General features: G+C 56.3%; 165 protein-coding genes, 1 tRNA gene and 1 riboswitch (1 of these 167 only partly in view). Of the genes, 75 read left to right on the forward strand and 91 right to left on the reverse strand.

The genetic code is table 11. The features are described from left to right. A protein-coding gene (locus DS906_RS15780) for a DegT/DnrJ/EryC1/StrS aminotransferase family protein (protein WP_113791064.1) crosses the window boundary here: on the forward strand, positions 1–502 show its 3' end. 593 nt of this gene lie to the left of the window's left edge; 502 of the gene's 1,095 nt are visible here — the last part of the coding sequence; its start codon lies beyond the left edge, outside the window; the stop codon is at positions 500–502. After that, complete coding sequence (locus tag DS906_RS15785) at positions 486–1,895, forward strand: hypothetical protein (protein ID WP_113791065.1); 1,410 nt, start codon at positions 486–488, stop codon at positions 1,893–1,895. Before DS906_RS15780 ends, DS906_RS15785 begins: the two co-directional genes overlap by 17 nt. A 188-nt stretch (positions 1,896–2,083) precedes the next feature. Here the strand turns inward: DS906_RS15785 and DS906_RS22230 are convergent, their stop codons facing one another. Beyond that, a complete protein-coding gene (locus DS906_RS22230; RefSeq protein WP_199528587.1) occupies positions 2,084–2,365 on the reverse strand; it encodes a hypothetical protein in 282 nt (93 codons plus the stop codon). On the opposite strand from DS906_RS22230, the gene rfbB reads away from it, so the two are divergent. Together rfbB and rfbA are read left to right on the forward strand one after the other, a co-directional pair. Then, positions 2,291–3,331 carry a dTDP-glucose 4,6-dehydratase gene (gene rfbB / locus DS906_RS15795; protein WP_113791067.1) on the forward strand — a complete coding sequence of 347 codons (1,041 nt, stop codon included), beginning with the start codon at positions 2,291–2,293 and terminating at the stop codon, positions 3,329–3,331. The two genes, DS906_RS22230 and rfbB, sit on opposite strands and share 75 nt — an antisense overlap. Positions 3,332–3,405: 74 nt before the next feature. Next, on the forward strand, positions 3,406–4,299 hold the full coding sequence (rfbA, locus tag DS906_RS15800; protein WP_113791068.1) for a glucose-1-phosphate thymidylyltransferase RfbA: 894 nt from the start codon (positions 3,406–3,408) through the stop codon (positions 4,297–4,299). Between the two features lie 74 nt (positions 4,300–4,373). Here the strand turns inward: rfbA and DS906_RS15805 are convergent, their stop codons facing one another. The 3 genes from DS906_RS15805 to DS906_RS22535 all read right to left on the reverse strand — a co-directional run bounded on the left by DS906_RS15805 (position 4,374) and on the right by DS906_RS22535 (position 6,961). Continuing rightward, positions 4,374–5,360, reverse strand: a complete 987-nt coding sequence (locus DS906_RS15805) for a glycosyltransferase family 8 protein (protein ID WP_113791069.1) — start codon at positions 5,358–5,360, stop codon at positions 4,374–4,376. Between the two features lie 294 nt (positions 5,361–5,654). Then, positions 5,655–6,578, reverse strand: a complete 924-nt coding sequence (locus tag DS906_RS15810; RefSeq protein WP_233494814.1) for a tyrosine-type recombinase/integrase — start codon at positions 6,576–6,578, stop codon at positions 5,655–5,657. Between the two features lie 35 nt (positions 6,579–6,613). Continuing rightward, the gene (locus DS906_RS22535; protein WP_233494815.1) at positions 6,614–6,961 is read right to left on the reverse strand and encodes a hypothetical protein; all 348 of its coding nucleotides are present in this window, start codon (positions 6,959–6,961) and stop codon (positions 6,614–6,616) included. A 155-nt stretch (positions 6,962–7,116) separates the two neighbouring features. On the opposite strand from DS906_RS22535, the gene DS906_RS15815 reads away from it, so the two are divergent. The 4 genes from DS906_RS15815 to DS906_RS15830 all read left to right on the forward strand — a co-directional run bounded on the left by DS906_RS15815 (position 7,117) and on the right by DS906_RS15830 (position 10,598). Continuing rightward, positions 7,117–7,539 carry a helix-turn-helix domain-containing protein gene (locus DS906_RS15815; RefSeq protein ID WP_073253564.1) on the forward strand — a complete coding sequence of 141 codons (423 nt, stop codon included), beginning with the start codon at positions 7,117–7,119 and terminating at the stop codon, positions 7,537–7,539. 4 nt (positions 7,540–7,543) lie between these two features. After that, the gene (locus DS906_RS15820; RefSeq protein WP_113791070.1) at positions 7,544–7,840 is read left to right on the forward strand and encodes a hypothetical protein; all 297 of its coding nucleotides are present in this window, start codon (positions 7,544–7,546) and stop codon (positions 7,838–7,840) included. A gap of 4 nt (positions 7,841–7,844) precedes the next feature. After that, complete coding sequence (locus tag DS906_RS15825) at positions 7,845–8,744, forward strand: HNH endonuclease (protein ID WP_113791071.1); 900 nt, start codon at positions 7,845–7,847, stop codon at positions 8,742–8,744. Positions 8,745–9,041: 297 nt separating this feature from the next. Then, a complete protein-coding gene (locus DS906_RS15830; protein WP_113791072.1) occupies positions 9,042–10,598 on the forward strand; it encodes an alkaline phosphatase in 1,557 nt (518 codons plus the stop codon). Positions 10,599–10,947: 349 nt separating this feature from the next. Here the strand turns inward: DS906_RS15830 and DS906_RS15840 are convergent, their stop codons facing one another. After that, positions 10,948–11,982, reverse strand: a complete 1,035-nt coding sequence (locus DS906_RS15840) for a GlxA family transcriptional regulator (RefSeq protein ID WP_113791074.1) — start codon at positions 11,980–11,982, stop codon at positions 10,948–10,950. 168 nt (positions 11,983–12,150) lie between these two features. On the opposite strand from DS906_RS15840, the gene DS906_RS15845 reads away from it, so the two are divergent. The 5 genes from DS906_RS15845 to DS906_RS15865 all read left to right on the forward strand — a co-directional run bounded on the left by DS906_RS15845 (position 12,151) and on the right by DS906_RS15865 (position 16,981). Next, complete coding sequence (locus tag DS906_RS15845; RefSeq protein WP_113791233.1) at positions 12,151–13,083, forward strand: homocysteine S-methyltransferase family protein; 933 nt, start codon at positions 12,151–12,153, stop codon at positions 13,081–13,083. Between the two features lie 52 nt (positions 13,084–13,135). Then, positions 13,136–14,356: an NAD(P)/FAD-dependent oxidoreductase gene (locus tag DS906_RS15850; protein WP_113791075.1), complete on the forward strand. Its 1,221-nt coding sequence runs from the start codon at positions 13,136–13,138 to the stop codon at positions 14,354–14,356. Further along, on the forward strand, positions 14,353–14,565 hold the full coding sequence (locus tag DS906_RS15855) for a DUF1127 domain-containing protein (protein ID WP_113791076.1): 213 nt from the start codon (positions 14,353–14,355) through the stop codon (positions 14,563–14,565). The genes DS906_RS15850 and DS906_RS15855 overlap by 4 nt, the downstream gene beginning before the upstream one ends. 42 nt (positions 14,566–14,607) lie before the next feature. Next, complete coding sequence (locus DS906_RS15860) at positions 14,608–16,152, forward strand: cytochrome-c peroxidase (protein ID WP_233494816.1); 1,545 nt, start codon at positions 14,608–14,610, stop codon at positions 16,150–16,152. 106 nt (positions 16,153–16,258) lie between these two features. Then, positions 16,259–16,981, forward strand: coding sequence for a hypothetical protein (locus tag DS906_RS15865; RefSeq protein ID WP_147235281.1), 723 nt, complete (start codon positions 16,259–16,261; stop codon positions 16,979–16,981). A gap of 80 nt (positions 16,982–17,061) precedes the next feature. Here DS906_RS15865 and DS906_RS15870 read toward each other — a convergent pair. Then, positions 17,062–18,188 (reverse strand): IS3 family transposase gene (locus DS906_RS15870; protein ID WP_113791078.1). Its coding sequence is split into 2 segments (ribosomal slippage): positions 17,062–17,924 and positions 17,924–18,188, totalling 1,128 coding nucleotides; the frame shifts between segments, so codons are not numbered across the junction. A 326-nt stretch (positions 18,189–18,514) separates the two neighbouring features. Here DS906_RS15870 and DS906_RS15875 point away from each other — a divergent pair. Together DS906_RS15875 and DS906_RS15880 are read left to right on the forward strand one after the other, a co-directional pair. After that, complete coding sequence (locus tag DS906_RS15875; protein ID WP_147235284.1) at positions 18,515–18,994, forward strand: hypothetical protein; 480 nt, start codon at positions 18,515–18,517, stop codon at positions 18,992–18,994. Between the two features lie 148 nt (positions 18,995–19,142). Continuing rightward, positions 19,143–19,682: an autotransporter outer membrane beta-barrel domain-containing protein gene (locus DS906_RS15880; RefSeq protein ID WP_113791080.1), complete on the forward strand. Its 540-nt coding sequence runs from the start codon at positions 19,143–19,145 to the stop codon at positions 19,680–19,682. Positions 19,683–20,202: 520 nt separating this feature from the next. Here the strand turns inward: DS906_RS15880 and DS906_RS15890 are convergent. Further along, positions 20,203–21,375, reverse strand: a complete 1,173-nt coding sequence (locus DS906_RS15890) for a helix-turn-helix domain-containing protein (protein ID WP_113791082.1) — start codon at positions 21,373–21,375, stop codon at positions 20,203–20,205. Positions 21,376–21,389: 14 nt separating this feature from the next. On the opposite strand from DS906_RS15890, the gene DS906_RS15895 reads away from it, so the two are divergent. From DS906_RS15895 to DS906_RS15915, 5 genes are all read left to right on the forward strand, one after another. After that, complete coding sequence (locus tag DS906_RS15895; protein WP_113791083.1) at positions 21,390–21,743, forward strand: AraC family transcriptional regulator; 354 nt, start codon at positions 21,390–21,392, stop codon at positions 21,741–21,743. 238 nt (positions 21,744–21,981) lie between these two features. Then, the gene (locus DS906_RS15900) at positions 21,982–23,601 is read left to right on the forward strand and encodes a DUF1254 domain-containing protein (protein WP_113791084.1); all 1,620 of its coding nucleotides are present in this window, start codon (positions 21,982–21,984) and stop codon (positions 23,599–23,601) included. A gap of 82 nt (positions 23,602–23,683) precedes the next feature. Continuing rightward, complete coding sequence (locus DS906_RS22540; RefSeq protein WP_233494817.1) at positions 23,684–24,580, forward strand: transporter; 897 nt, start codon at positions 23,684–23,686, stop codon at positions 24,578–24,580. A 156-nt stretch (positions 24,581–24,736) separates the two neighbouring features. Next, entirely contained in the window at positions 24,737–25,699 is a 963-nt protein-coding gene (locus DS906_RS15910) for a mechanosensitive ion channel family protein (protein WP_113791086.1), read from the forward strand. Positions 25,700–25,874: 175 nt separating this feature from the next. Further along, positions 25,875–26,633 (forward strand): hypothetical protein, encoded by a 759-nt coding sequence (locus tag DS906_RS15915; RefSeq protein ID WP_113791087.1) that lies wholly within the window; start codon positions 25,875–25,877, stop codon positions 26,631–26,633. 341 nt (positions 26,634–26,974) lie between these two features. Here the strand turns inward: DS906_RS15915 and DS906_RS15920 are convergent, their stop codons facing one another. Beyond that, positions 26,975–27,364, reverse strand: a complete 390-nt coding sequence (locus tag DS906_RS15920) for a hypothetical protein (protein WP_113791088.1) — start codon at positions 27,362–27,364, stop codon at positions 26,975–26,977. A 607-nt stretch (positions 27,365–27,971) separates the two neighbouring features. Between DS906_RS15920 and trpS the strand changes: the two genes are divergently transcribed. Continuing rightward, on the forward strand, positions 27,972–28,973 hold the full coding sequence (gene trpS / locus DS906_RS15925; RefSeq protein ID WP_113791235.1) for a tryptophan--tRNA ligase: 1,002 nt from the start codon (positions 27,972–27,974) through the stop codon (positions 28,971–28,973). Positions 28,974–29,186: 213 nt separating this feature from the next. Here the strand turns inward: trpS and DS906_RS15930 are convergent, their stop codons facing one another. From DS906_RS15930 to DS906_RS15950, 5 genes are all read right to left on the reverse strand, one after another. After that, a complete protein-coding gene (locus DS906_RS15930; protein WP_113791089.1) occupies positions 29,187–30,743 on the reverse strand; it encodes a relaxase/mobilization nuclease domain-containing protein in 1,557 nt (518 codons plus the stop codon). Next, a complete protein-coding gene (locus DS906_RS22545; RefSeq protein WP_233494818.1) occupies positions 30,740–31,210 on the reverse strand; it encodes a MobC family plasmid mobilization relaxosome protein in 471 nt (156 codons plus the stop codon). Before DS906_RS22545 ends, DS906_RS15930 begins: the two co-directional genes overlap by 4 nt. Beyond that, positions 31,207–32,064: a hypothetical protein gene (locus tag DS906_RS15940; protein WP_113791090.1), complete on the reverse strand. Its 858-nt coding sequence runs from the start codon at positions 32,062–32,064 to the stop codon at positions 31,207–31,209. Before DS906_RS15940 ends, DS906_RS22545 begins: the two co-directional genes overlap by 4 nt. A 155-nt stretch (positions 32,065–32,219) precedes the next feature. Beyond that, positions 32,220–32,296, reverse strand: a tRNA-Arg gene (locus DS906_RS15945). A 313-nt stretch (positions 32,297–32,609) separates the two neighbouring features. Next, a complete protein-coding gene (locus DS906_RS15950) occupies positions 32,610–35,849 on the reverse strand; it encodes a M10 family metallopeptidase C-terminal domain-containing protein (RefSeq protein ID WP_113791091.1) in 3,240 nt (1,079 codons plus the stop codon). Between the two features lie 542 nt (positions 35,850–36,391). Between DS906_RS15950 and DS906_RS15955 the strand changes: the two genes are divergently transcribed. Beyond that, on the forward strand, positions 36,392–37,417 hold the full coding sequence (locus DS906_RS15955; RefSeq protein ID WP_113791092.1) for a LacI family DNA-binding transcriptional regulator: 1,026 nt from the start codon (positions 36,392–36,394) through the stop codon (positions 37,415–37,417). Between the two features lie 4 nt (positions 37,418–37,421). Then, positions 37,422–38,636: a winged helix-turn-helix domain-containing protein gene (locus tag DS906_RS15960; RefSeq protein WP_113791093.1), complete on the forward strand. Its 1,215-nt coding sequence runs from the start codon at positions 37,422–37,424 to the stop codon at positions 38,634–38,636. Positions 38,637–38,645: 9 nt separating this feature from the next. On the opposite strand, the gene DS906_RS15965 is transcribed toward DS906_RS15960, so the two are convergent. Together DS906_RS15965 and hpaR are read right to left on the reverse strand one after the other, a co-directional pair. Next, positions 38,646–39,335, reverse strand: coding sequence for a fumarylacetoacetate hydrolase family protein (locus DS906_RS15965; RefSeq protein ID WP_113791094.1), 690 nt, complete (start codon positions 39,333–39,335; stop codon positions 38,646–38,648). 488 nt (positions 39,336–39,823) lie between these two features. After that, complete coding sequence (gene hpaR, locus DS906_RS15975; protein WP_113791096.1) at positions 39,824–40,258, reverse strand: homoprotocatechuate degradation operon regulator HpaR; 435 nt, start codon at positions 40,256–40,258, stop codon at positions 39,824–39,826. A 240-nt stretch (positions 40,259–40,498) separates the two neighbouring features. On the opposite strand from hpaR, the gene DS906_RS15980 reads away from it, so the two are divergent. After that, a complete protein-coding gene (locus DS906_RS15980) occupies positions 40,499–41,911 on the forward strand; it encodes a pyridoxal-dependent decarboxylase (RefSeq protein ID WP_113791097.1) in 1,413 nt (470 codons plus the stop codon). A gap of 15 nt (positions 41,912–41,926) precedes the next feature. Further along, positions 41,927–42,697 carry an HpcH/HpaI aldolase/citrate lyase family protein gene (locus DS906_RS15985; RefSeq protein ID WP_113791098.1) on the forward strand — a complete coding sequence of 257 codons (771 nt, stop codon included), beginning with the start codon at positions 41,927–41,929 and terminating at the stop codon, positions 42,695–42,697. A 4-nt stretch (positions 42,698–42,701) separates the two neighbouring features. On the opposite strand, the gene DS906_RS15990 is transcribed toward DS906_RS15985, so the two are convergent. Continuing rightward, positions 42,702–43,844: a DUF3095 domain-containing protein gene (locus DS906_RS15990; RefSeq protein ID WP_113791099.1), complete on the reverse strand. Its 1,143-nt coding sequence runs from the start codon at positions 43,842–43,844 to the stop codon at positions 42,702–42,704. Positions 43,845–43,983: 139 nt separating this feature from the next. On the opposite strand from DS906_RS15990, the gene DS906_RS15995 reads away from it, so the two are divergent. The 4 genes from DS906_RS15995 (at position 43,984) to DS906_RS16010 (ending at position 48,398) form a co-directional block, all read left to right on the forward strand. Beyond that, the gene (locus DS906_RS15995; RefSeq protein WP_113791100.1) at positions 43,984–45,156 is read left to right on the forward strand and encodes an MFS transporter; all 1,173 of its coding nucleotides are present in this window, start codon (positions 43,984–43,986) and stop codon (positions 45,154–45,156) included. 25 nt (positions 45,157–45,181) lie between these two features. Next, on the forward strand, positions 45,182–46,216 hold the full coding sequence (locus DS906_RS16000) for a glycosyltransferase family 4 protein (RefSeq protein WP_113791101.1): 1,035 nt from the start codon (positions 45,182–45,184) through the stop codon (positions 46,214–46,216). Positions 46,217–46,327: 111 nt separating this feature from the next. Beyond that, the gene (locus DS906_RS16005) at positions 46,328–47,350 is read left to right on the forward strand and encodes an aspartate-semialdehyde dehydrogenase (protein WP_113791102.1); all 1,023 of its coding nucleotides are present in this window, start codon (positions 46,328–46,330) and stop codon (positions 47,348–47,350) included. A 229-nt stretch (positions 47,351–47,579) separates the two neighbouring features. Further along, entirely contained in the window at positions 47,580–48,398 is an 819-nt protein-coding gene (locus tag DS906_RS16010) for a DUF2189 domain-containing protein (protein ID WP_113791103.1), read from the forward strand. 48 nt (positions 48,399–48,446) lie between these two features. Here the strand turns inward: DS906_RS16010 and DS906_RS16015 are convergent, their stop codons facing one another. Both DS906_RS16015 and DS906_RS16020 read right to left on the reverse strand, forming a co-directional pair. Further along, positions 48,447–48,983, reverse strand: coding sequence for an SRPBCC family protein (locus tag DS906_RS16015; protein ID WP_113791104.1), 537 nt, complete (start codon positions 48,981–48,983; stop codon positions 48,447–48,449). A gap of 104 nt (positions 48,984–49,087) precedes the next feature. After that, a complete protein-coding gene (locus DS906_RS16020; RefSeq protein WP_113791237.1) occupies positions 49,088–49,738 on the reverse strand; it encodes a carbonic anhydrase in 651 nt (216 codons plus the stop codon). A gap of 108 nt (positions 49,739–49,846) precedes the next feature. On the opposite strand from DS906_RS16020, the gene DS906_RS16025 reads away from it, so the two are divergent. The 3 genes from DS906_RS16025 (at position 49,847) to DS906_RS16035 (ending at position 52,452) form a co-directional block, all read left to right on the forward strand. Then, on the forward strand, positions 49,847–50,272 hold the full coding sequence (locus DS906_RS16025) for a hypothetical protein (RefSeq protein WP_113791105.1): 426 nt from the start codon (positions 49,847–49,849) through the stop codon (positions 50,270–50,272). Between the two features lie 63 nt (positions 50,273–50,335). Further along, a complete protein-coding gene (locus DS906_RS16030; RefSeq protein ID WP_113791238.1) occupies positions 50,336–51,718 on the forward strand; it encodes a M17 family metallopeptidase in 1,383 nt (460 codons plus the stop codon). Then, the gene (locus DS906_RS16035; protein ID WP_113791106.1) at positions 51,715–52,452 is read left to right on the forward strand and encodes a C40 family peptidase; all 738 of its coding nucleotides are present in this window, start codon (positions 51,715–51,717) and stop codon (positions 52,450–52,452) included. Before DS906_RS16030 ends, DS906_RS16035 begins: the two co-directional genes overlap by 4 nt. Here the strand turns inward: DS906_RS16035 and DS906_RS16040 are convergent. Both DS906_RS16040 and DS906_RS16045 read right to left on the reverse strand, forming a co-directional pair. Further along, positions 52,449–52,799, reverse strand: a complete 351-nt coding sequence (locus DS906_RS16040; RefSeq protein WP_058275250.1) for a DUF2794 domain-containing protein — start codon at positions 52,797–52,799, stop codon at positions 52,449–52,451. The genes DS906_RS16035 and DS906_RS16040 overlap by 4 nt on opposite strands. 76 nt (positions 52,800–52,875) lie before the next feature. Next, positions 52,876–54,540, reverse strand: coding sequence for an iron ABC transporter permease (locus DS906_RS16045; RefSeq protein WP_113791107.1), 1,665 nt, complete (start codon positions 54,538–54,540; stop codon positions 52,876–52,878). 197 nt (positions 54,541–54,737) lie between these two features. Here DS906_RS16045 and DS906_RS16050 point away from each other — a divergent pair, with 197 nt between their 5' ends. After that, positions 54,738–55,193, forward strand: a complete 456-nt coding sequence (locus tag DS906_RS16050) for a hypothetical protein (RefSeq protein WP_147235286.1) — start codon at positions 54,738–54,740, stop codon at positions 55,191–55,193. Between the two features lie 48 nt (positions 55,194–55,241). Here the strand turns inward: DS906_RS16050 and DS906_RS16055 are convergent, their stop codons facing one another. The 11 genes from DS906_RS16055 to DS906_RS16105 all read right to left on the reverse strand — a co-directional run bounded on the left by DS906_RS16055 (position 55,242) and on the right by DS906_RS16105 (position 67,043). Further along, complete coding sequence (locus DS906_RS16055; protein WP_113791239.1) at positions 55,242–56,459, reverse strand: phenylacetate--CoA ligase family protein; 1,218 nt, start codon at positions 56,457–56,459, stop codon at positions 55,242–55,244. A 19-nt stretch (positions 56,460–56,478) separates the two neighbouring features. Further along, on the reverse strand, positions 56,479–57,312 hold the full coding sequence (locus DS906_RS16060; protein WP_113791109.1) for an ABC transporter ATP-binding protein: 834 nt from the start codon (positions 57,310–57,312) through the stop codon (positions 56,479–56,481). A gap of 75 nt (positions 57,313–57,387) precedes the next feature. Next, complete coding sequence (locus DS906_RS16065; RefSeq protein WP_113791110.1) at positions 57,388–58,668, reverse strand: ABC transporter substrate-binding protein; 1,281 nt, start codon at positions 58,666–58,668, stop codon at positions 57,388–57,390. A 75-nt stretch (positions 58,669–58,743) separates the two neighbouring features. Then, complete coding sequence (locus DS906_RS16070) at positions 58,744–59,820, reverse strand: branched-chain amino acid ABC transporter permease (protein ID WP_113791111.1); 1,077 nt, start codon at positions 59,818–59,820, stop codon at positions 58,744–58,746. Positions 59,821–59,823: 3 nt separating this feature from the next. Further along, entirely contained in the window at positions 59,824–60,081 is a 258-nt protein-coding gene (locus DS906_RS16075; RefSeq protein ID WP_113791112.1) for a hypothetical protein, read from the reverse strand. A gap of 4 nt (positions 60,082–60,085) precedes the next feature. After that, positions 60,086–61,072 carry a branched-chain amino acid ABC transporter permease gene (locus DS906_RS16080; RefSeq protein ID WP_113791113.1) on the reverse strand — a complete coding sequence of 329 codons (987 nt, stop codon included), beginning with the start codon at positions 61,070–61,072 and terminating at the stop codon, positions 60,086–60,088. Between the two features lie 29 nt (positions 61,073–61,101). Next, the gene (locus DS906_RS16085) at positions 61,102–61,920 is read right to left on the reverse strand and encodes an ABC transporter ATP-binding protein (RefSeq protein ID WP_113791114.1); all 819 of its coding nucleotides are present in this window, start codon (positions 61,918–61,920) and stop codon (positions 61,102–61,104) included. A gap of 78 nt (positions 61,921–61,998) precedes the next feature. Then, positions 61,999–63,942, reverse strand: coding sequence for an AMP-binding protein (locus tag DS906_RS16090; RefSeq protein WP_199528585.1), 1,944 nt, complete (start codon positions 63,940–63,942; stop codon positions 61,999–62,001). A 625-nt stretch (positions 63,943–64,567) separates the two neighbouring features. Next, a complete protein-coding gene (gene mutT / locus DS906_RS16095) occupies positions 64,568–64,966 on the reverse strand; it encodes an 8-oxo-dGTP diphosphatase MutT (RefSeq protein WP_113791116.1) in 399 nt (132 codons plus the stop codon). After that, on the reverse strand, positions 64,963–66,189 hold the full coding sequence (gene argJ / locus DS906_RS16100) for a bifunctional glutamate N-acetyltransferase/amino-acid acetyltransferase ArgJ (RefSeq protein WP_113791117.1): 1,227 nt from the start codon (positions 66,187–66,189) through the stop codon (positions 64,963–64,965). Before argJ ends, mutT begins: the two co-directional genes overlap by 4 nt. A gap of 5 nt (positions 66,190–66,194) precedes the next feature. Further along, positions 66,195–67,043, reverse strand: coding sequence for a peptidylprolyl isomerase (locus DS906_RS16105; protein WP_113791118.1), 849 nt, complete (start codon positions 67,041–67,043; stop codon positions 66,195–66,197). A gap of 176 nt (positions 67,044–67,219) precedes the next feature. Between DS906_RS16105 and secA the strand changes: the two genes are divergently transcribed. From secA to DS906_RS16120, 3 genes are all read left to right on the forward strand, one after another. Beyond that, the gene (gene secA / locus DS906_RS16110) at positions 67,220–69,937 is read left to right on the forward strand and encodes a preprotein translocase subunit SecA (RefSeq protein WP_113791240.1); all 2,718 of its coding nucleotides are present in this window, start codon (positions 67,220–67,222) and stop codon (positions 69,935–69,937) included. 100 nt (positions 69,938–70,037) lie between these two features. Then, complete coding sequence (locus DS906_RS16115; protein WP_113791119.1) at positions 70,038–70,964, forward strand: hypothetical protein; 927 nt, start codon at positions 70,038–70,040, stop codon at positions 70,962–70,964. A gap of 24 nt (positions 70,965–70,988) precedes the next feature. After that, on the forward strand, positions 70,989–72,545 hold the full coding sequence (locus DS906_RS16120; protein ID WP_113791120.1) for a phosphate ABC transporter substrate-binding/OmpA family protein: 1,557 nt from the start codon (positions 70,989–70,991) through the stop codon (positions 72,543–72,545). Positions 72,546–72,548: 3 nt separating this feature from the next. Here DS906_RS16120 and radC read toward each other — a convergent pair whose 3' ends face one another. From radC to dnaK, 13 genes are all read right to left on the reverse strand, one after another. Then, on the reverse strand, positions 72,549–73,304 hold the full coding sequence (gene radC, locus DS906_RS16125; RefSeq protein ID WP_113791121.1) for a DNA repair protein RadC: 756 nt from the start codon (positions 73,302–73,304) through the stop codon (positions 72,549–72,551). Positions 73,305–73,339: 35 nt separating this feature from the next. Next, positions 73,340–74,074 carry an ABC transporter permease gene (locus DS906_RS16130; protein ID WP_113791122.1) on the reverse strand — a complete coding sequence of 245 codons (735 nt, stop codon included), beginning with the start codon at positions 74,072–74,074 and terminating at the stop codon, positions 73,340–73,342. After that, positions 74,071–74,799 (reverse strand): ABC transporter ATP-binding protein, encoded by a 729-nt coding sequence (locus tag DS906_RS16135; RefSeq protein ID WP_113791123.1) that lies wholly within the window; start codon positions 74,797–74,799, stop codon positions 74,071–74,073. Before DS906_RS16135 ends, DS906_RS16130 begins: the two co-directional genes overlap by 4 nt. Continuing rightward, entirely contained in the window at positions 74,796–75,470 is a 675-nt protein-coding gene (tenA, locus tag DS906_RS16140) for a thiaminase II (RefSeq protein ID WP_113791124.1), read from the reverse strand. The genes DS906_RS16135 and tenA overlap by 4 nt, the downstream gene beginning before the upstream one ends. Further along, positions 75,467–76,402: an ABC transporter substrate-binding protein gene (locus DS906_RS16145; RefSeq protein WP_113791241.1), complete on the reverse strand. Its 936-nt coding sequence runs from the start codon at positions 76,400–76,402 to the stop codon at positions 75,467–75,469. Before DS906_RS16145 ends, tenA begins: the two co-directional genes overlap by 4 nt. A gap of 20 nt (positions 76,403–76,422) precedes the next feature. Beyond that, positions 76,423–77,385 (reverse strand): HesA/MoeB/ThiF family protein, encoded by a 963-nt coding sequence (locus DS906_RS16150; RefSeq protein ID WP_113791125.1) that lies wholly within the window; start codon positions 77,383–77,385, stop codon positions 76,423–76,425. Further along, positions 77,382–77,978, reverse strand: coding sequence for a thiamine phosphate synthase (locus DS906_RS16155; protein ID WP_113791126.1), 597 nt, complete (start codon positions 77,976–77,978; stop codon positions 77,382–77,384). The genes DS906_RS16150 and DS906_RS16155 overlap by 4 nt, the downstream gene beginning before the upstream one ends. Further along, on the reverse strand, positions 77,975–78,739 hold the full coding sequence (locus DS906_RS16160; protein ID WP_113791127.1) for a thiazole synthase: 765 nt from the start codon (positions 78,737–78,739) through the stop codon (positions 77,975–77,977). Before DS906_RS16160 ends, DS906_RS16155 begins: the two co-directional genes overlap by 4 nt. Before the next feature lie 3 nt (positions 78,740–78,742). Beyond that, a complete protein-coding gene (thiS, locus tag DS906_RS16165; protein ID WP_113791128.1) occupies positions 78,743–78,937 on the reverse strand; it encodes a sulfur carrier protein ThiS in 195 nt (64 codons plus the stop codon). Then, positions 78,921–79,898 carry an FAD-dependent oxidoreductase gene (locus tag DS906_RS16170; RefSeq protein WP_113791242.1) on the reverse strand — a complete coding sequence of 326 codons (978 nt, stop codon included), beginning with the start codon at positions 79,896–79,898 and terminating at the stop codon, positions 78,921–78,923. The genes thiS and DS906_RS16170 overlap by 17 nt, the downstream gene beginning before the upstream one ends. Beyond that, positions 79,895–80,698: a bifunctional hydroxymethylpyrimidine kinase/phosphomethylpyrimidine kinase gene (thiD, locus tag DS906_RS16175; protein ID WP_113791129.1), complete on the reverse strand. Its 804-nt coding sequence runs from the start codon at positions 80,696–80,698 to the stop codon at positions 79,895–79,897. Before thiD ends, DS906_RS16170 begins: the two co-directional genes overlap by 4 nt. Before the next feature lie 45 nt (positions 80,699–80,743). Next, positions 80,744–80,849, reverse strand: a riboswitch (TPP riboswitch). Between the two features lie 129 nt (positions 80,850–80,978). Beyond that, positions 80,979–82,133, reverse strand: coding sequence for a molecular chaperone DnaJ (gene dnaJ, locus DS906_RS16180; protein WP_113791130.1), 1,155 nt, complete (start codon positions 82,131–82,133; stop codon positions 80,979–80,981). Positions 82,134–82,207: 74 nt separating this feature from the next. Beyond that, positions 82,208–84,118 carry a molecular chaperone DnaK gene (gene dnaK, locus DS906_RS16185; RefSeq protein WP_058275103.1) on the reverse strand — a complete coding sequence of 637 codons (1,911 nt, stop codon included), beginning with the start codon at positions 84,116–84,118 and terminating at the stop codon, positions 82,208–82,210. Positions 84,119–84,331: 213 nt separating this feature from the next. On the opposite strand from dnaK, the gene DS906_RS16190 reads away from it, so the two are divergent. Beyond that, entirely contained in the window at positions 84,332–84,934 is a 603-nt protein-coding gene (locus DS906_RS16190) for an alpha-ketoglutarate-dependent dioxygenase AlkB (RefSeq protein WP_113791131.1), read from the forward strand. Here DS906_RS16190 and DS906_RS16195 read toward each other — a convergent pair. After that, on the reverse strand, positions 84,931–85,752 hold the full coding sequence (locus tag DS906_RS16195) for an ABC transporter permease (protein WP_113791132.1): 822 nt from the start codon (positions 85,750–85,752) through the stop codon (positions 84,931–84,933). The genes DS906_RS16190 and DS906_RS16195 overlap by 4 nt on opposite strands. A 123-nt stretch (positions 85,753–85,875) precedes the next feature. On the opposite strand from DS906_RS16195, the gene cysQ reads away from it, so the two are divergent. From cysQ to DS906_RS16230, 7 genes are all read left to right on the forward strand, one after another. After that, the gene (gene cysQ, locus DS906_RS16200) at positions 85,876–86,673 is read left to right on the forward strand and encodes a 3'(2'),5'-bisphosphate nucleotidase CysQ (protein WP_113791133.1); all 798 of its coding nucleotides are present in this window, start codon (positions 85,876–85,878) and stop codon (positions 86,671–86,673) included. After that, positions 86,673–87,473, forward strand: a complete 801-nt coding sequence (locus tag DS906_RS16205; RefSeq protein ID WP_113791134.1) for a 3-deoxy-manno-octulosonate cytidylyltransferase — start codon at positions 86,673–86,675, stop codon at positions 87,471–87,473. The genes cysQ and DS906_RS16205 overlap by 1 nt, the downstream gene beginning before the upstream one ends. Before the next feature lie 68 nt (positions 87,474–87,541). After that, positions 87,542–88,525, forward strand: a complete 984-nt coding sequence (galE, locus tag DS906_RS16210; protein WP_113791135.1) for a UDP-glucose 4-epimerase GalE — start codon at positions 87,542–87,544, stop codon at positions 88,523–88,525. 7 nt (positions 88,526–88,532) lie between these two features. Then, complete coding sequence (locus DS906_RS16215; RefSeq protein WP_369935089.1) at positions 88,533–89,591, forward strand: glycosyltransferase family 2 protein; 1,059 nt, start codon at positions 88,533–88,535, stop codon at positions 89,589–89,591. Between the two features lie 147 nt (positions 89,592–89,738). After that, positions 89,739–90,725 (forward strand): glycosyltransferase family 2 protein, encoded by a 987-nt coding sequence (locus tag DS906_RS16220; RefSeq protein WP_113791137.1) that lies wholly within the window; start codon positions 89,739–89,741, stop codon positions 90,723–90,725. Then, entirely contained in the window at positions 90,722–92,422 is a 1,701-nt protein-coding gene (locus tag DS906_RS16225) for a beta-1,6-N-acetylglucosaminyltransferase (protein WP_113791138.1), read from the forward strand. Before DS906_RS16220 ends, DS906_RS16225 begins: the two co-directional genes overlap by 4 nt. A gap of 6 nt (positions 92,423–92,428) precedes the next feature. Then, positions 92,429–93,874, forward strand: coding sequence for a nodulation protein NodH (locus DS906_RS16230; protein ID WP_113791139.1), 1,446 nt, complete (start codon positions 92,429–92,431; stop codon positions 93,872–93,874). Here the strand turns inward: DS906_RS16230 and DS906_RS16235 are convergent. The 8 genes from DS906_RS16235 to DS906_RS16270 form a co-directional block, all read right to left on the reverse strand. Beyond that, positions 93,858–94,376, reverse strand: a complete 519-nt coding sequence (locus DS906_RS16235; protein WP_113791140.1) for a murein L,D-transpeptidase family protein — start codon at positions 94,374–94,376, stop codon at positions 93,858–93,860. The genes DS906_RS16230 and DS906_RS16235 overlap by 17 nt on opposite strands. 57 nt (positions 94,377–94,433) lie before the next feature. Continuing rightward, a complete protein-coding gene (locus DS906_RS16240; protein WP_113791141.1) occupies positions 94,434–95,219 on the reverse strand; it encodes an ion transporter in 786 nt (261 codons plus the stop codon). Positions 95,220–95,240: 21 nt separating this feature from the next. Further along, positions 95,241–96,464 carry a class I SAM-dependent RNA methyltransferase gene (locus tag DS906_RS16245; protein WP_113791142.1) on the reverse strand — a complete coding sequence of 408 codons (1,224 nt, stop codon included), beginning with the start codon at positions 96,462–96,464 and terminating at the stop codon, positions 95,241–95,243. 39 nt (positions 96,465–96,503) lie between these two features. Continuing rightward, the gene (locus DS906_RS16250; protein ID WP_113791143.1) at positions 96,504–98,336 is read right to left on the reverse strand and encodes an ABC transporter ATP-binding protein; all 1,833 of its coding nucleotides are present in this window, start codon (positions 98,334–98,336) and stop codon (positions 96,504–96,506) included. Continuing rightward, positions 98,333–100,171, reverse strand: coding sequence for an ABC transporter ATP-binding protein (locus DS906_RS16255; protein ID WP_113791144.1), 1,839 nt, complete (start codon positions 100,169–100,171; stop codon positions 98,333–98,335). Before DS906_RS16255 ends, DS906_RS16250 begins: the two co-directional genes overlap by 4 nt. A 190-nt stretch (positions 100,172–100,361) precedes the next feature. Further along, complete coding sequence (locus tag DS906_RS16260; RefSeq protein ID WP_113791145.1) at positions 100,362–101,516, reverse strand: CCA tRNA nucleotidyltransferase; 1,155 nt, start codon at positions 101,514–101,516, stop codon at positions 100,362–100,364. Continuing rightward, positions 101,513–102,118 (reverse strand): CoA pyrophosphatase, encoded by a 606-nt coding sequence (locus tag DS906_RS16265; RefSeq protein WP_113791146.1) that lies wholly within the window; start codon positions 102,116–102,118, stop codon positions 101,513–101,515. The genes DS906_RS16260 and DS906_RS16265 overlap by 4 nt, the downstream gene beginning before the upstream one ends. Continuing rightward, the gene (locus tag DS906_RS16270; RefSeq protein ID WP_113791147.1) at positions 102,102–103,079 is read right to left on the reverse strand and encodes an Hsp33 family molecular chaperone HslO; all 978 of its coding nucleotides are present in this window, start codon (positions 103,077–103,079) and stop codon (positions 102,102–102,104) included. Before DS906_RS16270 ends, DS906_RS16265 begins: the two co-directional genes overlap by 17 nt. A 76-nt stretch (positions 103,080–103,155) precedes the next feature. Between DS906_RS16270 and DS906_RS16275 the strand changes: the two genes are divergently transcribed. Then, positions 103,156–103,599, forward strand: a complete 444-nt coding sequence (locus DS906_RS16275) for an NUDIX hydrolase (protein ID WP_113791243.1) — start codon at positions 103,156–103,158, stop codon at positions 103,597–103,599. Here the strand turns inward: DS906_RS16275 and DS906_RS16280 are convergent. Then, positions 103,596–104,867, reverse strand: coding sequence for a PP2C family protein-serine/threonine phosphatase (locus DS906_RS16280; RefSeq protein WP_113791148.1), 1,272 nt, complete (start codon positions 104,865–104,867; stop codon positions 103,596–103,598). The two genes, DS906_RS16275 and DS906_RS16280, sit on opposite strands and share 4 nt — an antisense overlap. A 152-nt stretch (positions 104,868–105,019) precedes the next feature. Between DS906_RS16280 and DS906_RS16285 the strand changes: the two genes are divergently transcribed. After that, positions 105,020–105,343 carry an Hpt domain-containing protein gene (locus tag DS906_RS16285; protein ID WP_113791149.1) on the forward strand — a complete coding sequence of 108 codons (324 nt, stop codon included), beginning with the start codon at positions 105,020–105,022 and terminating at the stop codon, positions 105,341–105,343. Positions 105,344–105,374: 31 nt separating this feature from the next. On the opposite strand, the gene DS906_RS16290 is transcribed toward DS906_RS16285, so the two are convergent. From DS906_RS16290 to DS906_RS16300, 3 genes are all read right to left on the reverse strand, one after another. After that, positions 105,375–106,256 (reverse strand): hypothetical protein, encoded by an 882-nt coding sequence (locus tag DS906_RS16290; protein ID WP_147235288.1) that lies wholly within the window; start codon positions 106,254–106,256, stop codon positions 105,375–105,377. 115 nt (positions 106,257–106,371) lie between these two features. Continuing rightward, positions 106,372–107,598, reverse strand: coding sequence for a threonine ammonia-lyase IlvA (gene ilvA, locus DS906_RS16295; protein ID WP_113791151.1), 1,227 nt, complete (start codon positions 107,596–107,598; stop codon positions 106,372–106,374). A gap of 58 nt (positions 107,599–107,656) precedes the next feature. Further along, positions 107,657–108,361, reverse strand: coding sequence for a hypothetical protein (locus DS906_RS16300; RefSeq protein ID WP_113791152.1), 705 nt, complete (start codon positions 108,359–108,361; stop codon positions 107,657–107,659). A 177-nt stretch (positions 108,362–108,538) separates the two neighbouring features. Between DS906_RS16300 and DS906_RS16305 the strand changes: the two genes are divergently transcribed. The 3 genes from DS906_RS16305 (at position 108,539) to msrA (ending at position 110,966) form a co-directional block, all read left to right on the forward strand. Further along, positions 108,539–109,765 (forward strand): argininosuccinate synthase, encoded by a 1,227-nt coding sequence (locus tag DS906_RS16305; RefSeq protein ID WP_113791153.1) that lies wholly within the window; start codon positions 108,539–108,541, stop codon positions 109,763–109,765. 149 nt (positions 109,766–109,914) lie between these two features. Further along, positions 109,915–110,196, forward strand: a complete 282-nt coding sequence (locus tag DS906_RS16310) for an SCP2 sterol-binding domain-containing protein (protein WP_113791154.1) — start codon at positions 109,915–109,917, stop codon at positions 110,194–110,196. A gap of 98 nt (positions 110,197–110,294) precedes the next feature. Further along, a complete protein-coding gene (gene msrA, locus DS906_RS16315) occupies positions 110,295–110,966 on the forward strand; it encodes a peptide-methionine (S)-S-oxide reductase MsrA (protein WP_113791155.1) in 672 nt (223 codons plus the stop codon). On the opposite strand, the gene DS906_RS16320 is transcribed toward msrA, so the two are convergent. Next, a complete protein-coding gene (locus DS906_RS16320) occupies positions 110,963–111,835 on the reverse strand; it encodes a ribokinase (protein WP_113791156.1) in 873 nt (290 codons plus the stop codon). The two genes, msrA and DS906_RS16320, sit on opposite strands and share 4 nt — an antisense overlap. 3 nt (positions 111,836–111,838) lie before the next feature. Continuing rightward, a complete protein-coding gene (locus DS906_RS16325; protein WP_113791157.1) occupies positions 111,839–114,094 on the reverse strand; it encodes an NADP-dependent malic enzyme in 2,256 nt (751 codons plus the stop codon). Positions 114,095–114,255: 161 nt separating this feature from the next. Between DS906_RS16325 and mutS the strand changes: the two genes are divergently transcribed. Beyond that, a complete protein-coding gene (gene mutS, locus DS906_RS16330) occupies positions 114,256–116,871 on the forward strand; it encodes a DNA mismatch repair protein MutS (RefSeq protein ID WP_113791158.1) in 2,616 nt (871 codons plus the stop codon). Positions 116,872–116,929: 58 nt separating this feature from the next. Here mutS and DS906_RS16335 read toward each other — a convergent pair whose 3' ends face one another. After that, positions 116,930–117,493 (reverse strand): nucleotide exchange factor GrpE, encoded by a 564-nt coding sequence (locus DS906_RS16335; protein WP_113791159.1) that lies wholly within the window; start codon positions 117,491–117,493, stop codon positions 116,930–116,932. 10 nt (positions 117,494–117,503) lie between these two features. Then, complete coding sequence (hrcA, locus tag DS906_RS16340) at positions 117,504–118,568, reverse strand: heat-inducible transcriptional repressor HrcA (protein WP_113791160.1); 1,065 nt, start codon at positions 118,566–118,568, stop codon at positions 117,504–117,506. Between the two features lie 112 nt (positions 118,569–118,680). On the opposite strand from hrcA, the gene rph reads away from it, so the two are divergent. Genes rph through DS906_RS16360 form a run of 4 tightly spaced genes read left to right on the forward strand, consistent with a single transcriptional unit; the run spans position 118,681 to position 121,506 of the window. Continuing rightward, a complete protein-coding gene (gene rph / locus DS906_RS16345) occupies positions 118,681–119,394 on the forward strand; it encodes a ribonuclease PH (protein WP_058279370.1) in 714 nt (237 codons plus the stop codon). Further along, positions 119,391–120,005 carry an RdgB/HAM1 family non-canonical purine NTP pyrophosphatase gene (rdgB, locus tag DS906_RS16350; RefSeq protein WP_113791161.1) on the forward strand — a complete coding sequence of 205 codons (615 nt, stop codon included), beginning with the start codon at positions 119,391–119,393 and terminating at the stop codon, positions 120,003–120,005. Before rph ends, rdgB begins: the two co-directional genes overlap by 4 nt. Further along, positions 119,998–121,149, forward strand: coding sequence for a radical SAM family heme chaperone HemW (gene hemW / locus DS906_RS16355; protein WP_113791162.1), 1,152 nt, complete (start codon positions 119,998–120,000; stop codon positions 121,147–121,149). The genes rdgB and hemW overlap by 8 nt, the downstream gene beginning before the upstream one ends. Positions 121,150–121,152: 3 nt before the next feature. Beyond that, positions 121,153–121,506 (forward strand): YbaN family protein, encoded by a 354-nt coding sequence (locus DS906_RS16360; protein ID WP_113791163.1) that lies wholly within the window; start codon positions 121,153–121,155, stop codon positions 121,504–121,506. Here DS906_RS16360 and DS906_RS16365 read toward each other — a convergent pair. The 7 genes from DS906_RS16365 to DS906_RS16395 form a co-directional block, all read right to left on the reverse strand. Then, positions 121,496–122,392: a ParB/RepB/Spo0J family partition protein gene (locus DS906_RS16365; protein ID WP_113791164.1), complete on the reverse strand. Its 897-nt coding sequence runs from the start codon at positions 122,390–122,392 to the stop codon at positions 121,496–121,498. The two genes, DS906_RS16360 and DS906_RS16365, sit on opposite strands and share 11 nt — an antisense overlap. Positions 122,393–122,412: 20 nt before the next feature. Next, on the reverse strand, positions 122,413–123,216 hold the full coding sequence (locus DS906_RS16370) for a ParA family protein (RefSeq protein WP_113791165.1): 804 nt from the start codon (positions 123,214–123,216) through the stop codon (positions 122,413–122,415). Then, positions 123,209–123,823: a 16S rRNA (guanine(527)-N(7))-methyltransferase RsmG gene (gene rsmG, locus DS906_RS16375; protein WP_113791166.1), complete on the reverse strand. Its 615-nt coding sequence runs from the start codon at positions 123,821–123,823 to the stop codon at positions 123,209–123,211. Before rsmG ends, DS906_RS16370 begins: the two co-directional genes overlap by 8 nt. Further along, on the reverse strand, positions 123,820–125,688 hold the full coding sequence (gene mnmG, locus DS906_RS16380; RefSeq protein WP_113791244.1) for a tRNA uridine-5-carboxymethylaminomethyl(34) synthesis enzyme MnmG: 1,869 nt from the start codon (positions 125,686–125,688) through the stop codon (positions 123,820–123,822). The genes rsmG and mnmG overlap by 4 nt, the downstream gene beginning before the upstream one ends. A gap of 12 nt (positions 125,689–125,700) precedes the next feature. Then, complete coding sequence (mnmE, locus tag DS906_RS16385) at positions 125,701–126,987, reverse strand: tRNA uridine-5-carboxymethylaminomethyl(34) synthesis GTPase MnmE (RefSeq protein ID WP_113791167.1); 1,287 nt, start codon at positions 126,985–126,987, stop codon at positions 125,701–125,703. Positions 126,988–127,017: 30 nt separating this feature from the next. Continuing rightward, positions 127,018–128,289 (reverse strand): transcription termination factor Rho, encoded by a 1,272-nt coding sequence (rho, locus tag DS906_RS16390; RefSeq protein ID WP_113791245.1) that lies wholly within the window; start codon positions 128,287–128,289, stop codon positions 127,018–127,020. Between the two features lie 122 nt (positions 128,290–128,411). Further along, positions 128,412–128,861 (reverse strand): CopD family protein, encoded by a 450-nt coding sequence (locus DS906_RS16395; protein ID WP_113791168.1) that lies wholly within the window; start codon positions 128,859–128,861, stop codon positions 128,412–128,414. 403 nt (positions 128,862–129,264) lie between these two features. Between DS906_RS16395 and DS906_RS16400 the strand changes: the two genes are divergently transcribed. Genes DS906_RS16400 through dnaQ form a run of 4 tightly spaced genes read left to right on the forward strand, consistent with a single transcriptional unit; the run spans position 129,265 to position 131,999 of the window. Continuing rightward, positions 129,265–129,864 carry a nucleoside triphosphate pyrophosphatase gene (locus DS906_RS16400; protein ID WP_113791169.1) on the forward strand — a complete coding sequence of 200 codons (600 nt, stop codon included), beginning with the start codon at positions 129,265–129,267 and terminating at the stop codon, positions 129,862–129,864. Further along, positions 129,861–130,694 carry a shikimate dehydrogenase gene (locus tag DS906_RS16405; RefSeq protein ID WP_113791170.1) on the forward strand — a complete coding sequence of 278 codons (834 nt, stop codon included), beginning with the start codon at positions 129,861–129,863 and terminating at the stop codon, positions 130,692–130,694. Before DS906_RS16400 ends, DS906_RS16405 begins: the two co-directional genes overlap by 4 nt. After that, entirely contained in the window at positions 130,691–131,284 is a 594-nt protein-coding gene (gene coaE, locus DS906_RS16410; RefSeq protein WP_113791171.1) for a dephospho-CoA kinase, read from the forward strand. Before DS906_RS16405 ends, coaE begins: the two co-directional genes overlap by 4 nt. Beyond that, on the forward strand, positions 131,277–131,999 hold the full coding sequence (gene dnaQ / locus DS906_RS16415; RefSeq protein ID WP_113791172.1) for a DNA polymerase III subunit epsilon: 723 nt from the start codon (positions 131,277–131,279) through the stop codon (positions 131,997–131,999). The genes coaE and dnaQ overlap by 8 nt, the downstream gene beginning before the upstream one ends. Positions 132,000–132,026: 27 nt before the next feature. On the opposite strand, the gene secB is transcribed toward dnaQ, so the two are convergent. Both secB and DS906_RS16425 read right to left on the reverse strand, forming a co-directional pair. Continuing rightward, positions 132,027–132,524, reverse strand: coding sequence for a protein-export chaperone SecB (gene secB / locus DS906_RS16420; protein WP_058275145.1), 498 nt, complete (start codon positions 132,522–132,524; stop codon positions 132,027–132,029). Positions 132,525–132,578: 54 nt separating this feature from the next. Continuing rightward, positions 132,579–133,079 (reverse strand): FxsA family protein, encoded by a 501-nt coding sequence (locus DS906_RS16425; protein WP_113791173.1) that lies wholly within the window; start codon positions 133,077–133,079, stop codon positions 132,579–132,581. Positions 133,080–133,186: 107 nt separating this feature from the next. On the opposite strand from DS906_RS16425, the gene DS906_RS16430 reads away from it, so the two are divergent. Genes DS906_RS16430 through DS906_RS16440 form a run of 3 tightly spaced genes read left to right on the forward strand, consistent with a single transcriptional unit; the run spans position 133,187 to position 135,464 of the window. Beyond that, positions 133,187–133,846, forward strand: coding sequence for a Tim44/TimA family putative adaptor protein (locus DS906_RS16430; protein WP_113791174.1), 660 nt, complete (start codon positions 133,187–133,189; stop codon positions 133,844–133,846). Then, entirely contained in the window at positions 133,843–134,877 is a 1,035-nt protein-coding gene (locus tag DS906_RS16435) for a murein transglycosylase A (RefSeq protein ID WP_113791175.1), read from the forward strand. The genes DS906_RS16430 and DS906_RS16435 overlap by 4 nt, the downstream gene beginning before the upstream one ends. Further along, positions 134,877–135,464 carry a Smr/MutS family protein gene (locus DS906_RS16440; RefSeq protein ID WP_113791176.1) on the forward strand — a complete coding sequence of 196 codons (588 nt, stop codon included), beginning with the start codon at positions 134,877–134,879 and terminating at the stop codon, positions 135,462–135,464. The genes DS906_RS16435 and DS906_RS16440 overlap by 1 nt, the downstream gene beginning before the upstream one ends. On the opposite strand, the gene DS906_RS16445 is transcribed toward DS906_RS16440, so the two are convergent. From DS906_RS16445 to hslU, 3 genes are all read right to left on the reverse strand, one after another. Beyond that, positions 135,461–136,681, reverse strand: coding sequence for an MFS transporter (locus tag DS906_RS16445; protein ID WP_113791177.1), 1,221 nt, complete (start codon positions 136,679–136,681; stop codon positions 135,461–135,463). The genes DS906_RS16440 and DS906_RS16445 overlap by 4 nt on opposite strands. Continuing rightward, entirely contained in the window at positions 136,678–137,778 is a 1,101-nt protein-coding gene (locus tag DS906_RS16450; RefSeq protein ID WP_113791178.1) for an alpha/beta hydrolase, read from the reverse strand. Before DS906_RS16450 ends, DS906_RS16445 begins: the two co-directional genes overlap by 4 nt. 99 nt (positions 137,779–137,877) lie before the next feature. Then, positions 137,878–139,185, reverse strand: coding sequence for an ATP-dependent protease ATPase subunit HslU (hslU, locus tag DS906_RS16455; RefSeq protein ID WP_113791179.1), 1,308 nt, complete (start codon positions 139,183–139,185; stop codon positions 137,878–137,880). A gap of 197 nt (positions 139,186–139,382) precedes the next feature. Between hslU and DS906_RS16460 the strand changes: the two genes are divergently transcribed. Both DS906_RS16460 and DS906_RS16465 read left to right on the forward strand, forming a co-directional pair. Beyond that, positions 139,383–139,784 carry a DM13 domain-containing protein gene (locus tag DS906_RS16460; RefSeq protein ID WP_113791246.1) on the forward strand — a complete coding sequence of 134 codons (402 nt, stop codon included), beginning with the start codon at positions 139,383–139,385 and terminating at the stop codon, positions 139,782–139,784. A 115-nt stretch (positions 139,785–139,899) separates the two neighbouring features. Then, entirely contained in the window at positions 139,900–141,141 is a 1,242-nt protein-coding gene (locus DS906_RS16465) for an MFS transporter (protein WP_113791180.1), read from the forward strand. On the opposite strand, the gene hslV is transcribed toward DS906_RS16465, so the two are convergent. Next, positions 141,138–141,689 (reverse strand): ATP-dependent protease subunit HslV, encoded by a 552-nt coding sequence (hslV, locus tag DS906_RS16470; protein WP_113791181.1) that lies wholly within the window; start codon positions 141,687–141,689, stop codon positions 141,138–141,140. The two genes, DS906_RS16465 and hslV, sit on opposite strands and share 4 nt — an antisense overlap. Positions 141,690–141,886: 197 nt before the next feature. Here hslV and DS906_RS16475 point away from each other — a divergent pair, with 197 nt between their 5' ends. Beyond that, positions 141,887–142,081, forward strand: a complete 195-nt coding sequence (locus DS906_RS16475; RefSeq protein WP_109313874.1) for a DUF1127 domain-containing protein — start codon at positions 141,887–141,889, stop codon at positions 142,079–142,081. 61 nt (positions 142,082–142,142) lie between these two features. Here the strand turns inward: DS906_RS16475 and DS906_RS16480 are convergent, their stop codons facing one another. The 10 genes from DS906_RS16480 to regB all read right to left on the reverse strand — a co-directional run bounded on the left by DS906_RS16480 (position 142,143) and on the right by regB (position 154,780). Continuing rightward, the gene (locus DS906_RS16480) at positions 142,143–142,493 is read right to left on the reverse strand and encodes a Lin0512 family protein (protein WP_113791182.1); all 351 of its coding nucleotides are present in this window, start codon (positions 142,491–142,493) and stop codon (positions 142,143–142,145) included. Next, positions 142,490–142,840, reverse strand: coding sequence for a Lin0512 family protein (locus DS906_RS16485; RefSeq protein ID WP_113791247.1), 351 nt, complete (start codon positions 142,838–142,840; stop codon positions 142,490–142,492). The genes DS906_RS16480 and DS906_RS16485 overlap by 4 nt, the downstream gene beginning before the upstream one ends. Before the next feature lie 93 nt (positions 142,841–142,933). Continuing rightward, positions 142,934–143,254, reverse strand: a complete 321-nt coding sequence (trxA, locus tag DS906_RS16490) for a thioredoxin (RefSeq protein ID WP_058275159.1) — start codon at positions 143,252–143,254, stop codon at positions 142,934–142,936. Positions 143,255–143,313: 59 nt separating this feature from the next. After that, a complete protein-coding gene (addA, locus tag DS906_RS16495) occupies positions 143,314–146,673 on the reverse strand; it encodes a double-strand break repair helicase AddA (protein WP_113791183.1) in 3,360 nt (1,119 codons plus the stop codon). Beyond that, on the reverse strand, positions 146,670–149,597 hold the full coding sequence (gene addB / locus DS906_RS16500; protein ID WP_113791184.1) for a double-strand break repair protein AddB: 2,928 nt from the start codon (positions 149,595–149,597) through the stop codon (positions 146,670–146,672). The genes addA and addB overlap by 4 nt, the downstream gene beginning before the upstream one ends. Then, complete coding sequence (locus DS906_RS16505; protein WP_113791185.1) at positions 149,590–150,276, reverse strand: nucleotidyltransferase family protein; 687 nt, start codon at positions 150,274–150,276, stop codon at positions 149,590–149,592. The genes addB and DS906_RS16505 overlap by 8 nt, the downstream gene beginning before the upstream one ends. Further along, positions 150,273–151,277, reverse strand: coding sequence for an aminoglycoside phosphotransferase family protein (locus DS906_RS16510; protein WP_113791186.1), 1,005 nt, complete (start codon positions 151,275–151,277; stop codon positions 150,273–150,275). The genes DS906_RS16505 and DS906_RS16510 overlap by 4 nt, the downstream gene beginning before the upstream one ends. Further along, the gene (tsaE, locus tag DS906_RS16515) at positions 151,274–151,747 is read right to left on the reverse strand and encodes a tRNA (adenosine(37)-N6)-threonylcarbamoyltransferase complex ATPase subunit type 1 TsaE (RefSeq protein ID WP_113791187.1); all 474 of its coding nucleotides are present in this window, start codon (positions 151,745–151,747) and stop codon (positions 151,274–151,276) included. The genes DS906_RS16510 and tsaE overlap by 4 nt, the downstream gene beginning before the upstream one ends. Positions 151,748–151,788: 41 nt before the next feature. Then, positions 151,789–153,297 (reverse strand): PAS-domain containing protein, encoded by a 1,509-nt coding sequence (locus tag DS906_RS16520; RefSeq protein WP_113791188.1) that lies wholly within the window; start codon positions 153,295–153,297, stop codon positions 151,789–151,791. An 85-nt stretch (positions 153,298–153,382) separates the two neighbouring features. After that, the gene (gene regB / locus DS906_RS16525; protein WP_113791189.1) at positions 153,383–154,780 is read right to left on the reverse strand and encodes a sensor histidine kinase RegB; all 1,398 of its coding nucleotides are present in this window, start codon (positions 154,778–154,780) and stop codon (positions 153,383–153,385) included. Positions 154,781–154,872: 92 nt separating this feature from the next. Here regB and DS906_RS16530 point away from each other — a divergent pair, with 92 nt between their 5' ends. The 6 genes from DS906_RS16530 to DS906_RS16550 all read left to right on the forward strand — a co-directional run bounded on the left by DS906_RS16530 (position 154,873) and on the right by DS906_RS16550 (position 157,903). Beyond that, positions 154,873–155,493 (forward strand): SCO family protein, encoded by a 621-nt coding sequence (locus tag DS906_RS16530; protein WP_113791190.1) that lies wholly within the window; start codon positions 154,873–154,875, stop codon positions 155,491–155,493. Between the two features lie 86 nt (positions 155,494–155,579). Then, the gene (locus DS906_RS16535; RefSeq protein WP_058275167.1) at positions 155,580–156,134 is read left to right on the forward strand and encodes an ActR/PrrA/RegA family redox response regulator transcription factor; all 555 of its coding nucleotides are present in this window, start codon (positions 155,580–155,582) and stop codon (positions 156,132–156,134) included. 139 nt (positions 156,135–156,273) lie between these two features. Continuing rightward, positions 156,274–156,768, forward strand: coding sequence for a lactoylglutathione lyase family protein (locus tag DS906_RS16540; RefSeq protein ID WP_058279291.1), 495 nt, complete (start codon positions 156,274–156,276; stop codon positions 156,766–156,768). A 92-nt stretch (positions 156,769–156,860) separates the two neighbouring features. Then, positions 156,861–157,256, forward strand: a complete 396-nt coding sequence (locus DS906_RS16545; RefSeq protein WP_113791191.1) for a DUF805 domain-containing protein — start codon at positions 156,861–156,863, stop codon at positions 157,254–157,256. Between the two features lie 8 nt (positions 157,257–157,264). Then, on the forward strand, positions 157,265–157,450 hold the full coding sequence (locus DS906_RS22070) for a hypothetical protein (protein WP_147235290.1): 186 nt from the start codon (positions 157,265–157,267) through the stop codon (positions 157,448–157,450). Between the two features lie 81 nt (positions 157,451–157,531). Beyond that, a complete protein-coding gene (locus tag DS906_RS16550) occupies positions 157,532–157,903 on the forward strand; it encodes a VOC family protein (protein ID WP_113791192.1) in 372 nt (123 codons plus the stop codon). Positions 157,904–158,207: 304 nt separating this feature from the next. Here DS906_RS16550 and DS906_RS16555 read toward each other — a convergent pair whose 3' ends face one another. Continuing rightward, complete coding sequence (locus DS906_RS16555) at positions 158,208–158,921, reverse strand: hypothetical protein (protein WP_113791193.1); 714 nt, start codon at positions 158,919–158,921, stop codon at positions 158,208–158,210. Positions 158,922–158,932: 11 nt separating this feature from the next. Beyond that, positions 158,933–159,526: an HD domain-containing protein gene (locus DS906_RS16560; RefSeq protein ID WP_113791194.1), complete on the reverse strand. Its 594-nt coding sequence runs from the start codon at positions 159,524–159,526 to the stop codon at positions 158,933–158,935. Between the two features lie 204 nt (positions 159,527–159,730). Between DS906_RS16560 and DS906_RS16565 the strand changes: the two genes are divergently transcribed. From DS906_RS16565 to DS906_RS16575, 3 genes are all read left to right on the forward strand, one after another. Then, a complete protein-coding gene (locus DS906_RS16565; protein WP_113791195.1) occupies positions 159,731–160,045 on the forward strand; it encodes a hypothetical protein in 315 nt (104 codons plus the stop codon). A gap of 103 nt (positions 160,046–160,148) precedes the next feature. Further along, the gene (gene ahcY / locus DS906_RS16570) at positions 160,149–161,537 is read left to right on the forward strand and encodes an adenosylhomocysteinase (protein ID WP_113791196.1); all 1,389 of its coding nucleotides are present in this window, start codon (positions 160,149–160,151) and stop codon (positions 161,535–161,537) included. A gap of 14 nt (positions 161,538–161,551) precedes the next feature. Continuing rightward, the gene (locus DS906_RS16575) at positions 161,552–162,301 is read left to right on the forward strand and encodes an extensin family protein (RefSeq protein WP_113791197.1); all 750 of its coding nucleotides are present in this window, start codon (positions 161,552–161,554) and stop codon (positions 162,299–162,301) included. Between the two features lie 17 nt (positions 162,302–162,318). Here DS906_RS16575 and DS906_RS16580 read toward each other — a convergent pair whose 3' ends face one another. After that, positions 162,319–162,966, reverse strand: coding sequence for a DUF899 family protein (locus DS906_RS16580; RefSeq protein WP_113791198.1), 648 nt, complete (start codon positions 162,964–162,966; stop codon positions 162,319–162,321). A 198-nt stretch (positions 162,967–163,164) separates the two neighbouring features. On the opposite strand from DS906_RS16580, the gene DS906_RS16585 reads away from it, so the two are divergent. Next, positions 163,165–163,506, forward strand: coding sequence for a DUF2853 family protein (locus DS906_RS16585; RefSeq protein ID WP_113791248.1), 342 nt, complete (start codon positions 163,165–163,167; stop codon positions 163,504–163,506). 213 nt (positions 163,507–163,719) lie between these two features. On the opposite strand, the gene DS906_RS16590 is transcribed toward DS906_RS16585, so the two are convergent. Genes DS906_RS16590 through tsaD form a run of 4 tightly spaced genes read right to left on the reverse strand, consistent with a single transcriptional unit; the run spans position 163,720 to position 166,469 of the window. Next, on the reverse strand, positions 163,720–164,142 hold the full coding sequence (locus tag DS906_RS16590) for an EVE domain-containing protein (protein WP_113791199.1): 423 nt from the start codon (positions 164,140–164,142) through the stop codon (positions 163,720–163,722). Continuing rightward, positions 164,142–164,411 carry a YciI family protein gene (locus DS906_RS16595; protein ID WP_113791200.1) on the reverse strand — a complete coding sequence of 90 codons (270 nt, stop codon included), beginning with the start codon at positions 164,409–164,411 and terminating at the stop codon, positions 164,142–164,144. Before DS906_RS16595 ends, DS906_RS16590 begins: the two co-directional genes overlap by 1 nt. Before the next feature lies 1 nt (position 164,412). Next, on the reverse strand, positions 164,413–165,375 hold the full coding sequence (locus tag DS906_RS16600) for an NAD(P)H-dependent glycerol-3-phosphate dehydrogenase (protein WP_113791201.1): 963 nt from the start codon (positions 165,373–165,375) through the stop codon (positions 164,413–164,415). After that, positions 165,372–166,469 (reverse strand): tRNA (adenosine(37)-N6)-threonylcarbamoyltransferase complex transferase subunit TsaD, encoded by a 1,098-nt coding sequence (tsaD, locus tag DS906_RS16605; RefSeq protein ID WP_113791202.1) that lies wholly within the window; start codon positions 166,467–166,469, stop codon positions 165,372–165,374. The genes DS906_RS16600 and tsaD overlap by 4 nt, the downstream gene beginning before the upstream one ends. A 96-nt stretch (positions 166,470–166,565) precedes the next feature. On the opposite strand from tsaD, the gene DS906_RS16610 reads away from it, so the two are divergent. Beyond that, positions 166,566–167,279 carry a uroporphyrinogen-III synthase gene (locus DS906_RS16610; protein WP_113791203.1) on the forward strand — a complete coding sequence of 238 codons (714 nt, stop codon included), beginning with the start codon at positions 166,566–166,568 and terminating at the stop codon, positions 167,277–167,279. Positions 167,280–167,479: the final 200 nt, after the last annotated feature.

Here is a 167,479-nt window from a genome sequence, read left to right on the forward strand (position 1 = left end):
AAATGACGATGCCCTGGCGGCCAAGGTGGACATGTTGTCGAACTATGGGTCACAGAAAAAATATGTCAACGAAGCCAAAGGCCGAAATTCCAGATTGGATGAGCTTCAGGCCGCCATTCTACGGGTCAAGCTGAGATATCTTGATGATGAAAACTCGCGACGCCGCGAAATAGCGCGCGCTTATTGTGATGGCATCAAAAGCAATCACGTAACGTTGCCGGAATTCCCAAGCGACGCGCTGACCAGCGTCTGGCATTTGTTTGTCATTCGCACGAAACATCGCGCCCTGCTTGAGAAACACCTGAAAGAACGGGGTGTCCAAACCCTGGTTCACTACCCCATACCGCCCCATCAGCAGGCTGCGTATGCCGAACTGGCCGATCTTTCCTTTCCCCTAACGGAAGCCATTCATGAAGAAGTGCTTTCGTTGCCAATTGATCCGACAATGTCGAATGACGACGTGCGTGATGTTTGCGAGGCGTTGAATGCATTCACGGCGTGAATTGCTATCTAGGACGATTGCGAACGCCCAAAGGTTTGAACGTATTTGTTTTGAACTTGCCGCCATCAAAGCGCCTTCTAAGAAAATGAAGGCCATAGAGGTGGCGGCACATTTTGCGAATGGCACCGGTGCCGGTGTCTATCGGTCACGCGAACTGGAGGCCGCCCTCTCCGAACTGGCCAAGATGATAGCGTCGCCCATCGATCCGGGGAAAACCGACCGTTCTGGTGTTTTGCACGTTATGAGCACAGCCTTTCCATGGGGAGGGCACACACGCGTCGTCGAACGCTGGATAGACCTAGATGGTGAAAAGCGTTCGCAATCTGTGGTTCTGACGGAACAGGGTACCCAGCCGGTTCCAAAACTATTGAACGACGTCGTGACCAATGCAGGCGGAGCAATCCACAGGTTACGCGACAAGAAATCGATTGAAACACGCGCCGAGGAGCTCAAGTCGATTGCTCTTGGGTACGCCTTTATTGTCCTGCACATTCATATGCACGATATTGTGCCGTCCCTCGCATTCGGGCTGCCCTCTTTTCCTGTGCCCGTGATTTTCTACAATCATGCCGACCACCGTTTCTCGGTTGGAATGGAGGTGGCGCATGCGGTTGCGGAAACCCGTAGCTGGGGAAGAGCGTTGACAGGGGCAAGACGCGGAATTCCAAACAGCAAGCGACTGGGGATCCCTCTGTCCATCAAAGAAACAGGCTCCAGCACTGATCAAGGTTTCAGCCGCGACCAACTTTCGATTCCAAAAGAAGCCAAAATCGCGATTGCTTCAGCATCGCAATACAAATTCCAGCCGTTTCTGGATCTGAACTTCTTCGAAACGGTCAAGAAATTACTTCGGCGAAACAACCGGATTTGGGTACTTCTTGTTGGCGTGTCAGAAACCTTCTGTCGACAACAATTAATCGCCGCCGGATGCGACGCTTACGACCTCCAGCGGGTGATACCAATTCGTGCTTGCGACGAAGCCCAGTTCAAGAGCTATCTTAAAGCAGCTGATGTTGCGCTGGACACCCTGCCCGAAAACGGCTGCACCGCTGCTATGGACTATATCAGCAATGGTCTTCCGGTAGTTTCCAGAAAGACATTTATCGGGCAAATGGACTATCTGATCGATCAACCCGAATATGTCCGGACCGACGACGAATTCATTGACCAGGTTTTGGGATTGATGGACGCAAATAATGACCACAAAATCACCGCAGCACGGCAATTTGAAAACCTGAATAATGACTGCCGTAGCGAAGTCTTTTTAGGCAGGCTGGATGACCTGTACACGTCGGCAACCGTTAAAAACCCTGTTGGCTTGGCTGATGGAAATCTCTTCCACGGTTTTTCGGATTTGGATTTGTTTCACACTCATAGAACGACTTTAATTTAAATTATCGGCGGTAATCCGCACCAGCAAAAAATGCCGCATATTGTCCACATCCGATTGCGATCCGCCCTCAAATCGTCAGGTTTTTCTGTTCAAGTAATTGACGCTTTTATGTAATAGGCACCATGTTAAATTACAGCGGTTCGCTGTTTCGAAGCCGTCGCCTCAGGACGTATTCCCAATCGCCATTGTCAACCTTGTTGAAGGAACGTAGAGATCAGAAAGCTATTTGAAACAGTAGCAGTTGACAGCGTTTTGTGAGAAAACTCACATGAATAGTCCGGCAGGGGAACGATTGCGGCATCCAGATTTCCTGCCAGATTCAGCAATGTATCAAATTTCTTTTGCTCGGAAGCAATCGTGCCATCATACAGCCCACACATGAACGAGGTAGAGACGTGAAAATACTGGTAACAGGCGGAATGGGGTTTATCGGTTCGGCAGTGGTGCGCCTGGCAATCCGTAGCGGTCATTCTGTGGTCAACGTTGATTCACTCACGTATGCGGCATGCATCGAAAATGTGGCCAGCGTCGCCGAAAGCCCAAACCACATTTTTGAAAAAGCCGACATTTGCGACGGTGTTCAAATGCTGGAACTACTTAAACAGCATAAACCTGACGCGATCATGCATCTTGCCGCTGAAAGCCACGTTGACCGATCAATTGACGGTCCGGGCGCATTTGTCGAAACCAATATTGTCGGAACATATCGCCTGCTTGAAGCAGCCCGCCACTGGTGGGTATCGCAGGGCCGGCCAGAAGGATTTCGTTTTCATCATATCTCAACCGACGAGGTATTTGGTTCACTTGGGACAACCGGGTTCTTTGTCGAAGACAGTCCCTACCAGCCGAACTCTCCATATTCGGCTTCCAAAGCCGGGTCAGACCACCTGGTACGTGCATGGCACGAGACCTACGGGCTGCCGATTGTGATGACCAACTGTTCTAACAATTACGGGCCATTTCAGTTTCCCGAAAAACTGATCCCGGTGGTGATCCTCAAGGCTTTGGCCGGCGAGGCCATTCCGATCTATGGAAAAGGCGATAATATTCGGGACTGGCTACATGTCGAAGACCATGCCGAAGCCCTTCTTTTGGTCTTGGAAAAAGGCGAACTTGGCCGCAGCTACAATATCGGCGGCGAAAACGAGATGACCAATCTGGAGCTGGTTGAAAAGCTATGTGGGGTCCTGGATCGCTTGAGACCTGCAGCTGCTCCCTATTCCGAACTTATCACGTTTGTGAAAGATCGCCCAGGCCACGACAAGCGCTATGCAATTGATGCGACACGCATTAGTGAAGAGTTGAGCTGGCGCCCATCTCACACGCCAGAGACAGGATTGGAACAGACTGTTCAATGGTACCTTGAAAATGCGGACTGGTTGGAAAGCCTCAAATCCCGTACGGGGGTGGGTCAGCGTTTGGGTTCTTCCGGCTAACATCATTTTTGCAGAATATGTGAAATTCGCCAAATTTCCGGCGGATCGATCACAGCAATTACAAAGGAAAGAAAATGAAACGTAAGGGCATTATTCTGGCTGGCGGCTCGGGTACGCGCTTGTACCCAATCACAATGGCTGTTTCGAAACAGCTATTGCCGATCTACGATAAACCGATGATCTATTACCCCCTTAGCGTTCTTATGCTGGCGGGTATTCGGGAAATCGCGATTATCACTACGCCGCAAGACCAAGCCCAGTTTCAAAGACTTTTGGGAGATGGAAGTCAATACGGGCTAGACTTGACCTGGATCGTTCAGGACTCGCCGGACGGGCTTGCCCAAGCTTATCTGCTTGCCGAAGATTTTCTGGACGGTGCGCCATCTGCAATGATCCTGGGCGACAACATTTTCTTTGGTCACGCATTGCCCGAGCTCTTGGACGCCGCGAACAGTCATACAGAAGGTGGAACTGTGTTCGCCTATCGGGTTGCTGACCCCGAACGTTATGGCGTCGTGGATTTTGATGGCGACAAAGTACGTCACATAGTTGAGAAACCCAAAAACCCTCCATCAAGATACGCCGTAACAGGTCTGTATTTCCTGGATGGAGACGCTCCCAAACGGGCCCGTGGTATCCAGCCGTCTGAGCGCGGGGAACTGGAAATTACTACGCTTCTGGAAACATACTTGGCGGACGACTTATTGAATGTTCAATCACTGGGGCGTGGTTTTGCTTGGTTTGACACCGGAACGCACGCATCCCTTCTGGATGCTGGAAATTTTGTGCGTACACTCACCGAACGGCAAGGGATGCAGGCCGGAAGCCCCGACGAAATAGCTTGGGTGCAAGGTTGGATCGATAGTTCTGTTCTGGCTGAAAGAGCCGAAATCTTCAAGAAAACGCAGTACGCCGACTATCTGAGACTGCTGTTGGAGGACAAAATGATGCAGTCAAAAGGCGACTGAATCAGAGCGAGTTCCCAAAAACGCAGCGTGGTTGACAACCACGCTGGCGGTTGCCGTTTCTATATCAGGCTCCACTAGTTGTCTGCGCTGACCATCTTGCGTGACTTACTGAATCGGCTACGAGCGAATTCTATTATTTTTCGGCGCTGTCGCTCGCTGAATGTTTCCCGCCATGGCGTCTGGTTGCGAAGATCCCAATAGAGCTCTCGCAAGGGATGGTTGCAGTTTGAATTCCACGGTTTTCTGTTGTCGGTAAAGTGCAGGATGCCGGGCGAAATTCTGGCAATTTCTGCTTCTTCCGGCGTATAGGCAGGCTCTAATTTGTTGAGGGTGTACAAGCGCGTATTCGCATTCCACCGCAGATCCAGTTTTGCCGCTTGTCCCTCGAACATCAGGTTCAGAATGTCCTGGTCCTGAAGTTCGATCACGACATCCGTACGCGAGACCGTCTCTGCAACCTTTGCGGCGAATTTCTTGGGATCGATCGCATTCAGATCGAAAATCAGAACCCCTGCGTTGAAATAGAAAGCCGTTTTGGAGAATTTAAGGCGCTCGGCTTGTGTTACGCCGCCCTCATCCGGGGCTGCAGCAATCGGCGAAGTGCCAATATCGGTAGCCCATAATATACTCAATCGATCGGTTAAAATCGTATCACAATCCAGGTAGATTACCCGGTCGGCAACCTTGTGCAGGACTTCCGGGATGAACAAGCGAATGTAGGTTGCCCTTGATATATGCTCACGGTTGTCAGGAAGGCTGTCAATCCGATTACCGTCAACCCGGTGCCACAGGATGTTGGCGCGCTGCGACAACCCTTCGAGCGAACTCCGGGATCGATCATCTATATCATCGACGTGAAGAATATGCACATTCAGTTTGCACTCGTTCCCAACTGAACGGATAGCCGACAACAAAGTGACGGCAGCATGGGGAACGAATTTCCGGTCGAAGGTTAGACAGATATCAATTTCGGCTACTTCTTCGTTGTTTTCTATATTGGAAAGCTGCTGATTAATGTTCTCGATGATCGGGCTTTTTTTGTTTGATGATTGCTCAGTCATGCTCGCTTCTTCACTAATCTGGCTGTACCGACGTCTAATACACCGTTGATACGAAATTTCACCTAGTTTTAGTTACTGCACCCGTAAGCTTTCGAAGCCATGCGCCTAAGTTGGCTTAAAATCCAGCCACAGCATCACGCGAACGTCCAATAAAGCTGAGACAGGCACACAGTTAGATCGTACAGCCACGCGCGAATTCCCGGTATGACGTTGCAGTTTAACGAAGAATCAAATGGCGACCCCGGCAGGATTCGAACCTGCAACCTGCCCCTTAGGAGGGAACCGTTCATAGCGTTATTCCTTCTTTGATTTCTTGCTCTTGGGTGTTTGTACAGGGTCTTCCTGTACATGGTTTGTACGAAAACGGGCCCTGATGTCGGCCTCATCGGTCTCTGCATGGGCATAGATCCGCATGGGCAGATTCGGGTCTGACCAGCGGCCAGCCTTGGCTGCGGTGACCGGGTCTACACCTTGGCGCACGACTAGCTCAGTGAAGAACCCATGCCGACCGGCGGGATGCGCTGACAGGTACGGAATGCCCGCGCGCTTGCAGATTGTCTTCCAGCGCGTGTTGTAGCCTGTCGAGCTGCCATAGCCGAAAACACGCGCCTTCATCAGTTTGCCAGTCTTGCGGTTCTTTGGGCGTTTTGGCGGCAACGCGAGCAGCTCGTCCATCATCTGAGGGGATACAGTGATCCAGCTTTCCGGATGCCCCTTCTGCGCTTTCACTCGGACTTTGTTTTCATGCGGTCGTAGGTCATCAGGCTCCAGTGATACCGCCTGATCAATCCGTGCCGCCGTTTCAAACATGAAACGGACCAGCGCGGCATTGTATGGATCAGCCGCACGGCAAAACGCCTCGATCCATTCCTTATCGGCAGGCGTGCGCTCTACACGACTAAGCTTCCCGCGCCGCTTGTCCTGAGCGATGCGCTCAAACTTGTCGTAGGGCTTCACACGAATTAGAGGCGTGCCCTCGAGCTCATGCGCGTTGTTGATCACTGCAGTCGCGGGCGTCACGATTTCACGCCACCAGGTATCGGTCGACGCTTTGGGTTTCAGCTTCGGCCCAAGGCTCTTCAATAGCGCAGCAGAAATCGTGCCTAGTGACAAGTCGCCGATTGCTTCGACGATCGGGATCAGCTGCTTCGCTGCTTTTGGGGACGCGTTGTAGAGCATAATTGCATCAGAGAACGTTTTGCTCGGTTCGTCGCCCACGACATAGCGACGGATCTGACGTTCAGTCTCATAATTTATCCAGTCCCGTGCGCCCTCTTCTGAAGATGCCTTAGTGCTTCTCCGGTATGGGCCGGCGATTGGCCTGCCGTTGTATTCGATCCACCCCTTGGCCCAGTAAACGTGGCCCCTCTTGTAAATTTGGAGCGGCATGACTGGCCTCCTTCAAAAATCGTGTCGATCTGCGCGGGCGTGATCAGCATGGTTCGCCCAAGGCGATAAAATGCGCCCGTCTCATTGGCGCGTTCACGCAAAGTGCGTTCTGAAATATCGATCCCCATCCCGGCCATAACTTCGACCCATTGCGCGGGCGTTTTCCCAAGCCCCAGGATCTGAGAGCTGTCTGAATAGTTGGTCTCTGACATTTCAGTCGTCCTTGTCCGCTTAAGTTGAATCGGCGACACGCATGGAATCGCTTGTTCTGCACCTTCTGACGTGTTCAGATGAGTGAAGCCGTAAATATGCGTCATTTTGTGCTATATTTATACAAAATTGCGCACTCGTCAATTGGGAAACTTGCATGGTGCGAGATGATGCTGAATTGTTTGCAGAGATTGGCGCTCGCCTCGCGATCTGTCGCAATGAGATAGGCGTCTCGCAGGCTGCTATGGCTGAAGCCATTGGCGTGTCGCATCGTGCCTATCACAGCTATGAAAAGGGCAAACGCGGCGTCCCGGTCGAGGCCCTCGTGAAGATGCAAAGCCGCTATGCTATTGACGTCGCCTGGCTACTACTAGGCACCAAATCCATTCGGGCGGGGCATGATTTCGAAGCGCTCAAACACATCGAAAGCTCGATGGACAAGCACCTCACCGAAGCGGGCATAAAAATCAAAAGCGAAAAGCGCGGTGCCATCGTCGCCCGTTGGTATCAATCGCATGTCGAAGGCCGTGAAGTGACGGATGACGACGTGCACACATGGATCGAGTTGGTAAGGGAGTAATCTGGTGAACAAGGCAAGCAAACGCTGGAACATGTTGCGACATTCAGTCTTGGAGCGCACCCGTCGTGAGGTGATTGAACCCTTTGGGCCGCTTTACCTGGTCTTCCTGGGAACCAGCGTGTTCTACTTGATTGGCTTGGGTCGACTATCATTGGCACAACAGTCTGCCGAATACTCGGTTTTGGCCGCCATCTTGATTCTTGCCATCGCCGCAGCTGGCTTGGCACTTCCATTTTTGACAGGTGCGGTGCTGACACTTCGCGCGGCCGATCGAAAACTGGAACGCCTGCAACGCGGGTGATCCGATGGCCTTCGGTATTTTCATCCATCGCAGCGACTCGATCTACGACGATATTCCCTCTGAGCGGTATCAGTTTCCCAAACAATACCTCTCGCGTGCCCAACAGTGCGAAGGGGATTGGATCGTCTACCTCGAGCCAAGCAAGGTCAAAGAGACCAAAGGCTATTTTGCTGTCGCTAAGGTCCAGGAGATCATTCCGGATCCTAGGAAACCGGAAATGTTCTTGGCGGTGATTGAGCCGGGGACCTATCTTGATTTCGGCGACCCTGTTTCATTCCGAGACGAGAATTCAGTCATCGAAAGCGGATTGCTGAACGATCAAGGCAAGATATCTGGACGCGCGCAAGCTGCGGTAAGAACCCTTTCAGCTGAAGACTTTGCCCGAATTGTCGAACGTGGTCTTGGACGGGACGAGGACATCCTGCCTCGCGTTGGTGACTCGATGCAGCTGCCAGGTTTTCAAGACGCGCAAACACCTTTCCGACACATGCCCACACGGGAACGCGTCAACCAACTGACCAACCGGGCGGTTCGCGATCGTAATTTCAGAAAGAACGTCCTGCGCGCCTACGGCGAGCGCTGCGCCATCACTGGTTTACGTCTGATAAATGGCGGTGGCCGAGCTGAAGTGGAAGCCGCTCATATCAGACCTGTAGAGCATGACGGACCCGACATCGTCAGCAACGGGCTCGCCCTGTCCGGAACTGCACATTGGATGTTTGATCGCGGTCTCGTTGGTTTAGCTGACGACCTGACTATTCTGGTTTCCCGTCAGAGCAACGACATCGAAGCCGTGACATCGATGATCAACGCGTCCGGCAAGATCTTGGTGCCGAACCGCCTCGCCAACCGGCCAAGGACCGAGTTTGTAACCTGGCACAGAGAGAACTGTTTCAAGCATTAACGATACTCAGTGCGGACCTTGGTGCAAAACGCAGCTAACGGCCGGAAAGAGAGCCCAAGCTGACGGATGCTGCACATGTCGCGGATGTCTGGTATGGTGAGACAAGCGTCGAAAATCCTGGACGAATAATGTTCGGACGAAGTGGATGAACTTTCCAAGATGGACGCAGTGATCATTGCAGGTCGGTGCGAACTTTCGTGTAACAAAACTGTCGCTAATCGTTTACAGAAGCATTTCTCTGTCGTTACGGAATCACTCTTTCATCTGGTCAGCCAATTGCCACATGGGAGACTTGTCATGCCTTCATTCAGACCATCGCGCCGGACCGTGCTAGCCTCGGGTGCCGCGTATCTTGCGATGCCCGCCATAAGCCGCGCCGCACGCAGACCGGTATTCAGTCACGGCGTTCAATCGGGGGACGTGGACACGACATCTGGTATTATCTGGTCGCGTGTGGATCGCCCATCCCTTATCGAAATGGAAGTGGCAACCACTGAGAGTTTTGCGAATGTGCGCAAACTGTCGGCTATGGACGCAATCCCGACATCCGACATGGTAATCAAACGTCTTGTTGATGGTCTGCCGTCGGATCAGGATATTTTCTATCGCTTCGTCGCTACTGACCTAAGCGATGCGAACGCCACTTCCGAACCCATCACAGGCCGCTTCAAAACAGCACCGATGTCCCGCCGGTCTGTTCGGTTTGCTTGGTCGGGCGACACGGCTGGTCAGGGATGGGGCATTGATGACGAAGGTATGCTGACCTATGCGACCATGGCGGGTCACCAGCCGGATTTCTTCATCCACTCAGGTGATACTGTTTATGCCGATGGCCCTATGCAGGACGAGGTAGAAAAGGACGGCCAGATCATTTGGCGCAACACGACCCTGATCGACAGCAAACGCAAAGTTGCCGAGACGCTCCAGGAATTCCGTGACCAATGGAAGTACAATATGATGGACCGACACGTCCAAACCATGAATGCGGTTGCGCCAACCTTCATGCAGTGGGACGACCACGAGGTCGTGAACAATTGGTCCGATAGCAAGGACTTGCTGAACGACGACAGGTACAGCGAAAAATCAGTTAAGCTTTTAACGGCACGTGCGACACGCGCGTTTCACGAAATGGCACCTTTGCGCATTCATCCGACCGAACCGTCTCGCGTCTATCGTAAGATCAGCTATGGCCCGATGTTGGATGTGTTCTTTCTGGACCTTCGCAGCTATCGCGGACCGAATACAGCTGCCGCAACCGAAACGCTTACAGACGATCAGCGCGTCTTGGGTGCGGACCAGATGGCTTGGCTCAAGCGCGAATTGGCGAACAGCCAGGCCACATGGAAAGTCATTGCATCTGATCAACCTTTGGGACTTATTGTTTGGGACAACTTCCGCGAACAATCAGGATCAGAAGGCGTTGCAGATGGTACCAACGGTCCTGCAAAGGGGCGCGAGGTTGAAATTTCCGAACTTCTGCGTTTCATCAAAACCGGCGGGATCAAGAACACGGTTTGGTTCACAGCTGACGTTCACTACACGGCCGCACATTACTACGATCCCAACCAGGCGCAGTTCAGTGACTTTAGCCCGTTTTGGGAATTTGTTTCGGGGCCGCTTCATGCGGGAACTTTTGGCCCGAACGCGCTGGACAACACCTTTGGCCCAGAGGTCAAATACTTCAAAGCGCCCGCTGAAGGGCAGGGAATAAACCTGCCGCCGTCAGAGGGTTTGCAGTTCTTTGGTCTGGTCGACATTGATGGTGCCACTCAGCAAATGACCGTGCGCTTAATGGATCGTGCGGACACCGAGCTTTACAAGGTTACATTGGATCCGGAAGACGTCGCGATCTAACCTCGTATTTCGGTCCGGAATTTTTGTGAATATGGAAGCGTTGCAACATCTTGCGGCGTTTCTTTTTTCGACCTTTTTCAAACATTCGGAAAGCTGCCATTGGCGCAACTGCAGTGAACAGCAGCAATATCCGCAGAGTGTGAGTTCTTCGTCTACGTGATCATGCTGCCGCAGCGAATGGCGGCAATCCAAGTTCATGACGGAAACATCAGGTTCGCGGGCAACACGTTCATAGACCGAGAGACGATCAATTTTGACTGTGCCAATCCAATGCCTTCACAAATCGCTCTGCGGTTCTCTTGGAAAGCAATGAAAGGCCTATATAGCCAATTGATGGGTGTGGGTTAAGCTAATGCTCTTCGGAGCCGACTGGCATGAGCAACAAACGTTTCTTGCGGTAAGTCGATGCAGGCATCCCAACATATCGCCTGAAGGCATTTCGGAAACTCGACGGTTCTGTGTATCCAACCTCCTCGGCAATGTCGTCGATCGGGAGATCGGTTGTTTCGAGCATTTGCTTGGCTTCCTCGATTCTAAGCGTCTGGATGTAGTCGACCGGCGTTTGCCCCGTGGCCTTTCGGAAGCGACGCAAAAGGCTGCGTTCGGTCAAGCCACTTCGCGCCGCCATCGCGGCAACTGGTGTCGGAAGTGCGTAGTTATCTGCGGCCCAAACCTGAGCATCAGCAACCAATGCATCTTCGGTTTGAGCACCTGCGGTGAGAGAAGCGTAGTGCAGCTGCCCCTCACTATGCGGCTGCAGCAAGTAAATCTTGGCAATGCGGCGCGCCTCATCCGGGCCTGCAATCCGTCCAATTAGATAAAGCACCAGATCGCCCCAGGCCGACGCGCCACCGGCAGTCACAATCCGATGTCCTTCGCCCGCGGGGATAAGGATACGTTCGCGCCGCATTTTGATTTCGGGGTATTGCCGAGCGAGTATGTCGCAAAAGCTCCAATGGCTGGTGGCATCGAGCCCATTCAGCATTCCGGCCTCGGCAAGCAAGTAGGCTCCGGAACAAACCGACGTGATCAACGCGCCATCGTCCTTTGCCTTCCTGAGCCACGGGATGAACTGCGCAAACTCTTCCGGTGTTCCCGTACCTGGCGCAAAATGAAAATCCGGAATGATGACAAGATCGGGTGTGCCAAAGCTTTCCAACGATCCATCCGGTGTGATGCGCCGTCCGTTGATGTCGTCGTAAGGCGCACCGTCAACTGACAGTAGGGCGCCTTCAAAAACAGGTGGTCTGGGTGCATTACCATGTAGCATTTCCCAATCCCGACCCACGGACGCCAAAGCATCAAGAATACAATAGGCAGTCGATGTTCCGATACAGGGCATGGTCAGAACCGCTGTGCGGCAGGTGGTTTTCTTATCAAGCATGGGTGTGTCCGATATTCACCGAATTGGTCACATATCGGCATATCATGACACGATCTCGTCAGGCAATACCGTTGCATTGAATGTGACAGTTCGAGCAAGTGGAGCGCCGTCCAGCGTCTTCTCAGATCTGTCCCTTATTGAAACTGAACGACCTGAATGGAGCGTAATATGACGTCGACAATCCTGCCGCATCAATCTGATCAGCTATTTCTGACAGAAGCCGGACTTGAAACCTGGCTTGTATTTGAGAAGGGTTTCGACATGCCCTGCTTTGCGGCCTACCCACTGGCACAGCTGGAAGAAGGTCGCGCCGCATTCAAGGAGTACTTTGCCCCGATCTTTGAACTGGCCCGCCAAAATGGAACAGGGTTCTTACTGGACACATATACGTGGCGCGCCAACCCTGATTGGGGTCAGGAACTCGGCCACGATTTGGACCATCTGCGGCATGTGAATTGCCAAGCTGTTCAGGATGCCAAGGAACTGCGTAGCACGTTGGGCCACGGGCTGAAGGTCCTTGTAAATGGCATCGTTGGCCCACGTGGCGATGGTTATGATCCAAAATCCATCATGACCATTAAGGAAGCGCAGGCTTACCATGGTTATCAAGTTGGGGTCCTTGCTCACGCAGGCGTCGACATGATCAGCGCGCTGACACTCACTAACGTGCCAGAGGCAGTTGGTGTCGCCAATGCCGTCGCAGAGTTGGGTGTGCCTTGCGTTATCAGCTTTACGGTTGAAACCGATGGACGGCTTCCCACAGGCGAAGTGCTGCAAGACGCCATCACACAGGTTGATACTGCGGCCACAACAAAGCCCGCCTATTACATGGTCAACTGCGCCCACCCCGATCACTTTCGCACCATGATCCCTGAGGGATCCGATTGGGCGCAGCGTATTGGAGGCGTGCGTGCGAATGCTTCGCGCATGTCACATGCAGAACTTGATTGCTGTGAAACGCTCGATGAAGGCGACCCGGTCGAATTGGGCGCGCAGTACGCGCAGCTGAGGCAGCTGCTTCCAGGCATGCGTGTTGTCGGCGGATGCTGTGGGACGGATCACAGGCATCTGGCCCAGATCTGCGCCGCATTGACCCGCTAACCGCCTACTTCCTTGCGCGCCATTAGACGCGTCCCTTTTTCGGAGATTTAGGATGACACATTCTCATTCAACAACCGCCCTCATCATCGGCGCCGGCTTGTCCGGATTGGCAGCGGCGAACGAATTGCGCGACCGCAAAATACCCGTCACGATTCTGGAGGCTTCAGACCGGGTCGCCGACCCGTGGCGTGCGCGCCATCCGAAGTTGCGGCTGAACATTCACCGTCATTTTGCCCGGCTCCCAGGTCATCAGGAACCGCGCCATCCCGACATCTATTTGCCCCGGGATGCTGTTGTTGATTATCTCAGTGAATACGCAGCCGGATTGGCGTCCAATATCCAATTTGAAACCCGCGTCCGGTCGGTTCACCGTCTTGAAGGTGGTTGGCAGGTTGAGACAAACAAGGGCACCTATTCCTGCACTCATCTGATTGTTGCAACCGGGCGCGAAAAAGAGCCCGACATGCCCATCTGGCCCGGCCTCGAAGAGTTTGGCGGTAAGGTTATTCACTCCGCTGATTTCGCAGAACCTTCCAGTTATGACGGCAAAAAGGTGCTTGTCGTGGGGGCCGGAAACTCCGGCTCGGATGTGTTGAACCACTTGTCGCGGGCCAATCCTGCACAGGTTTGGATCTCTGTCCGAAATGGACCTTCGATCCTGCCAACGCGGATACTTGGATATCCGATGCACAGAATGGCCAGGTTGTTTTCCCGCACCCCCAAATGGGCTCTCGATCCGCTGATGGCAGGGATGCAATGGATGAATTTTGGCAACCTGCGCCGCCATGGATTGCCCCGACATCGCAAAGGTGGCGGATCACGCCTGATCAAGGATGGGGTGACGCCCGCACTGGATGACGGGTTTGTCAAAGCGTTGAAAATGGGCCGCTTCCAGGTCGTGGGTCAGACTGTCGGTTTCTCTCCCTACTCTGTTGAACTGGCTGACGGCCGCAAAGTCGATCCTGACGTGGTGATCTGTGCAACGGGCTACAAGACGGGTCTAGAGGATCTGTTTGGCCATCTTGGCGCGTTGGATCAGCGTGGGTACCCGCTGTGCCCGGCGGGTCAACAGGACAAGCGAAATCCCGGCCTTTGGTTCACCGGGTTCGGTGTGTCATTCGAAGGCTTCTTTTATGCCGCCGGAGTCAGTGCAACGCGCCTTGCGACCAGCATTTCTGCGCAAACCTCGAAGCAATCGGGTGAGAGAGGGACACCTCGTGCAGCTCAAATTGATCCCCCTCAATCGCTTACTCTGAAAGGAACTCTACCATGACCATGATGGATCAAACCAAGGGGCTGAGTGGCAAACGTCGCGCAAGAATAAACGTCTCCAAATTTTTTGCCTGGTGGCGAGAACGTCAAAGGAACAAGCGTGACCGGCAAAAACTGGCGCAATTGCCCACTGATCTCTTGCGGGACGTCGGCCTAGAACATCTGCGTGACCTGAAGTCGGACACAGCAGACCATTTCCGCCTGTTTTAGTGACGCGTGACACTCGAAATCTATTGACCAAAGGAATTTGAAATGTCCGCATTCAAGACAGAAAAACTAACCATGGTGGCAGAAGGGACGGGTTCACGGGCTCCCTTGCCCGCGCTGGTTTTGCCTGCTGCAATCGGAACAGCGCTATTGATCGGTGGCGTCCTGACCCCAGTGCATGCCCAACCGGAAAGCGCACTGTCGTCCCTTTTGCCTTCAGCCTTAGAGGACAGTGACTTTCTGTATGACGGCAAGCCGAAAGCAGAGCTTTTCGAGTTGGGTCGGAATCTGTTTTTCGATCCGATCCTGTCAGGCAATCGCAATATTTCTTGCGGTACCTGTCATGACCCGGCACGCGGCACAAGCGATGGTGTGGCCCTGTCGATTGGCGAAGGCGGAACAGGTTTCGGTCCAAACCGCCAGACTGCAGACGGGATCACCGAACGCATTCCACGCAACGCACAGGCGCTGTGGAATATTGGCGCAAAGGAATATCATTCGATGTTCCATGATGGGCGGGTGGAAGCAGATCCACTGGCAACATTTGATAGTGGGTTCTGGAGCCCAGCCCGCGAACATCTGCCCGCTGGTCTGAATAATTTACTGGCAGCGCAAGCGATGTTTCCGGTGCTCTCCGCCTCTGAAATGGCCGGGCAAAAGGGTGAGAACCCAATCGCCACCGCCGTTGCAGAAGATCGGGTAACAGACGCCTGGAATTTGCTAGCCGAGCGGTTGGCCGACCAGCCGCAATATCGCACCCTGTTTCGTGCCGCTTTCCCGGACGATACCGAAGTCACGATGGTGCAGGCCGCAAACGCGCTGGCTGCGTTTCAATCGGTGGCGTTTCGCTCCGACCAAAGCGCGTTTGATCATTTCATCGCAGGTGATCACACAGCCCTTTCTCACGAAGCACGCAACGGTGTGGATTTGTTCTATGGCGAAGCTGGCTGTGCAAACTGCCATTCAGGTGCGTTGCTGACGGATCACGATTTCCATGCCATTGCGGTTCCTCAAATTGGCCCGGGTAAAGGGCATGGCGGGGATACGAGTTATTGGCGCGCATCGGGTTTTGGTTTGCACACAGAGGACGAGGGGCGCTATCGCGTCACCTTTGAAATGGACGATCTGTTTGCATTCCGCACGCCCAGTCTGCGCAATGTCTCGCTGACAGGACCTTGGGGACATGACGGTGTGTTTGATGATCTGGAGGCGATGGTGCGCCACCATTTGGACAGTGTCGCTTCTCTTGAAGTTTTTGATGCTGACACCGTGTCGTTGCCACAGCTTGACCAGATCATTGAGCAAACCGGTGATGGATCAGAACTGATCTTTCGCCCATTGAACCCCGAACGCCGCGCGGCATTTGATTTGCGCGACCACTGGGTGCATTGCGCAGCTGAGTTGCGAGACCGGATTGCAAAGGCAAACATGCTGGCGCCCGTGCAGCTTGAAGATCACGAGATTGCCGAGCTTATGGCCTTCCTGGATGCCTTGACGGATCCGGCCGCCAAGGATCTCTCGGTGCTCATTCCGCAAACTGTTCCGTCTGGTCTGACACCACAGCCGACGCCGCTGAAGCCGGACGGCTAACGCGGCAGAACCCGCGCAGTCACAAACCAATCAACAGAATTCCGGCTCTGTATAAGAACCGGTTCCCCGGGCACCTATGCCTAAATCCAACCAAAGGACCAATGATATGAGACCCTTTCTATTGACCAGTGCTGCCGTACTGGCCCTGTCCATCGCGACGCAATCGACCGCCCAGGAGGGCACCAATGTTAGCTATGACGCCCCGGAAAGCATGTCGCTGACTTTCATCTTCCACATTGACGACGGCATGGCCGAGCAGGATGTGTTCTATGAAAAAGTCCCAGGCTCGGGTGAGGTGCACCGCCCAACCGCAGCGACCCGCGACATGGATGCACCGCTCTACGCGCCGGGTATTGAGGTGAAGCACAACTTTCTGGACACAACTGATACCGGCCCCTATCCCAAGGGCCGCCCGCTTGGACTGACACTGGGTGAATGGTTTGCAGCCAAAGGCAGTGGCACCTACATCTGCGAAAATGGTGTTGGAACCGTTGATCTGGCCTTTGAAAACCTCGTGCCCGACGGTGTCTACACAATCTGGCATGATTTTATGGTCTGGCCACCGACCGACCCGTTCATCGGCACATATGATCTGCCCTTTGGCGCGCGTGACGGGTCAGAGAATACCTTTGTCGCGAATGATGACGGGTCAGCTGATTTTGAGCGCACGATCTCACCCTGCCTGCAACTGAGCGGAGAGCATCTTGCTGCTGATCTGGGGTTGGCATGGCATTCTGATGGTCAGACCTATGGCCCACTTCCCGGAGAGTTTTCGACCGTCACACATGTTCAGATGTATGTGGCATTGCCTGAGCGTGCTGGTCTCTGAGGTCAGGGATCAGGGCAGATTTCGCACTTGCCCTGATTCAACCAAGTGAGCAGCCTCATCTAACTGGTCCAACCTGATTGTTAGTGCATCATCGGCCTTTGATCCATCGGGATGAAGGTTTCGGGCGCTGGCGCGCGATAGCCCAGAGCACTGTGGGGGCGTTTTGTGTTGTAGTGTTTCCTCCATTGCTCGATCAGAATTTGAGCTTCGTGCAGGTTGTAGAAGATTTCACCGTTGAGCAGCTCATCCCTGAACCGGCCATTAAAGCTTTCACAGTATCCGTTCTCCCAAGGGCTTCCTGGTTCGATGTAGGCTGTCTTGGCCCCGACAGCGGCAATCCAATCCCTGACGGCCTGGGCAACAAATTCCGGCCCATTGTCTGAACGTATGAAACGGGGTGCTCCTCGAAGTATGAACAGATCCGTCAAGATATCGATCACGTCGACCGAGTTCAGCTTGCGCTTCACTCTAATCGCCAGGCACTCCCGGCTATGCTCATCAAGGATGTTCAGCGTCCGGAAGGTTTTGCCATCATCGGTGCGACAATGAACGAAGTCATAGCTCCATACATGATTGCGATACTCCGGCCTCAGCCGAAGACACGAGCCATCGTTCAGCCAGAGCCGTCCTTTCTTCGGTTGTTTCATCGGCACTTTCAGCCCCTCTCGTCGCCAAAGCCGTTCAATTCGCCCATCGCTGACAGACCATCCAGCCTCTCTCAGCAGTGCAGCGATCCTGCGATAACCATAACGGCCGTATTGACGGGTCAGCTCGATCATGTCGGCTACCAGACGGTCTTCGTCTGCGCGACCTTGTGGGACGCGCCGTTGCGTGGACCGGTGTTGTCCAAGCACGCGGCAGGCGCGTCGCTCAGATACTTTGAGCTGGCTGCGGACATGATCGATGCAGGCACGACGACGAGCGGGGCTCAGTAGTTTCCCTTTGCGGCTTCCGTCAGGATCAGCTTGTCCAGAGTCAGATCAGACACCGCGCGTCTCAACCGCTCGTTCTCTTTCTGAAGCCGTTTCAGTTCCTTCAATTGATCAACACCCATTCCACCGTACTTCTTTCTCCAGCGGTAATAGGTTTGTTCAACAACGCCGATCTGTCTGATCGCATCAAGACGGGACATGCCTTGCCCCATCAGAACTTCAACCTGCCGTAACTTCGAGACAATCTCTTCGGGCTTCGGTCTCTTGTTTGCCATTCGTGGTACTCCGTTTCCTAAACATAACGGTGGACCAGTTCAGTTGGGTAGGCTCACACTCGCTCTGATCCATGAAAAATTTGCGGCAGAGCCTTTGTCTTCTGATCAAAGTAAAGGTAACCAGTGCAGGCTAGTGTCGTCCAGTCGCAGGCCAAAGAAGGTTTGCAAAGATGCTAGTGAGTTTCAGGGGTAATAACCAAACAAGCATACATTTTCCCTGGAGATCTGAGTACGCCGTTGATTGAGTGGGTCGATGTACAGGTCTAGCCCTGATTAGAAGTGGATCCCCATGTTTCCGCGGGCAATGTTTTAGGAGAGCGATTAGCATGAATTTAGTTAAGAGACTTACACTATGCATTGTTTTTGGAAGTTTGTTTGTTGCGTCGGCAGCTTGTGCCCACGAACAGCGTCGAACTGCTGTCTTGTATGTCGCGACTGCCGAAACCATGGTTTCTGACGGTACAACAATCAGCCTTTCAGGATTTGACGCGGATATCGGTTGGTTCACAGATCGCCCAGAACGAAAAACAGGTTCGATATCATTGGAGCTGTTCTTAGAAAGTTGGGTGTCAGGAAATGATAATTTTGCTAACGACCCTCCCAATGCCGTGCTGACCATTGAAGGTGAGATTAGGCATCCAATCGTTGCAGAACTCAGTAAGCCTCGACGGGAAGGCGCCACTGTGACTTTCAAAATCATGGTGCTGAGCGGCACATTGCCCACTCAAGGGGGAAACTTATCGATAGTCTTCGATGGTCGTTACGATTGCAAGACGGATGAAGTTGAGGAATGCGAAGATTTTTGAAGATCCAAGCACAACTGTCACTGTGCCGTTAATTATTGGACGCTGACTTTAGAAAGTTGAGCAAAATCAGTGCTTGATTCTGCCTTTAATTTCTGGACTGTATCATTAATTGCCAGACTGTGCCCTTAATTCCCGGACGGAGTGTCCTGTGGATAAGTTGCGTGGGGGAGGATCAGGCGGGGTTGAGACAATCTCGGCAGATTTCGACGGCTGGTTCGTAAATCCTGCAGTTACCATCACCAAGCCAACGCAGATCGCAGGTCACGCGATCGAAGGAAGCTTTGGCGTGCAATATGCAGGACTGTTTCTGGACAGCTATACCGAGACCGGAACAGCCTCACCGCAAACCATTGACAGCCGTACGGTTCACATGGGCATTGCCCGGCTCAAGCTTGCAGCCCCGAAACAGAAAATCACCGGCGATGGATCGATCCTGACCTATCGTCTGCAAGCCGGTCTTGACGCGCGGACAAACTTTGGCGGCGACAGTATTGATGGCGTTTTGCTCGGCCAGAATATCAGCTTCAACACCGGCGGCGACAACAACACCCTGGGTGGGTTCCTGAACGTATCCGGTGAATACCAGACTCAAAACGGGCTAACCATCAGTGCCGGAACCGAAGCGATTTTCGAAACTTCAGGTTCCTATCAACTGTCCGGTCGCGTGGGTGTGGAGTTCAGGTTCTGATTGCGCGAACAAAGGGTCGTTGAGCGCAAAGCAGACCTTGAGGTGTTCAGCAGCGAATTGCAGCATTGTCCGCGTTGCAGACCTTGATGTGGCGTGCGGCGAAGGTCCGCTGAGCGGACATAGGGTGAATTCGCTGCAAGTGCACCAATGGCGGTTATCCGCGTATCGCGCCAACTACTGTGTAAATTGGACTCCATTTCAACCAAACACTTTGAACTGACCAAGGAGGCTTAAAGATCGTCTTCAGTACGAGCGCATGTCTGAGACAGAAATCATCATTGACGGTGGTCGCCGCCAGCGCTGGCCTGTTGCTGGGAACCTGCGGATTATGGAGCAGCCTCCGTATGGCGGCCAGAGCATTTTCGCCATTGCCCTTCGCAATGGCATGGCTCTCAATCTGCTGTTCTATCGGTGCAATCGATGTTCGAAGGGAGCAGTGCCTTTGCCTCCAAAGCCGTAAAATTTCCGTGGCTTAGCTGTCGGGAATTTTTGGCAGCGTTGGCTGGGTGTCAAACTTTCCTCACGTACTGGAGCTCTCCGTCGAGGACCTTCGGCGATATTGGCTTGGTGTAAGACCTGTATACTTCCGGAATGCACGCGTGAAGTGTTGTGGGTGCTCGTAGCCCGCAGTGAATGCGACATCGATAATTCTAATACCAAGGTCATCCAGCAGCGCGCACGCATTTTCAAAACGAGCTTCCTGAACAATAGCGGTGTAGGTTTTGCCGTGCCGTGCCAATGCTCGTTGAAGAGTTCTGCGCGACAAACCTGTGATTTCGGCCATAAGATTCAGGGACGGATATGCATCCTGAAGATAGGGGGCGACAACGCGCCTGAGGCTTCCGACGAAGTCGATCCGGCCTGGAGAAACTGTCACTTCGGAAGAACCATTCTCGGCTGGTGAAACACAGGGTACGGCCAAGCTGGTCACTGGAACCGTGACAGAAGTGTGCAGTTGACCAAACTTTATTCTGGTGTTGGGGTACGCTTCCTCTGTTGAGATATGGTCAGCGGAGTGTGACATGATTGTAATCTCACCAGGGCACCAATCAGCACCGCAGACGCTGCGCAGGATTTCAATAGATGAGTGAACAGCGACCCATTCCGGCCCGGCCAAAGCGTGGTGGCTTCGAAAATCGATCAGATCAAAGTAGATTCTATAAACAGACCCCTCTTGCTGAACGCCTACTGAAATGGCTGTGTTTTCAATTGGAGCGACTGCTGCAAACGCCTGAATGAGAGCCAGACCAGTAGGCGCGTTCAGCAAGGCTGACTGCATATTTTGTGACAGTCCGGAAATACTTGCGGACAGCGCTGCGTGGTGTCCGAATTCGACAATATTCAGATCACGGCTGCACTGATCGACAAATTCCAACACCTGCGGCATGCTGAGATAGGCATCCGGACAGTCTTCGATCATTGTCGGGAGTTTCGCGCGCACCAGCTCTCGATCAACCGGAGCACCGATTTCACGAAGCGAAGACGTATACGTAAGCAGGTGCGCGGCGCGGACCAACGGTATTGTTTTCATCCAGAAATTCCTCCCTGGCTGGCACTCGACAATTGCCTGTTCTACGCCCTTGAAGAATATGCACAAAATATGCCAACCCGCAATCTCTGTAAGCGACGGCGCGTAATGGTCAGACGCCGAGCAACAAAGCCCCATACAATCAGTGCAGAAAATACGTTTCATGAGGGAAATCGTATATGCCGGGTCAAAATGCGGAAAGGCGAGTCGACATTGTAGCTCTTACAGATGTGGTGGATGCATTGGTTCGCGACGGCAGGGCCACAATCCAGAGCGTAGCAAAAGAAATGGGCATGAGCAGCCGATCATTACAGAGATATCTGGCCGTTTCGGGATTCACCTTTTCAGATATTCGCAACCAAGCTGTGAACCATGCGGCTATGACGATGCTTACCCATTCCGAGTTATCCATCGCGGCGGTTTCCAAACGGTTGGGTTACAATAACCCCAGCAGTTTCACGCGCGCCTTCGTGCGATGGAATGGCGCGACCCCAGGTATCTATCGACGCCAAATGCTAAAAAAGAAATCTTAGCCGGATTGTGGCGCAAGATGGTCAGAAATCCGGATCTGATTGAGGATACTATCAGTTAACGTCGACTGGCTTGCGAACGAGAAACTATCAACTACTCAAAACTCATGTAGCAATATGAGACTAAATCAACATCCGTCGCTACGTCGCCAGCCGCACAAAATTTGCGTGACATTGTTGTGTCAGTGTCATCAACTTCAGAAATAGTGTTTTAATTTAATGCATTAACCCGGAGGAAATCATGAATCACCTTTTTAAAACTTTTACTTCAGCGGTCGCGCTTTCTATCGCGGTTGGACCGTCTTTGGCGGACGTCTCGAAGGAGACTATCGACTCCCTTGCCGCTCCCAACAGCATCGACACCCGCATTGGTACACTCGAATTCACCAAGGGCGTGCCCAGCGAGAAAACCGCCCAGAATGTCTTCGATACGGTGGACTTCACTCGGGCGCTGAATGCCTACAATAACAGCTTTCGAGGCGCCTCAGCTTTGGCATTGAAGAAAGGCTTCCAAAGCGTTGGCGCGGAAAGTGGTGACATTGTCATTTTCTCGGAGCTGATGGATTCGAACTCATTGTTCCTGACGGCCAACGCCGACACGATCTATTACTTGGGGTGGATCGATCTGTCGAAAGGTCCGGTTGTGATTGATCAACCGTCGGGTGGACTCGGCGCGCTCAACGACATGTGGTTTCAGTGGATCATCGACATGGGCAAACCAGGCCCGGACCGGGGCTTAGGTGGCAAGTACCTTGTAGTTGGGCCGGATTACGATGGGCAGGTGCCCGAGGACGGATATTTTGTCGCCCACGCCAAGACCAACAATATCCTCTATGCGTTGCGTGCCTTCATTGAAGCTGGCAAAGATCCCAAGCCGGCAGCAGAAAATATTAAGAACAACCTGAAGATCTATCCCTATCAGCCAGGAAGCTATGGCACGGCTATCGCAGAGGCGCTTGAGGGCAAGGTCAGGCTGGCCGGAGAGCCCAAGATCCCCGAAATGAAGTTCGTCGAGGCGTCTGGCTTGTCGTTCAACACCATCCCGCCCAGCGATTATGGGTTTTTTGAGATGGTCAATGAAAATGTCCAGAATGAGCCGGCGACAAGCAATGATGTCGAGCTTGCCGGGCAGTTGGCTGCAATCGGCATCCGCCATGGCAAGGAGTTCAAGCCCGACGACCGGATGAAGAAGATCCTCACAGATGCTGCCGCCGCAGGGCAGGCTTTTGGTCGGGCATTGCAATGGCAGGCGCTCGATGTGCACCCCGACTGGGCATATTATGAAAATTCCTATTGGACGAGCATGCTTTGGGAGGGCGGCGCGCTATTCGAAACCCCGCCCCCGGCTTACGAAGACGGCATGTTCAAACCCTATCCCCCTACAGGCGCGCGCACGCTCGACAGTCGCACGGCCTTCTACTACGCCTACACACTCGACAGCCCTGGTATGATCATGCGTATTCCTGAAGTCGGCTCTCAGTATCTGATCGGGTTTCTTGATTCAAAAGGCGAGCCCTTTGACGGCGCAAAGACCTACAAGGTGACCTTGCCCAAGGACATCCCGGCCAAAGCATTCTGGTCCTTCACGCTGTATGACAACCAGACGCGTTCGATGTTGCAAACGCCGCAGAAATGGCCGCGCGCCGGCAGTCAGAGCTATCCAACAGCTGCGGCGGTTTCCGGCGAAGACGGTTCAACCGTGGTTTATTTCGCACCCGAAAAGCCTGACGGTGCGGCCGACGGGAACTGGATTCAAACTGATCCGGAAAAGGGTTGGTTTAACGTCCTCAGGCTCTATAGCCCCATGCCATCCTTCTTTGACAAGTCGTGGCGCCCTAGCGAAGTCGAAGTCGTCGAGTGAACCAAACCGGGCCGGGTATTCCCGGCCCGGTTTCCTAACGCTTGCGTCAGTAACCCCACTTCGTAGGTGACCGAGATGTATAATGATCAGGCCAAGCGGCGTTGATGGAAGGGGCTTTGTGAGAACGGATAATCCACGTGATCGGCTCAACCAAAAGGATTACCAGATGCTACGTAATGCACTGTTATTGACTTTCGCTCTCGCGCTTCCGGCGGTTACAACTGCGCAAACGGCGAAAAGTTCATCCGGTGGAGGAAGCGCAGATCTTGCCAAGAAGTTGTCCAACCCAATTGCAGATCTCATCAGCGTTCCATTTCAGTTCAACTACGACGACGGGTACGGAGACGGCTCTGGTAACAAGGGTTTCGTCAATATCCAGCCTGTGATTCCGATCTCGATCAGCCCGGATTGGAACGTCATATCTCGCACGATCATTCCGCTGGTTGATCAGGATGACATAAGGCCGGGATCGGGCTCGCAAAGTGGTGTCGGCAACATAATTCAGAGCTTCTTCTTTTCACCAAAGAAACCAACCGCAAACGGCATCGTCTGGGGGGTCGGCCCGGTGTTCCAGCTGCCGACCGCTTCTGATGACATCTCGCCTGACCAATGGGGGATTGGTCCGACTGGCGTTGTCTTGAAACAAAAAGGACCCTGGACAGTTGGAGGTCTTGCCAACCATATCTGGTCCGTGAGCGGCAATTCCGAGAACGGCAAAGTGTCTGCAACGTTCTTGCAACCGTTCCTGGCCTACACGACACCTAAAGCTACGACATTCACGCTCGACACTGAAAGCACTTATGATTGGGAAGCTGAAGAATGGTCTGTTCCGATCAACTTTGTTGTCTCCCAGGTTGTAAAACTGGGTAAACAACCCGTCCAACTGGGGCTTGGTGCGCGCTATTGGGCTGATGCGCCGGACGGTGGTCCCGACGGATGGGGTGCTCGGTTCCAAGTCACATTCTTATTTCCGAAGTGAAGGCAGCGAGCCAGAGCCAGCTAATTGAGGCCAGCTAATTGAAGCCAGCATATTTACGTCGGACGACTGCGATCTGAACAGAAATCCCAATGGGTCTGAAGCCCGGTGGATAACAAGGAGTCATCTTGCACACAAAGTCAAGAAAAGGGGGCACAGGTGAAAAGCGACAGAAAACACTGGGCTATCGTTGGCGCAATTGCGATTGTGTTTGTAGGGGTTGAGATCGTCTTCGACGACATATTGATCGACAGCACAACGAAGGAAATTACTTCGACCGCCAAAGTGCTGATTGTGCTTGTCTTAGGCAGTATTTCGGCTTTGGTGTTGACCGGCGTGCTGCGCCGATATCTTGTTTCACAGATCCCTGAACCACATGGAGAGGACGAAACGCTTCACTCCTCTTCTCGGGCGCTGAGTGTCTTGCCGTTGATCCGCGCTTTGCTGATCACTTTCATTTTTGTCATCTCGGTATTGGTAGTGATGTCGGAGCTTGGCATTAACGTCGGACCAATGCTGGCAGGAGCAGGTGTCCTCGGACTGGTGCTGGGCATGGGAGCACAAAGCTTGTTGAAGGACATTCTGGCCGGAATATTCTATATCGCAGACGATGCCTTCCGTATTGGCGAGTACCTTGAATTTGGTGAAATGCGGGGCACGGTGGAACGTATTTCACTGCGCTCATTGCAGATACGGCATCACAGAGGCGCGTTGCAAACGGTGCCCTACGGAACCATCGACTCCGTTTCGAACCTGAGCCGGGACTGGGTGATCACCAAGATGGCCTTCCAGTTGCCCCACGATACCGACATCATGAAGGTCAAACGGATCGTTAAACAGATTTCCGCGGAATTCATGCAGGACCCGGATATCGGCCCCACCATGATAACGCCACTGAAGTTTCAGGGTATCTACGATATCGATCTCTATGGCCTGACCGTGCGGCTCAAGTTCACCTCAGTCCCCGGCGAACAATTTTATGCCCGCCGCGAGATCTACAGGCGTCTGAAAGCCGAACTTGAAGCCAATGGCATCGAGTTTGCAAGGCGGTCCGTCAAGGTTGAGAGTTCTGCGGATCAATTTGCTGCGGCGGATGATGAGGATGACTTGCAAAGAGCTTAGATTTCAGAAGATTCGATCCCGCTAGTCTTTTTGCACAATCGGCTGAATACAATCCGTTGGCGCTGTATGATAAATGGGAATGATCAGGCTGTATTTTCAACGCTCCGCGTATCAACGAAGGTAAGAAGATGTGTTTGGTCATCAACAGGTGGTCCCACAGAATGAGTGTTTGCTAATGAATGAGACGCTTTTAACCGCAATTGTCATCATCGCCGGCACTGTCATTGCGATCTTGCTCGTTTACCATGTTTCTCACTGGTTGGTTGGACCCGAACCAGATGCAGTAACGAAAGAGCTTTCGGGTTCAATTCTCGGCCGGGTGTCGGCGATACACGCATTGATCCTTGGTCTGGTCTTTGCTCAACTCGCTCTGGATTACCGGATTTTGCAGAGTGATCTGGGGTCTGAAGCGGACACGGTATTGCAGATTGTAACTGACGCAAAACTGCATGCCGGGAAAGGGAGCGAGGACATCATCGACGGTGCAAAAGACTACATTGATGTGGTGGTGACCCAGGAATGGCCAGAACTTGCTGCGGCAGATGGTAGTATCGGTGCTGGGCGCGATGCCTGGATGAAGGTGTATCAGGGTTCTCTCAATCTGGTGTCAGACAGTCCAGTTCAGCAGCGTCTGCATGATAGCCTGGTGGTAAACGCACGCAAGTTGGATCAACTTCGCAGTAAGAGGTCAAACATTGCCAATCGTTCGAACCAGGCACCGTTCTGGTTCGCTGCAATTGCCGGTCTTGTCATTATTTCCATCAGCTTTTTTGCGTTTGCGCCATCGGGTTTAAACATCGTATTTGTGGCTTTGTTCGGCGTTTACAATGGGATTACCTTATTCCTGATTTACTCTTTCGCAAATCCCTATGCGCCTCCGGGCGCGCTTGAACCGGTTGCGCTGTCGCGCGTGGGAGTGCTTATTGGGCAATAGTTTGTTGCCTCATGTCAGATTTAACTAATGGTGCAATAAACTGATGGCGTTAGTTTGTATGGCAAACGGATCGCAATTACAGGGCGGAGTTCTGATGCAAAGATTTTTTCAAGCAGAATACTGTTCTGATTTTCATCCAATGAGTAGGTGAAAACAGGGTCAGCTCAAGCATTTTTGAGCTCCAACCACCTGGTTTTGGCTATCAATTTGGCTTCAGGTTGAAGACCAACAGGACGATTTCTAAGTTTTTGACGGCTCCCAGAGAGCCGGCGGCACAATCAATTTTCCAGGCAATCGACGGAATACTTGCGCTCCTAAAAATGACGAACAAAACTTCGTTTTTACTGTTCGCAATGGCTACGAGCCACGTCCACCGGCAAATGCTCCCCTACAGATAACTCATTCAAGTCAGCGGACCCTTCAGATGGTGTAATACCTGCCGTTTTGGGGTCCAGGGTGAATTGGACCGCTGACCGACGGTCTGTTGTTTCGCTGGGACCAAATCCCCGCACGACATAAACTTTGGCATTTGGAGATGCTTTTAAGTCAATCTGAGCGAAGGAGCCCGCGACACACCAAAATGCCTCCCCACTGAACTTTTCTTCAGCGACGGCTTCATACACAGCACCGTTCACTTTATTCACACTATACCCGTCGCGATCAAATGTGCCAGACGACGACACCGTTGGTGTTAGCGAGGTAGTGGCTAGTAATGCAAAGAAGATCTTCATTGTAATTGCCCTTCTTTTGTAAATATTTATCAAATAATAGTGATAGTCACGATTCAAGTCCAAGAGAGAACGCTTGTGAATGCCAGGAGGCAAAACCGCAAACTCTCATCATGAATGAGAGAGCGACGAGGCAAGTCAGACTGAACCCACCCGTTACACTTGTGACAGCAAGAGTATCGGTTTGCGTTTAGTGTTCTTCCGCAAACACACTGGCTCTAACTACACATACCTAAATTGTGCTGAACGGCGGCAATCCACCACTTCTCTGCCGTTTATGCTCTGCGCAGCATTTAGTAATAAGGGCTCGCACAAGACCTTAGCTGCGAGTTGCTTGGATGGCGGCAGGGCGGGACGAAGGGGGCTTTCGCTGCGGCTGCGCGAGTGTCCGCTTCAGACGCTCAATCCCTTTACAGGCGATGCCGTATTGACCGACCTTGGTAAGAGCATTACATGCGGCTCTATGGAAAGCACAAAAATCATCTCGAACTTTTGGTGGCTGGTCTCCTCATAAGGCGACTGGACAGTATTCTATTCCGAGGTCGCCGTTTGGGCGGCCTTTTTTATTTCCATGCGTCCTGCGGCACCTCTTCTCAACGAGGACATGCTCATGACCAAACCAATCATTCTTACCGGAGACCGCACGACGGGGCCTCTTCATATCGGCCACTACGCAGGTTCGCTTGCAAACCGTTTGGCGTACCAAGACAGTCATGAGCAATTTTTGCTTCTGGCGGACACTCAAGCGCTAACTGATAACGCTCACGATCCTGAAAAGGTACGACGCTGCGTGATGGAAGTTGCTCTTGATTACCTTGCTGTCGGCATCGATCCAACACGCACGACAATCTGCCTGCAATCGCATCTACCAGCGCTTGCGGAACTGTCGATGCTGTACCTCAACTTCGTCACTGTATCCCGCTTAGAACGCAATCCAACGATCAAAGATGAAATCCGGGCGCGTGGATACGGCCGTGATATACCTGCGGGCTTCCTATGCTACCCGGCGGCACAAGCCGCTGATATCACTGCATTCAAAGCAACCGTCGTCCCGGTGGGCGACGACCAAGCGCCACTCATAGAACAGACCAATGAGATAGTGCGTCGGATCAATTCCACCGCTAACCGAAAGGTACTTCCCGAGGCTGTCGCTGTTATCCCAAAGGCCGGACGGCTTCCCGGCATTGACGGCAAAGCGAAGATGTCTAAATCAGGTGGCAACGCTATTCCACTTTCGGCATCGACAGATGAAATCAGCGCCGCCGTCAAAGCGATGTTTACCGATCCGAACCATTTGCGTGTCGAAGACCCCGGACAGGTAGAAGGCAATGTTGTCTTCGCGTATCTGGACGCGTTTGATGAAGACAAGATCGCTGTTAAAAAGCTGAAGGCAATGTACCAGCGAGGCGGTCTTGGCGACGGAGTGGTCAAAAAACGACTGGACGGCATACTGCAAGAGCTGCTTGCTCCTATTCGGACGCGAAGAGCGCAACTGTCGAAAGACCCCGCCTATGTCTTAGACGTAATTAGAAAAGGTACGGAGATTGCACGAGACCGAACAAATGCCACCAAACGCGAAATTGTCGAACACCTTGGGTTGTTCAGGCTTTGATTTGTAAGTTTTGGCGTTGGAGTTGCCGTTCGTACATCGCGCAGCATCAGTCACATTGGGCTCTTTCGAGCTCTTCGCTGCATTCTACATGAAGTTCCGGTTTATCCGCATACGCACCCAGCAAAGAAATCGCAGACGTGTGGTGAATTGCTGCAGAACGAATCTAAGATTCCCACTGCAGACCCTCGAACCACGCCAATATTTGCAGTTAGATCAAAGCGAATGTCCGGCGCTGCGGTGGCTATCTCTCGCGTCTAACTCTCTTTCAGTCGCTTCTCGGCGTCTTTCGCTAGTTTCCAGCTGGTCTCTAACCCCGCCTGCAGCGTCGCGCAATTCTGCTCCTCGCGCAGCAAGTCGGCCAATGTGGTGACGGACGTGAGATGTGATTTCATCAATAGCGCCACGCAATGCGCCAAGCCATTCACCTTGCTTTCGATCTTGCTGGTCGAGCGCTTCTCCAAGGCGTGCAATTCCTTGGCTGAACTCTCGCAGGCCGTCACCAACCGCTCGACGGATGCGAGCAATTCGCGTTCCAATGCTGTCAGGGTCTGTGTCATCTAGGGTTCCTTGAACTCGATACAGATGACCGGCGTCCCGGCCATGGTGCAGGTCTTCAATTCGGTCCGGTCGGGGTCCAGCGTCACCCATGTCTGCCCAGCCTGTTCGATCCGTGTCAGGCCAAGCCTCGTCATCTCCGAGCGCGTGATCAAGCCCGTCCAAAACCAACTCGCGATCAGCACTGTCGCGATCCAGGATGAGACCATCACCACGATCACCCAGGGTGAGATCGTCAACCAGCGCCTGATCGTCTCGCTCCGCCTCTCCAACTCGCTCCTGCTGTCGCTCAGAAAGAACCTGATATCGGTCTCGATTGTATGCAGCGCGCTGGTCGCAATGCTGCTGAAATCGCTCCTGAAGCTCTCCAGTTGAGATGCCATCAAGGCGGCGTGGTCGCTCCGGATCGTTTCCAGGTCCGCGTTCAATTTCTCGGCGAGGCGGTTCGGCTTGCCAGTCGTCATGGAAAATCTCTCCTTTCAAACGCCAGCGCTCGCCGGTGTCGGGGTCTTTGGCGGTGATGCAATTCTTGCTCGCACGGGGGATCTCGAAACCCGCCTCTGATAGCGCGTCGATCATGCTAGCGCGGCCGGTGATGCTGCCGACGCTGATCTGATCGAGGATCCATTCGTGCAGCGCCTCGCGCCCTTGCGCGCGTGTCGGCGCTTCAATCGTCGCCCTCACTTCGCGCGCGCGATCTGGCTCCAAAGGGTCTGCCCAACCGTGGGTCTTGTTCATCAGATCACGCAGGCTGGAAAAAGCGTTCTCATGTCCTGGCGGCGCGATGTTCAGCGCCTTGCCCGTGCTTAGCTCAAGGCGTGGCGCGCAGAAGTGCAGCTCGACATTGCCTTCATGCGAGTGGCGCACCCAGAGGCAATCGTATTGATCCCTGTCCAGCCCAGCAAAGGCCAGAGCCTCAAATAGCTCAATGGCCTCTTGCTGGGCGTCGGGACTGGGATCATCGTAATCGGCAAAGCTGATCACGCCTGCCGTGTAGCTCCACTTGTTGGGGCTCGCGTCGATCAGGTCACGGGTTTGGTCTGGATTGCCGTGCAGCACCTCTGGCAGCGGGTCTCGAATCTTTGTTTGCGGCTGACCGGTGTCGTCGCGGATCAGGTTGCGGTTCTCGTCATAGGCCAGAACTTCGCGTGCAGTCAGGTAATCCACGGGGGCCGCACCGCCACCAGTGCCGGTGGAGAAGAACGAGATGATCATTCGCCGCCGCCTGTGTGCGCCGCCACAATCTGCGCCATCTGCCGTTCGATGACCACCAGCCGAGCAGCGACCTTGAGCGCATCGATCTGGCTCGCGCGGCCGGACTTGACCGCGCCGTTGATCCAGCGGGAGAGCTGATTGAGGTTGCCGCCGACGCGGACAATCGCAAAGGTCAGTTTCGGGTCAACTCGGGGGACGGGCTTGCGCCGACGTGCCTCGGTCAGCCCCAAGGCCTCGCGCATCAGCGTGGCATTGGGCAGGCCAGCGGCGCGCGCCTTGGCCACAAGTGCTGCCTTTTCCGACGGGGTGCATCGAAAGATCACGCTCTCGGAATGGCCCTCTTTGACGCCGCTTGCGCGCGTCTGGTTGGGGTTTGAAGGGGAGGCTTGCCGCCCCTCACAAGTCCCGCCGATGTAATCGGTGGGTACCCTTGCTCTCTGCTCTTTGTGGGGATCAGTTGCGTTCATGCTCGAAGCCCCGCCGCCTCGATTTCAGCAGGGCTGACCAGGTTTGCGGCCAGCAAAGCGGTTACTTGGCCGGGCGTGATATGGCGGCACAGCGGATGGCGGTCCGTGACCCAGTTGGCCAAACCTTTTAGCAATTCCACCTCTTTGGCCTTGCCAACTTCTCGAGCCTCCCCGACTTCGTGAAGATATTTCAACCAACGGCCAGACGTGAACCAATTGTCGGAGAAGCACACCTTCGAGCGGGTGAAACCTTCGCTGTCGGTCGCATAGGCCCGCACGGCGTCCTCGAGGTCTTTGGCATCCACTCCGTCGGCCAGCGCTTGGCGGATTTGCGAGAGACAAACCGCTTTCCCGCGAACGCGATCCTCGGGATAGGCGGACAAAATCTTTTCAGAAACTTCATCCTGCACCGCCGCCTTCGCGTGCGAAGGATTTGGTTTTTGATATGGTTTATATCTGTTCTTATAGGATTTGCCCTCTGGGGCAGATGGCTTGCCCTCAGGGGCAAATGCATCATTTTCCCTTTCGGTCGGATCGATTTGCCCATTTGGGCAAATGGAGTTGCCCAAGGCGTACCAGCAGGTCCGATCATAACGATCGTCGCTGAAATTGCCCTTGATGATCAGCTCCGCGCTGACCAGCTTTTCGAGCGCCGTTCGGATCTGCTTTTCGCTCAGATAGGGGAACAACTCACTAAAGGCCGAGATCGAATTGTAGGTCCAATACCGCCCGTCTCTAAGGTTACGGCGATTGGCTTGGTTCTTCTCGATCCAGAAGGCGATGTTCTGGAAAATCACCGCTGCATTGAGGCCGACACGTCCGGCGATTTCGGGATCAAAGCTATGGCGGCTCATGATTGACCCCCGAAAAACGCACAAACGTGCGAATTTTGTACAGGTTTTGTACGAAAAATCGGCCATTTCAGCAGATTTCGGCCTGAAAGCTGGCGGGACTTTTTGCACGCTTCTGCACAAAGGCCTGTAAATAAGCCATATTTTTCAGGTTTTTTTGGCGACCCCGGCAGGATTCGAACCTGCAACCTGCCCCTTAGGAGGGGGCTGCTCTATCCAGTTGAGCCACGGGGCCTTCCTTTGAGAACAACAGGTACGACTTTCCTGCAGCCTACGATTAGAGAAAGCAAAATAAACGGTTCACAGAGCCTTGCTTATTCGATCAGTGACGGCATTCCAAGGGGCCTGAGCCCTCGCTTTTTGAAAGACAGGGCGTGCAGTTGATCTAAGCGTTGCCTACATCGACGGTTTAAAGCAGGATACCCTACGCAGCTTCAGAACGTCAGCTATCCCAAACAGATACAACATATTTACTTTTCGCCGTTCCGGCCCTGCGCCAAGCAGCCCCGCCAAAACCTACGGGACTGACGTTGGCTTCTTTATTGCTTTTAAAGAAGAAAGGCGTCGTCTTCTAACAAGGTTGAAATCACCAGATCATCGTCTTCGATGCCTTCGAATTCCTTCAAAAGAGACCCAGCTTGCCCCTCAGAACCTTCGTTACCCGACCGTTCAGACCGGCCTGAGAACAACAAAGAAAAGTCATCTTCAATTTCGTCCGCCGGCAAGAGATCAGAAGCGAATTTGAGAAGATCAGCAGGTTCCTCCAAAATCGCGTTGTCCGAAACTTTCTTGGCGCTTACCGCAAGCCCTGCCGTTGGCAAGAACGGGCTCAGCCTTGGCTCGTCATACCCATTATTGCCATCGCCGTTGAGATCGTACTGATAGAAGCTTTCAACGTCGATCACGTCCTCAACGGCTACGCTGCTAACAAATTCTCCGATACCGTTGACCGTCCATTCGCTAAACGCGCCATCCTCATTCTTCCACAGCACTTTAAAGCCATCCTCGAATGCTTCGGCATGAATCGCCTGCCAACCGGGAAAGCTGTTGGGGCCGGTTTTGGCTCCTTTCAGCGTCAGTTCGATTGAGTCATCGATCAGATAAACACCGCGTGTTGATGAGGCGAGCGTGGTCGATCCGTTAGTTTCAATAGTGGTATTGAAGTGTCCCGTTCGGCCGTCGTCATTCAGATCGACATTATAGAACTCTTCGACGTCGATGACATCTCCGACCCCATTGCTACCTTTAAACTTGCCGTCGGCGCCAACGGTCCATTCGCTGTACGCACCGTCCGCGTTCTTCCACAGCACCTTGAAATCACCATCACTGGCTTCTTCGGCGTGAATCGCCTCCCATCCGGCTAGGGTACCTGGGCCGACCAGCCCATCGTTTAGGGTCAGACCAATATTGTCGTTTAGAAGGTAAACGCCATGAGTTGACGAGTAGAAAGACGTGTCCCCGTCATTTTCGATAAGGGTTGAGAAGTGTCCAATCCGGCCGTCGTTATTCAGATCGACATTGTAGAACTCTTCGACGTCGATGACATCTCCGACCCCATTGCTACCTATAAACTTGCCATCGGCGCCAACAGTCCATTCGCTGTACGCACCGTCCGCGTTCTTCCACAGCACCTTGAAACCATCCACAATGGCTTCGGCCTGAATCGCATCCCATCCGGCCAAAGTGCCGGGGCCGACCAGCACCCGCCCATCTTCCAGGGTCAGACCAAAATTGTCGTTCAGAAGATAAACGCCATGAGTTGACGAGTAGAAAGACGTGTCCCCGTCATTTTCGATAAGGGTTGAGAAGTGTCCAGTCCGGCCGTCGTTATTCAGATCGACATTGTAGAACTCCTCGACGTCGATGACATTTCCGACCCCGTTGCTGCTTTGAAACTGGCCTGCGCTGTTGACGGTCCATTCGCTGTACGCACCGTCCCCATTCTTCCACAGCACCTTGAAACCACCTTCAATGGCTTCGGCCTGAATCGCTTGCCAACCGGCAATGCTGTCGGCACCGATAAGGCCGCCATTCAGGGTCAAGCCAATATTGTCGTTCAGAAGATAAACTTCATGAGTGGACGAAAAGAGCGAAGTGCCCGCGGTGTTTTCAATAAGGGTCGAGAAGTGACCGGTCCGGCCGTCGTTATTCAGATCGACATTGTAGTATGTTTCGAAGTCGACAATGTTTTGGATACCAGCGCTGGCGACAAACTGGCCCGCGCTGTTGATATACCACTCGCTGAATGCTCCGCTTGCGTGCTTCCAAAGCAGTTTATAACCACTTAAATACACTTCGGTCTGAACCGCTTGCCAGCCTGCAATCGAGTTTTGCCCAACGGCCTGTCCATTCAAAGTCACACCGACGTTCGAGTTGCCCGCATCCACTACGTAGACACCCTGATTTGCGTGCTTCAGTGTCAATCCCGTAGCGTCTATATCCGAAAGCTGTGTCCCGTTTATGATGCTTGACCGGTCATACTGAATCAAACCGTTCTGAAATTGGATAAGCTCCACGTCACTTGAAATCGAAAACGTGATACGCGTGACGACATTCAAAAACTGGTACGTCGCACCATTAGTAATGAACAGATAACCGCTCAGCGCACTGACAAACCTGGCGATATCTGTGCCGGTCCCGCCGGAAAAAGATCCAGCATTGCTTGAGATAACGGCAACATCATTGCCTTGTTCGCCAAATACCTGATCGGCACCGGTGCTGACCGCGACGTAAATCAAGTCGTTACCGTACCCGCCGAAGATAGAGTTATTGCTTCCATCCGAAAGTGACTGGAACGTGTCGTGGCCGCTGTTGCCGCGCAAAATGTTCTGAGCATTGTTACCAAAAATCAGATCATTACCTGCACCGCCATAGGCGTTTTCGATCACAACGCCTTGCGCGATGGTAAATCCGCCTTTTACTCCTTCGGCAAACGAAATTACACCGCCACCGGTGTCCGTGTAATCCAGTGTCGCCGGACGCAAGTCGATTCTTGCGTTCGCACTACCCTGATACCAGATCGAGTCATTACCGCCGGTGTCCCAGATAGCCTGATATCCGACACCTGCGACGTTCGCGGACGGGATGACATATGTGTTATTCCCCGAATTGGTCGAAGTGTTCGCACCGTACATGGCCTGAAGCGCCGCAATGTCCAGGGCACCCAAACCGGTCGACCCGCCATAAGTCGCATTTGCCGAGAGAGTTCCATTCTTAGAGGTCCAGCCGTCATTGTATGACATGACTGTGTAGACACCCTGATTAAGGCCGCCGACACCAAACGAGTTGAAAGGCGCAGTGACACCGGCCATGACCGTCGTGCCCAGACCATCATCCTGAGGGTGACCTAACCCAAGCGCGTGGCCCAACTCGTGCAGCAATGTCGTAAAGAAGAATCCACCCGGGTCGCCATTGCTGTTAAAACCGGCCTTCCAGAAATCTGTATTGAAGGCGCCAATAGAAGCCCCAGTCGACGGAGTAGAATGAAACCCAAGTGCATTCGGTGAATCAAAAAACGAACTCGGTGCGATAGCTTCCACCAGATCAGCCGACCCAAAGTACTGAGTTTCGACAAATCTGACGTTTGCCACAGCTTCTATCGCAGAGAGAGCGGCACGAAACTCGGCCTTGTACTCCGAAGTCCAAGCCTGCGTGTCGGAAAAGTCTCCGAGATAGTAAGTAAGGGTAGTTACAGTCGCGGGGTTGCCATCGCCATATGCGCGCGTACCTTGAATTGCACTTAGGGGGGAGGATGCAGGCGGTCTTGCGACAAATGTAGTAGCAGTCATTATGGATTCTCAACTTAAACGATATTGATTGCTCGGGTTTTCTCTAAAAATGATGACCCAATTAAGGCGACCAAACCTCACTTTCGTGAAACTCAAAGAAAAAGACAACAGACTTAGCTGTTTACGTGAGGTTAAATGCATCTACCCTATTAATACCGTTTATCAATCCCTCTTTTTGAAGATGTTCGGTTAAAAAACCCACACTAAATCCTCAATATGCAGGATGCTAAAGTAGAAATGGAAATTGGTTGTGCAATCGAATTTCCATTACGTTTTTGTGCTGTGTTGTCGATGTCTGGCGAAGTGTGATCACGCGTCGCCTGACCTATCCGGCCAGTTCGTCGCTCTTTGGCATGACTGCCTATCATTCAGACAGGTTTCGTGAGCACTTAAGAGGGGGCTGCTCTATCCAGTTGAGCCACGGGGCCATGCGACGCTCTCTTTAGCCCGGTTTTTCAACCTTGTCATGGCCTTTGCGCGACGGTTGTAAAACTTGCGCTGTTCACGCTACCATCAGGCAAAACAACATCGCAGGTGCCTCAGTGACAACAGAAACCAAACGCCCGCTTACCCTTCGTGATGTTTCGGAAGCGTCCGGGGTGTCGGAAATGACGGTCAGTCGGGTTCTACGGAACAGGGGCGATGTTTCGGACGCCACGCGCACCCGCGTATTGGCCGCCGCGAAAGAGCTGGGGTATGTGCCCAACAAAATCGCGGGGGCATTGGCCTCAAGCCGGGTGAATTTGGTGGCGGTGATCATCCCCTCGCTATCGAACATGGTCTTCCCCGAGGTTCTGACGGGCATCAATCAGGTTCTGGAAGACACTGAGTTGCAACCGGTTGTGGGCGTCACCGACTATATGCCGGAAAAAGAAGAGAAAGTGCTGTACGAGATGCTCTCGTGGCGGCCATCCGGGGTCATCATTGCCGGTTTGGAACATACGGAAGCCGCGCGGGCGATGCTGGATTCAGCCGGTATTCCGGTGGTCGAAATCATGGACACAGACGGCAAGCCGGTGGACGCGATGGTTGGGATCTCTCATCGTCGTGCCGGGCGCGAAATGGCGCAGGCGATCCTGAAGGCTGGCTATGAGCATATCGGGTTCATGGGCACCAAAATGCCGCTGGATCACAGGGCCCGCAAGCGGTTCGAAGGCTTCACCGAAGTTCTGGGAAAACACGGCGTCGAGATTGAGGATCGCGAATTCTACTCTGGTGGATCAGCTCTGGCCAAAGGGCGTGAGATGACACAGACGATGCTGGAGCGGTCCCCCGATCTGGATTTCCTCTACTACTCCAACGACATGATCGGTGCAGGTGGGCTATTGTATCTGCTAGATCAGGGTATTGATGTGCCGGGACAGATCGGCCTGGCCGGGTTCAACAATGTCGAGCTTCTGCAGGGCCTGCCGCGCAAGTTGGCCACAATGGACGCCTGCAGGTTGGAAATCGGGCGCACAGCCGCAAAAATCATCGCGGCGCAATTGGCCGATCCCAACGCCGAGATCGACACGCGTGTGACCCTGACCCCCAAGATCAGCTTTGGCGACACCCTAAAGCGGCGCTGAACAAGTGGCGCTGCAACGGCTGGACAACCGAACAGCTCGCGCGCTGTTCATGGATCGTCATGCATTGGCCGAGCCGCCATCGGGCGGCGCAAAAGGCTCGGAATTGCTGGACCTTATCCATCGGCTTGGCTTTGTGCAATTGGACAGCATCAACACGGTTGCACGCGCGCATGACATGATCCTGTTTTCGCGACGTCCATCCTATCGGGCCAACAACCTTAAGCGCCTATACGAACGTGACAAGGCGCTGTTTGAACACTGGACCCATGACGCCGCTGTCATTCCGATGGCGTTTTATCCGCACTGGCATTTGCGGTTTCAGCGCGATGCGGATCTGCTGAAGTCCCGATGGAAGAATTGGCGCCGCGACGGGTTCGAGCAGCGATTTGCAACCGTTCTGCAACATATTCGGGATCACGGGCCGGTCTCTTCGTCCGATGTTGGCAAGGACGAGAAAAAGGGATCCGGCGGCTGGTGGGACTGGCATCCGTCAAAAACGGCGTTGGAGTTTCTTTGGCGCTCGGGCGCACTGACGGTTATAGGGCGGCAAGGATTTCAAAAGCGCTATGATCTGACAGAACGGGTGATCGAAACGCATCTTTGCCCGGGCAATATGTCCTGTGATGCCGAGGAGACGGTGGATTGGCTGTGCAACGCGGCGCTTGACCGGCTGGGGTTCGCGACGTCTGGCGAACTGGCCGCATTTTGGGACACTGTAACAACAAGCGAGGCAAAATCCTGGTATGAACAGGGTCTAATTCAGGGAAAATTGGAAGAGATCGAGGTGACATGCGCGGACGGCAAGCTGCGCAAAGTGATCGCCCGACCAACCGTTTCCGAGGATGCAGAGGCTGCACCCCGTCCCTCGGGCCGCATTCGGGTCCTTAGCCCATTTGATCCCATGCTGCGCGACCGCAACCGGGCCGAACGGTTGTTCGGCTTTCACTATCGCATCGAGGTTTTTGTACCCGCCGTAAAACGTTCTTACGGTTACTATGTGTTCCCGCTGCTTGAGGGCGGCGGATTGATCGGGCGGATTGACATGAAAGCCAACCGGGATCGCGGCGTGTTACAAATCAGCGCCTTATGGCCGGAACGATCCGTGCGCTGGTCCGATGCCAGAACCAAAAGGTTGCAATCAGAGCTCGAACGGGTCCGACGATTTACCGGGCTGGACAACGTAGAATTTGCCTGCGATTGGTTGAAAGACCCTAAATAGGGTCTTTTGTCAGATCAGACTCAGGCTGATAGGCTGTAACCCGTCAATCCCGCCTTCCAGGACATCGCCCGCCAAAACCGGGCCAACGCCGGCCGGTGTGCCAGTCAGGATCAGATCACCGGGTCGCAGGTGATAGTATCCAGACAAATGGGAGATGACCTCATCTATCTTCCAGATCAGCTCTTCCAGCGTCGCGTCCTGCCGCGTTTCCCCGTTCACGCTAAGATAAATGCGTTTATTGTCGTCCGGGGACCAATCTGCCGCGCGGGTCAACGGGGCTAGCACGGTGCCGTTTTCCAGATCCTTGCCCAGATCCCATGGACGCTGTTTATTCCGTTCGCGGATTTGCAGGTCACGACGCGTCATGTCCAACGCACAACCGTAGCTATAGACTGCGTCCAGCGCCTCGGCCCGCGTCGCACGAAAAACGGGTCTGCCGATCGCGACCGCCAGCTCCATCTCGTGGTGAAAATTCGCAGTTCCCGGCGGATAAGGCACCGTTGCACCCGACAGAACCGCGTTTGGGGCAGATTTTGTAAAGTAGAACGGCGCCTCACGATCGACCTCATTTCCCATTTCGGCCGCATGGGCCGCATAATTGCGGCCAACACAGAAAATGCGTCCCACGGGATATGTCGACAATTCACCCTCAACCGGGATCGAAATCGGGTCGGGTAAGGAAAACAGATTGTCCGGCATTAAAGCCCCCTAACTGCAACTTGCAGCTTGTTTCTAAGTTGGCAGGACCAGTTGAACAAGTCTTGCTGGATCGCGCCGGGCATCACCATCATGCGAACTAGCCCCATGGCTGGCCGTTCACAATTCAAAGTTTCGCCTTGGAAAGCCTTGGGTACGCGCTACCTTTGGTTGTATCATGGATCACGCCACCATCGTTTTGACACTCATTCCCTGGCGATATCCGAAATCCACCCGTCGCTGATCAGGTGATTTGCCTGTAGGCGGGTGCAACTGAATCAGAGAGCGACGGCCATAGACCTGTACCCCCACACGGTCTTTGCGTCCGGATGTCCGCTTATTTTCAGGTGGCTGTTTCTCTGAGGTGTGAGCCGGATAAATCCATCCGGCCACGGGCCAGACACGCAGTCCAGTCAAAGTCTGGCCACCCCGCCGGAGGATACCCATACTTCTCTGGCGGGGGCAAAAGCCTTCGCATGCGCGACGTGCGATCAGGTCTTCAAATCATGCAGATCGTTCAGCAGGTCCAGCAGCGCTTCGTGCCGATCCGAGCCTAGCTGGGTCTTGATCTCCTCAGCCAGACGTAGTGTCACCTGCATGTTGTCTTGGATGATCTTTTCGCCCTTGACCGTGATATCGATGATCTGACGTCGCTTATCCTCGGGATGGACCCGGCGCCGGATCAAATCCTTGGCTTCCAGTTTTTGCAAAATGCGCGTCAGACTGGGCAGCAAAAGGCACGATCGATCCGCGATATGCGTTGGCTCTTGAGGGCCTTCTTCTTTCAGAACACGCAAAACGCGCCATTGCTGTTCCGTAACACCCGCATCAGCCAGCATGTTCCGAATGGGCCCCATGACCCTTTCGCGCGCCCGCAACAGTGCAATCGGCAATGAGCGGGACGTATTAGGCAAGTCGCTGGTCATAGTGGAATTTTTGCCCAAATTGGATCAAACTGCAACTGGTCAAGCGTTTTACCCATGATATCAGAAGCTTGACCGTGTAATATACAACCCTTTTAGGCACAGTGCTGCATCGCGACGCATTTCAAAATTAGTAAACAAAGCAATTAATATTGACGTTTTCTTCATAATGACGATCACTGGACGTACAAAGAAACTAAGTCCCGGTCCGATCCCGGGGTTGGCAGAAATCTGAGGGTTAAGATGAAGTGGGATGAGTTTTCGGATTGGGGCAAACGAATTGCCGAGTGGACGCAGGATTACCACCTGACTGTAGGTGACAAACCCGTCCGCGCCCGGACTGAGCCAGGGGATATCCTCAATGCCCTGCCCGCGCTGCCACCCGAACACGCACAGCCACTGGAGGACGTGTTTCAGGATTTCGAACAGATCGTGATGCCGGGGATCACCCATTGGCAGCATCCAAGATTCTTTGCCTATTTCAACTCGAACGCCTCAGCCCCATCGGTCCTGGCTGAATTTCTGGCCAGCGCCATCGCACCGCAATGTATGTTGTGGCAAACGTCACCAGCTGCGACCGAGATGGAAACGCGGATGATGGACTGGTTGCGCCACGCGCTGGATCTGCCCAAGGGTTTCGCTGGCGTTATTCAGGACTCCGCCTCGTCAGCGACATTGGCTGCCGTGCTAACGATGCGGGAGAAGGCATTGCAATGGCAGGGCAATCAGCAAGGTCTGTTCGGGCAAAAGCCCCTGCGCGTCTATTGCTCGGCCGAAGTTCACACCTCGGTCGATCGCGCAATTTGGGTTGCAGGAATCGGGCAGGGCAATTTGATGCGTATCCCAATCAAGGGCGATTGGCGCGGGATGGATCCCGCAGCTCTGGAGGCCGCCATTCAGACTGATTTAGACTCTGGTTTGCATCCGGCAGGCGTCATCCTTTGCGTTGGTGGCACGGGAACGGGGGCCACCGATCCTGTGGATGAATGCCTTAAAATCGCACAGAAATATGGGCTTTATTCCCATGTGGATGCTGCATGGGCCGGATCGGCAATGATCTGCCCTGAATACCGACACTACTGGCCCGGCGTGGATCAGGCCGACAGCATCGTGTTCAACCCGCATAAATGGCTGGGTGTGCAGTTCGATTGCTGCGCGCATTTCCTGAAAGACCCCGATGATCTGGTGCAGACGCTGGCGATCAGCCCGGAATACCTCAAAACTCACGGCAAGGATGGGATCATCAACTACTCGGAATGGTCGGTGCCTCTGGGTCGCCGGTTCCGGGCGCTCAAGCTGTGGTTTGTAATACGGGCCTATGGTCTGGAAGGGCTGCGCGCGCGGCTGCGCAATCACGTGAACTGGTCCGTAGCGCTGCATGATCGGCTCGCGAGCGAGTCGGATTTTCAGATCGTCACCCAGCCCATGTGGTCTTTGTGGACGTTTCGCTATGCACCGACGGGCCAAACATATCTGGACGATTTGAACCTGCGCCTGGTGAACGCCATCAATGACGACGGCCGCATCTATTTGACGCAAACCCGCGTGGACGGCGACCTGGTGATCCGCTTTCAGGCTGGTCAGTTCGAAACCACCGAAGACGATGTACGAATGGCCTATGACGTCATAACCGAAATCGCCCGCTCACTGACATAAACAGGAGGTCCGGCCATGCCAGTCCAGAATAACAGCTTCAAACATGCTCTAATACAGGGTGAACTGCAGATCGGCTGCTGGATGAGTTTTGCGGAATCCATCACTGCCGAAATTATGGGCACCGCCGGATTCGACTGGCTGGTCATTGATGGTGAACACGCGCCGAACGATATCCGATCAATCCGTGATCAGCTTATGGCGTTGGCTGCCAGCTCCTCGCATCCGGTGGTGCGGGTTCCGGTTGGCGAAACCGCTTTGATCAAGATGGTGCTGGATGCCGGCGCGCAAACCGTTCTGGTACCGATGGTCGAAACCGCCGATCAGGCGCGACAGTTGGTTCGGGACTGCCGCTATCCCCCGACCGGCGTGCGTGGCGTTGGGGCCGGTGCGGCCCGGGCGACAATGTACGGCTCGATCCCCGAGTACATTCAATCTGCAGACGATCAAATTTGCCTTTTGGTTCAGGTGGAAAACCGCGCCGGGATGGCCGCGCTGGATGATATCCTGAAGGTCGAAGGCGTCGACGGAGTGTTCATTGGCCCTGCGGACCTGTCCACCGATATGGGATATCAGGGAAACAGCGCAGCACCCGAAGTGCGCGCTGTCATTGCGGATGCCATCACAAGGATCAAGGCCGCCGGCAAAGCGCCCGGCATTTTGGGCACCAACGACGAGGCCAGCCAAGCCTACTATGAAATGGGCGCACAGTTTCTTGCGGTCGGCATTGATGTGATGTTGCTGGCGCAGGCATCCCGGACGTTGGCGGCAAAATGGAAAGCTAAATAGCGCGTCAGGCGTACATGGTGGCGGCGGCCTGCGCGTAACCACCCGAAGCACCATCCACAAAGTGAACATGATCGTCGCGCGTCGCCGAGGGGACGATACAGGTCATCATCGCCTCGTCTTGCGCATGCAGCCCATAGCGGATCTTGCCCTGTCCGCGCGCCTGTTCAAGCATCATCCGGATTTGCGTCAACGTGGCAGCGTCACAATCCAGCGTCATTTTTAGCCCATCATCGAATTTACGGTAGTCGGCGTTGCGGCTGACCATGCGCTTGTAATGGCCGGGTTCGAAATTGCCCAACCGTTTGCCCGATGTGAACAACAGGGCGATCAAAAAGTTCTGGCCCAGCAATTTGATCCGCTGCAGCAACAAGTTGTTCCCGGCTCGTGATACGCGGGCATCCAGGCCAACATCCGGCGGCGGCCAGCTAATCGGCGGGCCATCTTCTGGTACTGGATGACCCGAACGCTCCAACTCCTCCGAAGCTGACAGAACCGAGCGGGCCAAATCCGCAAAGTCACTCTCGGTCGCATTTGCTGTGGGCTGAACCACGACCGAAACGATCTGACCATTGCGTGCCTTGCTGTTGGACCAACGGCAGGACAAACCAGTTAGGTCAGGCTGTGCACCAGGTTTGGCAGGCGGCACCGTAAAAGTACCAGCCTTCATTTGCGCCTCGGCCCAGGCCAACCCGCCACCTGAGAACATGGCATAATCTACCCCATCAGACGGCGCATAGCGCGCGACTCGCAGGTCTTTTCCTGCCTTACGAATTTCGGCAACCGGAACCAACGCCGCGCGCAGCGAGATCGAGAATTCTTCTTCCGCCCAGCGCCTGAGGTCCGCCAAAACCGCTTTGGCGGTGTCGATCTCACTTGCGGGCACGGCGAATCCGGCACCGTCGCCCCCAAAAACATAAGGGAACTCCTTGCCGTGGAGCGCGTTGATCATGGCCGAGATCACCGCCGCGCCGACCATATTTACCGTCTTGTATCGCCCTTTTGCGATCTCACCGGTGGAGTCGACGATATCAGCCACACCCAATGCCCAATCACCCGGAACAGCAGAGAAACGCGCCGGATCCACCAAACGGGTAAAGTCCCGCAACAGGGGAAGACTGTCATAGAACGCGGCCTGGGCGTCTTTCATTGGCACCTCGGATATTCGGTAAGGACAAGGATAGCCCGAATGTGATCACTGTCCGGCAAAATCAGTATAGCACACGCGCTTGTGTGTGGCACCGTGACGTGCCAAGCATTTCTTCGCCGGTTTGGGGGAGAGGGTTTTCATGAAGGCAGGTCTGGTGGTGTTGTGCCTGGGCTATGTGCTCAGCCAGTTCTTTCGCGCCTTTCTCGCGGTTCTCAGCGTTGATCTGGGGCGCGATATCGGGGCCACGCCCGAGGATCTAGCCTTTGCGTCCGGTCTTTGGTTTCTGATCTTTGCCGCCATGCAGCTGCCCGTAGGCTGGGCATTGGACCGAGTTGGACCGCGCCTGACGGCGGCGGTCTTGCTGCTGGTCGGTGGTGCCGGCGGAGCGGCAATGTTTGCCCTATCCAGCACTCCCTTTCACATCGCCATCGCCATGGGGCTGATTGGGGTCGGCTGCTCACCGGTTTTGATGGCGTCTTACTATATCTTCGCCCGTGAATTCCCACCTGCCCGCTTCGCCACTTTGGCGGCTGTCATGCTGGGCGTTGGATCCGTCGGTAATCTTGTCGCATCGTACCCTACTGCGTTGGCGGTCGAGCTGATGGGATGGCGCGCCACGATGGGGACGCTGGCCGTTTTTTCCGCCGCCATCGCGTTGGGTATCTGGTTCAGCGTGCATGATCCCAAACGTGTCGAGACCGAACACAGGGGGTCGGTGCTGGACCTGCTGAAAGAACCCGCCCTGTGGGCGATCTTGCCCCTGATGCTGGTGGCCTATGCCCCGTCGGCGGCAACGCGCGGCCTTTGGGCCGGGCCATACCTCAGCGATATCTTCGGCCTTAGCACCACCCAGATCGGGACAGCGACCCTGATCATGGGGGCGGCGATGATTGCAGGTACCTTTGCATATGGGCCGCTCGATCGAATACTGGGCACGCGAAAATGGGTGATCTTTGGCGGCAACGCGCTGGGCACAGTGGGGCTGGTTCTGATGTGCCTTTGGGTCGACAGCGCGGTTTGGCTTTCGGTTGTTCTGATGGCAGCGATCGGGTTTCTGGGGGCCAGCTTTCCGGTCATCATGGCTCATGGCCGGGCCTTTGTGCCACCGCATCTGGTTGGGCGCGGCATGACCCTACTGAATCTCTTTGGCATTGGCGGTGTAGGATTGGCGCAATTCGTCACTGGCCGCATCCATGCCGCCACGGTGGACATCAGCCCAACCGCGCCCTACACAGCGATATTCGGCTTTTTTGCGGTCACGCAGGCCATCGGCTGCGTGATTTATCTGTTCAGCCGCGACAGTGTCGACTGACGCTGGAGCTGCCAGGAGTACCCCAGTGTCAGACCCGCGCGTCATTGCCCCCAACCTCAAACGCAGACTTTCGGGCGTGACCGCAACGATTGCCCGGTTGGTGCCGTTGCAAGTGCAATGGATCGACATCGCCGCCACCGGGCCGGGCTTGCCGGATGACGTCCCGCACATACCGCTGGGCCGCCTGCCCTTTCTGTCGCGCAAAACACTGCGCGTCTGGCACGCGCGCCGCAATACCGAGATGCTGCTGGGTCTGATCCTGCGCAACGTCCTGCGGCTGCGGTTGAAGCTGCTGTTCACCAGCGCCTCGCAACGCGCGCATAGCGGCTACACCAAATGGTTGATCGACAAAATGGACGCAGTCGTCGCAACTTCTCGCAAAACCGCCGGGTATCTGGAGAGAGATGCACAAGTCATCATGCATGGCATCAACTTGCAGGATTTTACACCGCCCGAAGACAAAGCCGCAGTTCGGGCGCGGCTGGGTTTGCCAGATGGTCTATTGCTGGGCTGCTATGGCCGCATTCGTCACCAGAAGGGTACCGACGCCTTTGTCGACGCAATGATCGACCTGTGCGACCGCTTCGACAACGTCCATGGCATCGTCATGGGCCGCGCCACGGAAAAGCACACCAGCTTTCTAACCGAACTGAAGGACAAGGTCGCCAAGGCGGGCCTGTCCGACCGCATTCTGTTCATGCCCGAGGTGACCGTCGATCAGATCGCCGAATGGTATCAGGTGCTGGACCTGTTCATTGCCCCGCAACGGTGGGAAGGGTTCGGCCTGACGCCGCTGGAAGCAATGGCCTGCGGCGTGCCGGTTGTTGCCACGGATGTGGGCGCGTTCTCCGAGATCGTCACCGACCCGTCGCTGGGCCGCGTGGTCGAGCCCGGCGATATCCCCGCGCTGGCCAACGCCGCCGCCGAGATGCTGTCTGACCATGATTCCCTTGCGCGTTCTGGTGCTGTCGCCCGCGTCCATGTCGAGCAGAAATTCGACATCAATGGCGAAGCGAAGACGCTTGTGGCGCTATATGAACGTCTTTTGACCGACACCTGAGGCGATGCGCCACGTCAAATCGGTGTCATTGCGCGAAATAAACCCCGAAAACTCTTTTTTATTTGCTGCAACGCGGCTATGAACGCGCGTCCTTAACATTGGAGACATGAAATGGGCTATCGCGTCGTAGTCGTCGGCGCCACGGGTAACGTGGGCCGCGAAATGCTGAACATTCTGGCTGAACGCCAGTTCCCCGTCGATGAACTTGCTGTTCTGGCAAGCCGTCGATCGCTGGGCACCGAAGTAAGCTTTGGCGACACGACACTCACTACCAAGGATCTGGACACATTCGATTTCACCGGCTGGGACATGGCGCTGTTTGCCGTAGGTTCCGAGGCGACCAAGGTTTACGCCCCCAAAGCGGCCAAAGCCGGCTGCGTGGTGATCGATAACTCGTCGCTATACCGCTATGACCCGGACATTCCGCTGATCGTGCCGGAATGTAACCCGCAGGCAATCCACGACTACAAAAACAAGAACATCATCGCCAACCCCAACTGCTCGACCGCGCAGATGGTTGTCGCGCTGAAGCCGCTGCACGACCGCGCGCGCATCAAGCGGGTTGTCGTGTCAACCTATCAGTCGGTGTCTGGTGCCGGGAAAGAAGGCATGGACGAGCTGTGGGATCAGACCAAGGCGATCTACAACCCCACTACGGACGTGCCGCCAAACAAGTTCCAGAAGCAGATCGCCTTCAACGTCATTCCCCAGATCGACGTCTTCATGGAAGACGGCTCGACCAAGGAAGAGTGGAAGATGGTTGTTGAGACCAAAAAGATCGTCGATCCGTCGATCAAGGTTACAGCCACCTGCGTCCGCGTTCCGGTTTTCGTCGGCCACTCTGAGGCCGTGAACATCGAGTTCGAGGAATTCCTGGACGAAGACGAAGCCCGCGACATCCTGCGCGAGGCTCCGGGCATCATGGTGATCGACAAGCGCGAAGACGGCGGCTACGTCTCGCCGATCGAATGCGCGGGTGATTTTGCCACGTTCATCAGCCGTATCCGCCAAGACTCGACCGTTGAAAATGGTATCAACCTGTGGTGCGTTTCGGACAACCTGCGCAAAGGTGCAGCGCTGAATGCAGTGCAGATTGCGGAACTTCTGGGCCGTGAGGTTCTGAAGAAGGGCTAAGCCCCGACCAGAAACTGCGGATTGTATGAACCCTGCTGCGCTGTCAGTGGGGTTTATTTTTGGCGCGCAGCGGAATCTTCGCGGCCTCGAAGGGCGTCCAGAATCGCCCGGGAACCTTGCTCTTGTCCTTTAACTGATACACACTTCGATGGGCAGCAGGGGCTACTTTCGCCGCGAAGCCTGTTGTCGACCCGACAAGTACGATTCCGCCCTTTTGGAGGAGTGTGTCATGACATCCAAAACCAATGGGTCCTCGCCGCCGGACAACCTGACGCCGCAGCAGCAAGCCATGCCCGAGGTGAACACATTGACGGCGGCAGATATCAGCGCATCGCTAAAAGCCGGATTAGCCGATTTTCTGGCACGCCCAGTCATGAGCGGCTTTTTTGGCCTGTTCTATGCAATTTTTGGGATTCTGTTTGTCTGGTGCCTGGTCTGGCTTGGCAAAATCTGGATGATCATTCCCGCGGCTGTTGGCTTTCCGTTGGTTGCGCCTTTTGCTGCCGCCGGGCTTTATGAGATGTCTCGGCGGATGCAAAACAACGAGGATTTCGGATGGTCTGATATCCTCACCGTCATGGCCAACCAGCGAAAGCGTGAAATGGGCTGGATGGCCTTTGTAACCCTGTTCATTTTCTGGGTATGGACCTATCAAATACGGCTTTGGCTGGCGATCACGCTGCAAAATGCATCGTTTTCTGATTTTGACCGTTTTCTGAACATCGTCTTCTTTACGCCGCAGGGCTGGACGTTCCTTGCCATTGGTACCTGTGTGGGCGCATTTTTGTCGGCAGTCCTGTTCTCGGTAACGGTCGTCGCCATGCCAATGCTGCTGGACCGAGAGACGAACTTCATTTCTGCGATGATCACATCCATCCGGGTTGTCACCGGAAACCCAGTGGTCATGCTCAGCTGGGCAGCGTTTATCTCGGTCACGATGTTGCTGTCGATGTTACCTGCATTTCTAGGCCTGATCTTCACCCTTCCGATTCTGGGCCACACCACGTGGCATCTTTACCAAAGGGCTGTTTCCCCAGCCGAGGGGTGATCAGACCGATCAAACCCAGCCGTCGCGAAATGCATCGAAGCGCCTGATTTACCCCTGCTGCTCAACCAATGCCTTGAGGTTTGTCAGACCGCGCTCGTAATCTCCGCCGACCCACTTATCCATCATCAGGCCCATCCAGCGCGACATCGGGTTCATGCCGAGATCGGATTCGAATCCCCAGGTCACCTGAGTCTGATCACCCTCGGGCGTCAGATCGAAGGAGGCCGATGCGGACCCCATCGGGCCGAAATCAAGCGCCGTTTTGACGGTTTGATCCGGAACGCTTTCGACGATTTCCTGTGATCCCGTGCCCACCTGTGGGTGTTCAGATGTCCAGTTCAGGGTGTTGCCAACGCCCGCCTCAGGTCCGCTGTAGGACAGTTGCGTTTCAGGATCACGCGAGAGCCAGGGCGACCAATGTTCAGTTTCCTGCATCGAATTCACGTAAGGAAAGATCGCGCTGGCGGGTGCGTTGATCGTGATGCTGCGGGACAGTTCGGCCTTGCCCGGCAAAAGGTAAGACACACCAACCAGAACCAGAATAAGAACAAGCAGAGTGATGAAAATACGTTTTATGAATCGCATGACGCGCTCCTGATCGAAAGAGTGTGGTTTCGATCATAGCAAAAAATGGCGCGAAATCAGAGGCCTGATCCGCGCCATTCGAAAACTCTCAGATGTCAGCCCGTTTAGACAACCACGAATTTCTTCTCGGCCGGGTCATAACATTGCAGGCCACCTTCACCGATATCGGTCCACAGCCCATGCAAGCTCAGCGAGCCGTCATCTACCGCAGAAGAAACGAAGGGAAATGTCATCAGGTTCTCCAGCGACGCGACGACTGCCTGCCGTTCAAACTGACGCGCTTGATCGACGCTGTCTTCAACATCTGCAACCAGTTCATATTTCGGTTTCAGGATATCCATCCAGCGACCAACGAAGCTTTCTTTTGCTTCCAGCTGAGGGGCGTTACCCTTGCACATGTCGATGCAGCCTTGAACGCCACCACATTGCGAATGGCCCAGCACAATCAGATGCGCAACCTTCAGCGCCGTAACCGCGTATTCGATGGCCGCACTGGTGCCGTGGTGATCGCCATCGGGAGCATAAGGTGGCACAAGGTTGGCGATGTTGCGGTGAATAAAGAACTCGCCTTGATCGGCACCGAAGATCGATGTCACGTGGACCCGGCTGTCACAGCACGAAATCACCATCGCACGCGGGCGCTGCCCTTCGGTGGCCAGGCGGCGATACCAAACCTGGTTTTCCGAATAAGTGGTGGCTTTCCATCCGTGGTACCGCTTGACCAGATAGGTCGGCAGAGGTTTGGCTAAGTCCATTCTCATGTCCCCGTTCTTTTGTCTGTCGGCTGCTGTAACCTGAATTCGCCGAAAATTCGACCCATTTTCCAGCATCGACGCAAGGTTTTGCAAAGGATTCTACCGCCAATGTCCACCTATGCCGTGGGGGCGTTGAGAATTGGGGTAGATGTGGTGGATAAAATAGTCACGCTTGAACAAAAGGAAACCGTTCGGCTGGATACGGACCGCTTGAACGGGCTGTATCGCCAATTGGGCGACAAGAACGCATTAGATGTATTGTGCCGTACGGTCGAGGAATTGGCCGTGCGCCTGTCAAACTGCGAGCGGTTTTGGCGTCAACGCGACTGGGCCGGGCTGCGCAAATGCGCCCGGTCACTGGTGGCCATTGCCGAACAGATCGGCATGACCGCGCTGGCCCGTGTCGCCGGTGATGTGGCGCAATCTGTGGATGCCGGGGATGCGGTCGCGACGGGGGCCACCCTGTCGCGCCTGATCCGTGTAGGTGAGAAATCGCTGACCGTAATCTGGGATCAGCAGGATCTTTCCCTCTGACGGGGCTTGCGGACGGATCGTGGGCGGCTAGGCTGGGCACAAATCGAACCAGCCGAGATGTCCATGACCCTGTCCTTTGCTTCGCCGTCCGAACCCTCTGTTCCGCTGCATGTCATTTCGCAACCCAATCTTGACGATTGGTTGAAAGACCAGCCAAGCCACATTGCATCGTGGGTCGAGGCCAACGGATTCACCGGGGCCATGGGACAGGCTCTGCTGATCCCTCAATCGGATGGTGCGCCCCAAATGGCCTTGGCGGGTTACGGAAAAAGCAGCAAGCGCGCGCGCAAACGGTTCCCGCTGGCAGCGGCGGTCGAAGCCTTGCGGAAGGGAACCTATCACATAGCGTCCGGTGTGCCCGCAGATGCGCTAAGCAACGAGTGCCTGGGTTGGCTGCTCACAGGATATGCCTTTGACCGTTACGCCAATCAATCACCTGCCAAGGCGCGACTCGTTGCACCCGAAGGTGTTGATGCCGCGCGGATTGAGGCGCTGGCCAGTGCCGAGGCGCTGACCCGCGATTTGGTCAACACACCGGCCTCAGACATGGGACCGGATCAGCTGCAGGCCGCAGCCGAGGATTTGGCGCAGGAATTTGGCGCGACATGCACTACGGTTCAAGGCGACGCCCTGCTGGACCAAAATTTCCCGCTGATTCACACGGTCGGACGCGCCGCCGTGCATGCGCCGCGCCTGATCGAGATGATATGGGGCAACACCGGGCCCAAACTGACCCTTGTCGGCAAGGGTGTATGCTTTGACACTGGCGGGCTGAATCTGAAACCAGGGAATTCGATGTCTCTGATGAAAAAGGACATGGGCGGCGCGGCCAATGTGCTGGGTTTGGCGCGGATGATCATGGCACTAAAGCTGCCTGTGCAACTGCGCGTGCTGATCCCGGCGGTCGAGAACTCGGTCGCGGGGAATGCTTTCCGTCCGGGGGATATCCTGACCTCGCGCAAAGGTCTGACGGTTGAGATCAACAACACCGACGCCGAAGGGCGGCTGGTTCTGGCCGACGCATTGGCGCTGGCGGATGAGGGTGAACCTGACCTGATTATCTCGATGGCGACGCTGACCGGTGCCGCGCGAGTGGCGGTTGGCCCCGATCTGGCGCCCTTTTACACCGATGACGATGGCGCGGCAGACGCGCTGGCCAACGCTGGCGGGCAATCGGCCGACCCGGTCTGGCGGATGCCTTTCCATGAACCCTATGAGGCGATGATCGAACCCGGAATCGCCGATCTGGACAACGCGCCTTCCGGCGGATTTGCTGGCTCGATAACCGCAGCCCTGTTCCTGCGCCGCTTTGTGGGTGACAGCCGCTATATGCATTTCGACATCTATTCCTGGCAGCCCAGCAAGGCCCCCGGACGCAGCAGAGGGGGGCTGGGCCAAGGGCCGCGTGCCTTGCTGACCGCCCTGCCCGAGATTCTGAACCTATGACGGGCAAGCGCATCATAAACCCGGTTGCCGATCTGTTGCGCAGCCCGAGTGGCCCCAGGGACCGGCAGCTATTGTATGGCGACCCGGTAGATGTTGTTGACGAAACCGAAGGGTGGAGCCAAATCACCTCGGACAAGGACGGCTATCCCGGTTGGGTCAGGTCCGATCAACTGGGGCCTGAGGCGCAACAGACCCACTGGGTCACCGCACCTGCGACACATGCCTATCAACAGCCCGACATGAAAAGCCGGGACCGCGTATCGCTGAGTTTCGGCAGCAAATTATGCGTGCTGTCTGAACAGAATAGGTTTCTGGAAACAGAACTAGGGTTCATTCCAGCGATTCACGCCAAACTCAGCGCAACGCACCTGACCGATCCCGTTGCGGTGGCCGAGCTGTTTCTGGGCACACCCTATCTTTGGGGGGGAAACAGTCGCTTCGGTATTGATTGTTCCGGGTTGGTCCAGGCCGGTTTGCTGGCCTGCGGCATACCTTCCCCCGGTGATAGCGGCGTTCAGGAACGCGAACTGGGTACGGCGCTGCCCGCCGGAACGCCGGCCAAGCGCGGGGATCTGTTATTCTGGAAAGGCCACGTGGCATGGGTCTATGGCGAGAACATGCTGCTTCATGCAAACGCCTACCACATGGACGTGACGTTCGAGCCAATGGATCAGGCGATCACAAGGATTCTGGAGCAGGGCGACGGGCCCGTAACAACCCACAAAAGGCTCTAATCAAGGTCGACAGACCGGATCAGCTTGCGTTCCAACACACGCAGCACGGTGCGCAGGTCATGGCCTCGCTTCAGGATGCGCCCGTCCATGCCGATCACTGAATACATCCCCTGTTTAGACCGCAGACGAGGGTGTTTTTCGACCCGGTAGATCGGATGCTCTGCCGTGCGTCTGAAAATGGAAAAAACCGCCATATCGCGCAGGTTGGAAATGCCATAGTCACGCCATTCTCCGGCGGCGACCATCTTGCCATAGACAGACAGTATATGTGACATCTCGCGCCGGTCGAACGCGACGGGCATCTGGGCCGAGTTTGCAGAAAACCGGCTGGGAGGCTGCATGTTCATACCCTCAGCCTTGCCGGAAAACGCATTTGAATCAAGTCCGGTGCCAACAGGTGTGGTAATTTTGAATCGTTTCGTCCTACCGCCGCCCAACTTGCCGACAGATCAGAATCACCGGCAAAAGCCCAACCGCTAGGATCACAAGCGAGGGAACCGCTGCCCCCTCCAACCGTTCGTCCGAGGCGAGACGATAGGCCTGGACCGCAAGCGTATCAAAGTTGAATGGGCGCATGATCAAGGTCGCGGGCAGCTCTTTCATCACGTCCACAAATACGATCAGCAAGGCCGTCAGCAGCGAGGGTGTCAGTATTGGTAGATGCACACGTCGCAAGGTGCCCAGCGGCGATTGGCCCAAAGACCGGGACGCAGCATCCATATTGGCGTGCACTGTGCTCTGCCCACCTTCGTAAGCGCTGAGCGCTGCCGCCAGAAAGCGCACCATGTAAGCCGCCACCAGCAACCAGATCGAACCCGTCACCAGCAGACCAGTCGAGACGTCGAACGTCTGGCGCATCCACGAATCCAGCGCGTTGTCGAATCTGGCGAAGGGTACCATCAGGCCAACGGCGATCACGCCGCCGGGCACCGCATAGCCCAACCGCGCCAGATAGCCTGTGGTCGATGATCCACGACCCGGGCGAAGGCGCTGAAAGAACCCAACGCAGATCGCGGCGCATACCGTAACCACGGCGGCCACTCCTGCAAGTGTCAGCGAGTTTTGAATGAACCCGAGATATCGCCGCGACAGTAGGTTTTGTTCCGAGGTCAGGCCCATCTGGATCAGGATAAACACCGGCAGCAAGAACCCCAGCACCACTGGAATAGCGCACAAGGTTATGGCTGCTGCGGATTGCCAGCCCTTAAGCTGCGCCGAAGGCAGGGACGCATGGCTTTTGCCCGCTTGATAGTACTTTGCCTTGCCGCGCTGCGTCCGTTCGGCCACGGCCATGACCAGCGCAAAACCCAGCAGGCACAAAGCCAACTGCGCCGCACCCGCCCGGTCGCCGATCGAGAACCAGCTTGTGTAGATACCGGTGGCAAATGTCTGAACGCCGAAATAGGCGACCGTGCCAAAATCGGCGATGGTTTCCATGATCGCCAGCAGGACACCACCGGCAATGGCCGGGCGGGCCATCGGCAAAGACACGTGCCAGAACGCCAACCACGGGCTTTTGCCCAGCGCACGGGCGGCCAGAAAAGCGGTGGCGCTCTGCTGCAGAAACGCGGCCCGCGCCAGCAGGTAGACATAAGGGTAGAGCACTAGGATCAGCATCACTGCCGCGCCCTCAGTCGATCTGATTTCCGGGAACCAATAATCGCGCGGCCCCCAACCCGTCACGTCGCGCAGCGTGGTCTGCACAATACCGGGGTGATCCAGAATGAACGTATAGGCATAAGCCAGAACATAGGCCGGGAAAGCCAGCGGCAGGACCAGCGCAATTTCCAGAAAGCGCACCCCGGGAAATCGCGTCATCGTCACCAGCCACGCCGCGCCAACCCCGATAGAGAACGTGCCGATAGCCACCAGAACGACAAGGATCACGGTTGTAAGTGCATACCCGGGTAAAACCGTCTCGAACAGATGCGAGACCGTTTCCGTACCCCCCGTCACCGCTGCCAGAACAACCGCAACCATCGGCAAAAGACAAGCCGCTGCCACCATATAGGCCACAGTGGCCACCAACCGGGTGCCCAGCGCGCCGCGATTGCGTTTTCCGTGTTCTGAATAGTCGATTTCGGCCATACGGTATCTTCACTTGGTGATAAGTTGCCTTTTCGACTAAATTTGTCGGAATTGCCAGCGCCAATAGGTCAGGCATAATCTTCAGGTCCGTCAATCAGCAGCTCGTGCTGGCGCAGGAATTCCACACTTGCGATGCTTCGGATGCTCAGGTCCAGTATAGCTCAGAGCTTAGAACTGGCAGTTTGATGATATTTAGAATGCTTCTCTTTGTGTCGCTTTTTGCCTGCCAAGGTATATCCGCTGGTGCGGACACAGGCGATGACTCCGAATTTGCAACAAAATGCCTGATGCCGGGCACAACAGACTTGGAGAGTTCGACCCTGAACTGGCAAAATATCCGCTTTCTGGAAGACTTGGATTTCTGTCTGCTTTCCGTCGCCGAGAAACTGTCGGATGCCGACAAATTGATAGGTTGGATGGCAGCGAGTGGCTTCCGTATGTCGAGGCCGATTACATACTCAAGGCAAACGATGATGGCGTCCTACGGTTATGAGGGGGAGGGGGATTTAATTGGCGGCTCAATTCCGAAGGATGAATTCAAATGGGGTATCCATCCATGGAGAACCTTCCCCGCGTACAGCATGTCAGTTGGTTTAATGCTGCGCGACGGAGGTAGCCCCTTGAGTGTGAACAGCGTCCTGAATACCAAATGAACTTAAAGAATATGAGGCGCAGGACACTCCGCCTCACAAAATTTGATCTCATTCGTAAACGCGCTGATCTTCGATCACCAAACCGTCCTTCGGCAGTGATCCGGGGGTTACAACCTCGATTGCGCCTTTCAGTTTCAGCACCTCGACTACGGATTTGGCATATGCCATGTCGTCGCCTCCCGCGCTTTCGATCTGGACGGTCATCGTGTCCATCTCTCCCTGACGGGCGGCGATGACGCGGGCTTTGACGATTTCCTCGTGCTTATCGACCAGAGCGGCCACCTGTTCGGGGCGCACAAACATGCCCTTAATCTTGGTGGTCTGGTCCGCACGACCCATCCATCCCTTGATCCGCAGATTGGTCCGCCCACAGGGCGAGACACCCGGCATGATCGCAGACAGATCACCCGTGGCAAAGCGGATCAGCGGGTAATCAGGGTTCAGAGAGGTCACGACAACCTCACCCACCTCACCCGGCTCTACCGGTGTTCCGGTGCCAGGGGTGACGACCTCGATAATGACATGTTCGTCGATGATCATCCCTTCCATCGCGGCGCTCTCATAGGCGATATTGCCCAGATCGGCCGTGGCATAGCATTGCAAGCAGGAAATCCCCCGATCAACATAGTCCTGACGCAAAGATGGGAACAGCGCGCCGCCGCCCACAACAGCCTTTGAGAAGTTCAGGGTCACGCCCATCTCATCCGCCTTGTCCAGAATGACCTTCAGGTAGTCCGGCGTGCCCGCATAGGACGTGCAGCCTACATCACGCGCCGCGGTCACCTGCAATTCAGTCTGGCCGGTACCCGCTGGCAGCACAGCGGCCCCTACCGCGCGCGCGCCACTCTCAAAAATCATACCAGCTGGCGTGAGGTGATAGCCGAAACAGTTCTGCACGATATCTCCGGGTCCGACGCCGGCGGCATGCAGAAACCGCCCCATGCGCCACCAATCATGATCCGTACTGCCCGGCTCATAGATCGGGCCGGGGGACTGGAACACGTGATGGAAATGTCGGGCCGGTTTGACGGTGAACCCGCCGAACGGCGGGCGCGACGCTTGCGCCGCTGCCAAGTCCGACTTCCGAAGCACCGGCAATTTGACCAGATCGTCGGCTGAAATCACCGCGCTGGTATCCGCATCGGCTAGATGCGCAGCAAAGCCCGGAGCGGACAGGGCGCGGTCAATCTGAGTACGCAGCGCCTGCGCCTGATCGGCGGAGCGTTCGTCGGCTGATCGGGTTTCGAGAGCGTCGTAATAGGTCATCGCCAGATCCTCCATTCGCTTACAACCACCTCTTGCGGCGGCGGTAAGACCGCACGTCACGGAAGCTTTTGCGGCCTTCGTCAGACATGCCCAGATAGAACTCTTTCACATCCTGATTTTCGCGCAAATCTGCCGCCGGACCGTCCATCACGACGCGCCCCGATTCCAGAATATAGCCGTAATGCGCAAACCTTAGAGCCACATTGGTGTTCTGTTCGGCCAACAGGAAAGAAACACCTTCTTTCTCGTTCAGGTCCTTCACGATACCGAAAATCTCTTCGACCAGCTGCGGCGCAAGTCCCATCGAGGGTTCGTCCAGCAGGATCGTTTCGGGTCGGGACATCAAAGCTCGGCCCATTGCAACCATCTGTTGCTCACCACCCGAAGTGTAACCTGCCTGCGACCGGCGGCGCTCCTTCAGGCGGGGAAAATATGTGTAGACCAGTTCAAGGTCCTGCTGGATGGCGGCCTTGCCATCCTTGCGGGTATAAGCGCCCGTCAGCAGGTTTTCTTCAACCGTCAGGTGTTCAAAACAATGGCGGCCTTCCATCACCTGGATGACGCCCTTTTCCACCAGATCGGCAGGATCGCTTTCATGCACGCTGGTGCCGCGGTATTCGATCGTACCCTTGGTGACCTCACCGCGCTCGGAATGCAGCAGGTTCGACACCGCCTTGAGCGTCGTTGTCTTGCCCGCGCCATTGCCGCCCAGCAGGGCCGTGATACCGCCCTTGGGCACAGTCAGGCTGACGCCTTTCAGGACGAGGATCACGTGATTGTAGATCACCTCGATATTGTTGACCTCAAGCAGGGTTTCCGACTTGGTGTCAGTGGTTTGTGCCGCATCCAGCATCTGCGCGTGTCCTTAAGCGAGTGTGGGGTTCGGGACGGCGGTCTACCGCCGCCCCGGTTTGTTCAAAGCGCTGTATCAGCAACGCCCTTCAATGTTGTTTTCTGCTGCATAGGCCGCAGAATCTTCATCGATCAGCGCGCCGATCACTTCACCATCGGTCTGCTTGAAGTCCGAGATCAGCGTCCAGGTCTTGTTCGCTGCATCCCACTGCGTCACACCAACCAAGGCGTCACCACCGTGGTTTTCGCAGGACACCGAGAAGGTCGGACCAAAGTTCGGCAAGCCCAGTTCAGCCATCTTCGCCTCGGTCATCTCCAGTGCTTCCATGCCAGTGCGCATCTCGGCCGGAGTGATTTCCGCATTGCCCGAGATTTCCTGCGCTTTCTTGATGGCTTCAGCAGCAAGGACGGCTGCGTATAGACCACGGTTATACAGAACCGTGCCAACCTGATCGCCTGCACCGGCGGCCTTGCCTGCATCGACCACGTGCGTCTGCAGATCGTCAAAGACCGGGAAATCCGTGCCCACATTGTGGAAGGTCAGCGCCTTGTAGCCGTTGGCGGCTTCGCCCGCAGGCAGCACATCGTTTTCAGAACCGGACCACCAGATGCCGATGAAGTTTTCCATCGGGAAGCGGATGTTTGCAGCCTCTTGCACCGCAACCTGGTTCATCACGCCCCAGCCCCACATCAGGACATAGTCAGGACGATCACGACGGATTTGCAGCCACTGAGACTTCTGCTCCTGACCCGGGTGATCCACCGGCAGGGCGACCAGTTCAAAGCCGTGCTTCTTGGACAGCTCTTCCAGGGTGCGGATCGGTTCCTTGCCATAGGCCGAGTTGTGATAGACCAGCGCGATTTTCTTGCCGCTTAGATCGCCACCGTTTTCCTCAAGCAGATAATTGACCGCGCCTGAGGCCCCGTCCCAATAGTTGGCCGGATAGTTGAAGGTATGGCTGAACACGTCGCCGTTCTTGGCCGACGTCCGGCCATATCCCATCGTGTGCAGCGGAATGTCGTCTGCGGTGACTTTTGGGATCAGCTGATAAGTAATGCCTGTGGATAGCGGCTGATACACCAAAGCGCCTTCGCCCTTGGTGGATTCATAGCATTCCACACCTTTTTCGGTGTTGTAGCCGGTTTCGCATTCGACCATCCGGATCGGAACACCACCGATGCCACCATCGCGCTCATTCAGCAGGGTAAAATAGTCGTTATAGCCATCCGAGAACGGAATGCCGCCAGCGGCGTAAGGCCCGGTACGATAGCTCAGATCGGGGATCACAAGATCCGCCAGAGCGGGTCCTGCAGCCATCAGGGCGCTTAGCGCCGCGGTTGCCAATTTCAATTTCATCGGGTGTCTCCTCCCTTGGTTAGTCCGATGTTGCATTCAGGCTTGTTCCGCCCGTTTTTTCATTGGGCCGATCCCTTAGTGTGGGAACGGCCATAGTCTGAGTTTCTCTTTCGCCACACGCCAAAGCTGCGCCAGCCCATGCGGTTCCAGGATCAGGAACATGATGATCAGCGCGCCGACGATCACCAGCTGCAGATGCGCCACGATATCCGTCGGCCAGCCCAGAACGTCGACGCCCACCACTTTCAGGACCACCGGCAGCAGAACAAGGAATGCTGCACCGGCGAAAGATCCAAAAATAGACCCTAACCCGCCAATAATAATCATGAACAGCACCAGAAACGATTTCTGGATACCAAAGACTTCGCCAACCTCGACCGCGCCGAGATAGACCGCGAAGAACAGCGCGCCCGCGATACCGATGAAGAACGAGCTGACGGCAAATGCGCTCATCTTGGCCTTCAATGGGTTTACGCCGATGATCTCGGCCGCGATATCCATATCGCGGATCGCCATCCATGTCCGGCCCGTGGTACCGCGCGTCAGGTTGCGTGCGATCAGGGCGCTGAAGGCCAGAAAGATCAGGCAGAACATATATGTGGCCCAAGCAGGGGCATTCGGACCAGTGATGATGATGCCGAACACATCCCGTTCCGGCGCGTTGATCTGACCCGAGGCCGAATAGTTGTAGAACCACGGCACCCGGTTAAACAGCCACACAAGGAAGAACTGCGCCGCCAGCGTGGCCACCGCCAGATAAAACCCCTTGATCCGAAGACTTGGCAGGCCGAACAGCACACCGACAATGGCCGTTATGCCGCCAGCCAAAATGACATGGATGAACATGCTGACATCAGGGAATGAGGTCATCAGCTTGTAGCAGGCATAGGCGCCCACAGCCATGAAACCACCAGTACCCAAGGATACCTGCCCGCAATAGCCCACAAGGATGTTCAACCCGATTGCCGCAATGGCATAAATCAGAAAGGGCAACAGCAGCGCATTGGCCCAGTAGTCGTTGATGATGAACGGGATGATCCCAAACGCCACCGCCAGCACGACATAATACCGATACCGGTCGAACTTGATCGGAAAGGTCTGGCTGTCATCTGTGTAGGAGGTTTTGAAATCCCCGGCCTCACGATAAAACATGTCTTACTTTCCCCATTCTTCCTGCGCCCGGTTGCGGGCCTCGGCGTCCAGCTGCTTGGAGCCTTTTGCATATCCGCTCGCCTCTGAGGCGCGCGCAAGTTTCATGTAGGCCAGGATGCCCATGGCGAGCCCGGCAAAAGCCAGAATTGCTGCAATTACCAACTGGCCTTCGGTCAAATCGTCCGAGGTGAGCGCGATGTAGCCAAAAGCCCAGAACCCGGCCCATGCGATCACGTTGATGATGGCGATCAGCTTGGTCATGTCGCTAGACCCTCTCGATGATCTTCTCACCGAACAGACCTTGCGGCCGGAACACGAGGAAGATCAGCGCCAGTACGTACGCAAACCAGTTTTCAGTCGCTCCGCCAACCAACGGGCCAATGGCGAACTCGAACAGTTTCTCACCGACACCGATGATCAAACCACCCACGATGGCACCGGGGATCGAGGTGAACCCGCCCAACATCAGCACCGGCAGCGCCTTGAGCGCGATCAGCGACAGTGAGAACTGCACGCCCGATTTGGTACCCCACATGATGCCTGCAACCAGTGCGACAAAACCCGCAACCGACCACACCATAATCCAGATGAAGTTCAGCGAGATGCCGACCGACAAAGCCGCCTGGTGGTCATCCGCCACCGCGCGCATCGCCCGGCCCTGCTTGGTATATTGGCTGAATGCAACCAGTGCGGTCACCAGAAGCGCGGCAATCACCGTCGCCACAAGGTCCAGATTGTCGATAAAGAAGCCGTAACCGAAGATGTTGAACGTGGTCTCGTCGATCCAAAGGTTGATACCCTGCGGCAGACCGACATCCAGTTTCTTGATTTCGGATCCCCACATCAGGTCCGCCACGCCCTCAAGGAAATAGGCCAGACCGATGGTCGCCATAAACAGGATGATCGGCTCTTGCCCGACCAGATGCCGCATTACAAACCGCTGCACCGCCCAGGCCAGCAGAACCATCACTGCCATGGTCATCAGGATTGCGAGAAACGCAGGTATATTCCAGCCAAATTTGTGGGCATGCGTCCCGAAGGTCGCGTTGATCAGGTGGGCAAACGGGACCTGCCCGTTCATGATCCCCACCAGCGTCATGGCGGCAAACAGGGCCATAACCCCTTGAGCATAATTGAAAATTCCGGACGCCTTGTAGATCAGAACAAAGCCCAGCGCGACCAGAGCGTACAGCACGCCGGCCATAAGACCGTTGAGGAAAACCTCCATCGCGAAAATCAGCTGATCAGGCATGTGCGCCTCCCCTCATGTCTGTCAGTTGCTCAGTCATGGCTCACCCCCAGATAGGCGTCGATGACATCCTGATTGCTGCGCACCTCATCCGGGGTGCCGTCGCCGATTTTTTTGCCATAATCCATCACAACCACCCGGTCGCTCAGGTCCATCACAACGCCCATGTCGTGTTCGATCAGCGCGATGGTGGTGCCGAACTCATCATTCACGTCGAGGATAAAGCGGCTCATGTCCTCTTTCTCTTCAACGTTCATGCCCGCCATCGGTTCATCCAGCAGCAACAACTTGGGCTCTGCGGCCAGCGCGCGGGCCAGCTCGACCCGCTTTTTCAACCCGTAAGGCAGGCGGGAAACCGGCGTCTTGCGGATGTGCTGAATCTCAAGAAAATCAATGATTTTCTCGACCGCCTCGCGGTTTTCAACCTCTTCCGCCTCAGCCTTGCCCTTCCACATGGCCTGCTGAAAGAGGTTGGTTTTCATATAGTTCAGCCGCCCGGTCATGACGTTGTCTAGAACGCTCATGCCTTCGAAAAGAGCAATGTTCTGGAACGTCCGGGCAATACCTTGCCGCGCAACTTCATAAGGGCGCATCTGCGGACGCTTTGCCCCATGGAACCAGACCTCGCCCTCCTGCGGGATATAGAACCCGGATATCACGTTCAGCATCGAGGATTTACCGGCCCCGTTCGGACCGATGATCGCGCGGATCTCGCCTTCACGAATGTCGAATGAGATATCCTTGATCGCCACCACACCGCCAAAACGCAGGGTGATGTTCTTCATTTCCATCACCACGCCGCCGATCTTGCGGCCATCTTCGGTGACATATCCTTCGGAGCTATCCAGCATCAGTCACTCCCTGACTTGCGGTAAAACGGGACGGCGGGCGGGGCGATGACCGCAGGTCGAGCGGCGCATGACCGGCCCTCATTCCGCCGCCACCTTGTGCTGAGCAACCGGCACGACCGGTGCATCGATAATCTCAAGCGTTGCGCTGATCGAACCCTTTCGCCCGTCCTCATAAGTCACTTCGGTCGTAGTCGAGACCTGCTTGGAACCGTCATAAAGCGCGTCGATGATGTCACTGAACTTGTCCTCGACAAATCCGCGACGCACCTTCCGCGTGCGGGTCATCTCACCGTCATCCGCATCCAGTTCCTTGTGCAGAACCACAAAGCGATGCACCTGACAGCCCGACAACATCTCATCAGCGGCAACAGACTTGTTCACCTCTTCGACATGGCTACAAATCGTCTCTAACACACGAGAATTCGCTGTCAGTTCCTGATAGGACGCATAGGCCACGTTGTTGCGTTCGGCCCAGTTCCCAACGGCCGTCAGGTCGATATTGATAAACGCGACGCAGCGGTCCTTGCCGTTTCCGAACAGAACGACCTCAAGAATGTCGGGATAGAACTTCAGCTTGTTCTCGACATATTTCGGAGCAAACATCGACCCGTCGGCCATTTTGCCCACGTCCTTGGCGCGGTCGATAATCCGCAGATGGCCCGAGCTTTCCTCGATGAACCCGGCATCCCCGGTTGCAACCCAACCCTCGGCATCTTTGGTCGAGGCCGTTGAATCCGGGTTATTGTAATACTCGACGAACACACCGGGTGAGCGGTAGTGGATTTCGCCCTTGTCGTCGATCTTCAGTTCGACATCCGGGGCAGGCACACCAACGGTGTCGGCGCGCACCTCTCCATCGGGTTGAACCGTAATAAATACGGTCGCTTCGGTCTGACCATAAAGCTGTTTCAGGTTGATGCCCAAAGAGCGGTAGAAATCAAAAATCTCCGGCCCGATAGCCTCACCCGCCGTATAGCCAACGCGAAAGCGGCCATAACCCAGCGTATCTTTGAGCGGCCCATAGACCAACATATTGCCCAGCGCGTATTTCACGCGGTCGCCAAAGCCCACAGGTTTACCGTCCAGCAACAGGCCACCCACTTTCTTGGCGTGTGCCATGAAGTAGTGGAACATCCGTTGCTTCAGTTTGCCAGCGTCCTCCATCCGGATCATCACATTGGTCAGCTGAGTCTCAAAAACCCGCGGCGGAGCGAAGAAATAAGTCGGCCCGATTTCGCGCAGGTCCGTCATCATCGTGTCGGCGCTTTCGGGGCAGTTCACGCAGAAGCCGCACCAATAGGCCTGACCGATGGAAAAGATAAAATCGCCAACCCAGGCCATCGGCAGGTAAGACAGGATGTCTTCGTTCCGGTTCAAATGATCGAACTCGGCGGAGTTCTTGGCGCTTTCGATCACGTTGCGGTTCGACAGCACTACGCCCTTGGGTTTGCCCGTGGTGCCCGACGTATACAGCATGACGCAGGTCCCGTCGTATTCGATATCGGCAATCCGACGGTCCAGTTCGGCATCAAAGCGCGCGTGCCCGGCGCTGCCTTCGGCCATCAGATCGTCCAGCGCGTTCATCTGGGAGTGATCGTATTTCCGCATCCCCCGTTTGTCGGTGTAGAGGATGTGTTTGACCTGTTGCAGGTTCTCCTGAATCTCGATGACCTTGTCGACCTGTTCCTGATCACCACAGACGACGTATTTCGCACCGCAATGATCCAGAACATAGGCCATCTCTTCGGCGACTGCGTCCTGATACAGCGGAACCGGCACGGCACCCACCATCTGAGCCGCAACCATCGACCAGTAATGCGCCGGACGATTGCGCCCGATCACTGCGATGTGGTCGCCTTTTGCGACGCCAAGTTCCAGAAAGCCCAGGGCAATCGAGCGGATTTCCCTGGCCGTTTCGGCCCAGGTCCAGCATTGCCAGATTCCGAATTCCTTTTCCCGGTAGGCCGGGGCGTCCCCGAACCGGGTCGCATTGCGGTGTAGCAGCGCCGGAAGAGAGTGCATCCCTTCAGCGCCCGACTGCGTCTGAGCCAATCTCTTTCTCCTCCCCATCCGACCCCTCCTCCGGGCCGGAAACGGCTGACCCGAGGACAACCCCGGACGCCAATGCCCCGATAAGGGACGCAGGAAAGATCAGCGTCAACTTTTTCCTGATGTTTTCTCAATTCTTACGAATTGTAACAGGCGTGGAGGGGGTGTTGCGGCTGTGCGAGATGCAAAAAGAAATGCATCTCACAGCTTTTGACGCTCGGACATAAAAAGCGTGACTTCCTTCTTCTTGACTGGCGCAGAGGTACAGCTAAACGTTGAGTATGAAATGGCTTTCTCTAATACTCGGAGTATCATTCGTTTTTGCTGGTTGGGTTGTACTCCAAATCGCAAAGGGAGTGACGTTCACCTATGGTAGTTTTGAGCAATGGGACGAAACTTTCCTGCAACACTATCGAACTTGCTGTATGATGACCGATCTGCGCACAGCGGGACCAATCGTGGCACTGGGCGTTAGTTTAGTGCTCTTTTCGGCCTGGAAATTCATAAGACGTTAACCAAATTAACTGCGAGATATCGTGCCCACGGTGAACCTGTGTTTGTGGTGTAAATTGGATATCCCGACCACCAAATCTAAAGACTACAACCAATCTCGCAAAATCGGGATCAACGGCACGTCAGCCGCCGGCATTGGATAATTGCGCAGGTCATTCGCCCGCACCCATTTCAACGCCTGCCCTTCCTTAGACTGCGGGATACCCGCCCACTTGCGGCAGGCAAACAGCGGCATCAGCAGATGGAAGTCATCATAGTTGTGGCTGGCAAAGGTCAGCGGGGCGAGGCATGAGGCCCAGGTGTCGATGCCCAGTTCTTCGTGCAATTCGCGGATCAGGGCGGCCTCGGGGGTTTCGCCGGGTTCGATCTTGCCGCCAGGGAATTCCCACAGACCCGCCATGGATTTACCCTCTGGGCGCTGCGCCAGCAGCACCCGGCCCTCGATATCGATCAGGGCGACAGCAGACACCAGTAAGGTCTTCACGAGCGATAATCCGCGTTGATCTCGATATAGCCGTGGGTCAGGTCGCAGGTCCAAACGGTGGACTTTCCCTCACCCAGCCCAAGATCGACCGCAATCACCAGATCCTGACCTTTCATATAGGCTGCGGCGTCATCCTCACGGTAATTCGGGCTGACCCAGCCCTTTTCGGCAACCAGAATATCACCGAAGGAAATGCTCAGCAGGTCGCGGTCAGCGGCGGCACCGGATTTACCGATAGCCATGACGATCCGGCCCCAGTTCGGGTCTTCACCAGCAATGGCCGTTTTCACCAGCGGTGAGTTGGCAATCGCCAGCCCATGCACCTTGGCGTCCGCGTCCGAGGCGGCACCGGTCACACGAATTTCCACAAATTTCGTAGCACCTTCGCCGTCACGCACAACCTGTTGCGCCAAGTCAAGCATCAAGCCCTCCAACGCCTCGGCAAACGCCGCGTTGCCGGTTGCGTCCACGCCTGAGGCCCCGGTTGCGCAGAGCAACAAGCTGTCCGAGGTAGATGTGTCGCTGTCGACGGTGATGCAGTTAAACGTCCTGTCGGTCTGCGCGCCCAGCATCGCCTGCAGCGCGGACTGTTCGACCTGTGCATCGGTAAAGATGTAGACCAGCATCGTCGCCATATCCGGCGCGATCATGCCTGACCCCTTGGCAATCCCAGCAATAGAGACTGTTTTTCCGTCAATCTCGACCTGCACACTGGACCCTTTTGGAAAGGTATCCGTGGTCAAGATCGCCCGCGCCGCATCCTCGATCGCGTGTCGGCTGAGGCCCATCTTCAACGCCTCAAGCTGTGCCATGATGCGGTCATGGGGCAGCGGCTCACCAATCACGCCAGTGGATGAGGTGAAGACGCGTTCGACAGGAACGCCGGTCGCTGTGGACACAGCCTGTGTGACCTCGGCCACCGAGGTCTGGCCATAGTGACCGGTAAAGGCATTGGCATTGCCCGAGTTCACCAAAATCGCCGCAGGCCCATCGCTGGACCCGCCGATCTTGTCCTGACAGTCCAGCACGGGGGCTGCGCGTGTGGCCGATCGGGTGAACACCCCAGCCACAGATGTGCCCGGATCCAGAACCGCCAACATCACGTCGGTACGGCCCTGATAACGCACGCCAGCCTCGACGGTGGCAAAACGCACACCGTCAATCGCAGGCAATTCGGGAAAACCCGCTGGCGCGAGCGGCGAAACCTTGGTGATCGTGGCCACAGGGGTTACTCCTGAATCAGGTCGATCTGACGGATGACTTCCGGGCCAACACCGTCCAAAGCAGGGCGTTCGATCTGCGAACGCTGCGTCAACTCGTCGATCTTGGCTTGAATCGCGTCCTGCTGAAGGGTCTGGGTCAGCTGTTCACGTACGGCATCAAGCCCCGGCGCTTCGGATTTTCGCATGTCGTTGAGAATGATAAGGTGCCAGCCGAACTGTGTTTGCACCGGATCCGAGATCTGGCCCTTTTCCAACGCAACAACGGCGTTTTCGAATTCCGGCACCATCTGGCCCTTGCCAAACCATCCCAATGACCCGCCATTCGGACCCGAAGGGCCGGTCGACTTTTCCTTGGCCATCTCGGCAAAATCGCCGCCGTCATCCAGCAGAGTTTTGATTTCCTTGGCTTCTTCTTCGGTTGCTACAAGAATATGACTGGCGTCGAACTCATCTTCGCCTTCGAAGTTGCCGAATTCCGCATCATAGGCCGCCTGAATTGACTCTTCGCTCACGACGTCGCCCAGCAACGCATTTACTGTCTGCACCGCCCGCATGGACCGGCCTTCGTTTTCCAGCCCCAACTGGTTCAGCCGGTTCAGATCGTCCTGCTGCTGCGCCAACAATTGCTGCTGGATCAATTGCTCAATGACGAATTCGTACAGAACGTCATCTTCAATCTCGGCGTAATTCGGCGGCAGGGCTGCAACGGATGCGATAACGTGACCCAATGTGATTTCATCCCCGTTCACATTGGCGACAACCGTATCAGCGTCCGGCTTGGTTTCCGCGGCAAGAGGCATCGCCATCACGGCAGCCAGAGCCAGCGATGGCAAAAAAGTGAGGCCTTTGGGCATGGAATCATCCTATTTCTTTGCCGCGACGGGGCGTGGCGTTGACACTCTGGGACCTGCCGCTTACATCGCTTTGAAGCCTTGGACAGGGCCGCCTTTCATCCCCCGTATCTATGGGTTGCAAGCAAGGTGGGCAAGCCTGTCGCAACCAAGACAAGAACAGATCCGCTGGAGTGAACATGCTGGGACTCGGAACGCTCGCCAAAAAGGTGTTCGGAACACCGAACGACCGCAAGATCAAGGCGACCCGCCCGCTGGTCGAAAAGATCAATGCGCTGGAACCTGAGTTCGAAAAGCTGTCCGATGAGGGCCTGATCGAAAAGACCGCCGAACTGCGCAAACGCGCGCTGGAAGGTGAGGCGCTGGACGACTTGCTGCCAGAAGCTTTTGCCAACGTTCGCGAAGCTGCCAGACGCGCGCTGGGTCTGCGCGCCTTTGACGTGCAGCTGATGGGCGGCGCGTTCCTGCATCAAGGCAACATCTCGGAAATGAAAACGGGTGAGGGCAAGACGCTGGTTGCCACTTTCCCCGCCTACCTGAACGCGCTGACCGGCAAGGGCGTGCACGTGGTAACGGTAAACGAATACCTGGCCAAGCGTGACGCCGAATGGATGGGCAAGGTATTTGGTGCCCTTGGCATGACCACCGGCGTGATCTGGTCGGGTCAGCCGGACGCCGAGAAAAAAGCCGCCTACGCCTGTGACGTCACCTATGCCACCAACAACGAGCTGGGCTTTGACTATCTGCGCGACAACATGAAGGCGGAGCTGGATCAGATTTACCAAAAGTACCACAATTTCGCGATTGTGGACGAGGTCGACTCGATCCTGATTGACGAGGCGCGGACGCCATTGATCATCTCGGGCCCGTCCGAGGACCGCTCGGATCTGTACACCGCCATCGACGCCCTGATCCCGTCGTTGAGCGATGATCACTTTACGCTGGACGAAAAGTCCCGGAGCGTGACCTTCACCGATGAGGGCAACGAGTTCCTGGAACAACAGCTGAACGCCAACGGTCTGATCCCGGAAGGCCATTCGCTGTATGACCCGGAAAGCACCACAGTTGTGCACCACGTCAACCAGGGTCTGCGCGCGCACAAGCTGTTTACGCGTGACAAGGACTACATCGTCCGTGACGGCAACGTCATTCTGATCGACGAATTCACTGGCCGGATGATGCCCGGGCGTCGCCTGTCCGAAGGCCTGCATCAGGCCATCGAAGCCAAGGAAGGCGTCCAGATTCAGCCTGAAAACGTGACGCTGGCCAGTGTGACTTTCCAGAACTACTTCCGCCTGTATGACAAGCTGGGCGGCATGACCGGCACCGCTCTGACCGAGGCCGAAGAATTCGCCGAAATCTACGGTCTGGGCGTGGTCGAGGTTCCGACCAACAGGCCGATTGCCCGTCTTGACGAAGACGATCAGGTTTATCGCACTGCCGGTGAGAAATACGGCGCGATGATCAACGAGACCAAAGAAGCGCAGGAAAAGGGTCAGCCAGTTCTTTTGGGCACCACCTCGATCGAGAAATCCGAACTGCTAAGCCAGCTGCTGCAAAAGGAAGGCATCGAACATAACGTTCTGAACGCCCGCCAGCACGAGCAAGAGGCACAGATCGTGGCCGATGCTGGCCGGTATGGCGCGGTGACCATTGCCACCAACATGGCTGGCCGCGGCACCGACATTCAGCTGGGCGGCAATGTCGAGATGAAGGTGCTGCAGGCCCTGGCCGAAAACCCCGAGGCCGATCCTGCCGAGCTGCGCGCTGCGGAAGAAGCGCGCCATACCGAGGAAAAGGAAAAGGTGCTGGCGGCCGGTGGCCTTTACGTCATGGCATCCGAACGTCACGAAAGCCGTCGGATCGACAACCAGCTGCGCGGTCGTTCAGGCCGTCAGGGTGACCCTGGCCGTACCGTGTTCTACCTGAGCCTCGAAGACGACCTGATGCGCATCTTTGGCTCGGAACGGCTCGACAAGGTTCTGACTACGCTGGGCATGAAAGAAGGTGAGGCAATTGTTCATCCTTGGGTGAACAAGTCGCTGGAGCGTGCGCAGTCCAAGGTCGAAGGTCGCAACTTTGACATGCGTAAGAACGTTCTGAAATTTGACGACGTGATGAATGACCAGCGTAAAGTGGTGTTCAGCCAAAGGCGCGAGATCATGTCGACCGATGACCTGTCCGAGATCGTCTCGGACATGCGCGAACAGGTGATTGACGATCTGATCGACGAATACATGCCGCCAAAAACCTATGCCGATCAGTGGGACACGGACGGTCTGCATGACGCGATCAAGGAAAAGCTGACCATTGACGCGCCCGTACAAGACTGGGCCGCCGAGGAAGGCGTCGATGACGAACAGGTGCGTGAACGTCTGGTCAATGCCGCAGACGAGATGATGGCGCAGAAAGCCGCAGCCTTTGGTCCCGAGAATATGCGCAACATCGAAAAGCAGGTTCTGCTGCAGACCATCGACGGCAAATGGCGCGAGCATCTGCTTACGCTGGAACATCTGCGCTCGGTCGTTGGATTCCGCGGCTACGCCCAGCGCGACCCGCTGAATGAATACAAGAACGAGAGCTTCCAACTGTTTGAATCCATGCTCGACAGTCTGCGCGAAACCGTGACTCAGCAATTGTCGCGCGTCCGTCCGCTGACCGAAGAGGAACAGCGCGAAATGCTGGCCCAGATGCAGGCACAGCAAGCACAGGCACAACAGGCGGTGGATCAAGCCACCGACAAGGCCGAAGCACTGGCCGAAGCCCAGGCATCGGGCGATTCACGCCCCGGCTTTGTCGAAGACGATCCTTCAACTTGGGGGAACCCGTCGCGCAACGATCTCTGCCCGTGTGGATCGGGCAAGAAATTCAAACATTGCCACGGCCGGCTGACCTGACGTCACCTTGATCAGAACACATTGAGTCCGTTTCACGGCCACATATTGGCCGTGATTCAACTTCAGGATGCGACTCGCTCCTTCAACTGGGGAGGGTGTTTTGTTTGTAATAAAGAATTACGTGACCACTGGCGGCACCGTCGCTTGTGCCTTGGCCATTGGTTACCTGATGCAAAATGGATCGCCAGCGCAATCGGATGGCGCGCAGGCTCCTGTAACTGTGGCTGCCGCCAATCAGTCCTCGGTGATTGCCGGGCTGGAAGGAATTGTTCTGACCTCCTCGCTTCCGGCCACTGATGCAACCACCGACATCAAGACATCGCGGCGCGCCCTGCAACCCACCAGATCGACCCCCTCTGATCGGAAAAGCTGCACTCTCAGTGCCCGCGCCAAAGCCGTTCCCGGCGCTGCGGCGCGCCTGACCGTCAAAGCCCCCTGCCACGGCAATGAACGGATCGAAATCCATCACAGCGGACTAACAGTTACGCAACGAACGGACAAAAACGGCGCTTTGGATCTGACGATCCCGGCCCTGTCAGAATATGCGATCTTTCTGATCTCGGTAGATGATCAGACCGGGACCGTAGCCACCACTCACATCCCCGACCTGGCCAACTACAACCGCATCGCCCTGCAATGGCAGGGCGAGACAGACCTGCAGATCCATGCACTGGAATTTGGGGCCAGCTATGGAACCGCGGGACATGTATCGTCGGACCCTGACGCGAAAGGTGCGGGCAAAGTCGTGCATTTAGGCCAACAGGCATTCGGCGACGCGCAGAATATCGAAATCTATTCTTTCCCTGCAGGCGAAGCCAGTCAGACCGGTTCGATCGAATTGACGGTCGAAGCTGAAGTGACCGAAGCAAATTGCGGCCGGGATTTGGCCGTTCAATCGCTCGAGCTGCGTGGCGATCGCCGCCTGCGGTCGCGCGATTTGACGCTGCCCATGCCGGATTGCGCACAAGCCGGTGATTTTCTGGTGTTGAATAATCTGCTCCAAGACCTGACAATCGCGGCAAATTAAACCGCAGGCAGGCTCGACTTTCTTATGACATTTTTTCGTGTGGCAGTGGCTACACTGATTTCTGTGACTCTGGCGTCCTATGTGCAAGCACAGGATATCACGCTGACCTCGCAAGACGGCAAGGTCGAGGTCACCGGCAACCTGCTGAGCTTTGATGGCGAGTTCTATCGCGTAGATACTCAGTTTGGGGAGCTGACCGTGGATGGGTCCGGTGTCACCTGCGAAGGACCCGCCTGCCCCAGCCTTACGGATTTCGTGGCCGAGGTTCGGTTCTCTGGCTCGGCCGTCATGGCGGAAAAGGTGCTGCCGGCTCTGATCGTTAGTTTCGCCCAGCAAGAGGGGATGTCGGCGACGCCGCAGCGTTTGGATTCGGGCGCATTCACCTATGAACTTCACCAGACCGGGCGCGATGCGCCATTGGGGCGGTTCTATTTCGCCCCCAGCAACACAGGCGGCGGCTTTGCGGATCTGATCGCCGATGAGACCGATATCGTCATGGCGCTGCGTGAAATTCGCCCGTCGGAACAAGAGGCAGTGCAGGCCGCCGGTCTCGGTGATCTGGCAGATGCAAGGCGGTCTCGGGTCATCGCGCTGGACGCGCTGGTCCCAATCGTGGCCCGGGAAAACCCGGTGCGGCAAATTTCGCCCGCAGAACTGGTGCGCATGTTTTCCGGAGAGATCGAGAATTGGTCTGAACTAGGAGGCCCAGATGCGCCCGTTTCCCTGCACTTACCAGACACCGGTTCAGGTTTGGCACAAGGGATTGAGGATCGGCTGCTGGCCCCCGCTCAATCCACGCTGGCCGAGGGAGTTATCCGTCACACCCGTAGCAGCGATCTGGTGCGCGCTGTCGCTGATGACCCCTTTGCCATCGGTATCGCCAGTCTTGCCGAAGTCGGGGCTGCCCGAGGCCTGCCTCTGACCGGCGGTTGTGGTCACGCGTTGACCGCCACGCGGCAATCCATAAAGACCGAGGACTATCCGCTGACATCGCCGATGTTCCTGTATCTGCCGGAAATCCGCCTGCCCCGCATAGCGCGGCAATTCCTGGCCTATTCGCAAAGCACCGAGGCACAGATGGCGATCCGCGATGCCGGATTTGTGGATCAAGAACCCGAAACCATGCGGATCGGGCTGCAAGGTGATCGTCTGGCCAATGCAGTGGTTTCAGGTGGTGCCGAGGTTGGGCTGGAAGAATTGCAGCGCATGATCGACAAGCTTCGCCCGCAATCGCGCCTGTCGCTGTCGTTCCGGTTCGAGGCCGGTTCATCAAGACCCGATGCGCAGTCACGTTCCAACATCCGGCAACTGGCCCATGCTCTGGAAACCGGGGCTATCGACGCCCGTAAACTGACTTTTGTGGGCTTTAGCGACGGCGAAGGCGCTGCTTCAGCCAATGCAAGGATCGCATTGCTGCGGGCAAAGACCGTGCGCAACGCGGTGCTGTCGGCGGTAGAAACAGCCATTCCCGATAATGTCGAAATCGCCGTGGACGCATTTGGCGAGGCAATGCCCATGGCCTGTGATGACACGGACTGGGGCCGCAAAGTCAATCGTAGGGTCGAGGTCTGGGTTCAGTAACCCTTACAGATAGCCCTCGGACCGAAAGCTCAGCTCATTCGATTTGCCAATAATCAGATGGTCATGCAGCGTCAGGCCCAGCGCAACGCAGGCATCCTGAATTCGGTTGGTCATATCGATATCCGATTGCGACGGTGTCGGATCTCCTGAAGGGTGATTGTGTACCAAGATCAGCGCCGAGGCATTCAGCTCCAGCGCGCGTTTGGCGACCTCTCGCGGATAAACGGGAACGTGGTCCACGGTGCCTTTGGCCTGTTCTTCATCCGCGATAAGGACGTTCTTTCGGTCCAGGTAGAACACGCGGAACTGCTCGGTCTCACGATGGGCCATCGTCGTTTGGCAATAATCCAGCAATGCGTCCCAGCCTGATACGACGTGCCGTTGCATTACCCGCGCACGCGCCATCCGATGCGCACAAGCCTCAAGGATTTTCAGGTCGGTGATCACAGTATCCCCCACGCCTTTGATTTGCCGCAGCCGCTCCTCCGGCGCAGTCAGAACGCGATTAAAATCGCCGAACGTGTCCATGAGCGCCCGCGCCAGTGGCTTTACGTCCTGCCGGGGGATCGAGCGGAAAAGGACAAGTTCCAGCAATTCGTAATCCGGCATTGCCGCCGACCCACCAGACATGAACCGCTCGCGCAGGCGTTTGCGGTGATCTTTGATGTACGACGGCAAGCGACCCGCCGGCAGCGGCTGCACCGGGGCTTCGTCCGTTTCAAACAACATCGGGGCTTCGGCAAAGGCGTCCTGAGTCATGGGACCACCGTGCGTCAGAATCGGTTTCTGAATGGTTAACGCGTCTCACCCGCGATGCGTGCGGTTGCCCGTCGAACGGTTAGATGCAACAGGATCGAGAACACTCCCAGCGTCAGCATCGCAGCAAACATCAGGTCGGTTTTTGCCCGTCCATTGGCCAGCAGCATCAAGTACCCCAGCCCCTGCGACGACCCGACCCACTCGCCGATCACCGCTCCGATCGGAGCATAGACGGCCGCCAGCCGCATTCCGGACGCCAGTGAGGGCAAGGCTGCGGGAATACGAATGTGCCACAACACGGCGCGCGGGCCGGCCTGCATGGTTCGCGCCAGATCAAGATATCCGGGCGGCGTTCGCATCAACCCGTCGAAAAAGGACGAAGTGATCGGGAAATAGATGATCAGCACCGCCATTGCGACCTTGGACCACAGGCCATAGCCCAGCCAAAGGGTCAGCAAAGGCGCCAGCGCGAAAACCGGCAACGCCTGTGTAAACACCAACATCGGCTGCACCAGCACCCGCGCAACACGGGAATTGGCCAGTTGCAGCGCTGTAAGGACCCCCAAAACCGTACCGCAGGCCAGGCCGATGACAACCTCGACCGCGGTGACCCATGTGTTTTCCGCGATAATCCAGCGATTCTGCCACCAGGTCTCGGCCACCAAAACCGGGCCGGGAAGAATGAACTTCGGTAGGTCTGTCAGAGAGACGATCCCTTGCCAGACCGCCAATGCAAATACTGTCGCGGCAAGTGCTGACAACAGTTTCATGCCGCATCCTCACGCAACAGGCGCAGTAACGCGCCCTGCGCCTCAAGCGTTTCCGGATCGTCGACGCTGCGGGGGGCCGGTGCATGCGGGGGGTGGCAAGGCGTTATGCCGTTCTGCGTCATGACCAAGATGGATTGACCCAACCGCGCAGCCTCGCCCGGATCGTGAGTGACCAGCAGAACAGTTCGGCCCTGTAACGCTTCGGCCGCAAGGTCCTGCATATCCGCGCGGGTGCGGGCGTCCAGCGCCGAGAACGGCTCATCCAACAAAACGATGGGCCGATCTTCCATCAACGTGCGGGCCAGGGCCACCCGTTGACGTTGCCCACCAGAGAGTTCGCCAGGCTTCTTGCCCATATGGTCCTGCAGGCGCATCCGTTCGATCAGCTGATCACGGCGGTTCAGGTCTGGCTTTTCTCTGCGCAACCGCGCACCCAGCAGGACGTTCTGCGCCACAGTCGCCCAGGGCAACAACAGATCGTCCTGCGCCATATATGCAACCTGCTCCGGTACAGGTTGCCTGTCACTGGCGGTGATCTGGCCTGTGAAATCTGCGCCCGTGTCCAAGCCAGCAATCAGGCGCAGAATGGTGGTTTTGCCGACCCCCGATCCACCCAGCAGACACGTCCACCGCCCTGCCGCTAGCGTCAGGGTCAACGGCGCGAACAATAACGCGTCGCCAATCGCGGCCGAACCACGGATGGTCAGATCGGGGGCTGGAGTCATGGGGTCAAGCCCATTTGCCAGAAATTGACCTCCAACTCGGTCGCGGTACGGAAGGTGTGGCACAACCGGTTCCAACGCGGGGATGCTTCGAAATTTTCGCTAACACGCGCTGTTAGAGCCGAATCTAGCAACTCCCCAACCGCCACGCAGGCACCTTGATAATCATCACTGGCATAGGTGGTGATCCAATCGCGATAGGTGTCAGACGTAGCGTCGGCCGCCAGTCTTGTGCCAATCTCAGCGTACCCCATCACACAAGGTGCAAGCGCCGCAAGAAGGTCGAGCAGGTCGCCGCTGTAGCCGGCCTCAAGTACGAACCGCGTATAGGCGAGGTTCTCAGCGCGTTCCCGGGTGGCAAACAGCTGGTATTGCGGGATGCCTTCGGCCTCGCAGATTCCGATATGCAGCTTCATCTCTTCGCTGATCAGCCCGTTCACGGTACGCGAAGCGGCCAACATTTCCGCGTGCGTTTCCGATTTCACCACCGCCAGCGCCCAGGCGCGCGAGAAATGAATCAGGAACACATAGTCCTGCCGCAGATAGTGCAGAAACGCCGCCCGCGGCAGAGAACCATCCTTCATGCCTTCGACAAAGGCGTGGCGGGTGTAATCCTGCCACGGCCCCTGCGCGGCATCGCGCATCAGCGCGAATGCTTTGCCATAGTCGCTCATTGAACGGTCACATCTACTGAGATGTCGCTGACCGGGTTGATGCTGTCGATCATGCCGCTGTCTTTGAGGAAAGCCTCGAAACGGGCATAGCGACCTGCATCAAAGCCCGCCGGGCGCAGCGCGAAACGGGGCAGTGTATCCACCCATGCGCGCGCGTTCAGTTCGTCCTGCAATTCGGGTGAGGTGGCCGCAAAGATTTTCCAGCTTTTTTCGGGGTTGTTGACGATGAACTGGGTCGCCTTTTCGGTCGCCGCAAGGAAACGGGCGACCTTGTCGGCATCCATCGTGTCGGGGTTGGCGACATAGATCAGCTCGTCATAGGACGGTACGCCTTCCTCCTCGATGTAGAAACAGCGACCCGCAACGCCTTCGATATCCATCTGGTTCAACTCAAAGTTCCGGAAGGCCCCGATCACCGCATCCACCTGTCCCGTCATCAGCGAGGGCGACAGCGAGAAGTTGACGTTGACCATCTCAATATCGTCCAGCGCGACATCATGGGTGTTCAGCATGGCGCCCAGCACGGCCTCTTCCACTCCCGCGACCGAGAAGCCGATTTTTTTGCCCTTGAGGTCGGCGAGCGTTTTGATCGGACCGTCCTGAAGCACCAGCAGGCAATTCAACGGCGTCGCGACCAAGGTACCGACGCGCTTCAGCGGCAGGCCCTCATGGATTTGCAGGTGAAGTTGCGGCTGGTAGGACACCGCCAGATCAGCTTGCCCGGCGGCAACCAGACGCGGAGGGGCCGATGGATCCGCGGGTGGCACAATCTCAATCTCCAGCCCCTCATCAGCAAAGTATCCGTTCTCTTGCGCCACGATGATGGGCCCGTGGTCGGGGTTAACGAACCAGTCCAGCAGAACGGTCATCTTGTCTTCGGCCCAGGCCGGCGCGGCGGCCAGCAGGGCAATTGCTGTCATCAGCTTTTTCATATCTCGCGTATCCTTTTCGTTCACGAGGTTGAGGCCGCGACGAGAACGATCTCGCCCGGCCAATCCGGTTGCAATTTTTCGGCAGCACGCCACGCACGCAGGCCGGTGGAACAGCAAAATGCCAGCCTTTTACTTTTGTTAGGCTCAATTTCTATCAATTCAGAAGACCCGCGGAGCGCTTTGGGATGAATGGGTTCAGGGGCCTCATCCGGGCTGCGCAACTCGATGATCAGATCATCTGCGGTCAGTTGGCAGGTCGACACAAATGGGAAGTGATGGCTGGGTTCAGGCGCATCGTTAAAGCGGAACGTTGTGCTTCGCATCGTGCGGGCATCGAACTGAACCATCTGCCCCAAAGGCGAAGGGTCCAGCCCGAGAATAACGCTCAGCGCCATTTGTGCCTGCATCGCGCCAATCATTCCGACGACCGGAGCCAACACACCAGCGGTGGCACAACTTGCACCACTGCCCGGCGCGTCCGGAAAAACCGCCCGCAAAGATGGGGCACCGCCGCAGAAACCGCCGACGTAACCCGACAACCCCAGGACCGAAGCGCTTATCAACGGTTTGCCAAGCGCGCGACACGTATCCGACAGCGTATAGCTTGCGGCATAACTGTCTGCGCAATCGAGAATGACGTCGGCTTGTGAGACAAAACGTTGCGAATTTAAATTAGTTAGAGCCTTATTTTTCGCGGAGATCGTAATTTCAGAGTTTAAGGCCTGACACCGTTCAGCCGCGACTTCGGCTTTAGGGCGGTCGCAGTCCCGCTCGGCAAACAAGGTCTGGCGATGGAGGTTCGACAGGGCGACTTCATCGGGGTCTACGATGGTCAAATATCCCACCCCAGCACCAGCCAGCAAAGGCAAAACCGGCGCTGCCAGCCCCCCGGCCCCCACCACAAGAACCCGAGCGTCGGACAGGCGAGCCTGACCACGCGCGCCGACCTCAGGCAGGATCATCTGACGGGCGTAGCGGCTCATCTGGTGACCTCGATCCACGCACGTACGCGGGCCTCGGGGTCTGCATTCAAGGTGATGTCTGTCACGACTGAGACAATGTCCGCCCCAGCCTGCAACACGCCCGGCGCGCGCGCGACGCTCATCCCGCCAATACCGACCAAAGGGATATCCCCTACCCGCGCTTTCCATTCGGTGACCCGAGGAAGGCCCTGCTGTTCCCATTTCATCTTTTTCAGGATCGTTGGGTAGACCGGCCCCAGCGCGACATATTCAGGGTTCATGGCCAGAACACGCTCAAGCTCGTCATCGTCATGGGTCGAGACACCCAGTTTCAGCCCTGCGTGTCGGATCGCCTTCAGATCCGCATCATCCAGATCCTCTTGTCCCAGATGAATCCAGTCACAGCCCGCCTCAATGGCAACCTGCCAATGGTCATTCACCACCAGAACAGCCCCATGCACGCGGCACAGATCCCGCGAAACCGCGATCTGTTCGTGTACGACCTTTTCCGGCTGGTCCTTGATCCGGAGCTGAACCAGCTTCACGCCCAAGGGAAGCATCCGGCGCAGCCAGTCGGAATGGTCGAAGATTGGATAAAACCGGTCGAGGTTCATGACAAAAACGCCTTTCCGATAACGGGGGTCGAGGGTTCGGCCATATCGCGCGCTTCGATCGGGTCGGCCTGATAGGCCAATCGCCCGGCTTCGATGGCCAGCTTCATCGCCTTGGCCATTGCGGCCGGATCTCCGGACCGCGCTACGGCGGTATTCAGCAGAACGGCATCATACCCAAGCTCCATCGCATGTGCGGCGTGGCTGGGCAGGCCGATACCAGCGTCAATCACCAGGGGTATTTCGGGAAACTCAGCGCGCATTGCGCGCAGGGCGTATTCGTTGTTCAAACCACGGCCCGAGCCTATCGGAGCTCCCCAAGGCATCAAAACCTCACACCCTGCCGCCAGCAGGCGTTCGCCCACTACCAGGTCGTCCGTGGTGTACGGAAAAACCTCGAACCCGTCTTCGCTCAGGATGCGCGCGGCCTCGACCAGTTGGAACACGTCGGGCTGCAGGCTGTCGGTATGTCCGATCAGCTCGAGCTTGATCCATTTGGTGTCAAACACCTCACGCGCCATATGGGCGGTGGTCACAGCCTCTTTCACCGTATGGCAACCTGCTGTGTTGGGCAGGATATGAACGCTCAGGTCGCGGACCATCTGCCAAAAGGTTTGCCCTGCGCCAGCTTCGCGTCGCAAGGACACAGTGGCCACACCGGCCCCGCTGTTCCGAAATGCCTGGTCTAAGATTGCAGGGCTTGGATATTGCGCGGTGCCCAGCATCAACGGGTTCGACAGAGGTGTGCCATAGAACGTCTTCATCACTCAGCCCCCCTGCATCGGGGCGACGACTTCGATCCGATCGCCATCCCTGATTTTGCGGGCTTTGCGCAGGCTCGAGGGCACAAAACCCTCGTTCACAGCCGTCGCCACCCGTCCTGAAAACCCGCATTCCTGCAAAAGGTCGGCAAGAGTTCCGGCCTGCACCTCGCGCATCTCGCCGTTAAGTACGATCTTCATCAACCATCTCCGAATGTTTGTTGTCCAACGCCAGGTCGGCCACGCCCATTGCCAGTGCAGGGGCCAGAAGGTAGCCGTGGCGATAAAGGCCATTTGCGTAAATTGTCCGTCCCAGCCGCCGAATACGCGGCAGGTTGTCGGGGAAAGCGGGGCGCAGATCGACGCCGATTTCCAACACTTCAGCCTCACCAAAGGCGGGGTTCAGGGCGTAGGCTGCGCTCAACAACTCAAGCATCGAGCGTGCGGTAATTCGGCTGCTGTCCTCGGATTCGATCATTGTTGCGCCCAGCATGTAGACGCCGTCGCCGCGTGGAACGATATACAGCGGCATCCGGGGATGAAGCAGGCGAATAGGCCGGGTCAGTGTCACGTCTGGGCACCGGATCACCAGCATCTCTCCCTTCACGCCGCGCAAGTCCTGCAGGTTTTCGCGCGCGCGCAGACCCCGGCAATCAATGGCGTTGTCCAGCCCTGTCGGCGCACGCACATGGTGGAATTCAACGCCGAGATTCTGAAGCTGGCGTGACAGATCCAGCAAGGCCTGTCGCGGGTTCAAATGGGCCTCGGCATCAAAGTAGAGACCCTTTCCGAAACCGTGAAGATCAGGCTCTAATTCAACAATTTCGTCGGCGCCAACTTTGAAAAACCTCTCAGTTCTGCGGGCGAAACGGCGCAGATCCGGCAGGTCCCGTGGGTTAGCAACAACCAGTGTGCCACGTCTGTGGACCTGAGTGCGCTTAGCCCACCAGTCAACTGCCAATTGCCCCAGACGCAGGACAGGTTCCTCGGCGTTTTCATACTCACACCAAGGTGCCAACATTCCGCCCGCCCACCAAGAGCAGCCATGCGGCCCCGGCGCACCGCCAGAATCAAACACCTGAACCTTGGCCCCGCGCGCGACAAGCTCGGACGCGACGGCCAACCCGGCCACGCCTGCCCCGATGACTGACCAGACGGTCACGCGGGCCAAACCTGATGGAAGTGGTGCACCGGCCCGTGGCCTTGCCCGATTTTCAAGGCATCGGCCTGTGCGATGGCGCCCTGCAGATAATAATGTGCTTGGGCTACGGCCTGTGTCAGCGAAAGGTCCTTGGCCAACCCGGCCGCTATGGATGAGGACAGGGTGCAGCCGGTTCCGTGGGTGTTGCGGGTCCGTCGGCGCGGCGCTTGAAACTGAGCAATCACGCCCGAATGTGAGATCAATATGTCGTGGCAGATGTTGCCCTTGCCGTGACCGCCCTTCATCAGAACCGCGCCAGCGCCAAGTGCACACAGATCTTGCCCTTGTGCGATCATCTGTTCGAAGCCGTCCGCGGACTCAGAGCCCAACAGACAGGCTGCTTCGGGCAGGTTTGGTGTCAACACGGTCGCGCGTGGCAACAATACGTCGCGCAGGGTTTGGATCGCCTCTTCTGCCAGCAAGGCATCGCCGGATTTCGCAATCATGACCGGATCTAAAACCACCGGCCCGTCAAAATCTGCGATACTGTCTGCGACACATTGGATGATCTGAGGGGTAGCCAGCATTCCAATCTTGATCGCGCCAACATCCAGGTCGGTCAGAACAGCCTCGATCTGGGCTGCAATGACGTCCAGAGGGATGCCATGCACCGCCGTAACCGCGCGAGTATTCTGCGCCGTCACGGCGGTAATCACGCTGGCCCCGTAAACGCCGAGCGCCGACATTGCCTTGAGGTCTGCCTGAATTCCAGCCCCTCCGCCGCTGTCAGATCCTGCGATTGTTAAGGCAATGGGTGCCATGTCGTTGCTCCGGTTCAAAATGGGCAACGGGCATGGAAAACGTCTAAGCACTATAAGACCGTTCCCTACGCCGGTATTGCCCGGATCAGGTTCGATGGGTTAGCGCGTTCACGCCTCTCAGCCCCCAAACAGGGCACCCCAACGGTTGGGGCGACACTCTCAGGGGATGGCGGGGGAATCAAGGGCCAATTTTGGTGCAGATCGCGGTTAAACTGGACTTATAAAATGCAAAAGCCGGCCTCAACGGGCCGGCTTTTGTTTGATGTTCAGATGTGCAGGTTCAGCCCTTCATACCGTCCCAAAATGTCTTGACGGAAGAGAAAAAGCTTTTTGATTCCGGGTGGTTATCTTCGCCCAAATCGTCGAACTCACGCAGAAGCTCTTTCTGACGGCTGGTCAGATTGACTGGGGTTTCAACGGCCAGTTCGATGAACATGTCGCCAACGCCACCGCCGCGAAGGGCGGGCATGCCTTTGCTGCGCAAGCGCATCTGACGTCCTGACTGGCTGCCAGCCGGAATTTGCACGCGACCGCGGCCACCGTCGATGGTGGGCACTTCGATCGAGCCGCCCAGCGCTGCCTTGGCCATGCTGACCGGAACGCGGCAATACAGGTTCACACTGTCGCGTTCGAACAGCCTGTGGTCTGACACCTCGACAAATATGTAGAGATCACCAGGTGGGCCACCGCGCATCCCGGCCTCACCTTCGCCCGCAAGACGGATGCGTGTGCCGGTTTCCACACCGGCGGGAATGTTGACCGACAGCGCGCGATCTTTTTCGACGCGTCCGGCACCGCCGCAAGACTTACAGGGGTTCTTGATGATCTGACCCAGACCCGAACAGGTCGGGCACGACCGTTCAACTGTGAAAAAGCCCTGTTGCGCCCGCACTTTCCCCATGCCCGAACAGGTCGGGCAGGTTGTTGGCTCAACCCCGCCTTCCGCACCCGAGCCGTCACAGGCCGAGCAGGCCACGGCAGCAGGCACGTTAATCGTCTTTTGCAGGCCCGAGAACGCTTCTTCCAAACTTACGCGCAGGTTGTAACGCAGGTCTGACCCGCGCGCGGCCCGTCGACCACCCCCGGTAGCACCGCGCTGACCACCCATGAAATCGCCGAACAGGTCGTCGAACACGTCCGAGAAGGCGCTGGAGAAATCGCCCTGCCCGCCAAATCCGCCGCCGGGACGGCCACCGCCGCCCATACCGTTTTCAAACGCGGCATGACCAAAACGGTCATACGCGGCCTTTTTTTCGGCATCGCGCAAGACATCGTAAGCTTCGTTCGCTTCCTTGAACTGAGCCTCGGAATCCGGGTTGTCCTTGTTGCGATCGGGATGCAATTCCTTGGCTTTCGTTCGAAAGCCCTTCTTGATCTCGTCCGCTGATGCGCCCTTGGACACGCCGAGCACATCATAGTAGTCGCGTTTTGACATCAGTATTTCCTTCTGCCGCAACGTAATCGGGCCGGCCCGGTGACCGGACCGGCCCAAATTGGCCCGGTTTCCCGTTACTTACGCTTTTCGTCGTCAAGATCTTCGAATTCGGCATCGACGATATCGTCTTCACCAGCCGGAGCAGCATCCGCCGCCGCAGGCTCATCCTCGGTCTCTTCAGACTGCGCTTTGTAGATGGCTTCGCCCAGCTTCATGGCGGCTTCGGTCACGTTCTGAATGCCTGACTTGATCTTGTCGGCATTCTCGGTTTCCAGCTCGTCCTTCAGCGCGACAATCGCCAGCTCGATGGCTTCGATGGTGGTCGGGTCGACCTTGTCGGCATGCTCTTCCATCGACTTCTCGGTCGAGTGGATGAGGCTTTCCGCCTGGTTCTTCGCCTCGATCAGCTCGCGGCGCTCCTTGTCCGCCTCGGCGTTCTCTTCGGCGTCCTTGACCATCTTGTCGATATCTTCATCCGACAGACCACCCGATGCCTGGATGGTGATCTTCTGCTCTTTGCCGGTGCCTTTGTCCTTGGCCGAAACCGAGACAATGCCGTTGGCGTCGATGTCAAAAGTCACCTCGATCTGAGGCATGCCGCGCGGTGCCGGCGGGATATCTTCAAGGTTGAACTGACCCAGGATCTTGTTGTCCGCAGCCATTTCGCGCTCACCCTGAAAACAGCGGATGGTCACAGCATTCTGGTTGTCCTCGGCGGTCGAGAAGACCTGAGACTTTTTCGTCGGGATCGTGGTGTTGCGGTCGATCAGGCGGGTGAACACGCCACCCAGCGTCTCGATACCCAGCGAAAGCGGGGTTACATCCAGCAGAACCACGTCTTTGACGTCACCCTGCAGAACACCGGCCTGAATGGCCGCGCCCATGGCAACGACTTCGTCCGGGTTCACACCCTTGTGCGGCTCTTTGCCAAAGAACTTGGTGACCTCTTCGATCACCTTCGGCATGCGGGTCATACCACCGACCAGAACAACCTCATCAATGTCGCCCGCCGACAGACCGGCATCTTTCAATGCGGCCTGACAGGGTTTCATCGACTTCTTGATCAGATCGCCGACCAGAGATTCCAGCTTGGCACGGGTCAGCTTCATGACCATGTGCAGCGGCTGACCGTTGGCGCCCATCGAGATGAACGGCTGGTTGATCTCGGTCTGCGAGGTCGAGGACAGTTCGATCTTGGCTTTTTCAGCGGCTTCTTTCAGGCGCTGCAGGGCCATCTTGTCGCTGGACAGATCGACACCGTGTTCCTTTTTGAACTCATCCGCCAGGTAGTTGACGATGCGCATGTCAAAGTCTTCACCACCCAGGAAGGTGTCGCCATTGGTCGATTTGACCTCGAACAACCCGTCGTCGATTTCCAGAATGGTCACGTCGAACGTACCACCGCCAAGGTCATAGACCGCGATGGTTTGGGTTTCTTCTTTGTCCAGACCATAGGCCAGCGCAGCCGCTGTCGGTTCGTTGATGATCCGCAGCACTTCCAGACCGGCGATTTTACCTGCGTCTTTGGTGGCCTGACGCTGAGCGTCATTAAAATACGCGGGAACGGTGATGACCGCCTGTGTGACTTCTTCACCCAGATAGCTCTCGGCGGTTTCCTTCATCTTGCCCAGAGTAAAGGCCGAAATCTGGCTTGGGGAGTATTTTTCACCGCGGGCTTCCACCCACGCGTCACCGTTGCCGCCATCCACGATGGCGTACGGCACCATTTTCTTGTCCTTCTGGACTTCTGCATCATCCACACGACGACCGATCAGACGCTTGACGCCAAAGATCGTGTTGTCGGGGTTGGTGACCGCCTGACGTTTTGCAGGCTGACCAACCAGACGCTCATCTTCGGTGAAGGCGACGATCGAAGGCGTGGTCCGCGCCCCTTCTGCGTTTTCGATGACCTTTGGCTGAGAGCCGTCCATGATGGCCACACACGAGTTGGTGGTGCCGAGGTCAATACCGATTACTTTTCCCATATGTTCAATCCCTTTCTCTTCAAGGCGATGTCTCGAGGTCCGGACCCGTTATGGCATCCGGTCCCGATCTGGTTTGCGCAACAGCACTACACCATCGCGCGTCCCGGCGTATATAAGGGCGAGATCAGAGGCCTGCAAGCGGTGTAAAAGGCAGGTTTTCGGGAATCTGCGGCCTTTTTTGGCAAGGTTTTGGCAAGGATTGGGGAATCTTCAATGGCGCGGCTGCATTTGCGCGGATTTGACATCAGAAAAGCCTATCTGGACGTTGCGGCACAAACGCAACTGATTGAGGCGTTGCGCCCGATTCTGAAATCTGCGCCGCTGTTCCGGCCTGTCACGCCTTCTGGCAAGGAAATGTCGGTGCGCATGACCTCGGCCGGGGCGCTTGGCTGGGTCACTGACAAAGGGGGCTACCGATATCAGGCGCAGCACCCTAAAGGAACGGTGTGGCCCGACATTCCTGAAACGATACTGGGCATCTGGCGCAAGCTTGCCAGCAACCAACGCGATCCAGATTGCTGTCTGATCAACTATTACGGCGAAGGTGCGCGCATGGGGTTGCATCAGGACAAGGACGAGGCAGATTTTTCTTGGCCCGTCTTGTCGATATCCCTAGGCGACGACGCCCTTTTCCGCATCGGAAACGAAAGCCGGGGCGGCAAGACCGAGTCGATCTGGCTGAACTCCGGCGACGTTGTTGTCATGGGCGGCCCCGCCCGCCTGACCTATCACGGGGTAGACCGCATCCGTTTCGGTTCGTCCAAGCTGTTGCCCAAGGGCGGGCGGATCAACCTGACTTTACGGGTCGCGAATTAGCGGCGTGCGCCCCAACTGGCCGAGACATGCTGACGGGTGTAAAAAATCCCCAGCAATCCAATCATCAACAAGGCCAGCCCAACCCAGACCGCATATTCCCAACTGGAATTGCGCGGGAAGTAGTTACGAAAGACAAAGCCGCGGCATTGGTCGATTATGTGAAACAACGGGTTCCAGGCAAAGAAACTCAGCATGAAGCCCCCCAGCGCATTTCCTACAACCATTTTGCCTGAAAAAATCATGTTCATGCGCCGATACACGTTTTTCAGAATTTCAGAAGTCCCTGGGAACCACGGCTTGATCGCCATGAAAACAACGCCCACCGCACATCCTGTAAACCAGGCCAGAATCAGCATATAGAACGCGCCGCCCGGCTCTTGGATCTCTAGCGGCTCAATAATAACGCTGTAGGCGAAGAGGATCACAAGGATCGAGACCAATTGCGTATAAAGCGATCCGAAGGCAGTCGCCAACAATGCGACCATCATATTCATCGGAGAGTGCAGCATCATCGGGTTGTTTCCTGTAGCCACGCCAGCGACCGCCGAGACGGCCTTAATGTGGGTCAGAAACAGAAAGACACCTGATAACAGAAACAGGATAAAGTTGCCCCTGATCTTGGCCACACGTGTGCCCAGCATCGTCATGATCAGGTAAAACACAGTCACAAGTGCGAGAATTTGTACGATATTCACAATGATTGCGATCACGGCATTCGCATGATTGGAACGTATCCCACGCACCACCGCGTGATAGATAAGCTCAGCAGTCGTGAAAGCGCTGCCCAGAAGCGTCTGTTTTCGCTTAAAATAAAACACTCAGTGCACTCTTTCCCGCTGAACTGCCTGCAAACTGCCACGAAATTCTTGCCGTTCCGTAACCGGCACAGCATAAGGCTCACAAGGATTTCGATCAACAAACTACAGCAACGGAGCATTTTTGTGACCTATGACGCCCTTATTCCCGTAATCAGACGTCTGGCGCTGGAAGCCGGGGACACGATCATGCAGATCTACGAGGCAGATGATTTCGACGTCAAAGTCAAATCCGACGCCAGCCCCGTGACCGAAGCGGACGAGGCCGCCGATGACCTGATTTCGGCAGGCTTGCGCGCGGTGTTCCCGGATATTCTGCTGGTGACCGAAGAACAGGCCGCATCACATTCCGAAAAAGGCGACACATTTTTGATCGTCGATCCGCTGGACGGAACCAAGGAGTTCATCAACCGGCGCGGTGATTTTACCGTGAACATCGCACTGGTCGAAAACGGAGTGCCAACCCGCGGCGTTGTGTATGCACCGGCCAAGGGGCGCATATTCTACACGCAAGCAGACGGTCAATCGGTTGAGGAAACCGGCGCGCTGGATAAGGCCCAGGCCGGGGATGTCATCCCGATTTCGGTGTCTGAGCCGGACAATTCGGCACTTTTGATCGTCGCCTCAAAATCGCACCGCGATCAGGCGACCGAGGATTACATCAACAAATATCAGGTCAAGGACAGCAAAAGCGCAGGCTCGTCCCTGAAGTTCTGTCTGGTCGCGACTGGAGAAGCGGATTTGTATCCCCGCGTTGGCCGCACAATGGAATGGGACACCGCCGCAGGTCATGCCGTGCTGGCTGGCGCGGGCGGTAAGGTGGTTCGTTTCGATGATCACTCGTCATTGAACTATGGCAAGGACGGCTATGCAAACCCGTTCTTTATCGCCTACGCTCCGGGCGTTGACCTGAAGGAGGCCTGATGTCCGTATTGATTGCCATCCCTGCCCGCTATGCCTCGACCCGCTACCCCGGTAAGCCGCTGGTTCCGCTGACCGGGGTAAGCGGCAATGCGATGACCCTGATTGAACGATCCTGGCGCGCCGCCTGTTCCGTATCAGGCGTGGACAAAGTGGTTGTCGCTACCGATGACGACCGCATCCGCGACGTGGCCGAAGGTTTCGGGGCCGAGGTGGTGATGACATCCGAGACTTGCGGCAATGGCACCGAGCGCTGCGCCGAGGCCCATACTGCTCTGGGCGCGGGCTATGAGGTCGTGGTGAACCTGCAAGGGGATGCGCCATTGACACCACATTGGTTTGTCGAAGACCTGATCGCCGGTCTGCGCGCCGCACCCGAGGCAGGTGTCGCCACGCCGGTTCTGCGGTGTGACGGAGATGCTTTGAACAGCTTGCTGAACGATCGCAAAAACGGCCGGGTCGGCGGCACAACAGCCGTATTTGCGACCGATCACAGCGCAATGTATTTCTCGAAAGAAGTCGTGCCTTTTACTGCCGAAACTTTTGCTGGCACCGAACCGACACCGGTGTTTCACCATGTCGGCGTCTACGCCTATCGTCCTGATGCGCTGTCAGCCTATCCAACCTGGCCAGTAGGACCTTTGGAGCAATTGGAAGGGCTGGAACAGCTGCGCTTCATGGAAAATGGTCGCAAGGTTCTGTGCGTTGAGGTTGAGGCAAAGGGCCGTCAATTCTGGGAATTGAACAACCCACAAGATGTGCCGAAGCTCGAAGAGATGATGGCCGCGATGGGGTTGGATTGAACCAATTTCACCTGAACTCCGTTAATAACAACGCCTAACCGGGCGTGGCACCGCAATTTGGAACGATTATGAAAAACATTCTTGTCACCGGCGGTGCCGGGTACATCGGATCTCATGCCTGTAAGGCGCTTTCTCAGGCTGGTTATACGCCTGTAACCTTCGACAATTTGATTACCGGCTGGCAGGACGCGGTGAAATTTGGTCCGTTCGAACAGGGCGATCTGATGGATCGTGCCCGGCTGGATGAGGTATTCGCCAAATACGAACCCTTGGCCGTGATGCATTTTGCCGCCCTCAGCCAAGTGGGTGAGGCCATGTCCGAGCCTGGCAAATACTGGTCCAACAACGTGACCGGATCGCTAAATTTGATCGAAGCGGCGGTGGCCGCCGGGTGTTTGAACTTTGTGTTCTCGTCCACCTGCGCCACCTATGGCGAGCATGACAATGTGGTGCTGGACGAAGACACGCCGCAACTGCCGCTGAACGCGTATGGCGCCTCAAAACGTGCCATCGAAGATATCTTGCGCGATTTCGAGGCCGCGCACGGGCTGAACCACGTGATCTTTCGGTATTTCAACGTGGCCGGTGCCGACCCTGATGGCGAAGTGGGTGAGTTCCACCGCCCGGAAACCCACCTTGTGCCGCTGATGCTGGACGCCATCGACGGCAAGCGCGACGGATTGACCGTATTCGGGACCGACTACGACACACCAGACGGCACCTGCATCCGCGACTATGTACATGTTTGCGATCTGGTCGATGCACACGTATTGGGATTGAACTGGTTGGAACAAGGCAAAGACAGCCGCGTCTTCAACCTGGGCACCGGATCGGGGTTTTCGGTGATGGAGGTGATCAGCCACTCCAACGCCGTCACCAACCGCGACGTGCCCTATTCGATTGGACCGCGCCGGGCTGGGGATTGCACAAAGTTGGTCTCTGGTTCTGTGCGCGCTGGTGAAGAACTTGGCTGGTCCCCCAAAAGGTCCACGTTAGAGACAATGATTGCCGATGCGTGGCGCTGGCATCAGAACGGCCATTACGAAAAATGAGCTTATTGTGACTGGTACAGGGGAAGATACGCTTCCGCCCATCTCATGGGTGCAAATGTACAAGTTGCGGCTAAAACGACAGCGGTTGTTGTGGCGGTCCTTTCGCAGCCGCCATCAATTGTCTTGCCTGAACGACCGCACGGCGAACATCAAATCCGGCGACATTCTGGCCTTCACCACGCTGCGCAATGAAATCACCCGCCTGCCCTGGTTCCTGCGCCATTATCGTGCATTGGGGGTTGATCACTTTCTGATCGTCGACAACGACAGCGATGATGGCTCAGCGCCCTTTCTCAGGGAACAACCGGACGTGTCAATGTGGCAGACCCGGGACAGCTACCGCGCGTCGCGCTATGGGCTGGATTGGCTGACCTGGCTGCAAATACGCTATGGGCACAACCACTGGACCCTGATGGTCGATGCGGATGAGTTGCTGATCTACCCCGATCATGACACCCGGCCTCTGCGCGATCTGACTGACTGGCTGGATGATGAGGGACGGGTGGCGTTCGGCGCGCTGATGCTGGATCTTTATCCCAAAGGCCCGCTGGGAGAGCAACGCTACGACCCCAAGACCAACCCGACCGAGGTGGTGAGTTGGTTTGATGCCGCCCCCTACCGGTCACAACGGCAAAGCCCGCTGGGCAACCTTTGGGTGCAGGGCGGCGCGCGCGAGCGCATGTTTTTTGCCGACACCCCGCGTCGGTCTCCGACACTGAACAAAATCCCGTTGGTCCGGTGGTCGCGGCGCTACGCCTATGTGAATTCGTGCCATTCCGCATTGCCACGCCATCTGAACGCCAGTTACGGAGGGCCCGGCGACACAGCGCCTTCCGGTGTATTGTTGCACACCAAATTCCTGCCCGAAGTTGTGGAAAAATCAAAGATCGAGAAAGAGCGCCGGCAACACTTTCACGATACCGAACAGTTTGCAGATTACTATGACGGCGTAGTGGATCGTCCGGTCATGTGGACGCCAGAGTCCAAGCCATACGACGGTTGGGAATCTTTGCAGCAACTGGGTCTGATGGGAACAATCGACTGGGAAAGCCACAACTCAAACTAACGGTTTTTAAAGTCGTTGCTTCGAAAGATGGAAAAATGGCATAAAACGGCAATTGTCCGGCACCACTCTGGCTTGTACAGCCTCCGGGCACGCTCGCGTAAATAACAAAGGTTGGGCAGTCGCGTGGGCCTATTGGATTCATACCGAATGAGATTGCGGCGCAAGCGCCGTATATTGCGTTGCCTTCGAAAGCGGCGCGACCTTGTTCCCGTTTCCATAAATACAAATTTGATAACACGGAAAGACGTCCTGCTGGTCAGCGTCATACGGAATGAGAAAATTCGCCTGCCGTATTTTCTGGCCTACTACCGGCAGCTGGGCATCAACCATTTTCTGTTCGTAGACAACGCCAGCAATGACGGGTCACTTGAATATCTGGCGGGTCAACCCGACGTCTCGGTCTGGCGCGCCGATGCAAGCTATAAGCGTGCGTCGTTTGGAGTGGACTGGACAAACTATCTGTTGCGCAAATATGCACATGGCCACTGGGTTCTGACCGTCGATCCGGACGAATTCTTTATCTACCCGTTCTGCGATACACGGCCGATCCGCGCCCTGACCGACTGGCTGGACGGCTGCGCCGTGCGCAGCTTCAGTGCAATGCTGATCGACATGTATCCCGAAGGGCCGGTCGAAGACGCCATATATTCCGAGGGGCAAAACCCGTTCGAAATCGCCAAATGGTTTGATGCGGGCAATTATTCGATCACAAAAAACCCGACCTACGGAAATCTCTGGATTCAAGGCGGACCCCGCGCGCGGGTATTCTTTAAGGACACGCCGAAAAAAGCGCCTGCGCTAAACAAGATTCCTTTGGTGAAATGGGACAAGCGCTATGTCTATGTCAGCTCGACCCATGCGTTGTTGCCACGCGGATTGAATCAGGTGTTTGATGAATGGGGTGGTGAAAAAACAAGCGGTGCGTTGTTGCACGCCAAACTCATCAGCACATTGGGCGAGAAGGCCCAGGAAGAGATGGAGCGCGGCCAGCATTACCGCAGCTCTGACGAATATCGCGCCTATGCCGAACATCTGGCGGACATGCCCGAGTTCTGGTGCGACAAATCCGAAGCCTACATCAACTGGCGACAGCTTGAGATTCTGGGCCTCATGTCGAAAGGAAACTGGGCATGAGCAACCTGGGCATTGTCATGCTGGTTCACACTGCCCTAAACCGGGCCGGGCAAGTGGCTCGACACTGGACCTCTTCGGGGTGCCCGGTGGTGATCCATGTGGATCGCAAGGTGCCAAACAAGATCTATGCGGAATTCGTTGCCGCCTGCGCGAATGACCCGCTGATCCGGTTTTCTGACCGTCATGTCTGCAACTGGGGTGGGTGGGGAATCGTTGCCGCCTCGCAATCTGCCGCCGCACTGATGCTTGAGACGTTTCCCGATGTCCGCCATGTTTTCCTTACTTCGGGGTCCTGTCTTCCGTTGCGGCCAGTGGATGAACTGGTCAATTACCTCTCTGACCGGCCGCGCGTGGATTTCATCGAAAGCGCCACAACCTCTGATGTGAGCTGGACTATGGGGGGCTTGGATCAAGAACGCTTTACCCTGAGATTTCCGTTCTCGTGGCGCAAGAACCGCAAACTGTTTGACGCCTATGTGAAACTGCAACGCGCATTGCGCATTCGGCGCTACATACCCGAAGGGCTGGTGCCACATATGGGAAGCCAGTGGTGGTGCCTGACCCGCCAAACCCTGTCGGCCATATTGCAGGATCCAAAGCGCGAGACCTATGACCGGTATTTCCGGCGCGTCTGGATCCCCGACGAAAGCTATTTCCAGACGCTGGCGCGCCTGTATTCCACCCATATCGAAAGCCGGTCTCTGACCCTGTCCAAGTTCGACTATCAGGGTCGTCCGCATATTTTCTATGACGATCACCTGCAACTACTGCGCAGATCCGACTGTTTTGTTGCCCGCAAAGCCTGGCCCAACGCGGATCGACTGTATCAGGCCTTTCTGACCGATCAGGCCGGCGCCATGAAACCCACTGAGCCCAACCCAAGCAAAATTGACCGGGTGTTTTCCAAGGCGGTCGAACGGCGCACACGCGGGCGTGACGGGTTGTACATGCAAAGCCGGTTTCCACGGCACGGCAACGAAAACGGGCTGACGGCCTCTCCGTATTCGGTTTTTCAGGGTTTTGCCGAGGTGTTCGAAGATTTTGAGCCTTGGTTGACCAACATCACCGGCGCGCGTGTCCACGGGCATCTTTTTGACCCGAAGCGCGCTGAATTCGCCGGCGGAGAAACCATCGTCAACGGCGGCCTCAGCGATTGCGCAAAGCTGCGGGACTACAATCCAACAGCTTTCCTTTCGAACCTGATCTGGAACACGCGCGGCGAAAAACAGTGTTTTCAGTTCGGCCCCGCTGACACGCAAGAAATCAACTGGCTTTTGGCCCGGGACAAGAATGCGCTGATTTCAGTTATAACCGGGGCCTGGGCGATCCCGCTGTTTCGATCAAACCTGAACTTTGCCGATATCCGGACCGAGGCCGCGCGGCTGCAGCAGATCGAAACCAAGCAACTGGAAATCTTGTCTTCTGTCTGGACCAAGGCGCGCGTGCGCAGGTGGACGTTGGCAGAATTCGTTGAATCTCCGGTCGAGCCTTTGCAAACCGCGGTCGAGGATACCGGAACCACCCAAACCAGCCACCTGACCGAAGCGCCGAAAATGGTGGATCTGTCCGGGTTCGGCCAGTTCCTGCAAAACCTGAAGAACCAGGGCATGCACCCTTATCTCATGGGCGATTTCCCACCGGACGACAGTTTTGCCGACCGGGTCCGGCCATATCGAAAACCCTATCTGGTGCAGTAAAGATAAATGACCCCCCAATTTGACTATTTTATCATTCTTGCAGCCATGCGGACCGGTTCCAACCTGCTAGAGGCGAACCTGAACGCCATCGAAGGGGTCACCAGCTATGGCGAGGCGTTCAATCCCCATTTCATCGGGCGCCTGAAATCCGACACTCTGCTGGGCATCTCGGTAGAAGAGCGGGATCGTGACCCTTCTACATTGCTTGAGGCAATCCGGCAGGCACCAGGAGAACTGAACGGGTTTCGCCTTTTTCAGGGACATGATCCACGTGTATTAGAGTCTGCTTTGGGCGATCCGCGTTGCGCCAAGATCATTCTGACCCGAAACCCTCTGGACAGTTTCATCTCGTTGAAGATTGCGCGCGAAACCAAGCAGTGGCAGCTGAAAAACATCAAGCGTCGTCGCGAAGCACAGGTTGAGTTCGATGCCGAAGCGTTCATGAAATACCTGAACCGGCAGCATGAATATCACCTGATGCTGTCGCAGCGTTTGCAGCAAAGCGGCCAGGCCCCATTTTACATTGCTTATGAAGACCTGAATCAGGTGCACCTGCTGAATGGTCTTGCCGCCTGGCTGGGTGTGTCCGGCAGGCTGTCGACGATCGACGAAACACTCAAACCGCAAAACCCCGAGCCGGCGCTGGCAAAGGTGACAAACCCCGACGAAATGGAGCAGGCGTTGTCACAAATCGACAGCTTCAACCTGCACAGCACTCCGAATTTTGAACCACGCCGACGTCCATTGGTGGCGAATTACGTTGCCGCACCAAAGACGCCACTGATGTACATGCCCATCCGCGGGGGAATGGAAAGCCCGGTAACAAGGTGGATGGCCGCGCTGGACCATGTTGATGTCGAACAATTGCTGACCAATCAGAACAGAAAGCAGACGCGTCAGTGGTTTTTATCCAATCCCGGGCATCGAAAGGTCACCGTGCTGCAACACCCATTGGCGCGCGCGCACCGGGCCTTTTGCAGACATATCCTCAACACAGGTTCCGGCGCCTATCCGAAAATCCGACACGTCCTGCGCAACCGGCTAAAGATTCCGATCCCCGGACAATTGCGCGATGGCAATTACCCGGTTGAGCAGCATTACGAGGCGTTTTCCGCGTTCCTGACATTCCTGCGTCAGAACCTTGCCCAACAGACCGCCATACGCGTGGACGCGGCATGGTGCAGTCAGTCGCAGGCCCTTGAGGGGATGGCGTCCTTCGCATTGCCCGACCTGATCCTGAGGGAGGACGAAGTCGCAACCGCCCTGCCCGATCTGGCGCGCCGGATGGGGCATAGCACACCGCCTTTACCCGACCTAAGCGAACCGGATACTCCGTTTACCTTGGCTGATATTTATGACGACAAACTGGAAACGCTGGCCGCCCAGGCATACCAGCGTGACTATATGCAGTTCGGATTTGGGCCCTGGAAACCGATTAGGGGCGCAGAGTAATCAGCGTTCCCCGGCTTACCATTGAATAGATCTCTTCGATCTCGTCATTCTTGACGGCGATGCAGCCCGCGGTCCAATCCGACGTCTTTTTAGCGCGCTTACGCTCTTTGCGACGGTTCGGTTGTCCGTGGATAAAGATATCGCCGCCGGGATCGACACCCATGGCCTTCGCTTTCGCGACATCTTCAGAGTTCGGGTACGAGATCCCCAGCGACAGATGATAGCGGCTATTGGGATTGCGCCGATCGATCAGGTAGCTGCCTTCCGGCGTGCGCCCATCGCCTCGCTTGGCTTTGGTTCCGCCGGGTGTGAATCCAAGATCAACCTCGTATTCTTTCAAGATCTTATCATTGTGCAAAAGATATAGCTTTCGCGCGCCCTTGTTGATGACCAGAGAGGTCACTTCGGGCCCGTTGTAAGTCAGAATTCTGGGGCTGGCCGAGGCACAAGCTGAGAGACTCAGCGTTGCCATCGCACCCAATCCAAATGCTCGACGATCCATGTTCACTGCCTACTGCTCTTTTTCTCTGTATTATGCCAGAAAATGTGAAAACTGAAATCACTTTTTGATGTTTTGCTGCTCTGTCAGGCGACGTTCGATGCTTTCAAGCCGCTCCAGCACTTCGTCACGATAGGCATCGGTTTTGACTTCGTCCTCGGCATGATGCGCATCCTGCATCGAATTCACGATCAAACCGACCAGCAGGTTTACCACCGCAAAAGTGGTCACCATGATGAACGGCACAAAGAACAGCCAGGCGTAAGGATAGATCTCCATTACCGGGCGCACGATCCCCATGGACCAGCTTTCCAGCGTCATGATCTGGAACAGCGTATAGGCCGACAGGCCTAGATCGCCGAACCAGTCCGGGAAGGTCTGCGAGAACAGTTTGGTTGAAATCACCGCACCGATGTAAAACAGGATCGCCATAAGAAGGAACACGCTGGCCATGCCAGGCAAAGCCGAAATAAAACCTTCAACCACGCGGCGCAGGCGTGGCGCGACTGAGATGACACGCAGAACCCGCAAAATCCGCAAAGCCCGCAGCACCGACAGACCGGACCCGCCCGGTACAAGAGCGATGCCGACAATCACGAAATCAAAGACGTTCCAGCCGTTGGTGAAAAACCTGCGCCCTGTGGCCAGCAGTTTAATCGCAATTTCAACAACGAAAATGGTCAGGCAAAGGCTATCCAGTGTCACGATCAATGGACCCGCAGCTTCCATTAGGGTCGGTGATGTCTCCATCCCCAGCAGTACCGCGTTGAAGATGATGACACCGGTAATGAACTTCCCGAAAGCTGGTGCTTCGATAAAGGTCAGCAGGCGTTGGGTGGTCCCCATTCGGGTGGTCTCCTGTAAGTCTTAAGAGTTCAGGGTGAACCTTGCGGCAAGTTCGGTGTGTGACGACCATCGAAATTGGTCAACGACCTGTACCCATTCAAGGGTGTAGCCCGCATTAACAAGAATTTTCGCATCGCGGGCGAAGGTCACCGGGTTGCAGGACACATAAGCAATCACCGGGCGCAGGGCTTGCGCCAGTTCGGCCACTTGCGCCTCGGCCCCGGCGCGTGGCGGGTCGATCACCGCTGCATCAAAGAATTTCAGCTCATCGGGCATCAGTGGCCGCCGAAACAGGTCTCGCGCCTCGGTCGTTATTCGCTTGAGGCCCTGCGCCCTGCGCCACCCCTGATCCAGCGCTTGCGTCATCGCAGGCTCGCCTTCGACGGCGTGAACCTCAGCCCCTTCTGCCAGAGGCAAAGAGAATGTGCCGCTGCCAGCAAACAGATCGACAATGCGCTTGGATCCACCGACAGCTTCGGAAACAGCCTTTAACAGAGCCTGTTCTCCGTCTTTTGTCGCCTGCAAAAACGCACCGGGCGGAGGTATGACATCTGCCTGACCAAAGTGCTGGACCGGAGGCTGGCGCATGGCAATCACTTCACCATCCCAGCTGAGCCGGGCAAGACCGTGTTTCTCGGTCGCTTGTGCCAAAGCCAGCTCTAGCGGGCCGTCCAGCGGTTTGCCGCCTTTGACCGCCACATCAAGCCCGGCTTCGGACAAAGTTAGCGTCACCGCCAACACGCCTTTGCGGCTGCCACCCAAAACGGCCAGCGCTTCGGCAACCGGAATGGCCGCGATCAGGACCGGGTCGAGCAAATGGCAATCCGGGATCTCGGTGATCGCGTCAGACGCGCGACCATGAAACCCGGCCAGAGTGCCCTTTTTCGTCCGTCGAACCGCGATCGTCGCGCGACGGCGGGACCGCTCTGGTGACGTATGGATCGGGCGCATCGACGCCTCCAACCCCTGCGCGGCCAGCGCGTTGCGCACCACTTCGACCTTCCAATCCGCGACGAATCCATCTGCAGCGTGCTGCAACTGGCATCCACCACAGGACTTGTAGTGACGACACGGTGCCTTGACCCGCTGATCCGAGGGCGTATCGACACGGATATCTGTCAGGAATTGATCCAGCAGCGTGCCGCTGACGACCTCACCCGGCAAGGTGCGCGGAGCGTAAACGGGGCCATCAGCGATGCCATCGCCTTGATGACCAAGGCGGGTAATGGTGTAGGTTTGGGTCATGGGACGCCTGATACCGGGGCTTGGCCCGCAACAAAACCCTTATTCCGCAGCTTCGGCCTGAATGAACCCGCCCGACTGGCGGTGCCAGAACCGCGCATATAGCCCACCCAGATCCAACAACGCGTCATGGGTGCCGGTTTCCACGATACGCCCTTGGTCCAGGACAATAATCCGGTCCATCTCGCTGAGTGTGGACAACCGATGCGCGATAGCCAGCACCGTCTTGCCTTGCATCACCCGATGCAAAGCCGTCTGGATCGAGGCCTCAACCTCGGAATCCAGTGCCGAGGTTGCCTCATCCAGCACCAAAATAGGCGCATCCTTCAATATGGCCCGCGCCAGCGCAATCCGCTGTCGTTGCCCACCGCTAAGCTTCACTCCGCGCTCGCCCAGATGTGCGTCATAGCCGGTGCGACCGTGGGCATCCTGAAGGCTGAGGATGAATTCATGCGCCTCGGCCTTTTTGGCCGCCTCGATCATTTCCTCTTCCGAGGCGTCAGGGCGGCCGTAAAGAATATTCTCCCGCGCCGACCGATTGAACATCGCGGTTTCCTGCGTGACCATGCCGATCTGACGGCGCAAGCTGTCCTGCGTTACTCCGGATACGTCCTGACCATCTATCAAGATCGCGCCCTTTTCGCCGTCATAAAGGCGCAACAGCAACGAAACCAAGGTTGATTTCCCCGCCCCCGAAGCGCCGACAATGCCCAGTTTCTCGCCGGGGTGCACGGTCATGTTCAAGCCCGATACACCGCCAACATCCCGACCGTAGGCAAAACTGACATGATCAAAGGTGATCTGGCCTTCGGGCACAGACAACTCCGCCGCGCCCGTTTGATCCTCAACCCGTTCGCGCTTGGCCAGCGTATTCATGCCGTTCTCGATCTCGCCAACATTGGCGTAAAGACCCATGAGGGTGAAGCTGACCCAGCCGGTCATCTGGGCAATACGAATGGAAATGGCACCCGCGGCCACAATGTCACCGGCTGTCGCGGACCCCGCTTGCCACAGCCACAGCGTTGCACCTATCAGCAAAACCGGCAGAACCCCGGCCAACAGCATCAAGATAAAGCGGAAACTGGCCGACAGGCTTCCGAACGCCAACATCTTTTCACGCAAATCAACCATGGAATTCCGCGCGGCATGATCTTCGAATTCCGAATGAGCGAACAGCTTAACGGTCTTGATATTGGTGATCGTGTCGACAACTTGTCCGGACACCATCGCGCGAGCGCCTGCCCGCGCCGCCGACCGTTTACGGATGCGCGGCAGATACCAACGGACAAGCAGGAAATACACGACCAGCCAAACCGCAAATGGCAGCATAACCAGTGGATGAATAGACCCTAACAAAAGCAATGATCCCGCCAGCGAGGCCAAGGCAAACACGATCGCACTGATCGTCTCGGACACGACCGACGCCATCGCGTTGGATGTTTGCATCTGCTTCTGCGCGATCCGGCCCGCAAAATCGTCGTCAAAATATGTGACGGATTGGCCCAGCGTCCACCGGTTCAGCTTGGCCAGAACCAAAGGCGTGATGTTGGGCATGACGATGTAATTGTTGGTCAACGACGAAAGCCCGAACAGGGCCGGACGCAGTAGCATGAAAAACGCAACGACCCCAAGGATCATCCAGACGTTGTTGGCGGTCAGAAAGTTCCCGGGCCCGCTTGTGGTTGCTGCGTCAATGACCAGACCCAGCATCCACGCAGTTCCCGCCTCCATCGCACCCGCGGTGGCCGAGAAAAACGCCGCGACAAAGATCATTGGCCATGCGCCAGACAAGCACCAGCGAATGAACGCCCCCAGCGTTTGCGGCGGGGGCGTTTCGATGTTCTTGAACGGGTTTATGAGGTCGGCAATCCTCATTCAGCGGCCTCCGGGTTCAGGAAGCCCCCAGATTGCCGTGCCCAGAACTGGGCGTAAAGCCCACCTTGCGCCAGCAATTCGGAATGCCCGCCCTGTTCAACGATCCGACCACCATCCATGACCAGAATACGATCCATCTGCGCGATAGTACTTAGCCGGTGGGCAATGGCGATCACGGTTTTTCCTTGCATCATACCGTAGAGAGTTTCCTGAATTGACGCTTCGACCTCGGAATCTAGGGCAGATGTCGCCTCGTCCAACAGCAAAATTGGTGCGTCCTTCAGGATCACCCGCGCCAGCGTCACGCGCTGCCGCTGACCGCCCGAAAGTTTCACACCCCGCTCGCCCACGTGCGCATCATACCCCGTGCGCCCTTCTGGGTCTTGCAGATCAGGGATGAATTCATGAGCCTCAGCCTGTTTGGCGGCGGCGATCATCTGTTCTTCGGTGGCATCGGGGCGACCATAGAGGATGTTGTCACGCACCGACCGATGCAACAGGGCGCTGTCCTGCTGAACCATACCGATATGGCTGCGCAAGCTGTTCTGCGTAACCTTGGCGATATCTTGATCGTCAATCAGGATCGCGCCCTGTTCAACATCGTAAAACCGCAATAGCAGCTTAACCAGGGTCGATTTCCCCGCACCAGACCGCCCGATCAGGCCGATCTTTTCGCCCGGATGGAGGGTCAGGTTGATGTGATCCAGCCCGCCGGTCTTGCGACCGTAATGGTGTGACAGATGACGGATGTCGATCTGGCCCTTGCTCAGCTGCAATGGCTTGGCATCCGGCACATCCAACAGGTCAACGGGCTGGGCAATGGTCTGCATGCCTTCGGCCACGACACCAAGCTGGCGGAAGAAGCTGGTCAGCGCCCACATGATCCATCCAGTCATCGCGTTCAGTCGCAGGGTCAAAGCAGTCGCCGCCGCAACGACACCCACAGATGCGCTCCCTTGCATCCACAGGGAAATGGCCCAACCAACCACGCCGACGATCAGCAAACCGTTAAGCGCGACCAGAACCGCATCCATAATGGTGAAAATCCGCATTTCGACCTGAAACGTGCGGCGGGTTTCCTCGATGGCTTCGCGGGCATAGTCCAATTCTTGTTCGTTATGGGCGAACATCTTAACCGAGTGGATGTTGGTATAACTGTCGACCACCCGACCCGTTACAGCCGAGCGTGCATCAGATGCCGCCTGCGATGCCGGACCAACCCTTTTCACCGTCCAGCGCACCAGAATGGCGTAAAGCGCAAACCAGATCAGCAGCGGCAGCAATAACCGCGGATCAGCTGCCACCAACAGGATCGCAGCGCCAATCAGATAGGCTATCGAAAATGAGATGGCGTCAAACACCTGAAACACGGCCTCGCCTGCAGCAGGCGGTGTTTGCATGATCCGATTAGCAATGCGACCGGCAAAATCATTCTCGAACCAACCGACGGATTGGCGCAGAACGTGTTTGTGGGCACGCCAGCGGATCAGGGTGCCAAAATTCGGCAGGATCGTGTTGTTTAACAACAGCACATCCACGACATGCAGCATCGGGCGCAGCAGCAGCACAAACGCCGCGACCAGGATAAATTCGGTGCCGTGGTTCTGCCAGACCTCGGCCGGAGGGCCCGACAGCAGGTCAACCACACGGCCCATGTAGTAAATCAGGCCAACTTCAACTGCAGCAACAACGACAGAGATCAAACCAGCCCAGAAGAACACCCGCATGAACGGTTGCGAGTAGTCCAGCATGAATGGCCACAACCGCGTCGGCGGCGTGTCAGTTTCCTTGTAGGCAACAAAAGGGTCAACGAGGTTTTCGAAATAGCGAAACATGGAGAGTGCTCCGGTTGAGCAAAAAGTAAGTCATGCGAAGAAAGATGGCGTCAGAACACCACCCTTACGGGTCAAAGTGTTCCAGCCTTAGCTGTCCCAGATCCCGTAATACATTCGCATCCCTCCATTCATGTGACAGGGGCAAATAATCATAAACTCTTTTACTTGTCATCCCCTTTTGAGACTTCCTTTATCCACCCAGCAATTCTTCGCGGCCCAGTGTGAACCCCGAGGCGATCCACTTCACCTCAAGCTCGGCCAGTTTCTGGCCCAGCGCAGGGCCGGTGAACTCGGGGATCAGATCGGTTGCCCTGATCGGGAAGGTCGCGCCCGCACCAATGTGAAGATCATGCTTTATTGAGTCTAACCAAGGCAATTCCAAAAAGGCACATCGCAACAGCGCTTCGTGCAGCCCGTCTGTTTCACCGTACCGAAATCCCAGTTCAGCAAAGCTGGCCGGGCTGGACGCCTCATCCCGCATTCGGGTCAGGCGCTGCAATTGCGCGCGGCTCAGGCGCAGGGTTTGCGCGATCTCGGGCGGCGCAATCGCCGCCAGTCGCCGCACCGGTTCCGGATCAGCGCCTGCCTGTTGCTCCAATGCAATCAACGGGGCCAATGCACGATCATCAGCACCCGGCAATAGTTGCACCAGTACCCCGGCGCTGCGCATCGCAGCAACGGACGGCGCAGGGTCAGGTGCGCCCAGCAGTTTCAAAAGCTCTGCCCCCACGCGTTCACGGGACAAGCCAGCCAGACCATCCAGGTTAGACGCAATGGCGGCCAAAGCGTCGGGATCGAACCCTGCCTCGGCATCGCCATACCATGCGTGAAACCGGAAATAGCGCAGCGAACGCAGGTAATCCTCGCGAATGCGGTTCGCGGCAGTTCCGATAAACCGGACGCGGCGCGCTTGCAGGTCTGGCAAACCGTTCAGAGGGTCCAAAATTGTCCCATCGGGCCGTGCATATATCGCGTTCATCGTGAAATCGCGACGCGCGGCATCCTCTTCGACCTTATCGGAAAAGGCGACGACGGCGCGGCGACCATCGGTCTCCACATCACGGCGAAAGGTGGTGATCTCATGCGGGATGCCTTGGCTAACCACAGTGATTGTGCCGTGATCAATCCCGGTGGGTATGGCCTTGAGCCCAGCTTGCTGCGCCAGCTCGACCACTTTGTCGGGCCGCGCATCTGTGGCGATGTCGATATCCGATACCGGAGCGCCCAACAGCGCGTTGCGCACACACCCACCCACAAACAAGGCTTGGTACCCGGCATCGGTCAGGGCAGCGCAGACCTGTTGCGTTGCCGATTCCGACACCCAGTCTTCTTTTATTTGCGTCATTCGTTGATCCGTGCTGCCAATCCCCGCAGAATTCGGGCTGTTGCGCCCCAGATGTAATAAGGGCCGAAAGGTACCGTGAAGTAATACCGCCTTTGTCCCCGCCAGCGGCGCGATTCAACGATATAATTCGCGGGGTTGAGCACATGTGCAAGCGGAACAGAAAACACCTCGGCCACTTCGCCCGGTTCCGGTACCGGTTGGAAGGGTTCCCGCAGGATCGCCACCACAGGTGTGACCGTGAAGGAGGTCACTGTTTCATGCGTTGGCAAGTGGCCAAGAATTTCCGGCATTTCCTGCGGCAGGCCGATCTCTTCGCGCGCCTCACGCAGTGCGGTGGCGGTTACGTCCGCATCGCCGTTATCCTGCTTACCACCTGGAAACGCTATCTGCCCCGGGTGATGCTTAAGCGCCGAGGATCGCTTGGTCAAAATCAAGCGCGGGGCGCCATCGGCTACTGAAATCGGAACCAAAACGCCGGCGGGGCGCAGTTTGCGCCCCTCAGGCAGAACAAAATCGGGATTCAGGTCGAAATCACTGGACCCGTTGCCGGGGCGGCGCAAGGCCGCCCGCAGCTGATCTGTTGGATCAGGCGTTGTCAGCATCAAATCCGACCGTAGCAGGATCCAGCACGTAATGTGCACCGCAGAACTGACAATCAGCCGTCACGTCGCCTTCGGGCGTGGTCATCTTTTCGATGTCCTTGGCCGAATAGATCGACAGGCTCTGTCGAACACGGTCTTCTGAACAGGTACAGCCGAATTGGACTGACTGCGCATCGTATACCCGCGGCTGTTCCTCGTGAAACAGCCGGACCAACAGATCCGTAGGTGCAATCGACGGACCGATCAGTTCCAAATCGTCGACCGTATCCAGCAGGATGTTGACGCGGCCCCAGTTTTCACCTTCCTCACCATCGACAAGGTCACCCGCTGTCAGGATGTTCCCGTCGCCTTCGCTGGATGCGACGAAAGGCGAAGCCTTGGGCATGTGCTGCAGCATGACACCACCGGCGCGCCAATGTTCGCCAACACCCGGCTCTGTTGATTTGCCAAAGCTCAGCGAAAACCGGGTCGGCAACTGTTCTGATTGGGCAAAATACGCCTCGGCACAGGCACTCAGCGACCCACCGGCCAAAGGGGTGATCCCCTGATACGGTTGGGTCCCTTCACCCTGGTCGATCATGATGGCAAAATACCCCTCGCCCACCTGGTCGAACGGCACGCCATCTGTCAGGCGATCGCGGTCAAAGCTGGCATAGGCGCGAATGCGAGCTGATTCACCCTCTTGCTGAGGCGCATAATAGTCGGTCGCAATCATGCGCACCGGACCTTTGGACTGAACCTGCAGGGACAGCTTCCAGCGCAGCGCAACAGTCTGGCCGATCAATGCGGTCAGCAGGGCCATCTCGGCCACCAGTGCCTCGACCTTTTCGGGATAGTCGTGCTGGCTCAGGATGCCATCAAGCACACCATCCAGACGGGCCACGCGGCCGCGCATATCCGATACATCAAGTTGAAAGGGCAGGACGGTGTCGTCCCACGCGATTTTTGTTCCAAGAGACATGGGGTTTCCTTACACGCCACAGGTTGGCATACCGCCAGCATATAGGTCGAACTATTCGGGTTTTAAGGGGCCATACATGATCAGACGGTTTGGTGAAACCCCTCAGGCCGGGCGAATATATATACGCCGGGTGGGCGTTTATGCGTTGTTGCCCCGTGGCCGAAGCCTTTTGCTGACCTGTCAGACAGAACCCGGGCCCGATCTGCAATTGCCCGGCGGCGGAATTGATCCAGGCGAATCACCCATCACTGCCCTGCACCGAGAAGTCTTCGAGGAAACCGGCTGGTTGATCGCGTCGCCCCGCCGCGTTGGCGCATTTCGCCGGTTCACCTATATGCCCGAATACGATTTGTGGGCCGAAAAGTTGTGCCATATCTATCGCGCGCGCCCGATCCGGCGCATGGGTCCGCCGTCTGAGCCGTTCCATGAAGCCATATGGATGGACACCGCCGATGCGGTCCAATTGCTGGGCAATGACGGAGATCGCCACTTTGCAACGCTGCATGAACAGCGGCTTTAGTGACCGTTGTATTCAAAGAAAACAGCCGAAACATCATCATCCATACCTCGGCCAGGTGCCATCGCCTGTGTCAGCCGCCAGAACATATCGTCGAGGAACTCCGTTCCGTTCCGATCCGGCCCGCAATCCAGCGCCATCTGTCGCAAGCCATCCTCGTCCAGCAAGCCACCGTCGGCGAGACTGCATTCTGTGAACCCATCGGAATACAGCAGTAGCCGGTCGCCGGGTTGCATGTAGAACTCGGTCCGCTGAAACGTGACGTCCGGTAGCAATCCGATAGGTAATCCGCCCTCGCCCAGAAATTCTGTTCTGCCGTCCTGACATAACAACAGCGGATGCGGATGCCCGGCCTGCACCATTTTCACATGCCCGTTGCGCAGGTCTACAATAGCATAGACCATCGTGAAATACTCCTCGATCCCCGCGTCCGCCATCAGCCGCGAGTTCAGGGTTTCGGCAACTTCTTCCGGCGGCAGCAGGGCATAAAACTTGTCGAAACGCCGCGCCATCGCCACGTTCTGATCAAAATGATTGCTGGACAGATAGCCCCCCAAACGCGCCGTCATCATCGCAGACGTAATGCCATGCCCGGACACATCAATACTGTAAAACCCCAGCCTGTTCACACCCGGAGAGAACATCCCCACCAGATCGCCCCCAATATGACCACATGGCTTCAGCAGCATGCTGACCCGGGACTTACCGAAATTGCGCGTCAGCTCGGGTACCAGAGATTCCTGTATCTTGCGTGCCTGGATCAGGTCCTTGTCGATCGCGTCATGGGCGACGCGCAGCTCCTCAAGCGCGGTTTCGATCATCAGATTTTTCTTGGACAATTCGCGTTGCATATCCAGAATACGCGCTCCGGCTGATATACGCGCCCGCAGTTCATCCGCCTCAAGCGGTTTGATCAGAAAATCGTCCGCACCGGCATCCAGACCGCGCGCCACTTCTTGCTTTTCGCTTTTGGAGGTCAGCAGGATGAAATAGCTGTATTGCTTGTTGTCCAAGGCGCGGAACGCCTTGCAGAAATCCAGCCCGCTCATCCCCGGCATCACCCAATCGCTGAGGACAAGATCCGGCGGGTCCGCCGCGCACATTTCAATCGCAACATCACCGCTATCGGCCTCAAGCACGTCAAAGCCCCATTTCTTAAGCGAGGCGACCAGAATACGGCGCTGCAGGCGGCTGTCATCGACGACCAGCGCCTTTTGGATCACACCAAAATCCAGATCTGATCCACTGTCTGCCTGACTGACCTTTGTCACCTTAACCCTCTGCCCAGCGGCGCTTATCGGAATGGGAAGACCCTATCGCGCCGCAGTTTAACAATGGATGAAAGCCGAAATTCATTCCGCTTAACCTGCTCTTTACCGGTTCCGCGGTACCAAATCCCCGGGGCAGATAAAGCGAGGATGGCATGATCAACTGGTCCAGGGTCCGGCAACTAAGGGACGAGGTTGGCGCCAGCGAGTTTGATGAGGTGGTGCACATCTTTCTTGATGAGGTGAACGAGGCACTAACCCGGCTGCGGAACGACGCCGCCCGCACAGAGTTCGAACAAAACCTGCATTTTGTGAAAGGCAGCGCCCTGAGCCTTGGGTTCGAGGCTTTGGCCAAACTATGTCAGGACGGGGAACGACAATCGGCACAGGGGGACAGCCAGGCAGTCGATTTTGCCAATATCCTCAATGTATTCGAGGGCTCTGCCATCGAATTTAAGGCAGGACTGGGCAGTCTTTAGAGGCCAGAGCCATTTTCGGGACCTTCGGACGCTAAATTTTCACGGCAAACCCGTCGGGAAAGCGGAATTTCTTTAGGTCGAACTCCATTCCTCTGTCCTGCGTGAAATACCCGTCGCCCATCTTTTTCAGCGTCTGCGACGCCTCTTGCCGACAAAGCTCCACACAGTCCTGCATCGACAATTCTGGTATGTTGGACATCTCTCGACTCATGCGTTTGAAGCGGCGCGAACGCCTGCGCCAGCCGACGATGCCGACAGATTGACCGGGGGACTTTCTGATCTTTACACCATCCGCCATAGTTTCATCGACCAGCGGAGATCTTTCCTGTTCCCGACGCTGCATTTCTCGCCAGTTCGCAAAATGGAAATGAAGATTAAATAGGCCGGGCAGCAACTCAAAATTGTCATGCATAATCCCGTGCCCTCCGGTCCCAAAAGAAACCTTGCGCTGCACCAGACAAGGTTTGGAGTGGGGAATTTCAAACACGCAATACTTGCTGTCTGAAATCAGCGCACCCTGATCTTCATCATCCCAGGTCGCGACCAGGTTGAACCCCACGGCACCAGCGGCATTTTCCTGAAATTCAAATGGGTATTCTACCAAGGGGCTGCCATCAACGGTCATCAGCAACTCGTCACAATCCGAGACAATGACCCGGTCATAGAATTGGGTCAGCATAGCGGAAAAGTCCGACAGCATCCGCCAACGGGCATAGTCAAACGACTGATGCAGGCCATCCCGAAGAATGGCAACAACATTGCAACCTTGGCCAATTCGGTCGATCTCAGGATCGGCGCCATGCGACAGGATGTAAACATTTTCCCGGCCAAGCTGGGACGCATAGTACCCGACCCATTTCTCAAAGTACCAGTAGTCGCGCCAAACCATAGTTACTGCAGCAAGCGGCTTCATTTTTGCTTCCCGGTCTCAAAAGTCTAGAACTGGGTAAGTCAATTCCGACCGACCGACAAGATCGCCAAAATCCGCGCAATCACTTCTGTGGCCTTGAGGCCGTGAAACCCCGCGTTCAAATCACAAACTGTGCCAGCGTTTCGTCTTCGGTAATGTCGGTATAGGTAAAGCCCGCATCATCAAGATGCGCGAACAGGCGCACAAAATTCTCAGGCTTTCGCGTTTCGATACCGATCAAGACAGATCCGAAATTGCGGGCCGATTTTTTCATGTACTCAAAGCGGGCAATATCGTCCTCAGGACCTAGAATGCCCAGAAATTCCTTCAACGCGCCTGGACGTTGTGGCAGGCGGAGGATGAAGTATTTTTTGACGCCCGAATACCGCTGCGCCCGCTCCTTAACCTCAGGCAAGCGTTCGAAATCGAAATTGCCGCCCGAGGTGACGCACACCACTGTCTTACCGCGAATGAAGCTTTGCACGTCGCCCACGGCCTCAACCGCCAGGGCCCCCGCTGGTTCCAGAACGATGCCCTCGACGTTCAGCATTTCGATCATGGTAGTACAGATGCGATCTTCGGACAGAACCAAAACGTCGGACAAATGGCGGGATTTCAACAGCTCAAATGGCTTTTCACCGATCCGACCCACGGCCGCACCGTCGACAAATGTATCCACGTGATCCAGAGCCACTGGATGGCCCGCCGCCAATGCAGCACGCAGACAGGCACCACCCGCCGGTTCCACGAACAGACAATGCGTCCGATCCCCGAACCATGTGGCTACGCCAGACGACATGCCGCCGCCACCCACTGGCAAGATGACATGATCGGGAACCTGTCCAAGCTGTTCCTCAATCTCAACCGCTAAGGAAGCCTGACCTTCGATCACATCCTCATCATCAAAGGGCGACAGAAAGTACCCACCTTGCTGGGCGCACCAGTCTTGCGCGGCGGCCAGCGTGTCGTCGAAATAGTCTCCGGTCAGGTGGATCTCGATATTGTCGCCGCCGAAAATTCGGGTCTTCTGGATTTTCTGCTGCGGCGTGGTCACAGGCATGAAAATGACACCGCGTACGTTCAGATGTTTGCACATATAGGCAACACCCTGCGCATGATTGCCCGCACTGGCGCAGACGAACAGATCCTGCCCTTGCTGCTTGCGCATGGCATTGAACGCGCCGCGGATCTTGTAAGACCGAACCGGGCTTAGGTCTTCGCGCTTAAGCCAGATATCGGCGCCATAGCGGTCGGACAGATGAGCATTCCGTTGCAACGGCGTTGTCGGAAAAACAGAACGCATCACCTGTTCGGCGGCGCGAGCGCGGGTCATGAAATCGGTCATGACCGTTTCAGTGCCGCATCACTGCGACAAGGGCAAGGAATACATATGTGTACGCGAGTCAGGCGAGTTCGCGCTTTTCGACACAAACACCGTACATGGTTGTCAGAACGCTCAGGCTTACCATTGCGATCATCCAATTTACGATGGCCTGAAGCGCATACCCCAATAGTGCCGAGAAGAACCCTAAGAATCCTGCAACAAGACCAATAGCAAAACCAAACGCGCCCAAAAACAGGAAAACGATAAGAATTGCTGTCGCAATAGGCCGCGTAGCACGCCACGAGTCATCAAATCTGATCGGCTTTCCCACAGCGCTGGCGGGAAGAACCAGGCTCAGACGCTGAGTGACCCAAATCATAAAAATCAGCCCGACAACCAATAGAGCGCCGCCAAACAATGAAAGCGATCCTCCCGTAAAACCACCGGCGGCATAAACAACGCCGAACAATAGGGCTACCATACCTAAGAGGATCAACCCTAACGAAAGACCCCACCCGAAATACCCTAAAATGCGTGACACATTAAAATCCGGGATTGTCTTTTCTGGATACTCTTCCAGCAGGCAGTAGCGATGCCAAGAAACAGCAACCCATAAGGTGGCAATGTAACTCAGAAGCCCAAGCAGCAAGACACCCCTGAACTGACCCTGTCCTCCGATGACGTATTCCGGCCCTTTTACAATGAAAAGCACAACCCCGAACAGAGAAACCGCTATTATCGGGGACGACACTCGCAGCGCTGTACCAAAATCATTAAAAATCATGTTAAGCGCGTGCTTAAAAATTCTCCAACCCAACATCCGAAAACTGCCCTCTCAACCAATCCTTGTTTTATAAACGGATGTTTCACCTCAATTCCGGCGCCGGGTCAACGCTCATAACTTGCCCCCGCTCACAAAACCCGTTAGGGGCCAATCGTCTTACGAATAAGGGGAAGTCAGATGTCCGCGCCCAAGAAAGTTGTTCTGGCCTATTCCGGTGGCCTTGATACCTCGATCATCCTGAAATGGCTGCAGACCGAGTATGGCTGTGAGGTCGTAACCTTCACCGCCGATCTGGGTCAGGGTGAGGAACTTGAGCCAGCGCGCCAAAAGGCCGAGCTGCTGGGGATCAAGCCCGAGAATATCTTTATTGAGGATGTCCGCGAGGAATTCGTTCGCGATTTTGTCTTCCCCATGTTCCGCGCCAATGCGCAGTATGAGGGTCTGTATCTGCTGGGCACCTCGATCGCGCGGCCACTGATTTCGAAACGTCTGGTTGAGATTGCCGAAGCAACTGGTGCCGACGCGGTTGCCCACGGCGCAACCGGCAAGGGCAACGATCAGGTGCGGTTCGAACTGGCTGCCTATGCGCTGAACCCAGACATCAAGGTAATCGCGCCCTGGCGTGAATGGGACCTGACCAGCCGCACCAAGCTGCTGGAATTTGCCGAGGCGAACCAGATCCCGATCGCCAAGGACAAGCGTGGCGAGGCACCCTTTTCGGTCGATGCCAACCTGCTGCACACCTCGTCCGAGGGCAAGGTTCTGGAAGACCCCGCCGATATGGCGCCCGACTATGTCTATCAGCGCACGGTTCACCCCGAGGATGCGCCGAATGAGCCTGAATTCATCGAGATCGGCTTTGAAAAAGGCGACGCGGTCAGCATCAATGGCGAGGCGATGAGCCCCGCGACCATCCTGACCAAGCTGAACGAATATGGCGGCAAACACGGTATTGGCCGTCTGGATCTGGTCGAGGGTCGCTTTGTGGGAATGAAATCGCGCGGCATCTATGAAACGCCGGGCGGCACCGTCCTGCTGGAAGCGCACCGTGGTATCGAGTCGATCACCATGGACCGTGGCGCGATGCACCTGAAAGACCAGTTGATGCCGCAATATGCGGAAGCAATCTATAACGGTTTTTGGTACTCACCCGAACGCGAAATGCTGCAAGCCGCGATCGACAAGTCGCAGGAACACGTCACCGGTACCGTCCGCGTCAAACTGTACAAAGGTCTGGCCTCGACCGTTGGCCGCTGGTCGGATCACTCGCTGTATTCAGAAGAGCACGTGACTTTCGAAGACGATGCAGGGGCGTACGATCAAAAAGACGCAGCTGGATTTATCCAGTTGAACGCCCTGCGCCTGAAATTGCTGGCCGCGCGCGAAAAGCGTCTGTCCAAGTAATTCACGCCATCGCTGGAACGACAAACCCGGTGCCCGAAAGGATGCCGGGTTTTTCTTTGTCTTCGCCGACCAGTCAGTTCCAGCAGCGTCACCCTTGCCTGTTTTGCCCGTTTTTCTTTACGCAATGGTCAACTGGGAAAGGACATACCATGCTTCAGGACATCGCCGACGGGATTCAGAAAGGTCTGAACGGCAAGACATTTGATGGCTCTCTCAAGTTCGATTGCGGTGATGACGGGGTGATCGTGCTGATCGACAATCAGGCGACGACGCAAGATCAGGATGCAGACTGCACGATCCGAATTTCGCAGGAAAACCTGACCAAGCTGCTGACCGGCAAGCTGAACCCGATGACCGGTGTGGCATTGGGCAAACTCAAGATCTCAGGCAATATGGGTGTGGCGATGAAGCTGGGGCAATTGTTGGGCTAAGCGCCGATAAACTCGTCTCACCAGCGCGTGACAAACCATGTCAGCGGATTGCAACGGCAGAAAAGTCGGGGCAGCCTGATCTCAGAAGGAGATCTGCCATGACCCGGACCGCGTACCTCTGTTTCGTTAAACCGTCGCTTCTGTTTGTCCTGATCACACTGGCCGCGATGCTGCGTGCCCTGCCCGCACCAGCTGCCGGCACCGAAACCCTGACCGTCGCCGGAGGGTGTTTCTGGTGCGTTGAATCCGATTTTGAATCGGTTCCCGGCGTGATTGGCGCCGTATCGGGCTTTACCGGCGGCAAGACAGCCAATCCGACTTATGATCAAGTGACGAAAGGTGGTACCGGCCATTACGAGGCTGTTCAGATCACCTTCGACTCTGCGCGGGTTTCCCGTGAAACGCTGCTGAGCATGTTCTTCCGTTCCGTTGATCCAACCGATGCAGGCGGCCAGTTCTGTGATCGCGGCAACAGTTATCGCACTGCTGTATTTGTCTCTAACACAGGCGAAAAGTCGTTGGCGCAGAAAGCCAAAGCCAATGCGCAGCAAGCGCTGGGTCAAACCGTAGTCACGCCCATCTTGAACGCGGGAACCTTTTACCCGGCCGAAGCTTACCATCAGGATTATTACAAGGGCGACAAGCTGGTGTTCACCCGCTTTGGTCCGAAACGCCAGAAAAACGCATACAAAGCCTACCGCAAAGCCTGCGGTCGGGATGCGCGCGTCAAACAACTCTGGGGTAGCAACGCACCATTCGCCGGGTCCTAACCGAACCGGGCCTCCAGCACCTCTTTGAGGTCGGGAATAACATCCGCCGTACCGTGCCGCGTGACCATCAGGGCCGCGGCACGATTTGCTTGTGCAATCGCCTGCGGCATCGGCAACCCGCGGTCCATTCCGGCCAGAACGTAACCGGTGAAGGTATCGCCTGCGCCGGTCGTGTCCACGGCTTTCACCTTGTGTGCCGAAATCTCAAGCACTTCGCCATCTTTGGGTAGGTAGCGCGCACCCTTGGATCCCAACGTGACCAGTACATGCTTAACGGGCACTTCAGCGACGGATTGACCTGTACTTTCGCGCAGCTGTTCTGCTTCGACCTCATTCAGGATCAGGAAGTCCAGATAAGGCAGCACCGCCTGCACGGCATTAGCCTGAAACGGCGCGGCGGCATAGCAGACGGTCAGTCCCAGGTCACGGCCCATGCGGGCGGCCTCGACCTGTGCGTTGGTCTCGTTCTGCATAACCAGTAGATCACCGGGAACAGCCTGCGATAAGGCCTGTCCCAGCTGATCCTGCTCGATGGCGTGGTTCGCGCCGGGATACAGAATGATCTGGTTTTCACCCTGCTCGTCCACCGCAATGATCGCGTGACCTGTGGGCACGTCGACCTCGGCAATGAACTGGGTGTCGACGCCATATTCGGTCATGCGATCCAGGGCCCAGCGCCCGCCTGGTCCAATGCCACCGATATGCGCCACACGCGATCCGGCACGCGCCGCTGCAACGGACATGTTGGCCCCTTTGCCACCCAGAAACCGCTCCAAGTTCGAAGCAGCCAGGGTTTCACCGGCAGTGGGCAGATGCGGCAGGGCATAGACCATGTCCGCATTGATCGAGCCTAGGTTCCAGATCGTCACGGCTTATCCAATATCGCAAGAGGCCAGAATGGCCATGTTCAGAATGTCATTTGCTGTCGAGCCAGTCGAACAGATCTGAATCGGCTTATCGACACCGGTCAGGATCGGGCCAATGACGGTCGCGCCACCCATCTCTTGCATCAGCTTGGTCGAGATTGAGGCCGAATGCCGTGCGGGTACAATCAAGATATTGGCCGGGCCCGTCAGACGCGAGAATGGATAAGCCTCTTGCTGTTCCACGTTCAGCGCCACATCCACGGTCATCTCGCCATCATACTCGAAATCGACGCCGCGCTGATCCAGAATCTCGGGCGCTACGTGCATTTTCTCGGCCCGTTCAGATACCGGATAACCGAAGGTGGAAAAGCTGACAAAGGCAACGCGTGGGTCCAGCCCCAAATGCCGCGCGACCGAGGCCGAGCGTTCGGCGATATTGGCCAGGTCATGCTCATTCGGCCATTCATGAACCAGCGTGTCACCAATCAGAACGATCTTACCCTTGTGCAACAGCGTCGTCACACCAACGGCCCCATGTTCGGCATCAGCGTCAAACACATGATTGATGCGTTCCAGTACATGTGCCGATTTCCGCGTTGCACCGGTGACCATGCCATCGGCGTGACCATGAGCCAACATCAGGCAAGAGAACACATGGCGGTCTCGCGCGGCCAGACGATGGATATCCTTGCGATCAAAGCCACTGCGCTGCAGCCGTTTGTACAGGAAATCCTTATAGGCTTCGAGATGCGTGGTGGTGGAGGCGTTAACCACCTCCAGCTCGCGCACTGCGTCCTCCAGACCGGCGGCTTCCAGCTTTTCCTTCACGTCGTCTGGACGACCAACAACGAGCGCCTTGCCAAAGCCCGATCGCTGATACATCACCGCCGCGCGCAAGACGCGTGGATCGTCGCCTTCGGCAAAGATCATCCGGCTTTGCGCCTGACGTGCACGGGCGTTCAGGCCGCGCAGGATGCTGGCGGTCGGGTCCATGCGGGATTTCAGACTCAGCTCATACGCGTCCATGTCGATGATCGGGCGGCGGGCTGCCCCAGTGTCCATCCCGGCCCTTGCCACGGCAGGTGGGATACGGTGGATCAGGCGCGGGTCAAACGGCGTCGGAATAATGTAATCCCGGCCAAAGGTCAGCGACTTGCCGTAGGCCAATGCAACCTCATCCGGCACATCCTCGCGCGCCAGATTGGCTAGTGCATGGGCACAAGCGATCTTCATCTCGTCATTGATAGCGCGGGCGTGAATGTCCAGCGCGCCGCGGAATAGGTAAGGAAAACCCAGAACGTTGTTCACCTGGTTCGGGTAATCGCTGCGCCCGGTCGCGACGATGGCATCAACACGAACCTCATGCGCCTCTTCCGGCGTAATCTCCGGGTCCGGGTTCGCCATGGCGAAAATCACCGGATTGTCCGCCATGCTGGCGACCATATCCTGTGTCACCGCGCCTTTGACCGACACGCCAAGGAACACATCCGCGCCTTTCATGGCTTCTTCCAATGTGCGCAGCTCGGTGGTGATCGCGTGGGCCGACTTCCACTGGTTCATGCCCTCGGTCCGGCCTTGGTAGATCACGCCCTTGGTGTCGCAGACGATGCAATTCTCGTGTTTTGCGCCCATCGACTTGAGCAGTTCGATACAGGCGATACCCGCCGCACCCGCGCCGTTCAGGACGATTTTCACGTCTTCGATCTTTTTGCCCGAGATACGCAGCGCGTTCAGCAAACCCGCCGCACAGATCACCGCCGTGCCGTGCTGGTCGTCGTGGAAGACGGGGATGTCCATCTCTTCCTTCAGGCGCTGTTCAATGATGAAACACTCGGGTGCCTTGATGTCCTCAAGGTTGATACCGCCAAAGGTCGGTCCCATCAGGCGCACTGCACGGCAGAACTCGTCAGGATCTTCGGTATCCAGTTCGATGTCGATCGAATTCACATCGGCGAACCGCTTGAACAGGACTGATTTCCCCTCCATCACTGGTTTCGAGCCCAGCGCACCGAGATTTCCAAGGCCCAGCACGGCCGTACCGTTTGAGATCACCGCAACCAGATTGCCCTTGTTGGTATAATCATAGGCGGTTTCCGGATTTTCCGCGATAGCTTCACATGGAACCGCCACACCGGGGCTGTAGGCCAGCGACAAGTCGCGCTGTGTGGTCATGGGAACAGTGGCCTGAACCTCCCACTTGCCGGGGGTCGGGTCGAGGTGAAAGGCCAGCGCCTCTTCTTTGGTGATCTTCGCTTTGGGCATGTGATGGGCCGTTTCTTTACATCTGCGGGACTTTTGCCTCATAGCGCAGGCGGGCGCGCGCCTCAACGAGAATACTTTTCACCTTTCGTCGAGGTGGGTGGATTTGTAAGGTCGCGACCGGAATACGCCAAAAGGGGTCAGCCTTGTCCACAGTCACGCCGATGATGGCGCAATATCTCGAAATCAAAGAGGCTCATGCCGATGCCTTGCTGTTTTACCGCATGGGCGACTTTTACGAGATGTTCTTTCAGGATGCCGTCAACGCCGCCGAAGCGCTGGACATCGCCTTAACCAAGCGCGGAAAGCATAACGACACCGACATTCCGATGTGCGGCGTACCGGTCCATGCGGCCGAGGGGTATCTGCTGACGCTGATCCGAAAAGGATTTCGCGTGGCCGTCTGCGAACAGATGGAAAGTCCGGCTGAAGCCAAGAAAAGAGGCTCTAAATCGGTCGTAAAGCGCGATGTTGTGCGTCTGGTGACGCCTGGCACATTGACCGAAGATGCCCTGCTTGAGGCTCGCCGTCACAACTTCCTGGCCGCCTATGCCGAGGTTCGTGATGAGGCCGCGCTGGCCTGGGCCGATATCTCGACCGGGGCGTTTCACGTGATGCCTTTGACCTCAGTGCGCCTCAGTCCCGAACTGGCCCGGCTGGCACCATCCGAGTTGATCGTGGCAGATGGCGTGCAGGACAAACTGAACGAACCCGTAATGGATCTGGGTATCTCGCTGACCCCGATCGGGCGGGCCAGCTTCGACAGCACTGCGGCGGAAAAGCGCATCTGTGGACTGTTTCACGTGGGCGCACTGGACGCGTTCGGCAGTTTTGGTCGGGCTGAGGTTTCGGCCATGGGTGCACTGATCGACTATCTGGAAATCACGCAAAAAGGCAAACTGCCGCTTCTGCAAACCCCATTGAAAGAATCCGAGGACCGAGTCGTTCAGATCGACGCCGCCACACGGCGCAATCTGGAACTGACCCGATCCCTGTCCGGTGGCCGCGCTGGTTCGCTGCTATCTGTGATGGATCGCACCGTCACACCGGGGGGTGCACGACTGTTGGATCAACGGCTTTCCAGCCCATCCCGCAATCTGGACGTCATCCATGGGCGGCTGGATGCTGTAACTTTTGCGGCCGAAGACAGCTTGATCACATCAGACCTGCGCGAGGCTTTGCGCAAAACCCCGGATCTGGACCGGGCGCTGTCCCGACTGTCACTGGATCGAGGTGGCCCGCGGGATCTGACCGCCATTCGCAACGGCCTGACACAGGCCGCCGCAATCGCCGAACTCTGCGCGGGTCAAGACCTGCCGGTTCTTTTGGCCGCTGCCCTGCAAAATCTGGTCGGATTTGACGACCTGCTGAATCTGCTTGACGAAGCGCTTGTGGCCGAACCCCCATTGCTGGCCAGGGATGGCGGGTTCATCGCCCCGGGTTATGATGCCGAATTGGACGAAGCTCGCACCCTACGCGACGAAGGTCGTTCCGTCATTGCCGGGTTTCAGCAGAAATATGCAGAACATACCGGTATCACGTCGCTTAAGATCAAGCATAACAATGTGCTGGGCTATTTCATCGAAACCACGTCCACCCATGCCGAGAAAATGCTGAATCCGCCCCTCAGTGAAACCTATATCCACCGTCAAACAACCGCCAACCAGGTCCGGTTCACCACCGTGGAACTGTCCGAGATCGAAACCCGCATTCTGAACGCCGGAAACTTGGCGCTTGAGATCGAAAAGCGGCTCTATGCAACACTTTCTGGCGAAATTCTAGATAGAGCCGCACGGCTCAACCAAGCGGCACGCGGTTTGGCTGAACTGGATCTGACCACTGCTCTGGCTGATCTGGCGCGTGGTGAGAACTGGTGTCGCCCGCAGGTTGATACCTCCCGCGCGTTCGACGTTCAGGGCGGCAGGCATCCGGTCGTCGAACAGGCATTGCGCCAACAAAACGGTGATGCCTTCATCGCCAATGACTGCGATCTCAGTGCTGACAAAGGCGCGGCGATCTGGCTGCTGACCGGTCCCAACATGGCCGGTAAGTCGACCTTCTTACGCCAAAATGCTCTCATTGCCCTACTGGCCCAAATGGGCAGCTACGTGCCTGCGGAACAGGCGCATATCGGGCTTGTCAGCCAACTGTTCAGCCGCGTTGGCGCCTCTGACGATCTGGCCCGCGGACGCTCGACCTTTATGGTCGAAATGGTCGAAACCGCCGCCATCCTCAATCAAGCCGATGACCGCGCTCTTGTCATTCTTGATGAAATCGGTCGCGGCACGGCCACCTATGATGGCCTGTCCATCGCTTGGGCCACGCTGGAACATCTGCACGCCTCCAACAAATGCCGCGCCCTGTTCGCAACCCATTACCATGAACTCACCGCACTTGCCGGCAAACTGGAAGGCGTGGAAAACGCCACCGTTGCTGTCAAGGAATGGGAAGGCGAGGTGATTTTCCTGCACGAAGTCCACAAAGGCGCGGCTGACAGGTCCTATGGTGTTCAGGTCGCCCAATTGGCAGGACTGCCCGCCTCGGTCGTTGAACGTGCTCGTATCGTGCTGGACCAACTTGAAAAAACCGAACGTGAGGGGGGAAAGCAAAAGACCCTGATCGACGATCTGCCTTTGTTTTCAGCCGCCCCACCACCGCCGCTACCAGCGCCCAAAGTTTCTCCGGTAACCGGCATGCTGGACGATATTCTGCCAGATGAGCTTACCCCGCGAGAAGCACTCGACCTGATCTACAAACTGAAAGAGGCGGCCAAAACCTGACCGCCCCTTCATCTTTTCAAAAATACTCTCGCCGAAGGCTTGGCTTCAACGAAGCCAATTAACTCGCCGGAGTCGACGACACCCCAACCTGCGCCGGCCGCAGCAGGCGATCATGCAACATGAAGCCTTCTGCGGACACCTGTATAATGTCACCTGCACGGGTACCCGGCACCGGGGCCTCGAACATCGCTTCATGCACGTTGGGATCAAACCGGTCACCAACTTCGGGCGTGATCACTTCCATTCCATGCTTTTGGAACACGTCCTTCAGCGCACGCATGGTCAGTTCCACGCCTTCCAGAAGGGGTCCTGCCACTTCCTTCTGCTCATCAGTCGCGGCCTCAAGCGCACGTTTCATGTTGTCGTAAACCGGCAGCATGTCGCGGGCCAGTTTCGATCCGCCATATTGTTCCGCATCGCGGCGCGCTCTGTCACCGCGCTTGCGCGCGTTTTCCGCATCCGCAAGCGCGCGCATGAACCTGTCTTTGAAATCGTCCCGCTCAGCACGCAGCGCATCAATTTCCAGCGCTTCTTCACTGATCTCAGCAAATTCCTCGGCCAGCTCTTCCGCCTCGGCGGCTGCAATATCGTCCAGAAATTCTTCGTTCTTGGGCTCTGCCATCTCTTACCCTCTAGCTCCGGTCGGAAATCAGTTTCCCGACCAGTTGCGCCGTATAATCCACGATCGGCACGATCCGCCCATAATTCAGACGAGTGGGTCCGATGACCCCAACCGCACCAATTATCTTTCGATCAGCGTTCATATATGGAGACACCACCAAAGAGGAACCCGAAAGTGAGAAAAGTTTGTTCTCAGAGCCGATAAAAATGCGCACACCCTCGCCTTCTTCGGTCAATTCGAGGAATTCAGCAATGTCTTGCTTACGCTCCAGGTCGTCAAACAACGTTCGGATTCGGTCCAATTCCTCGGCTTCACCGGGATCCCCCAGCAGATTCGCCCGCCCGCGCACGATCAAACGTGCCGAGTCGGCTCCATCCCCATCCCAGGCCGCCATACCGCTTTCGACCATCTCGCGCGCCAAAACATCAATTTCCTGCCTGCGCGCGGTAATCTGGGTCTGCATCTGACGCAGTACTTCGCTGAGCGTTCTTCCTTCGATCAGGGAGTTCAGAAAGTTTGCGGCTTCTCGCATCGAACTGGGTGTTTGGCCCGGCGGAGGCGTAAACAGACGGTTTTCCACGTGCCCGTCCGCAAAGACCAGAACCACCAAAGCGCGGTCATGGGCCAGCGAGACGAACTCAATATGCTTGATCTCGGACTCTTGCTTGGGGGTCAGAACCAGCGATGCGCCATGTGTCACGTGTGACAAGGCCGAACCAACTCGGTCCAGCATTCCGCCCACATCACCCGCGTTAGAGCCTAGTGTTTCATCCAGTTTCTGCCGATCGTCTACACCAAGATCACCCACTTCCAGCAGCCCATCGACAAACATCCGCAGACCCATCTGCGTGGGCACCCGACCTGCACTGACATGCGGGCTGTCGAGCAGACCTAAAAATTCGAGATCCTGCATCACATTACGGACAGTGGCGGCGCTGACCTTTTCCGACAATGTGCGGGTCAGCGAGCGACTTCCGACCGGTTCACCACTGTCCAGATAGCTCTCGACGATCAACCGGAACACTTCGCGTGACCGGTCATTCATTTCGTCCAGAACTCTACTTGCTTTGCTCATCGGCAATCCTCTGCTGGATTGGCATTAAATCGCAGACATCTGAAAGGTCAATCGGGGTTGCATCCTAAGGCACGGGGACGTTATCCCCAACCCAGCAAACAAAGGATTTTCCATGCGACCCTCAGGACGAGATTTAAGCGAAATGCGCGCCGTTTCAATCGAAACGGGGTTTACCAAACATGCCGAAGGTTCCTGCCTGATCAAAATAGGCGATACCCATGTCCTGTGCACCGCCACGATTGAGGATCGCGTGCCACCGTTCATCAAGGGCTCGGGTCTGGGTTGGGTTACTGCCGAATACGGTATGTTGCCCCGCGCAACAAACACCCGCATGCGGCGCGAGGCGGCCAGTGGCAAGCAAGGCGGCCGCACCGTAGAAATTCAACGCCTGATCGGTCGCTCGCTGCGCGCAGGCGTGGATCGGGTTGCATTAGGTGAGCGTCAGATCACCGTGGACTGCGATGTTATCCAGGCTGATGGCGGCACCCGCTGCGCCTCGATCACCGGTGGCTGGGTCGCGCTGCGTCTGGCCGTGAACAAGCTGATGAAAACCGGGGACGTCATTTCCGACCCGCTGGTCGATCCCGTCGCGGCCGTATCCTGCGGCATCTACGCGGGCCAGCCGGTTCTGGATCTGGACTATCCTGAAGACAGCGAGGCCGGTGTGGATGGCAACTTCATCATGACCGGATCAGGCAAACTGATCGAAGTGCAGATGAGCGCCGAAGGCTCTGTTTTCAGCCGTGATCAAATGAACCAGCTGATGGATCTGGCAGAAAAAGGCGTGGGTGAGCTGGTTGCGGCCCAAAAGGCAGCCACCGCATGACCCGCAAGTTCGACGGCGACAGGCTACTGGTGGCCACGCATAACAAAGGCAAACTTGAGGAGATGACCCATCTCCTTGAGGCCTTCGGCGTGACGGTTGTTGGCGCGGCAGAGATGAACCTGCCGGAACCGGAAGAAACCGAAGATACATTCGTCGGTAACGCCCAGATCAAGGCCCATGCGGCGGCACAAGCCACCGGCCTGCCTGCCCTGTCGGACGATTCCGGGATCACCATCGATGCTCTGGACGGCGCGCCCGGCGTCTATACCGCCGATTGGGCAGAAACCGGCAATGGTCGCGACTTTCTGATGGCGATGACCCGCGCACATGATGAGCTCGAGGCCGCGCAGGCGCCTTATCCCCGCACTGCACAATTTCGCTGCACGCTGGTTCTGGCCTGGCCCGATGGTCATGACGAAGTGTTTGAGGGCGCCATGCCCGGTCAGCTTGTCTGGCCCATCCGTGGGGAAAACGGCTTCGGTTATGACCCGATGTTCCAGCCGGACGGGCACGATGTGACCTGTGCGGAAATGATTCCGGCGGAAAAGCACAAAATCAGCCATCGCGGACGCGCCGTAAACGCCTTCGTTCAAGGCTGTTTCGGTGGATGATTGGCGGCATGGAGGCTTCGGCCTCTATGTGCACTGGCCTTTTTGCGAAGCTAAGTGCCCCTATTGCGATTTCAACAGCCATGTTTCAAAAAATATTGATCAAAAACAATGGCTTAAATCGTATCTGGCTGAACTGCGCCGCTCGGCGTCTGAAACCCCTGACCGGGTTTTGAACACAATCTTCTTTGGTGGCGGCACGCCGTCCCTTATGGCACCAGAAACGGTGGCCGCCATTATCGACGAGGCGCGCAAGCTTTGGCGCCCTGCAAATGACATGGAAGTCACGCTTGAGGCCAACCCCGGATCGGTCGAGGCAGGCCGGTTTGCCGCCTATCGCGATGCGGGCGTGAACCGTGTTTCCATGGGCGTTCAAGCCCTGAATGACGAAGACCTGCGCCGGTTGGGTCGTAACCACACGGTCTCCGAGGCCCGCGCCGCATTTAATGTCGCCCGCAACTGCTTTGACCGCGTCAGCTTTGACATGATTTACGCGCGCCAGCATCAAACCCCGGAGGCTTGGAAAGCGGAACTGACTGAGGCGCTGTCGATGGCCATCGATCACCTCTCGCTCTATCAGCTGACGATCGAGGAAGGCACCGCCTTTGGGGACCGATATGCCGTCGGCAAGCTGCGTGGACTGCCCGAGGATGACCACGCCGCCGACATGTATCTGGCCACACAAGAGATCTGCGAAGCCCACGGCCTGCCCGCCTATGAGATTTCCAACCATGCCCGTCCAGGGGCAGAATCCCGGCACAATCTGATCTATTGGCGTTACGGAGACTACGTCGGTATCGGCCCCGGCGCGCACGGGCGTATTACGCTGGACGGCCAGAAGATAGCGATAGAAACCTATCTGTCGCCTAACGCCTGGCTCAGTGCTGTTGAAAAAGGAATTGGCGAAAAAGAAAGATCATTGCTATCTACGCAAGATCAGGCAAGTGAATACCTTATGATGGGTATGAGAGTTGCTGAAGGGCTAGATGTTGATCGTTTCAATGCGCTTTCCGATCTCACGCTGCCAGAAAACAAACTAAGAGACCTGGAAGAACTGGGTATGATACACCGGTCAAACGGCCGATTGATCGCCACCAAGGATGGCCGCGCAGTCCTAAATGCGGTCATTCGAGAGCTATTGGGATAAACGATGCAGTACCTCTGGGCCGCAATGGGATTGATCTGCGTCGGGTTGGCTGTTGTCGGCATTGTGTTGCCGCTTCTGCCAACGGTCCCGTTTCTATTGCTGGCCGCATTCTTTTTTGCCCGATCTTCTTCCCGACTTCACACTTGGCTGGTCAGTCATGGAACCTTCGGGCCGATGATCTTGGATTGGCAACGCTCGGGCGCCATTCGCCCGGCCGCAAAAAAGGCGGCCACCATATCGGTTGCCGCCGTTTTTGGATTGTCTGTCATTCTTGCGCTTCCAAGCCACGTCCTGATCATTCAGGCAGTTGTCCTCAGCTGCGTGATGATTTTTATCTGGACCCGCCCTAACGGCTGAGCTTGGCGCACAGATCGTCCAATTGATCGAGGTTTTCATAGGTCAGCACGACCTGCCCCGTTTCTGATTCCGCTTTGTGGTTGATGGCCACTTTCATCGCCAGAATGGCCGAAAGATCCTTCTCCAGCGCGCGCGTATCCGCATCCTTGCCAGCATTCAGGTTTCTGGAGCGCGGCACAGCCTGAGGAGCATCCCCTTGCTGTTGTTTTTTCACCAGCGCTTCGGTCGCACGCACGCTCAGCCCGTCCTTGACGACGATCTTCGCCAGCTCAGAAGGGTCTTCAGCTGTAATCAGAGCACGGGCATGACCGGCAGACAGTTTTCCTTCAACAACAAGTTTCTGAACGTCCATCGGCAACGACAGCAAACGCAAAAGGTTCGCAATATGGCTGCGGCTTTTGCCCAAAGCTTCGGCCAGTTTTTCCTGTGTATGGCCAAAACGGTCCATCAACTGCTTGTAACCCGCGGCCTCTTCGACAGCATTCAGGTCTGCGCGTTGAATATTCTCGATAATGGCGACTTCCAGAACTTCGGTGTCGTCAAAATCCCGCACGATAACCGGGATATCATGCAGCTGCGCCATCTGAGCCGCACGCCAGCGGCGTTCGCCTGCCACGATTTCATAGTCGCCGCCGCGAACCTCACGCACGATCAGCGGTTGAATGATGCCCTTTTCCTTGACCGAGGCCGCAAGTTCATCCAACCGCTCTGGCTGAAAGGTTCTGCGTGGCTGGTTCGGGTTTGCGCGCAGCTTTTCAATCGGAACTTTCATATCCGGACGGCGCGGGTCCGAGGAAATAAGCCCTTCGGTATCCTGCGTCACATCCGCCATCAAAGCGGAAAGTCCCCGGCCCAAACCTCTGGGTTTTGTTTTCTTGGCGGCCACGGTGCCCTCCTCACTGTCGCTTAGGCGGCGACTTTCTTGTTCTTGTGCATGACTTCCCGGGCCAGATGCCGGTAAGCCATCGCTCCCAGTGATCCCGAGTCGTATTGCAATACGGGCAGCGCGTAAGACGGAGCCTCGCTGACCCGCACATTTCTGGGTATCTTGGTTTTAAATACCATCTCACCCAGATTGTCACGCGCGTCTTTTTCGACCTGGCGGGACAAGTTGTTGCGGTTGTCATACATGGTCAACACAACACCTTCGATTCTGAGGTCCGGATTCGCGGTTTGGCGCACCTCTCGGATGGTCAGCATCAGTTGCGACAATCCTTCCAACGCAAAGAACTCACTCTGCAACGGCACCAGGACAGAATGTGCAGCGACCATAGCGTTGACGGTCAGAAGGTTTAGCGAAGGCGGACAGTCAATCAGCACGAAATCCAGGTCAAACTTGTCGATTGCAGTTTGACGCAGCGCGTCGTGCAGCAGATAGCTGCGTTTTTCATTGGATATCAGCTCAATATCCGCCGAGCTTAGATCAACCGTCGCCGGGACGACAAACAAACCCTCGATTTCGGTTTCCTGAACAACCGCCTCCAAAGGGGCATCATCCAATATCAGGTCATACGTCGTCCAATCCCGATCTTCGACCCCCAATCCGGTGGACGCGTTCCCCTGCGGATCAAGATCGACAACCAGCACTTTACATCCAGCCTCGACCAGACCGGCCGCAAGGTTGATCGCCGTTGTGGTTTTCCCGACCCCGCCCTTCTGATTGGCTACCGCAATAATCCGGGGCCCTGAGGGACGAGACAAATCAACCACGTGATACTCCTTTGATTTTGAGGATAACGGCCTGAGGCTCAGTTAAACTTGTAATCGGGTCAACGTCGAAATTCCATTCTTCCTGCGCCTCTTCCAGCTCTTTTTTCCACCTTTCGCCTTTCGGCAACAGCGCCAGCCCCTTTTTGCTCAAATGTCTGTCGCAAAAGGACAATAGCCTAGGAAGATCAGCAAGAGCCCGCGCAGAAAGGATATCTGCGTTCAATGGTTCAACCACTTCGATTCGCTTGGAAATAACCGTGCATTTTGCGCCGCACTCACGTGCAACGTTGCGCAGAAAGGCGGACTTTCGTTGGTCACTTTCAATAAAGGTGAACTGGGCATCTGGTGTGTCTTCAATGGCCATTAAGGCACAAACCATCCCGGGGAATCCGCCTCCGCTACCTAAATCTACCCAGTTTTCAAATGGGCCTGCGCATCTATAAACTTGTACGGAATCTTTTATGTGTCGAATCCAGATGTCATCCAAGCTTTTCCGTGAAACAAGATTGATTTTTGGGTTCCACCGCTTCACAAGCTCCACATACGTTGTGAGGCGCTCGAATGTTTCACGTGAAACATCCAATTCATCAATAATGGCCCCATTCATACCCTACGGACCTTCTGATCGCGACGAAGCTTAGCCAACAACAGCGTAAGCGCCGCGGGAGTAACCCCTTCAACGCGTCCCGCCTGTGCAATGTTCTCCGGCTTTGCATTTGAAAGCTTCTGCTTCATCTCGGAAGACAGCCCTTCCATCGCAAGATAATCGAAACCCCGTGGAATCTCATAAGATTCATCGCGCTTCATCGCCTCAACATCTTTTTGTTGCCGGGCAATGTAGTTTGCGTACAAAGCGTCCCGCTCTACTTGCAGACGGATCTCCTCCTCAACACTCTCAATCTCGGGCATCAGGGGAATAAGATCACCAAAGTGAACATCCGGGAACGCCAGAATGGCCATCCCGTCCCTGCGGTTTCCATCTTGATTGACGTTGATACCGGCTGCCCGAACCTCTTTTGGAGTAAAGGTTTTTTCTGTAAGCTGGGACTTTGCGGCGGACAGCTTCTCCATCTTACTGGTAAACACGCCGCTCCGCCCACTGCCAACACAGCCGATACCCAACCCAATTGGCGTAAGGCGCTGATCTGCGTTGTCCGCACGTAGTGACAAACGGAATTCTGCGCGTGACGTGAACATGCGATAAGGTTCCACAACACCGCGTGTTGTCAGGTCGTCGATCATCACTCCGATATAGCTGTCAGCACGTGTAAAATGCAGCGGATCCCGGCCAAGCACCTTCAACGCCGCATTCAACCCCGCGACCAAACCTTGCGCAGCTGCTTCCTCATATCCTGTGGTTCCGTTTATTTGCCCCGCTAGATATAGTCCTTCGACATCTGGTAGCGAGAGAGTCGATGTCAAAACACGCGGATCCACATAGTCATACTCAATCGCATAACCAGGTTGCAGGATCTCTGCCGCCTCAAGGCCTTTGATTGACCGCACATACTCAAGCTGTACGTCCTGAGGCAAAGAGGTCGAAATTCCATTCGGATAGATTGTGTGATCATCGACGCCTTCCGGTTCCAGGAAAATCTGATGTGATTCCTTATCGGCAAAACGTACGATCTTATCCTCGATGGATGGGCAATACCTTGGGCCCACCCCATCAATATGTCCGCCATACATCGCCGATCGTGACAAGTTTTTTTCAATGATTTCGTGCGTCCGCGCGTTTGTATGCGTGATTCCGCAGGAAATCTGTGGGGCAATCACCTTTGTTGACAGGAATGAAAACAAGGTCGGGTCATCATCCCCGTCTTGCTGTTCCAGATCACTCCAATCAATCGTCCGGCCATCCAGCCTTGGCGGTGTTCCTGTTTTCAAACGCCCCAGGGGTAGCTCGAAACTGTCGAGCCGTTCTGCCAATTTGACTGACGGGCGATCACCCATACGGCCGCCGGGCCGAGATACATCCCCAATATGAATGACACCGCGCAAGAAGGTTCCGGACGTCAAGATAACGGTTTTAGCCTTGATTTCTGAACCGTCGGCCAGTTTTACGCCGTTAACCTGATTCTCAGTCATCAGAAAATCGACAACTTCCCCGGTAACGACGAACAGATTTGGCTGTTTTTCCGTCTCTTTCTGCATGGCCGCTCGGTACAGCGCACGATCTGCTTGCGTTCTGGGGCCTTGAACAGCTGGTCCTTTACGTCGATTAAGCAAGCGGAATTGAATGCCGGCCTGATCGGCAACACGCCCCATGACCCCGTCCAGGGCATCAATTTCACGGACCAAATGGCCTTTACCCAGCCCACCAATTGCCGGGTTACAGGACATGACGCCTATATCTGATGCGGATAATGTGACCAGTGCCGTCTTGACGCCCATGCGCGCTGCCGCATGAGCTGCTTCTGTACCCGCATGGCCTGCGCCAATTACAATCACGTCGAAATCTGAATGTTTCACGTGAAACACTCCTTACTTACCCAGACAAAAACTCGAGAAGATCTCATCCAAAAGGTCTTCAACACCGATTCTGCCAACCAAGGTTTCTAGGGCACGGATTGCCGTGCGTAATTCTTCTGCTGCGATATCATACAGGTCTGGACCCGATTCCAGAACCGCCATCGCAGAACTCAGGGATTCCCGCGATTTGATCAAAGCAACCCGGTGCCTTTCCCGCGTCGCAATACCACTGCTTGTAGTTCGGGTACTAAGTACATCCGAAATCTGGGTAATGAGTTGATCTATACCCTGCCCGGTTTTTCCGGATATTCCACCTTCGGATTGATCTCGAAGATCAGATTTCGGCAAAACCTGTATATCGCCATTCATCATCTGAACACCCAGGTCCTTCGGGTCATCTGTCAGGAACACACGCAGATCAGCTGAATCCGCCCGCTTTCTTGCCAGTTCAATTCCCAAGCTTTCTACGTGATCCTCGGTTTCCCGCAATCCTGCGGTGTCCAGCAGCGTGACCGGAAGTCCTGCAAGGTCCATTCGAACCTCGATCACATCGCGAGTAGTTCCAGCATATTCCGAAGTAATCGCCGCCTCTCGCCCTGCCAGAGCATTTAGCAAGGTTGATTTTCCGGCATTCGGAAGACCAACAATCGCAACTTCAAACCCTGTTCGAATGCGCTCTGCTATCTTTACGCCATCTGCTTCACGTTGCAGATCAGCCATTACGCCCGTCACAAGGGATTTAACCTCGGGTGTAACGTCTGTTGGGACGTCCTCATCCGCGAAATCAATGACAGCTTCCAGCAAGGATGCAGCGCGGATCAGATCGCGTCGCCACCGTTCCGCCAAAACACCCAAATCACCAGCCAGAATAGTCTGTGCTTGTTTGCGCTGCGCCTCAGTTTCCGCATCAATCAGATCAGCAAGACCTTCGACCTGTGTCAGGTCCATCTTACCGTTTTCCAGCGCCCTGCGTGTGAACTCTCCGGGTTCGGCCAGTCGTAGCCCGTCCATATCGGACAGACACCGCATCACTGCGTTCACCGAAGCGGTGCTGCCATGAATCTGCAGTTCAGCCACGTCTTCGCCGGTAAAACTGGCCGGGGCTTGAAAGGTCAGAATCAGCCCGTCATCTAACCGTGCGCCATCGGCGGCGTACAGCGACTGGACCCGCATGCCACGAGGCGGCAGCGGGCTTCCGGTTAAGCTGGCAGCTGCGGAATGCGAGTGCGGTCCCGAGAGGCGGATGACCGCCACCCCGGCTTTGCCCTGCGCGCTGGCCAAGGCGAATATCGTATCCATTCGAAGGCCTCGCGTCGCTTAAGACCGGTGTCAGGTGTTCATCGAATCGAAGAACTCACCGTTCGTCTTGGTCTGTTTCAACTTGGACAACAGGAACTCGACCGCGTCGGTCGTGCCCATCGGGTTGAGGATACGACGCAAGACGAATGTCTTAGCCAGATCTCCCTTATCGACCAAAAGTTCCTCTTTCCGGGTGCCGGACTTGAGGATGTCGATGGCCGGGAACACGCGCTTATCTGCGATCTTGCGATCCAAAACGATTTCCGAGTTACCGGTTCCTTTGAATTCTTCGAAGATAACTTCGTCCATCCGACTGCCGGTGTCGATCAGCGCGGTGGCAATGATGGTCAGCGACCCGCCTTCTTCGATATTCCGCGCGGCACCAAAGAACCGCTTGGGACGCTGCAGAGCATTTGCGTCCACACCACCGGTCAGAACTTTACCGGACGATGGCACCACAGTGTTGAAGGCCCTACCAAGTCTTGTGATCGAATCGAGAAGAATAACAACATCTCGTTTATGCTCGACCAAACGCTTGGCTTTTTCGATCACCATCTCAGACACGGCCACGTGGCGCGTTGCGGGTTCGTCGAAGGTTGAAGACACAACTTCACCCTTCACCGAACGCTGCATATCGGTCACCTCTTCGGGGCGTTCGTCGATCAGCAGGACGATCAGATAGCACTCTGGGTGGTTCTGTTCGATCGAATGCGCGATGTTCTGCAGGATCACCGTTTTGCCGGTCCGCGGCGGCGCCACAATCAGCGATCGCTGGCCTTTACCGATGGGGGCCACCAGATCGATCACACGGGCCGACTTGTCCTTGATGGTGGGATCCTCGATCTCCATCTTCAGGCGTTCATCGGGATAGAGCGGCGTCAGGTTGTCAAACGCGATCTTGTGTCTGGCTTTTTCCGGTTCTTCAAAGTTGATCTTGGTGACCTTGATCAGCGCAAAGTAACGCTCATTGTCATCAGGCGCTTTGATATCCCCTTCGACCGTATCGCCGGTGCGCAAGGAATGCTGTCGGATCATGTCGGGTGAGACATAGATATCATCCGGACCTGGTAAATAGTTCGCCTCGGGCGAGCGCAGAAAGCCGAAGCCGTCTTGCAGCACTTCCAGCACGCCGTCGCCGCCAACGGTCCAGCCTTCATCCGCGCGTTCGCGCAGAATCTGGAACATCATCTCGCCTTTTCGCATGGTCGAGGCGTTTTCGATCTCCAACTCTTCGGCCATCGCCAGAAGGTCTTTGGGGCTTTTGGCCTTCAGGTCGGCCAGATTCAGGGATTCAGTGGACATGATATATACCTTCGCCGCTGACATTGCGGCACGAAGTGGAATTTCAGTACGGAAGATACGCCGCCCGGACGGGCGTGTTAATCCCTACATAAGCGCGCGGATCGTCGGAGTCAAACAGGCCCTCAGAACTTCACAACGACCGCCAGGACGATGACAACCATCAGAACGGTCGGAACCTCGTTCATCATGCGAAACTGCCGCCCAGTGAGCTTATTTCGGCCTTCCAGGAAATCCTTGCGCCGAGCCATCAGCCAATGATGGAACCAGGTCATACCAATCACGGCAGCACCCTTGATCCAGGGCCAGGACCAATCCCACCCGACAATGCCGGGCGTGAACACCATGATCAGCCCGCAGAGCCACGCCACATACATCGCAGGGCGCATGATCACACGCAGCAGCTTCTCTTCCATCTCAAAGAAGATGGTTTCTGCGCCTTCGACCTTTTGGGCTTTCTCGACGTGATAGACGTACAGTCTGGGCAAATAGAACAAACCTGCCATCCATGAGATCACAGCCATGATGTGCAATGACTTCACCCACGGGTAAATCGTGAAAAGAAGATCGGTCATTCTGGCTCCGGACGTTGGTTGGAACCCTCCCTAATAAAAAAATAGGAAAAGAAAAAGGATGATGGTTTTGTAGGGTGAGCAAATTCCGTGGATTACTTTTTTACGCAAGTGTTTTCCCCAGGTGGATAGAATTGCGCCGTGATTGGGTGATTCTGTTGATTTCAGTTTTTATGTTTTAATTTCAATATATTAGTTCGACTTCATTCAAGCTTGGCTGGGGAAAACTCGTTGAGTAAGACCGGAAATCCCAGTTTTCCCGCGCAGTAAAGTTATCCTTGTCCCAAAAGGACGGTCTTCGAACGACTCATGGAAGTTTCAGGCGAAATTCCCGGGGTTGCGTGTCAACCGGAAAACCATACAAACCATCCTAGAACGCTCAACGATTTGCTCAGGGGTTTTCCACATGTCTGTCCCCATCATCCTTGCCTCGGGGTCATCTATCCGCGCGCAGCTTTTGCGCAATGCGGGCGTGCCGTTCACGGTGGAAACCGCGCGCGTGGACGAGGATACTGCCAAACGCGCCTTGTTGGCCGAAGATGCCCCCCCTCGGGATATCGCAGGCACTTTGGCCGAAATGAAGGCCCGCAAGGTTAGCGACAAGAACCCAGGCGCGATGGTTCTGGGCTGTGATCAGGTGCTGGACTTCGATGACCAGCTTTTGTCGAAACCAGAAACGCCCCAAGACGCGCTGGCGCAGTTGAAGGCAATGCGGGGCAAGCGACATATGCTGTTGTCTGCGGCCGTGATCTATCAGAATGGAGAGCCGATCTGGCGCCATGTTGGTCAAGTGCGTCTGCGCATGCGGATGAGTTCGGATGCCTATCTACGCGACTACATAGACCGCAACTGGGACAGTATTCGCCATGCGGTTGGGGCCTATAAGCTTGAGGAAGAAGGTGTGCGCCTTTTTGCGACCATTGACGGCGACTATTTTAATGTTTTGGGTATGCCCCTGTTGGAGTTGCTGAATTTTCTGGCTGTGAAAGGGATGATTGATCAATGACGGATAACCAAATTCCTTTGGCCGGTGTAATTGGGCATCCGATTGGACATTCAAAATCCCCTAAACTGCATGGATATTGGCTAAAGACCTATGGGCTGGCCGGGCACTATATCCCTATGGACGTCGCACCCGAGGATTTGGAAAGTGTTCTGCGGACCCTGCCCAAAGCCGGGTATGTCGGCGCAAATGTAACCGTCCCCCATAAAGAAGCCGCCTTGCAGATTGCGGATCACGTGTCAGATCGGGCGGCAAAGATTGGTGCGGCGAATACACTTGTCTTCCAGCCTGATGGCTCGATCCACGCAGATAATACCGACGGCTATGGGTTTATGGAAAACCTGCTTACAGGGGCGCCCGACTGGAACCCACAGGACGGGCCAGCCGTGGTTTTCGGCGCGGGCGGTGCTGCGCGCGCCGTTTTGCAGGCCCTGTTAGATGCCGGAGTGCCCGAGATTATGCTGACCAACCGCACGCGTGCCCGGGCCGACCAATTGAAAGAGGAATTTGGGCCGCGCATAACCGTGGTCGATTGGGTCAAGGCCGGCAATGTGATCGAGAATGCGGAACTGGTGGTGAACACCACATCGCTGGGTATGCAGGGACAGCCCGAATTGCGGGTGCCGTTGGATGGGTTGCAGCCGGGCGCTGTGGTTACCGACCTTGTCTACGCCCCCCTGAAAACCAAGCTTCTGCAAGCGGCCGAAGAGGCTGGATGCACAACAGTCGATGGTCTGGGCATGTTGCTGCATCAGGCGGTTCCGGGCTTTGAACGTTGGTTTGGCAAACGGCCCGAGGTAACGGATGAGTTGCGCGCTACGGTGCTGGGATGAGCTTTGCTCTTGGCCTGACTGGCTCGATCGGAATGGGCAAAAGCACTACGGCGCAGATGTTCGTGGATGAAGGCTGTGCGCTGTGGGATGCGGATGCGGCTGTGCATCGGCTGTATTCAGCGGGCGGCGCTGCGGTAGAACCGATGCGTGCTGTGTTTCCTGAGGCAATTGTTGATGGCGCGGTCAGTCGGGATGCCTTGAAACAAGCCATATCCTTGGATCCGGCGGCATTGAAAGTGATCGAAAGCATCGTGCACCCATTGGTGGCCGCCGACCGGGACGATTTTCGAGAGAGCGCCACGGCGGACATTCTGGTTTTCGACATCCCTTTGTTGTTTGAAACAGGCGGCAATGCTGCGATGGATGCGGTTGCTTGTGTTCAGGTCCCGGCGGACGCGCAAAAGCGACGTGTGATGGAGCGCGGAACGATGACTGAGGCGCAGTTCGAACAAATACGCGCCAAGCAGATGCCCAATGACGAAAAATGCGCGCGGTCGGACTTTGTGATCGTGACGGACACACTGGACCACGCCCGCGCACAGGTGCAGGATGTGGTCAGACAGATACGGGCGGGGATGGCTAATGCGTGAGATTGTACTCGATACGGAAACCACGGGGTTTGATCCTGAAAGCGGCGACCGGATCGTGGAAATCGGTGCGGTCGAACTGTGGAACCATATGGCCACGGGTGAGACGTATCACGTTTACATCAACCCCGAGCGTTCGATGCCCGAAGAGGCATTTGGCGTGCACGGTATCGGTCCCGACCTGCTGGACACTCCGCGCCCCCCGGAAAAGGGCGAGGTCACGCTGAAAGACAAGCCGGTTTTTGCCAAGGTTGGTCAGGGCTTCCTTGATTTCATTCGGGATTCCAAACTGGTAATCCACAACGCATCATTTGATATGAAGTTCCTGAATGCGGAACTCAGATGGATGGGGTTGCCGCAGCTGCCGATGGATCAGGCGCTGGACACATTGGCGATTGCGCGCAAACGGTTTCCGGGCTCGCCCGCGTCATTGGATGCGTTGTGTCGACGTTTCAACATCGACAATACGAACCGCGTGTTGCACGGGGCGCTGCTCGACTCGGAAATTCTGGCCGAGGTTTATCTGGAACTGATTGGCGGGCGACAGCCGGACTTTGGCCTGTCTACCAGCGCGGCATCTGCCGGTGGCGGAGGGGACGATTGGCGGCCAACAGCGCGCCCGACGCCGCTGGCGTCGAAAATCACCGCGGAAGAACGCGCGGCACATGAGACATTTGTTGAGAAGCTGGGCGAAAACGCCCTGTGGACCCGCGCCTGAGCCCCTGCCCGGCGCGGGCCGTACCGATTAGGCTTCGGTTTTTTCGGTTTCGGCCTGACGGCGCATCAGCTCGTTGCGGTACAGCGCAACAAAGTCGATATTGTCCAGGTTGACCGGTGGGAAACCACCGTCACGGGTGATGTCGCTGACAATGCGGCGCAGGAACGGGAACAGCATGCGCGGGCATTCGATCATCAGGAACGGGTGCAACTGGTCTTCTGCCACGCCTTCGATGTGGAACAGACCGCAATAATCCAGCTCGCACAGAAACAGAACGTCTTCCATGCCTTTGGCTTTGGAAGTCAGGTTCAGTTTGACGGCAACTTCGTACTGATGCTCGGTCGGGCGCTTTTTGGCGTCCAGGTTCACCTGAACGGCAATCTCGGGCTGAACGTCGCCAGACACGCCTTTTTGCGCCATCACGTTTTCAAAAGACATATCGCGAATGAATTGACCCAGAACGCGCATCTGGATCTGAGGGGCGGTCTGTGCCGCGGTGTTTTCTGCAGGGCTTTCGTCAGCCATGGATCTACTCCGAAAATGAAATTTGCCACTGCTTAGCAAGTTGGGCGCGGCACCTCAATGCTGGGGTGGACCTTCGACCCATTTGGATGGCTTTGAGGGGTTCTGACGCGAGCGAACTTCGGTAAAATCTCCGTCGATCACGTCATCCTGATCAGACGGGGTGGGACCAGTGCGGAACTGCGCGCCGGTGCCCATCTGGAAATGCGTGATGGTCGCCTTGGATTTCAGGTATTTGAATACGGCCACCCGAATACCCGGAACAAGCAGTGCAAAGCCAACGGCATCGGTAAAAAACCCCGGCGTCAGCAGCAAAACACCAGACAGCAGGATCATGGCACCATGGGCCAATGGCTCCGTCGGATCATCAAGTTCAGAAAAGGATCGCTGCAAATTGACCAGTGCCATGCGACCTTGTGTCCTGACCATGATGGTGCCGATTACGGCTGTCAGGACTACAATCGCCAGCGTCGGCCACAGTCCGATCAGGCCGCCGACCTGTATGAACAGGGCGATCTCGATGATGGGCACCAACAAAAATGCCAAGAACAAGTACATCTGCGTTATCCTTTCCCTTAGGCCGGGCTGTGGACTTGCCACGATCTGTCACCTACATAGTGGCATGAGGCCGCGTATACAAAGTCGCGGTCTGAAAAGAGGATGAAATGAACGAACCGATGATCCAGTTGCTGGTCCTGGCCGGAATTGCCGTTTTCCTGATCCTGCGCCTGAAAAATGTGCTGGGTACGCGTGAGGGTTTTGAGAAACCCCCTGTTCAGCAACAACCCGACACGAACAAGTCGCGTCGCGAGTTTGAGGTGATCGAAGGCGGCCCGGATCATGACATTACAGACCATGTCGCCGAAGACAGCGAACAGGCACAAACGCTGGCCGCGATGAAGCGGGTAGAACCTGAATTTTCCGTCGGCGAGTTTGTGCATGGCGCGCGCGGTGCCTATGAGATGATCGTCATGGGGTTCGAAAAGGGCAATCTGGACGAAATCCAGCCCTTCCTGTCCGAAGAAGTGTTTGACACATTCGTTTCAGTCGTGGCGGCCCGTGAAGATCAGGGTCTGACCATCGAGGCCGAGTTTGTCGGCGTGCGTGAAACCGCGCTGGCGGATACGACGTTCGACAAAGACACAAACCAAGCGGAAATCACCATGCGGTTTGTGGGTGAGCTGACCTCGGTCGTGCGCGATCGTGGTGGTGATATCATCGAAGGCAACCCAAACACCATAAAACGTCAAAAGGACAGCTGGACCTTTGCCCGAGTCATGGGCGCTGATGATCCAAACTGGCTGCTTGTTGCCACGGACGCATGATTGGCGCGCTCCGGTCGCTATTTCTGGTGGCAGTTTTGACCACTGCTGCCAGCGCTGAACCGACGCGATCAATTCTTTCTTTCGACGATCTGGATGGATGGGCTGCCGACGATCACGGGGCGGCCCTTTCGGTATTTCTGAACACTTGCGGTGATTTGAACGATCCGGATTGGCAGGCGCTGTGCAGCGTCGCCCGAACATACGACGCAGACGCGGCGCGGTCGTTTTTTGAGCTGTTCTTTCGTCCGGTTCTGGTCGAGGACGGAGAAGAGGCCCTGTTCACCGGCTATTTCGAACCTGAACTGGACGGGTCCAAAACCCGGACCGACCGGTTTAAATACCCGATTTACAAATTGCCGCCGGAGGCGCGGGCGGAAGGACTTTGGCTCAGCCGCCGTGAAATCCTGACGGGCGACGCGATGCAGGGCCGCGGCCTTGAGATCGCCTGGGTGGATGACCCGGTTGAGCTGTTTTTTCTGCAAATCCAGGGCTCGGGGCGTGTGCGCCTTCCAGACGGCAGTGGCTTGCGCGTCGGCTATGGCGGTGCAAACGGTCACCCTTATCGTTCCATCGGGACTGAGCTGATTCGTCAGGGGGCGCTGGGTGCGCATGAGGTTAGTGCCCAGATGATCCGCGCATGGGTGCGCAAAAACCCCGAAGCTGGGGCCGAGCTGCTGTTTCACAACCCCTCTTACGTGTTCTTCCGTGAAGTTTCGCGCGTTGCACCCGAGCTTGGGCCGTTGGGTGCCATGAACCGCTCGGTCACCACGATGCGCAGTATTGCGGCTGATCCGGCTCATACGCCGCTGGGTGCCCCTGTTTGGGTGGAAAAGGACGGCAAGACCCCGTTGCGAAGGTTGATGATTGCGCAGGACACTGGAGCCGCCATCAAAGGCGCGCAGCGCGCGGATATCTTCTTTGGCACGGGGGACGAGGCGGGAAAGGCGGCCGGCCGCCTCAGGGATCCGGGGCGGATGGTGTTGCTGCTGCCGATCCAGCGGGCCTATGCCTTACTACCGGATGAATTTTGATGTCCCGACGCAAATTGACGGCAGACGAGGTTGAGCTGTGGCGCAAGGTCGCCAAACAGGCTGAGCGTCTGCATCCCGAAATCCCACAATCAGTTCACCCGGTCACGCTACCCAAACCCAAACCGACCAAAACCCCAAAACCCCGGTTTGAGGCATTCGAGGTCGGACAAAACACGCCCGGTAAACCCGCGCGAAATGCACTGAAACCCTCGATCAGTGAAAATTTGCGGACCAGCCCGGTGCAAATGGACACAAAGGCGTTTGGCCGTATGAAACGCGGCAAGATCAAACCTGAAGGGAAACTGGACTTGCATGGCTTGCGCGTGGACACCGCTTATCCGGCGCTGACCCGGTTTATTCTGACCGCCCAGGCGTCAGGTAAGCGCCTTGTTCTGGTTGTCACCGGAAAGGGCAAGGACAGGGATGAACCCGGCCCAATCCCAACCCCACGCGGCGTATTGCGCAACCAGGTGCCGCAGTGGTTGGCGTTGCCGCCGCTTGCACAGGCCGTTTTGCAAGTGACTCCCGCCCACATCAGCCACGGGGGCGAAGGGGCTTATTACGTATATCTGCGGCGGACGCGTTAAAGTAGGCGCACAGCGCGCGTAATTCCGATTTTAGCCGACAGGCATACAAGAATGAAAACACCGCCGATCCACAGGAACTGCGTGCTCAGCGGTATACCGGCGTCAATCAATACCCCGGTCAGGCCGGGGCCGATCGCTGATCCTAAAACCATAACTGCTGTGGCCATCGCCTTGATCGCCCCAATGTGCCTGGTGCCGTAGAATTCAGCCCAAAAGGCGCTTGGTAGCGTGTTGTTTGCTCCGACCGTCAGGCCCAGAAAGATCATTGCGATCAGGGCCCCGCCGATTGAGCTTGTCATACCTGCGATCACAAAACCAATCGCGATCGGGATTTGGTAAAAAGGCATCAGCCTCGCGGTGCCCCATTTGTCCAGCGCCCAGCCGGCCGCAAACATCCCAATCAAGGATACGCCGGTGAAAACCGGAAACAGGGCGACCAGTTCGATATGTTCCCAGCCCTTGACTTGGGCAAGATGCACCTGATGGAAGAAAAACGCGGTGATAAAGGCCGATGGGGCCAGTATTGCTGGGGCCATGAACCAAAACAGCGGATGAAAAAGAGCGTCTTTCCGGGTCCAATGACGGCCCTGCATCCCTGTCGCTGAATACGCATCCGCCAAACTTTGCGGCGTGCGCTCCTGACGCAAAAGTCGCGTCAGAACGGGTATCCCCATCAGGACGACCACTGCGGACAACACCCACAGCCACCGCCAGTCCAGAAACGCCATCGCGGCCACAAATGCCAGCGGCAGCAGTGCCTCACCAATCGCGTAGCCGACTGATGCAATCGACAGGGCTTTGCCACGTGTAACAATGAACCATCGCGCCATGGCGACCTGTGCCAGATGGACACTCATCCCCTGTCCGAACAGGCGCAATAAAAAAACCACCAGCGGCAACAGGACAAGCCAGCTGTTCACAGCCATTGCGACCGTTGCTACGGCCAGACCGACCAATACCGCCGGCCCCAGAACTCGGACACGGAAGATATCCGTCAATCCACCGGCCCAGATCATAACGATGGCCGAAACGGTGGTGCCCAGAGAGTAAAGTCCACCCCACGCGCCGTGCCCAAGACCAAATTCCGCGCGAATGTTTCCAGCGAAGATCGAGATGAAGAAGGTCTGCCCAAAGCTGGACAGAAAGGTCAACAAAACCCCCGCGCCCAGCCAGGTCGCGTTGTCCCGAAAATATTGACGCAAGCTAAACTGCGTCACGGGGTAGTGACCTGAGCCTGCCCTGTTTCTGTCAGAACGATTTCCGTGGCACCGTCTGGATTACGCTCGCTGGGCGGCACCAGTATATCGATGCCAGGCCTGTCTTCGCGTCCGAACGTGTTATTGACGCGTCGCAACGAACTAAGGATCGACAACAGAGCCGGAGAAGTCGCCGCCACAAAATGCGAGGATTCGGCATCGCTGCTGAACGCAGTTGTGTCGATCACGTTGATCGGGAATTCCTCGAGCGACTCGAGTGAGGTGATGTTTCCCAGCCGCACACCCTCATTCGTGCCGCGCAGGCGAGCGGAAATGTTCAGGATTTTGTCCTTTTGCGAGACCATCACGATAAATGGGTCGGGCGGATTGTCGATCCGCCTCATCTGCGAGCGAAACAGATCCAGATCCAGATCGGGCGAGATCAGCACAACCCCTTCGAGGTTCCTTTTCGCCCAACCCGGTTCCTGCAGTTCCGTTTGGCGCATCATCTCCATCGTCAAAGCGCCACCCATGGAATGCGCTACCAGAATGACGCGTTTGACTCCCATGGATTTCAGTTCGCGGATTGTCTGCTCCAACCCGTCGCGGGCAAACAACATGCTGTCTAGATCATAGGCATATCCATACCCGGTCGCGCGGCTGGGCCAGGAGTAAACCAGCGTGGAGCCCGGAAGACCAATGTCATGGGTCAGCTGAGCCGCGCGGAAAATCGTTTCTGTCTGGGTCGAGTTGTAGCCATGCACGAAGATTGTAACGTCATCCTGACCGCGCAAATGATCGCGTAGCCCCTGCGGCCCATTCAGCTCGGTCAAATTTGCCAGAACGAATTCTTTCTGTGGATTTGGATTTGCATATGAGAACTTGAGCGTTCCCGGAGTGTGCGTTGGCGGGATCGATACCGTGGTGTCCAGGAATTTGAGCGACTCGCCGCGCCGAAAACCGTAGTATCCGTTCGCTTCACGCGCCCGGGTGGTGCTTACGAAGATGGTTTCGGGCGTACCGACATTCACGGCCGTAGGAACCACTTCAGTTACGGTCCGGTCGGCGCAGGCGCTTAGCGAAAAGGATAGGAACAGAATGATCAAATAGCGCAGCACAATAATACCTTCAGGGATGAATCGTGCTTACGCTATCTCATTTTGGCCCGGGGTCCAGCGGCACAACGCTGCCAAAGCGGCAAAAACCGGCTGGCGATGTTACAAAACGTAACGGCTGAGGTCGGTGGATTTGGTCAATTCGCCCAGATTGTCGTCCACGAATTGCGCATCAACCGTGATCGAAATTCCGGCCTGATCGGGCGCGGTAAAGGACAGCTCTTCGAACACGCGCTCCATCACGGTGTACAAACGACGCGCACCGATGTTTTCGACGCTTTGGTTTACGTCTGCAGCGATTCGGGCCAGTGCCGCGATTCCGTCATCGGTAAAGCTGACCGTGACCTCTTCGGTGCCCATCAAAGCGGTGTATTGACGGGTCAGCGCGTTGTCGGTCTCGGTCAGGATGCGCACGAAATCTTCTTCGGTCAGTGCGCGCAATTCCACGCGAATCGGCAGGCGGCCTTGCAGTTCCGGCAACAGGTCCGACGGTTTGGCGATATGGAACGCACCCGACGCGATGAACAGGATATGGTCGGTTTTGACCGGGCCGTGCTTGGTGGATACCGTCGTGCCTTCGATCAAAGGCAGCAGGTCGCGCTGTACCCCTTCGCGGCTGACATCGCCGCCCCGCGCGTCTGTACGGGCGCAAACCTTGTCGATCTCATCCAGGAACACGATGCCGTTCTGTTCAACGGATTCCAACGCGATGCGGTTAACGATCTCATCATCCAGCAGCTTGTCAGCCTCTTCCCCGATCAGTGCTTCATAGCTTTCCGAGACGGTCATTTTGCGTTTCACGGTACGCCCGCCAAAGGCCTTGCCGAAGATATCGCCCAGATTCATCATCCCCATCTGGCTACCGGGCTGGCCGGGAATATCGAACATTGGCATCGGGTTCGACGAGTCGGACAGCTCCAGCTCGATCTCTGTATCATCCAGCTCGCCCGCTTTCAGCTTTTTGCGGAACATCTCGCGCGTGCCTTCGCGGGCATCGGTGCCTGCGATGGCTTCGATCACGCGCTCTTCGGCGGCCTGATGGGCTTTGGCTTTGACATCCTCGCGCATGAATTCGCGCGTCTGCAGGATGGCGGCATCTGCCAGATCGCGCACGATCTGTTCCACATCACGACCGACATAGCCCACTTCGGTAAACTTGGTCGCCTCGACCTTAATGAAGGGCGCGCGGGCCAGTTTGGCCAGACGGCGGCTGATCTCGGTTTTGCCGACACCGGTGGGGCCGATCATCAGGATGTTCTTCGGATAGACCTCGTCCCGGATGTCGTCGGCCAACTGCTTGCGCCGCCAGCGGTTGCGCAGCGCAACGGCCACTGCGCGTTTGGCATCCTTCTGCCCGATGATGAAACGGTCCAGTTCCGAGACGATCTCGCGCGGGGTCAGGTCGGTCATGTGAGTTCTATCCAATTGTTTCGCACCGGAACCTAATCATAAGCCACAAAAACACAAGCTGATCACGAAAAACTCACGCCAACACACGGTCTGCACACGGAAAATCGTGGTGTTGTGAATCGCCAGACAGAAAATTGCTGCGCATAGTCTGCGGCGACGGGCAAGTTCGCCTGCACTTTGAAATGGAGACCCAAATCATGATGACTCGTCGTTCGCTCTTTTTGAATGCCGCTGCAACGGGCGCCGCCCTGACTCTGGCCAGTGCCAATGTCGCCGCCGCCGGCGGTGCCAAGAAAAAGGGCACATTCGAGGGCCGCTCGAAACACATCACCACCGGTTCGGTCAAAGTGGTCAAGGATGGCGAGCGTTATGTCGTTGAGCTGGGCGATGATTTTTCGCTAGATGGTGGCCCCGACCCGCGCGTGGCCTTCGGCAAGGATGGCACCTATGATCCGAACTCGAAGCTGGGCGCGCTGCTGAACCTGAAGGGCAAGCAGTCTTACGCCGTACCGCCGACCATGGATATCTCGGGCTATAACGAAGTTTACATCTGGTGTGACGTTGCCGGCGTTCCGCTGGGCGTTGCAGCGCTTTCGTAACCCAACGACGAATTGCGCCCGGAGGCCGGTAATTACCGGCCTCTGACAAGGCGTTAGGTGCCATAGCGCCTGTCTGCTACACTCACTTCAAGGGACCAGTTCCGAGGTGTGTATCATGACGAAGATTGCCAAGATTACGTTATTGTTCGTGGTATTTGTGGATCTGATCGGACAAGGGCTGGTCTTTCCCATCATCAACTCTTTGATCATGGAAACAAAATCCGGGTTCCTGCCGGAAAGCACATCTATGGGTCAGCGCCATTTCTACTATGGGCTGGTGATCGGGTGTTTCTTTCTGTCCTGGTTTTTGGGTGTGGTCTATGTCTCGAAAGTGTCGGACTCCATCGGGCGCAAGAATGCCTTGTTGGTGTGTTTAGGTGGGGCGCTGGCCGGTTATGCCATCACCATCACGGCACTCTATCTCAACAGTTTGCTTCTGCTGATCGTTGGTCGGTCGATCACAGGCTTTACGGCGGGCAATCAGCCCATTGCGCAAGCGGCGATGATCGACGGCAGTACCGATGCCACCGACCGCGACCGCAACATGGGGTACATCATCACCGGCGTCAGCTTTGGCCTGGTCGGCGGCCCGATTATCGGAGCTGTTCTGTCCGACGCGGCGATACTGGGCAGCTATGCCACGCTCAAGATGCCGTTCTACGGCGCATTTGTTCTGGTGATGATCGCCATCTTCCTGGTGAGTTTTTTCTTCAAGGACACCCGAACCGAACGCGCGGCATTCGTTTTTCGCCCGCGCGATATCACCGATTGCCTGGTCGCAGTGCGCGAGCATCCGTTGGTTCTGAAAATCCTGCCCGTCTATGCGCTGTTCATGATTGCCAATGTCACGTTCTACGTATTCGTCGATAATTTCCTGACCAGTGCATGGGGCTACGGCGTGATCGGTGGCAGCATGGCAATGGTGGTCATCGGCTTTGCTTTGGCGTTTTCCAGCACATTCCTTGTGAAACCAGCGCAAGAGAGGTTCAGCAAGCATTCCATCATCCATACCTCATTGGTGGTGATGGTGATCTGCGGCTTTGGCTTCGCCTTCAGCCCCAGCGGCGTATTGAGCTATGTGCCTGTCTTCTTCTTCTACTTCTTCTTCGGCGTCGCTTACCCGACCCTGCTGGGCCTGTTTTCATCCAGCGTCGGAGAGGCGGATCAGGGCTGGGTCATGGGGGTCACAACGGCGGTCTTCTGCCTTGCCGGTGGTGTCATGTCTCTGGTCGGCGGCGGATTGATGAGTATCGATATCCGCCTGCCCTATTACATCGTTATCGCAACCGCCCTGCTTGGGCTGGTCGGCATGTACCGGCGCTGGAAAGGCAAAGAGATCTCGGCGCTGTTGGCCTAGATCGTCTCAACCGTTAGCTTGCCGTTTGTATAAACGCAAATGTCTGCGGCAATCGCCATGGCTTCGCGCGCGACCTCTTCGGCCGTTTTGTCGCTTTCCATCAGCGCCCGCGCTGCAGCCAGGGCAAAGTTTCCGCCCGATCCGATGGCGGCCACGTTGTGTTCGGGTTCCAGCACATCCCCTGCGCCGGTGATGACCAACAAATCATTGCCATCGGTGACGATCAGCATCGCCTCAAGCTTTTGCAGGTATTTGTCGGTGCGCCAGTCCTTGGCCAATTCAACGGATGCCCGGGCCAGTTGGCCGGGTGTCGCTTCCAGTTTTGCCTCTAGCCGTTCAAGCAGCGTAAAAGCATCAGCGGTCGATCCGGCAAACCCGGCGACAACTTCGAACCCACCCGGCGACAAGCGACGCACTTTGCGCGCGGTGCCTTTGATCACGGTCTGGCCCAGGCTGACCTGTCCGTCCCCGGCAATAACGACTTGCCCGTCTTTTTTGACACCAATGATCGTGGTCCCGTGCCATCCGGGAAAATCGCTGTCCGCCATGAAAGCCTCCGTGTTCTCAGTCGCTATATATGGGCCGGGCGCGGGATCGGCGCAACCCGTTGCACAACTGCCCAAAAGATATGCACAAAACGCAAACCGGGGTTACCAGACCAGCAATTGTGAGTCCCCGCGCTTGGGACTACATGAGGCTCACAACCGACAACGGGTCGGCTGTTTCAGATATTAGGACTGGGAACATGGCAACAACTGCAAACATCCATGCCCCACTCGGAGCAGCTACCATCCTGCACGTAGTGGATGCATTCATCAATGTCTTCGAATCCGCTGTTGAGTGGAACGAAAGCCGCAAGACACGCAAGATCCTGTCGGGTCTGACCAACGCACAGCTGGAAGACATCGGTCTGGTGCGCGCAGACATCGCAAAAATCTGATCCCGCTATCAGAACCAGAATTTGAAGCAGCCGCCCGGGTATCCGAGCGGCTTTTTCATTGTCAGCTTTGCACGTATTTACCAGCCTGATCCGGCAAAAACGCCTCGATCGCGGCTGAGGCGATGACATGGCGCGTGCCAGCGGCGTCATCCACAACATCCAACCCACCCTTGACGGCCCGCACTTCGGCGCGGCCCCTTGGCAGATCGGCGGCGACCTTGTCACAGTCAACCTCATCGGGTTGTTGAACGGCGATGGTCACCTGAACCCGCATCTCCGTGTGATCGATTCCAAGCTTGGAAAACAGCGTGATCGACGAATGATGCAGAGCGTCCTGCACGGCACGACACGCCGCCTTGGTGTACAGATCGTTGCCGGTGCCCATTTCCAGAATAATACGCTTCTCGGTCATTGGGCGGGCTCCATGTCGAATGAGACGATGACCGCCGCATTGGCGATCACAGTGCGGCCATCGGTATGGGGTTTGTCGATATCCAGACCACCCTGCGTTACCGTGATGTTGGGCTGGCCGTACGGAAAGATCGCCTTCAGCGTATCGGTATTGACCTTGTCGGGTTGTTGCACGCCCACCTCGGCGTCAATGATCATCGCCTCTTTCGGAAACCCGAACAGCTCGGCCATGTTCACCGAGTTATGCCACAGCGCGTCTTTGATCGCCCGCAGCGCGGCTTCGGTATAATCCTCGCGCCGCAGGGACGTGCCCATCCCGAATTCCGCCAGAACCCGTGTTTTTGCCATTTGCGTCGCCTTCATTTGGTGGCCCGGTTGGGCCGTTCACAAAAAAAGGGCGCCCAAATTCGGACGCCCCTGATCAATTCTGATCACACCGGATCAGATGGATTCGTCGATCCAGCTTTGCAGTGCGGCTTTGGGGGCCGCACCTGCGCGGTTCGACACAACCTGACCGTCCTTGAAGATGAACAGCGCCGGAATGCCGCGCACACCCATGGCGGCAGCGGCGTTCGGGTTGCTGTCCACGTCTACCTTGGCAATTTTAATCTTGCCGCCGTATTCGTTGGCCAGCTCTTCCAGAGCGGGGCCGATCTGTTTACAGGGGCCGCACCATTCGGCCCAGAAATCCACCACAACGGGGACATCAGAGTTTTTGACTTCGGCGTCAAAGGTATCGTCGGTAACGGCAACGGTCGACATATTCTGTCTCCTGAATGGGGTATCTCGGGAACAGAACGTAGGGGCCGGGCAATCCAAGGTCAAGATATCTGGGTGCGCGACAGGGCGTGCGTCACAAGATCGTGTGGCAGCCACATCAGATCTGCCGTTCTGGTCCACAGGATCGCAGTGCGGATTTCGTGGTTCGGATAGACCTGCGACAAGGCGTTGGCATACGCTCCCATCTGCCGCAAAAGCCCCTCGGGGCATGCCTCAGCACTGTCGGGAACCGTTGCATTTGTTTTGAAATCAATGACCTGAACCTCGGTATCGGTGACGATCAACCGGTCGATCACCCCGTGCATGCGGCGTCCGTTCAGGTTGGCTGTCACGGGCACCTCAGCCAAGGCGTCGGCGGCAAAGACAGGCCGAAGAAGCGCCGCAGTCAAAACGTCGCATGCCTCGTCCAGCAGCTCTTGCCGTTCCGCACCCTGCATATCGGGCAGAACCCGCGCGCAAAGCTGCGGCCAGTCTTCCCGCGCGACCGAAGGCAAGTGTTCCAGCAGTAGGTGCAATCGTGTGCCGCGCAACTTTGCCGCCTCTTCGTCCTGACCTGCATCGCCGGGCAAAGCCTTGGCGCCCCCCAGATCGGAAGGGCTGAGCGTCTCCGCTTCAGGCTCCGGTGGTGTGGCGGGCGACAGGAACGGGGCTGGCAGGTCCGTCACCGCCACAGCGGTCCCTGTGGCTTCGACAATCGGCGATGCACCCCAATCCCCGTGCGACAATCGCAGAGATTCTGAGCCGGGCAGTGCCACCGCCCCTGCCCGTTCCATCGCGGCCTGAACCATCTGATACCAGCTGGTCCCATCCTTACCGACATCGCCGGCAGCCGCCACGATTAACCACTTTTCAGCTCGAGTTAGAGCCACGTAGAGCAAGCGAAGCCGCTCATTTTCTTCTCGCGTTCGGGCTTCGTCGCGCGCACGCGCAATCAACGCCGGGGACGCGTCAGCCGGAACTTTCCAAAGCGGCGCTCCATCCGCCACCATGATCGCCGCATCGCGGGGTGCTTGCCGTTTGCCCGTATCCGGCAGGATCACAATCGGCGCCTCCAACCCCTTGGAGCCATGCACGGTCATCACCCGGATCATGTTGCCCACACCGCTCATCTGCCGTTTGATTTCCAGATCGTCGGTCTGCATCCACACCAGAAATCCAGTCAGGCTGGGGATATCCGTGCGCTCATAGGCCAGCGCCTGCGACAGCAACGCGTTGATCCCGTCTTCAGCCTCGGCCCCCAACCTGCCCAGCAATTTGCGCCGCCCGTCGTGGCGGGTCAGGATACGTTCAATCAGATCGTAGGGGCGCAGAAAGTCGATCTGCCCGCGCAGGTCGTTCAGAACGGCCAATGTTTCAGGGTACTCTTCGGCGCGTTGACGCAGAGCCGCCCAAAGGAACTGTTCTTTGCGCCGATGTGCCAAGTCGAATAATTGTTGTTCGCCCCACCCGAACAGCGGCGATTTCAGAACTGTGGCAAGCGACAGGCTATCCTCGGGCGTGGCCAGAAAGTTTAGCAGCGCGGCCAGATCTTTGACCGCCAATTCCGCACCGACTTTCAACCGGTCCGCCCCGGCGATCGGCAGATCAGCGGCTTTGCAGGCCCGAATGATTTCGGCAAACAGGTCCGAACGGCGCTGAACAAGGATCAGAAAATCGCCCGGCTGAACCTTCCGCCGTACAAATGTGCCGGGCGTTTCGCCATCCTCAGGGATCGTTTCACCCTGTTCGATCATTGCCTTGATCGACTGCGCCACCTTCTCGGCCAGAATGACAGTGTGATGCCGCGCGCCGGGCCGATCTACCGGATCGGTCCAGTTAGTATCGTCATCGTCTTCGACCTTTTCGACCACGGGCCACAGATCTACCCGGCCCGGCAGATCCGCCTTGAACGCGCGGTGTTGGCTTTCCTTATGAAACCCGGCCTCAGCGCGGTTTTCAAACAGGATGTCGACCAAGGACAAGATCGCACTGGAGGATCGGAATGAATATTCCAGCGTGGAATCCCACAATTTAGAGTCTGATTCAGAGAGCTTCCGCCCAAACTCTTGCTGCATCAGATCGAATGCCTGCGGATCGGCGCCTTGGAAGGAGTAGATCGACTGCTTTTTGTCACCGACCACGAAAATCGTGCGTTCAACTCCGGATCGGGCCCCTTCCCCGCTGGTAAATTCCTGCGCCAGTTTTTCGACCACATCCCACTGATCGGGGCTGGTATCCTGCGCCTCGTCCACCAGTATGTGGTCAATACCGCCATCCAGTCGGTACAACACCCATTCGGCAACCGCCGGATCATTCAGCACCTGCCGCGCACGTAAGATCAGATCGTCAAAATCTAACCATCCGCGCAGTTGCTTGCGCCGCTCATATTCCGGCAAAAACGCCGTCGCGAAGCGATGCAGCACCATTGTCTTGCGCGCGGCCACCAGTGCCAGCCGATGTTCGCGCGCGGCCTCCACCCGCAACATCAACGCTTCGAGCTGGGGCATCTGACCCACCAGCGCCCCTTCGCGCAGGGCTTTGGTCGGGAAACTGTTGATTTTGGCTGCAAAGGGTTCTTTGGCGGATTTTCCGGTCAGAAGCACGCTTTCCAAAATAGGTAAGCTGCTAACCCGAGCCTCGGTAAATGCTGCCAGCTTATCGGCCGCCTTGGCGTTATTGCCGCCGCTTTCGGAAAGCACCGGCAGAATCGACCGGATCAATTCTACTTCGCCGCCCAGAAACACACGTCCTATTAAAGCGTCTTCATCGAACCCGTCGGCCAGTTCAAACCGTTGCAGCACATCGGCCCATTCCAGCGGCTGTGCAAACAGGTTGCGTTTTTGGGTGATGGCTGTGGTAAGCTTGTCGAACCCGGTATCCGTGACAAACCGGGCGACATCTTCGATCAGATTCGCCTGCGGACCTGCGGCAAAATCCTCGACAATCTCTTCGCGCAATAGGGCTGCTGCGCGATCTTCCATCTCTGAGAATTGCGGGCTGACACCGGCCTCAAGAGGGAAACGTCGCAGCAGTGAGGCGCAGAACGAGTGGATTGTCTGGATCTTCAGGCCACCAGGTGTTTCGATGGCGCGCGCAAATAGGGTTCTGGCCTGCGCGAGCCTGTCTGAGTCGATCTCGCCAGGTACGCCCAGATCGGTCAGTTGGGACATCAGACCGGCATCATCCTTCATTGCCCATTGTCCGAGGCGATCAAACAACCGGTTCTGCATCTCGCTGGCGGCGGCCTTGGTGTATGTCAGACAAAGGATATGCTGTGGCTGCACACCGCCCAACAACAAACGCGCCACCCGATCAGTCAGAACCCGCGTTTTCCCCGACCCCGCGTTGGCCGCCAACCAGGTTGAGGCATCCGGCCGCGCGGCCTGTACCTGCCGTTCGGTTGCGTCGTTGCGGGCGCTCATGTCAGGTCCTCAGGTATTGTTTCATCCGTGCGGTCCCATTCACCGAACCGAGCTAGTTGGTCGTAGTCACCCACATCCGAATCCTTGTGCAACATTCGACGGGATGAAAACCCCTGATCAGGCTCTAAATAGGCAGAGACCAGCTCTTTGAGCTCGGCCAGAACTTTGTCTGGAGGCTCATTCGCCAGCGGTGCGGGTACTTCTTTGTAAGTGCCGCCCATGCCAATGAAAATCGCCTCGGCCACGGGTGAAGGGTCGAAACCGTCGATACCGCCCTCTTCGGCCATCGCGGCTTCGATCAGCAACTGTTTGTCGAACTTGGATTGCTGGCTTTCCGTTGGGGGCGTCCCTGTCTTGTAGTCAACTATCCGTAATGCACCGCGCTTGTTGCGATCTATCCTGTCGGCGCGCCCCACGATGGTGAAATCCAGGGGCGACAGCACAAGTTTCACCGCCGCCTCGAAGGCGACTGGCCCCCCGTCCCCTCGTCGCGCGATTTCCGCGGCCAGAAAATCATCTGCGATGCGTTCCAACCGCGCAAGCCACAGCTTACGCGCTGTGGGCCACGCAACATGTTGATCCAACAAGGTTTCCGCACGTTTCAAAAAGTTTTCGCGGGTCAACAAGGCGGTGTCCAGAACACTGTCTTTGACGAAATGTTCCAGAATTTCGTGGATCACGATCCCGCGCAACAAGGCATCCGGCGCTTGCACCAAACGGTCCAGCGGTTTCAGGCGCAGCACATGTTTGGCGTAAATCGTATAAGGATCGCGGATCAGCCGTTTGATTTCCGTCACGCTCAACCGGTTCGGGCGCGATGCCACTGGCGGCCGCGGAGATGGGCGCGTTGCCGGTTCGATATGCGGCGCGACTTCAAGCTGTTCCGCCCATTGCAGCCATTGCCGGCCTTTGTTCCGCATTTCTGACAGTGCCTCAGGCCCGCCCTGCCCCGGCAAGCCGTGCAGCAGGTTCGTAAGGCGGTTCAGCCAGCGTGATGGAACGGTTTCTGCGTCGTCGGACCGCTTGGCGCGGGTCAGCCAGACCTCGGGCGCGCCGATGGCTTGCTGAAAGTCATGTGCCGACAGCCCGATCCGCCGTTCGGGCAGCAAAAGCCCGGCCTTGTCGCGCATCTGGCGGTTCAGCCAAGGGTCTGGCGCGGCAGCCTCGGGCCAGCTGCCTTCGTTTAGGCCGCCTAAGATAAGCAGGTCTGCCCCTTGCACGCGCGCCTCGAGCGTACCCCAGATCATGATGTGCGGATGCGGGGCGTCGCGATCCCGGACCTCTTCGCCCGCGAGCAAAGCACCCAACAGGTCGGCAAAGTCATGGGCGGTCATCGTGCCGCCGTGCCGCGCTTCATCTTCAAGAGCGCTCAGGACCCCCTGTGCCTTTTGGCCTGCGTTCTTGTCCCAGAGTGTGCCTGCTTCCCCAGACGCGCCGGCCGAAATCGCTTCGGCCAAGACGCGCAGCCTGGCAACCCAATCCGTCAATGGAAGTTGGCCTGCCATCTGTTGATCGCAGAAATGGGAGTTTAGCCAACGTACCCAGTCCTCGGGCACCTCTTTGCGTATGGCGAAGGTAGTCAGGCTGACGCTGTCCGGGAAAGGTGGACCGTGCCGACGCAAATCCAGTTCAAGGTCCCGCGTGTGCAGCAAATGCGCGCCGCGCTCGCCACCATCATGACACAGTGGGTGTTTCAGAAGGGTCAGCAATGCCTCGCCATCCAGACGCCGTGCGAAAAGCCCCGCCACGTGACGCAGAAACCGGCCGGGCGGCGATAGTTGCAGCGGCAGACCAGCGCTGTCATCGGGAAGGATGTTCCAGCGATCCAAAGCAGCGCTGACTTGGCGGGTCAGCATCCGGTCAGGTGTGATCAGCGCGGCGGTTTGGCCGGTTTCGGCTGCCTGGCGCAGGCGCAGCGCGATGGCCAGCGCCTCGGACCGGGGCGATTGCGCCTCGACCAGTGTCAGGTCCTTTGTGGCTCCATCCAGATCGGTCAGTTGCGGGCCTTCGGACATCCAGGCATCCGTGATCGGCGCTGGGCGTAAAGCCAGCGAAACCAAACGGTTGCGAGCAGGCGAGGGTGGTTGATCACCCGTCCAAGGCATGATCTGGTCGGGCTCCAAGCCAAGCTGTGACATCAGCTTGCGGAACCGGTACTGCGGGTGATCTTCCGATGTCAGCGCATCGTCCAGCCCGCGCCAAACGCGGTCGGGCTGATCGAAATCATACCCTGGCAGGATCAATGCGCCTTGCGGCAGGCGCGCGACCGCCTCCATCAGCATCAACGTGGTTCCGCGTGACCCGGTTGACCCGGCAAGGATAACCGGATGCTGCGGCGGAGCAATTTGCCAGCGTTTGATCAGGTTTTCCACCACAAGCCGTTGTCGGGCCTGAACATCCAGCGCGTCATGGCCCGAATTGATGAAGTGATCGGCAATCCCGATGAACGCCTGCGCACGGGCCCAATGCCCAGACATGTCGCTGACGTCCAATTGCCGGATCGCGTCGGGCGAAACGCCTTCGCCCTGCATCTCGTCAATCAGTGCGACCAGACTGTCGGAAAGGTCAAAAAGTGAGGATCGTGCAGCAAGATCTGGCTGTTGTTCCAACAGTTTGGATATCAATTGCGTCAACTCCAACCTGCGCCGCAGAGGTGGAATCGCCGGAGGTATTTGCGCAAGATCGACGCTTTCCCCCAGATCGGTAACCAGTGACAGGCGCGGCAACAGGCAAGCCGGGCCAAGGTCAAACAGGTCGCGGACTCGCCGGGCCATACGCCTTGTGTTGACAACCAGCTGATTCTTAGCCAGCGCTTCGGGAGGATGGCCAGCGGAGCGCTCGTGCAGCCCCTGAACCAGCATTTTCGGGAAGTCCGAACCGGGCGGAACGGCAAAAACGCGCGGAGCTGGGCTGGGTTCAAACATCGGCAATCAGCCCCTCGGCGAGAGTAATCCCTTCGGGGTGGCCGACATCGCACCAGCGACCGGGATAGGTGAGAGCAAACAGACGATCCTGCCGCTGCAACCGGTCCCATAGCACGTTAAGTGAGAACGCTTTCTCAGGGATATCCATCAACCCTTCGGGTTTCATGATCTGCGCACCGCCATAGATTAAACTACCGCCGCGCACGATCCGTCCGTTTTCATCTGCTGTGAAATCGCCTTTGCCCGTGTGCCCGACAGTCTGATCCACCGGTACACACATCAACAGCGCGTCCATGTGATCGGGATTCCACGCCTCGCGGAGCATCGTCAATGGGTTCGGTCCTGACCAGATCGCGTCTGGGTTCAGGGTGTAAACCGGCTGCGATCCAAGCAGGGGCAAAGCGGCGCGTATGCCGCCGCCAGTCTCAAGAATCTCCGGCGTTTCATGGGAAAGCAGAACACCTTTTGGGGCTAGATGAGCTTCAAGCTGATCTGGCAGATAGTGCAGGTTGGCCACGATACGCTTGGGTTGCAGGTCATTCACCAGATCCAACGCGTGGTCTATCAATGGTCGACCGGCGACCTCGATCAGCGGTTTGGGTCGATTTTGGGTCAACGCGCCCATACGGGTGCCAAACCCGGCTGCAAACAGCATGACGGCTTCGGGGTCTTGGGTCATTTCTGTCGGAGCCTGTCCAGATTTTCAGGGGTGGGTGCAGGCAGGGAGTCGCGCAGCAGGTCTGCGACAGCAACCAGTGCGGGATGTTCCAGATCCCGCATCACATGCGCCCAGGTTGGCGGGATCAGATCGACATAGCTGGGCTTGCCGTATTCGGTTGCCAGCCGGGCAAAGACGCCCAAAATGCGCAGGTTTCGCTGTGCACCCAGAACAGCGTAGGCAGTGCGAAAGTCATGATCATTCACCCCGGTCGCGGCGATATAGCGGTTCACCATTTGCATCTCAGTTCCAAGTGACACATCACGACGCACGTCCTGCAACAACGATACCAGATCATAGGCCGGATGGCCCAGCATAGCGGTTTGAAAGTCCAACAGACCGGCGCGCTGAACCCCGTCGCGATCCGGCAACCAGATCAGGTTTTCGGCGTGGTAATCGCGCAGCACGACAACTTTGGACCCCGAAGTTTCCCTGTGCAGAATGTCCGAGAACCGGTTTTCGAAACGGTTACGCGCATCGGCGTCGTGCGTGCCCTGCACGGCTTGCGCGTATTTGGTAAAGGACAACGCGGCCAGCTCGGTCATCAAACTCGGATCATAGGATGGCAAAGACAGGCTTGGCGCGTTGTGCAGGTCAATCAGAACATCCGTTGCGACCTCATAAAGCTCGCGCTCCATGCCGGGAGTCTGCGCAAGCACGCGCGCGAAGAGGTCGTCGCCAAGGTCTTCGAGCAGCAGGAAGCCGTAATGCGTGTCCTCGGCATAAATCTCGGGCGCGCTCAGACCAAGGGACCGCAGGTAATCGGCCATGTGGGCAAAATTTTCGACATTTTCCGCCTTGCCCGGAGGTGAATCCATCAACACCGCAGTCTTTCCAGTTTCCGGATCGGTCAGCCGCTCGTACCGGCGGTTCGAGGCATCCCCGGCCAGCGGCGCGTGCTTTGCATTTGACCATTTGGTCTGCGCAATCAACGCTTCGGCCAATACAGCGCGATTAGTCATGCCGGAATCCTTAGCTTCACGGGCCATTTTGGGTCTGACCACGAAACGGTCAAATGGCGAATATCTGTCATGCTTGGGTCTGTTTCAAAAGACAGCTTTGCTGCGGAGTCTGGCATCAGCGGGCCCAATTTATCCGGCCATTCAATCAGACAGATTGCTGCTTCGAAAGCCTCGGTCAGGCCCAGTTCTTCGACCTCCTCAACCGCGCTTAGGCGATACAGATCGCAGTGCCAGATTTCCCCGGCTGGCGTGTCATAAGCCTGAACCAACGTGAAAGTCGGTGAAGGTACATCTTCGGGCTCAATCATCAGCGATTGGATCAGGCTGCGGGCAAAATGGGTCTTTCCGCTGCCGATCTCGCCCTCAAGCAACAAGATGTCTCCAGATCTCAAGTCTGCACCGAGGCGGGCAGCGAATTCTGCTGTTTCCTCGGGCGAATTCAAAGTGATCGTGCAGGGCGAATTGGTCATGGCGCCACAATGGCCTTGCGCCCGGTTGGCTGCAACCCGGTTCAGGCGCTGATTTGCTGGGCCTCTTGCCGCATCAGCGCATCCCGATCCACCGAGAAACGAATAATGGTGGCCCCGTTCTGCATCGGACTGACAGTGCACAACACCTGGATACCGTTTCGCAGATAGATCACGCCCGACCATTCCGCTCGATTTTCCCGCGCCTCTACAAAATCGCGAATTTCGCCAAGGATCGGCGTCGCGGTGCAATGTTCCTGCCAGCTTTTGGTCACCTCACGAACGGAGTCCGCATCAAAGCCTGCGTCGCCCGTATCACCCCAAAGCTGTTGGTAGGCGAAATTGGTAAAAGCCAGTGTACCATCGTCGCTGAAGACGGCGATGGCGTCGGCCAGTTTGTCCAGAATGGATTGCATCAGATCCATTTCTGACCGGAACCGGCGGGTCAGAGTGATCTCGGCCGTGATGTCCTCAATCAAAAAGGCAACCGCTCCGTCCGGGTGCGGGCGGCCACTTACCGAATAAACCGAGCCGGAGGGCAGGGACCATGTTTCTTGATAATTCCCGTCTTCCGCCGCTTCGAGAAGGTCGTTCATCTGACTGCGCCAGCTGCGGTAATTCTTGGGCTCGGGCATCATGTGCTGATCCCGCAGGCGATCGAAAAAGCTGGACAGGCTGGGGCGGCAGCTTAGGAAATCCGGGGGCAGGGTGGTCAGGTCGATCAGGGCCGGATTGAACAGTGCCAGCTGACGGTTACGGTCAAAAATAGCCAGCCCGATGGGCAATTGCGCAAAGGTCTTGGTCATGGTCTGAACGAATTTGCGCTGCGCCATCTCCGCTTCGACGATTGCGTTGATGTCCACGGCATAAGACAAGTGCCCTTCGGGGTGATCTACCAACGTCAGATCGAACCACAGCTTGTTTTCACTGAACGCCGAAGAAATTGAGACCCGCGCCTTTGCGCTTAGCCGTTGGTCGACATCGGGGATCGGAAACAGTGGTGCGGTCAGGTCCGTGTCCTGATCCCGCACTTTGCGCACCAGAGAAACATAGGCGGCATTGCACCAGCGCACATCGCCCTGATGATCCAACAACCAGACAGGGTAGGGCGCTTTTTCCATGGCAAGGCGGTTTGGATCATTTGATGCGCTTTGAGGTATCGAGGGGCAATCGGTACGGTCGCGCAGCTGAACGCGTACAATGCCGTCTATCCATTCGCACAGAACATCGCGTTCAACCGTGCAATCGATGGCCGGAATGACCAAATTGCCTTCACGCCGGATCCGGTCAGGTGTTTCGGGGAATGTCGGAAAATCCCTGTGTAGCAGTCGGCACAGATCGGCCCAGTCGCGGACCTGCTCGAACCCTTCCAATGCGATGTCCGAGTGACTGATAAGCCGGTCACCATCAAACAGAAAGGCCGCATCAAACAAAGAGGCAGGTGAGGACAGGCCAAAGTTGTCCCCCCGTTCCCGCCCGCGGGGCAACAGCCACTGCACGGCAAGGCTTGCGGAAACAAGGCCGATGATGGCCAGAATGATCCAGTCGACCATGCGCCCTCCGGTGCGCGAAACCAAGAAGCGGTACTATGCGCCTCAATGGTTAACGGGGTCTTAACCAATGTTAGCCCGTGTCAGATCAGGTTTGGAAACGCTGGTTTACACCCGAAGGCACAGGCGTATCACCGGTTTGCGCATCCACAAGGTTACGGGGCCAGGTCACCTTGACGATCGCGCCCCGGCGTTCGGGGTTATCCGACAGGGTTTGGTATGGGTCCGATCCGTTGGCGAAATCCAGCTCTGCTCCGCTGCGTTCAAGCAGCGTTTTGGCAATGAAAAGACCCAGACCCATGCCTTCATATTCCGGACGGGTCCTTTTGTCGGTCTCACTGCGGCGGCGGCGCATGAAGGGATCGCCGATCCGGCCGATCATCTGCGACGGATATCCACGACCGTCATCCATGATGCTGACGGTGATTTGTTTGGTCGACCACTCCGCCTCGACCCAGACATTTCCGCGCGAAAAATCCACCGCGTTCTGGATCAGATTGCGCAGGCCGTGAATAATCTCGGGCTTGCGCAGGATCGAGGGCTGCTGCACATCGCCATCCTCGGCCGGACCTTCGAAGAAATGAACGGTCTTCCCACGGTTGATATGCGGCTCGGCCGCTTCGTGCACCACGGTCGAAAGCGGGGCTTGACGCAGATGCAGGTCGTCTTTTCCGGCCCTGCCCATATCCCGCAGGATATCGCGGCAACGGTTCGCCTGCTCGCGGATCAGGGCGGCGTCCTCGATAAGGTCGGGTCGGTCATCCAATTCCTCTATCAACTCGGAGCTCGCCAGTTTGATCGTTGCCAAAGGCGTCCCCAGCTCATGCGCGGCGGCAGCTACCACGCCCCCCAGATCGGTCAGCTTCTGTTCGCGCGCAAGCGCCATATGGGTGGCAGCCAGCGCTTCGGACATGGACTGCACCTCTGAACTGACGCGATGCGAATACGCGCCAAGAAAGACAATTGCGATGACGATTGCGGCCCAGTTTCCGAACAGTAGAATATCTGGGATGTCCAGTTCCGCCCCCAGTGCGGTGCGCAAAGGCAGGTGGAATTCAGCCAGAAGCGTTGTCAGGGCAATGGCAACGCCGCCGATTATCAGGGTTGACCGGGTGCTCATGACGCTCGCGGAAATCGTGACAGGCCCCACCAGCAACAGCGCAAACGGGTTGTTCAGCCCGCCTGTAAGGTACAGCAAAATGGTCAGCTGCAGCAGGTCGAACAGCACCATCAGGAAGTTCTCGAACTCGGACAGGCGCTTGTTGCGGGGAAACAGCAGAATTGCAGTCAGATTCCCCATGACCGAGACGCCAATCGCCAGATAGCAAAGCGTTGCGTCCAGCTGGATGTCATAAGTTTGCTGCGCGACGGTGATCGCCGTGATCTGGCCGAAAATGGCCACCCAGCGCAACAGGATCAGGGTGCGCAGCCGAATCCAGCTGCTGCGTTCCTGACCGCGCCATAATGTGATGTTGGAATTTGCCATCGGTCGATTATGTCCTGTTGCATCGGCTGAACTTCTTGATAGGTGTCCCGGCCGAAACGATCAACAACCCCTCTTATGTCAGGATTGATGTCATGGTCCGTCTTTATGCCATCCTCGCAACCGTTGTTCTTGCCGTGGGCCTGGGGGCCATGTGGCTGCTGACGCGCGGTGCCGGATCAGATGACAAGTTCGCACAATGCCGGACCAGTCAGATTGCTGGCGGAACGGCGGCCATCGGCGGGCCATTTGAACTGCTCAACGGCAAGGGCGAAACGGTCACCGACACCGATGTTATCACCGAGCCGACGCTGGTTTATTTCGGCTATACCTTCTGCCCCGACGTCTGCCCGTTCGATATGTCCCGCAATGCTGAGGCCGTGGACCTTCTTGCCGAGCGTGGCCAGTCCGTGACGCCCTTGTTTATTTCAATTGACCCGGATCGCGATACGACCGAAGTGATGGCCGATTATGCCTTTAACTTGGGCGGCAAGACCATCGCGCTGACCGGCACGCCCGAGCAGGTCAAGGCCGCCAGCAAGGCCTACAAAACTTACTACAAGGCCCATGACAAAAGCGATGAGTACTATCTGGTAGACCACTCGACCTTTACCTATCTTGTCACGCCCGAGGATGGGTTCATCGAATTCTTCAACCGGGACGACACCGCCGAGCAGATGGCCGACAAGGTTGGGTGTTTCCTCGACAAAATCTAGAAAACGACGGGTTGTTTGACCTTTGGGATGGCGCTGCTATTACTCATGGTTAAGCCAAAGGCGTGAAATAGCGGAAAGAACAGAATATGGCGGACAGCTCTGACCTCGACATCGGCCCCGATAAAACGCTGCTTTTGGTGGACGATGACGAACCGTTTCTGAGACGTCTGGCAAAAGCGATGGAAAAACGCGGGTTCGAGGTTGAAACCGCAGGTTCCGTCGCTGCAGGCCGCGCCATTTCCACCGCTCGCCCGCCCGCCTATGCGGTCGTTGATCTGCGGCTTGAGGATGGCAACGGTCTGGATGTGGTCGAAGTTCTGCGCGAAAAGCGCCCCGACAGCCGGGTTGTGGTTCTGACCGGATACGGTGCGATTGCCACCGCCGTGGCTGCGGTCAAGATCGGCGCCACGGATTACCTGTCGAAACCCGCCGACGCCACCGACATCACCAACGCGCTGCTGGCCAAGGGCGACGAACTGCCCCCACCACCAGAAAACCCCATGAGCGCGGATCGCGTGCGCTGGGAGCATATCCAGCGTGTCTATGAGCTGTGCGACCGGAACGTTTCCGAGACCGCACGGCGCCTGAACATGCACCGTCGGACATTGCAGCGGATATTGGCGAAGCGCAGTCCGCGTTAAATCTCTTCTGGCCGGACCAAAGCGGACCTTTGCTTCGCTCTGGACGTGGAGACAGAAACAAGCGCACTATTTCGGGGGTATCGGCAAGGGTTGCTGATGCCCTTTCTTTTGTTTGCTGCGGAACGAGGAGTCTCTAAAAATGCCTGCACTAACCTTTTCACACATCGGAGTAACTGTTCCAGACCTGGAAAAAGCGGTAGAATTCTATTCTAAGGCATTTGGACTCTATGTGCTTATGGAGCCCACCGAAGTGCTGCATGACGATAGTGCCATAGGTCAGATGTGTGACGATGTTTTTGGAGAAGGCTGGGGTTCATTTCGGATTGCTCATCTTTCGATGGGGGATGGTATAGGTATTGAACTCTTCGAGTTTCCAAACACGATCGAAGAAGAGAGGCCGTTCGAATATTGGCGTCGCGGGTTGTTCCATTTTTGTGTTCAGGACGACAACCTTGAAGAACGGGTCAAGATCATCGAAGAGCTTGGTGGAAAACAGCGAATGAAGCAGGTTCGCAAATACTACCCTGGCGATAAACCCTATCGCATGGTCTACATGGAAGATCCGTTTGGAAACGTATTTGAGCTATACAGTCATTCTTATGAACTAACCTATTCGGCCGGGGCATACGCGTGACTTGTTTGTTGGCAGACCACCAATCTGGTAGTTTCCGTGTTAAATAATTTGAAATAGTGATATGTGAATGCCGTCCAATTGCGGAGGATGGCATGAACAATCTCACGACGGCATTTCGAAGGGCTCTGTCAAACTACGCCAAATTCAATGGGCGTTCTTCGCGCCCGACGTTTTGGTGGTGGGTTCTGGCCGTTCTTCTCGTTCTTCTGGTGACGCGAATAATTGATGGCGCTTTGATCGCTCCGATGCTCGGATTTGGGGTGTTTGAGCCGAACGCCGGACAACCGCTTTCCGTTTTGGTTTCGCTTGGGCTTTTGCTTCCCAATCTGGCGATTGGAGTCAGACGTTTGCACGACATCGGACGAACTGGTTGGTGGCTGTTGATTGGCTTGATTCCGATAATCGGAACTCTGGTCCTGTTGTACTTCTACATTCAGCCAAGTGAGAGTGGTTCAAACCAGTTTGGAGAACCCGACGTCTTCCCCTGATTTGTGGGATGAAAATCGTCGTTTCAGGCTACAGTATCAACAGCAGTTCTTCGTGCCGTTCAGTGTATGCCTGCCGCACCTCTGTCGGCGGGCGCAACGTGATCCCCAACCCCTCCATCACCGCTTTTTTCGGCCGCCCAAAATCCTTGAATGCCCTGGCCCAGGAAAAGTCTGCAATAGTGCGCCGGTCCTGACAGTTTAGTGACTTGATACCAGTACCACTTTGCCCGAGGCTCGGGCAGGGAATTCATCTTTCGTCACAATGGAGTAAATCAATGATCGGCTATGTGACCATCGGCGTTTCGGATTTGGAGCGCGCTAAAAGTTTTTATACGACACTGTTTGCCGACAAGGGCGCAAAGGTTGTGATCGACGCTGGTCGCATCGCTTTCATTGGCAATGACCCTTCGGCGCCTATGCTCGCTGTTTGCTCACCCTACGATGGCGAAGCCTGCGAGACCGGTAATGGCGGAATGGTTGCTTTTGCAGCTGGCTCCAAGGATGAGGCTAAGGCGCTCTACGAGAAGGCAATCAGCCTTGGTGCTACAGATGAAGGAGAACCCGGCCAGCGCGTCCCTGATCGGTTCTACGGCGCTTATGCTCGCGATCTGGACGGCAACAAGCTGTGTTTTTACGTCTTCGGCTAAAGCTGCGTCAGCAGAGCCATGTGACATTCAGTATACGCCCGCCCCACCTCAATCGGCGGGCGTAGCGTAATCGCCAACCCCTCCATCACTGCCCTTTCTGGCCGACCGAAGAACTTTGTCGCCTCGGCCTTGGAAAATCTTTCAAACGCGGATCGCATCCGTTGGGAGCGTATTTAGCGGGTTTATGAGTCGTGCGACCGGAACGATTTCGAAACCGCATGGTGCCTGTACATGCGCCGCCGGACATTGGCGAACCTCAGTCCGCGATAATTATGATCTCAAGCGGGTGTTGGTGGACTGACCTCTATTGAAGCTCATTCTCGATCTTCGCAATAAAGTCTCTGCGCGCAATGGGATTTGAGAATTCGAATATGCCCTTTGTCTTAAGCGCATCGAGTACAAATTCTGTTCTTAGCGTTGCTTCGCCGCGTCTTAGGTACATGGGTGCGGTTATCGCATCCAGGACCATCAAAAAATGTACCTCGCTATACTTTTCAACAAAGGTTTTTCCAGTTTCGCTCTCAACGAATTCTTGAAAATCCTGGAACTCTTGTGGGGAAAGGAACTGCCGGATCTTGTATTCTTCGTATCCGAGATCTTGAGGGAGGATAACGGTTTTTTCCTCCTTCCCCGTTGTCAATTCTTCATAATTTAGCAGACTCAATTTCCGCCAAGTGCCTGTGAGATAAAATGTTCTGATTTCACTCAGCTGCTGTGCATTGAAGGCATCAAGAACTCGTTGCGTGCTTTTATTAATATATCCGTCAATTGCGATATCTGTAATTTCTTCAGGAACGAAACCTTCAAGGCGCTCTGGATCTTTTAGCCTAACGTTGTGCTTATTCAAAAGGCCTGCTAAATATTCAACATAATACTCTGAGGCGTTCTCTCTCATCTCATGAATTTGTTCTTCCAGAAAAAACTGGCTTGCAATGTACCTCGCGTCGTCTTCAGGAGATGCAGATACTTTAAATGCAATGCAAAACACTAAACCAACTGTGAGAAACAGCTTTGTCATTACAAATGTCCTTACAAGTCTCGCAGCAGTGTATTGTGTCGTGCCAAATACGCTCGCCGCACCTCAATCGGCGGGCGTAGCGTGATCGGCAACCCCTCCATTACTGCCTTATCTGGCCGACCAAAGAATTTGGTCGCCTCAGCCTCAGAAAACCCAGCAATCTGTGTCGCTTCCATCCAGGCGCTGATCTTGTCGGCTTTTTTGATCTGCCGTTTCACTGTTTTGGGCACCTCCGCCGGCAGGCCGAACCGAATGTGGATTGCGGCGGCCAAACGGTCATCCAGTGCGCCGTAATCGGGGCCAACGGCGGATTTGACCGGAGAGATCATATCCCCGATCACATATTCCGGCGCATCGTGTAACAGCGCGGCCAATCGCCATTTTACCGGGGCTTTGGGGGCAATCCGGCCGAAAAGCTCTTCAACCAGAAGGGAGTGCTCGGCTACGGAATAGGCAAAATCACCTGCTGTCTGACCGTTCCAGCGGGCCACAAAGGCCAGACCGTGCGCGATATCTACAATCTCGATATCCACGGGCGTCGGGTCCAGCAAGTCCAGTCTGCGACCGGAAAGCATTCGCTGCCATGCTCTGGGTTGTGTTGCCATTCTGCCATGCCTTGTGAACTAGGACACGTTAACTTCGCGCTTTTGTGCTATGATGTACCTGTCTGGATCACAGGCTGCCAACAATTTATTGAGCTTTCGTGCTTTGAACCTGCACGTTTTGATCCCGACATATGGACTGAGGGGGGCGTACTCCTTTCAGTAGTGCCCCTCTCGTACTGAAACGCGTATCGAAAGGAGCATGTTATGTTCAAACGTCTATTTGCTATAACCCTGACCTTCGGCATGGCCGCCACTGCGCCGCCTGCCTTCGCCAAAAGCTGTGCACAGCGCGAACATGTGATTGCCAAACTGCAGGACAGTTATTCAGAAGAACTGGTCTTTGGAGGATTACAGAAAACGCGGGGCGCACGGGCTGTTATGGAGGTTTGGACCTCGAAGGAAACCGGAAGCTATACGGTTCTGGTGACCCAGGCGAACGGCATTAGTTGTATTGTCGCCGTTGGCACCGATTTTTTTGAAGCGATCCCAAAGTTAGAGCTAAAGGGTGAACCAAGTTGATTTAGACGGACGGTTTATCCCCTTACCGGCCATCCACGTTGCCACCTGCCCCTAGGAGTGCTAGGGGCTGCCCGGACTGTGATTTACCGGAATGGAGCACCTGATGGCCGGGGACTATATCGTCAAAGACATTTCATTGGCCGGGTTTGGCCGCAAGGAACTGGATATTGCCGAAACCGAGATGCCGGGCCTGATGGCTTTGCGCGCGGAATACGGTGAAAGCAAACCATTGAGTGGCGCGCGTATCGTCGGTTCGCTGCACATGACCATTCAGACAGCTGTTCTGATCGAAACTCTGGTCGCGCTGGGCGCGGACGTGCGCTGGGCATCGTGCAACATCTTCTCGACTCAGGACCACGCGGCGGCAGCAATTGCCGAGGCTGGCATTCCTGTCTTCGCCATCAAGGGTCAGACTCTGGAAGAGCATTGGGATTACCTGGACAAGTCCTTCCTGTTCGACGATGGCCCCAACATGATCCTGGACGATGGCGGCGACGCGACATTGTACATTCTGCTGGGCGCTCGCGCCGAGGCGGGTGAGGATATCATCGCTGTTCCGACGTCAGAAGAAGAAGAGGCTATCAAGGCGCAGATCGGCAAGCGTTTGGCGGCTTCACCGGGCTGGTTCACCAAGATGCGTGACCAGATTCAGGGCGTATCCGAAGAGACCACCACTGGCGTGAACCGCCTGTATCAGCTGGTGAAAGACGGCCAACTGCCGTTCCCCGCGATCAACGTGAACGACTCGGTCACCAAATCGAAGTTCGACAACAAATACGGGTGCAAGGAATCGCTGGTTGACGGCATCCGCCGCGCCACTGACACCATGATGGCCGGCAAGGTTGCCGTTGTCTGTGGTTATGGCGACGTGGGCAAAGGCTCGGCCGCTTCGCTGCGCGGTGCCGGTGCCCGTGTGAAAGTGACCGAAGTTGATCCGATTTGTGCCCTGCAGGCAGCGATGGACGGGTTCGAGGTCACTCTGTTGGAAGACGAAGTCGCGAATGCTGACATCTTCGTCACCACGACCGGCAACAAGGACGTGATCCGTATCGAGCATATGCGCGAGATGAAGGACATGGCGATTGTCGGCAATATTGGCCACTTCGACAACGAGATTCAGGTGGCCAGCCTGAAGAACCACAAGTGGACCAACATCAAGGAACAGGTGGACATGATCGAGATGCCTTCGGGCAGCCGACTGATCCTGCTGTCCGAAGGCCGTCTGCTGAACCTTGGTAACGCGACCGGTCACCCGTCTTTCGTGATGTCGGCCTCGTTCACCAACCAGGTTCTGGCGCAGATCGAGCTGTTCACCAAGGGCGACCAGTACAACAACGACGTCTACATCCTGCCCAAGCATCTGGATGAAAAAGTTGCGCGTCTGCATCTGGATCGCATCGGTGTCAAGCTGACCAAGATGGACAACGAGCAGGCGTCTTATATTGGCGTGAATCCCGAAGGCCCCTTCAAGCCGGAACATTACCGTTATTGAGTGCGAAAAAACGCATGAGCAAACACTCCGGACGCCGCCGATTCCTGTTATCGGCGGCGTCTTTTGTTTTCAGTATCGCCGTTGTAGCCATCCTGTTCGGAGGGGGAGGATGGTGGTTGTTGGCGCACCCGGAAACACCCGTGCAGTCGCATTGGAACCCGCTGCGAGAACTGAAAATCACCGCGCCAGTCACGCCAATCACCCGGTTTCAGCTTAATCGCGCGTTGGCGAACGAAGTACAGTGCCGCGCCGCCTTGGCCGACGCCGGTGCGAGTTTTGAAGCGATGGATGATCTGGTCGTGGATGAGAATTGCGGCATCACCGGGCGCGGTCTGTTGTCTGCGCTGGTGACATCGGATGTAAATGCCGTTGAAACCAGTTGCGCGACCACTCTGCGGCTGGCCATGTGGGAACATCATGTAATTCAACCCACTGCGAGAGATCTTTTGGGCACGCAGGTCAGTCGGTTGCGGCATGTGGGCAGTTACAATTGCCGCCAGATGCGTACCGCTCAGGGTCAGAGCAGTGGTTGGAGCAGTCATGCCAAGGCGGATTCCATTGATATTATTGGTTTGCAATTCGTTGATGGGCGCAGCCTGACCTTGCTATCCGATTGGGGCGCCGAGGGACCTGAGGGTCAATTTCTGCGCCAGATCTGGCGCGGCGCATGTGATTGGTTTCGTGTGGTATTGGGTCCTGATTTCAATCGCTTGCACGCGGATCACTTTCATCTGCAGGGTCCGGGTTGGGGTTATTGCCGATAGGTCACCTTGATGGGTATTTAACGCAGGGACGGAAAGAAGTCTCCGCGTCCTTGCGGTGTGAAATCCAGAATATTCCACAGGGGCCACGCTGCATCCACGTGCCGCGGATGCCAGTCGCTGGGCTCGAAGAACAGCTCGGAACTCCAGAAATGGCTTATGCCGTCCGCATCGCGCTGAAAGACGTTCAGGATCGGCAGTTGGCTTCCATCCTCGGCCTCGGCCAGATAGTCGCGCTGATAGTCTGTGCCCAATGCAGAATAAAGTGGCAGATCATCCCACGACATATCCGCTTTCAGCGCTGCCAGCCTTTCACAGGTGGTTTGCGCCACGACCGCAAAGGCGACTTTCTGCGATATATGGGCGATCTGTCCATTCAACCCGTCCAGAAACGCAGAACACATCGGGCAAGGTGCCTCTGCATCCGGCCCGTACATAAGCGAGTATATAGCCAAGGTGTCATGTGATCCGAACAAAGACGACAGCGGTGTCGGCGCACCCCGGTCTGAGCGGAATACATAGTCCCGCGGAACTGCCCCACCTTTGGGCAAGCCGCGACGCAGCTTTGCAACATTTTCAATCTGAGCCCGCAGCTCAGCTTCAGCCGACAGCAAGGTGTTTCGTGCGGTTCTGTATTGCGAAGTTTCGTTGGGTAGCGACACGGGCATTGTGGCCTCCTGGGTCCAGAACGAGTGATATATTTAACATTATTGTTAAATAAAAGGTCATCAAAATCAAGCCTAAGGTCAGACCGGCGTGGTTTAGGGGGAATGCCGCTAATTTTTCCCTTTGTGCAAATTCCCGCTCCCGTTACCGTGTCTGCGGCGCTGGTATGGCCAAAAACGAGTTTCAACCGGGAGATAACCATGGGAAAACGCGACGACCTGATCGCAAAATACGCCGAGGACCTGAAGTCCAAATGCGGTATGGACGCAGATATGGATCTGCTGACCAAAGTCACAATCGGCTGTGGCCCTGCAATTTATGACGCCGACGCCTCGACAGTCGCGGCAACTCAGGAAGGTGAGTTGGAAACGGTCAAGAACAACTTCCTCATCAAAAAGCTGGGCCTGTCGGACGGACCGGAATTGATGGAAGCGATCAACAAGGCACTGGAAACCTATGGCATGTCCGAGCGTAACAAATACCGCGCCGTCGTGTATTACATGCTGACCAAGCACTTCGGCAAAGAGGCTGTTTTCGGCTGATCCCGCTACACCTTTTTTGCAGCGCCCGTCAGATCCCTGGCGGGCGTTTCCAATTTTAAGTACTTGCCGTTTGAACTGCGCCGCAAGGATCGGTTAGTGTCAGGACGTGACCAGGACGGTCAGAGCCAAAATTTCCATACGCGTGTGGTGAGTCGGGAGCACGCGGGGTAGGGAAGGTTCTGCATCTGTCAGGGCCTTCCCTTTAATTTTGTATTAAGTGGCCTGCGTGCCGCCCAGATCGCAGATCACCTGCCATTCCGCATCGCTGACCGGCTGAACAGACAGGCGAGAGTTTTTGACCAGCACCATCTCCCCCAGACGCTCGTCAGCCTTGATCTGGTCCAGCGTGACATGGGTTGCGAACGGGCGAACGGCCTTGATGTCCACACATTCCCAACGCTCATCATCTGTGGTGCTGTCGGGGTGCGCCTCGGCGCAGACCTCGACAATACCAACAATCGCCTTGTCCTTTTGCGAGTGGTAGAAGAACCCGCGATCGCCAACTGCCATCTGACGCATGAAATTGCGCGCCTGATAGTTGCGCACGCCGTCCCATTCTTCGCCCGCATCCCCTTTGGCAACCTGCTGGTCCCATCCCCAAGTCGATGGTTCGGATTTGAACAGCCAGTACGCCATCAGCCTATGACCTTTTTCCACGCAATCAGGTCAACTGACTGGAACAATCCGGCTTTTGCGTAAGGGTCATTATCCGCCCAGTTTTGTGCTGCTGCCATGTCTTCGACCTCTAGAATGATCAACGAGCCGATCATTGCGTCGCCGCCCAGCAAGGGACCCGCCTGCGCAACGACACCCGTTTCCTCGATATAGGCCAGGTGGGCAGCGCGATTGTCCAGCCGGGTTTGCAGCGCGCCGTCCTTGTCACGGGCGATAAGAGCGATCAGCATATTATTCCTCCTTCAAGGGTCGATTGAGCAGGGTTTGAATGGCTTCGGTAACACTGTATGCGCCACTGCTTAGGTCTGCCACCGTTGTACTGATAGGCATATCCAAACCCTCGGCGGTAGCAATTTCTGTCATAGCCCGCGCTGTGGCGACCCCTTCAACAGTGGTGTGGGTATCGAACTGGATATTCCGACCCAATGATAGGCCAAAGCGATAGTTTCGGGACAGTTCAGACGAACAAGTCAGGACCAGATCCCCCAATCCAGACAATCCCATAAGCGTATCGGGTCGCGCCCCGCGCATCAGAGCAAAGCGCTGCATTTCTGCAAACCCGCGTGTCATCAAGGCGGCGCGCGCGCTGTCGCCCAACCCGGCTCCGATTGCAGCGCCACATCCAATGGCGATCACGTTTTTTAAAGCGCCGCCCAATTCGGCCCCGATCACGTCGGACGTGCGATAAAGGCGCAGATTCGCTGTGGTCAGATCTTCCTGCAACGTCCGGCCAAGCGTCTCATCGGCGCAGGCCAGGGTCAGCGCGGTCGGCAGTCCGCGCGCAATGTCGTCGGCAAAGCTGGGCCCGGTCAGCAAAGCAGGTCGCGCATCCGGAATCGTTTGCCGGATCACAGATATGGGTCCAAGCCCGGACGATAGCTCAATACCCTTGCAGCATGCCACCAAGGTTTTTCCGGCGAGAGCCGAGGCATGTTCAAGCAGGGCGTCGCGCAATTTCTGCATGGGGACGGCCATCAGCACGACATCAGCCCTGGTCGCCTGATCGATGTTTGATGTCACCGTGATATCAGCAGGCAAAGCCACGCCTGGCAAACGCTGGGTGTTTTCACGTTCTGTCTGCATGTGCTGGGCCTGATCCGGATCCCGAGACCACAGCGTAACCGGCCCGTTCCGGGCCAGTGAAATGGCCAGGCTCGTGCCGAATGCGCCGGACCCCAGAACGGAAACGCTCATGCCTTGGCGCCTTTCTTGCCGCCGCCCAACATCGCGGGGCTGGTTTTATCCAGCGGCCAGCGTGGACGGGCCGTCAGGTCCAGCCCATCGCGTGCGCCCATGCGAAACCGTTCTATTCCGGCATAGGCGATCATGGCGGCATTGTCGGTACACAAGTTGAGTGGTGGTGCGGTAAAGCGCGCGCCTTTTTCTGCGCAAACAGTCTCTAATGCAAACCGAATGGCGGTATTGGCGGCCACACCACCAGCGACGGCAATGACTGGATCAGTTGGGTTTTCCTCAAGATACATATCAATCGCGCGGCGGGTTTTCTCGGCCAGAGTATCGACGATAGCTTGCTGAAATCCGGCACACAGATCAGCGCGGTCCTGACGGGTCAGGCCGCCCTTTTCAGCAACAATCTGATCCCGCATCCGCATCAACGCGGTTTTCAGCCCCGAAAAGGAGAGATCACATCCTGGCCGATCTAATAAAGGTCGGGGAAACCGGAAACGCTTGGGATCGCCAGAGCGTGCTTCAGCCTCCACTGAAGGACCGCCGGGTTGCGGCAGGCCCAGCAGGCGGGCGGTTTTGTCGAACGCTTCTCCGGGCGCGTCGTCAATGGTTCCGCCCAGTCGGGTAAATTGTTCCGGCCCGTGCGCGATCAGGTACTGGCAGTGCCCGCCTGAAACCAGCAGCATCAGGTAGGGAAAGGCTATGCCATCCGTTAACCGGGGCGTCAGCGCATGACCGGCCAGATGGTTTACACCGATCAAGGGAAGCCCGGTCGCAGCGCTCAGCCCTTTGGCGCACATGACGCCGGACATGACCCCGCCGATCAGGCCGGGACCCGCAGTGACGGCAATCGCATCCATGTCGGTCAGCGTCAGGTCGGCGGCCTCCAACGCTTGGACCACACATATGTCCAGCTTTTCGGCATGGGCCCGCGCCGCGATTTCGGGCACGACCCCGCCAAATGCGCTGTGCAGCTCGGTCTGGCCGTGAACGATGGAGGACAGAACCTCGGCACCCGCACCATCGGATTGGCGCACAACAGCGGCGGCCGTGTCGTCACAGCTGCTTTCCAATCCAAGAACGGTAAGTGTTTGCACCATAGGCCTGATCCGTTGCATCATGACACGCAAGCGGGGTATCACCCTGCGCGGACGCAAACAATCCCAAGGCCGAAGGCCCCGCCATTGTATTTGTTGATGACCCGCCCTCGCGCCGCCTCTGAAAGGTTTGTGGCACAGCTGTCGGACCGCGTCAGGTCGCGGGCGGATGTCATCTATTCTCCGATCCTGGAAATCCGACCCCTGAGGGTTGCGGTTGAAACGGACGGAATTCGCGGATTGATCTTTACTTCGGCCAACTCGGTTAATGCCGCCGCGTCGCTGGGCGTTAAACCCGATCTGCCCGCTTATTGTGTTGGTCCGGCGACCACTGGAACCGCCAAAGGGGCTGGATGGGATGCATTGATGGTGGGTAATACCGCCGAAGAACTGGTAGCCTACCTGTTGAAACACCGGCCTGAAAGCCCGTTGCTGCATCTCAGGGGTGAACATACGCGGGGAAATGTTGCCGGGCGTCTGACCGAATCGGGGCTGACGGTTCACGAACAGATTGTTTATCAACAGCGTTTGTTACCGCTGACATCCGAAGCGGCTGCGGCCACATCCGGTGACAGACCTGTTCTCGCACCGCTGTTTTCGCCCCGAACGGCGCGACAATTTGCCGAAATTTGGACCGGAACCGCGCCCTTGTGGTTGGTTGCCATTAGCGAAGCCACGGCCGAGCCCCTTTATTCCTTGGACTATGAGCGCCTGAAGATCGCCAAAGAGCCGACACCCAAGAAAATGCGGAAAGCCGTGAAAAAGCTTGTCAAACACGCGATGCGGGTTGAGCGTGGCGAGACCACTGATTAACTTAGAGTGGTCTGTTATTCATATGAAATTGGATTCGATAAGGGGAACGTCGCGGTGGCTCGTAAGAAAAAAACCGATCAAAAGCCGGTGGAAGACCCCAAGTCGGACGAAACGGTTGAATTCACCTCGCAGCGTGATGAGACAGTCGTTGACGCGGATGAGCCGCTAGACGAGGCCCTTTCCGAAGCCGAAGCCGAAGC

The sequence above is a fragment of the Ruegeria sp. A3M17 genome, assembly GCF_003318255.1.
Lineage (GTDB): Bacteria > Pseudomonadota > Alphaproteobacteria > Rhodobacterales > Rhodobacteraceae > Ruegeria.

Bases quoted from the DNA above. Each gene is read 5' to 3' on its own strand.
- DS906_RS15785 (WP_113791065.1), top strand. From the start codon at position 486: ATGCATTCACGGCGTGAATTGCTATCTAGGACGATTGCGAACGCCCAA.
- DS906_RS22230 (WP_199528587.1), bottom strand. From the start codon at position 2,365: ATGACCGCTACGGATTGCCAGGCGCACCACTGCCGAACCGATAAACCC.
- rfbA (WP_113791068.1), top strand. From the start codon at position 3,406: ATGAAACGTAAGGGCATTATTCTGGCTGGCGGCTCGGGTACGCGCTTG.
- DS906_RS15805 (WP_113791069.1), bottom strand. From the start codon at position 5,360: ATGACTGAGCAATCATCAAACAAAAAAAGCCCGATCATCGAGAACATT.
- DS906_RS22535 (WP_233494815.1), bottom strand. From the start codon at position 6,961: ATGTCAGAGACCAACTATTCAGACAGCTCTCAGATCCTGGGGCTTGGG.
- DS906_RS15815 (WP_073253564.1), top strand. From the start codon at position 7,117: ATGGTGCGAGATGATGCTGAATTGTTTGCAGAGATTGGCGCTCGCCTC.
- DS906_RS15825 (WP_113791071.1), top strand. From the start codon at position 7,845: ATGGCCTTCGGTATTTTCATCCATCGCAGCGACTCGATCTACGACGAT.
- DS906_RS15830 (WP_113791072.1), top strand. From the start codon at position 9,042: ATGCCTTCATTCAGACCATCGCGCCGGACCGTGCTAGCCTCGGGTGCC.
- DS906_RS15840 (WP_113791074.1), bottom strand. From the start codon at position 11,982: ATGCTTGATAAGAAAACCACCTGCCGCACAGCGGTTCTGACCATGCCC.
- DS906_RS15845 (WP_113791233.1), top strand. From the start codon at position 12,151: ATGACGTCGACAATCCTGCCGCATCAATCTGATCAGCTATTTCTGACA.
- DS906_RS15850 (WP_113791075.1), top strand. From the start codon at position 13,136: ATGACACATTCTCATTCAACAACCGCCCTCATCATCGGCGCCGGCTTG.
- DS906_RS15855 (WP_113791076.1), top strand. From the start codon at position 14,353: ATGACCATGATGGATCAAACCAAGGGGCTGAGTGGCAAACGTCGCGCA.
- DS906_RS15860 (WP_233494816.1), top strand. From the start codon at position 14,608: ATGTCCGCATTCAAGACAGAAAAACTAACCATGGTGGCAGAAGGGACG.
- DS906_RS15865 (WP_147235281.1), top strand. From the start codon at position 16,259: ATGAGACCCTTTCTATTGACCAGTGCTGCCGTACTGGCCCTGTCCATC.
- DS906_RS15875 (WP_147235284.1), top strand. From the start codon at position 18,515: ATGAATTTAGTTAAGAGACTTACACTATGCATTGTTTTTGGAAGTTTG.
- DS906_RS15890 (WP_113791082.1), bottom strand. From the start codon at position 21,375: ATGAAACGTATTTTCTGCACTGATTGTATGGGGCTTTGTTGCTCGGCG.
- DS906_RS15895 (WP_113791083.1), top strand. From the start codon at position 21,390: ATGCCGGGTCAAAATGCGGAAAGGCGAGTCGACATTGTAGCTCTTACA.
- DS906_RS15900 (WP_113791084.1), top strand. From the start codon at position 21,982: ATGAATCACCTTTTTAAAACTTTTACTTCAGCGGTCGCGCTTTCTATC.
- DS906_RS22540 (WP_233494817.1), top strand. From the start codon at position 23,684: ATGATCAGGCCAAGCGGCGTTGATGGAAGGGGCTTTGTGAGAACGGAT.
- DS906_RS15915 (WP_113791087.1), top strand. From the start codon at position 25,875: ATGAATGAGACGCTTTTAACCGCAATTGTCATCATCGCCGGCACTGTC.
- DS906_RS15920 (WP_113791088.1), bottom strand. From the start codon at position 27,364: ATGAAGATCTTCTTTGCATTACTAGCCACTACCTCGCTAACACCAACG.
- trpS (WP_113791235.1), top strand. From the start codon at position 27,972: ATGACCAAACCAATCATTCTTACCGGAGACCGCACGACGGGGCCTCTT.
- DS906_RS15930 (WP_113791089.1), bottom strand. From the start codon at position 30,743: ATGATCATCTCGTTCTTCTCCACCGGCACTGGTGGCGGTGCGGCCCCC.
- DS906_RS22545 (WP_233494818.1), bottom strand. From the start codon at position 31,210: ATGAACGCAACTGATCCCCACAAAGAGCAGAGAGCAAGGGTACCCACC.
- DS906_RS15940 (WP_113791090.1), bottom strand. From the start codon at position 32,064: ATGAGCCGCCATAGCTTTGATCCCGAAATCGCCGGACGTGTCGGCCTC.
- DS906_RS15950 (WP_113791091.1), bottom strand. From the start codon at position 35,849: ATGACTGCTACTACATTTGTCGCAAGACCGCCTGCATCCTCCCCCCTA.
- DS906_RS15965 (WP_113791094.1), bottom strand. From the start codon at position 39,335: ATGCCGGACAATCTGTTTTCCTTACCCGACCCGATTTCGATCCCGGTT.
- hpaR (WP_113791096.1), bottom strand. From the start codon at position 40,258: ATGACCAGCGACTTGCCTAATACGTCCCGCTCATTGCCGATTGCACTG.
- DS906_RS15980 (WP_113791097.1), top strand. From the start codon at position 40,499: ATGAAGTGGGATGAGTTTTCGGATTGGGGCAAACGAATTGCCGAGTGG.
- DS906_RS15985 (WP_113791098.1), top strand. From the start codon at position 41,927: ATGCCAGTCCAGAATAACAGCTTCAAACATGCTCTAATACAGGGTGAA.
- DS906_RS15990 (WP_113791099.1), bottom strand. From the start codon at position 43,844: ATGAAAGACGCCCAGGCCGCGTTCTATGACAGTCTTCCCCTGTTGCGG.
- DS906_RS15995 (WP_113791100.1), top strand. From the start codon at position 43,984: ATGAAGGCAGGTCTGGTGGTGTTGTGCCTGGGCTATGTGCTCAGCCAG.
- DS906_RS16005 (WP_113791102.1), top strand. From the start codon at position 46,328: ATGGGCTATCGCGTCGTAGTCGTCGGCGCCACGGGTAACGTGGGCCGC.
- DS906_RS16010 (WP_113791103.1), top strand. From the start codon at position 47,580: ATGACATCCAAAACCAATGGGTCCTCGCCGCCGGACAACCTGACGCCG.
- DS906_RS16015 (WP_113791104.1), bottom strand. From the start codon at position 48,983: ATGCGATTCATAAAACGTATTTTCATCACTCTGCTTGTTCTTATTCTG.
- DS906_RS16020 (WP_113791237.1), bottom strand. From the start codon at position 49,738: ATGGACTTAGCCAAACCTCTGCCGACCTATCTGGTCAAGCGGTACCAC.
- DS906_RS16025 (WP_113791105.1), top strand. From the start codon at position 49,847: ATGTCCACCTATGCCGTGGGGGCGTTGAGAATTGGGGTAGATGTGGTG.
- DS906_RS16030 (WP_113791238.1), top strand. From the start codon at position 50,336: ATGACCCTGTCCTTTGCTTCGCCGTCCGAACCCTCTGTTCCGCTGCAT.
- DS906_RS16035 (WP_113791106.1), top strand. From the start codon at position 51,715: ATGACGGGCAAGCGCATCATAAACCCGGTTGCCGATCTGTTGCGCAGC.
- DS906_RS16040 (WP_058275250.1), bottom strand. From the start codon at position 52,799: ATGAACATGCAGCCTCCCAGCCGGTTTTCTGCAAACTCGGCCCAGATG.
- DS906_RS16045 (WP_113791107.1), bottom strand. From the start codon at position 54,540: ATGGCCGAAATCGACTATTCAGAACACGGAAAACGCAATCGCGGCGCG.
- DS906_RS16050 (WP_147235286.1), top strand. From the start codon at position 54,738: ATGCTTCTCTTTGTGTCGCTTTTTGCCTGCCAAGGTATATCCGCTGGT.
- DS906_RS16055 (WP_113791239.1), bottom strand. From the start codon at position 56,459: ATGACCTATTACGACGCTCTCGAAACCCGATCAGCCGACGAACGCTCC.
- DS906_RS16060 (WP_113791109.1), bottom strand. From the start codon at position 57,312: ATGCTGGATGCGGCACAAACCACTGACACCAAGTCGGAAACCCTGCTT.
- DS906_RS16065 (WP_113791110.1), bottom strand. From the start codon at position 58,668: ATGAAATTGAAATTGGCAACCGCGGCGCTAAGCGCCCTGATGGCTGCA.
- DS906_RS16070 (WP_113791111.1), bottom strand. From the start codon at position 59,820: ATGTTTTATCGTGAGGCCGGGGATTTCAAAACCTCCTACACAGATGAC.
- DS906_RS16075 (WP_113791112.1), bottom strand. From the start codon at position 60,081: ATGACCAAGCTGATCGCCATCATCAACGTGATCGCATGGGCCGGGTTC.
- DS906_RS16080 (WP_113791113.1), bottom strand. From the start codon at position 61,072: ATGCCTGATCAGCTGATTTTCGCGATGGAGGTTTTCCTCAACGGTCTT.
- DS906_RS16085 (WP_113791114.1), bottom strand. From the start codon at position 61,920: ATGCTGGATAGCTCCGAAGGATATGTCACCGAAGATGGCCGCAAGATC.
- DS906_RS16090 (WP_199528585.1), bottom strand. From the start codon at position 63,942: ATGCACTCTCTTCCGGCGCTGCTACACCGCAATGCGACCCGGTTCGGG.
- DS906_RS16105 (WP_113791118.1), bottom strand. From the start codon at position 67,043: ATGCCCAAAGGCCTCACTTTTTTGCCATCGCTGGCTCTGGCTGCCGTG.
- secA (WP_113791240.1), top strand. From the start codon at position 67,220: ATGCTGGGACTCGGAACGCTCGCCAAAAAGGTGTTCGGAACACCGAAC.
- DS906_RS16120 (WP_113791120.1), top strand. From the start codon at position 70,989: ATGACATTTTTTCGTGTGGCAGTGGCTACACTGATTTCTGTGACTCTG.
- radC (WP_113791121.1), bottom strand. From the start codon at position 73,304: ATGACTCAGGACGCCTTTGCCGAAGCCCCGATGTTGTTTGAAACGGAC.
- DS906_RS16130 (WP_113791122.1), bottom strand. From the start codon at position 74,074: ATGAAACTGTTGTCAGCACTTGCCGCGACAGTATTTGCATTGGCGGTC.
- DS906_RS16135 (WP_113791123.1), bottom strand. From the start codon at position 74,799: ATGACTCCAGCCCCCGATCTGACCATCCGTGGTTCGGCCGCGATTGGC.
- tenA (WP_113791124.1), bottom strand. From the start codon at position 75,470: ATGAGCGACTATGGCAAAGCATTCGCGCTGATGCGCGATGCCGCGCAG.
- DS906_RS16145 (WP_113791241.1), bottom strand. From the start codon at position 76,402: ATGAAAAAGCTGATGACAGCAATTGCCCTGCTGGCCGCCGCGCCGGCC.
- DS906_RS16150 (WP_113791125.1), bottom strand. From the start codon at position 77,385: ATGAGCCGCTACGCCCGTCAGATGATCCTGCCTGAGGTCGGCGCGCGT.
- DS906_RS16155 (WP_113791126.1), bottom strand. From the start codon at position 77,978: ATGAACCTCGACCGGTTTTATCCAATCTTCGACCATTCCGACTGGCTG.
- DS906_RS16160 (WP_113791127.1), bottom strand. From the start codon at position 78,739: ATGAAGACGTTCTATGGCACACCTCTGTCGAACCCGTTGATGCTGGGC.
- thiS (WP_113791128.1), bottom strand. From the start codon at position 78,937: ATGAAGATCGTACTTAACGGCGAGATGCGCGAGGTGCAGGCCGGAACT.
- thiD (WP_113791129.1), bottom strand. From the start codon at position 80,698: ATGGCACCCATTGCCTTAACAATCGCAGGATCTGACAGCGGCGGAGGG.
- dnaJ (WP_113791130.1), bottom strand. From the start codon at position 82,133: ATGTCAAAACGCGACTACTATGATGTGCTCGGCGTGTCCAAGGGCGCA.
- dnaK (WP_058275103.1), bottom strand. From the start codon at position 84,118: ATGGGAAAAGTAATCGGTATTGACCTCGGCACCACCAACTCGTGTGTG.
- DS906_RS16190 (WP_113791131.1), top strand. From the start codon at position 84,332: ATGGCGCGGCTGCATTTGCGCGGATTTGACATCAGAAAAGCCTATCTG.
- DS906_RS16205 (WP_113791134.1), top strand. From the start codon at position 86,673: ATGTCCGTATTGATTGCCATCCCTGCCCGCTATGCCTCGACCCGCTAC.
- galE (WP_113791135.1), top strand. From the start codon at position 87,542: ATGAAAAACATTCTTGTCACCGGCGGTGCCGGGTACATCGGATCTCAT.
- DS906_RS16220 (WP_113791137.1), top strand. From the start codon at position 89,739: ATGAGATTGCGGCGCAAGCGCCGTATATTGCGTTGCCTTCGAAAGCGG.
- DS906_RS16225 (WP_113791138.1), top strand. From the start codon at position 90,722: ATGAGCAACCTGGGCATTGTCATGCTGGTTCACACTGCCCTAAACCGG.
- DS906_RS16230 (WP_113791139.1), top strand. From the start codon at position 92,429: ATGACCCCCCAATTTGACTATTTTATCATTCTTGCAGCCATGCGGACC.
- DS906_RS16235 (WP_113791140.1), bottom strand. From the start codon at position 94,376: ATGGATCGTCGAGCATTTGGATTGGGTGCGATGGCAACGCTGAGTCTC.
- DS906_RS16240 (WP_113791141.1), bottom strand. From the start codon at position 95,219: ATGGGGACCACCCAACGCCTGCTGACCTTTATCGAAGCACCAGCTTTC.
- DS906_RS16245 (WP_113791142.1), bottom strand. From the start codon at position 96,464: ATGACCCAAACCTACACCATTACCCGCCTTGGTCATCAAGGCGATGGC.
- DS906_RS16250 (WP_113791143.1), bottom strand. From the start codon at position 98,336: ATGAGGATTGCCGACCTCATAAACCCGTTCAAGAACATCGAAACGCCC.
- DS906_RS16255 (WP_113791144.1), bottom strand. From the start codon at position 100,171: ATGTTTCGCTATTTCGAAAACCTCGTTGACCCTTTTGTTGCCTACAAG.
- DS906_RS16260 (WP_113791145.1), bottom strand. From the start codon at position 101,516: ATGACGCAAATAAAAGAAGACTGGGTGTCGGAATCGGCAACGCAACAG.
- DS906_RS16265 (WP_113791146.1), bottom strand. From the start codon at position 102,118: ATGCTGACAACGCCTGATCCAACAGATCAGCTGCGGGCGGCCTTGCGC.
- DS906_RS16270 (WP_113791147.1), bottom strand. From the start codon at position 103,079: ATGTCTCTTGGAACAAAAATCGCGTGGGACGACACCGTCCTGCCCTTT.
- DS906_RS16275 (WP_113791243.1), top strand. From the start codon at position 103,156: ATGATCAGACGGTTTGGTGAAACCCCTCAGGCCGGGCGAATATATATA.
- DS906_RS16285 (WP_113791149.1), top strand. From the start codon at position 105,020: ATGATCAACTGGTCCAGGGTCCGGCAACTAAGGGACGAGGTTGGCGCC.
- DS906_RS16290 (WP_147235288.1), bottom strand. From the start codon at position 106,256: ATGAAGCCGCTTGCTGCAGTAACTATGGTTTGGCGCGACTACTGGTAC.
- ilvA (WP_113791151.1), bottom strand. From the start codon at position 107,598: ATGACCGATTTCATGACCCGCGCTCGCGCCGCCGAACAGGTGATGCGT.
- DS906_RS16300 (WP_113791152.1), bottom strand. From the start codon at position 108,361: ATGATTTTTAATGATTTTGGTACAGCGCTGCGAGTGTCGTCCCCGATA.
- DS906_RS16305 (WP_113791153.1), top strand. From the start codon at position 108,539: ATGTCCGCGCCCAAGAAAGTTGTTCTGGCCTATTCCGGTGGCCTTGAT.
- DS906_RS16310 (WP_113791154.1), top strand. From the start codon at position 109,915: ATGCTTCAGGACATCGCCGACGGGATTCAGAAAGGTCTGAACGGCAAG.
- msrA (WP_113791155.1), top strand. From the start codon at position 110,295: ATGACCCGGACCGCGTACCTCTGTTTCGTTAAACCGTCGCTTCTGTTT.
- DS906_RS16325 (WP_113791157.1), bottom strand. From the start codon at position 114,094: ATGCCCAAAGCGAAGATCACCAAAGAAGAGGCGCTGGCCTTTCACCTC.
- mutS (WP_113791158.1), top strand. From the start codon at position 114,256: ATGATGGCGCAATATCTCGAAATCAAAGAGGCTCATGCCGATGCCTTG.
- DS906_RS16335 (WP_113791159.1), bottom strand. From the start codon at position 117,493: ATGGCAGAGCCCAAGAACGAAGAATTTCTGGACGATATTGCAGCCGCC.
- hrcA (WP_113791160.1), bottom strand. From the start codon at position 118,568: ATGAGCAAAGCAAGTAGAGTTCTGGACGAAATGAATGACCGGTCACGC.
- rph (WP_058279370.1), top strand. From the start codon at position 118,681: ATGCGACCCTCAGGACGAGATTTAAGCGAAATGCGCGCCGTTTCAATC.
- rdgB (WP_113791161.1), top strand. From the start codon at position 119,391: ATGACCCGCAAGTTCGACGGCGACAGGCTACTGGTGGCCACGCATAAC.
- DS906_RS16360 (WP_113791163.1), top strand. From the start codon at position 121,153: ATGCAGTACCTCTGGGCCGCAATGGGATTGATCTGCGTCGGGTTGGCT.
- rsmG (WP_113791166.1), bottom strand. From the start codon at position 123,823: ATGAATGGGGCCATTATTGATGAATTGGATGTTTCACGTGAAACATTC.
- mnmE (WP_113791167.1), bottom strand. From the start codon at position 126,987: ATGGATACGATATTCGCCTTGGCCAGCGCGCAGGGCAAAGCCGGGGTG.
- rho (WP_113791245.1), bottom strand. From the start codon at position 128,289: ATGTCCACTGAATCCCTGAATCTGGCCGACCTGAAGGCCAAAAGCCCC.
- DS906_RS16395 (WP_113791168.1), bottom strand. From the start codon at position 128,861: ATGACCGATCTTCTTTTCACGATTTACCCGTGGGTGAAGTCATTGCAC.
- DS906_RS16400 (WP_113791169.1), top strand. From the start codon at position 129,265: ATGTCTGTCCCCATCATCCTTGCCTCGGGGTCATCTATCCGCGCGCAG.
- DS906_RS16405 (WP_113791170.1), top strand. From the start codon at position 129,861: ATGACGGATAACCAAATTCCTTTGGCCGGTGTAATTGGGCATCCGATT.
- coaE (WP_113791171.1), top strand. From the start codon at position 130,691: ATGAGCTTTGCTCTTGGCCTGACTGGCTCGATCGGAATGGGCAAAAGC.
- dnaQ (WP_113791172.1), top strand. From the start codon at position 131,277: ATGCGTGAGATTGTACTCGATACGGAAACCACGGGGTTTGATCCTGAA.
- secB (WP_058275145.1), bottom strand. From the start codon at position 132,524: ATGGCTGACGAAAGCCCTGCAGAAAACACCGCGGCACAGACCGCCCCT.
- DS906_RS16425 (WP_113791173.1), bottom strand. From the start codon at position 133,079: ATGTACTTGTTCTTGGCATTTTTGTTGGTGCCCATCATCGAGATCGCC.
- DS906_RS16430 (WP_113791174.1), top strand. From the start codon at position 133,187: ATGAACGAACCGATGATCCAGTTGCTGGTCCTGGCCGGAATTGCCGTT.
- DS906_RS16435 (WP_113791175.1), top strand. From the start codon at position 133,843: ATGATTGGCGCGCTCCGGTCGCTATTTCTGGTGGCAGTTTTGACCACT.
- DS906_RS16440 (WP_113791176.1), top strand. From the start codon at position 134,877: ATGTCCCGACGCAAATTGACGGCAGACGAGGTTGAGCTGTGGCGCAAG.
- hslU (WP_113791179.1), bottom strand. From the start codon at position 139,185: ATGACCGACCTGACCCCGCGCGAGATCGTCTCGGAACTGGACCGTTTC.
- DS906_RS16460 (WP_113791246.1), top strand. From the start codon at position 139,383: ATGATGACTCGTCGTTCGCTCTTTTTGAATGCCGCTGCAACGGGCGCC.
- DS906_RS16465 (WP_113791180.1), top strand. From the start codon at position 139,900: ATGACGAAGATTGCCAAGATTACGTTATTGTTCGTGGTATTTGTGGAT.
- hslV (WP_113791181.1), bottom strand. From the start codon at position 141,689: ATGGCGGACAGCGATTTTCCCGGATGGCACGGGACCACGATCATTGGT.
- DS906_RS16475 (WP_109313874.1), top strand. From the start codon at position 141,887: ATGGCAACAACTGCAAACATCCATGCCCCACTCGGAGCAGCTACCATC.
- DS906_RS16480 (WP_113791182.1), bottom strand. From the start codon at position 142,493: ATGACCGAGAAGCGTATTATTCTGGAAATGGGCACCGGCAACGATCTG.
- DS906_RS16485 (WP_113791247.1), bottom strand. From the start codon at position 142,840: ATGGCAAAAACACGGGTTCTGGCGGAATTCGGGATGGGCACGTCCCTG.
- trxA (WP_058275159.1), bottom strand. From the start codon at position 143,254: ATGTCGACCGTTGCCGTTACCGACGATACCTTTGACGCCGAAGTCAAA.
- addA (WP_113791183.1), bottom strand. From the start codon at position 146,673: ATGAGCGCCCGCAACGACGCAACCGAACGGCAGGTACAGGCCGCGCGG.
- addB (WP_113791184.1), bottom strand. From the start codon at position 149,597: ATGTTTGAACCCAGCCCAGCTCCGCGCGTTTTTGCCGTTCCGCCCGGT.
- DS906_RS16505 (WP_113791185.1), bottom strand. From the start codon at position 150,276: ATGACCCAAGACCCCGAAGCCGTCATGCTGTTTGCAGCCGGGTTTGGC.
- DS906_RS16510 (WP_113791186.1), bottom strand. From the start codon at position 151,277: ATGACTAATCGCGCTGTATTGGCCGAAGCGTTGATTGCGCAGACCAAA.
- tsaE (WP_113791187.1), bottom strand. From the start codon at position 151,747: ATGACCAATTCGCCCTGCACGATCACTTTGAATTCGCCCGAGGAAACA.
- DS906_RS16520 (WP_113791188.1), bottom strand. From the start codon at position 153,297: ATGGTCGACTGGATCATTCTGGCCATCATCGGCCTTGTTTCCGCAAGC.
- regB (WP_113791189.1), bottom strand. From the start codon at position 154,780: ATGGCAAATTCCAACATCACATTATGGCGCGGTCAGGAACGCAGCAGC.
- DS906_RS16530 (WP_113791190.1), top strand. From the start codon at position 154,873: ATGGTCCGTCTTTATGCCATCCTCGCAACCGTTGTTCTTGCCGTGGGC.
- DS906_RS16535 (WP_058275167.1), top strand. From the start codon at position 155,580: ATGGCGGACAGCTCTGACCTCGACATCGGCCCCGATAAAACGCTGCTT.
- DS906_RS16540 (WP_058279291.1), top strand. From the start codon at position 156,274: ATGCCTGCACTAACCTTTTCACACATCGGAGTAACTGTTCCAGACCTG.
- DS906_RS16545 (WP_113791191.1), top strand. From the start codon at position 156,861: ATGAACAATCTCACGACGGCATTTCGAAGGGCTCTGTCAAACTACGCC.
- DS906_RS22070 (WP_147235290.1), top strand. From the start codon at position 157,265: ATGAAAATCGTCGTTTCAGGCTACAGTATCAACAGCAGTTCTTCGTGC.
- DS906_RS16550 (WP_113791192.1), top strand. From the start codon at position 157,532: ATGATCGGCTATGTGACCATCGGCGTTTCGGATTTGGAGCGCGCTAAA.
- DS906_RS16555 (WP_113791193.1), bottom strand. From the start codon at position 158,921: ATGACAAAGCTGTTTCTCACAGTTGGTTTAGTGTTTTGCATTGCATTT.
- DS906_RS16560 (WP_113791194.1), bottom strand. From the start codon at position 159,526: ATGGCAACACAACCCAGAGCATGGCAGCGAATGCTTTCCGGTCGCAGA.
- DS906_RS16565 (WP_113791195.1), top strand. From the start codon at position 159,731: ATGTTCAAACGTCTATTTGCTATAACCCTGACCTTCGGCATGGCCGCC.
- ahcY (WP_113791196.1), top strand. From the start codon at position 160,149: ATGGCCGGGGACTATATCGTCAAAGACATTTCATTGGCCGGGTTTGGC.
- DS906_RS16575 (WP_113791197.1), top strand. From the start codon at position 161,552: ATGAGCAAACACTCCGGACGCCGCCGATTCCTGTTATCGGCGGCGTCT.
- DS906_RS16580 (WP_113791198.1), bottom strand. From the start codon at position 162,966: ATGCCCGTGTCGCTACCCAACGAAACTTCGCAATACAGAACCGCACGA.
- DS906_RS16585 (WP_113791248.1), top strand. From the start codon at position 163,165: ATGGGAAAACGCGACGACCTGATCGCAAAATACGCCGAGGACCTGAAG.
- DS906_RS16590 (WP_113791199.1), bottom strand. From the start codon at position 164,142: ATGGCGTACTGGCTGTTCAAATCCGAACCATCGACTTGGGGATGGGAC.
- DS906_RS16595 (WP_113791200.1), bottom strand. From the start codon at position 164,411: ATGCTGATCGCTCTTATCGCCCGTGACAAGGACGGCGCGCTGCAAACC.
- DS906_RS16600 (WP_113791201.1), bottom strand. From the start codon at position 165,375: ATGAGCGTTTCCGTTCTGGGGTCCGGCGCATTCGGCACGAGCCTGGCC.
- tsaD (WP_113791202.1), bottom strand. From the start codon at position 166,469: ATGGTGCAAACACTTACCGTTCTTGGATTGGAAAGCAGCTGTGACGAC.
- DS906_RS16610 (WP_113791203.1), top strand. From the start codon at position 166,566: ATGACCCGCCCTCGCGCCGCCTCTGAAAGGTTTGTGGCACAGCTGTCG.